We start from the raw sequence: 218,675 nt of genomic DNA, 5'->3' as shown, positions 1-218,675 counted from the left end.
GTGCTGGCCCTGGCCGAGGACGGCAGCGCGGTGGTGCCGCTGCTCGGCGGGCTGGCCGGGGTCAACCGGCTGGCGCGGGAAATCGGCGAGGTGCTGGCCGTGGCGCCGGCGATCACCACCAGCGGCGAGCTGCGCTTCGGCACCTGCGTGCTCAACCCGCCCGCCGGTTATGTCCTGGCCGACCTGGAGCAGGGCAAGCGCTTCGTTGCCGATTTGCTCGGTGGCCAGCCGGTGCGCGTCGAGGGTGCCGCCGGCTGGCTCGACGCGGCCCGTTTGCCGCGCGACCCGGCGGCGGCGCTGGCGATTCACGTGACGCCCTCGGCGCGTGCGCCGCGGGCCGAGGAACTGCTGATCCATCCGCGCTGCGTGCTGGCGGCGCTCGAACCTGCCGACGCGGCGGCGGACGCGGTGCGCCAGGCGCTGGTCGATGCCGGCCTGGCCGCGGCGGCGCTCGGCGGCTTGCTGGCCGACAGCGCGCGGATGGCCGATCCGCGCCTGCAGGCCGCCGCCGATGCGCTCGGCGTACCGCTGCGCTTCCTGCCGCAGGCCGATCCCGCTGCGCGCCTGCGCCAGGCCTTGCCCGCCGCCGAGCAGGTCGGCGACCGGCTGGCGGTGGCCGCCGCGCCCTTGGCGATGGACCGCATCGGCCAGCGTCGCGGCCGACTCACAGTGATCGGCCTGGGGCCCGGCTGCGCCGAGCTGATGGTGCCTGCGGCGCGGCGGGCACTGGACGAGGCCGAGGACATCCTCGGCTACCAGACCTACGTCGACATGGCCGGACCCTTCCGCGCCGGACAGGTGCTGCATGGCAGCGACAACCGCGAGGAATTGCAGCGCGCCCGGCATGCCTTCGAACTGGCGGCGACGGGCAGGGCGGTGGTGCTGGTATCGTCCGGCGACCCCGGCGTGTTCGCCATGGCCGCCGCGGTGCTGGAAGCCCTGCATGGCGCTGGCGAGCCGGCCTGGGACGCGGTCGAGCTGCGGATCTTCCCTGGCGTCTCGGCGGCCCTGGCCACCGCGGCCAGGGCGGGGGCGCCTCTGGGCCACGATTTCTGCCTGCTGTCGCTGTCCGACAACCTCAAGCCCTGGGAGGTGATCGAGCGGCGCCTGGACCTGGCCGGCGCCGCCGACCTGGCGATGGCTTTCTACAATCCGATCTCGCGGGCGCGGCCCTGGCAACTGGGACGGGCGCTGGAGATCGTCGCCCGCCATCGTTCGCCGCAGACCCTGGTGGTGCTCGGTCGCGACATCGGGCGGCCCGGCGAGCGCCTGCTGCGCACCACACTGGGCGAGCTGCGTGCGGAGCAGGTGGACATGCGCACCCTGGTGATCATCGGCTCGTCCACCACCTGCAGCTTCCCGCGTGCCGACGGCGAAGCCTGGGTCTACACGCCGCGCTGGTACCCACCGGAATAGCGGGGCGGGAGCGCGCGCGGAAATGTGGCAGACTGCTGCGCGCATCCCTGTACCGCGGAGCCTGAATCCATGTCCTTTCGCTGTTCCCCGTGCCGCCTGGCCGGCATCCTGCTGGCGGCGCTGTTCGTTCCGGGGCTGGCCGCGGCGGCCGGCTCCTGCGAGCGCCTGGTGGCCACCGGCAACCCGGAGTACCCACCCTACCTGTGGCGCGACCCGCAGGATCCGAAGCGCCTGATCGGAGCCAATGCCGACCTGTTGCAGCGCCTGGGCAAGGAGCTCGGCGTGCGCATCGACGTGCTCTACAGCGGCTCCTGGGAGAAGGCCCAGGAAGAGGTGACCAGCGGTCGCGCCGACCTGCTCGCCGGGGCCTACCTGACCCTGGCACGGCTCGGCAGCATGGACTACGTGCATCCGCCGTTCCTGATGACCAGCGGGGTGGTCTGGGTGAACAAGGACGCCGCGTTCCCGTTCATCGGCCGCGACGACCTGATCGGGCACAAGGGCAGCGTGCTGGCCGGCAGCAGCCTGGGCGAGGAGTTCGACCGCTTCGCCAAGGCCAGCCTCGACCTGAAGCCGGTGCCGAGCCTGACCCAGGGCTTGCAGGACCTGATGCTCAAGCGCAGCGAGTTCCTCCTCTACCAGGCGCTGCCCGGGCAGGCCCAGGTCGAGGCGCTGGGCATGGCCGACGACCTGGAGGCGCTGGAACCGGTGCTGAGCAGCGAGGGGCTGTACCTGACGCTGTCGCACAACTCCGCCTGCAACGATCCGTGGCTGCGCGGACAACTGGCGAAAAAGATGACAGAATTGTCGGCTGCCGGCGTTCCCGTAACGCTCTTGCAGGACAATCTCGAACGCTGGAAAGCCCAGCAATTGCCGGCTTCCGGCGCCAGTTCGACTACGCAGGAAAGTGACTTGTGAGCATTCGATGGATGATGGCCGCAGGCCTCGCCGCGCTGACCCTGAGCGGTTGTGCGAGCAACGACCCGGCTCCGCTGGAGCAGATGCGCCTGACCGAACAGGCGCTGGAGCAGGCCAAGGCGGTGGGTGCCACCGACGACGTGGCCGAGCTGAAACTGGCCCAGGACAAGTACGCCGCGGCGCAGATCGCGATGACCGCGGAGTCCTACAAGAAGGCGCGCCTGTTGGCCGAGCAGGCCGAGCTGGACGCACGCCTCGCCGAGTCCAAGGTGCTGACGCAGAAGAGCAAGGACCAGCTCGGCGAGCTGGACAAGAGCCTGAAACGTCTGCGCAAGCAACTGGGGGAGACCGACTGATGCCGGGCAAAGCGACTCTCTTCGCCACCCTGCTGGCCTGCGCCGCGCTGGCTGGCTGCGCCGACCACAAGCTCAGCGAACAGTCGCTGGCCAAGGCGCAGAGCGAGTTCGACCAGGTCAAGGAAGATTCCGACGTGCTCCGCGCGGCGCCCAAGGATGTGATCCGCGCCGGCGAATCGCTGGCCCGCGCCGAACGCCTGTCCAGCTACTGGGGCAGCAGCAGCGACGTGATCCAGTATGCCTACCTGAGCCAGCGCTACAGCGAGATCGCTCGCCAGCACGCCTTGCTCAACCTCAACCAGGAGCGCCTGACCCGCCTGCAACTGGAGCGCGAGCGCCTGCAACTGGCCCTGCGCGAAGCCAAGCTGCTCAGCGTGCAGGAGCAGGGCCAGCGCCTGAGCGAGGAGATCGCCAGTCTCAGCACCGAGGAAACCGAGCGTGGCCTGGTGCTCACCCTTGGCGACGTGCTGTTCGACTTCAACCGCGCCGAACTCAAGCCGGCGGCCAACCGCACCGCGCTGAAGCTGGTGCAGTTCCTCCAGCTCAATCCGCGGCGGGTGATCCGCATCGAAGGCTATACCGACAGCGTCGGCGACAGGCAGGCCAACCTCGACCTGTCGCGCGAGCGCGCCCAGGCGGTGGCCGACGTGCTCGCCGATCTCGGCGTGGATCCCGCGCGCATGCAGGTGGTCGGCTACGGCGAAGCCTTCCCGGTCACCGACAACGCCTCCAACCGGGGACGGGCGCAGAACCGCCGGGTGGAGATCGTCTTCTCCAACGACAAGGGCCAGCTCAGCGCGCCGCGCTGAGAACCGTGCCGCCGCAGGAAGCCCCGGTACCCCAAAGGGTCCGGGGCTTTTTTCGTCTGGCGAACCGGGTGGCGCTGGATTTCTCTGTCAGAACTTGCGCAAGAGCGGGCTATCATCGGGATCGAACTAGTTCGAGCGGCAATCCGTGCAGCATAAGCACCTTGTATTTCGTTATAACGAGTAGAGAGGCGCCATGAGTTCGAACGAAACCCTGCCGGGGTTGGTGATCGCCGATTCCTTCCCGGTCATGCAGTGGGCGCTGCAGCGCTACCTCAGCGAGGAGTGCGGACGCCAGGTGCTGGCGGTGGTCGGCGATAGCGACAGCCTGGTGGAGCGCCTGGCCGACCTGCCGCCGGAAAGCATCCTGATCACCGAGCTGGGCTTGCCTGGCCAGCGCAGCCGCGACGGTATCCACCTGGTGGAATGGCTGACCCGGCACTGCCCACAAATGAAGGTGATGGTCTACTCGGTGTTCAGCGCGCCGTTGCTGGCCAAGGCGGTCCTGCGCAGCGGCGCCTCGGCCTACATCAGCAAGCGCAGCCCGCTGGAGACGTTGAAGGCGGCGCTGGAGTGCATGGCGCTCGGACAGACCTTCCTCGACCCCGGCCTGCACCCGCAGCGGCATACCGGCAAGCCGCTGAGCCCAACCGAGGTGGACATCCTCCGGCGCCTGGCGCGTGGCGACACGGTCAGCGAGATCGCCCAGCGGACCATGCGCAGCGTGTCGACCATCAGCACCCACAAGAAGAACGCGATGGTCAAGATAGGCCTCAACAGTGACGCCGAACTGATCGCCCTGGGCGTGATGAACTGGCTCCACGAACTCGCCTGACCGGGGTTCGAAACATCTCGACCGCCAGTTGCGGAACAATCCTCGCCAGCCCCCGGGAGCCATCCCGCCGCAGCCGAGGAATCCGCATGATCCGCCAGCCCCGCTTTGCCCGTTTCGTCCTGCCGTTGTTGCTGAGCCTGTGCCAGCCGTCCTTCGCCGCCGAACTCCGCGCGGTTGCCGAAGCACGCCGCCAGGAACTCCTGCTGGAGGACTCGCCGGTGGCGTGCGGCGAGGCGGGCTGCACGGCGCGGGAAAGCCTCAGCCTGGTGGCATTGCAGGTGCAGGCCCGGGTTCTGGTCACCCGCCTCAGCCGCGATGACTTTTCCCCGACCTCCCGCCAGCCCGCCGCCGTCCCGGACTACCGCCTGTTCGGCGATCTCGGCCTGGCGCCAAGCCCCTTCGCCTGGCAAGCGTCGACCGGCGAGAGCGCGGCGGCGGACGCGTTGCGTTTCTGACTTTCCCTATGGCCGCTCCCCAGGCGGCTCTTGGCGGACTATTTCCCGCCCGCACCCGGCCGGTGGCGACCGACCGGGTTTTCTTTTTCTCGCGAACGCGCCGTCTCTGCGACCGACCCGTACAGTTTTGCGACTGTATGCCTGGTTGTCGGCCGAACTGTTCTGGAGCAGTTTCACGAATTGAGCTACTGTTTCGGTTCAATCGCCGAGGAAAACCCGCCATGACCAATCTGCTGCTTTACCAACGCATCGCCCAGCAGTTGGCCGAGGACATTCGCCGTGGCGTCTACCAGCCGGGCGAGCGGGTACCGTCGGTGCGCAAGCTCAGCACCCAGTTGAACGTCAGCCACGCCACCGTGCTGCAGGCCTACGCCACCCTCGAGGACCAGGGACTGATCCGTGCCCGTCCGCAATCCGGCTTCTACGTCCACCGCACCCCGGCGCTGACCGCGCCGACCCCGGATATCGCGCGGGTCGAGCGTCCCGGCCTGGTCACCCGCAGCAGCATCATCAACCAGGTGCTCGCCGAGTCCCGCCGCGAAGGGGTATTCCCGCTCGGCGCGGCGGTGCCGCATGTGGACTACCTGCCGGTGCGCGCCTTGCACCAGCAACTGGCCAAGGTCACCCGCTTCCAGAGCCCACGGGCGTTCAGCTACATGTTCAGCCCCGGTTTCGAGCCGCTCCGGCGGCAGGTGGCGATCCGCATGCGCGACGCCGGCGTGGTGGTCGACCCGTCGCAGGTGACCATCACCCACGGCTGCGTGGATGCGATCCACATGGCCCTGCGGGTGCTGACCCGTCCCGGCGACCTGATCGCCACCGAGTCGCCGAGCTACTACGGCCTGCTGCAACTGGCTGACGTGCTGGGCCTGAAGGTCATCGAGATCCCCAGCGACCCGCGCACCGGGATCAGCCTGGAAGCGCTGCAACTGGCGGCCAACCAGTGGTCGATCAAGGCCTTGGTGCTGACCGCGCGGCTGAGCAATCCCTTCGGCGGGACGATTCCCGAGGATCGCCAGAAGCAACTGCTGAAACTGACCGCCGAACACAACATCGGGGTGGTCGAGGACGACATCTACGGCGAACTGATGTTCGACCAGGGCCAGGCGCGCTCGCTCAAGTCCCACGACCGCGACGGCCGGGTGATCTACTGCTCGAGTTTCTCCAAGACCATCTCGCCCGGCGTACGCATCGGCTGGATCATCGCCGAGCGCTACCAGGAGGAGATCCGTCGCTTGCAGACCTTCACCACCCATTCGGCTTGCACCGTGACCCAGATGGGCGTCGCCGCCTACCTGGAGAACGGCGGCTACGACCGCCACCTGCGCTACATCCGCCAGGAGTACCGGAAGAACATGACCGCCTACCAGTTGGCGGTGCAGCAGTACTTCCCGGAAGGTACGCAGATGACCCGGCCCAAGGGCGGCTTCATTCTCTGGGTCAGCCTGCCGGCCAAGGTCAACACCAAGGAACTCCACGTGCGGGCCCTGGAGCAGGGCATCAGCATCGCCCCGGGGCTGATCTTCAGCAACACCGAGCAGTTCAACAACTGCCTGCGGCTGACCTGCGGGATTCCCTGGAACCGCGAGGCGGAGCGGGCGATCATGACCCTCGGCATGCTTGCCGGGCAGCTTTGCCAGGAAGGCCTGATCGCCGCCTGAGCGCGAGGCGCTCCCTTGGCTGAGGGGCGCCCGTGGCAGTCCGCGAAGAATTTTTCCGGGGATTAACCCGAATCCACCGACAGCTTCGTCTCAGCGGGTATCTCCGCTGCACGACGAGGTCGTCTCGATGTTTTTCCCGGCTTCCATCCGGACCGGCACTTTCGCCGAACTGTCCGACGCTGGAAAATGTCTACCGATAGCCGCTCCGGCCGCGCTTCTGGCGACGGCCCGGGCGTTTCGTGGCGACGCCGATGCGTGCCGCGAAGGATGTGGCCGATGAGCCTGCTCTCGGTCGCCTTTGACACAGGACAGGAGTCGACCAGCGGCATGCATGCCTCCACCAGCGCCACGACGGCCGCCGGCAGCGACGAAACGCTGCTGGCGCGTTACCGCAAGGGCGACAGCGCGGCCTTCGAGGTGCTCTACCAGCGCCATCGGCAAGGTCTCTACCGTTTTCTCTGCGGCCTGGCCGGACAGACCGAACTGGCCGACGAGATCTACCAGGAAACCTGGCTCAGCCTGATCCGCAGCGAGAGCCAGCCGCAGGGCCGGGCGAGCTTCCGCACCTGGCTCTACCAGATCGCCCGCAACCGCTTGATCGATCATTGGCGCAAGCATGGCCAGCGCCAGCCGTTGCAGGACAGCTACGACGAACAGTTGCACGCGCAACCCGACCAGGGCGCCGGCCCCGAGCAGCAGCTCAGCCTGAGCCGCGACGGCGAGCGCTTGCAGAGCGCGCTGGAGACCCTGCCCGAGGAACAGCGCGAGGTATTCCTGATGCGCGCCCACGGCGAACTGGAACTGGCCGAGATCGCCACGCTCACCCAGTCGCCGCTGGAGACGGTGAAGAGCCGTTTCCGCTACGCGGTGCAGAAGCTGCGCCGGCTGCTGGCCGAGGAGGTGGCGGTATGAACCCACAGAAGCATTCCGCGAGCGTCGCCGAAGAGCAGATGCTGGCGCATTTCCGCGCCCACGCGCCGCAGCAGCCGGCGCCGGCGCTGGACCAGGCGATCCTCGCCGCCGCGCGACGCCAGGCGGCGCATGTCGAACCCGCCCGGTCCTGGTGGCGGCGCTGGCTGGAAGCCTCCCGCAGGCCGCGTTGGCAGGCGGCCTTCGCCAGCCTGCTGGGCGTGGCGCTGGTGCTGGGGCTGGTCAGCCACAACGTGCTGGACGACGCCGAGCGCCAGGCCCGCCCCGAAGTGGCGTTCAGCGATGTGCCCCTGCGCGACGGAGTCGCCGGGGCCGCTGCGGCGAAGCGGGCCATGCGCGCGCCGGCGGCGCCGGCTCCGCTGTCCGGCGAGATGTCGGAGCCCCCGGCCTTGCTGGCCAGCTACGCATCGTCCGGGGAGGCGCCGCAACTGATGGCCGAGGCCGCGCCGCCGGCTCCGGCTGCCCTGGCCGACCGACCGCCGGCCCAGGCCGCGCAGCAGGCGAAGGTCCAGGCGGAGCTGGCTGGCGACTTCGTCGCCCAGGCCAGGGGCAAGGCGGTTGCGGTGAAGCCGGAGGTGCTCGACGAGGCGCTCGGGGCGGTCCTTGCCCTGCGTGAGCAGGGCAAGACGGAGCAGGCCGCGACCCAGTTGGCCGAGCTGCAGAAACGTTTCCCCGGAGAGAACCTGGTGGAACGACTGGAACGCCTCGCGACGATAGCCGCGAGCGCCAAGAAACGGCCGTGACGACCATGGCCCGCGACGCCATGATGGCGTCGCGGGCTGACATCAAGCGGTTATCCGTGCATGACAGGTTAGACATGGGGCGAACAATCGAGAGAGTGCCAGGATGACGATAGTGACCCCTTGCCTTGGTTGCAGTCTGCCGTCAGCATTGCCGCAATTGGCCATACCTGCGTGACTATGAAACGTCTTTGCCGAATTTGCGTCGTTGTTCTTTTCGGTTGCTTCCTGGCGGCCTGTGATGACGGCTCCAAGGCACCGGAAAAGAAAGCCCCGGAAGCACCGCCGCAGGAGCAGCGCGCCCCTGCCAAGCCAGTGAAGCCTGCACGAGCGGAGCCAGCGCCTGCTGTGCCTGCCGCGCCGAAAACAGCTTCGAAGAAGGTCGCGCCAGCCGCGGAGCAGGTTGCCGAACCCAAGCCGCCGGCCAAGCCGAAGCCTGCGGCTGCGCCGCCGAAGCCGGCCAGCAGGCCGGTCGCCAAGGACAAGCCGGCGCCGGCGAAGCGCGCTTCCACCGCTCGTCTCGACCCCGAGGTGCGCAAGCCGCTGCCGAGCGCCAAGCTGGACCTGCGCCTGCCGAAGGAACTGGTGCAGAAGATGGCGCCGCCCGGCACGGAAGAGACCCATAAGCCCAAGCCGCTGTTGCCGCCGATGTTCGAGGAAAAGGACGACAGCGACTTCCGCCTCAACGGCCAGTTGCTCTATCGCGACCGCGAACTGGGCGTGTCGCGGCCCCTGGAAGGGGCCGAGTTGCAGTTCGAGTTCCGCCAGTAGGCCGCCCCGGCGCTCAGAAGCGGTAGCGCTGCTCCTGCAACGCCTGGTACAGCTCCGCGTCCAACGGCTGGTAGCCGGCGCTGCCGGGCAACCTGACGAAGAGTTTGTCGCTCACCCGCGCGGGATCGTAGGCGTCGCGCTTGAGGTCGGTCTTCTTGTACTTGAAGGTGCCGGTGGTCTCGACTTCGCGCAGCAGGCGCAGGAACACCGGCGTGGCATAGGCCGGCAACTCGCGGTCGAGGTGCGCGGCGAGGGCGTCGCGGTCCAGTTCGACGCCATCGGCCAGGCGCAGCGCGGCCATCCCGCAGCGGCCGTTGGTGCCGGGAATCTCCACGCCGTAGACCACCGCATCTTCGACCCCGTCGAAGGCGCCGAGGGCGTTTTCCACCTCGGTGGTGGAAACGTTCTCGCCCTTCCAGCGGAAGGTGTCGCCGAGACGGTCGACGAACTGGGTGTGCTTGAAACCGATGTCGCGCATCAGGTCGCCGGTGTTGAACCAGGCGTCGCCCTTCTTGAACACGTCGCGGAGGATCACCGCTTCGCTCTTGGCCGGATCGGTGTAGCCGTCGAACGGCCACTTCGCGCTGATCTCGCTGATCAGCAGGCCGACCTCGCCCTTGCCGACCTTCTCCATGAAGCCCTTGGCGTCGCGCACCGGGCGGTCGTTCTCCAGGTCGTAGCGGACGATGGCGTAGGTGGCTGGGGAGAAGCCCACCGTATTGTCGAAATTGAATACGTTGGTGAAGCCGATGTTGCCTTCGCTGGAAGCGTAGAACTCGGTGATCCGCTGGATCTCGAAGCGTTGCTTGAACTCGGCCCAGATCGACGGGCGCAGGCCGTTGCCGATCATGCAGGTCAGGCTATTGCCGCGTTCCTCGGCGCACGGTGGCTGGTTCAGCAGGTAGCGGCAGAGCTCGCCGATGTAGCCGAAGCAGGTCGCCCGGTAGTGCTGCACGTCCTTCCAGAAACCGCTGGCGGAGAACTTGCGGCGCAGGGCCATGGCCGCGCCGCCGGCGAGCGCCGCGCTCCAGCAGACGGTCACGGCGTTGTTGTGGTAGCAGGGCAGGGTCAGGTAGAGCACGTCGTCGCGGCCCAGGCCCAGGCCGGAATGGCCGAAGCCGCCGTAGGCCTTGATCCACTTGCCGTGGCTCATGATCGAGGCTTTCGGCAGGCCGGTGGTGCCGGAGGTGTAGATGTAGAAGCAGGAGTCCTTGAGCCGCACCCTGCCGGTGTCCTCGAGGTTCTCCGAGGTCTGCCCCTGGGCCAGGCGCATCAGGTTGCGCCAGCCCATCGGCGGCGAGCCGGGATCGCCGAGGGTGTCGCCGTCGTCGACCCAGTAGCAATGGCCGGCGTTGCCGAGCACCTCATGGCGGACTTCCTCGAACACCTCGCGCAACTCTTCGCCGACCACGAAGTGGCCGGGCTTCACCAGGTTCAGGCTGTGCACCAGGACCTTGCCGCGCTGGGTGGTGTTGACCAGTGCGCCGATGGCGCCGAGCTTGGCCAGGGCGGCGAGGATCGCCAGCAGCTCGACGCGGTTCTCCAGCATCACCGCGACCACGCTGCCGTGGCCTACGCCCTCGGCCTTGAAGGCGCGCGCCAGGCGATTGGCCCAGCCGTTGAACAGGGCGTAGCTGATCCGCCGCTGGCCGTCGAGCACCGCCGGGTTGTCCGGGTACAGGCGTGCCGCGCGCTCCAGCGCCCAGCCCAGGGACAGGCTCTTCTCGCGGTTACGGATCGCGGTGTAGTACAGGCCGCGCAGCATGCGCGGCACGCGGCCGAAGGTGGCAGGCAGGCGGGCAACGAAACGGTTGAAAGTGATCAGGTCGGCGTGGGTCATGGCTCTCGCGCTTTGTCGTTGTTGTGCGGGGCGTAGGACGCTCCCGCGACTCTAGACCGCAGCCGCCGCCTCGGCTATGACCGTTGCGCGGTCGCCCCGGGGCACTTCGGCAAATAGCCCGGAAGCCCGCCGCAGAGCGCCGCGCGCCTTTCGTCGGAGACCTCAGTCGAGGAACAGGTCGGGCACCAGCGCGCCACCCTCCGGGTCGTAGCGGTACTGCTCGAAATCGCTCTGGCCGCGCTCGCGCAGCAATTCCTCGTCGACCAGCAGGCGCCCGCTGAGGCTGCGCCCCTCGCTGGTGAGAATGGCGTGCGCGGCGTCGGCCATGATCGCCGGGGTGCGCGCGCGGCGGAAGGCGTCATGGCTGCCCAGCTCGAACTCGATGGCGGCGGTGGCGATCATGGTCTTCGGCCACAGCGCGTTGACGCTGATGGCGTATTTCCCGAACTCCTCGTGCATCCCCAGGGTAAGCATGCTCATGCCGTACTTGGTGACCGTGTAGGGGCCGTGCTGGGCGAACCACCTGCCGGCCAGGTTGATCGGCGGCGACAGGCTGAGGATGTGGCCGTTGGCGCTCCTGCGCAGGTAGGGCAGGGCGGCCTGGCTGCAGACCAGCACCGCGCGGGTGTTGATCTGGTACATCAGGTCGAAGCGCTTGGGCTCCAGCTTTTCCACCCCGACCAGGCGGATCGCCCCGGCGTTGTTGACCAGCGCGTCGATCCCGCCGAAGCGTTCGGCGGCGCGGGCCATGGCCGCCGCCACGGCCTGCTCGTCGCGCACGTCGAGTTGCAGCGGCAGGGCCTGGCCGCCGGCGGCCTCGACCTCGGCGGCGACGCTGAAGATGGTGCCTTCCAGCTTCGGATGCGGCTCGGCGCTCTTCGCCGCGATCACCAGGTTGGCGCCATCGCGCGCGGCGCGCAGGGCTATCTCCCGGCCGATGCCGCGGCTGGCGCCGGTGATGAACAGGGTCTTGCCGTGCAGTGACATGGGCGTCTCCGTTTTCTTGTCGTTGTCGTTGCGGATGAGCGGCGGGTTGTCTCAGGCGTCGGCTTCCACCTCGACCAGCACCTGCCGGTTGCGCACCTGCTCGCCACGGCCGACCTGGACGCGGCGGACCACGCCGTCGACTCCGGCCTTCAGCGGGTGTTCCATCTTCATTGCCTCCAGCACCAGCAGCAGTTGGCCCTTGCCGACCCGTTCGCCCTCGCCGACCAGCACCTCGACGATGGCGCCGTCCATCGGCGCCTTGAGCGTGCCGGAACTGGCGCCGACCTGGGCGCTGGCGCCGGCGTGGGTGACGTCGAGCAGTTCGAGGTTGCCGCCGTGGCCGTATAGCCAGAGGCGCCCGCCGTCCAGGTGGTAGGCGTGGCGGCGGCGAATGCCGTCGAGTTCGGCGCTGGCCCAGCGTCCGTCGCAGTCGAGCAGGCGCACGGCGATCTCGCGTCGCTCCAGGCGCGCCAGCAGTCGCGGCCGGCGACCGCTTTCGAGGACCTCCAGGCCGATCTCCAGGCGCTGTTCGGCGTGCTTCAGGACGATCTTCCACGGTGCCCCGGCGGCGCTGCGCCAGCCGGCCAGGCCGGGCTGGTGCGCACTGGCCTCGGCGCCGGCCTGGTAGAGCAGGGCGGCGGCCAGGGCCAGTTCCTCGGCGCCCGGCTGGCGCGGTTGCAGGCTGGGGTCTTCGGCGAAGCGTTCGCCGATGAAGGCGGTGGTCGCCTCGCCGGCGGCGAAGTCCGGATGCGCCAGGAGGTTGGCGAGGAACCGCTGGTTGCCGTCGACCCCCAGCAGCACGCAGCGCTCCAGCGCGCGGATCAGCTTGCGCCGGGCTTCTTCGCGGGACGCCCCGTAGGCGATCAGCTTGGCCAGCATCGGGTCGTAGAAGGGCGTCACCGCCTGCCCCTCGACCAGGCCATGGTCGATGCGTACGCCGGGCAGCAGTTCCGGGTCCCAGCGCAGCACCGTGCCGGTCTGCGGCAGGAAGCCGCGACCGGCGTCCTCGGCGTAGAGGCGGACCTCGATGGCATGCCCGCGCAGTTCCACCTGCTCCTGCCGCAGCGGCAGCGGATGGCCCTCGGCGATGCGGATCTGCCAGGCCACCAGGTCCTGGCCGGTGACCAGTTCGGTGACCGGGTGTTCGACCTGCAGGCGGGTATTCATCTCCAGGAAGTAGAAGCGACCATCCTCGCCGAGAAGAAACTCGACGGTGCCGGCGCCCACGTAGTTGACCGAGGCCGCGGCCTTCACCGCCGCCTCGCCCATGGCGCGACGCAGGTCGGCATCGAGCACCGGGCAGGGGGCTTCCTCGATGACCTTCTGGTGGCGGCGCTGCACCGAGCAGTCGCGTTCGCCGAGGTAGAGCAGGTTGCCGTGGCGGTCGCCGAACACCTGGATCTCCACGTGGCGCGGGCGCGGCACGGCCCTCTCCAGGATCAGCTCGGCGCTGCCGAAGGCGCCCAGCGCTTCCGAGCGCGCGGTGCGCAACTGTTCCAGCAGTTGGCCGGGTTCCTGCACCAGGCGCATGCCGCGGCCGCCACCGCCGGCGCTGGCCTTGATCATCAGCGGGTAGCCGATGCGTTCGGCCTCGCGCCGCAGGGTCGCGTCGTCCTGTTCGGCGCCTTCGTAGCCGGGGATGCACGGCACCCCGGCGGCGAGCATGGCGATCTTCGACAGGCGCTTGCTGCCCATCAGGTGGATGGCTTCCGCATCCGGGCCGATGAAGACGATCCCGGCGGCTTCGCAGGCACGGGCGAACTCGGCGTTCTCGGAGAGGAAGCCGTAGCCGGGGTGGATCGCCTCGGTGCCGCTGCGACGGGCGGCGTCAAGGATCGCCTCGAGGTTCAGGTAGGACTGCGCCACCGCTGCCGGGCCGATGCACACGGCCTCGTCGGCCAGTTGCACATGGCGGGCGTCGGCGTCCGCCTCGCTGTACACGGCGACGCTGCGGTAGCCCAGTTCATGGGCGGTGCGCAGCACCCGGCAGGCGATTTCACCGCGGTTGGCGACGAGGATCTTGTTGAAGCTGGGCATGTCGTTCGGCTCCTGGAGGCTGTTGCCCTGTTTCGCGGTCGTGGCTCACTGGGCCCAGACCGGCTTGCGTTTCTGTACGAAGGCCAGGGTGCCTTCGCTGCCTTCGGCGCCGCCCACCGCTTCGGCGAACTGGCGCGCCGCATCGTCCAGCAGAGCGCCGAGTTCGCCGCTTTCGCTGGCCAGCAGCAGGGCCTTGGTGGCGGCGTTGGCGTTCGGCGCGCAGCGGCGCAGTTGCTCGAGGGTTTCCTCCAGGCGCTGTTCGAGGGCATCGGCGTCGGCCTCGCAGAAATGCACCAGGCCCAGGCGCAGCGCCTCGCGGCCGTCGAAGCGGGCGGCGGTGAGGGCCAGGCGGCGGGCCTGGGTCAGGCCGATGCGGCGGACCACGAAAGGCGCGATCTGCGCCGGGAGAATGCCGAGGCTGGTTTCCGGCAGGCCGAACTGCGCATCGGCGGCGGCGATCGCTACGTCCGACACGCAGGCCAGGCCGAAACCGCCGCCGAGCACCGCGCCTTCCACCAGCGCCACCAGCAGTTGCGGGGCGGCCTGGGCTTCCTCCAGCAGGCTGCCGAAGGCGCGGTTCAGCGTGCGGTAGGCTTCCGCCCCGGCGGCGCGGGCACCGGCCATGTCCTTGATGTCGCCGCCGGCGCAGAAGTGCCCGTCGGCGCCGCGCAGCACCAGCGCCCGCACGCTACGGTCGTCGCGCACGGCGGCGAGCACCGCGCGTAGTTCGCCGACCATCGCCAGGCTCATGGCGTTGCGGCTTTGCGGGCGGTTCAGGGTGATCCGCAGGACGCCCTCGACGGGTTCCAGCAGCAGGGTCTCGCAATGCGGCAGGCTCATGCCGGTTTCCTCCTGGAACGTCAGCCTTTCTTCTTGCCCGGCAGGATGCCCATCAGCTTGCAGATGATGCCGAGCATGATCTCGTCGGCACCGCCGCCGATGGATACCAGGCGGGTGTCGCGGTAGGCGCGGGAGACCGGGTTGTCCCACATGAAGCCCATGCCGCCCCAGTACTGCAGGCAGGCGTCGCTGACCTCGCGGCCGAGGCGGCCGGCCTTGAGCTTGGCCATGGAAGCTAGGCGCGTCACGTCCCTGCCTTTCACGTACAGCTCGGTGGCCTGGTAGACCAGGGCGCGCAGCGCCTCGACCTCGGTCATCATCTCGGCCATGCGGAAGTGGATGACCTGGTTGTCGATCAGCGGCTGGCCGAAGGTCCTGCGCTCCTTGCAATACTCGATGGTGACGTCGATGCAGTGCTCCAGGCCCTTGATCATGTTGGCCGCGCCGAACAGCCGTTCTTCCTGGAACTGCAGCATCTGCATCATGAAGCCGGCACCTTCCGCGCCGATGCGGTTGCGCTGCGGTACGCGGACGTTATCGAAGAACACCTGGGCGGTCTCCGAACTGCGCATGCCGAGCTTGTCCAGGTGCGGACTGAGGGTAATGCCCGGGGTCTTCATCGGGACCACGATCAACGACTTGTTGACGTGCGGCTTGTCGTCGGAGGTATTGGCGAGCAGGCACATGAAGTCGGCCGACGGCGAGTTGGTGATCCACATCTTGCTGCCGTTGATCACATAGTCGTCGCCGTCCTTGCGCGCGGTGGTCTTCAGGCCGGCGACGTCGGAGCCGGCGCCGACCTCGGAGACGCCGATGCAGCCGACCATCTCGCCGGCGATGGCCGGGCGGAGGAACTCCTCGCGCAACTCGTCGGAACCGAAGCGGGCCAGGGCCGGGGTGCACATGTCGGTCTGCACGCCGATGGCCATCGGGATGCCGCCGCAGGTGATGCTGCCGAATTCCTCGGCGGCGACGATCGAGTAGCTGTAGTCCAGGCCCATGCCGCCGAACTTCTCCGGCTTGGAGATGCCCAGCAGGCCGAGTTCGCCGGCCTTGCGGAAGATCTCGTGGATCGGGAAGCGGCCGTCCTTTTCCCACTGGTCGACGTTGGGGTTGATTTCCCGCTCGACGAAGCTGCGAACGGTGCGGCGGAGTTCCTCGTGTTCCTGGGTGAAGATCATGGGTTGTCTTTCCTCCTGGGCATCATTGTTTTCCGGCAGGATCCGCTTGCTCTCTCCCAACCCTCTTCCTTCAGGGAGAGCGGGGAGAGGGGCTGTCGCCGGCTCGCCTGTTTCAGTCAGAACCTCGCGACCCCGAAGCTGTTGCCCTTCAGCGGCCGCGCCTCGGCTTCCGCGCAGATATCCAGCAGGTAGCCGAGCAGCCTGCGGCTGTCGCGCGGGTCGACCAGGCCGTCGTCCCACAGGCTGGCGGTGCCGTAAAGCGCGGTGGACTGGCTGTCGAGCTTCTGCGCGGTGACGGTTTCCAGCATGTCGAGCATCTTCGGGTCGGCTTCCTTGCCTTCCTTGGCGTGTTTCTCCTCGGTGACGATGCGCAGCACCTTGCCGGCCTGGGCGCCGCCCATCACCGCGGTGCGACTGTTCGGCCAGGCGAAGATGAAGCGCGGGTCGAGGCCGCGTCCGCACATCGCGTAGTTGCCGGCGCCGTAGGAGCCGCCGACCACCAGGGTCAGCTTGGGCACGCGGGCGTTGGCCACCGCCTGGATCATCTTCGAGCCGTGCTTGATCACGCCCTGGCGCTCCGACTCGGTACCGACCATGAAGCCGGTGGTGTTGTGCAGGAACAGCAGCGGCGTGTTGCTCTGTTCGCAGAGCTGGATGAACTGCGCCGCCTTGGCCGCGCCCTGCGGGGTGATCGGTCCGTTGTTGCCGATCAGGCCGCAGGCGTGGCCCTCGATGCGCAGGTGGCCACAGACGGTCTGGCCGTCGAACTCGTTCTTGAAGTCGAGGAACTCGGAGCCGTCGGCGATGCGCGCGACGATCTCGCGGACGTCGTAGGGCTTCTTCGGGTCGGCCGGAACCACCCCGAGCAGCTCCTCCACCGGGTACAGCGGTTCGCGCCAGGAACGCGCCGGGCGCGCCGGCAGTTGTGCGTTCCACGGCAACATGCCGACGATCTCGCGGGCCAGGCGCACGCCGTCGGCGTCGTTTTCCGCCAGGTATTCCGCGGTGCCGGCGACCTGCGCGTGCAGTTCGGCTCCGCCGAGTTCCTCGTCGCTGGCGATCTCGCCGGTGGCGGCCTTGAGCAACGGCGGCCCGGCGAGGAACATCTTGGCCTTGCCGCGCACCACCACCACGTAGTCCGACAGCCCCGGCTGGTAGGCACCGCCGGCGGTGCTGGAGCCATGCACCACGGTGACCTGGGGAATGCCCATGGCGGAGATCCGCGCCTGGTTGGCGAAGCCGCGCGCACCTTCGACGAAGATCTCCGCCGCATAGTTGAGGTTGGCGCCGCCGCTTTCGGTGAGGGTCACCACCGGCAGCTTGTTCTCCATGGCGATCTGCTGCAGGCGCAGGGTCTTCTTCAGCCCGGTCGGGGAGATGGTGCCGCCCTTGATCGCGCTGTTGCTGGCGCTGACCAGGCAGCGCACCCCGGCGATGTAGCCGATCCCGGCGATGATCCCGCCGCCGGCCTGGGTGCCGTCCTTGTCGTCGTGCAGCTTGTAGCCGGCCAGCGAGGACAGTTCGAGGAACGGCGCGCCCGGGTCGAGCAGCAGCGCCAGGCGTTCGCGCGGCAGCAGTTGGCCGCGTTTCTCGAACTTCGGCCTGGCCTCGGCGGCCTTGTCCAGGACCTTCTGCTCCAACTCGCGGAAGCCGGCCACGGCGGCGAGCATGGCCTCGCGGTTGCGGGCGAAGTCCTCGCCGTTGACGTCGAGTTCCGACTGGATCGCGGGCATGTCAGTCCTCCTGGTCCTTCAGTACGTCGGGCAGGTAGGCGCGGTGGAAGCCGTTGTACGCGCGGCTCTGTCCCGGCTTGCCCTTGAATAGCGGGAAGGCGCGGCTGCCCTGGCTGGCGGCGCCGTCGATGCGGATCGTGTTGCCGCTGACGAAGGCGGCGCCGGGGGAGAGCAGGAAGACGATGGCGGCGGCGACTTCCGACTCGCTGCCGATGCGCTTGAGCGGCACGTGCTCGCGCAGGGTCGGGATCACCGCCTTGAACGCGCCTTCGTAGGTATCCATGCCGCTGGACGCGATCCAGCCCGGCGCCACCGCGTTGACCCGCACGCCGGCATGGCCCCACTCGACGGCGGCGGTCCTGGTGAAATTCTCCATGCCGGAGCGTGCGGCGCCGGAGTGACCCATGCCGGGCATGCCGCCCCACATGTCGGCGAGCATGTTGACGATGCTGCCGCCGGTCTTGCTCATCGACTGGTTGAACACTTCGCGGGCGACCAGGAAGCCGCCGACCAGGTTGGTGCGGAGCACGGTCTCGAAGCCCTTCTGGCTGATCGAGGCGAGGGGCGAGGGATACTGGCCGCCGGCGTTGTTGACCAGGTGATGGATGGTCCCGCGTTCGGCCAGGATATTCGCCACCAGCGTCTTCACCGCTTCCTCCTCGCGGATGTCGCAGGCGTGCCAGCTGACGCTGCCGCCGTCTTCGACGATCTCGCCGGCGGTCTTCTCCAGCTTTTCCGCCTTGCGTCCGACCAGCACCACGTGGGCGCCGAGGGCCGCCAGCTCATGGGCGGTGCAGCGGCCGATGCCGCTGCCGCCGCCGGTGACGATGATGGTCTGGCCGTCGAACAGGCCAGGTCGGAAGATCGAGTCGTAGCTCATTGTTCTGGTGACTCCGATGAATCCCGTGGGGTGGTTGCAGCGGAACGCCGCATTCGTCGTTCCTGGTCGTGGTTATCTGCCCTGCGTTTCCAGCGCGTCGGCGAGCGCCTGCGGCACCGCCACCGGGAACTCCAGCAACTGCTGGGCGAAGGCCTTGCCCTGCGGGTCGATGCGCAGGCTGGCGACGCCGCCGCCGCCGAGGGCGTTCTCCAGCAGGAAGTTCAGGCTGTGGCTGCCCGGCAGGTACCAGCGGCCGACCCGGCCGGTCTGCGGGTCGAGCACATGCTGCATCCAGTCCACCACCGCGCCTTCCTCCAGCGCCTCGGCGATCCACGGCAGGTACTCCGGACGCCGCGCCATGACCCCGATGTTGCTGTGGTTGCCCTTGTCGCCGGAGCGCGCCACCGCCAGCTTCACCAGCGGCACGCTGGCGCTGGCGGGCTGCTCCGGGCGTGGCGGCTGGCGCGCCTCGGCCAATCGTGCCGGGTCGAAGGCTTCGAGGACCGGCAGTTCCAGCGGATGGCGCTGGCCGTCGATCTCCACGCTCAACGCGCATTGCGCCTTGTCGATCAGGAAAGAGAACAGGCGGATCACCGGATACACCGTCGGCCGGCCGCCGACGATGCCGGTCAGGCCGGGCGCCATCCCGGTGGCGGCCTGGGCGATCTCGCGGGAGAACAGCACCAGGGCTTCCTTGCGCGGATGCCGGACGGCCAGCTTGACCACCACTTCGCGGCTGTCCTGCCGTCGCCCATGGGGACCATAGGTGGCTTCGCTGCCGAGCAGTTCGACATTGACCTCGCGGTAGGGCTCCCAGCCGCGCTCGGCGAAGATTTCCTCGGTCCTGGCGATGATCGCCTGGCTGACCCGCTCGGCCTTCTTCAGCGCATCGATGCCGGCGATCAGGCAACTGGCGGTGCAGCGGAAACCGTCCGGATAGGTGGCGCTGACCTTGTACCGGTCGGTGGGCGGCAGGCCGCGCGCGCCTTCCACCGCGACCCGGTCGGGACCGGCCTGGCGCAGGCGCACCTCGGTGAAGTCGCAGACCACGTCGGGCAGCAGGTAGGCGCGTGGGTCGCCGATCTCGTAGAGCATCTGTTCGCCGACGCTCAGTTCGCTGACCAGGCCACCGGTGCCGGGCGCCTTGGTCACTACGAAGCGCCCGTCGGCCTCGACCTCGACGATGGGGAAGCCGATGTGCTCGTAGTCCGGCACCTGCTCCCAGTCGGTGAAATTGCCGCCGGTGCATTGCGCGCCGCATTCGACGATGTGCCCGGCGAGGGCGGCCTGGGCCAGTCGGTCGTAGTCGTCCCAGGCCCAGCCGAACTCGTGCACCAGGGCGGCGCTGACCACCGCGCTGTCGACCACCCGGCCGGTGATCACGATGTCCGCGCCCAGGCGCAGGGCCTCGACGATGCCCGGCGCGCCGAGGTAGGCGTTGAGCGAGACGCACATCGGCGGGAAAGGCGCGTCGCTGAACATCTCGCGGATGCCGGACTTGGCCAGTTCGGCCTGGCGCGCTTGCAGGTTGTCGCCATGGAGCACGGCGATCTTCAACTGCACCCCGGCCTTCTCGCAGGCCGCGGCGAGGGTGGCGGCACAGGCCTGCGGATTGATCCCGCCAGCGTTGCTGATGACGCGGATCTTCTTCTCGGCGATCTCGCCCAGCAGTGGTGCGAGGACCTCGACGAAGTCGGTGGCGTAGCCGGCGTCCGGCTGTTTCAGGCGGGCGCCGGCCATGATCGACATGGTGATCTCGGCCAGGTAGTCGAACACCAGGTAGTCCAGCGGCGCGCCGCGCACCAGCTGCGCGGCCGCGGTGCAGGTGTCGCCCCAGAAGGCCGAGGCGCAGCCGATGCGTACGGTCTTTTGCATTGTTCTTGACCCGTGACGGCGGAAGTGTGGGGCGACATTACCAAGCAAGCGCTTGGTTGAGAAGAGGGCGGAAACAAATCCGTTCTCGGCTGTTACCCAAGCGCTTGCTCGGTCGTCTTCGCAGGCATACATTTCATGAATGCCGACAAGCACTTGCGGGGCAATCCCGAGGCCGGTCGGCAAATACGGAGCGGCCGGGCGCGCGGATGAGCGGCACCGAGCCGCCGACGATCCGGAAAAGGGGTACTCAGCGTTGGACGATCAGAAAGCCCGGGAAGTGATGCTGGAGCTGGTGGCTACCGGACAGCTCACCGATCCGGAAAGCGCCCGCGGCAAGCTGCTGCAGACCGCCGCCCACCTGTTCCGCAGCAAAGGCTACGAACGCACCACGGTGCGCGACCTGGCCAGCGCGGTGGGCATCCAGTCGGGCAGCATCTTCCATCACTTCAAGAGCAAGGACGAGATCCTGCGCTCGGTGATGGAAGAGACCATCCTCTACAACACCGCCCTGATGCGCGCCGCCCTGGCCGACGCCGAGGACCTGCGCGAGCGGGTGCTGGGACTGATCCGCTGCGAGCTGCAATCGATCATGGGCGGCACCGGCGAGGCGATGGCGGTGCTGGTCTACGAGTGGCGCTCGCTGTCCGCCGAAGGCCAGGCGTACATCCTCGGCCTGCGCGACATCTACGAGCAGATGTGGCTCGACGTGCTGGGGGAGGCGCGGCTGGCCGGCTATTGCCAGGGCGATCCGTTCATCCTGCGGCGCTTCCTCACCGGCGCGCTGTCCTGGACCACCACCTGGTTCCGTCCGGAAGGACCGATGAGTCTCGACCAGCTCGCCGAGGAGGCCCTGGCGCTGGTGATCAAGAACGCCTGATCACTCGGAGATCAGGCGGAACGGGTAGCTCAGCAGGAGGAAGTGCAGGGTGTTGATCGAAGCGTGCAGCAGCACCGCCAGGGACAGCCGCCCGCTGAAGTGCAGGACCATGCCGTAGCCCAGCCCGGCGATCCCGGCCAGCAGCGCGTACACCGGGTTCACCAGCAGGTGCAGCGCGGCGTAGGCGAGGGTCGCGACGATGATTCCCGGCCAGGCGCCGAACCAGCGGATCAACTGGCTTTGCAGCAGGCCGCGGAAGAACGCCTCCTCGGCCAGGGAGACCACCCCGACGTTCAGTACCAGCCACCACCAGAAGGCATCCGGCCACTTCGGCTGCCAGCTCGCGGCATTGGTCATGATCGACAGCAGCGGCACCACGAAGAAGGTCAGGCAGAAGGCCAGCGCGGTGATATCCAGCGACACCAGCGGCTGCTTCGGCCGGCGCAGCCACCAGGCGAGCAGGGTAAGGGCGACCAGGGCCTTGTCCCAGGGCAGCCAGATCATCTGGATCGGCGGGCTGGCGCTGGCCAGGTCCCAGGGGAACAGGCGCAGGGGAATGAAGCCGGGCAGGTAGTGGATGGCGATCAGGGCGCTGGCGGCGAGGCTCACCGGCCACCAGAGCAGGGTCGGCAGCCAGCGTTCGGCGTAGGTCACCCAGATGATGTAGAGCAGGACGATGACCGCCGTCAGCAGCGCGATGTGCCCGGTGAAGAAGCCCCCGAGCAGGAACAGAATGGGTAGAAGCGGTATCAGACGCCCGAGCATGCAGCCTCCCGTTTAAAGGAGGGATTCTAAAGGCATTTCGACCCGCGGATGGGAAAAGCGCAAGGAACGGACCTTCTGCCAGAGGGAAACACACGGGGAACGAACCCCAGGTTGCGCAGGAAAAACCATGCGCGGCCCGCATGACTCCGCCACGCGAGCCTTCGCCTCGCCGGTTTTTCGCCTGCCGGGGTTTTCCTACGAGACCTAGTGACCCGCCGGCAGGCCAATAGGTTCAGCGGTCCTTCGCCTCCTGCGCGTCCAGCTCGGCGTTGCGTTCATGGATGCGTTTGAGCTGTTCCTCGCTCAACGGCAGCTTCTTCGCCGAGTCGCGCAGCAGCAGGAGTCCGCCGACGATGGAGCCCAGGGCGAGGACGATGATCAACCAGGCGTACCAGGGCATGTTGTTCTCCCTCATCGATATGAATGTTCACCATACGCCGGGTTTGCCTTTCTGTCAGGCAACGTTCCGGCGCGAGGTCCTGTGGTTGAGACTCCCGGCGGCGCTTGGAAGTTGCGGGCGGAGAAAGCGCTGAGCCTGGTCGGCGTGATGCCTGTCACATGTTGGCAATCTGACATTGCTTAACTGGCGGGTATCCCTTCATTGCCCCGTCCGGGCCTGCCAGCGAGAGGTTGCCGATGTCTCCGAGCGCGTTGTCCCGTCTGTTGCGCCCGGTGGAACCCCTGACTCCGGCGATAAGCATCAGCGACGTCGCCGACCGCCTGCTGATGCCGGAGCACCGTGCCTTCCTCTCGCTGCCGGTGGTCGACGACGAGCGCCGGGTCCTCGGCCTGGTCAGCCGCTACACCCTCCAGGACATCTTCATGCAGCGTTTCGGCCGCGACCTCTGGGGCCGCCATCCGGTGCGCGACGTCATGAACCGGGCGCCCCTCAGCGTCTCCCTCGGCGCCAGCCTGGAAGAGGCGGCGCAGCAGGTCACCGGTCGCCTGCAGTATCCGATCACCGAGGACTTCGCCCTGGTCGACGAAGAGGGCCGCTACCGTGGCCTGGGCACCGTGCTCGACCTGCTGAAGGCCATGGAGGCGCGCATCGCCCAGCGCAACCGGGTGCTGCGCAAGGCGCTGGTGGACCTCAAGGAGTCCCAGGCGCAACTGGTGCAGTCGGAAAAGATGGCTTCGCTCGGGCAGATGGTGGCCGGGGTCGCACACGAGCTGAACACGCCGCTCGGCTACGTCGGCAACAACCTGGCGCTGCTGGAGGAGCTGAGCGATCCCTTGTTGCGCCTGGCCGATGCCCAGGCGGCGCTGGTCGACTGCCTGGGCGACCCGAATTGCGACGAAGCGCGCCTGGCGCAGGCGCTGCAGGCGGCCGACGCGGTGCGCCGCGAAGCCGCCGTCGAACAGTTGCGCGAGGACCTGCGGCAGTTGTTCGTCGATACCCGCTACGGCCTCGGCCAGATCGGCGAGCTGGTTTCCGGGCTCAAGGACTTCGCCCGCCTGGACCGCGCCTTCAGCGAGGAGGTCGACCTCAACGACTGCGTGCGCAACGCCGTGCTGATCGCTCGCACCGCCATCAAGGACAAGGCCGAGATCAGCAGCCAGCTCGGCGAGCTGCCGCTTATCGCCTGCGCGCCGTCGCAGATCAACCAGGTGCTGCTGAACCTGCTGACCAACGCCGCGCAGGCCATGGAGCGTTTCGGTCGCATCCTGCTGAAGAGCTGGGCCGACGAGCGCCAGGTGTTCCTCTCCGTGCAGGATAACGGCAAGGGCATGCCCGCCGAGGTCCTCGGGCGGATCTTCGACCCGTTCTTCACCACCAAGCCGGTGGGGCAGGGCACCGGGCTCGGCCTGTCGATCAGCTACAAGATCATCCAGCAACATGGCGGGACCATCCGCGTGGCCTCCGAACCGGGCCGCGGAACCCGCTTCCTCATCAGCCTGCCGCGAGAGCAGGCCCGCGAACTGAAACGGAGCGCCTGACATGAGCCCATCTCCCGTCCGCATCCTCTTCGTCGATGACGAGGAGCGCATCCTGCGCAGCCTGGCCATGCAGTTCCGCCGCCATTACGAGGTGCTCACCGAGAGCGACCCGCGGCGCGCCCTGGAGCGCCTGAAGACGGAACGGATACAGGTGCTGGTCAGCGACCAGCGCATGCCGCAGATGAGCGGCGCCGAACTGCTGGCGCAGGCTCGCGAGCGCTATCCGGAGACCCTGCGGATTCTCCTCACCGGCTATTCCGACCTCGACGCCGCCGTCGACGCGCTCAACGACGGCGGCATCTTCCGCTACCTGACCAAGCCCTGGAATCCCCAGGAAATGGCCTTCACCCTGCGCCAGGCGGCGGAGATCGCCAGCCGCCAGGGTCTGCCGGCACCGCCCGCGGCCACGCTGGCGGCGCCGCTGAGCGTGCTGCTGCTCGACGACGACCCGGAAACCCTGGACTGCGTCGGGGCCTTCTGCCATGCCGGCGGGCATCGCCTGCTGCGCGCGCGCAACCTGGCCGAGGCGCTGGTGTGGCTGAACACCGAACCGGTGGAGGTGCTGGTCAGCGACCTGAAGCTGGCCGGGGAGCATACCGCGCCGCTGCTGAAATCCCTGGCCCAGGCCCATCCGCGCCTGCTCAGCCTGGTGGTTACGCCGTTCCGCGACACCCAGGCCCTGCTCGAGCTGATCAACCAGGCGCAGATATTCCGCTACCTGCCCAAGCCGATCCGCAGGGGATTGTTCGAGAAAGGCCTGAAGGCGGCCGCCGAGCAGGCCTTGTTGTGGCGCGGGCGAAGCCTGCCGGAGGTCGACCGGCTGGCCGAGGTGCCGCGCGACGAGCGCGAGAAGGAACGGGTCGGCAGCCTGCTCGGTATGCTCGGCCGCCTGCGCGAGCGGCTGACGGCCTGAACGCCGGCCTAGCCGGCGTCGCAACCGGCGGCCTTGGTCTGGCGGCTTTCCACCAGGCGTGCGCGGAGTACGTCGTAGCTCCAGTTGAAGGCCATGGTGTAGGGCAGGAAGAACAGGATCAGGCCCATGTCGAGGAGGAACGCCTCGACCAGTCCGATCGACAGCCACCAGGCGGCCAGCGGTACCAGCACCACGATCAGGCCCAGCTCGAAGAGCATCGCATGCAGCACCCGGACCTGCAGGGTGCGCTGGAAGCCCATGCGCCGCTGGGCGCGGTCGAAGAGGCTGTTGAAAAGCATGTTCCAGAGCATCGCCACGGTGGAGAACATCAGCGTCAGCGCACCCATGTGCGCCAGGGGCTTGTTCATCACCAGCGACAGCACCGGCGCGGTGAGGAGGACGGCCAGGCCCTCGAAGGCCAGGGCGTGGAAGATCCGCTCCTTGAGAGTCTTGTCGAGGGCGGTGTGGGTGTGGGTCATGGCGAACGCTCCCGGTTCGTCGTTGAAGTCGGGCTGTATTGTCATCGGTCTTTGGGATAGGGTTAAGTTGGATACCATCGGAAAAACCGATATGCATTTGTCGCCCGAATCCCTCGAGGCCTTCGTCCAGGCCGTTTCCCTCGGCTCCTTCAGCGCCGCCGCGCGCAAGCTGGGCAAGAGCCAGTCGACCGTCAGCGAGGCCATTGCCCGGCTGGAGATCGACCTCGGCCTGGAACTCTTCGATCGCAGTGGCCGCCAGCCGCAACTGACCGAGGCCGGGCGCACCCTGCTGGGACGGGTCGAGGAGGTCCTCGGCGCATCCGACCGCCTGCGCCGGGTCGCCGCGCTGCTCGCCGGCGGCTCGGAGCCACGGGTGACCCTGGCGCTATCCGACACCTACCATTCGGCGCGCTACGAGGCGCGCCTGGCCGAACTGGACGAGCGTTACCCTGAGCTGGAGTTCGAATGCCTGATCGCCGAGGACCAGGACGTGATCGCCCAGGTCAGCCGCGGCCGCGCCACCCTCGGCCTGCTCGCCGCGCAGCCGCACTACCCGCCGGAGCTGGGCGTGGCGGCGGTCGCCGAGCGTGCCGAGTTCGGCCTGTTCGCCGCCGTCGACCATCCGCTGGCGGGCCTGGAGCGGGTCAGCGAGCGTGACCTTTCCGAATGGCGTCTGCTGCGCCTGAACACCTATAGCGAGACCGGCGCGGCGATCAACGACGGCCTGCCGTCCAGCGGCGGGCGCTGCTGGTCGGCGCCCAACTACCTGTTGCTGCTGGAAATGGCCACCCACGGCTTCGGTTGGGCCGAGCTGCCGCGCTGGCTGGTCAGCGGCTACGCCAACGGGCGGCTGAAGGAGTTGCCGGTGTCCGGCTGGCCGCGCAGCCAGGCGGTGGATGTGGTCTGGTCGCGGCAGCGGCCGTTGGGACCGGCGGCCAACTGGTTGCTGGACCGCTTGCTGGATCGCGACCTGCCTATCTAGGGAGGGGCCGGCTGAGCCCCGGTTCAGCCGGCGAAGCCGCCGGCGGCGAGGAAGGCGAGTTCCTCGGCGCTGGACAGGCGACCGAGGATCGGATTGCGATGGGGAAAGCGCCCGAAGCGGCGGATGATCTCGCGATGCTCACGAGCGTGGGCGAGGAAGGGCTGGCCGAGTCCGTGGTTCAGCGCTACCGAGCGATCCTGGTCGGCAAGGTTCTCGGCATGGGCGAACGGCAGGTAGAAGAACAGCCGCAGCGCGTCCCCGACCTGGCGGTCGAGGCCTTGTCCCAGAGCCCGCTCCGCCCAGCGCCGCGCTTGGGCGTCGCTGGCGTACATGCGCGGGGTTCCACGGAAGGCGTTGCGCGGGTACTGGTCGAGCAGCAACAGCAGGCCGAGATGGTCCTCGGCTTCACCGGCAGCCGGGCGCAGCGCGTTGGCGCAGGCAAGCTCGTAGAGGTGGGCGAAGCGCTCGCGGAAGCGCCGGTCGAAATCGGCGTTCCTGGCGAACCAGAGGGTAGGGCCGGCATCGCGCCAGAAACCGACCACTTCCGGCAGCGGGGACGCGCTGGGAGGAGGCAAAAGCGCTGCATGGGGCATCTGCGGATCCAGGAAGTAGAGTAGGGACTCCAGGCTATTGGTCCGGGTTCTTTGGATAAACGTGGGTGGCATGGATAGACTGTCCAGCCATCCCGAATAGAGAGAAGGGGCCTGCCCATGGATCGTCTGGACAGCATGCGCGTGTTCCTGCGCGTTGCCGAAACCGGCAGCTTCACCAAGGCCGCGGACCTGCTGGACATGCCGCGGGCGACGGTCTCGGCGGCGGTCCAGCAGCTCGAAGCGCAACTCGGCAGCCGGCTGTTGCATCGCACCACCCGGCAGGTCCAGCTGACCCACGACGGCAGCGTGGTGCTGGAGCGTTGCCGTCACCTGCTGGAAGACATGGAAGAGCTGGAGAGCCTGTTCCACGACGGCAGCCGCGCCAGCGGCCGGCTCAAGGTCGACGTGCCGAGCCGGGTGGCGCGACTGCTGATCGCCCCGGCGCTGCCGGAATTCTTCCGCCAGCATCCGGACATCGAACTGGAACTGGGCTCCAGCGACCGTTCGGTGGACCTGGTGCAGGAGGGCGTCGACTGCGTCCTGCGGGTCGGCCAGTTGGGCAACAGCAGCCTGGTGGCGCGACGCCTCGGCGAGATGCAACTGATCAATTGCGCCAGTCCCGCCTACCTGGAAGAGCATGGCGAGCCACGGACGCCGGCCGACCTCGACCGGCACTGGGCGGTCAACTATGCCTCGCCCAGCAGCGGCCGGGTGTTGCCCTGGGAGTACCGCGAGGATGGGCGCACCCTGACCCGCGCGCTGCGCAGCCGGGTCACGGTGAACAACGCGGAAAGCTACATCGCCTGCTGCCTGTCCGGACTGGGCCTGATCCAGATCCCTGCCTACGACGTGCGCGAGCACCTCCAACGCGGCGAGCTGCGCGAGGTGCTGCCGCAGTGGCGGGCCGAAGCGATGCCGGCGTACGCCCTGTATCCGCACCGGCGGCATCTGTCGCGGCGGGTCAGGGCATTCGTCGACTGGCTGGAGCAACTGCTCCGCGCCCGCCTCTAGTCCGCGACGTTCATCTCCCCGGCGCGTTCCGGGCTACGGCAAACGGCCGGATTCTGCGACAATGCGCGCCGTTTTCGATTCGCCGCGAGAGAGCCCATGTCCGCCTGCCAGTCCCCCATCATCGTCGCCCTGGATTTCCCCACCCGTGAGGCCGCCCTGGCGCTGGCCGATCAGCTGGACCCGAAACTGTGCCGGGTGAAGGTCGGCAAGGAACTCTTCACCAGTTGTGCCGCGGGTATAGTCGAGACCTTGCGCGGCAAGGGCTTCGAGGTGTTCCTCGACCTGAAATTCCATGACATCCCGAACACCACGGCGATGGCGGTGAAGGCCGCCGCCGAGATGGGCGTGTGGATGGTCAACGTGCACTGCTCCGGCGGCCTGCGCATGATGGCCGCCTGCCGCGAGACGCTGGAGGCCTTCAGCGGACCCAGGCCGTTGCTCATCGGCGTGACCGTGCTGACCAGCATGGAGCGCGAGGACCTGGCGGGCATCGGCCTCGACATCGAGCCTCAGGAGCAGGTACTGCGCCTCGCCGCCCTGGCGCAGAAGGCCGGCATGGACGGCCTGGTCTGCTCGGCCCAGGAAGCGCCGGCGCTGAAGGCTGCCCATCCGGGCCTGCAACTGGTCACGCCGGGCATCCGCCCGGCCGGCAGCGCCCAGGACGACCAGCGGCGTATCCTCACCCCGCGCCAGGCCCTGGACGCCGGCTCCGACTACCTGGTGATCGGCCGGCCGATCAGCCAGGCCGCCGACCCGGCCAAGGCGCTGGCGGCGATCGTCGCCGAACTGGGCTGAGGCGGCTTCCCCCACGCCTGCCGTCGGCGACCGTCGCGCGTCGTGTCGAGCCGGACATGGCGCAGGCATCATCCGCGCCGGCGCCCAGGGGGGCGCCTGCGGTCGCCTGTCCCTCCCCAGCGTCTAGGCTTGTAGCGGGCACTCCGGCAAGTACCGGTGGCAACGGTTTCACAGTTTCGTGAGGAAAAATTGCAAGTGCCTTGCCGGCTGGCCCCAGGCCAGTAGGATCGCTGTTTTCCCCGGAAACGCGAGGTCGGGATGCTGAACACCCTGGAAGCCTGCCTGAAGGCGGTCGATGAGATTCTCCTGGGCAAGGACCGCCAGGTGCGCCTGGCCCTGGCCTGCCTGCTGGCCCGTGGGCACCTGTTGATCGAAGACCTGCCGGGGATGGGCAAGACCACCCTCAGCCATGCCCTGGCGCGGGTGCTCGGGCTCAGTTTCCAGCGCATCCAGTTCACCTCGGACCTGCTGCCGGGCGATATCCTCGGTACCTCGGTGTTCGACAAGGACAGCGGGCAATTCGTCTTCCATCCCGGGCCGATCTTCGCCGAGCTGGTGCTCGCCGACGAGATCAACCGCGCCACGCCGAAAAGCCAGAGCGCCTTGCTCGAGGCGATGGAAGAAGGCCAGGTGACCATCGAGGGCGCCACCCGGCCCTTGCCGGAACCGTTCTTCGTCATCGCCACGCAGAACCCGGCCAGCCAGGGCGGCACCTTCTCCCTGCCGGAATCGCAGCTGGATCGCTTCCTGATGCGCCTGTCGCTGGGCTACCCTGGACGCGCGGCGGAACGCTCGCTGTTGCTCGGCGAAGCCCGGCGCGATCTGCTGCCGCGCCTGGAGCCCTTGCTCGACCACGCGGCGCTGGCCGCTTTCCAGGCCGAAGTGCCGAAGGTCCGCGCCAGCGATGCGCTGGTGGACTACGTGCTGCGCCTGGTCGAAGCGACCCGCACGCAGCCGGCCTTCGCCCTCGGCCTGTCGCCGCGCGGTAGCCTGGCGTTGCTCGCCGCGGCGCGTGCCTGGGCGCTGCTGGCGGGACGCGACTATGTGATTCCGGAAGACGTCCAGGCGGTGTTGCCGGCGGTCGCCGGGCATCGCCTGCGCGACCAGGCGGACCCCACCGGGCACGGTGGCGGCGCGCTGGTGCAATGGCTGCTGCGCGAAGTCCCGGCGCTCTGATGCGCCTGCGCAACTGGCCGCGCTGGCAGCGCTGGCTGAACCGGCGGATACCGCCGGCGAGCAGCGTCGAGCTGAACCAGCGCCGCGTATTCATCCTGCCGACCCGCCAGGGCGGCGCTTTCGGCCTGGCGCTGCTGGTGATGCTGCTGGCGGCGATCAACTACCAGAACAGCCTGGCCTACGGGTTGACCTTCCTGCTGCTGTCCCTGGGCGTGGTGACCATCCTCCATACCTATCGCAACCTTGCCGGCCTGCGCCTCACCGCGTTGGGAGCGGACCCGGTGTTCGCCGGCGAGCGCGCCGGTTTCCGGGTGCGCCTGGAAAGCCCGCGGCGGGCGCGCCAGGCCATCGCCGTCGGCTGGCCGGAGCGGCCGCTGGAATACGCCGACCTGGCAGGCGACGCGGCTGCCGAGGTGCTGCTGTTCCACCCGACCGAGCGACGCGGCTGGCTGCGGCCGGGGCGCCTGCGGGTGGAGAGTCGCTTTCCTCTCGGCCTGCTGGTGGCCTGGAGCTGGGTCGACCTGCGCCAGCAGGCGCTGGTCTACCCTCGGCCGCTGGCCGGCGAGTCGTTCCTCGCGCCGGGCGCGGAGGATGCCGAGAACCAGGGGCGCGCGCTGGCGAGCGCGGGCGTCGACGACTACCAGGGGCTGCGCGCCTACCAGCCGGGCGACTCGCGGCGGCGCCTGCACTGGAAGGCATTTTCCCGTGGCCAGGGGCTGCTGGTGAAGGACTTCGCCGCGCTCGGCGGGGAAGACCTGTGGCTGGAATTCGAGCGCCTCGGCGGGGACCTCGAAAGTCGCCTGGGCCGCTTGTGCCATGCAGTCCTGGAACTCTCCGAGCGGCAGCAGCCCTATGGCCTGGCGCTGCCCGGCACGCGCCTGCAACCGGCCAGCGGCGAGGCCCAGCGCGAGGCCTGTCTGCGCGCGCTGGCGCTGTTCGGAGCGGCACGATGAACGCGATTCCGCGGGTCGCGCTGGTCTGGCTGCTGGTGGCGCAGGTACTGGTGATCCTGCCGCACCTGGCCTACATGCCGCTGTGGATCGCGGCCATGTGGCTCGGTTGCGCGGCCTGGCGGGTGCAGGTCTTCCGCATGCGTGCCGGCTATCCGCGCGCCTGGGTCAAGCTGGCCCTGGCGTTGCTCGCCGGGGCCGGGGTCTGGTTGTCGCGCGGCAGCCTGGTGGGCCTGGACGCGGGGGCGGTGCTGCTGATCGCCGCGTTCATCCTCAAGCTGGTGGAAATGAAGACCCGCCGCGATGCGCTGGTACTGGTGTTCCTCGGTTTCTTCGCAGTGGTGGTGGGCTACCTGTTCGACGACGGTTTCCTCGCCGCGCTGTACAGCCTGCTGCCGGTGACCGCGTTGCTGGCGGCGCTGATCGGCTTGCAGCAGAGCGCTTTCGCCAGCCGGCCCTGGCCGACCCTGCGGCTGGCCGGCGGGCTGTTGCTGCAGGCGCTGCCGCTGATGCTCCTGCTGTTCCTGTTCTTCCCCCGCCTGGGGCCGCTGTGGTCGTTGCCGATGCCCGGCAACAAGGGGGTCACCGGACTCTCGGAGAGCATGGCTCCAGGGGATATCGCCGAGCTTGGGCGCTCCGCCGAACTGGCGTTCCGGGTCCGCTTCGAGGGCGCACCGCCGCCGCGCGAGCAGCTCTACTGGCGCGCCTTGACCATGGAGCGTTTCGACGGACGACGTTGGGCTCAGGCGCCGCAATGGTCGGGCGAGGATGCTCTGCACTGGCAGAAGCGTGGCCCTGAGCTGCGCTACGACGTGATCATGCAGCCCAGTTCGCAGCCCTGGCTGTTCGCCCTCGACGTGGCGCAGACCGACCAGACCGACACGCGCCTGATGAGCGATTTCCACCTGCAGCGGCGGCAGCCGGTCGAGCAACGTCTGTTCTACCGAGTCAGTTCCTGGCCACAGGCGCTGCGCGAGTCCAGCATCGATCCGCGCACGCGCTGGCGCAACCTGCAGTTGCCGATGCACGGCAATCCGCGCGCGCGAGCGCTGGCCGACGAGTTGCGCCAGGCCCATGCGCAACCGCAGGCGCTGGTCGCGGCCCTGTTGCAGCGCTTCAACCACGAGCCCTTCGCCTACACCCTGAAACCGCCAGCGACCGGCGCCGACGGGGTGGACGATTTCCTGTTCGACACGCGCAGCGGCTTCTGCGCGCATTACGCCGGGGCGATGGCTTTCGTCCTGCGCGCCGCGGGCATTCCTGCGCGAGTGGTGGCCGGTTACCAGGGCGGCGAGCTGAATCCGGCGGGCAACTACCTGCTGGTGCATCAGTTCGACGCCCACGCCTGGGTCGAGTATTGGCAGCCGGAGCAGGGCTGGCTGAGCGTCGACCCGACCTACCAGGTGGCGCCCGAACGGATCGAACAGGGGCTGGAGCAGGCCCTGGCCGGGGACAGCGAGTACCTCGCCGACGCACCGCTGTCGCCGTTGCGCTACCGTGGCCTGCCCTGGCTCAACGACATGCGTCTGGCCTGGGACAGCCTGAACTACGGCTGGCAACGCTGGGTCCTGGCCTACCAGGGTGAGCAGCAGGGCGCCTTCCTGCAGCGCTGGTTCGGCGGGCTCGATCCGACCCGACTGGGCCTGTTGCTCGGTGCCGCGGCGATATTGTCGGTCGGTCTGCTCGCGCTGTTCCTGCTCAAGCCCTGGCAAGGCCGTGGCGATCTGCGCAGCCGCCAACTGCGCCGCTTCGAACGCCTGCTGGAGATGCATGGCCTGCGCCGTTCCCCCGGCGAAGGGCTACGCTCCTACGGCGAGCGCGCCGCCCGCGTCCTGCCGGCGCAGGCGCCAGCCATCGCGGCCTTCGTCGGCGCGCTCGAAGCGCAACGCTATGGACACGGCGGTGCCGATGATCCAGGGTTGCGTCTGCGCGCATTGCGCCGGGCGCTGCCCTGGCGCCTGGTGCGCGCGCCCACGCGGGATGGCCGGGGAGAGGAGAAGGCATGACGGGGTTCATCGATGAACTGCTGGCCGAGGTGATCGGCCAGCAGGTGGCGTTGATGTCGGCGGTCGCCCGCCTGGAGGCGCGCACGGATGGCGAGGCACTGCACGACCTGCGCATCGCCCTGCGCCGTCTGCGCAGCCTGCTGCGGCCGATCCGCGGAGTCCCCGGCGTCGAGGAGCTGGAGCATGCCGCCGCCGAGGTCGGGCGGCTCAGCGGGCCGATCCGCGACCTGGAGGTGCTGCTGCCGGCGCTCGCCGCCGAAGGGCTGCGGGATGCACTGGCGGTGCGCCGGCCGGTGCTGGAGTCCGGCTACGTGGCGGTTCTCGCCAGCCAGCCGCTGCACCGCCTGCAGCTTTGCCTGGACGTCTGGCCGGCCCTGTTGCGTACGGCCCAGCGGCATGCCGTGCTGGATGGCTTGCACGGCCGGGTGCGCAAGCGCCTGCGCCGGCAATGGAAGACCCTGCGCGCCGAGCTGGCGGACACCACCTACGAGCACTGGCACCCGCTACGGCTGCGGATCAAGCGCGTGCGCTACGGGCTGGAGGCCTATCCGCACGATTGCAGCATTCCCGGCTCGCTGCTGGCGCCGCTCAAGGCGGCCCAGTCGGCGCTGGGCGATTGGCACGACCTCGAACAGTGGCTGTTGCGATGCCAGCGCGAGCCGGACCTGGCGCCCGTGCGCGAGGTCTGGACGGCCCGCTTCGAACTGGCCCGGGAGCGTGCCGGACGGGCCCTGTCGACATTGCAGCAGGCGCTTGCCGGGCACTGACGCCGCCGGTATTCCGATCGGCTTTTTCCCAAGGATCGCCTCGCCTAAGATGGGCCCTCGAATCCCCTCGCGAGGCACACATGAATTTTTCCGAATTGATCCAGGCGGTCCGCCGCGACCCTTCCTCGGTGGTAGTACCGGCCAGTTGGGGCCAGGGCCGCGCCACCTTCGGTGGCCTGGTGGTGGCGTTGGCCTACGAGGCCATGCTTGCGGTAGTCGAGGCGGGGCGTCCGTTGCGCTCCATCGGCGTCAGCTTCGTCGGACCGCTGGCCCCCGAGCAGCCGGCGAGCTTCAGCGCCCGGTTGTTGCGCGAGGGCAAGGCGGTGAGCCAGGTACAGGTCGAGGTCCGTCAGGGCGAGCAGGTGGTGACGCTGGTCCAGGCCAGTTTCGGCGTCGCCCGCGCGTCGGCGGTGGCGGTGGAAGCGTTGCCGGCGGCCGGGATGAAGGGCCCCGAAGAGAGCCAGGAGCTGCCCTATATCCGTAACGTGACCCCGGAGTTCACTCGCTACATCGCCATGCGCTGGGCAGTGGGCGGCCTGCCGTTCTCTTCGAACAAGTCGCGCCAGATGGGCGGCTGGATGCGTTTCCGCGACGAACCTGAGGGAGAGCCCATGGAGGTTTCCCACCTGCTGGCGCTGCTCGACTCCTGGCCGCCGGCGCTGTTGCCGCACCTGGGCACCCCGGCGATGGCCAGCTCGCTGACCTGGACCGCCGAGTTCCTCCAGCCGCTGCCGCAGCAAGGCAGCGGCGACTGGTGCCGTTACCTGGCGGAGATCGAGGAGGCGCGCGACGGCTACGGCCACGTGGCGGCGCGGATGTGGAGCGCCGACGGCCAGTTGCTGGCGATCAGCCGGCAGATGGTCACGGTGTTCGGCTGAGGCGCATGTCAGGCGGGCGCGTACTCGGTGCGGTTGCGCCCGCCGCTCTTGGCCTGGTAGAGCGCGCTGTCGGCGCGCACCAGCAGGCTTTCCAGGTCGTCCCCGGCGTCCCTGCGCAGGGCGACGCCGATGCTCACGGTCATTCGCAACGGTTCGCCGTCGGGATTGCTCACCCGTAGCGCCTCGACGCCGGCGCGCAGCCGTTCGGCGACGTCCAGCGCCTGGTCCAGGCTGACCTCCGGAAGCAGCGCGGCGAATTCCTCGCCGCCCAGGCGACCGAGCAGGTCCACCTCGCGCAGGCCCTGGCGCAGGGTCTCGGCGACACGTTGCAGGGCGCGGTCGCCGGTCAGGTGGCCGTGGCTGTCGTTGATGTTCTTGAAATGGTCGATGTCCAGCATCAGCGCCACGCAGGGGTGGCGGAAGCGTTCGGCGGCCTTGAGCATGAGTTCCGCCTGGTGCAGGAACGAGTGGCGGTTGTGCAGGCCGGTGAGGGTATCGGTGCTGGCCAGCAGGCGCAGTTCCTGTTCCATGGCCTTGCGCCGGCTGATGTCGTAGCACCAGATCAGGGTCGCCGGCTCGCCGTCGATTTCCAGGTGGCGCGCGCAGATCACCGCCCAGCAAGGCGTTTCCCCGCATAGCTGGGCTTCCCAGCCATCCACCTGGCCGCGCGCCTCCAGGGCGTTCTGCAGGCGGCTGTATTCGCTGGCGCTGGCGAACAGCCGGGGCAGGTTGAAGTCGTCCTGGGCCTGGCAACCCAGGCGCTTGAGCAGGCGCGGGCTGACGTAATGGATGCTGGCGCCGCAGGCGCTGAGCAGGACCACGTCGCTCGGGCTGGCCTCGAGGATGAAATGCAGCAGCGCCTTGCCTTCGCTGAGCTGGCGGGTGCGCTCGCCGACGCGTTTCTCAAGGGTGGCGTTAAGCTCGATCAGATGCCCGGCCAGTTGCTGCGCGCGCTTGAAGTCAGCGACCAGGCGCAGCACCAGCAGGGCACCGCCGGCACCGATCCCGAGCAGCGCCCAGAACAACGCGTAGAACGCCCGGTGCAGGCGCTTGCGGTCGACGTCCAACTGGTTGGTCAGGGCGATGTTGCTGGCGACGACGATCTGGTGGGTCGGTTCGAGCAAGGGCGGGACCTGCTGGACGATCTCCGCGGCCAGGCGGCGCGCGGCGACGGGATCGCCCCAGGGGGCCTGGTCCGACCAGCGATCGCTGAGCTCGATCAGGCGTTGCAGGGTGGCCTGTACCTCCGGACGCGGTTCGGCGAGATGCCTGAACAACGACTGGCGGCGCAGCGGCGCGATCAGGCTGGCGAGGACTTCGAGACGGATCGCCAGGTCGTCGGCTTGGCCTTCGCCGCTCTCGATGTGCCGCGCGGCGTCCAGCGTGCGATCCAGTTCGGCGCGCAGCGAGTAGGTCTGCCACAGCTCGTTGTGCAGGTTCGGCTGGGCCAGTTGCTGGGCCTGGCGCACCGCCAGCCACAGCGCAGCCCCGGCGATCAGCGCCATGAGCAGCACCAGGCCGAGCAACAGCCCCATGATCTGGCGTTGCCGGCGCAGCTTTGTCGGATCGAGCAGCGGCACAGTCATGTCCGTTACTTACTCAAGAGTGATGGAGCTGACCTGCCAGACGGTACGGTTGTAGTAGACCTGGTTTCTCAACTCAGGATAGCGGGCCATCGGGTAGATGATGAAAAGCGGTCCGCGTTCGCGGATCGCCATGTAGGCGCCGTTGCGGCGATAGGCGAGGATGGGCTGGTAGCTGTCGAGGTCGCTGTACGGGATGATCGCCGAGTAGTCGTTCAGCGCCAGCACGCGCAGGCGCTTGGGCGGCGCCAGGTCCAGGTGGCGCAGCAACAGGCTGAGGCGCACGCCTTGCCAGCGGGCGTTGGCCTCGCCGGGGAGCTGGGCTTCCAGGGTCTCGCTGGGCAGGGCTTCGAGGTCGGACAGGGTCAGCCGTACGGGAGCGCCGCCGGACCGCTGCAGGGTGACGATCGGACGTCCGCCCAGCGGCACGGGTTCCGCGGCCTGGGCAAGAGGCAGCCCCAGGCAACAGGAAAAGACGATTAATTGACGCATTGACGGCATGTTGTCGGTCCACGACAGGATTCCGTCGATTATATCGGCAGCGTCGCGCTAAAACTGAAGGGCTGTGCAAAATCCCGGACGAACTGTCACTTATGCCGTTCGCGCCAAGCCCGCCACCAGGCGCCGCTGAGGACGAAGCGGGGGAAGGTGACGAACTGCTCGACGAGCAGGCGACTGACAGCGTCGCGCCGATCGCTGAATGGCTCGGGTGCCTGTTTCTCCAGCGCGTGTCCCTTGGCCTGGATCGCCAGGCCGGCGCCGATGCCGATGACACCGAGCACCACCTGCAGCAGGTCCAGGCCGAACAGGCCGCCGAGCAGCAGGATCGCAGCGACGACGAACAGCGGCACGGCGATCAGGTGCAGGACCAGGTTGGTCGGGTTGCGGTGGTTGGCGGCATAGCCGCGCCATTGCCAGGCGAGCAGGTTGGGATGACGTTTGCCCATGTTCTCGGTACTCCGTGACGGCGACCCGCGGGGCGGGTCGTTGCATGTCGTCGAGTCTAGGCGGGGTGCGGCAGCGCGGCGAATGATTCCTGCCTATCCGGGCGATAGGCAGGTGCGCCTGCGGATCAGAGGCGTAGCTGGCCGATGGCGCGGGTCAGATCGCCCGCCAGGTCGACCAGTTGCTGGCTGGTGGCCGCCGACTCGACGGTCTGCTGCACGGTGAGTTCGGTGACGTCGCGGATGCCCACCACCGAACGGGTCATCTCTTCCGCGACCTGGCTCTGCTGTTCCGCGGCGACGGCGATCTGCGTGTTGCTTTCACGCATCTGCGCCACCGCGTTGGCGATCGCCGCCAGCGCCTCGCCGGCGTCGCCGGCCTGGCTGACGCAACCGTCGGCCTTGAGCGAGCTTTCCTGCATGAACTCCACGGCGTCGCGGGTACCCGACTGCAGGGCGAGGATCATCTGGGTGATCTCGTCGGTGGAGTCCTGCACGCGACGGGCGAGGTTGCGCACCTCATCGGCCACCACGGCGAAGCCGCGGCCCATTTCCCCGGCCCGTGCGGCCTCGATGGCGGCGTTGAGGGCAAGCAGGTTGGTCTGTTCGGCGATGCCGTGGATCACGTTGACCACGCCGCTGATCTTCTGGCTGTCCTCGGCCAGCTTCTGGATCATCTCGGCGGTGTCCTGGACGCCCTGGGACAACCCGGCGATCGACGCGCTGACCCGGCTCACCGCCTGCTGGCCGGCGCCGGCCAGGCGGTCGGCTTCCTGCGACTGGTCACGGGTATCGGCGGCGTGCTGGGCGATATGGAAGACCGTGGTGGACATCTCGTTGATCGCGGTGGCGGTCTGGTCGGTCTCGCTCTGCTGGCCGAGCATGCCCTGGCGTACCTGGCCCATGCTGCGGGCCAGCGCCTGGGCGCCTTCGTCGAGCTTGGTAGCGGCCGCGGCGACGGTGCCGACGATGCGCTGGTAGCCGGCCTGCATGGCGTTGAAGGCGCTGGCCATCTGGCCGACTTCGTCGCGTCCCTGCAGCGGTACGCGAGCGGACAGGTCGCCGCTCTTCTCGACGTGCAGCATCACGTCCTTGAGGGTATGCAGGTGGGTGAGGATGAAGCGGATCAGCAGTTGCGAGGCCGCCAGCAGCGCCAGCATCAGCACCAGCACGGCGACGGCGTAGGCGCCGGCACGGTCGGCGAAGACCTGCCACAGGTCGCTGGCCGGGGCAAGCACGGCGAAGCGCTGGCCGGAGCCGGTCTGGCCGACCCAGGCGCCGAGCAGCGGGGTATCGCCCTGGCGCGCGCCGGACAACTCGATCCAACCCTGCCCGTTGCCCAGCGCCTGGGCAGCGGTGCCGCCCAGGTTCGCGGCCTGTTCCAGCGGCAGCAGGTTGCTGCGGGCGGGCAGGGCGCTGCCGGCCGGCCAGCTCTGAACCAGCTCGCCCTCGGCGGCGGCGGCGCGCTGGGCGGAAGCGTTGCGCCCGGCGGCTTCCTGCTGCATGGCGAACAACACCAGCAGCAGGGTGGTGAAGAAGGCCACCGCGTTGACGGCCCAGAACTTGTATTTCAGTGGAATGTCGCTGATCCAGGTGCCCATAGGGGGATTTCTTCTTATCGGCAAGCTAATGGCAAGGCGCCATTATCTTGAAAGCTGAGTAAGGGGCAATCGTTGATGCGGGTCAACGAGACCGTTCGTCAGCTTAGCGGCCGATCCGCCGGGAGCTTGAGGGCGATCTCAGTCGATCGTCGGCAGGCCGAAGAACGCCCGCGCCGCGGCGCTGGTGTGAGCGGCCAGGCGCTCCGCGCTCTCGCCGCGATGGCGGGCCACGCAGTCGAGCACCTCGACCAGGTAGGCCGGCTCGTTGCGCCCGTTCTTCGGCTTCGGCCGCAGGCTGCGCGGCAGCAGGTAGGGCGCGTCGCTTTCCAGCATGAGACGGCCGACCGGGATCTCGCCTACCAGATCATGCAGGTGGGTGCCGCGGCGCTCGTCGTTGATCCAGCCGGTGATGCCGATGTGCAGGTCGAGGTCGAGGTAGCCATACAGCGCCCGGCGCTCGCCGGTGAAACAGTGTACGACGGCGGCCGGCAGGCGATCGCGGAAGTCGCGCAGGATCGCCAGCAGGCGCTCGCTGGCGTCGCGTTCGTGGAGGAACACCGGACGCTGTAGCTCGACGGCCAGTGCCAGTTGTTCCTCCAGGGCCTTTTCCTGGGCCGGACGGGGAGAGAAGTCGCGATTGAAGTCGAGACCGCATTCGCCCACCGCGCGTACCCGCTGGTCGTCGAACAGGGCGCGCAGGCCGCGAGCGGTGTCGGCGTTCCAGTGGCTGGCCTCGTGGGGGTGGACGCCGGCGGTGGTAAACAGCCGGCCGCCCTCGTCGAGTTCGCCGCAGAGCTGCAGCGCCTGTTCGCTGTCGGCCAGGCTGGTGCCGGTGATCACCATCTGCACCACCCCGGCGGCGCGCGCGCGGGCGAGCAGTGCTTCACGTTCCGGGGCGAAGCTGGCGTGGGTCAGATTGACGCCGATATCGATGAGTTGCATGGTGCCTTCCTGGAATTCGCAGCGAGGCGGCGCCCCCTCGATCGCGCCGGACCCGCCGGGGGATGGGTGGCAAACCGCTTGTAGAACAATCCGTTATAATCGCAGATCGGGTTCTTCGGCGCCCGGATTATCTACCCAATGCCTCCGTTTGCAGCCGCTGTCGGAGAGGAACTTGCCAAGACTGCCATGCTCTGATTGATCCGGTCCCCCGGAGAGGGACATCGAGCCTGGCCTCTGGAGACCTGGATGACGCGTCTGTTGCTGCTTTCGCTTTGCCTGCTGGTGCTCGCACCCTTGCCGGCGGCTGCGCGCATCACCGGCCAGCCGGACAACTGGCACAAGGAACAGCCGGAGACCCGCGACCTGGCGAGCATCCGCCGCGCTGGCGTGCTCAAGGTGCTGGTCAACCAGAGCCGCAACAGCTCGGGCGAGGTGAAGGGCGAGCCGATCGGCGTCGAGTACCGTCGCCTGCGCGCCTTCGAGCAATACCTCAACAGCCGCTCGCCGTCCGCGCGGAACCTCACCCTCAAGCTCATACCCAAGCCCAAGGACCAGTTGCTTGCCGCCCTGCAGCGTGGCGAAGGCGACCTGGTCGCCCCCGGCGAACTGCTGCCGGCGCACGACGGCCTGCAGGTCAGCCCGAGCGCACCGGTGCGCGCCGATGTGCCGCTGGTGCTGGTGGCGCGCAAGGGCAACCGGCGCTACACGCGCCTGGAGCAGTTGTCCGGGCGGACCATCCCGCTGCCGGCCGGCAGCGCCGCCGAGGGCGCCATCGAACTGGTCAACCAGCGCCTGGCGCAACGCCGCATGGCACCGATCCGGATCGAAAAGCTGGACGCTTCCCTGGCCGTCGAGGATGTGATGGAAATGGTCCAGGCAGGCATCCTCGGCTTCACCGTGGTCGAGCAGCCCATCGCCGAACGCTGGGCCAAGGTGCTGCCGAAACTGCGCGTCGACCGCCACCTGGTGCTGGACAATCGCGCCGACATGGCCTGGTACGTGCGCCGCGATGCCAGCACCCTGCGCGCGACCATCGACCGCTTCCTCGCCGACTACCGCGCGCCGGCCGACCAGGACGTGGCTTTCCAGCGCGTCTACCGGCGCGCCTACAAGGTCCGCAACCCCCTCGGCGCGGCGGACCGCAAGCGCCTGGAAGCGGTCCGTCCACTGCTGCAGCGCTACGCGCGGCAGAGCAGCATGGACTGGCTGGCGCTGGCGGCGGTGGCCTACAAGGAGTCGCACCTGAACCCGAAGGCGCGCGGTTCCGGCGGCGCCAGCGGGCTGATGCAGATCACCCCGGCGGCGGCGCGCAGCGTCGGGGTCGGCAATGTGCACGACAAGGACAGCAACGTGCTGGCCGCCAGTCGCTACCTGACCAAGATCCGCAAGCAGTTCTTCTCCAGCAAGCACCTCGACGAACGCGAGCGCCTGGCGTTCACCCTGGCGGCCTACAACATGGGCCCGGAGCGGGTGCAGAACCTGCGCACCCAGGCGCGTCGCCGGGGGCTCGATCCGAATCGCTGGTTCTTCCAGGTCGAGCGGGTGGCTGCGGAAGAGATAGGCATGGGTGTGGTGAGTTATGTCAGCAGCGTCAACAAGTACTACCTTGCATATGAACGCGAACGGGTTCGCCTGGAGCCCGGGGTGCGTGCGAAGACGGCGACGGCTCAAAAATAATCTATAAATTCGATATTGATAACGCGTTTTTTGCGGTTTTAATATCGAATTATCTTGCCTATAGTGTGCCCATCTTATCCCACACCTGAGGACGCACCATGAATCCACTGATCAAGACCATCCTGTCGACCAACGCCGGTGCCGGCCTGGCCATCCTGCGTATCGTCACCGGTCTTACCCTGATGTCCCACGGTTCGCAAAAGCTCTTCGGCATGTTCGGCGGCGCCGGCCTGAACGGCATGGCGCAGTGGTTCGAATCCATCGGCCTGACCCCTGGCTACCTGCTGGCGACCCTGGCCGGCAGCGCCGAGTTCTTCGGCGGCCTGGCGCTGGTGATCGGCCTGCTGGTGCGTCCGGCGTCGGTGGTGGTGGGCTTCACCATGATCGTGGCGATCTTCAGCGTGCACATCGGCAATGGCTTCTTCATCACCGACAACGGCTATGAATATGCCCTGACCCTGCTGATGATCAGCGTGGCGCTGCTGATCGATGGCGCCGGCAAGTTCTCGCTGGACGGCAAGCTGTCCCGCTGAACCGGGCTGGCGACGAAAAAGGGCGGACACCTTCGGGTGGCCGCCCTTTTTCGTTGCGGCGCGCAGCACAAGGTTTCCGCCTCGCCGGCCACGCCAGGGCTGCACCCCTGAGGGTAGCGTTATCCGCCGAAGCGCCCTTCGCCGCGTTCTTGGCGTTTCCGTGTCGGTCAGCGCTGCTCGGCCTGGCGCATCTGTTCCAGCGCGCCCAGGCGCAAGCGTTCCTGTTCGCTGAAGCGCTCCTCGGCCAGGCGTTCGACCGCCGCGCGGCGGTCGGCTTCGCTCAGCCCGGTATTGCCTTCGATCCGGCTCTTCTCGGCGAAATAGTCGTCCAGCCGGCCCTTCCAGGCCGAGCGTTGCCGATCGAGTTGCTCCAGGCGGGTGGTGGCTTCGGCGCCCACCAGTTGCTGACGCATCTGGCGGATGGCTTCCGGGCCGGCGCCAGCGGCCTGGAGGGCGGCGGTCTGCTGCTGCAGTTCGCTTTGCAGTTGCGGCAGCACGCTTTCCTGCTGGTCTTCCGGCAGGCTGGCGCGCAGGCGGTCGATGGCGGCGGCCTTTTCCTCGGCGCTGAGCTTGCCGTCCTGGCGGATCGCCAGGCGCTCCAGGGTGAACTGGTTGTAGGTTTCCTCGTCGGCGAAGAACGCCACGTGCGCTTCGTTGCTGAAGATCCGCGCGCGCAGGGCTTTCACCGCGGCTTCCCGCTGGCGCAGGGCGTCGAGGTCGGCCAGGCGCGGCAGGTCGCGTTCGAGCAGCACCAGTTCCTTCTTGTAGTCGATGTATTGCTGCATCAGCGCCAACGCCTGGCCGCGCGCCGGCTCCTGGAGTTCGGCGGCGATGTAGGCGCGCAGGCGGTCCAGGCTTTGCTGCAGGGGCTCTTCGCCGACGGCGCTGAGGAAGTAGTCGAACAGGTTGCGGATGTCGCGGGTGATCAGCAGGTTGCCGCTGGCGTCGACACTGAAACTGCCATCGACGCTGGTGCCCCTGAAGGAGGTTGGCAGCGGCGCGACCTTGGCCGGCATGACCTGGGGGGCCGGCACCGCTTCTCCCGCGGAGGCTGCTGGCGGGGCGCGGTCTGCGCCCGCCTGCGCGCTGGCCGGGGGCGCCGTCTCGGGTGCGGGGGAAGGTTCCAGCCAGACGAACCAGGCCAGGCTGGCGGCGAACGCCAGTGGAATCAGCAGGAGGATTTTCTTCACGCGAGGGGGCTTCCGGGAAAGGGCCGGGGCCGAGGCCCCGGCCGGGGTCCTACAGGCTGGCGTTCTTCAGGCGGTTGGCGTGCTGGCGGTAGACGCTGACCGGGCTGGTCTCGAACAGGCTGGTGAGGCCGAAGACCTGGTTCACCTCGTCCAGGTGGTTCATCCGGTAGTTGTCGCGGATCACCATGCCCAGGTGCGAACTGCAGGTGCCGACCAGGCCGTCGTTGGCGGTGCCGTTCTTGAAGGTCAGCGACGAGGCGCCGAGGAAGGCGTCGCTCGGATCGAGGAAGTTGGTCAGCGGCGAGGAACCGCTCCAGGAGTAATAGCTCACGCCGTTGACCTTGTAGGCGCCTTCGCCGCAGGCCGAGGTGGGGATGCCCTGCGGGTACTTGGCGTTGAAGCGCGCGGCACCCTCGCTGTTCAGCGACTCCAGCGAGCCCAGTGAATTCTGCGTACCGGTGCTGCCGCTGGAAAGGAAGCTGATCAGCGCGCCGAGGCTGTTGACCAGCCCGGAGAGGACTGCCTCGCCGGCCGAACCCGGTGGGATCTGGCGCAGGAAGTCGGCGGTGTCCGAACCCTTGTGCGGGGCGCCGACGCTGGTGGCGGAAGCGATCAGGTCGGGACGTACGGCGGCGACGTAGCGGATGGTCGGCCCGCCGTGGCTGTGGCCGATCAGGTTGACCTTGGGCTGGCCGCTGAGGGCGACGATTTCCTCCACCTGTTGCAGCAACTGCTCGCCGCGGACTTCCGAGGTGTCCAACTGGCTGACTTCGGTGACGTAGACCTGGGCACCGTCACGGCGCAAGGCGCTGGGAATGCCGAACCAGTAGTCGACCCCGAGGATGTTGTCGAAGCCGAGCATGCCGTGGGCCAGCACGATGGGGTATTTGGTCTGGGTGTAGGTGCTGGCCTGGATCAGAGGGCTGGCAGCGAGAGAGGCGAGGCCGATGGCCAGGCCGAGGGGGAGCAGAGACTTCTTCTTCATGTTGTTCTCATCTCAGGTTGATGGGGCCGAGGGGCGCGTCCTGCCAGCCATCGCCCGAATCCTTCCGGGAGAACCGCTTCGCTGTCCCTTGCGCAGGAACCGTGCCAGCTTCGGCTTTTTTCCTCCAGGCCAGGAAATCCGCGGCTTCCTGGCGGCCGGTCATAACCTGCGTGGCAGAGCGGAAGAGGCGGGTTGTTACGGCGCGAAACGCTCGTTTGAATCTTCCCCGCACAACGCCCAGCGACCGAGTGTGCGGTAGCGCACGCCCGCGGCGTCGTTTTGCGAGCAAAACAGGCTGAAATGGTCGACCTGCCATACGAAGGTTGGGGGTGGCGGGATGTCCTCCAGCGGCGCGGCATCGCGAGCCAGGGTCAGATGGGCGCTGAATGGGCGGGTTTCCACAGGCAGCTCCAGTTCGGCAAGGCCGGAGCGCAGGGCGCGGCGCAGGCGCAGGAGGGCGCCGGGCGGTTGGCTGGGGGCCAGCAGCAGGATGCCGTTCCTCCAGCGCAGCAGACGGTCGAGACACAGGTCGAAGGACGCGGCCTCGATGGCCGCGGCCATGTCCAGCAGGGCCTCGAGCCGAGCGGACGGGACCTGCCCGAGGAAGGCCAGGGTCAGGTGCAGGTTCGCCGTCGCCACCTGGCGTCCGGGCAGTGGCCGGTCATCGCGCCACCGGCCGATCCGCTCGGCGAGGGGAGGTGGACAGGGCAGGGCGAAGAACAGGCGAAGAGAGCGATCGGGCATGGGCGCCTCCGCGTGTTTCTTGACAGTCTCCATGCGGCTTTTCTAGGATGCGCGTGCGCCGATTTAAACAGCAACTTGCGGGGCGCCCGGCAGCAGCCGAAATACCGCTAAAGCGCTGGCTCGGTGTTGCCTCTCACCGCTGTCCAGCGGGACCGAAGAGGCGGAGACATGACGTCATGACCTGTCCCAGCACGCAATTGCGCCTGGCACCCATCACCACCGGCCTGGTCCGGCGGAACCCGAGGATTCTCCTCAGCGGGCCGCACCAGCCGACCCTCGTCCGTTACCTCGAAGGCTGGCCGAAGCGCTGGAACGGTTCGCGTACCTTCCTTATCCAGTTCGCCCAGGACGGCAAGGACCTGGCGCGCTTCCCCAGCGACGCGTTCGACTTCGCCGTGGTCCAGGCCCCCGGGGCGGAAGACCTGGACCTGGTGGTCCGGCAACTGATCCGGGTCGCCCGCCAGGGCCTGATCACCCGCCGTATCCTGCGCTGAGCGCGTGGCCCCTCAGGGCGCCGGCGGATACTCGATCTCGACGACGAACCAGAGCTTTTCCCCGGCCGGGGTGCGCACCAGCACCTCGGCGTCCAGCTCCTTGCCGACCAGTGCGCGGGCGAGCGGCGAGTCGATGCTGATCTGGTTGTTGCGCAGGTCCAGTTCGTCGGGGCCGACGATGCGATAGCGGGCCTGCTCGCCGTCTTCGTCTTCCAGGGTCACCCAGGCGCCGAAGTACACCCGGTTCGGATCCGCCGGCCGCTCGCCGACCACTTTCAGGTTCTCCAGGCGCTTGCGCAGGAAGCGCACGCGGCTGTCGATCTCGCGCAGCATCTTCTTGCCGTAGATGTATTCGGCGTTTTCCGAGCGATCGCCGAGGGCGGCGGCTTCGCTGACCGCCTGGGTCACCTGGGGACGGCGCACGTGCCAGAGTTCATGCAGCTCTGCGCGTAACCGCGCGGCGCCCTCCGGAGTGATCAGCGGGGTGCCGGCGGTGCGCGGTGGACGATAGCGACTCATGGTTCGGGTGGTTCCACAAATGAACGGATGAAAGCCTGCCAGTGTATCCGATCAGCCCTCGCGCAGGACCCGCAGCGGGCTGCTGTTGAGGGCGCGACGGGTACCCAGCAGGCCGGCGCCGCCTACCAGCACGGCGCCTACCAGAGGCAGCGCGAGCAACCAGGGGTGCGCTTGCCACGGCAGGTCGAAGACCAGTCGGTAGAGCAGCAGGCTGACCGCCTCGCAGCCGAGCGCCGCGAGCAGGCCGCTGACTGCGCCGAGCAGGGCGAACTCGACCCGCCGGGTACGTTGCAGCAACTCGCGCTCGGCACCCAGCGCGCGCAGCAGGGCACCCTGGCGCACGCGCTCGTCGAGGGTCGCCTGGAGACCGGCGAAGAGCACCACGAAGCCCGCCGCGAGAACGAACACCAGCACGTACTCCACGGCCAGGGTGACCTGGTCGAGGATGCTCCGCAGCTGGCTCAGCAGGGCGTCTACCGGCAGCAGGGTGACGGTGGGGAAGGCGCGGGCCAGTTCGATCAGGTCGCGTTCCTGGCTGGCCGGCAGGTAGAAGCTGGTCAGGTAGGTCACCGGCAGGTCGGTCAGGGTGCCGGGCTGGAAGACCATGAAGAAGTTCGGCTGGAAATTGTCCCACTTCACCTTGCGCAGGCTCTGGACCTGGACCTCGCGATTCTGCCCGGCGACGCTGAAGGTGAGCCGGTCGCCGACCTGGATACGCAGGTTGGCGGCCAGCTTCTCTTCCACCGACACGCCCGGCAGGGCCCCCGGCTGCGGCGCGCTCCACCAGCGTCCGGCGGTGAGCTGGTTGCCGGAGGGCAGTCGCTCCGACCAGGTCAGGCCGAGGTCGCGCTGCAGGGCACGCTCGCTGCGCACGTCTTCGTCGAGCGCCTGGACCGGCTTGCCGTTCACCGCTACCAGGCGCCCGGGAACCATGGGGAACAGCGGCTCGGCGCCGGGGGAGAGCTTTTGCACGCGACGTTCGAAGGCGTCCTTTTCCGTCGGCAGGATGTTCAGGGCGAAATGGTTGGGGGCGTCCGGCGGCAACTGGGCCTGCCAGGTATCCAGCAGTTCGCCGCGAAGCAGGGCGATCAGGGCCATGGCCAGCAGGATCAGGCCGAAGGCCAGGCTCTGTCCGGCGGCGGCCAGCGGGTGCCGCAACAACTGGCCGAGTCCCAGCCGCCATGGCAGGCTGGCACGCGCCAGTGCCCGGCGCAGGCCGTTCAGGCCGAGCAGCAGGAGGGCGCCGAGCACCAGCGTGGCGACCAGGCCGCCGCCGAGCAGGGCGAGGGTCAGCTTCAGGTCGAGACTCAACCGCCACATGATCAGGCCCAGGGCGAGCAGGGCGCAGGCGTAGGCCATCCAGGTGCGCATCGGCACCGGCAGCAGGTCGCTGCGCAGGACCCGCAACGGCGGTACCCGGCCCAGGGCTGCCAGCGGCGGCAGGGCGAAGCCGGCCAGCGCTACCAGGCCGGTGGCGATCCCGGCGAAGGCGGGGAACAGGCCGCCGGCTGGTACATCCGGCGGCAGCAGCGTGGCGAGCAGGCGGAACAGGCCGAGCTGCGCCAACCAGCCGAGCAGGGCGCCGATGGCGCTGGCGAGCAGGCCCAGCAGCAACAGTTGCAGCGCGTAGAGGAGCAGGGTTTCGCTGCGCGACAGACCGAGGCAGCGCAGCAGTGCGCTGGCGTCGTAGCGCCGTGCAGCGAAACGGGCGGCGGACAGCGCCACGGCGACGCCGGCGAGCAGCACCGCGGCCAGGCTGGCCAGGTTCAGGTAGCGCTCGGCGCGGCCGAGGGCATCGCCCACCTGGCGGTTGCCGTCGCGGGCATCCTGCAGGCGCTGGTTGGCGGCGAGGCTGCCCTTGACCTGCTGGCGATAGGCCTGGAGGGCTTCCGGCGGGCCTTCCCACAGATCGCGGTAGCGCACCCGGCTGCCCGGCTGGACCACCCCGGTGGCATCGAGGTCGGCCAGGCTCATCATGGCGCGGGGCGTCAGACTGTAGAAGTCGCCGGCGCGGTCCGGCTCGTAGGTAAGGATGCGCGCGATGCGCAGCGGCTTGCGGCCGATCTCGATGCTGTCGCCGACCTTCAGGTCGAGGCTGACCAGCAGGCGCGATTCGACCCATACCTCGCCCGCCTGCGGACGACCGCCGGCCTGCTCGGCGGCGAACGGCGCGGCAGCGCTCTTGAGCTGGCCGCGCAAGGGGTAGCGGTCGCCGACCGCCTTGATGCTGCTGAGCTGGATGCCCTGGTCGGTGGCGATCACGCTGGAAAACTCGACGCTGTCGGCGTGGCGCAGGCCCAGACGGGTGCCGCGTTCGATCTGTTCGGCGCTTGCCGGCTGGGTACCGTTGAGCACCAGGTCGGCGCCGAGGAACTCGGCGGCGCGGGCGAGCATGGCGCCGTTCAGGCGGGCGCTGAAATAGCCGATGGCGGTGCTCGAGGCGACCGCGATCAGCAGGGCGAAGAACAGCACGCGCAGCTCGCCGCTGCGCGACTCGCGGAACAATTGGCGACCGGCGAGGCTCAGCAGGCGGGAGAGGGGCACCGGCTTCATCAGGGTTCGACCCGGTCGATCAGGCGTCCGCTTTCCAGACGGATCAGGCGCCGGCAGCGATGCGCCAGACGCTCGTCGTGGGTAACCAGGACCAGGGTGGTACCGCGTTCGCGGTTGAGTTCGAAGAGCAGGTCGCTGATCCGCTCGCCGGTGGCGCTGTCGAGGTTGCCGGTGGGTTCGTCGGCGAACAGCACGTCCGGCTCCGCCGCGAAGGCACGGGCAATGGCGACCCGCTGCTGCTCGCCGCCGGAGAGCTGGCGCGGATAGTGGCCCAGGCGTTGGCCGAGGCCGACTCGCTCGAGCAGTTCTCTGGCGCGCTGGCGAGCGTCGGCGCGGCCTTCCAGCTCCAGGGGCAGCATCACGTTCTCCAGCGCATCGAGGCTGTCGAGCAACTGGAACGACTGGAACACGAAGCCTACATGGGCCGCGCGGACGCGCGCCCGCTGGTCCTCGTCGAGGTCGCCGAGGGCGTGCCCGGCGAGACGGACCTCGCCGCCGCTGGGCTGGTCGAGCCCGGCGAGCAGGCCGAGCAGGGTCGACTTGCCGGAGCCGGAACTGCCGACGATCGCCAGGCTGTCGCCGCGGGCGAGGTCGAGGGAGAGGTCGTGGAGGATGGTCAACTTGCCTTCCGCGCTACCGACAACCTTGCTAAGGTTCTGCGCGTTGAGAATGCTGGCGCTCATGGAGGTTCCGATGCGTGCATTGCTGTTGAGCGGCTGCCTGGCCCTGGTCCTGCTGACCCAGCAGGCCGCGGCGCAGACGCTGTTGGTCGTGGGCGATAGTATCAGCGCCGCTTTGGGACTGGATACCAGCCAGGGCTGGGTCGCCCTGTTGCAGAAGCGCCTCGCCGACGAAGGTTACGACTACCGGGTGGTGAACGCCTCGATCAGCGGCGACACCTCCGCGGGCGGCCTGGCGCGCCTGCCGGCGCTGCTTGCCGAGGAGAAGCCGGAGCTGGTGGTGATCGAGCTGGGAGGCAACGACGGGCTGCGCGGAATGGCGCCGGCGCAATTGCAACAGAATCTTGCCAGCATGGCGCAAAAGGCCCGGGCGGAAGGGGCGAAGGTGCTGCTGCTGGGTATCCAGTTGCCGCCGAACTACGGCCCGCGCTACATCGAGGCCTTTTCCAAGGTCTACGGCGCGGTCGCGGCGCAGGAAAAGACCGCCCTGGTGCCGTTTTTCCTCGAAGGGGTCGGCGGGGTCCAGGGGATGATGCAGGCGGATGGCATCCATCCGGCGCTCGCCGCCCAGCCGAGGCTCCTGGAAAATGTCTGGCCGACGCTGAAACCGCTGCTTTGAGACTTCCCCGGGAAACCGCTTTCGGCTAAGGTTGCGCACCCCTCAGGAGCCCCCCATGCCGCGTCCCGCCTGGACCCTCTACGCCTATCAACTGATCGAGCCCGACGATCAGCTGGACCTGTTCGCCTGTCGTGAGGTCCGGGTGCATGTGGTGGCGCGTCAGCTGGAGCTGGATACCCCGGCGGACCGCACGCTTTGCGGCAAGCTGCTGCCGGCCCAGCCGCGCTGGCAGCCGCTGGAGCGGGCGCGTCTGCGCGACCGGCTGCTGTGTCCTGATTGCCGGAAACAACTGGAGGCGGAAAAGCGCGGGGAGCGCCTGTCCTGGTTGGTCTGAGCCCTCCCGGTGAAACCTGGCGGGGTGTTACACTGTCTTTCCTACTCCTTCATCGCACTCGCCAAGGATTCTCCGGAATGTTGTCGCGCGTACCCGTTGTCTCACTGTCTTTCGCCGCGCTGCTTTCGGCCGGCTCCGCATCGGCCCTGGAACTGCAGCTCCCGCCTCCGGGCGAGGACGTCGTCGGCCAGGTCCAGGTGATCAAGGCCAAGTACGAGGACACGTTCGCCGACCTCGGCGAGCAGTACAACCTGGGCTACAGCGAAATGGTCGCCGCCAACCCCGGCGTCGATCCCTGGTTGCCGGGCGTCGGCACCGAGGTGATCATCCCGACCCGCTTCGTGCTGCCGCCTGGCCCGCGCGAAGGCGTGGTGATCAACCTGGCCGAGTACCGCCTGTACTACTACCCGAAAGGGCAGAACGTGGTGCACACCTATCCGCTGGGCATCGGCCGCGAGGGCTGGGGTTCGCCGATCGCGAACACCCGCATCACCGCCAAGACCAAGGACCCGGCCTGGTATCCGCCGGCCTCGATCCGCGCCGAGCACGCCGCCGATGGCGATCCGCTGCCGACCGTGGTGCCGCCGGGCCCGGACAATCCGCTGGGACCGTACAAGCTGACCCTGGGTGTGCCGGGCTACCTGATCCATGGTTCGAACAAGAAGTTCGGCATCGGCACCCGCACCAGCCATGGCTGCTTCCGCATGTACAACGCCGACGTGACCCACCTGTTCTCGATGATCAGCGTCGGCACCAGCGTGCGTATCATCAACGAGCCCTACAAGTTCGGCGTGAGTAACGGCAAGGTCTACCTGGAGGCGCATACGCCGCTGAACGACCATGGCGACCCGTCGGTGGTGGATAAGCACACCGCGGTGATCAATACCCTGCTCAAGCGCGACGACCTGGCCAAGCGTATCCAGTTGAACTGGGACGTGGTCCGCGAAGTGGTGGCCTCGGAGGATGGCGTGCCGGTGGAAATCGCCCAGGAATCGGCGCCGGCGATGACCGCGACGGTGGATAGCGATCCTACCCAGCTTACGCCCTGACGGAGAGCGTCGAGGCAGAGGCCCGCGTACCCGCAAGGGACGCGGGTTTTTTCATGCCCGGCGAAACGCAGGCATAAAAAAACCGGCCCCGAGGGACCGGTTTTCAACAGGTCGTGAGACCTATTACTTGCGGCTGGCTTTTTCCAGCATGCGCAGGGCACGCTCGTTAGCCTCGTCAGCGGTCTGCTGAGCTTTCTGAGCAGCGCCCAGAGCTTCGTCAGCCTTGCGATAGGCTTCGTCAGCGCGAGCCTGAGCACGAGCAGCTGCGTCTTCGGTAGCGGTCAGACGAGCTTCGGTTTCTTTGGAGTGGCTGCTGCAACCGGTGGCCAGAACAGCAGCCAGAGCCAGAGCAGAGAATTTCAGAACGTTGTTCATCGTGTTCCCCTTAAGGTGGACATTTCCATAACAGCAATCTCCCCAGCCGGGGAAATTAGCCGGCTACATACTACCCATTACTTGTAGTAAGTAAACTGACCAAGCGCAAGCCGAGCAACTTTTTTTTTAGTCCCCCCGACTTTAGCAGTAGTTGGAGTGTCGTTTGTTCAAAAAATATCCAGCGTGCGGCGCAAGTAAGCAATTTCCCGGACCTTGGGTAGAGTTGCTGCAAGAGGCGGGGGATGAGGGCTGCCGGGTTGTCGAGAATGTTCCGCCGGAGTGGCTGGCGCTTATCGACTTGGCGGGGAGTGGCAAGTAACAACTAAGTTGCCAGCATGTTGCCGGAAATGCCGTAAGTATTGGTGCGGAAATGAAAAAGGCCCGGCTAACTTGATTAGCCGGGCCTTCTTGCGATCTGGCGGTGAGGGAGGGATTCGAACCCTCGATACGGTTTCCCGTATACACACTTTCCAGGCGTGCTCCTTCAACCACTCGGACACCTCACCAGGTTCTCGACAGCGCCGTGTCTGTCGAGGCGCGCAATTTACTCGAACATTTCCCGCTTGGCAAATATTTTTTTAACTTTTTCATCGGCTTAGGTCGTCGGAGGAAAGTCCGCGGGGTGCCTTGGTAGACTGCCGGGCACGAAGAGGAGAGGCGGATGGCGAGCTGGGAGATTTTCTGTAGCGTGGTCGACAACTATGGCGACATCGGCGTCACCTGGCGCCTGGCTCGCCAACTGGCCGCCGAGCACGGTCAGGCCGTGCGCCTGTGGGTGGACGAGCCGCAGGCCTTCGCCCGGATCTGTCCGCGGGCGGACCCGGCGGCGCACGTGCAGAGCCTGGATGGGGTCGAGGTGCGTGCCTGGGGCCGGCCGTGGGCACCGGTGGCGGCCGCCGACGTGGTGATCGAGGCCTTCGCCTGCGAACTGCCGGAGGCGCACCGGCAGGCCATGCGCGAGCGCGAGCGGCCGTCCCTGTGGCTGAACCTGGAGTACCTGAGTGCCGAGGAGTGGATCGGCAGTTGCCACGCATTGCCGTCGCTGCAGGCGTGCGGGCTTTCCAAGTACTTCTTCTTTCCCGGGTTCCGCGAGCCCAGTGGCGGCCTGTTGCGCGAGGCCGGCCTGCTGGAACGTCGGCGCCGTTTCCAGGCCTCCGTCTCGGCGCAGGATGAGTTTCTCGCCTCCCTCGGCGTGCGGCGGAAGGTTGGCGAGCGACTGATTTCGCTGTTTGCCTACGAAAACCCGGCGCTGCCTGGCTGGCTGGAACAACTGCGCGACGCCCGCCAGCCGAGCCTTCTGCTGGTGCCGGAGGGGCGGGTGCTGACGGATGTCGCCGATTGGCTGCGGGTGGCTACCCTGGCCGTCGGGGACGTCCACGTGCGCGACGCGTTGCGGGTCCAGGTGCTGCCGTTCATGGCGCAGGACGACTACGATCGCCTGTTGTGGTGCTGCGACCTGAACGCGGTGCGCGGCGAGGACTCCTTCGTTCGCGCGCAGTGGGCGGGACGGCCGTTGCTCTGGCACATCTATAGACAGGAAGAGGAGGCGCACCTGGCGAAGCTCGAGGCATTCCTCGAACTCTATTGCGCCGGCCTGCCCGCCGACCTGGCGAAAAACCTGCGCACCTTCTGGCTGGCGTGGAACGCCGGCGGTGGACTTGTCGGGGCCTGGGAGGGGCTGGAGAGGCAACTGCCCGAGTGGCGTAGGGAAGCGCAGCGCTGGGCCGACGAACAGGGCATGCGTCCGGATCTTGCGGCAAGGCTGGTGCAATTTTACGCAGATTGGCTATGATACGCGGCCTGATTTTTTGTCTTTCATCCATCGGATATTCGTATGAAAACCGCTCAAGAGTTCCGCGCCGGCCAGGTTGCCAACATCAATGGCGCTCCCTGGGTCATCCAGAAGGCCGAGTTCAACAAGTCCGGCCGTAACGCTGCCGTCGTCAAGATGAAGCTGAAGAACCTGCTGACCGGCGCCGGTACCGAGACCGTGTTCAAGGCCGACGACAAGCTGGAGCCGATCATCCTCGATCGCAAGGAAGTGACCTACTCCTACTTCGCCGACCCGCTGTACGTCTTCATGGACAGCGAGTTCAACCAGTACGAGATCGAGAAAGACGATCTGGAAGGCGTGCTGACCTTCATCGAAGACGGCATGACCGACATCTGCGAAGCCGTGTTCTACAACGACAAGGTGATCTCGGTAGAGCTGCCGACCACCATCGTTCGCCAGATCGCCTACACCGAGCCGGCCGTCCGCGGCGACACCTCGGGCAAGGTGATGAAGACCGCGCGCCTGAACAACGGCGCCGAGCTGCAGGTTTCCGCGTTCTGCGAAATCGGCGACTCGATCGAGATCGATACCCGCACCGGCGAGTACAAGTCCCGCGTCAAGGCCTGATCCTTTCGCGCGACGAGAAAAGCCCGGCATTCGCCGGGCTTTTTCGTTTCCGCTGTCCGCCGCCGCGGCGCGGAGAGTCAGAAGCTTCAGACCGACACGTTCAGGCGTACGTCGATATTGCCGCGGGTAGCGTTGGAGTAGGGGCAGACCTGGTGGGCGGCGGCTACCAGCGCTTCGGCGGCTTCGCGCTCCAGGCCCGGTAGGCTGATGTGCAGTTCGACCTCCAGGCCGAAGCCGCCGGGAATCTGGCCGATGCCGACCTTGCCGGTTATCGAGGCGTCGGCGGGAAGGGTCTGCTTGCGCTGGCCGGCAACGAACTTCAGGGCCCCGATGAAGCAGGCGGAGTAGCCGGCGGCGAACAGTTGTTCCGGGTTGGTGGCCGCACCGCCCTGGCCGCCCAGTTCGCGCGGAGTGCTGAGTTTTACGTCGAGCACGCCGTCCGAGGATACCGCACGGCCGTCACGGCCTCCGGTGGCGGTTGCGCTTGCGGTGTAGAGAGCCTTGATGGTTTGCATGAGGGTCACCTGTCTAGGTTGTGCGTTAATTTATTGCGCGCTAAGTAAGTGCGTGAAATGAAATTTATCGTCATGTTATTTTGCGCGCAAGATAAATCGTTGGAAGATTTGGCGATAAAAATCAGACAGGTAGGTATAAGCCCCTCAGTCCGGTGCTTGCAGGTTGCCGCGCAGGGCCAGCAGCTCATCCTTGAGGGCGACCAGCTGTGGCAAGTCGAGGCCGGTGCTCTCCAGGATGCAGGCGGGAATGCTCTCGGCCTGTCGCTGCAGGGCGCGGCCCTTGTCGGTCAGGCGCAGCAGGACTACGCGTTCGTCTTCGCTGCTGCGAGTGCGGGTAATCAGACCTTCGCCCTCCAGGCGCTTGAGCAGAGGCGTGAGCGATCCCGGGTCGGTAAGCATGCGTGCGCTGATTTCGCCCACGGTCAGGCCGTCGCGTTCCCACAGCACCAGCATGGCGATGTACTGCGGATAGGTGAGGCCGAGCGCTTGCAGCAGGGGCTTGTAGACCTTGGTCATCTGCAGCGAGGTGGAATACAGGGCGAAGCACAGCTGGTTGTCCAGCTTGAGCTGCTCGCAAGGGGTGGTGGGCAGTCGGGACATGGCTGTCTTCCAAGTAAGTAGGGCGCTGTGCATGAATTTAGCGTAGTGGCTATTGGCTTTCCAGGTTTCCCGCCGGGTGGTGTCTTCAGCGCTCGCCGAGGCGCTGCTGCAGGGCTTGGTCCCAGGGTGGCGGAAAGCCGAAGCGCTCGCGGAGGAAAGCCAGCAGCAGGCGGGTTCGCGAACTGGCTTCGCGTTCCAGGCGCAGGGCATAGATGCAGGTGGGCTCGGCGGCGGGCAAGCCGTCGTCGCAGAACAGCGCCTGCAGTTCGCCGCGCAGCAGGTACTCGCTGCACAACCAGGTTGGCAGGTGGGCGATGCCGAGGCCGGCCAGCGCCGCGTCGACCATCGCTTCGGCGTTATTGGTGGCCAGCCGCGCCCGTTTCGGCCGCAGGTGCTGGAGCTTGCCGTCGTGCTGGAAGCGCCAGGCATAGGGTGGCGACAGGTTGTCCCAATCGATGCCGGCATGCTCCGGCAGTTCGCCGGGGGATGCGGGAACGCCATGTTCGCGCAGGTACTCCGGGCTGGCGCAGACCACCCGCACCATCGGCGCCAGCGAAGTGGCCACCAGGCGGCTGTCGGGCAGCGGGCCGGCGCGCAACACCAGGTCGACCTCGCCGAGATGTTCGCCCTGCAGGTCGATGAAGCTGCCGATCAGGCGCAATTGCACGTCGAGGCCGGGGTTGGCCTTGAGGAAGTCGGCGACCGCCGGGGCCAGGTGGCGGCGGCCGAAGGGCACCGGCGCATCGATACGGATCAGGCCCTGCGGCGCGGTGCTCAGGGACACCGCTTCGGCACGGGCCAGGCGCAGTTCGGTGACGATCCGCCGGGCGCGGTCGGCGAAGGCCAGGCCGGCCGGCGTGGCGCGCACCGTATGGGTGGTGCGCACCAGCAGGGTGCTGCCGACGGCGCGTTCCAGGGCGTCCATCCGGCGCGCCACGGCGGACGGGGTGAGCGGGTGCTTGCGCGCAGCGGCGGAGAAGCTGCCGCCATCGAGGACATCGAGGTAGAGAACGAACTGTTCGCTGAGGGTATCGGGCAACATGCTCATGCCTTTGCGTGATTGGCATAGCCATTGTGCTTTCTTGTGCGTTTCCCATCCAGCCACGCTTGCCTAGCATGGAGGCGTCGAAAGAGGGGCTGACATGCTGGATGTATTTCTCGATTTCCTGCTGGGGATGGTGCTCGGTTGCCTGGGCGGTCTGTTCGGGATAGGCGGCGGCCTGCTGGCGATCCCGGCGCTGGGGGTGATCTTCGGCCTCGACCAGCAATTGGCGCAGGGTACCGCGCTGGTGATGGTGGTACCGAACGTGGTGCTGGCGTTGTGGCGCTACCACCAGCGCAACCGCATCGATCCGCGCCAGGCCGGAGTCCTTGCCCTGACCGGCCTGCTTTGCGCGTTCCTGGCGTCCAGCGTGGCCGCGCGGATCGATGCGGCGCGGATGCGCGAAGCGTTCGTGATCTTCCTCCTGGCGCTGGCCGGCTACATGTTCTGGCGCCTGTTCCGGCGCCCGCCGCAGGGCGGCGCGACGCCGCGCTACGGTTTGCCCTGGATGGGCGTGCTGGGCCTTGGCGCAGGTTCGCTCGGCGGGCTTTTCGGGGTCGGTGGCGGGGTGCTGGCGACACCGGTGCTGACTTCGGTGTTCGGCCTCGCCCAGGTCGTCGCCCAGGGCCTCGCGCTGGCCCTGGCCGCGCCGAGCACGGCGGTGGCGCTGGGGACCTACGCCATGCACGGTCATGTCGACTGGCGGATGGGGATCCCCCTGGCGCTGGGCGGCCTGCTGAGCATTTCCTGGGGCGTGAGGCTGGCCCACGCCTTGCCCGAGCGCAGCCTGCGCATGGCCTTCTGTGCCTTCCTCGCGTTGTGCGCGGTGCTCCTGCTGGTGCGCGGTTGAGTCAGAGACGGAAGCCCTCGCCGATGTATTCGGCGAGCTTCTCGGTGACCGGCGACTGGCTGTGCGGGTTGCGCATCAGCATGATGCTGGCCGAGGGCAGGGCGGGCAGGCCCTCGCTCTCGTCGAGGATGCGCAGGTTGCCGGTGAGCAGGCTGCGCAGTTGCACGGTCACGGCGAGGCCGGCGCTGACCACCGCGAACAGCGCCGACAGGCTGGGGCTGCTGTAGGCGATGCGGTAGTCCAGCTCCGCCGCCTCCAGGGCGTTGCAGGCCCAGGCCCGGCAAAAGCAGGTGGTGTTGAACATGGCCAGCGGGATCGGCCGCTGGTCGTGGGGGCAGAAGCCCTCGGCGGCCATCCAGACGAAGGGCTCCTGGCGCAGCAACTGGCCGATCTCGGTGCCCGGCTCACGGGTGACGATGGACAGGTCGAGGTCGTTGCGCGCCAGCAGGTTGAGCGAGGTGTCGCAATGCACCTCGACCTGCACCAGCGGATAGGCTTCGGCGAAGCGCGACAGGATCGCCGGGAGGAAACGCATCACGTAGTCGTCCGGGGTGCCGATGCGCACCGAGCCGACCATGTGCGGGCGGCGCAGGGTGTTGAACACCTCGCCGTGCAGCTTGAGGATCCGCCGGGCATAGCCGAGCAGCACCTGGCCTTCGGCGGTGAGGCGGGTCTGCCTTCCGTCGCGCTCGAACAGCGAGCGCTGCAGGACGTCCTCCTCTAGCCGCTTCATCTGCATGCTGACCGCCGACTGGGTGCGATTCACCGCCTCCGCGGCACGGGTGAAACCACCGTGCTCGGCGATGGCGACGAAGGTGCGGAGCAATTCCGTATCGATGCCGGGCTGGTAGCTCATTCATCAATCTCCAAGATGCATTGCATAAGAATGATTCGTTGGATTGATCCTATGCCTGGCGGGAGACTGTGCCTATCCCGAACGGAGGGCAAGACGATGAAAGGTCAACAGGATTATTTCGGCAGTCACTGCCACGCTGCATCCCATCCCGCCTCGACCGCTGCGCCGTCGTTGTGGCGTCGCTGGCGGCGCTGGTTGCAGTTGGCCCGCGAGCGCCGGGAACTGCTGAGGATGAGCGACGAAGCGCTGAAGGACCTCGGCCTGAGTCGGGCGGATATCTTCCAAGAGGGCGAGCGGCATTTCTGGGACGACCCGCTGCGTCGGCATTGAGCGAACCGCAGCGGCGCGCCGGGCTGGCGCGGCGGCGGGGGCACGATAGACTCGCAGTCTCCTTCATCGACTGGGGCGCTCCATGAGTCTTTCGCTTTCCCTCGCCGAAGCCCGCCGCCTGGCCCTGGCCGCGCAGGGCTTCCACGGCCGGCGGACGCGCCGCAGCGTGCAGCGGCGGCATCTGCGCGAAATGCTCGCGCGCCTCGGCCTGCTACAGATCGATTCGGTGAATGCGCTGGTGCGCTCGCACTACCTGCCGCTGTTTTCCCGCCTCGGTCCCTACTCCATGACGCTGCTCGACGAGGCAGCCTGGAGTGTCGGCCGTCACCGCCAGTTGTTCGAATACTGGGGGCACGAGGCCTCGCTGCTGCCGCTGGAGCACTACCCGCTGATGCGCTGGCGGATGCGTCAGGCCGCCGACGGCCAGGGCATCTACCAGCAACTGGCACGTTTCGGCCGGGAACAGCAGCCACTGATCCGCCAGGTGTTGCAGGCGGTGCGCGAGCAAGGCGCGCTGGGTGCCGGCAGCCTGAGCACGCGGCAGGAGCGGGCCGGTCCCTGGTGGGACTGGAGCGCGGAAAAGCATGCGCTGGAATGGCTGTTCGCCGCCGGTGAGCTGACGGTGGCCGGACGGCGCGGCTTCGAGCGGCTCTATGACCTGCCGGAGCGAGTGTTTCCCGCGGAATTGCTGGCGCGTCCCGAGCTTTCGGAGGCACAGGCCCAGCGCGAGCTGTTGCGGATGGCGGCGAGCGCCCTGGGCGTGGCCACCGAAAAGGACCTGCGCGACTACTATCGGCTGAGCCCGGCGCAGAGCCGCGCGCGCCTCGCCGAACTGGTGGAGGCTGGCGAGCTGCTGCCGGTCCGGGTCGAGGGCTGGAGCCAGCCGGCCTACTGCCCCGGCGAACCGCAGGTGCCGAGGCGGCTGGGCGCCAGTGCCTTGCTCTCGCCCTTCGACTCGTTGGTCTGGGAGCGGGCGCGGGCCGAGCGCCTGTTCGATTTCCGCTATCGCCTGGAGATCTACACGCCGAAGGAAAAACGCGTGTACGGCTACTACGTGCTGCCATTCCTGTACAACGGCCGTCTGGTCGGCCGCGTCGACCTCCGCGCCGAGCGGGCGCGGGAGCGCCTGGCGGTGCATGCGCTGCATGCCGAGGCGAACGGCATGGACGATGCCGCCCTGCACGAGCTGGCCGAGCAGCTGCGCAGCATGGCCGCCTGGCTGGGCCTGGCGACGGTGGCGATCGAGGGGCGCGGGGAGTTGGCGGTGCGCTTGCGCGGGGTGCTGCTCTAGCGAACGCTCCCGCCGGGCGGCGGGAGCGGCCGCGGCGCGCTCAGCGGCGTACCTGCTTCAGGGTCTCGGCGATCAGGAAGGCCAGCTCCAGCGACTGGTCGGCGTTCAGCCGCGGGTCGCAGTGGGTGTGGTAGCGGTCGCTGAGGCCGTCTTCGGTGATCGGTCGCGAACCGCCGATGCATTCGGTGACGTTCTGCCCGGTCATCTCGATGTGGATGCCGCCGGCGTAGCTGCCTTCGGCCTGGTGCACCTCGAAGAACTGGCGGACTTCGGCGAGCACGCGGGCGAAGTCGCGGGTCTTGTAGCCGCTGGAGGCCTTGATGGTATTGCCGTGCATCGGATCGGAACTCCACAGCACCTGGCGGCCCTCGCGCTGGATGGCCTGGATCAGGCGCGGCAGGTGGTCGCCGACCTTGTCGGCACCCATCCGTACGATCAGGTTGAGGCGGCCCGGATCGTTGTCCGGGTTGAGAATATCGATCAGGCGGATCAGCTCCTCGCTGTCCATGCTCGGCCCGACCTTGACCCCGATCGGATTGCCTACGCCGCGCAGCATCTCGACATGGGCGCCGTCGAGCTGGCGGGTGCGGTCGCCGATCCAGAGCATGTGCGCCGAGCAGTCGTACCACTCGCCGGTCAGGCTGTCGCGGCGGGTCAGGGCTTCCTCGTAGTTCAGCAGGAGCGCGTCGTGGGCGGTGAAGAAGCTGGTTTCGCGGAGCTGCGGCGCGCTGTCCAGGCCGCAGGCGCGCATGAAGGCGAGGGTCTCGTCGATGCGGTCGGCGAGTTGCTGGTAGCGCTCGGCCAGCGCCGAGTTGGCGATGAAGTCGAGGTTCCAGCGGTGCACCTGGTGCAGGTCGGCGAAGCCGCCCTGGGCGAAGGCGCGCAACAGGTTGAGGCTGGCGGTGGACTGGTGGTAGGCCTGCAACAGGCGCTCCGGGTCCGGCACGCGGCTCTTCTCGTCGAAGCCGATGCCGTTGACGATGTCGCCGCGATAGGCAGGCAGGGTCACGCCGTTCTGCGTTTCGTCGCCGGAGGAGCGCGGCTTGGCGAACTGGCCGGCCATGCGCCCGACCTTCACTACCGGGCAGCCGGCGGCGAAGGTCATTACCACCGCCATCTGCAACAGTACCTTGAAGGTATCGCGGATCTTCGCCGCGGAAAATTCGGCGAAGCTTTCCGCGCAATCCCCGCCCTGGAGCAAGAAGGCGCGTCCGGCGGTGACTTCGGCGAACTGCCGGCGCAGCTCGCGAGCCTCGCCGGCGAAGACCAGCGGCGGGTATCCGGCGAGGGTCTGCTCGACCCTGGCCAGGTGCGCGGCATCGGGGTACTCGGGTTGTTGCTGGATCGACTTGGCCCTCCAGCTCTCGGGGCTCCAGGACTGGCTCATCTACGACTCTTGGCAATGCTCGGGAAAGCGGATTGCGGCATGGTAGAGCAGCTCGCCGCAGCGCCGCCAGCGATCGTTGCAATAGCGGAAATCCATCGTCGGGCCGGCTTTGCTATGCTGCGGTGCTTTTGCCGGAGCGCCTGGCGATAGCCGGCGAAGCGGCGGGGGGAGGTGAGTGGTGAGCGAAGAACGTCTGCTGGTCGAGGAGCGCGACGAATACGGGGTCATCCGGGTCATCGAGTCCGGCGACTATCGCTTCCTCGAGTTCGGCGACGGTGTCGAGCAGAGCTGCGTGTTCATGCCCGATCCAGCCTGGCTGGAATACGACTACACCCGCGCCATGCTGCTCGGCGGGCTCTGCCATTCGCAACCGCGTCGCGCGTTGTTCCTCGGTTTCGGTGCCGGCAGCCTGACCCAGGCCTGCCTGCGCCACCTGCCGCTGGAGGAGGCCGAGGCCATCGAGCTGCGCCCGGCGATTCCGCGCCTGGCCCGCGAGCATCTGGGGCTGCGCGACGACCCGCGCCTGCGATTGCGCATCGGCGATGCACTGGAGAGCCTGGACGAATGCGCGGAGGCCGACCTGATCTTCCTCGACCTCTATACCGATACCGGCCCGTCGGCCGCGCACCTGGCCTGGAATTTCCTCGGCGCCTGCCAGGAGCGCCTCGCCGAGGATGGCTGGCTGGTGATCAACCAGTGGAGCGGTACCGATGGCAAGCCGCTGGGCGCGCCGCTGCTGCGCGGGCGCTATCACCATCATTACTGGGAGTGTCCGGTGGCCGAGGGCAACGTGGTGATGCTGGTGCCGGCGAACCTGGCCCTCGAACTCGACCAGGAAGCCCTGCGGACGCGTGCCGCGGCGCTGGAGCCGCAACTCGGCTATTCGTTGCAGGGCTATATCGACAGCCTGCGCCCGGCCCAGTAGCCAGGGCGCGCGGACAAGGGTCCAGTCTAGCGTCCTTCGAAGCGTCCCGGGCGGCGTTCCTGGAGCGCGCGCAGGCCTTCCTTGGCGTCCTCGCTGTCGAGCAGGCGCCTGGCGGCTTCCGGCAACGCAGCGGCGGCGACCGCTTCGCCTTCCAGCAGGGCCTGGCGCGCCGAGCCGAGGGTGGCGCGCACGCCGAGCGGCGCCTGGGCCGCGACCCGTTCGGCGAGAGCGACGGCGTGGTCGAGGAGGTCTTCCGGGGCGGTGACTTCCTGCACCAGGCCGAGACGATAGGCTTCGTGGGCGTCGAATTCGTCGCCGGTGAGCAGCCAGCGCATGGCGTTGCCCCAGCCGGCGACCTGGTGCATGCGCAGTGTCGCGCCACCGAACGGGAGGATTCCGCGCTGCACTTCGAGCTGGGCGAAGCGCGCGTTGCTGGCGCAGAGGTTGATGTCGGCCGCCAGCATCAGTTCGATGCCGATGGTGTAGCAGTAGCCTTGCACGGCCACCACCAGCGGCTTGCTTGGACGCCGGCCGCCGAAGGTGCCCCAGGGATCGACGGCGCCTTCGGGGAGTTTCCAGCCCTGGCGGAAGGTCTCGCCGACATTGGCCAGGTCCAGCCCGGCGGTGAAATGCTCGCCGTGGGCGAAGAGCAGGGCACAGCGCAACTTGTCGTCGGCCTCGTATTCACCGAGCGCGGCGACCAGATCGTCGAGCATCGGCAGGTCGAAGGCGTTGCGCTTGGCCACGCGGTCGAGGCCGAGCAGCAGCAGGTGGCCGCGCCGTTCGCGGCTGATGCGTCCTGGGAGGGTGTCGTTCATGCGGCGGTTTCCTGGCGGGGGGCGGGCAACGTCGGTATAGACGTCTGGAATCGGGATGTCCATTGTCAGTCTCTCCGATGACGCATGTCGGAAAAAACGCACACAAACGTCAAAATTCCGGTATGATGCGCGCCGGTCAAAACTGACCCCGTTCAGGACCTGCATTTTTCGGAGCGCTGTGCTCTGGCTGTGTATCCGCTCTGCGGATTTCCTTTACGTAATCTTCTAATTCAAAAGCAATCTCGCAAATCCCCGCCCCAGCTGCCTGGGTGGCCGTTTCGGCCGTACAGGGCATGAGCAGCCATGGGTCATGGGTCTTTGCGGATGTATACGAGGCAAACCCATGACTCAGGAAACCGTCGGCTTCGCCGCGCTCGGTATTCACCCCAATGTGCTCGCGGCAATCGTCGCCGTAGGCTACGAAGAGCCTTCGCCTATCCAGGCTCAATCGATTCCGCTGATCCTCGAAGGCCACGACATGATCGGCCAGGCGCAGACCGGTACCGGCAAGACCGCCGCGTTCGCCCTGCCGCTGCTGTCGCGCATCGACCCGAGCCGTCGCGAGCCGCAGATGCTGGTGCTGGTGCCGACCCGCGAGCTGGCCCTGCAGGTCGCCACCGCCTGCGAAACCTATTCCAAGCAATTGCCGGGCGTCGGCGTGGTCGCCGTCTACGGCGGCGCGCCCATGGGGCCGCAGCTGAAGGCCCTGCGCCAGGGCGCACAGATCCTCGTCGCTACCCCCGGCCGCCTGTGCGACCACCTGCGCCGCGACGAGAAGCTGCTGGCCACCGTCCAGCGCCTGGTGCTCGACGAAGCCGACGAGATGCTCAAGCTCGGCTTCATGGACGACCTGGAAGTGATCTTCGAGGCGCTTCCCGAATCGCGCCAGACCGTGCTCTTCTCGGCGACCCTGCCGGCGTCCATCCGTGGCATCGCCGAGCGCCACCTGAAGCAGCCCAAGCACGTCAAGATCGCCGCCAAGACCCAGACCGTGGCGCGCATCGAGCAGGTCCACCTGATGGTCCATGCCGACCAGAAGGCCGGTTCGATCCAGCGTCTGCTGGAAGTCGAGCAGTTCGACGCGCTGATCGCCTTCGTCCGCACCAAGCAGGCCACCCTCGACTACGCCGAATTGCTCGAGCGCCAGGGCTACCGCGCCGCCGCGCTCAACGGCGACATGCCGCAGGCCCAGCGCGAGCGGGTCATCGAGTCGCTGAAGGACGGTTCGCTGGACATCGTCATCGCCACCGACGTTGCTGCCCGGGGCCTGGACGTACCGCGCATCACCCACGTGCTGAACATCGACATGCCCTACGACCCCGAGTCCTACGTGCACCGCATCGGCCGTACCGGCCGTGCCGGTCGGGAAGGGCGCGCGCTGTTGCTGGTGACTCCGCGCGAGCGGCGCATGCTGCAGGTGATCGAGCGGGTCACCGGGCAGAAGGTCGGCGAAGTCCGCCTGCCGGATGCCGAGACCGTACTGGAGGCCCGCCTGGCGCGCCTGGCCGCGAGCCTGACGCCCTTGCTCGACAGCGCCGTCGAGCAGCGCGGCGCGGTGCGCGACGAGCTGTGCCGTCGCCTCGGCTGCGATGCCGAGACCCTGGCCGCCGCACTGCTGGCGCGCCTGACCGCCGGCAAGGCGCTGGACCTGGAGTCGGTGCGCCGCGAACAGCCGCTGACCCCATCGGCACCGCGCGAGCGTGCCGACCGTGGCGAACGCGGCGAGCGTCCGGAGCGCAGCGGCGAGCGTCGTCCGATGGCGCCGCCGAGCGAAGGCCGTGCCCGCTGCCGCACCGCCCTCGGCGCGCGCGACGGGGTCGCAGCGAAGAACCTGCTGGGCGCGATCCTCAACGAGGGCGGCCTGTCCCGCGAGGACATCGGTCGCATCCAGATTCGCGATACCTTCAGCCTGATCGAACTGCCCGAGGCCAACCTCGAGCGCCTGCTGACCAAGCTCAAGGACACCCGCGTCGCCGGCAAGGCCCTGCGCCTGCGCCGCTATCGCGAGGACTGAGGTCCAGCGCGATGAACAAAAGCCCCGCTTCGGCGGGGCTTTTTCATGGGCTTGATGTTTGCTGGCCGGGCTGTTTTTCGCGCCTGCCCCGGCTTCTCGTTTCGTCACCCCGGGCGAGTCCCTCTGGCAAGCGTCTAAAGGAAACAAAAGACTTGCCCAGCCGCCAGGGCAGGCACCACGTCGTGCATGCCAGACCTGCACATACCGAAGCCCTGATCTGCCGCCTATCCATGACATCGCGGATAACGCCTATGGCGTTATCCGCGCTACAGGACTATATCGCTCGCGATTTCCTGGCTGCCAGCCGAGTCCACCCAGCTTGCGGCGGGAAGCCAATGCTCTCCGCCAGTCCCACGAGAAGTTCTGTCAATCGAAGCGATAGATATCCATCCCCAACGAGCCCAGGGTAAAGCCGCTGTGCTCGACGCGCATCCCGCCGCCGCCCGCGCCGCGGGCGAAGAACAGCGGCAGCAGGTGCTCGTCGCTGGGGTGGTTGCGCGCCGCCCAGGGCGCCTGCCGGCGGTAGTCGTGAAGCGCGGCCTCGTCGTCGGCCTGGAGCTTTTCCACCATCCAGTCACGGAACTCCCGCGCCCAGGGCGCGATGGCTTCCGGTCCGGTGTGCCAGTCCAGTTCGCCCAGGTTGTGGGTGATGCTGCCGGAACCGATCAGCAGCACGCCTTCCCCGCGCAGTTGGCGCAGGGCCTGGCCGACGCGGCTCTGCAGGGCCGGACCGAGGCGGCTCGGCAGGGACAGCTGGAGCACCGGGATGTCCGCCTGCGGGTACATCAGGCTCAGCGGCACCCAGGTGCCGTGGTCGAATGGTCGCTGTGGGTCGGCCTGGGCCGGCAGGCCGGCGGCCTGGAGCAGTTCGATCGTCCGCTGCGCCAGCGCCGGCGCGCCCTTGGCCGGGTAGCGCACGGCGTAGAGGGGCGGCGGAAAGCCGTAGAAGTCGTGCCAGATATCCGGCGCCGCGGCGCCGGTTACTCGCAGGTCGTCGCTTTCCCAGTGCGCGGAAACCACCAGGATCGCCTTCGGCCGCGGCAGCTCTGTAGCCAGGCGGCGCAGTTGTACGCCGCTGGCGCCCGGTTCGAGGGCGAGCATCGGTGAGCCGTGGGAAATATAGAGAGTCGGTAGCATGATTCACCTCATGACTCGGATGAGCCATGTTCCTCCCTCGATCAATCGAAAACCAGTATATGTTTTTGAGGATACCTATCGATCCAGACGTTAGGTCGCGGTCTCGCGCGCTACGCCGGTTGGGCTTTCCGCCCAGTAGCGCCGATCGTCGAGGATCGCCCGGTCACGCTCGAACGCCAGGGGCAGGCGTTCCCTGAGGAAGTCCACCCAGGTGCGGATCTTGGCGTCCAGGTAGCGCCGCGAGGAGTACAGCACGAACACCTCGCGGACGTGCAGTCGATGGCCCGGCAGTAGTCGCAACAGGCTGCCTTCCTGCAGCGCGCGGGCGGCGACGAAGCCGGGCAGCAGGCAGACGCCGAGCCCGGCCGCGGCGGCGGCGCAGGCGGCCTCGGGGAGGTTGACCTTGAGCGCCTCATCGAGATCGAGCAGCGTTTCGCCGCGTTCGCCGGCGAAGGCCCATCCCTGCGGGCAGGACGGCGCGGCCACGTTCAGGCAGCGATGCCGCAGCAGGTCCTCCGGCGTGCGCGGCACGCCATGCCGTGCCAGGTATTCCGGCGCGGCACAGACCACGCTGAACACCTGGCCGAGATCGCGGGCGACCAGGGTCGAGTCCGGCAAGGTTCGGCCGAGGGTGATCAGCACGTCCAGGCCTTCCTCGAGCAGGGCCGGGGTGCCCTGGGCCAGCGTGAGGTCGACGGAGACGTCCGGATGGCCGTCCAGGTAGTCCACCAGTAGCGGCATCAGGTGCTCGAGGCCCAGTTCGGTCACCGCGTGGAGGCGCAGGCGACCACTGGCGTGGGACTGGCTGTCTTCGACGTCCGCCGCGGCGGCGGCGACCGTACGCAGGATCTGCTTGCAATGCTCGTAGTAGCGCAGACCGCTTTCCGTCACCACGACGCTGCGCGTATTGCGTTGCAGCAGGCGCGCCGAGAGCGCCTGTTCGAGCCCGGCGACCTGGCGCGAAACGGTCGCCGGAGAGGTGCCCAGCGCCTGGGCGGCCTGGGTGAAGCTGCCGTGCTCCACCACGCGGACGAAGGTCCGGATACCGTGCAGCAGGTCCATTTCCAACTCCTTCGCCGGTCCGCGCCCGGCGTCGTCTCAGCCCGACGCCGGGTCGGACGTTGGGCTCCAGCCGCCGCCCAGCGCCTTGTAGAGGTTGACCAGGGTCAGAGACACCGCTTCGTCGCTGGCGACCTGCTGTTCCTGGTTGTCCAGCAGTTGCCGCTGGCTGTCGAGCACGCTGAGGAAGTCCACCGCGCCGGCGCGGTATTGCTCGCGGGCGCTCTGCAGGGCGCGGCGGTTCTGCGCCACGGCTTCGCCGAGGCGCTCCTGGCGGCGCTGGTTGGCGGCGTAGTCGTGCATCGCGTCGTCGACTTCCTGCCAGGCACGCAGCACAGTGCGCTGGTAGTCGATGGCGGCTTCCTGCTGCTGTGCCTCGCGTAGCTCCAGGCGTCCGCGCAGGCGTCCGCCTTCGAAGATCGGCAGGCTGAACGCCGGGCCGATGGCGAACTGGCGATGGTCCCAGTCGCCCAGGCTGGACAGTTGCAGGGATTCGAAACCGAAGTTGCCGTTGAGCGTGATGCGCGGATAGAAGTCCGCCTTGGCCACGCCGATGCTGGCGGTAGCGGCGTGCAGGCGCGCTTCGGCACGACGGATGTCGGGGCGGCGCTGGGCCAGTTCGGACGGCAGGCCGACCGGCACGCTGCCCGGCGGACGTGGAATCTCCCGCGCCGGGCCGAGTTCGGCGAGCAGGCTGCCGGGGCTGGCTCCGACCAGGTAGCCAAGGGCGTTGACCAGGTGCGCCTGGTTCTTTTCCACCTCGGGCAGGCGTGCCTCCATGCTGGCCACCTGGGCCAGCGCCTGGGCTACCTCGAGGTCGGTGGCGACGCCGTTGGCCAGGCGCGTGCGGGTGAGTTCCAGGCTGCGCCGTGCGGTCTCGAGGTTGTCACGGATGATCGCCGCACGGCTCTGTTCGCCGCGCAACTGGATATAGTCGCGCGCGGCTTCCGCCAGCACCGAGACCTGCACGTCGCGCAGTTCGTTCTCGCTGGCTTCCACCGTCGCGTCGGCGGCTTCCAGCTCGCGTCGCACGCGGCCCCAGAAGTCCAGCTCCCAAGAGGCGTCGAAGCCGGCCAGGGCGTGGTTGTAGTTGCCTTTGCCGGCCTTGCCGGAAGGATCGAACAGGCCGGCGCTGGTGGTCCGCTGGCGCTGGTAGTTGCCGCTGGCGTCCACCGAGGGCAGGGCGTCACCGCCGAGGCTGCGACGGATCGCGCGGCTCTGCTGCAGGCGCGCCGCGGCGCTGCGCAGGTCGAGGTTGGCACGCTGGACCCGTTGCAGCAGGGCGTTCAATTGCGCGTCGTCGAACAGCGTCCACCATTGTGCTGCGAGTGGCGCGGCGGCGAGGTGGCTGGGGTTGCCGGCAGCGGCCTGGAGCGACCAGTCGCCGGGCGCAGGGCGGTCCGGGCGGGTGAAGTCGGGACCGAGGCTGCAGGCGCCGAGCGCAAGGCTGGCAATAAGCAGGAGCGGAGTGCCTTTCATTGCTGGGCGACCTCGGCGGAGTGGGTGCCGGTCGCGGTGTCGATCCGTGCTTCCACCGACATGCCCACACGCAACTTGCCCGCCATGGTCTGGCGCGGCTCGAGAACGATCTTCACCGGGATCCGCTGGACCACCTTGGTGAAGTTGCCGGTGGCGTTGTCCGGGGCGATCGGCGCGAAGCTCAGGCCGGTGGCCGGTGCGATGCTGTCGACATGGCCGCGCAGAACCTCGCCGGGGAAGGTATCGACGCGGATCTCCACGGCCTGTCCGGGAGAGACGTGGGTCAGTTGGGTTTCCTGGAAATTGCCGACCACGTAGGCCTGCTGCAGGGGCACCACCGCCAGCAGCGCGCTGCCCGGCGTGACATAGGCGCCGACGCGCAGTTGGCGGCGGCCGACCTGGCCGTCGAAGGGTGCGCGGAGTTCGCAGTAGGAGAGGTCCAGGCGGGCCTGGTCGCGTCGCGCCTGCATGCGTTGCAGGTCGCCACGGGCCTGGCCGACGCGGGCTTCGAGGACGCTCACCTGCTTGCGCGTGGCATCCACCGCGGCCTGGCCCTCGGCCAGCCGGGCGCTGGCGGTATCGATCCGCGATTGCGCCTGCTGGGCGTTCTGCAGGCTGCCGGCGCCCTTGCTGGCGAGGGTCTGGTAGCGGCTTTGCTCGTGACGGGCGAAGACCAGCTCGGCCTGCTCGGCGCGGACCTTGGCCCGCGCCTGTTCGATCAGCGCCTGCTGGCGTTGCAGGTTGGCCTCGGCATTGGCGAGGTTGGCCTCGGCACCGAGCACGTCGGCTTCGGCGGCGGCCAGGGCGGTGCGGAAGTCGCGGTCGTCGAGGCGGGCGAGCAACTGGCCGGCCTTGACCGGCTGGTTGTCCTCGACCAGAACGTCCTGGACGAAGCCGGCGACTTTCGGCGCGACCAGGGTGAAATCGGCGTGCACATAGGCGTCGTCGGTGCTCTGCACGACCCGTGGGGCGAGCAGGTGGAACAGCAGGTAGACCAGTAGGATCAGGACCAGCAGGGCGGCGAGCAGCAGGCTGCCCTTGCGCGAAGTGATGAACGACATACAGCGACCTTTCAGTGTGTGGGAGCGACCGGGCGGGGCGGGTAGGCCCGTTGCGGCAGGATCGGAATCAGGATCAGCAGGGCGCAGGCCAGGCCGGTCATCGCCAGCAGCACGTCGGCGTTGCCCAGCACCTGGGCCTGTTGGCGGGCCTGTTCGGCCAGGTGCTGCCAGTGCGCGCCGGAGTCGGCGCCCGGTTGCAGGCCGGCGATCTGTTGCAGGCGCAGTTCGACGGCCTGGGACGCATTGCCCAGGTGATCCACCAGGCGGTTGGAGTGGTAGTGCTCGCGGGCGGTGCCGAGAGCGCCGATCACCGCGGTGGCGACTACCCCGGAGAAGCCGCGGACGGTGTTGAACCAGGCTGAGGCGAAGGGCCCCTCGATGGGCGCGATGACGCTGGTGGAGAGCATCAGCAGCGGAATCACCGCCATCGGCTGGCCGACCACCAGTAACAGCATCGGCAGGTAGAAGTCCTCGCGCACCCAGTCCGCCGTCAGTTGGCTGAAGCTCAGGCAGGCACCGGCGCACAGGCACAGGCCGCAGGCCAGCACCCAGCGGCAGTCGATCCGCGGGATGTTGCAGAGGGCCGCCACCAGCGGCAGCGCGACGAGCTGCGGAAGAGCCACCAGCAACACCATGGGTACGCTCTGCAGGGGGCGGTAGCCGCGGATTTCGGCGAGGAATTCGGTCGGCACGCCCATGCTCGCGCCGAGCACCACCAGCACGCCGGCCAGGGTGATCAGGGCGAAGGTCAGGTTGCGCCGCTTCAGCAACTGCAGGCGGAAGAACGGCAGCGGGTGGCTCCATTCGTTGACCAGGAACAGCCCCAGCAGGAGGCTGCCGCTGCCCAGCAGCAGGCAGATCAGCGGCGACTCGAACCAGTCCAGGCGTTCGCCTTGCAGCAGACCGATCACCAGGGCGCAGATCGCCGGGAAACCGGTGAGCAGGCCGATGCCGTCGAACTGGCGGAAGCGTTCCAGGCGCACCGGGTCCTGGGGCAGACCATGGGACACCGCGGCCATCGCCACCAGGCACAGCGGAATGACCTGCCAGAACACCCACTGCCAGCCGACGTATTCGAACCAGAACGCCGCCAGCGGCAGGCCCAGGTTGGGCCCGAAGGTCGCGGTGAGGGCATAGGCGCCCAGGCCGTAGAGCTTTATCCCCGGCGGCAGGAAGCGTAGCGCCACGGTCATCAGCATCGGCGGCAGGCAGCCGGCCATCAACCCTTGCAGGGTGCGCAGGACCAGCAGGCTCTCGAGGTTCGGCGCGAACGGACAGAGCAGGGCCAGCAGGGCGAAGCCGCCGATGGCGAAGAGCGTGAAGCGGCGCAGGGAAAAGGTCACCGAACACCAGGGCGCGAATGCCATGGCGGCGACCTGGGTGGCTTCGTAGAGCACGGTCAGCCAGGTGCCTTCGTCATGGCCGATGGCGAGTGCGCCGCGCACATCGGTCATGGCGATCTCGGTGACATGACCATTGAGACCGGCGGTGAGCGAGGCGAGCAGCACGCCGAGCAGGCCGACCACGATGCGCGTGCCGAAAGGCTGGGCGGCGGGGGCTGCGGTTGGCGTCGGCTGGCCGAGCGGGGTGGCGAGCGAAGTCATCGCGACCTCGCTACGGCGAGGGTGGGGAAACAAGGCATGGGCGGAAACTCTTCTGATTTCCGCCGCAGTCTAGGAGCGTCCCGGTAGTGTGAAAATTGAAATGATCGAAATGAATCAGTGCATTCCACGCATCTATATCAGTTGGAGCCCAGCAGCGGATGGGGATCGTTCTGCACTTCCTCGCAAAGCCGCTTGACCGTTTGCCGGAACCAGCGGTGCGCGGGATCGTTGTCGAAGCGTGGATGCCAGGCCTGGACCACCATCACGGTCTTCAATGGCACCGGGATGTCGAACTGGCGCAGGCCCAGGCCCAGTCGGTTGGCCCGCCACAGGGAGTGCTCGGCGATCGGCAACAGCAGGTCGGAACCGGGCAGGGCGAAGATCGCCGAGTGGAAGGTTGCGCAGACCAGCTTGACCTGGCGGGTCACCCCCAGCTCTCCCAGGGCTTGGTCCAGCGGGCCGTGGTGGAGTCCGCGGCGCGAGACGCTGATGTGGGGGAAGGCGGCGAAGCGCTGCGGGGTGATGTCGCCGTCGAAGATCGGATGCCCCTGGCGGGCCAGGCCGACGAAGCGGGTGGTGAGCAGTTGCTGGGTCTTGACCTCGGGCTCCATCCAGGACGAGGCGCCGATGTAGAGGTCGATGCGGTTCTGCCGCAGAGCTTCGTCGTCTATGTCCGATTCCGGGGCGAAGCGCAGGGTACAGCGTGGCGCTTCCTTGCTGAAGATTTCCAGTATGCGGGTGGCCAGACCGCCGACCAGGGTGTTGTTGGAACGCAGGGTGAAGCAGCGCTCCAGCTTGTCCAGTTGGATGGTCTCGCGGGTGTTGAACAGGTCGCGGGCCTGGTCCACCAGTTGCCGGACCTGCTCTTGCAGTTCCAGGGCGCGGGGCGTGGGCACCAGCTTGCGGCCGGCGCGGACCATGATCGGGTCGCCTACCGCCTCGCGGATCCGCGACAGGGTACGGCTCATCGCCGGTGGGCTGAGGTGCATGCGGCGCGCGGCTCCGACCACGCTGCCCTCTTCGAGAAGAACGTTGAGGGCGACCAGGAGATTCATATCGGGAAGATGCATGGAGTGGAAGTATAAGCACCCTTTAGTGCGCAAGGTGCAGTCTTTTGCCCTCCCAGGCGTGCGTTCGCTGCATTGCTGGATTGCGTCCGCGATGCCTTTACGCGCGCCGGTGGCTACCGAAGAATGCCGGTGTACGCCCTGTCCGAGGATTTGCCGATGTTCCATACACTCCTGGTCGCCATCGACGGCGGCCCGCAGACCCGTCGCATTGCCGAGCTGGCGCGGCAGGCCGCCGCGCCGGGCGCGAGGGTCCACCTGCTGTGCGCGGTGGACGCCGGCTATGCGTTGCCGGGCCGGCCGACGCTGCTCGACTATCCGCCCGCCGCGCACGAGTGCGAAGAGGCCCGGCAGGTGCTCGACGAGGCCTGTGCGCTGCTAGCCGGGTGCGAGCTGGAGGTACAGGCCGAGCTACGCGCCGGCGACCCGGTGCAGGTGATCCTGGGCGAGGCGCGGCGCCTGGGCTGCGAGCTGATCGTCATCGGCCATCGGCACTTGGGACGGCTGGAGCGCCTGCTCGATCCTTCAGTTGGCGACCGGGTGATCCGCGAGGCGCCGTGTCCGGTGCTGGTGGAAGTGCGCGAGGAAGATGCGCAGGGGAGTTGACCTGCCAGCCGATTATCGCCACCTTGCGGGTTTTTCCACGAATGCGGAGGGCAGGATGCAGGCGGATTTTTGGCACACCCGCTGGGCGAACAACCAGATCGGCTTCCACCTGGACGAGATCAATCCCTACCTGATGCGCCACCTGTCGCGGCTGCGACTGCAAGCGGGCGAACGGATCCTGGTGCCGTTGTGCGGCAAGACCCTGGACCTGGCCTGGCTGGCCGCCCAGGGACTGGAGGTGCTGGGGGTGGAGCTTTCGGAAAAGGCCGTGAGCGACTTCTTCGAGGAGCACGACCTGCGCCCCGAGATCGATCAACTGGGTGGTTTCCGCCGCTACCGGGTCGCCGGCATCACCCTGCTGCAGGGTGATTTCTTCGCCTTGCAGGCAGAGCACCTGGCGCAGTGCAGGGCGTTCTACGACCGCGCCGCGCTGATCGCCCTGCCGCCGGAGATGCGCGAGCGCTATGCCGGGCATCTCCAGGCGGTCCTGCCGACGCGCAGCCTCGGCTTGCTGGTCACCATCGACTACCCGCAGGCGGAGATGGCCGGTCCGCCGTTCGCCGTGCCCGACGAGGAGGTGCGTGGCTACTACGCTGGCGGTTGGCGGATCGAGGAACTGGAGCGCGGCGACGTGCTCGGCGTCAACTGGAAATTCCTCGAGCGCGGGGTGTCCTGGCTGAACGAGGCCGTCTACCTGCTGGAGAGAGGCTGAAACGGGGCGCCGCGCGGCGCCCCGTCCATTTTCAGCGGAGTTCGTCGACCAGCACCGCAAGGGTGCTCAGGACGTCCTGGCCGAGCCGCTTGGAGCGGGCGCCGGACCAGCCGGTCCCGGGCTCCGGGTTGTCGTCGTGGTCCTTGAACGGCATCTCGATGGTGAACGCCAGGCAGTCGTAGGTCTGCCCGACGAAGTTGCAGGCCAGCGCCAGGTTGGCCTGGCCCGGCGCACTACGTGGGTAGCCATGGCGGATCTGGAATTCGCCGCGCGCCATCAGTTCCTCGCGGAAGCGTTGCTCGAGTCGTTCCAGGCGGGGCGTATAGCCCGGGTTGCCCTCGCAGCCGGCGGCGAATACGTGGGGGATTTCCTCGTCGCCGTGGATGTCGAGGAACAGGTCGACGCCATGGCGCTTCATCTCCTGCTGGACGAACCAGACTTCCGGGCTGCGCTCGGCGCTCGGCTCCAGCCAGGCCCGGTTGAGATCCTGGCCGGCGGCGTTGGTGCGCAGGTTGCCGTGGAACGCGCCGTCCGGGTTCATGTTCGGCACCAGGTACAGGTCGGCCTTTTCCAGCAGGCGCTGCATTTCCGTGTCGTCCGGCCGCTGCAGGCGCTCGATCAGGCCTTCCATGAACCATTCGGCCATGTGCTCGCCGGGATGCTGCTGGGCGATGACCCACAGCTTCAGGTGGCTGTCGGGATGGCGCCTGACCCGCAGCAATTCGATGTCGCGGCCTTGCACGCTGGTGCCGACGGCGAGCCGTTCGACGCCCTCGATGCCGAGCGCACGTTCGACCAGGCGGGCATGCCGTTCGCGGCTGTAGGGCTCGAAGTAGGCGAAGCGGACTTCGCTTTCCTCCGGTTCAAGCTGGAAATGCAGGCCGTCGGCGTCGTATTGCGACGGTACGCGGAACCAGCGTTCGCCATCGTACGAGGCGACTGCCTGGTAGCCGCTCCAGGCATGGCTGTAGGCCGACTGGCCGGCGTTGACCAGGGTGAAGCGGTGCTCGGTGGCGGCAGCCATGCCCTCGACCTTGAAGTGGAACCACTGGAAATGCTGGCTGGCCAGGTCGGGACGGATCGCCAGGCGGATCCGGCGGGGATCGCTGGCATCGATGACCTGGATGTTGCCGCTGTCGAAATCGGCGCGGATCTGCATGGGAACCTCATCGGGCGAAATCACGCACCCGCATGTTCCGGGGCTGGCCCGCGGCTGTCAAAGCGACCATGGATAGGTGGCTTTCCCGGGCATAAAAAAAGGGCGACCGATGGTCGCCCTGTCCCAAGTGTGAAAGCGGATCAGCGTGCGCTGGCGCGCAGCGCTTCGATACGATCTTCCAGCGGCGGGTGGCTCATCAGCAGGCCGGCCAGGCCGTGCTTGAGGCCGCCATTGATGCCGAAGGCGTTCAGGGTGTCGGGCATCTGCACCGGCACGCCCTGTTCCGAACGCAGGCGTTGCAGCGCGGCGATCATCGCGCCGGTGCCGGCCAGGTGGGCGCCGGCGGCGTCGGCGCGGAACTCGCGGCGGCGCGAGAACCACATGACGATGATGCTGGCGAGGATGCCGAGCACCAGTTCGGCGAAGATGGTCGCGACGAAGTAGCCGATGCCCGGGCCGTCCTCGTTCTTCAGGATGGCCTTGTCGACGAAGTTGCCGAAGATTCGCGCGAAGAACATCACGAAGGTGTTCACCACGCCCTGGATCAACGCCAGGGTGACCATGTCGCCGTTGGCGACGTGGCCGATCTCGTGGGCGAGGACGGCTTTCACCTCATCGGGCGAGAAACGTTCGAGCAGGCCCTGGCTGACCGCGACCAGCGCGTCGTTCTTGTTCCAGCCGGTGGCGAAGGCGTTGGCCTCGTAGGCGGGGAAGATGCCGACCTCCGGCATCTTGATGCCGGCTTCGCGGGACAGCTCTTCGACGGTCTGCAGCAGCCACTGTTCGTGACGGGTGCGCGGCTGGCTGATGACTTCGGTACCGGTGCTCATCTTCGCCATCCACTTGGAGATGAACAGCGAGACCAGCGAACCGGCGAAACCGAACACGGCGCAGAAGACCAGCAGGCTGCCGTAATTCTGGCCGGTGAAGCGGTCCACCCCGAGCAGTTTCAGGGTGATGCTGGCAATCACCAGGACTGCCAGGTTGGTGGCCAGGAACAACAGGATGCGCATCATGGTGTAAAGCTTCTCCTCACGGCTGAAGGCACGGAGCGCGGTTCGCAGGCCGCCGGGGCGGGCGAACGGGCTCCTGATAATCATGCGGGGTTATATAAGGGGCGGTCCATGGCGATTCAATCGAGGGACTATTTCAAACTGTGTCGCCTTGCGCGCCCAGGTTGCCCTCGAACAGCAGGCGGGTCAGCCCGGCCAGGCGTTCGCCGTCGCCCTGCGCCAGCGCCTGGCGCAACTGGTTGGCCAGGCTGGCCTGTTCGCGGCGGACGCTGGCCGGCGCCTCGGCCAGCGCCGCCGCGGCCCGGGGGACGATACGGGTAAGTCTTAGGAAGGCCTTTTCGCTGAGCACCGCCTGGTCGAGAGCCTCGTAATGAATGGTGTTGGCGAAGCGCAGGTAGCCTTCCTCGGCGAGCCAGAGCAACGCGCCCAGACAACTTTGGTGACGTTTGCTCGGCAGGCCGAACTCGTCCGGCGGCTCGCGGCCGATCAGGTCTTCGACGTAGAGCGCGGTCTTGCGCGGAAACGCCTGGTAGAGAAGCAGGAGGCCGCCAGCGGCGTCCTTGTGGAAGTCGTCGATCTGCAGGTCCATGGATGGGTCGCCGGGCAGGGCGGCGCCAGCGGCGCCGCGGGAGCGGGGGGTTACTGCTGGTAGCCCTTGAGGAAGCTGCCGATGCGCAGGATCGCCTGCTCCAGGTCATCGACGCGAGGCAGGGTGACCACCCGGAAGTGGTCGGGCCACGGCCAGTTGAAGGCGGTGCCCTGGACGATCAGCAGTTTTTCCGAGAGCAGCAGGTCGAGGACGAACTTTTCGTCGTTGTGGATCGGGCAGACCTTCGGGTCGATCCGCGGGAAGGCGTACAGCGCGCCCATCGGCTTCACGCAGCTGACGCCGGGGATGTCGTTGAGCAGTTCCCAGGCGCGGTTGCGCTGCTCCAGCAGGCGCCCCGGCGGCAGGACCAGATCGTTGATGCTCTGGTAGCCGCCCAGGGCGGTCTGGATCGCGTGCTGCGCCGGGACGTTGGCGCACAGGCGCATGTTGGCGAGGATGTCGAGACCTTCGATATAGCTCTGTGCCCGCTGCTTGGGCCCGGAGATCGCCACCCAGCCGGAGCGGAAGCCGGCCACCCGGTAGGATTTGGACAGGCCGTTGAAGGTCAGGCAGAGCACGTCCGGCGCCAGCGAGGCGGTGGAGACGTGGACGGCGCCGTCGTAGAGGATCTTGTCGTAGATCTCGTCGGAGAACAGCACCAGGTTGTGCTGGCGGGCCAGTTCGACCATGCCTTCCAGCACTTCCCTGGAATACACCGCGCCGGTGGGGTTGTTCGGGTTGATGATCACCATCGCCCTGGTATTCGGCGTGATCTTCGCCTTGATGTCTTCGAGGTCCGGCCACCAGTTGGCCTGCTCGTCGCACAGGTAGTGCACCGGCTTGCCGCCGGCGAGGCTGACCGCGGCGGTCCACAGCGGGTAGTCGGGAGCGGGGATCAGCACCTCGTCGCCGTTGTTCAGCAGCGCCTGCATGGACATCACGATCAGTTCCGACACGCCGTTGCCGAGGTAGATGTCCTCGATGCCGACGCCCTCCACCTGCTTCTGCTGGTAATACTGCATCACTGCCTTGCGCGCGCTGAACAGGCCCTTGGAGTCGCTGTAGCCCTGGGCGGTCGGCAGGTTGCGGATGACGTCCTGGAGGATTTCCTCGGGAGCTTCGAAACCGAACGGCGCCGGGTTGCCGATATTCAGCTTGAGGATGCGGTGACCCTCTTCCTCTAGGCGTTTGGCGTGCTTGAGCACCGGCCCGCGAATGTCATAGCAGACGTTGGCGAGCTTGTTCGATTTGCTGACCTGCATGATGTGTCGAGTCCCGAAGTGAGCGAACACCGTGGAACAGGCTGCGAAAAGCCCGCTGGATCGCGGCTTGGCAGGCTGTAACGCGGATGACAGACTGGCGTCTATAAGGAGCACGCATGATACGTGCGGCCCGTCCCCCGGAAAAGGGAGCGCCGGGCATTTTTCAGATCGCGAGGTAGAGCCGATGAGCAAGATCGACAAACCCCTGGACTCCTGGCGCGAGGAGTTGACCGAAGAGCAGTTCCACATCTGTCGCCTGGGCGGTACCGAACGCGCCTTCAGTGGCGAATACCACGCCACCAAGACCCCCGGGATCTATCATTGCACCTGCTGCGGCACGGCGTTGTTCGACTCCGACGCCAAGTACGACTCCGGCAGCGGTTGGCCGAGCTATTTCCAGCCGGTGGACGCCGAGGCGGTCCGCGAACTGGACGACTTCAGCCACGGCATGCACCGCATCGAAGTCCGCTGCGGTCGCTGCGATGCCCACCTGGGGCACGTCTTCCCGGATGGCCCCCGGCCCACCGGGTTGCGTTACTGCATCAACTCGGCCTCGCTGAAGCTGGTGCCGCGGGAGAGCTAGAGAGCGACGACCCGTCTTTGGTTCGGGTCGTTTTTCATTCAATCAAGTTGTGTGCAATTGAATTGCTAGCTACTTTGTTTCGAGACCTACCCTCAACAAGGAAGACAAGCCATGAGCGATTCTCTGCTGAGCATTCCCTGCACCACCATCAAGGGCGAACAGAAGACCCTGGCCGATTTCGGCGGCAAGGCGCTGCTGGTGGTGAACACCGCCAGCAAGTGCGGCTTCACCCCGCAGTACCAGGGGCTGGAGGCCTTGTGGGAAAAATACCGTGAGCGCGGACTGGTGGTGCTCGGCTTCCCCTGCAACCAGTTCGGCAAGCAGGAACCGGGCGACGAGGGCGAGATTTCGCAGTTCTGCGAACTGAACTACGGGGTGAGCTTCCCGCTGTTCAGGAAGATCGAGGTCAACGGCGCCGGCGCCCACCCGTTGTTCGTCAGCCTGAAGAAGCGCGCGCCGGGCCTGCTCGGCAGCCAGGGCATCAAGTGGAACTTCACCAAGTTCCTGATCGGCCGCGATGGCCAGGTGGTGAAGCGCTACGCGCCGACCACCAAGCCGGAGGAGCTGAGCTCGGCGATCGAGGCGCTGCTTGAATGAGCACCCGGGGAAAAGTCGCCAGGCCGGATGGCGTCGAAGAATCGCTGCTGCTCGACAACCAGCTGTGTTTCAAGCTGTACGCCGCCTCGCGCGCAGTGATTCGCGGCTATCGGCCGCTGCTCGAACAGATCGGCCTGACCTATCCGCAGTACCTGGTCATGCTGGTGCTCTGGGAGTGGCATGCGAGCCCGCCGGAGCAGCCGACGGTGAAGGCCCTGGGCGACCGCCTGCTGCTCGACTCGGGAACCCTGACGCCCTTGCTCAAGCGCCTCGAACAGCTCGGCCTGGTGGATCGCCGTCGCGCCAGCCACGATGAGCGGGAGGTGCACCTGGCGCTGACGGTGCCAGGGATCACCTTGCGCGAACGGGTCATTCCGCTGCGCCAGCAACTGATCTGCAGCACCGGTTTCGACCTCAACGAGATGTTCGACCTGCACCAGCGCCTGGGCGGGTTGCTGTCGCGTTTTCGCCTGGTGGTGGGAGGCTAGCCGTCGTCGCGAGACCGGCTAGTCGCCCGCGGTGAGCGGGCACCAGCGGTCGAGGATGGCCTTCAGTTCGTCGCGGTGGAAGGGCTTGGCCAGGTAGTCGTCCATGCCGGCGGCACGACAACGTTCGCGCTCGTCCGGCAGGGCGTTGGCGGTCAGCGCGATGATCGGCAGGCCGCCCCAGCGTCCGCTGTCGCGGATCTGCCGGGTCGCTTCGTAGCCGTCCATCACCGGCATGTTGCAGTCCATCAGGACCAGGTCGATGGGATGCTCCTCCAGCATCTTCAGGGCATTCAGCCCGTGTTCGGCGATCCATACCTGGCAGCCGAGCTTGTGCAGCAGGCCCTTGGCGACCAACTGGTTGACCGGGTTGTCCTCCACCAGCAGGACCCGGGTGTTGCGCTGTTCTCCCGCGGTGTCCGAGGCGCTCGACGGGGCTATGGCGGTGTGTTCGAGCACATGTTTCAGGGCCTGGTACAACTGGTTGCGACTCAGCGGCCTGGCCAGTTGGCGCAACGGCAACAGGCGGCGGGCCAGCTCCGGTTCGAGGAAACTGCCGTAGGCGGTGACCAGCAGGATCGGCGTACCGATGCTCGGACGCAGTCCCATCAGGCAGTCCGGGCAATCCGATATCAGTACGTCGAGCGAGTGGCCGAGCAGGCTGTCGTCGGTCTCCAGACGCTTGTACTCCAGGCCCCAGCGCGGCAGCCAGGTTTGCAGCAGCTGCGCCAGCCCGCTGTTGGCCGAGCATTGCGCGATCACCCGGCCGCGCAGCGGCAGCGCCTGTAGCGGAGGGCTGACCGGTGCCAGCGGCAGGCCGACGCTGAACAGGCTGCCCAGGCCGACCGTCGACTCCACCGTCAGTTCGCCCTGCATGGCCTCGCACAGCTTGCGCGTGAGGGCCAGGCCGAGGCCGGTGCCGCCGTATTGGCGGGTGATACCCGCGTCGGCCTGGGTGAACGGTTGGAAGATGCGATCCAGCGCCTCCTGGGCGATGCCGATGCCGGTGTCGCGCACACTGATGCGCACACCCTCGGCGGTGGCTTCCACGCGAACGTCGACCCGCCCCAGGCGGGTGAACTTCAGCGCGTTGGACAGCAGGTTGCTGACGACCTGGCGAATCCGCGTCGGGTCGCCGGAAACCTGGGCGGGCAGGGCGGGGTCGACCAGGCAGGTCAACTCCACGCCGGCCGCGGCGTTCTGCGAGAGGAGGCTGGCGGTGTCTTCCACCAGGACGCCCAGGTCGAACGGGATCTGTTCCAGGACCAGTTGCCCGGCCTCGAACTTGGAGAGGTCGAGCACGTCGTTGAGCAATTCCACCAGCACCTTGCCGGAGTCGTGGGCGATCGACAGCTGTTGGCGCTGTTCCGGGGTGAGCGGGCCGTCGAGGCTCAGCGAGAGCATGCCGAGCAGGCCGTTCAGCGGCGTGCGGATCTCGTGGCTCATGTTGGCCAGGAAGCTGGCGCGGGCCTGGGCCATGTCGAGAGCGGTCTGGCGGGCTTCTTCGAGTTCCTGGTTGGATAGCGTCAGGCGCGCGTTGGCGGCCTTCAGCTCGGCGGTACGGGCGGCGACGATGCTTTCCAGCTCCTCCAGGTACTGGGTCAGGCGGTTCTCCGCCTCCCGGCGCTGTTCGATCTCTACCGAGATGCGCCCGAGCTGGCGGTTGATGACTTCCACCAGCACGCCGATCTCGTCGCGTTCGTGGCCCTTGGGGCAGGGCAGGCGCATGCGTGCCGGCGAGCGTGGATCGTGTCCGCTGAGGGCCTGGATCAGGCTGACCAGGGGCTTGGTCAGCAGGGTATAGAAGAGCACCAGCAGGATCAGCGACAGCAGCAGGCTGCGCACGAAGCCGGAGAGCAGGGTGATGCCGGCGCGACGGAGGAAGTCGTTGCCGAACACGAAGGTGTCGATTTCCAGCTGCAGTACGCCGAGGGCCTCGCCCGGCGCATGGTCGACATGCAACGGGTCCTCGTAGACCCGCTTGTGGCCGAAGAGGAAGTCGCTGAGCGGCCGCAGGCGGCTTTCGGCGGGTTCGCGCGAGGCGCTGGCCAGCGGCAGGCCGGAGGTGTCGATGATTTCCGCGCGGACTACGGCGGGCGAACGCAGCAGGCCGAGGACCAGCTCCTGGGCCAGCTCCGCATCGATGTTGTAGGCGATTCGCGCGGCGGGGTTGTGGCTGACGTCCAGCAGCGCGCGCACTTCGCGATTGATGGATGCGTCCTGGCTGGCATAATCGACGCCAACCTGAATCAGGCTGAGCAGGGTTCCCAGGATAAAGGCCACCAGCACGGTGAGGCTGGCCTGTTTGAACGACAGGCGATGGGTCAGCGCTATATCCATGGGGGCGGGGATCAGCCTTGGCGAGGTTCTGCCGCCTAGCATAGCCCATCCCGACCGTCTGTCGGGGTTCCTGGGCGCAACCGATGATCGATCCGTGACGTCAGTCCGATCCGAGGAGAACAGAGTGGATTCCCGATTGAGCGATTTTCTTGCCCGCGCCGAAAGCGTGCTCGCGCGCCTGGAGCCGCTGCTGCCGGCCGTACGCGAAGCCGTCGACTGGGAGCGCAGCCTGGCGGCGCGCTGGCACCGCGACGGCCGCAGTGGCTACCTGCAGCCGCTGGAGGTCAGCCTCGACCTGCGCCTGGCCGACCTGCTGGGCGTAGAGCGGCAGCGCGAGCAACTGGAACGCAACACCCGCCAGTTCGTCGCCGGCCAGCCGGCCAACCACGCGTTGCTCTGGGGGGCCCGCGGGACCGGCAAGTCCTCTCTGGTTCGTGCGCTGCTGGCCGAGCTGGCCGGCGCCGGGCTGCGCCTGATCGAGATCGAGCGCGACCACCTGGCCGACCTGCCGCGCGTGGTCGAGCAACTGCAAGGCCTGCCGCAGCGCTTCGTGCTGTTCTGCGACGACCTCTCGTTCGATGCCGGGGAAGGCGACTACCGGGTACTCAAGAGCGTGCTCGACGGCTCGCTGGAGCAGGCGCCGGACAATGTGCTGCTCTACGCCACCTCCAACCGCCGGCACCTGGTTTCGGAGAAGCAGAGCGACAACGAGAACTGGAAGATGGTGGACGGCGAGCTGCACCCCAACGAAGCGGTGGAGGACAAGATCGCCTTGTCCGACCGTTTCGGCCTGTGGCTGTCGTTCTATCCCTTCACCCAGGAGCATTTCCTCAGCGTGGTTCGCCACTGGGTGGACGTGCTCGCGGAGAAGGCCGGGCTGGCCTGGAGCTGGAGCGAGGAACTGGAGAAGGAAGCGATCCGCTGGGCGCTTGGCCGCGGCAACCGCAACGGCCGTTGCGCCTATCAGTTCTCCCGCTACTGGGTGGGCAAGCAACTGCTGGAGCGCCAGGCATGATCGATCTGCAGCAATCTGGCGCCGGGCTGGCCGGCTACGCCCTGCTGGCGGCGCAGGCCGAGGCGCTGTTCGCCGACGAGCGCGATTTCATCGCCAACGCCGCGCAGTTCTCCGCCTTTCTCTTCCATGAGCTGGGCGACCTGAACTGGGCCGGCTTCTATCTGAACCGCAACGAGGAACTGGTCCTGGGGCCGTTCCAGGGCAAGGTCGCCTGCGTCCGCATTCCCTTCTCCAAGGGCGTCTGCGGCGCCGCGGCGCGTACCCGGCTGACCCAGCGGGTCGACGACGTCCACGCGTTTCCCGGCCACATCGCCTGCGACAGCGCTTCCAGCAGCGAATTGGTGGTGCCCCTGCTCAAGGACGGCCGCCTGGTCGCTGTGCTCGATCTGGACAGCCCGAGCGTGGGACGCTTCAGCGCCGAGGACCAGGCCGGGATCGAAGGCCTGGTGGAGATATTCCTGCGCCTGACGGACTGCTGAGCGACGCGTTCAGGCTTTCGCTGCGAGCTTGTCGAGGGTCCGTCGTTCCCCCGGCAGCAGCGCTTGCATCGCCGGGCGTTCGAGCATCCGCGCGAAATGCACGGCGAGGGCCGGCCAGCGTTGCTCGTCCAGGTTTTCGCCGGCGTGACGCAGGTTGACCAACTGGCTGGCGATCGCCAGGTCGGCGAGGGTCAGTCGCTCGCCGACGAAGAAGGCCCGGCCGTCGAGATGGTTTTCCAGGTAATCGAAGTGCGCTGGCAGCTTTTCCTCCAGCGCGCGACGCACGTCGTTCTCCTCGCAGGCCTGGCCCATCGCCGGCTTGAGTATCCGGTTGCGGAAGATCGTCAGCGTGGCCAGGGGAGCGATCTCGTAGTCGGCGTATTTTTCCAGCCAGCGCACCGCTGCGCGGCCGGCGGGGGCGTCGCCCTGGAGATTCGGCGGTTCGGGATAGCGTTCTTCCAGGTACTGGCAGATCACGCTGGAGTCGGCGAGGGCCAGGTCGCCGTCGCGTAACGCCGGGATGCGGCCCAGCGGACTGATCTCGCGATACCAGGCCGGCTGGCCGAACGGGGCGATCGCTTCCAACTGGTAGTCGAGGCCCTTTTCGGCCAGGAGCAGGCGGACCTTGCGGACGAACGGAGACAGCGGGGCTCCGTAGAGTGTCAGGCTCATAACGATTTCCTCGGTCGATATGAGCCTGGGTTATAGCACGGCTGCCGTGGGCAGGCCGGAATCAGTCGTAGACGTTCTTCTTCTTCCACAGGTCGTCTGCATCGAGGGCCTTCAATCCCTCGTTGAGTTCGCTGGGCTCCTCGCTCGCCGGCTGGCTGTTGTTCAGCACCATCGCGTTGGCGCGGGCCAGCTGCGCTTCCATCTGCTGCAGCTCCGCCTGGTAGCGCGCCAGCTCGGGCTGCTTGCGCAGGTACTGGGCGCCGCGCTCGAAGGCCAGGCGCGCCTGGCGCGGTTCGTTCTGCTGCAGGGCCTGCTGGCCGAGATTGCCGAAGAACTCGATATGCAGGCGCACCAGGAGGTGGCGAATCTCCTTGACCCAGATCTGCGCCTCGCTGCGCGGCAGGTGGCCGTCCTGGGTGAAACGGGTGAGCTGGGCATGCAGGGCTTCGAAGAGGAAGCGGACTTCCTTGGCCTTGTCCTCGGTCAGGATCGCCTGGGGCGGATTGCGCACCGGGATCGACTCGCCCTTGGCGACCAGCGCGCGCAACTCTTCTATGCGAGCCTTGAGCCCGGCATCGGCTTTCTTCTCCAGCGCCAGTTGCTGCTCGCTGAGGCTGAGCTCGATCTGGCTCATCAACAGCTTCAGAGACGGGCTGACGAACTGGCCGGGAAGGCTCTCGGAAATCTGCGCGCAGCGCCGGACCCGGTCGTTGAGTTCGGCTTTCAGGCGCGCTTTCTCCAGCTTGCTGTTTTCCACCACGTGGTTGATATAGCCAATGGCGATTAGGAGGGCGATCCCGCCGATGATGAGGGCGGTAATGAGGAGTGGCGACACCTTGGGACTCCGCTGTAAGAATTTTCTCAGTCTAATGTCTTGGTGCTACCACTGATAGCAGCAGCTCATTATTTGCACAGAAGTCTTTGATTTAAAAAAATTTTCTCAGAAGGGTTGACGCCTCCCCGGACGCTCCATAAAATGCGCGCCACTTCCAGCGTGAAGCCAAACGCGAAACACTGGAAGCCGGAAAGATCTGTTGTAAGTTCCGGGCCGCGTCCCCTTCGTCTAGTGGCCTAGGACACCGCCCTTTCACGGCGGTAACAGGGGTTCGAGTCCCCTAGGGGACGCCATTGCGGGAATAGCTCAGTTGGTAGAGCACGACCTTGCCAAGGTCGGGGTCGCGAGTTCGAGTCTCGTTTCCCGCTCCAAATTCTACAGCCTGGCTTCGGCGAGGTTGGTGAAAGTTAGGCGTCAAAGGTTCGGTTTCGGCCGAACGGGCAACAAGTTGTAACGCGGGAATAGCTCAGTTGGTAGAGCACGACCTTGCCAAGGTCGGGGTCGCGAGTTCGAGTCTCGTTTCCCGCTCCAAACATGATCCAGGTTTCGGCCTGGGTCGAAGAGAAAAGGGCCTTCGGGCCCTTTTTTCGTTTCTGCGATCCGCACCGCCCTGGTGCTTTTCCCGATTCCCCCCATGTTCCCCTCGGCAGGCCGCTGTCCCGCCGCATCTGCTCGCTCGATCGTCGAGACGAAAAAGGCCACTCGTGGAGTGGCCTTCTCTGGTGTAGCGACGGCGGCGATCAGGGCAGCGCTTTGAGCACCGTCAGCAGGCTGGTGAGGTTGTCGGCCACGCCCAGCTGGCCGATCTTCTCGGTGGCGCCGCCGGCGGCGCTGGTATCCAGACTGTAGATCTGCATCACGCCCATGTTGGAAGCGGCCAGGGCCAGGGCGTTCTGCTGTTGCTGGGCAGCTACCGAATTCTCGAACAGGATGCCGGTGGAGTGGGCCATGGTCTGGAAGATCGAGCCCAGCGCCATGGCCGGGGCTTCACCGATCACCTTGACGTTGGACTGGGTGACGGCATCGGTGATCTGGTTGTTTACTGCGGTTGGGAAGCTCATGGTGATTCTCCTGAATCATTGCGAAGGATGTACGGCGATTGCTTGGACCCGGCGGGTCAGGCTCAGGTGAAGGATTTCAGTACGGTCAGCAGGCTGGTGAGGTTGTCGGCCACGCCCAACTGGCCGACTTTCTCGGTGGCTCCGGCATCGGCGGCGGTGTCGAGGCTGTAGATCTGCATCACGCCCATGTTGGAGGCGGCCAGGGCCAGGGCGTTCTGCTGTTGCTGGGCGCTCACCGCGTTCTCGAAGAGAATCCCGGTGGAGTGGGCCATGGTCTGGTAGATGGTGCCCAGCGCCATGGCTGGTGCCTCACCGACGACCTTGACGTTGGACTGGGTGACGGCATCGGTGATCTGGTCGTTGACTGCGGTCGGAAAACTCATGATGTGACTCCCTGTGAGTGAACGGCACGGCTCATGTCGTGCTGTCTTGATGAACGCTCCAGCCAGGGAGTTGTGAATCCGTCGGCGCCAGGCCTGGCGGGCGGCGAAAATGCAAGCGCCCCGCGAGGCGGGGCGCTTGTCGGTGCGGTCTCATGCGGCGGGCGGGTCGGGCTTGTCCGGCGGCGGTGCGGACGTGTTGTGGTTGCTCTGGTTGAAGATGGCGATAGCGTTCTCCAGTTGCTGCTTGAGCGAGCCGAAGTTCTGCTCGAAGCACAGGCGTACCTCGCTCTTCACTAGGTTGGCCAGGCGGTCGGCAATCTGCGACATCACCAACTGGTTGGCGCTTGCCTGGCCGCTCTGCAGGTGGCCGGGACGCAGTTCGGCCAGGCTGCCGGCGGCATTGACCGCCTCAAGAATCGCCTGCTCGCCGCTGTCCTGGGCGCGGAGGGCCTGGGTCGAGGCCTGCTGGACGTTCTGCAGGATCTGGCGGATGGAGCCTTCGGAACGCTGCCGGCCGTTCTCGATCACCTGTTCGGCCTGCTGTCGCGCGTGCACGGCCGGATCGCTGCTGGCGTCGTTGCCGAGGCCGAGCTGGAACTGTCTCAACTGCTCGTGTTCTTCGCTGGTGAGGGGGCGTTTCAGCCAGCGTTGCGCCAGCTGGACCAGATTCCTTCCCAATTCTTCCGAGATCGACATGCGCGGACTCCTCTGCGATGGACGCGCGGTGCGCGGGGTGTCGTGGCGAGGCTTCAGTACTGCTGCGTGCCGTCCGCCGAGGGGGCCTGCGCGCTGCTGCCGGTATCGCCGGGGTAGGCGGCGGCAGCGGCCTGCAGGGTGCTGTAGGCGGTGCTCAACTGCACCGCCAACTGTCCGAGGCTGGCCGGGTCGTCCACGCTGTCTCCCTGGGACAGGGCCTGGAGCCAGCCTTGCAGGCATTCGGTGAGGAGTGCCTTGACCTGGGTGACGAGGGTTTCGAGTTCTTCCTTCATGACGCTTCTCCTGGGGTGGGTGCTCATCCGAGCAGTTTCAGCACGGCCAAGAGCTTGGCCGCATCGCTGTCCGATATTTCCAGCAGGCGCTTTCCGCTCGCCGGCCTGCTGGGGGGCGGTTGGTCCCGTGCCTCCTCGCTGGCGTCCGGCGAACGCTGCGCCGGGCGGTCCGCGGCGGCGAGCGCGCGGCGTCTGATGTAGCGTGCGTAGGCGCTCATCGGTCGCTCCTCAACTGCTGCGGGTGGAGATGCGCACGACCGAGGCGGGGGCGGCGAACCCTTCGAAGCGCTGCAGCTCTCGGTCCCGATGGGGCGCGCCGGCCAAGTCGACGGCGCCGATGGTTTCCTCCCAGTAGGCGCTGCCCAGTTGCACCAGCAGGCGTTGGGCATTCTCCAGCGAAGCGGCCGGAACCCGGCCGTGGCGGTCCGCGGCGGCATAGTTGAGCAGGAGCGCCATGCGGATCGCTTCGTCCTGTACGTTGGAGTGCTCGACACCCTGGCCGTCGGCGCCCAGCAGATAGGAGCGCCAGTTGAGGACCTGGGCGAAGAGGCGCCGGTAGGCTTCGAACTGGAAGTAGCGATCCTCCTCGGAGCGGTAGAGCGCGCACTGACTTGCGAAGAACTGTTCCAGCGCGGGTTTCGCCCAGCCGGGTGTACCCGGGAGGTGTTCGCCCAGTTCGTCGAAGCCGCTCTGGCTTTCCGCCAGGGCATGGACGTACTGCATCTGTTGTGGGTCCAGGCGCTGTTCGCCCTGGTAGGCGATGGCCAGACTGAGTTCCTTGAGCTGGTCGGTGCCGACGTATCCATCGAGATGGCGCAGGCCACGGTTCAGGCGGTATTCCTGCAGCGAGTCGAAGAGGCCGGAGGCGCCGGTAATGAAATTGCTCCCCAGGTTGGTATCGAAGCACAGCTCGGGGAACTTGCTGGCCAGATAGTTGCGGTAGTAGTAGGCATGGCCGATGCGCAGGCTGAACAGATCGCTCTCCAGCAGGCGGCGGTAGTAGCTGTTGCCGTCGGCGTCGCGGCTGGCCAGCGCCTGGCAGAGGTTCACGACGTTGGTGCGGGCGTAATAGGCGACCAGGGCCTGGGTAGTCCCGCTGGTGATGTCGAAGCGGCGTAGCCGCAGGCCGGAGGCGGTCAGGCTGTTGCCGAAAAACAGTTCGTCGAAAAGGCCGGCGAGGGCGCTGGGCGCCTTGTCACGGTCCTGCAGGTTCTCCCGTTCGCGTAGCCGCGCCTTGCCCTGGCGGATGGTGTTGCCATAGCACTTCCAGGCATAGGCGGAGAGCGCTGCGTAGAAATCGTCCAGCGCGTTGGCGTTGCGCAGGAAGTAACCGCACAGCGACCGGTTGTCGTCGGACACCCCGGTCCCCTCTCCACAATGGATGTGCAGGACCACCTTGCGGGTTTCCGGCTTGCCGTCCAGGTAGTGGCGAAACACCGCAGCCTGTCCGAGGAGGAAGTCGAAGAACTGTCGGTACAGGCCGGTAGCGGTCTCCATGCCGAGCAGGTCGATGCCGACCAGCCGGGCCTGCGGTGGCTGCCCCTGCTGTATTTCGAAATGACGGAGGATCCTGTGCAGCTCGGCATCGAAGGCGGCTTCGCTGGCATAGCCATGCGCGGTGTGGGCGAGCAGGCGGTAGGCGGTCTTCTCGGAGGCGTTGAATTGCTCGAACAGGGAATCGAGGACGGCCACCTCGTCTTCCCCCGTCGCCGTCTGGGTATGGCTGATTCCTTCGTGGAGGAGGAACCCCAGCGTCAGGCAGGCGAATTCGCCCGGATGGCGATCGCGGATGGCGCCGCGGGCCCAGTAGGCGTCGTCGAACGGCGTGTACTTGTTGCCGCTCCAGATCTTGCGGTTGAAGTAGCGGACGAACTGGTCCGTCTCGCTGTCGCGAACCGCGCTCGCACCGAGCAGTTCCAGGGTGCCGAGGTAGATCGCCGGCTGGTCGATGGCCGCTGGCGGCGAGGTCCGGCCAAAACGTTGCGCCAGGATGAGGCAGGCGAGATAGATGTTCTCCGCCGCGCATTCGCCGCGCAGGTAGCCCTGACGGTCGGTCGCGGCGAACGGATTGCGCCTGACCATCCGCTGCAGAGCCAGTTCGAACAGTTCATAGTGCGCGGCCTGGCGAGCCTCCTCCAGCGCCTTGCCGTCGACCTCCGGAGCGACGCCGCGGGCACTCATCAGCAGCCCGATCAGGGAAAGCTCCTGGCCTTTCTCCAGGCTCACCTGCCGCTCGCCGACGCGGAAGACCCGGCGGTCGCGCGTCCAGCGGCTGTTGCTTTCCACCGGCAGGATGCCGGCGAAGTGACTATGGAAGTCGAAGGGATAGCGATGGAACCTGACCGGTTCTTCCAGCTTGAAATAGGCCATGACGGCTCTCCTGTGCCAGGGCCGGACGCCGCCGGCCCCGCCGGTGGTGGCTACGATTGGGTGTCCTTGCCGCTGCGACTGGCGAGGGTCTCGCTGTACTTGGCGATGCTCTGGTCGATCTTGTCGATGGCGAAGCTGGCCGATTCCGCCTCGATCGCCCCGGCCGCCGCGGCTACCGCGGCGGCAGCGCCCATCAGCAGGTCGGTGGCGAGGGCGCCGAGCGCGTCCTCGGCAGCCTGGGCCAGCTTGTTTTCGGCGATGTTCTGGGTCATCTGCCGGAGCAGGATCGCCTGGCTGGCCAGGGCGATCTTGCTGACTCCGTCGAAGTAGCTGGCGGCGGATTGCGCCACCAGCCCGGAGGCCTGGCTGATCATCATGTTCGGCGCGATGGCGATCTGCGACGGCGCATAGCCGGCGGTTTCGCTGTTGCTCATCTGCACCGCCTGCACGACTTGACTGTTCAGGGCGCTGGTGTCCGGCGGCGGCGCCTCGGTCTGCTTGAGCAGGCGCTCGCTCATGCCGGCCAGCGGCGAAGGGCGCGACGGCAGCTTCACGTCGCCGTTGGCGGACGCCCTGCCGCCGCTGGCTGGCGTCTGCCGGCCGGCCTCGCCGGGGGCGGCGGCTTGCTCGCTGTCGCCGGATGGCGCGGGCGCGGGCGCGGATTTCTTGCCGAAGCCGAACATGTCTGGGCACTCCTGGGATCAAGGGGCGGGTCAGATACCTTTCTTGTCTTCTATCGCCATGATCATCGACACCGCCTTGGAAACCACCGCGGTGGAGATCTGGTTCAGGGCCTGCTGGCTGTAGACTGCGTTCTGCAGGGACAGGCCGGCGGAATGGCTGGCGATCTGGTAGAGCGCGGCGATGGCCTGGGCCGGGGCTTCGGCGACCACCTTGACGTTGGTCTGGGTGACGGCATCGGTGATCTGGGCATTCACAGCCGTGGGGTCAGCCATGGGACTCTCCTTGAATGGGCAGGTGCTCGTCGGGCAGGGGGCCGGTCGCACGGGCCTCGACTCGCTTGTCAGGAATGAACGCGGCTGCGTCTGTCTTGTGAAACGTCGCCGGCGAAAAAGTCGGCGCTCAGCCGCGAGCGCAGCAACTGCACGCGCTTGCGCACCAGCGGCGGGGCTATGCCGAGCTGGCTGGCGATGTCGGCATAGGGCAGTTCCTCGATGAAGCGCAGTTCGAAGAGCTGCTGCTGTTGGCGCGACAGCGAGGCCAGGGCCTTGTCCACCTGGTCGAGACGTTCCAGCTGCTCCAGGCGTTCCAGCGGCGAGCCGACGGCGGCGAAGCGCTCCAACTGACCATCGTGCAGGTCGATGCCGCGGTCGATGAGGCGGTCCTCGCGGATCTGGTGGCGCGCGCTGTCCAGGTAGACGTGTTCCAGGACCAGGAACAGGAAGCCCTGGGGGTCGCGTACCCGCTCCGGTGACTGGCGCAGGAACAGCAGCGCCTTGACCGCGGTGCTCGACAGCCATTCTTCGGCCCGATGGCTGTTGCCGCGCGCAAGGCGTTGCGCGCGTTTGCGCAGGCCAGCCTGCGCGGCACGCCAGCTTTCCTCGAACAGGCGATCGGAACCGGTTTCGTTGCCGCCTGGCTGATTCGGACGATCCATAACCGCTACCTCCCTGGTTGCTCGTGTCGGCGAGCAGTCTGTGAGGCGGGCGGTGGGCGAGGCTGTTACCTGGGTGACAGGGGCGCGGCCGGCAGTTCGGCCTTGCGTCGTAGGCGACCGAGGTCGTTGATCAGGATCCGGTCGTTGTGGCAGCTGATCAGCCCTTCGCGTTTCCATATTTGCAGTTGCGCGTTGAGCTTCGGCCGGCTGGCGTTGAGCATCGCTGCTAGGATGCTCTGGTTGGTCGGTAGCGTCGCGCAGGCTCCCTCGGGCTGTTCGCTCGCCAGGCTGGCCAGGAGATGGCGCGCCAGGCGCGACTCCAGGCGATGCAGGCAGACCCTCTCGACGAAACCGGAGGCTTCGCGCAGGCGCGAACAGAGGAGGGCCAGCGCGCGGTTGAGGAATTCCGTGTCGGCGATCAACGGGGCGAAGTGACGTCGGTGGAGGATCAGCACCGACGCCGCGCCGGAGGCGTAGGCAGAGGTCTCGCGGCGGTTCGGCTGGATCAGCGCGGTTTCCCCGATCACTTCGCCAGGACGGATATCATTGACGATCAGCTCCCGCCCGTCCGGCCCGTAGAGCACGGTATAGAGGTGTCCGCCGAGGACCAGGCCGATGAAGTCTTCAGGATCGTGCTTGAGGAACAGGACGTCCTTGTCGCGCAACCGGCGCTCCGACGCATGGGTCGCCACGTGCCGCAGCAGATCGGGCAGCCCGTGCAGCAGCGGGCACCGTTGCAGCAGGGTGTAGTGGCGTGAACAGCGGTCTTCCGTTGACTCGTTCGAGTGCATGCCTGCGCCTTCGCCAGATTGATCGGCAGCTCCGGCGAGGTACGACATGCTCGCTGCAGAGCAATCAGTGGGGACGTGTGCGGCGAAGGGGTGTGAAGCTCCGGCTACCCGGCAGAACTGCTAGGTACGGACTCGGCGCGCTCCGGCAATCGGGCGGGCGGTCCGTTTTTTATTCGGAAAGGGTAGCGAGGTTTGGGCTGGCGGGAGGCGGCCCCGAGCGCACGGATGGCGGTCGGGGCGGGACGGCCGGTGGCCGTGGCGATTCAGTGCCGCGGGCTGTCCTCGGGCAGCGCGAGCAACTGCTTTTCGCGGTTCCAGTCGAACGTTTCGCCGCGCTCTTCGGCTTCGTAGCGGCGCTCGTCGAGGCGCTGGAACAGGTCGATCTCTTCGTCCGGCATGAAGTGCAGGCAATCGCCGCCGAAGAACCACAGCAGGTCGCGCGGTACCAGGTGGGCGATCTGCGGATAGCGGTGGAAGACCTGGGAGATCAGGTCCTGGCCGAGGTATTGGGCGCCTTCCGGGTCGCGCGGCAGTTCGTCCATCAGTTCGTCGAAACGCTCGAGGAACAGCCCGTGGTTTTCTTCCGGCACCTGCTCGGCCTCGCCCAGGGCGCCGAGGATGTTGCGCAGGTGCTGGAGCAGGGCGAGGTGGTGCTCGAGGTAGGAGTTGGCCATGACGGGTCCTCTGGAAAAAAGCTGGGCAGTATAAAGGGTTTCGCGGCGCCGGCCAGTTTCAGCGGATCGCCGGGGACTGGCTCTGGCGCCGGCGGTTTTCCAGTTGCCGGCGTTCGCTGTCGAGGCGCCGCTGGTCCTGCTCCAGGCGCCAGCGCTGCTGGTCCAGTTGCTGCTGGCGGATCAGGTTGTCCTGCATCTGTCGCTGCTGCCGTTGCCGCTGCAGGTTCTGCTGCTGGCGTTGCAGTTGATCCTGCTGCAGTTGCAGGCGTTGTTCGTCGAAGCGCTGGCGCTGTTCCTGGAGCTGGCGTTGGCGCTGTTCGCCAGCGCGCTGCACCGCCTGCTGGTGCGGCTGCACGCCATAGGGCGCAGGCGGTGCGGCCTGCGCCGGGGGCAGGAGGAGAAACGAGGCTGCCAGGCCGGTGGCAAATAGCTTGAGCATGATGGCCTCCCGTACGTCAGGGATGTGCCCGTCGATTCTAGCCAATCGCCCGGGTTTGGGTGGATGAAGACGACAAAGGCGCCGGAAGGCGCCTTTGTCGGTTGCGACCGTCGCTTTGCCGCGGAGTGTCAGCGGATCCTGCCGTCGGCCAGTTGCAGTTCCTCCTTGGCGAAGTCGTCGACGTCGATCACCTTGCGCCGTGCCGCTTCGGCCTGGTGCAGGGCTTGCGCCTGCTCGGCGCTCAGCACGCCGGCGGCGGCGCCGGCATCGATCGGGTTCTGCCCCGCTTGCGGCTGGACCCTGCCTTCCTTGATCGCCTTGTGCAGGGTTTTCTCCAGCGCGGCGCTTTCGCGTACCGCGTCGAAGGCGTGGGCGAGGGCACCGACCGGGTCCTGCGGGTCCTTCGGCAGGAACGCGCCAGCGAGGATCGCCTGCAACGCCGGGTCGTCGTCCGGACGGCCGAGGATTTCCGCGATCTCGGCGTCCAGTTCGTCGCCCGGCCCTTTGTGCCGGCGGCCGAACGGCAGTACCAGGACCTTCAGCGCGCAGCCGAAGAAGCGGCTGGGGAAGTTGTTCAGCAGGTCCTCCAGCGCCGCCTCGGCCTTGCCGAGGTTTTCCTCCATGGCCCAGCGCAGCAGCGGATGCAGGTAGTCCGGGTTGCCCAGGTCGTGGTAGCGCTTGAGCGCCGCCGAGCCCAGGTAGAGATAGCTGAGGACATCGCCGAGACGCGCGGAGAGGCGTTCCTTGCGCTTCAGTTCGCCGCCCAGCAGCATCATGCTGAAGTCGGCGAGCAGGGCGAAGGACGCCGCCAGGCGGTTCAGCGCGCGGAAGTAGGGACGGCTGATGCGGTCGCCGGGGGCGTTGCCGAGGTGGCCGCAGCTGAGACTGAGGAGGAAGCTGCTGGCGGCGTTGCCGACGGCGAAGCCGATGTGCTTCACCAGCAGCGCGTCGAACTCGCGGGCGGCCTGGTCCTTGTCCTCGCGCTGGGCCAGTTCCATTTCCTTGAGCACGTACGGATGGCAACGGATCGCGCCCTGGCCGAAGATCATCAGGTTGCGCGAGAGGATGTTCGCGCCTTCCACCGTGATGAAGATCGGCGCGCCCTGCCAGGAACGACCCAGGTAGTTGTTCGGGCCCATGATGATGCCCTTGCCGCCATGGATGTCCATGGCATGGGCGATGCACTCGCGGCCGCGCTCGGTGAGGTGGTACTTGAGGATCGCCGAAAGCACCGAGGGCTTCTCGCCGAGGTCCACCGCGTTGGCGGTGAGGATTCGCGCGCTGTCCATCAGCCAGGCGTTGCCGCCGATGCGGGCGAGCGCCTCCTGGATGCCTTCGAAGGCGGCGATCGGCACGTTGAACTGCTCGCGGACCTGGGCGTAGCGACCGCTGACGTAGCTGCTGGCCTTGCCTGCGCTGGTGCCCACCGCCGGCAGCGAGATGGAGCGTCCGACCGACAGGCAGTTCATCAGCATCATCCAGCCTTTGCCGATCATTTCCTGCCCGCCGATGATGTACTCCAGCGGCACGAACACGTCCTTGCCGGAGTTCGGACCGTTCATGAAGGCGGCGCCCAGCGGCACGTGGCGGCGGCCGATCTCGACCCCGGGGGTGTCGGTGGGAATCAGCGCCAGGGTGATGCCCAGGTCCTCCTCGTCGCCCAGCAGATGGTCCGGGTCGTGGCACTTGAAGGCCAGGCCGAGGAGGGTGGCCACCGGGCCGAGGGTGATGTAGCGCTTTTCCCAGGTCAGGCGCAGGCCGAGTACCTCGCGACCTTCCCATTCGCCCTTGCAGACGATGCCGACGTCGGTCATGCCGCCGGCATCGGAGCCCGCGTAGGGGCCGGTGAGGGCGAAGCAGGGGATGTCGTCGCCCTTGGCCAGGCTCGGCAGGTAGCGCTGGCGCTGCTCGTCGGTGCCGTAGTGGAGCAGCAGCTCGGCCGGGCCGAGGGAGTTCGGCACCATCACCGTCGAGGCCAGGTCGCCGCTACGGGTGGCGAGCTTCATCACTACCTGCGAGTGGGCGAAGGCGGAGAAGCCCTTGCCGCCGTACTCCTTGGGAATGATCAGGCCGAAGAAGCCGTGCTGCTTGATGAAGGCCCAGGCTTCTTCCGGCAGGTCCATGCGCTGGCCGATGTCCCAGTCGCTGACCATGGCGCAGAGTTCTTCGGTCGGGCCGTCGACGAAGGCCTGCTCTTCTTCGGTGAGTTGCGCCTTGGGGTAGTCGAGCAGTTTCTGCCAGTCCGGGCGGCCGCTGAACAATTCGCCATCCCACCACACGGTGCCCGCCTCGATGGCCTCGCGCTCGGTGTCGGACATCGGCGGCAGGACTTTCTGGAACCAGGCGAACAGCGGACCGCTGAGCACGCGCCAGCGCAGGTCGGGCAGGGCGAGGGGAAGCGCCACCGCCAGCCAGAGCAGCCAGAAGACCAGCAGCAGCCAGCCGGGCGCGTGGCTGAACACGCCCATCAGGATCAGGTAGGCGGCGCTGATGCCGAGCGCGGGAGCGGGTGGGGTACGCCGATGGGCGAGGTAAGCGACACCGAGTACCAGTACGACTAACCAGAGCAACAACATGCGGAATCCTCCATGAAGACGCCAGGCGGCGTCTCGAGCTTAGCCCGTTTGCCGCCGTTTGGCGGCAGGGCCGGTCAGCTTGGCCGGTTTGTCACGTTATAGGCGAAAACTTCCCGTTTAGACTGGGACAAATTGCCCGCCGGGAGCCCGCCATGCAGTCCTACCTACAATCCGGCCGCTTCGTGGATAGTGACCACCCCGTGGTGGTGGAGTTCGCGGAAAAATCCCGGGGGAATTCGGCGAAACCGCGTGACCAGGCGGTCGCGCTGTACTACGCGGTACGCGACGGGGTGCGCTACAACCCCTACGTGTTCAGCCGCGATCCGCAGACCCTGAAGGCCAGCCACGCGCTGCAGCAGGGCGAGTCCTATTGCGTGCCCAAGGCCATCCTGCTCGCTGCCTGTGCCCGGCATTGCCGGATTCCGGCGCGGATCGGCCTGGCCGACGTGCGCAACCACCTGGCCACGCCGCGCCTGCTGGAAGCGCTGCGCAGCGAGGTGTTCGCCATGCACGGCTATACCGAGCTGTACCTCGAGGGCCGCTGGGTGAAGGCCACCCCGGCGTTCAACCGTGCCTTGTGCCGCGCCTTCGACGTCGCTCCGCTGGAGTTCGACGGCGTCGCCGACAGCGTCTTCCATCCGTTCAACCGCCAGGGCGAGCGTTACATGGAGTACCTGGCCGATCACGGCCAGTTCGCCGACCTGCCGGAGGAACTGTTCTTCTCCCACTTGCAGCAGCACTATCCGCACCTGTTCTCCGGCCGCCCGCTGGCCCTGGACGGCGATTTCCAGGCCGAGGCCGGACAAGATGAAGGGCGTCGATAGTCACCATCAGCCGGCGCGTCTTCCTTCTTCGGTCCATCCTCGGTAGGGTGCGGCATGTCGTCCGGGCGCTCCGGCGACCCATCCGCCGCATCAACCGAAGAGGGAACGCAGAGTATGTTGACCATCTGGGGCCGGAAGAACTCGAGCAATGTGCGCAAGGCGCTGTGGTGCGCCGAGGAGGCTGGCCTGGAGTACCGGACGGTGGATGCCGGCGGGGCGTTCGGCCTGGTGGATGAGCCGGCGTTCCGCGCGATGAACCCGAACGGTCGGGTGCCGGTGATCGAGGACGACGGCTTCGTCCTCTGGGAGTCCAACGCCATCGTCCGCTACTTGGCCGCCCGCTATGCGCCGGGCGACCTCTATCCGCAGGACCCGGTGCGCCGCGCCGACGCCGACAAGTGGATGGACTGGACCACCTCGACTCTCGCCGGGCCGTTCCGCGACCTGTTCTGGGGAACGCTGCGTACGCCGCCGGAGCAACGCGACGAGGCCCTGATCGCAAAGGCGTTGCAGACCTGCGGCGAGTTGCTGCGGGTGCCGGACCAGACCCTGGCCGGCCAACCCTGGCTGTCCGGCGAACGCTTCGGCATGGGTGACATTCCCCTGGGCTGTTTCATCTACGCCTGGTTCGAGATGCCCATCGAGCGCCCGCCGCTGCCCCACCTCGATGCCTGGTACCTGCGCTTGCGCGAGCGCCCGGCGTTCCGCACCGCGGTAATGACCGAACTGACCTGAGCCGGCTACTGTTGCATTTTGTTACCCGTAGCCTTATCTAGCTCTTCCTCTTCACCTTCCGACACGGGAAGCCTAATGAGTTCCGCCCTGTCCATCCGTCAATTGACGAAAACCTACGGCAACGGTTTCCAGGCCCTCAAGGGCATCGACCTGGACGTCGCCGAAGGTGATTTCTTCGCCTTGCTCGGCCCCAACGGCGCGGGCAAGTCCACCACCATCGGGATTCTCTCGACCCTGGTGAACAAGACCAGCGGTTCGGTCTCGGTGTTCGGCCACGACCTCGACAAGGACCCGGCCGGCCTCAAGCGTTGCCTTGGCGTGGTGCCGCAGGAGTTCAACTTCAACCAGTTCGAGAAGGTCTTCGACATCGTCGTGACCCAGGCCGGCTACTACGGCATCCCGGCGAAGATCGCCAAGGAGCGCGCCGAGCGCTACCTGACCCAACTGGGCCTGTGGGACAAGCGCAACGAAGCCTCGCGGATGCTCTCCGGCGGCATGAAGCGGCGCCTGATGATCGCCCGCGCACTGGTCCACCAGCCGCGCCTGCTGATCCTCGACGAGCCCACCGCCGGGGTCGACATCGAGCTGCGTCGTTCGATGTGGAGCTTCCTCACAGAACTCAACCAGGAAGGCATCAGCATCATCCTCACCACCCACTACCTGGAAGAGGCGGAGCAGCTCTGCCGCAACATTGCCATCATCGACCACGGCGAGATCGTGCAGAACACCAGCATGCGCGACCTGCTGATGACCCTGCATTCGGAAACCTTCCTGCTCGACCTGAAGAACGTCCAGGCCCTGCCGCCGACTCTCGACGGCTACCCGACGCGGCTGGTGGACGATCACACCCTCGAAGTGCAGGTGGAGAAAAGCCAGGGCATCAACGATCTGTTCGCCCAGTTGGGCGCACAAGGCATCGAGGTACTGAGCCTGCGCAACAAGACCAATCGCCTGGAGGAGCTGTTCGTGTCGCTGGTGGAGAAGAACCTGACGAGGATCGCCCGATGAGCAGCGAGCTGAGCGCCAACCTGGTCGCCCTGAACACCATCGTCTACCGCGAGGTGCGCCGCTTCACCCGGATCTGGCCGCAGACCCTGCTGCCGCCGGCGATCACCATGGTCCTGTACTTCGTGATCTTCGGCAATTTGATCGGCCGCCAGATCGGCGATATGGGCGGCTTCACCTACATGGAATACATCGTGCCCGGCCTGATCATGATGTCGGTGATCACCAACGCCTACGGCAACGTGGTGTCGAGCTTCTTCGGCAGCAAGTTCCAGCGCTCGGTAGAGGAGCTGCTGGTGTCGCCGGTATCGCCGCACACCATCCTCCTCGGCTACACCATCGGCGGTGTGCTGCGCGGCCTGGCGGTGGGGGTGATCGTGACCATGCTGTCGCTGTTCTTCACCAAGCTGCAGGTGCACCACCTAGGCATCACGGTGCTGGTGGTGGTGCTTACCGCGACCATTTTCTCCCTGGGCGGTTTCATCAACGCGGTGTTCGCGCGCAACTTCGACGACATCTCGATCATCCCGACCTTCGTGCTGACGCCGCTGACCTACCTGGGCGGGGTGTTCTACTCGATCAACCTGCTGCCGCCGTTCTGGCAGACGGTGTCGCTGGCCAACCCGATCCTGCACATGGTCAACGCCTTCCGCTACGGCATCCTCGGCGTCTCCGACATTCGCATCGGCGTGGCCATCGGCTTCATGCTGCTGGCCACCGCGGTGCTCTATCTCGGCTGCGTAAGGCTGCTGGTGAGCGGGCGCGGCATGCGCCAATGAAACGCTCGAAGGCATGAAACAGAAGCCCCCGTCATGGGGGCTTCGCGTTTCATCGGCGCGGGCGAGCGAAATCGATGACGAAACGGGTCCAGCCGTCGGCAGACTCGCAGCGGATCTCGCCGCCGTGGGCCTGGACGATGGAGCGGCAGATCGCCAGGCCGAGCCCGGCGTGTTCGCCCTGGCCTTCGCGGCGCGCCGGATCGGCACGATAGAACCGGTCGAACAGGCGCGGCAAGCGCTCGGGAGGAATCGCCGGACCCTGGTTCTCCACGCTCAGGCGTCGGTCGCCGAGACGGATACGTATCTCGCCGCCATCGGCGGTGAAGCGCAGGGCGTTGTCCAGCAGGTTGGCCAGCACCCGCCGCAGCATGCCGCGGTCGCCGGGCAGGCTCAGGCTGCCTTCGCGCAGCAGGCGGATGTCGCGGTCTTCCGCCAGCGGCTGGTAGAACTCCAGCAGCGAGTCGACTTCCGCGCCCAGGTCCAGGGCCTGGCGGCTGGGCGCCAGCAGGCCGTGGTCGGCCTTGGCCAGCAACAGCATGTCGTTGACCATCGCGGTGAGCCGTTCCAGCTCCTCGAGGTTGCCGTGCAGGGCCTCGCGATAATCCTCCAGCGAGCGTGGGCGGGACAATACCACCTGGGTCTGGGTCAGCAGACTGGTGAGCGGGGTGCGCAACTCGTGGGCGATGTCGGCGGAGAACGCCGAGAGGCGCTGGAAGGCTTCTTCCAGGCGCGCCAGCATGGCGTTCAGCTCGCCGGCCAGTCCGCGCAGCTCCTCTGGCATCCGGCTGGCGTCGAGGCGGGTGGTGAGGGAGTTGGCGGAAACCCGCGCGGCGACTTCGCGCATCCGTCGCAGCGGCGCCAGGCTGGCGCCGGTGGCCCAGGCGCCGAGCAGCGCGGTGGCCAGCGCCGACAGGCTCATGGTCAGCCAGATCAACTGGCGCATGCGTTGCAGGAAGTGCTGGTGATGACTGATGTCGAGGATCACGGTAAGTCGCGGCGAAGCGTCGTTGCCGGGCTCCAGCGGGGCGCCGAGTTCGCGGTTGGCGGGCAGGCCGGGATGCGCAGGCTGCGGCAGGCGCTCGAACCAGAGGTTGCCATCCGGGCCGTTCAGACGCAGGCCGAGGTCGGGATGGCGTGCCAGTTCGCGCAGCAGTTCCGCTTCGCGGCGGCGCATCTGTTGTTCCGAGCCGAGGCCGCGCAGCTCATCGCGAAACACCGCGAGCTTGGCGGACATCGCCATATGGTCGAGCTCGACGAAATGCTCGTCGATGGCCCTGCTGAAGATCAATCCGGCGATCAGCGAGACCGCCGCCGTGCAGGCGGCGAACAGCAGGCTCAGGCGGACGCCGAGGGACATCCGCGAGCCGAACCCGGCGCTCATTCGTCGCGCTCTTCGAGAACGTAGCCCATGCCGCGCACGGTATGGATCAGGCGCTGCGGGTAGTCGTCGTCGACCTTGGCGCGCAGGCGGCGGATGGCCACCTCGATGACGTTGGTATCGCTGTCGAAGTTCATGTCCCAGACCTGCGAGGCGATCAGCGACTTGGGCAGCACCTCGCCGCTGCGCCGCAGCAGCAGTTCGAGCAGGGCGAACTCCTTGGCGGTGAGGTCGATCCGCTTGCCCTGGCGTTGCACCCGGCGGCGCAGCAAATCGAGTTCGAGGTCGGCCAGTTGCAGGGTGGTCTCCTGCAACTGCTGGCTGCCCCGGCGCAGCAGGGTGCGCACCCGGGCGAGCAGTTCGACGAAGGCGAACGGCTTCACCAGGTAATCGTCGGCGCCTTGTTCGAGGCCGCGCACGCGGTCCTCTACGGCATCGCGGGCGGTCAGGAACAGCACCGGTATGGTCATCCCGGCGTCGCGCACGCTGCGCAGGATCTGCCAGCCGTCACGGCCGGGCAGCATGACGTCGAGGATCAGCAGGTCGTAGTCGCCGCCCAGGGCCAGTTGCTCGCCCTCGTTGCCATCGTCGCTCAGGTCGACGGCGAAGCCTGCCTCGGCGAGCCCCTGGCGCAGGTACTGGCCGATGCGCGGTTCGTCTTCGACGATCAGCAGTTTCATGTTCATCCCTCGTTACATTTGCCGGCCATGCCGACCTGTTTCTGACAGCATCGTAATCAGTGGGTAACGGGGGCGACAGTGGCCCCCGCGCAGACTACAGGGGAACTCATTCGAGGAGACTTCCCATGCGTACCTTCACTGCCTCCACCCTCGCTTTCCTGCTGGTCCTCGCCCCGACCGTTCCGGCCATGGCCGACAGCGGCGGCGACATCGTCTTCGAGCGCATGCAGGCCCAGGCCGCCAAGGCTCGTGCCGCGCACCAGGAAAAACTGGCGAAGCAGGCCGAAGCGACGAAGAAGGACAAGGAAAACTGCTGATCGCCAGTTCTTCCACCCCCGGCTCCACACGGGATGACGGAGGGCTCCGATCCCGTCTTCACCCGCCACCGGTTCCCTGGTTTCCGGTCGGCGGGTTTTTTATGCCCGTCGGTGGCGCTGGGCGATCTTAGCCTTCGCGGTCCGCAACGGCGGCAAGCTGACAAAGATGTAATGCTCCCGACAGCCAGCCGGCAGGCGCAGCGACACAGGATAGGCGACATCAACCCGATGGAGATTCCCCGTATGTTTCCGCGCCGCCTGCTTCCCGCTTCCCTGATCGTCCTCGGCGTGCTTTTCGGTGCCAGCGCCCAGGCTTCACCGGCCCACGGCCAGGCCTTCGGCAAGCCGGCCCAGGCCGCGCAGGCCAGCCGCAGCATCGAGGTGGCGCTCGGCGACATGTACTTCAAGCCGCGGGTGATCGAGGTCAAGGCCGGCGAGACGGTCCGCTTCGTGCTGAAGAACGAAGGCAAGCTGTTGCACGAGTTCAACCTGGGCGACGCGGCGATGCATGCCGAGCACCAGAAAGAGATGCTGGAGATGCAGCAGTCCGGGATGCTCACCCCGACCGGCATGGCGTCGATGGACCATAGCCAGATGGGTCACGGCATGGACCATGGCCGGATGATGAAGCACGACGACCCCAACAGCGTACTGGTCGAGCTGGGCAAGAGCGCCGAGCTGACCTGGACCTTCGCCAAGGCCACCCGGCTGGAGTTCGCCTGTAACATCCCCGGCCACTACCAGGCCGGGATGGTCGGTCAACTGACCGTGCAGCCCTGAGCCGGCGGACGGCCGGCGTGAAGATGCCGGCCGATCCGTATACACTTGCCGCCGCCCGCCAGTGCGGCGCGGCGCGCGGGGAAGGGCCCTGCGCGATTCATCCAGCAGGTTTCCCGCATGCAGCATCCCGCCGAACATTCGCCGCTGGGCAAGACCAGCGAATACGTCTCCAGCTACACGCCGTCGCTGCTGTTTCCCATTTCACGCACGGCGAAATGGGCCGAGCTTGGCCTGAGCGCCGAGACCCTGCCTTATCGCGGCGTGGATATCTGGAACTGCTACGAGCTGTCTTGGTTGACCCCGGCCGGCAAGCCGGTGGTGGCGATCGGTGAGTTCTCGATCCCGGCGGACTCGCCGAACATCATCGAGTCGAAGTCGTTCAAGCTCTACCTCAATTCCCTCAACCAGTCCGCCTTCGATAGTCGCGAGGCGCTTCGTACGGTGTTGGAGAAAGATCTCTCGTCCGCTGCCGGGGCGCCCGTGGGCGTGCGCCTGCGCAGCCTCGACGAGGTGGCCGAGGAGGGCATCGGGCGTCTGCCGGGGCGCTGCATCGACGAGCTGGACATCGCCGTCGACGGCTACGAGCAGCCGCGCCCGGAACTGCTGCGCTGCGACGCCGGGCGGATCGTCGAGGAGCAGCTCTACAGCCACCTGCTCAAGTCCAACTGCCCGGTCACCGGCCAGCCCGACTGGGGCACCCTGGTGGTCGACTACCAGGGCCCGGCACTGGACCCGGCCAGCCTGCTGGCCTACCTGGTTTCCTTCCGCCAGCACCAGGACTTCCACGAACAGTGCGTCGAACGCATCTTCCTCGACCTGCAGCGCCTGCTGCAGCCGCAGGCGCTCAGCGTCTACGCGCGCTACGTACGCCGTGGCGGCCTGGATATCAATCCCTACCGCAGCCTGGCGGAGGTCGCACCGGACAACCGACGCCTGGTGCGCCAGTAACGCCTCGCAACACGCGGATACGAAAAAGCCCCGGCCATGCCGGGGCTTTTCATTTCGGCAAGTCGTTCAGATACCCATGTTGGCCAGGCTCTGCACGATGGAGCGGAGCGTGCCGGCGAGGGTCGGGTGGCTGACCTCGAAGCGCTCGACGGCGAGGTTGACCCCATCGACCAGGCTGCCTTCGTTGAGGGCGTCCTCGTTGGCCAGTTTCAGTTCGATGTCCCTGATCAGGAGTTCCAGTTCGGCGCGCTGCTCTTCGTTCAGCGGCGGTTGTTGCTCCAGTTGCTCGCGCAGGGCGGACAGTTCGCGCAGCAGACTCTCTTTCGGCATGGTATTTCCCTCGACGTACAAGTCTTCGGTGGACCTCCGGCGGGCGCCGAAAGGTCCGTCCATGCCGAACAGATTAACCTGTCGGGCGCAGATGTGCGCGATCCGGATCAATCCGCAGCAGGCGTTCCAGCAGCGGGAAGAAGTGCGTCAGTTCGGGGGTGCGCATGGCCGGGTCCTTGGCCAGGTCGTCGAGGCGGCGCAGGGTCAGGCCGTCCTGGGCATAGGGCGCCTTGATATAGGCCGCGGCGGCACGCTCGTCGAACGGCCCGCCTTGCAGCACCAGGCTGTGCCGGGAGGCCGGCGACAGGCTGGCGTGGTAGCTCGGGTCCACCGCGCAGAGGAAGCGCTTGGCCGATACGTGCAGGCGCACCGGCTGCCAGACCGACTCTGGGAACAGCTCGCGCAGCAGGCGTGCGCCGAATTCCTCGTGGCGCAGGTCCTCCTCGTCGATCTGCGCCGGGTCTTCGTAGAGGTGGCCGATATCGTGCAGCAGGGCGGCGACTACAAGGCTGTCCGAGCAGCCGGCGCGCTCGGCCAGGGTCGCACACTGCAGCGCGTGCTCGGCCTGGCTGACTGCCTCGCCATAGGGCTCGGCGCCATGGCTGGCGAAGCGTTCGGCCAGTTCGTCGAGAAAGCGGTGACGGGCGCGGCTCATGGTTTTTCTCCTTTCAGGCGGCGGACGGCGAGGTCGTGCAGGCAGGGTTGCAGCTCGCCCAGGTGATCGATCACGGAATGCACGCCCAGGCGGTACAGTTCCAGGGTGGTGTCGGCGCGCAAGCGGTCGCGCTCGGTGTGTCCGAGAGCGTCCCAGTCGGCCGGCGAGAGGCCGCACGACGGCCCGCTGGCGGCCAGGCCGATGGTCCATAGCCCGGCATTGAGTCCGGCCTGGAGTTGACGCGGTTGGGCGCTGACCAGCACGCAGCCGTCGAGGCGCTCGATGCCCAGCCGGGCGAGGGCCTGCCAGCAGCCATCGGGGGCCGGCCAGGGGCGCGCGCCGGCGAGGGGGATCAGGGCGTCCGCTCGGCCGAGCGGCGCGGCAAGGCGCTGGCAGACCGATTCCGGTAGCTCGTCCTGCCAGGCGTAGGGAATCCGTTGTTCGTCCAGGCTCTCCAACAGGGCCACGGCACCGGCGATAGCTTCGGCCTGTTCCCCGGCGGCTTCGTCGAGGGCTTGCTCCAGGCGCTGGCGCTCGCTCTTGTTCGGTTTGCGCCGCAACAGGAAGCTTTGTGCCTCGGCGAAGGGCAGCAGACTGGCGTCGCGGAGGTGTTCGGCAGGGCTATGCGGATGGCTGCGCAGCAGCGCCAGGGACAGGGTCCGGGCGCCGAAATCCACCAGGCCGCCGGAGAGTCCGAAGAGCAGGGCGGTGAAGCGCGGGAGTTGGTCGGAGCTGGGCATGCGAAAGGCGTCTGGCAAATGGTCTAGGCCAGCCTAGAGGGGTTTTGTGACGCTGTCGTGACGTTTTCGTGGCAGTGGCGATAGGCCGACGGGCTGCCGTTATAATCGGCCGGTCTGAATCAGCGAGGCCGTCATGCCGGTCGATCAATCTCGTCAGTACCTGCGCATCCGCGACCAGCTCGCCGCGGATATCGCCCAGGGCGTGCTGCAGGTGAAACTTCCCTCCGAGCGGGAGTTGGCCGAGCGCTTCCTGTGTACCCGCATCACCCTTCGCGAAGCCCTGCAGCAACTGGAAACCGAAGGCCTGGTCTATCGCGAGAACCGCCGCGGCTGGTTCGTCGCGCCGCCGCGGATCCGCTACAACCCGACCCGTACCACCGGCTTCATGGAATACGTCAGCGCCCAGGGACGCCAGCCGCGTACCGAGACGCTGCACGCCGAGCGGCGAGCAGCCGGCGCCTGGCTGGCCAAGCGGATGGGGCTGGAGGACAGCGCGCCGGTGTATTTCCTGCAACGGCGCCGCTGGGTGGACGAGCGTCCGGTGCTGATCGAACTGATCGCCTTGGATGCCGGGTGGTGCCCGGGCCTGCTGGACCACGACCTCGATACTTCGCTGATGAGCCTGCTGCGCGAGCGTTTCGGCCTGCAGCCGATGCGCTGCCAACTGGCGATGCACCCGACCGCGCTGAACGCGGCCCAGGCCGAGCCGCTGCAACTGGCGCCGGGTTCGCCGGCGCTGTACCTGGAGCGACTGAGTTACGCGGAGGGGCAGAGGGTGGTCGAGTTCGACCAGGAGTTCTGGCGCCCGGACGCCTTGGAGATCGTGCTCGACGCGGCCTATCCGGGCGCCTGAGTCAGGCGATCGCGGCGCGTATGCTGTCCGGCACGGGCGTCGAACGGTTTTCCGCGTGGCGCACCCAGACCAGCTTGCAGTGGCCTTCGCCATAGGTGCCTTGCGGATCTTCCAGGGTGCTCAGGCGATGTTCCAGTACCAGGCTGCTGGTGCCCAGCTTGCCGGCGTACAGTTCCACCACCACGGTGGCCGGATGCACCACCGGCTTCAGGTAGGTGTGCAGGCTTTGCAGCACCACCGGCCCCTCGGCAGCGCCTTCCAGGTCGACGCCGAGGGTTTCGAACCAGGCCACCCGGGCCTCTTCCAGGTACTGGAAATAAAGGGTGTTGTTGACGTGCCCGTAGCTGTCCATGTCGCCCCAGCGCACCGGGATATGGGCCGTGTGTAGCAATTGTCTGTCAGCCATCTCGTAACTCTTCTAGTCTCAAATTCAATGCGAGCCTATATACTGCGCGCACGCTGAAGCCGCGCTGGCGGCCAAGACTAGTCATGCAAAGGAGATACAGCAATGCGCGCCCGCGGCGTGAACTGGATCGAACGTAGTGCCCGAATCCTGGCTTGCGCCAGCCTCGCATTGGCACCCACGCTGTCCCTGGCGGCCAGTGAAGAAGACCCTTGGGAAAGCATCAACCGTCCCATCTTCACCTTCAACGACACCCTGGACACCTATGCGCTGAAACCGCTGGCCCAGGGTTACCAGAAGGTCACCCCGAACTTCGTTCAGGACGGCGTGCACAACTTCTTCAACAACCTCGGCGACGTGAAGAACCTGGCCAACAACCTGTTGCAGGCCAAGTTCCACAATGCCGGCGTGGACACCAGCCGCCTGCTGTTCAACAGCACCTTCGGCCTGGCCGGCTTGATCGACGTGGCGACCCCGATGGGCCTGCAGCGCAACGACGAGGACTTCGGCCAGACCCTGGGTTATTGGGGCGTCGGCAGCGGCCCGTACGTGATGCTGCCGTTCCTCGGCCCGAGCACGCTGCGCGATGCCCCGGCGAAGATCCCGGACATCTATGTCGGTCCCTACCACTACATGGACGATGTACGCGCGCGCAACGTGATGTTCGGCATCAACACCGTCGACACCCGTGCCAACCTGCTGAAGTCGGAAAAACTGATCAGCGGCGACAAGTACATCTTCATCCGCAACGCCTACCTGCAGAACCGCGAGTTCAAGGTCAAGGACGGCGAGGTGGAGGACGACTTCTAAGTCGACCCGCTTCGTGCGACACCTGGAAAGGCGGCCCTTGGGTCGCCTTTCGTCGTTTCAGTGGATCGCGACGATGCTCAGCCCCAGGTTATGCCGCCCCGGGCCGAGCCGTTCGCAGCGCACCACGCGGGCTTCCAGTTCCAGGCCGGTGAGGGTCTCGTGGGTGGACGGGATGCTCACCCGCAGGTGGTCGCCCGGAGCCAGCTCGCTTTGCGCTTCCAGCAGCAGCCCGCTGGCGGACAGGTCCCGGCACAGGGCCACCGACTCGTGGCCTTCGCAGCGGATGGTGACCGGGGTGTCGAGCTTCATGCGGATGAAGTCGCGCTTCTCGCTGTAGTTGTGCTCGATGGGCTGCATGGGCTGATCCTCATGGTCGGGGCGATGGGGGGCGACTGGCAATCCTGGCGATTATCGTCAAAGTTTATACCGTGCGGACGGGATCGGACGGACAAAGGCGGATTTTCCGGCAAAGGTCAACGGCTTGAACTGCTCAACGGATGGGAGTACCGTCTGCGCCTTGTCGAACCCCGTAGCCGCGCTGTTGTCACTTACAATAAGCGCCTAGGACCCACTGTTTCCGGCGCCGTTTGCCTGGATGACCCATGCATAAAGTCAGTGCCACGCTGCTGATCATCGATGACGACGAGGTGGTGCGCGAAAGCCTCGCCGCCTACTTGGAAGACAGCAACTTCAAGGTGTTGCAGGCCCTCAACGGTCTGCAGGGCCTGCAGATCTTCGAAAGCGAACAGCCGGACCTGGTCATTTGCGATTTGCGCATGCCGCAGATCGACGGCCTCGAACTGATCCGCCGCATCCGCCAGACCGCTTCGGAAACGCCGATCATCGTGCTTTCCGGAGCCGGCGTGATGAGCGATGCGGTGGAAGCCTTGCGCCTGGGCGCCGCCGACTACCTGATCAAGCCCCTGGAAGACCTCGCGGTGCTCGAGCATTCGGTGCGCCGGGCCCTGGATCGCGCCTACCTGCGGGTCGAGAACCAGCGCTACCGCGACAAGCTGGAAGCCGCCAACCGCGAATTGCAGGCCAGCCTGAACCTGCTCCAGGAAGACCAGAACGCCGGACGCCAGGTGCAGATGAACATGCTTCCGGTGACGCCGTGGAGCATCGAGGGGCTGGAGTTTTCCCACCGGATCATTCCGTCGCTGTATCTCTCTGGCGACTTCGTCGACTACTTCCGGGTCGACGAGCGACGCGTGGCGTTCTACCTGGCCGACGTTTCCGGCCATGGCGCTTCCTCGGCCTTCGTCACGGTGCTGCTGAAGTTCATGACCACGCGTCTGCTCTACGAGTCACGGCGCAACGGCACGCTCCCGGAGTTCAAGCCGTCCGAGGTGCTGGCGCACATCAACCGCGGCCTGATCAATACCAAGCTGGGCAAGCACGTGACCATGCTCGGCGGGGTCATCGACCTGGAGAAGAACTGCCTGACCTACAGCATCGGTGGCCACCTGCCGCTCCCGGTACTGTTCGTCGACGGGCAGGCGAGCTACCTGGAAGGCCGTGGCCTGCCGGTGGGCCTGTTCGACGATGCGAGCTATGACGACCGGGTCATGGAGTTGCCCCCTTCCTTCAGCCTGTCGCTGTTTTCCGATGGCATCCTCGATGTGCTGCCAGGAGCTACGCTGAAGGAGAAAGAGGCTTTGCTACCGGAGCAGGTGGCAGCCGCCGGAGGCACCCTCGACGGGCTGCGCCAGGTCTTCGGGCTGGCCAACCTGGCGGAGATGCCGGATGATATCGCCTTGCTGGTGTTGAGCAGGAACCTTGCATGAGTACCGGTAAAATCCAGTTTGCCGAACAGAACGGCTCCTTCGTTCTGAAATTCGTCGGTGAGGTCCGCCTCACCCTGTGCTCGGCCCTGGATTCCACCATCGAAAAGATCTTCGCTGCGCTGAATTTCTCGGCGATCATCATCGATCTTACGGAAACCCAGAGCATTGATAGCACCACGCTCGGCCTGCTGGCTAAGCTGTCCATCCTGTCGCGGCAGAAAATCGGCCTGTTGCCCACGCTGGTGACCACCAATCCGGACATTACCCGTCTGTTGCAGTCGATGGGTTTCGATCAGGTGTTCAATATCGTCGATCGTCCGATTCCGTGTCCGGAGTGCCTGTCCGACCTGCCGCCGCAGGACCAGTCGGAAGATATGGTGCGCGACAAGGTCCTGGAGGCGCACCGCATCCTGATGGGCCTCAACGAATCCAACCGCGAAGCCTTCCACGACCTGGTCAGCGCCCTGGAGCGCCATTAACCGGTCGATCCCTTCCCTAACTCCTGCTGAATTCCGCAGCGCCGGAACGGGACGCCCTGCATGCGCGTCCCGCCGGCAGCGGCGATCAGTGGCGGGTCGCCAACTGGTATTCGAGCTTTTCCTGGTCGCGTGCGAACAGGCGGATGCCTTCGGCCAGCTTTTCGGTGGCCATGGCGTCCTCGTTCATCTGCCAACGGAAAGCGCTCTCGTCGAGCACCTGGCGCGGCTCGCCTTCGCCCGGCAGCAGCAGGCGCGGCAGCTCGCCCTGGGCGTCAGCCAGTTGTTGCAGCAGGTCGGGACTGATGGTCAGGCGGTCGCAGCCGGCCAGTTGCTCGATCTGGCCGAGATTGCGGAAGCTGGCGCCCATCACCACCGTCTTGTAGCCGTTGGCCTTGTAGTAGCGATAGATGCGCGAGACCGACTGCACGCCGGGATCCTCGGCGCCGGCGTAGTCGCGGTTCTCGCTCTTCTTGTACCAGTCGTAGATGCGCCCGACGAACGGCGAGATGAGGAACACCCCGGCGTCGGCGCAGGCCACCGCCTGGGCGAAGGAGAACAGCAGGGTCAGGTTGGTCTGGATGCCTTCGCGTTCCAGAATCTCGGCGGCGCGGATTCCTTCCCAGGTGGAGGCGATCTTGATCAGCACCCGCTCGCGGTCGATGCCCTGTTCGTCGTACAGCTCGATCAGGCGGTGGGCGCGGGCGAGGGTGGCCTCGCTGTCGAACGACAGGCGCGCGTCGACTTCGGTGGAAATACGTCCGGGAATGACTCCGAGGATGTCCTTGCCGACTGCCACGGCGAAGCGGTCGCAAGCCAGTCCGGCGTCACCGCCGCTACCCGCGGTAGCCTGTCGAAGGTGCTCGGCGTAGCGCGGCAGGGCAGCAGCCTTGAGCAGCAGCGACGGGTTGGTGGTGGCGTCCACCGGCTTCAGGCGGGCAATGGCATCGAAGTCGCCGGTGTCGGCGACCACCGTGGTGTATTGCTTGAGTTGTTCCAGCTTCGAAGTCATGGCGAGGTCTTGTCAGGTGGGTTCTTGGGAAGAAGAATCCCCCGACCTTACCCGAGCCGCAGGCGCGGCTCAATGGGAGCTATCGCCCCGCCAGAAGTTCCAGCGCCTGGTCGAAAACCCGTAGCGGATCGGCGGCCTTGTGCACGTCCACCGAGAGCAACTGGCGGAATCGCCGGGAGCCGGGGAAGCCCTGGGCCAGGCCGAGGATATGGCGGGTCACGTGATGCATCGCGCCGCCTTCGGCCTGGTGTCGCTCGATGTACGGACGCAGACGGAGCAAGGCCTCGCTGCGACTGAGCGGCGGCGCTTCGCTGCCGAACAACTGGCTGTCCACCGCGGCCAGCAGGTAGGGGTTGTGGTAGGCCTCGCGACCGAGCATCACGCCGTCGAAGGTCTGCAGATGCTCGCGGCAGGCCTCAAGGGTCTTGATGCCGCCGTTGAGGACGATCTCCAGGTCCGGGAAGTCCTTCTTCAATTGCGCCGCGACCTCGTAGCGCAGCGGTGGCACCTCGCGGTTCTCCTTGGGCGAGAGCCCTTCGAGGATGGCGATCCGCGCATGCACGGTGAAGCTCCGGCAGCCGGCCTCGCGTACCTGGCCGACGAAATCGCAGAGTTCGGCATAGCTGTCGCGCCCATTGATACCGATGCGGTGCTTCACCGTCACCGCTATCTCCACCGCATCCAGCATCGCCTTCACGCAGTCCGCCACCAGCGCCGGATGCCCCATCAGACAGGCGCCGATCATGTTGTGCTGGACCCGGTCGCTGGGGCAGCCGACGTTGAGGTTGACCTCGTCGTAGCCGGCCTCTTCCGCCAGCCGCGCGCAGGCCGCCAGTTCCGCCGGCACACTGCCGCCCAGTTGCAGCGCCAGTGGGTGCTCGCATTCGTCGTAGCGGAGGAAGCGCTGGCGATCGCCGTGCAGCAACGCGCCGGTGGTGACCATCTCGGTGTAGAGCAAGGTGTGACGGGACAACTGGCGCAGGAAGAAGCGGCAGTGGCGATCGGTCCAGTCCATCATCGGCGCAACGGAGAAGCGGCGTGAGAGGGCGGCGGGGGCGTTGGTCGGTTCTGGGCGCATCGGGACTTCGGTAGGGGGAGCGGAGCAGGGCGGGGATTTTATCAGGGATGGGGCCTTTGCCATATCGTCGGTAATGAGCAGTTCCACCCGCCCAGCGTCGGTGTCCGATAACCCGAGGCTTTCCAGCACGGCTGGTAGGCTGTCACCAGTACTTCGATTCGGATGATGTCTCCATCAGCCTCTCGACCTGGGCCGCCACCGTTTTTCAGTCACTGACCAGAATCTCCGCCCCTGGTACATCTTTCGTGGGGATGGACTCGATCGCCATTTTCTGGGGCGCTGCCAGGCAAAATGGTTGCCAGACCCGAGGAGGTAGTCGTTACCCTCCACTGGGCCTCTCTACATGCGCTCGACGATAGTATCGAGCTCCCGGATCTTGAAAGCCTTTTGGCAGGGAGGCGGGTTCCAGCCCAAAGGAGCGTTCCCGGTGAGTGGCCTTGACGCTACTGATGGTCAGCTTCGATAGCCCCGAGGAGTCGCCGAGCACATCGCCGATGCTTTTATCGGAGGTGGGATCGAGCGAGGGAAGTTGCCAAGGGTCTGGGCGGCGGTACTCGGGAACGACCGTTGCTTCTGTATGGCTGGCGCACTCTACATGCGTAGAGTTTTCGCCACTTCATCGATTTCGGTGATCGTGGCGTGGTCGGAAATGACTCTGGCCATGAGGTAGTCATGCAACTCTGCATCGCCATCGACACAGCCGTCTCTGAGCACAACCAACTGGTAGTCCAGATCGAACGCCTGGCGAACCGTCGTCAGCACTACGCCTGAGGTAGTGGCTCCAGCGATGAGCAATGTTTCAATATCATGCGCCCAGAGAAGCTCGTCCAGTTCCGTACCCGTGAAGGCGCCGACGCGACTCTTCGTAATGACCGGTTCGCTTTCGATCGGCTGCAAGGCGGCGGTGATCGCCAACCCGGGGCTTCCCGGTTCGATCAAGCCACTTTCACGTAGCTCGCGGAATAGCCTGTTGCGCCTGTCCATTGGCGGACCATCGGGCGGGCAGCCCACCGTTACATGAACTACAAGCATATCGGTTTGCCGTACCCTGGAAAGAAATCTGGAGGTGCGGGCCACTACCTCGGCTGCGCGAGGTGCGGGCACGAAGTTGTTCAGCACGAATTCCTGGAAATCCATCAGCAGCAGGGCGGAATTAAAGGGAGATTCAAGCACGAGCTCAGTCATGACGACCTCTGGGTGGTGGAAAACCGTCTAGCGGGTGGAGTGCCCAAGGGCTCGCCAGTTGAATAGCGCCCCTGCCAGCATCAACAGGCTGGTTACCAGGAAAACGCTGCGCATCCCGAACTGGCCACCGACGAACCCTCCGATTACCGGCCCGATTACCTGGCCGGCGAATTGCGCGGATAGCGACCAGCCCATTGCCGAGCCGACGAATCGCTCCGGGACGCTATGGCGGATTACAGCGGCCATGCACGGAAGCAGGCCGCCAAGCGCCATGCCCATCAGGAAGCGCAGGGCGATGAGTTGCCACCCCGCATATACGAAAGCCTGGGGAATCAGCAGGACGGCCGCGACGCTCAGCGCGGCTATCATGATGACGCCGTAGCCAATCCGGTCGGCCACCTTACCCAGATAGGTCGCGGAGATGATGCTTCCGAGCGCTGCCGCCGACATGGCCAGACCCGCCACAGACGTCACCCGCCTCGAGTCCTCGAGCAGCGTTTCGATATAGACGGTGATAATCGGTTCGACCGACATGTTGGCAATCATCAGCAGCAGGCCTGTCGCCAGCATGGCGAGGATCACCGCCTTGTTGGGCATATTCGACCAACCGACCTTGGGAGGTTCTTCGACGGCGGGGACGGAGGGGCGTGCAGTCTCGCGCAACATGAAGGTCGTGAAGACAAACGCAATGAAGATCAATCCACTGGCGCCCCAGAATGTGGCTCGTATGCCGATCAGAGGAGGCAGGAAGCCGCCAACCAGCGGCCCTAACAGATTGCCGGCCATCACGCCCGAGGAAAGAAGACCCAATGCCCATGCCGAACGGGATTTCGGAGCTTGCACCGCGACCAGGATCGTTGCCCCCGACGAGTACCCGCCGGCGATTCCCGCCAACAAGCGCAAGCCGATGAATTGCCAGATATCGGAGGCCAGCCCCATCAGCAACATGGTGATCGCCATTCCCAGGCTAGCTCGGACCAGCATGGGCTTGCGACCGTAGCGGTCGCCAAGCATCCCCCAAAGCGGTGCTACCAACCCGGCGGTGACGAAAGTGGCGGCGTAGGCGATACCCGACCACTGCACGATTGCAGCGTGGCCCGATACCCCGAGTTGACCTATGTAGACCGGGAGGAACGGCAGGATAAGTGTCATGGCGAAGACGGTGGTGAAGGCTCCGAACAAGCACACGGCGAGGTTGCGTTGCCAGCAGTCGATAGCGGGTTCGTTCATGTTGCCTTGCATCAGCAGACTCCGATCAGAGACACTCGATACCACACAGTCAATTTGGTATACCAATTTGGTATACATTGACGTTGGCCAATGGATCTGTCAATCGGAGGCACCTAATGACGGTCATTCAGCAGGCTGAAGAGCGGCTGCGCCGCTTGATTCTGGATATGGAGATCGGCCCTGGAGAGCGCCTGACGGAGCGCTGGCTCGAAGGGCAGACAGGGGCCTCGCGAAGCTCTATCCGCACGGCACTGGTTCGTCTTGAGGCTGAAGGTCTCGTTGCGAGGGAGGGCCGGGGATGGCTGGTGCCGCCCATCGATCTTCAGGAAATAGAACAATTGTTCGTATACCGGGAGATGCTTGAGGTAACGGCAGTTCGCCTCGGTGGAAAAGAGGCGGAAGAAAGCTATCTCCGGGAGGGGGAGGCCATACTGGATGCGGTGCCGATAAATGCCTCGGCAGAAGAGACCGAGTCTGCCGGACGCCAATTCCACCTTTGGATTGCCGGTTTGGCCCGCAATGAATTCATCAGTCGGGGGCTCGGCGAGGCCCTGACGCGCCTCCAGCGTGTCAGATGGTTGGAGAGCCAACCGGAACATCACGGCTGGGCCGAGCATCGCGCCATCATCGCCGCCTTGAGGGCATGCGATATCGAACGCGCCGCGGGGATGGTCGAATCGCACGTCCGGGAGACAAGGGACCGGTTGCTGGAAACTCTCCGAAAAGACCGGCGCAGTCTCAGGGCACGCGGAATCACCATTCTTCCTGAGTGATGCCGGCCGGGCAGGGCGATTCGGTCTCGTTTCCCGAGGAAGGGCATGCCAGGCGGCGCCGATTCCGACGCCTGAAGGTCTGCAGCCGGTTGTGGGCAGTCTGATCGGGAGGAGCCGAACCAACGAGGGCCGGCGGGCCGTGGCAGCTCCTGGCCCTGCCGGTGTGCCCCTGCCGACCTAGTTCATTTGAAATATTGCGATCCAGGCTGGGGCCAGTAAGATGGGCCGTCCGACGACCCGCACCAGCCTCTATCAAGGATCGATACATGAGACTGCCCCGCCCGCGTTTTGCCCTTTCCGCCGCCTTGCTGCTTTGCCTTTCCGGTTGCGTGTCGGAACTCGATTCGGGCGCCTATGGCAGCATGGACGATCCGCGCAACGCGCAGATGCTGGACCTGGTGGACCAGGCGCTGAAGGGGAACATGGCCGTGGTACTGGTGGCCGACGTGATGCCGCACAAGTCCCTGAGCGATGCCCTGACCATGACCCAGTGGACGCCAACGGCGATCTGGGAGTACGAGAAGGACCCGAAGGTGACCTTCGGCCGCAAGTTCCAGACCAACGCGCTGCAGCGGAAGCCCGACGAGACCTATCTGTTCAAGGCCTTCGAGGTGCATATCCTGCCGCCCGGCAAGTACCTGCTGACCGGCGGCGACGACTACCAGATCCATGGCTTGCTCGACCAGGTCGGCGCCCGCAGCGGTCCGCCCGGTTCGGGCCATGGCGCCAACGGCACCGCGTACCTGTCCCCCGAGCTGTATCGCGAGTACTACCGGGAAGAAGTCTGGAAAGATGCCACCTATGGCAGCGAGATCAAGACCGAGAAGGTCTGCACCGCCGTGCATGTGGCCTCGGGCGCCTGCGTGAGCTGGGGCGAGCAGCAATACACGCAGACGACCCAGGGCTCCCAGGCCGGCTATTACCAGCAGACCGACTCCCGCGACGTGCCCTCGATCAAGGTCCAGGCGCGCCTGCCGGTCGACAAGGCGCTGGCCAGCTTCACCGTGCAGGGCGGGCAATTGCTGCTGGCCCCGCGCATGCACCTGAAGACCCCCGGCTACAAGTACCAGCAGTCGAAGTGCCGGGCGATCGATCCGAAGAAGATCGAATGCCCATTGGAAAACCTGACCGTCTACACCTGGCCGGCGCCGATGGACTTCAGCCAGTCCCTGATCGCCCAGCGGGCCCTGAGCGACAAGCACCGGCAACTGCTGTCCAGGCTCCAGCCCCTGCAGATCACGCCGCTGCGCAAGCAGGGCATGGAAGACCCGGTCTGGGGCGTGCCGCTGTCATTGAAATAGCGGGTGCTCGCTCAGGGGGGCGCCGGGTGCCGCCCCTATCCACGATCGGCAGGGAAGCATTTCCCCACAAGGAAGGTGACATGAACGTATATCGCAAGGTTTCCCGCAGTGCCGCGACTTGGCTGTGCGCCGCGCTGCTGGCCGCATCCGGCCATGCCTGGGCCGAAGACTGGTGGGTGGTACACAAGGGCGACGACCCTGCCGAGCTTGACGTGTTCCTGGCCGATGCCGATTCGCTGGCACCCGTGCCGGGTATGGAAAACGCCTGGCAGGTGCAGATCGCCATGCTGTTCGACTCCTTCCATCTGCTCAGCGCGCACCAGTACCGCTGCGATACGCGAGAGGTGAAGGTGGTCAACGCCAAGACCTTCTCCAACAACGGGCAACCCACGAACCTCCAGTTCACCTTCGCCAAGGGCTGGACCCCGCTGCCCAACGAAAGCCATGAGGCTGTCCTCCAGTTCATCTGCGCGCCGCAGGAGCGCGAACGCAATGGCATGCGCTCCACCGGCAGGGGCGTGCCATTGCAGGCGGTGATCACCGCCGTCGGCATGGTCGAGATGGAGCGCGCCCAGGCCAATCTCGCCGAGGCCCGGCGCAAGCTCGAAGAGGCCAAGAGCGATCGCGTCATGGGCGAACTCGATCGTCTGCTCGGCAACGAACCCCGGAAGCCCTGAGCCGCTCTGACTGAAGCAGGGTGAGGCGAGGCGGATCGGGCCGTTTTCCGGAGCGATCGGCGTAGGTCCGGAAGGCGCGTCGGGAGGGTCTCGATGAGGTGGTATAGCCGCATCAGCCTGGGGCTCAGCCTCGCGGTCGCGAGCGCTTTCCTGGTGGCGTACTGGCGATCGCTCGACAGCCATAGCTATCCCAATATGAATGCGCCTGGGCTGTTCGCCTACCTGCTGGTCTTTCCTGCCTGCGCCCTGTTGCTGCATTCCACTGCGTTGGCATTCGTGCTCCAGCAGCGAAAGCTGGGGAGCGCTCGCGAAAGAGCGCTGCAATGGACGATCAACCTGGTGCTGTGGATGGCGCCGCTTTGTTTCATATTTTCCAGTCTTTAATCAGGCACTCGCGGCTCCCGCGAGTGTGGAACTCGAGTAAGCGGACTGCTTTGACATCTCCCTTGCTAGCGGCGGAATACAGGTGCGTCCTTTGAATCGCTCAGCGCTTCGGCGCAAAGACCATCTTCACCGGCGCATCGTGCTTCAGGCGCGAGCCGTCCGCTTGGTTTCCGGGCTCGAAGCTAGGGTGCCAGGCCCTGAGTTCCGTATCGGACAGCCACTCCAGTTGCAATTCGTCCGCGGATGCGCGCAGGTCGAATTGCGCCAGCGACTGCACGACTGAATGGCACTTTTCCGATTTCCCGGTTTCGAGGAGGGAGACCTGTATTTCTTCGCCCCAGGTGATCGAACCTTTCTCCGGGCATTTCCGAACCTCGACGTGGTATTGCCCGTTCGGCGACGGCAGGTCGGAAATCAGCTTGTCGGGGCCGCAGGCGGCGAGGAGTACGCTCAGTATCAGCAGGGGGCTTTTTTTCATCCATGACCTCTGTGGAAATCTCGGAAAGGAATTCCTTTCTTTTCCTGGCGGAAAATGGGCAGGAAGCGTGCCTGCCCATCCTACGCGCGGACTGCTCGATCTGCCCATGGGCATCCACAGCTTCGTAGATGAGCGATATCAGATGGCACTGAGCGATTTCAGGATCAGATAGGTGCAGATGAGCACCCCTGCCATGGACAACAGGCCCAGGGCGACAATGCTGAGTTTCATCGGGTTTCCTCGTTGAACTGCGATGGGCTGCTGTATCAAGGAGGGGAGAGGCAGCAGATGAGAGGGAAAGCCCCGGGGGGATGAGCGGCCCCCGGGGCTTTGGTGACCACCATAGGAGAAAGTCACCTTGATAAGGCTAGCCCTGTTTCGCTGTGCGGCAAGCGAAGCGGCATCGCTTTTCCCGCAGGATCGGGAAAATGCCTAGCCATACCGCAGTGATGGCCACGGAGGGTCCATGCGCCTCGTCCATTTCCTGATTGCCCTTCCCGCCGCGCTGCTGGCTGAGCCTCAGATAACCGCGAGGCGCGGGTTCAGCGGTCGTCGCCGACCTCCAGTTCGATGAAGTCGATGACTCCTGCCGCGCGGTTGTCGAGGCGCTCGAGTTCCTGGCCGTCCAGCGTCTGCAACAGCGAGGTGCCGTGTTCCAGGCGCTCGCCGGAGGCATGCGAAGCGGCTTCGCGGGTAGGACTGAACAGCCAGGCGTGCGGATGTTGCGCGCGCCAGGCGGCGCGGGGCGAAAGGCTGACCTCGGTGCCCGCCGGGTAGTGCCAGGCGCCCAGTTGCAAGGCCTCGGCGAGGACCGTGCCGCCGAGGCCGTACAGGCGGCGGTCGCGGTCGAAGGCCAGGGCGCCGCCGCTCAGCGCGATGCCGCGCACCGACACCTGTTGCCCGGTTTCCGGCATTACCCGCCAGCGCTCGGCGTCGCGGTAGCCGTCGGTGTAGGCCATGCCGTCGCTGGCGAACAATCGCGCACCGGCGGGGAAGTCGATCTCGTCGGCGCGGTTGCCGGTCGCCAGGCTACAGCCTTCGAAGGCGGCGGGACGCCCGTCGCGCTCGCTGGCGAAGGCGATTTCCTGGCTGGCGTCGCAACGCCAACCTTCGATCTCGGCGACGCCCTCGCCACGCAGGCGCAGCGAAGTGGGATGGACGCCGGTGGTTTTCCATGGGTCCTGCGGGTCGTCCTGCTCGCTCTGCAGCCAGCGTTGCAGGTGGCGGGTGGCGACGCCGCGGATCGTCACCGGGATGGGGAATTCGGCTTCGCGGAAGCTTTCTGGCTGGTGCTTGAGTTCCAGCTTCAGCCGGGTGCCGGCAGGCATCTCGATGCCTCCGAGGCGCGAGGGGCGCTCGAGCACGGCGCTGTGCGCGGCTTCCTCGCGCGCGCGTTCGCGCTCGTACTGCCAGAGACCGATCTCCAGCCAGGCGCGCAGTCCCAACGGGATCAGCAGGAGCAGCATCAGCAGGCCGCGGCTCGGCCAGCGGCGGCGCAAGCGCTGGCGCGCGCGCGGGCTGAAGGCCAGGAGCGATAGCCAGACCAGCAGCCAGATACCGGCGACGAACGACGACAGGTAGATGAGCGGGACGATCAGGGGAAGAGGGGCGACGGGGATCACGCGGGCGTCCTTGCGGGCTGGGTTCCATGACGTCTCCGGCGCGGGGTGCCGGGTACCTGTCAGAGTTTACAGGGCGCGTCCCGATGCCGCAGCGGCAAACTGTCTTCAGGCCTTGCCCGCCGGGGGCCACGCCCTGGAGAGGGAGGCGCTCGGGGACGGAATCGGCGAAGTGACGATTCAAGCCCAGGCGCGACGGGCCGATGGCGTGGTTATCGGTTTCTGCAGTCCAGTGGGGAAAAGCCAATGAACGAAAGCGTCGCCAGGGTGTTCGATCGGATTCTGCGGGGGCTCGGGTTGAAGACCCTGAACGCCCAGTTCCTACTGTCCTATGCACTGATGTTCGGCCTGGCCGCCTGCGCCTCGGTGGCGTTGTACCTGAGCATGTCGATCTCGCCGGAAACCATCAACGTGGCCGGTGCGCAGCGCATGCTCAGCCAGAAGATGGCCCGCGAGGCGCTGCAATTGCGGCTCGGTGCCGGCGACCCAAAGGCCCTGGCCGCGACCATCGCCCAGTACGAGCGCTCGGCCGCCGACCTGGATGCGGGCAATGCCGAGCGCAACGTGAGCCGGATGGGCGCGCCGGAGATCGCCGCCCAGCGGCAGAAGGTGGCGCAGATCTGGGGCCGCTATCGGGCCATGCTCGACCAGGTGGCACAGCCTGCCAGCCAGGTCGACCTGCGCGGCTTCTCGCAGTATTCCACCGAGCTGTTGGGCGAGCTGAACAAACTGGTCTCGCTGATGAGCGCGCGCGCCGACAGTGTCCAGCACACCCAGATGTGGATCGCCTTCGGTTGCCTGTTGGCGATCCTGGTGCTGGTGGTGCTCGGCCGGCAGTTCGGCCTGGCGCCGCTGATGCGGCAGTTGCGCGGGTTGGAGGTGGCGCTGACCGAGGTCGGTGCGGCTAACTTCACCCATGCCCTGGCGGCGGGCCATGCGGACAACGAGATCGGCCGCATCGTCGCCGGCTACGAGCGGATGCGCCAGGACGTCAGCGGTCTGCTGGCGAACGTCAAGCGCAGCGCGGCAGAGACCGACAAGGACGTGGCCGAGGCCCTGGAGCAGGCGCTCGGTGCCGGCGACCAGGTGGCGCGCCAGCACCAGGACCTGGACCAGGTGGCCACCGCGATGAACGAGATGAGCGCCACCGTGGCCGAGGTCGCCCGCCACGCCAACCATGCGGCGCATTCCACCCGCGACGCCGCGGCCCTGGCCCACGAGGGACGCCGTCTGGTGGAGCACGCCAGCAGCCAGACCGGTGCCTTGGCGGAGGAACTGGAACAGACCGCCCTGGCGCTGAACACCCTGCACCAGCACGCCGGCAGCGTCGGCCAGGTGCTTACGGTGATCAGCAGCATCGCCGAGCAGACCAACCTGCTGGCGCTCAATGCCGCCATCGAGGCGGCGCGGGCCGGGGAGGCCGGGCGCGGCTTCGCCGTGGTGGCGGACGAGGTGCGTTCGCTGGCCAACCGTACCCAGCAGTCGACCCAGGAGATCCAGGGGCTGATCGAGCAGTTGCAGGACGGCGCCAACGATGCGGTAGCCGCCATGCGCGGTAGCGCCAGCCATGCCCAGAGCAACCTCGCCGAGGCCGACAGCGCGGCCCAGGCGCTGGGGCGCATCGTCGCCACGGTGGAAGAGCTGGACGGCCTCAACCAGCAGATCGCGACCGCCGCCGAGGAACAGAGCCAGGTGGCCCAGGACATCGACCGCAACATCACCAACGTCTCCGGACTCTCCGAGCAGGCCCACGAAGGGACCGCCGCAGTGCTTTCGGCCAACCAGAGGGTCAAGGAGCACATGGCTGGCTTGCGCGTGGTGCTCGGTCGCTTCCGCACCTGAGGCTGGCTGCGGGCGTCGGCGCTAGTCGGCGGACAGCTCGCGGATCAGCGCCACCGTCAGGTACAGGCGCGGGGCGATGCTCGACAGTTCGAGGTATTCCGCCTCGCTGTGCAGGCCGGCGCCGACCACGCCGAGGGTTTCCAGCACCGCCGGCTTGTCGCTGCCGGGCACGTAGGCGTAGCCGGCGTCCGTGCCGAAGCGCATGGCGATCGGCTCGATGCGCTTGCCGATTCGGCCGTAGAGCGTCTGCGCGGTTTCCGCCAGGCGCTGCGAGGCGGGGTTCTTCACCAGGGGCGGACGACCCTTGTCGAGACGCAGACTGACTTCGGTATCGGCGATCAGGCGTTCGCCGGTCAGCTTCCGGGCGTCGGCCAGTACCCGCTCGCTCTCGGCCGGGTCCGAGTAGCGCATGTCGGCTTCCGCCGAAGCCTCGGCGGGAATGATGTTGCGCTTCTCGCCGCCCCTGGCGAGGGTCCAGTTCAGCGTGGTGCCTTTCGCCGGATCGCCGAGGTCCTTGAGACGCAGCAACTGGTGCGACAGTTCGAGAATGGCGTTGCGGCCTTGCTCGGGTGCCGAGCCGGCATGGGACGAGCGACCCTTCACCTCGAGCAGCAGGCCGTCGATGCCATTGGTGGCTACCGTCACTGCGTCCCGGTCCGGCGGCTCGTAGGAGAAGACGTAGTCCTGCTGCCGGGCCAGCTCGGCGATCAGTTGCTTCGAGCCGGCGGAGCCGGTTTCTTCGTCGGGATTGAACAGCACGGTGATCCGTCCGTAGTCCCTGAAGCCTTGCTGCCTGAGCAGCGCCAGGGCATGCAGCACCATCGCCACGCCGCCCTTGGCGTCGGCCACGCCGGGTCCGTAGGCGCGCTCCGCGTCCTCGCGGAACGGACGCTTCGCCGCGCTGCCGGCGGCGAACACGGTGTCGTAGTGAATCATCAGCAGGAAGCGCTTGCTGCCGGTGCCATCGAGGGTGGCCACCAGGTTGTCGCCGGCCGAGGGCGTCGCCGGTGCGCTGCGGACTTGCGCGCCGAGCGCCTGCAGGCGTTCGGCGAGCAGCGCGGACAACTGGCCGAGGCCTTCGGCCTGGCCGGTACCGCTGTCCACCGCGACCAGTTGCCGGAGCGTGTCGAGGTAGGCCGGGCGTTCGGCTTCGGCCTGGCGCAGCAGCTCGGTGGCTGGCGTGTCGGCAGCGAAGGCGGCGGGCGAAAGCAGGAAGGCGAGGGCGAGCGGCAAGAGGTGGGGCAGGCGGCGGGCGTGCACGGAAGGTCCTCGTCTGGCGGGCGGAGGCGGCGCGGTTGTGCGCCGCGGTATCCGATTGACCTTAGGTCATGAGACGGTTTCCGCCAGCAGCGCCTCGACCTTGCGCCGCAATTCTTCCAGCAGGGCCCGTTCCTCGGCCGAATAGTCGCGCGGTCGGCTGTCGAGTACGCAGACGGTGCCGTACGGGGTGCCGTCGGGCGCATGAACCGGATAGCCAAGGTAGTTGCTCAGGCCGAACTCGACTTCATCCTCGTTGCCGGCCCATTCCGTCTCCTGGCGCGAGTCGCGCACGTGCAACGGGGCGTCGCGGTCGACCACGCGTTCGCAGTAGAGGGGTTGGGCGCCGTCTTCATGGACGCTCTTGCGGCCTTCGGCGCCGATCGGGTAGGTGTCCTCCAGGCGTCCGGCGGAGGCCTCGACGCGCATGTGCCGGGGCAGGGAACGCATGATCAGCACCGACGGCACGTCGAGCCGGCGGGCCAGTGCGTCGATATCCCGGCGCAGGGATTCGAATCGTTCGGAGGATTTCGCCATGCCCGACCTCGCCCATGTCTGGTGGATGAACCGCGACTGTAGCGGCGAAAGGGGGCTTGGCCTAAATACCCTTTGTTGCGCTCCCCCTCGCTCGAGCGCATAAGCGCCCGGCTGTCACCCCTCGGTCGGGCCGGGCAGGTACTCCAGCAGGTCTCCCGGCTGGCACGCCAGGTAGGCGCAGATGGCCTCCAGGGTAGCGAGGCGAATGCCCTTTACCTTGCCCTGCTTGAGCAGCGACAGGTTCTGTTCGGTGATGCCGATGGCCTGGGCCAGGTCCTTGGACCTGGCCTTGCGCAGGGCGAGCATGACGTCCAGCCTGATTTCGATGGGCATGGCGGACCTCAGACGAACTGGCGGTTTTCCTCGGCGAGCAGGGCGGCCTTGCGCTGGATGCGCGCGATCACCATCACCGAGGCGGCGGCGAACAGGCTGACCAGTTCCGCCGAACCGAAGCTGAGACTGACGATGCGTTGCCCCTGGGGTTGGAGGAAGGTGACCCAGACCGTCAGCAGCGGTTCCAGCAGGAAGTTCGCCAGCACCCAGCAAGCCAGGCACAGGCCGACCTTGCCGAGCAGCGCCGCGGCGTCTTCGCAGAAATACTCGCCGCGCCCGTAGTGCTGGAACAGCCTTCGCAGCGCCTGCAGTCCACTGGCCAGGACCAGCAGCGGCAGGCTCGACAGGAGGATGCCGCCGAGGGCCTGCCAGAGCGGCATGTCCCGCGCCACAACGCCGAGGTCGCCGGCGACACCGGTGGCGGTGAGGGCGAAGCCGAGGCCGTGCTCGCTGGCGAGGTCGGGGAAGATCCAGCACGCGGCGTTGAGCAGCAGCATGCCGGCGATCAACAGCAGGGTCAGGGTAGCCATCAGGCGGCTGTAGCCGGCCAGGCGGTCGCTTGTCATCGGGGGTACTCCTGGGAAGGTGGGCAGGCCCCTCGGAAACGAGGGAAACCGGAGTGATCATAGTTTAATAATAAATTATCGTAAAACGATAATTTCATGATCGCTGCATCCAGCCTGGAGCGCTCCGCAAAATCCCCCCGTGCCTGCCGGGGGCACGGAGGGGAAGCGTCCTACTTCTGCAGCAACTGGACGTTGTCGATGAACATCGACTCCTGCTGGTTACCGCTGAGGATCATCAGTTCAGCACGCTTGATCGGCCCCTTCGGCAATTGCACCTGGCCGCGCAGGCTGGCCCAGCGGCCATTCTCGACCACCTTGTAGCCCAGGGGCAGGTATTCGCCGGGCCGACCCTGGCTTTCCAGGTAGAGGTAGGCATAGGTCATGGCCTGCGAGCCGCGACCGTCGCCGACCCGTACGTCCGCGCTGAACGCGTAGGTCCGGCCTGCTTCCAGGTTGCCCAGCAGGCTGGTGCTCGCGCCGGTGCCGGCGTAGCGCCGCTGGTAGGCTTCCAGGGCCAGCCGCCCGGCGCTGGCGACGCGCGTGGCGCGGGCGCTGGCATGCACGCCGCTCCAGCCGCCGATGCCGCTCTCGAAGTCGTAGGCGATGCGTTTCGGCGCCGGCGGTACGCTCGGCGGCGCGGCCTGGGCTTCCTGCAGGTTCATCTCGTCGACCAGCAGGCTGGCGCCGCTGTCGCTCCAGACCGCCACGTAGAGGTTGCGCTGGTCGGCGGCGGGACGGTAGTCGAAGGTCTTCTCCAGGCGACTGAACTCGTTGCCGCTGACCGACAGTTCGACGCTCTGCGCCGGGTTGTAGGCCAGGGCGCCATCGGCGCGTTCGCTGAGCAGCGCCATGCGCACGGTTTCACGGGTATTGGCGGCCTTGAGCATGACCTTGCCGCTCAGCCGGTAGCCGCTGCCGGCGCGCAGGGGGGCAATGGGGCGGACCAGCAGATCGAAGCCACGCACGTCGACCAGCAAGGCATTGTCGCGGCAGCCCTTGGCGACGTTCACCAGGCTCAGCTGGGCGTTGCCGGACCATGCGCGCCAGCCTTCCATGCTGGCGAACTCGCCATCGCCGAGCAGGCCGCCGAGCTTGGCTTTCGTGCACCATGGCAGGTCCGGCGGGGTCGGCGTGTCGCCGCCGGAGCCCGGGTTGAGCGTGCCGGGTACCTTGGTCGGGCGAAAGTCGGCGATCTGCGTGGCCATGCTGTTCAGCGCGCGTACGGCGTCGGCGTGTTCTTCGCGGCCGCAGGGCTGGTTGGCGCATTCGGCGTTGACCAGGCGCGGGTTGGCGAAGAACGGTGCCTGCTTGTTGGTGCCGAAGGCATGCGGGTAGGCCATCACGGTGGCGAAGCGCCCCTGCACGCCGTAGCCGCGGCTCCATTCGTAGGTGCCGCTGTGGGCGTAGCGCGGATCGTAGTAGCTGGACTCCAGGTCCTGCTCGTAGGAGTGGCGCAGGCCCATGTTGTGGCCGGCTTCATGGGCGAAGGTGTTGAGCCCGCAGTCGACCCCGGTGAGGTTGTAGGCAATGTCCTTGGCGTTGCCGTGGAAGCGCCCGCTGTTCTTATCGCCCGAGCCCATGTAGCCGATGCCGCAGGTGATGTAGCCGTTGCCGCTGTTCTGCGAGCGGTTGACCAGGCTGACCAGGTCGGCGCCGTACTGCTCGCGCAGGCGCTGCACCTGCGGGTCGCGCATGAAGCGATCGAGGTTGGTGCCGGTCACCGTCGGGTAGTCGGCCCAGTCCAGGCGCTGCTTGTGCACCAGACGCAGGCGCAGGTTGACGCCGCTCTTCTCGTAGGCGGTGTTGGCGAACTCGATGTAGCTGGCGATCCGCGCATCGATGTCGCGGCCATTTGCGGTCTGGGTCGCCGCGGGGGTGTAGAGGACCATGATGTCGACGGTCTTCGGTGCGGCCTGGGCGGCAGAGGCTACCGCCAGGGCGAGGGTGGAGCAGAGCAGGGATTTCTTCATGGGTTGCCTGTGTTCGGACAATAGGAAGCCATGGCGCCCCGAGGGCACCGCTGGGGAAACATGCTGGGAAGGTGGGCTCAGCCCTGGGCGGGCGGCGGCATCGGTGGCAGCTCGGCGAGCGGCGCGTCGACATGATCGCCATGCGGGTCGCTACGCGCGGCGATGTCGTTCTCGTCGATCACCCGGGTCTTGCCGCTGCGGTTGTCGACGATGATCGAGTAGCTGCCGTCGAGGGTGGCGACATTGATGTGGGTCTCCAGGCTGCCGCGCACCACGGTCAGGCTTTCCGCCTCGTCGCCGTCCACCAGGCCGCCGCGCCAGACCGGCAGGCCGGCGCTGTTATGGGTGCTGGCGAGGCGTGCCTGCAAGGGCCGCTCGCGACCCGGCAGGCTCATTTCCAGCACCTGGCCGAGCGCCAGCGTGTCGAGCAGGGCGGGTTCGACCTGCGCCAGGTATTCGGGAATGCCCTGGGCGCCTTCGCGGCTGCGCAGTTCGCCTTGCCAGAGTGTCACCCGCTCACGTGGCGCGGGCGCTGCGACGGGGGCCGGGGCGAGCATGTGGGTAGCGTCCGCCGTCGGCGCCGCGAGCGCCGCTGCCGGGGCGGCGACTGCCTGGGCGGCGGGGGACTGGCGGGCCTGCGGCGGTGCCTCGGGCGGAGCCGGGTCGAGCAGCCAGCCGCCGATCAGCGCACCGCCGATGGCGGCGGCCGAGGCTGCGTAGATCCATGTCTTGGCCACGTTGTTTCTCCTCTGAGTGAACGTGGCGCGGAGTCTAGGAAGAAGCCTCTCCCGGCGTGGCGGCAACCGTTCACATTTGCGCCAGGCCGCGCGCCGGCGTGACGAAACTGCGAATCAGGCCGGAGCGCTGCGGGCGCCAGGTCACGTGCGCTCTGTGCGCTGCGGCAAGGCTGGCGTTCGGCCGCCACGCTGTTCGCGGCGGAAGGCTTCGGCGCACCTGGCCGTCCTCGCGCTTGAAGAACTGGACGAAGTTGCTCGGCTCGTCGAAGCCGATGCCATCGTCTTCGGCAGCCCCACCTATATGGGCGGACCGGCCTGGCAGTTCAAGAAGTTCGCCGATGCCACCTCAAAGCTCTGGTTCGTCCAGCTGGCTTCGCTGATGCCTCGCGCTGGCTATGGGGTGTCGACATTCCGGCCGACGCTGGCATGTTCGCTCATCTCCAGGCAACCCGGTACGGCCTCTAGCCGCGCCGGGGCCTCAGCCTCGCGCCAGTTGCAGGAGGCGGGCGCGCTCCTGCATCAGCGGCCGGCAACTGCGGATGCCTTCGACGATGCTGTAGAGGCTTTCGATCTGCTGCTGGCTGAGGCTGTTGTTCTGGGCCCAGCCGAGCAACTGCAGCCAGGTCCAGCGGGCGATGGTCTCGCTCTGGGTCTCGGCCTTCCTGCGGTCGTCCCCGTCGCTCTGTCCGACCAGGGTCTCCACCAGCCCCGAGGCGCACAACGGCAGCAGCTCCCGGTACTGCTCCGGGTGCGTGTCGCGCAGGCGACGCAGGGCCATTATGGCGGTGGTTATCGAGTCTGAATCCAAGCTTTTGTTCACAGTTCACTCCTTGTGCGTACAGGCTGGCGGCTGGTGGATCCCTGGGCCGCGAGCAACTGTTCGATGAAACGCGTCAGCTCTTTCTTGAACTCGGGTGTCAGGCTGGACACCTTGAGGATGAGCTCGGCCAGCTCGTCCTCGGGGCAATAGAGGTAGGCCATGGGGACCTGGAGGACCATGGCCAGCTGTTCGGAAGTCCGCATGTTGGGGGAGTGCCGTTCGCGTTCGTATTGGTTCATCCGTGCGCTGGCGGAAAACTCGTCCATTCCCACCAACATGCCCAACTGCTTCTGCGAGTATCCCGCTCTGATTCTTGCGGCTTTTAGCCGGGTACCTAGCATCCATACAACTCCCGTCCCGTTGGCCCGCTCGCTCAAGGTTGGGCAAATCTGGACGAGATGGAAGCTCAGGAATCCTTAGTTTTCGCCGTGCCGGAGGCTCTGTCGTCCGGGGCGGCGCGCGGTTTCGACGCCGTGTACGAGGCTGCGGCGGGGATATGCGTCGATGTCGCCGAGATCGCGCATGCTCCGGTTTTCTCGCGGCGAGCCGGAGTATATGCGAATTGCATAAAAACGAATGCCGCTTCGTCGCCTGGGCGCGGTGGGTCGTCGTGCCGCCTGGGCGGGCATCGGCGCCGAGGCGGCGGAAAACGGCGATCGGGACGATACTCAGGGGAGGTCGGCGACGCGGAACCAAGCTTCGCCTCCCAGGGCTGATAGTCGGGTTTCACGCAGAGGTCATTCCCATGAGAACAACAACAAGCATTCGCCGTGTCGCTGCCGTCCTGGCAGCGCTGCACCTGCTCACCTTCGCCGAGGTTCCGCTCGCCCAGGCGGCGATGATCGGCACCGCCGAGGTCATGCAGCAACAGCAGCACAACCTCGATCGCCAGCAACTGCTGAAGATGCTCGACGACCAGGGTGTACAGAAGAAACTGGAGGCCATGGGCGTGCCCCGCGACCAGGTGGCGAGCCGCATCAACAGCCTGACCAACGCCGAGCTGGCACAGTTCAACCAGCAACTGGACCAGGCACCGGCGGGCGGCATCATCGGCATCATCGTGCTGTTCCTGGTGATCTTCATCATCACCGACATGCTTTGCGCCACGGACATCTTCAGCTTCATCAAATGCATCAATCGGTGAGGCGGCTGGCAGGGGCGCTGCTGCTCGCCGCATTGCTCGGCGGCTGCGCGCAGCCGCCGAGGCTGCCGCCGGAAAGCGCGGCGCTGCCCGCACGGGTGGAGCTGCGCGACGTGCCGTTCTTCCCTCAGGAAGCCTACCAGTGCGGTCCCGCCGCGCTGGCCACGATGCTCGGCCAGCGCGGCCTGGCGTTGACGCCGGGACAATTGAAGGACGAGGTGTTCATTCCCGGTCGCGAGGGCAGCTTGCAGTTGGAGATGGTCGCCGCGGCGCGCCGCCACGGCATGCTGGTCTATCCGCTGCAAGGCGGACTGGAGAGCGTGCTCGAGGAGGTCGCGGCGGGCAACCCGGTGCTGGTGCTACAGAACCAGGCTTTCTCCTGGTGGCCGCGCTGGCACTTCGCGGTGGTGGTCGGCTTCGATCGGGAGCGCCGCGAACTGGTGCTGCGCTCGGGCATCACCCGGCGCTGGGTCACCGACTTCACCAGCTTCGAATCGACCTGGAAGCGTTCGGGACGCTGGGCGGTGCTGACCCTGCCGGGTGACCGCCTGCCGGCCACGGCAGCGGCGGTCCCGTGGCTCAAGGCCGCCAGTGACAGCGAGGAAACCGGCCACCCCAAGGTTGCCCGGCGCGCCTACGAAGAAGCCGTGCGACGCTGGCCTGAGGACGCCTTCGCCTGGTTCGCCCTGGGCAACAGTCGCTACGCCGCAGGCGATTCCGCCGCTGCCGAACAGGCCATGCTCACCAGCGTCGAGCGTCGCGCGGATTTCGCCGCGGGTTGGTTCAACCTGTCCCAGTTGCTGGCGGAACGCGGTTGTGCGGCGCCGGCGCGCCAGGCGCAGGCCTGCGCGCGGGCATTGCAGCCTGGGGAAGCCCGCTTCGCTGCGGCCTTGCCGCAGGCCGTCGCACCCGCGGCTCGGTGCGCCGAGCTGCCGGCCTGTCCCGTTGGCGCACCGCCCCGCTGAGGCGGCCCAGCCGAAGGTTGTCGGAACCCCGTTCCAGCGAGACGGCTCTATACCTGGGTGGACCCCACTCAGGTGCAGAGCATGGCCAACGACAAGCAGACTTCGACTCCCGGCCCCCGACAACCGGCCAAGGGCGGCGCGGCGGGCAAGCGCCAGGGGCGTGCAGCGGAGGGCGCGCGCAAGCCGCGTGCGCGCGGCGAGGAGCGGAAAGAGAAACCGGCCGACGGACGTTCGGCCACGGCGCTGACCGCCAACGAGCGGCGGGAGATCGACGACAAGCAGCCACCGCGCGCCGCTGTCCTGCACGAGGTGATTCGCGTCCAGGGCGAACACGAGCTGCAGCGCACGCTGGCGGCGCTCTGGTGGTCGGCGGTGGCGGCGGGACTGACCATCGGCCTCTCGTTGATGGGCATGGGCCTGTTCCGCGCGGCCCTGCCCGAGCAGGAATGGGCGATCATCGTCAGCAGCTTCGGCTATCCCATGGGCTTCCTGGCAGTGATCCTCGCCCGCCAGCAACTGTTCACCGAAAACACCCTGACCGCCGTGTTGCCGGTGATGACCGAGCCGACCCTGGAAAAGGCCTGGCAACTGTTGCGTCTCTGGAGCGTGGTGCTGTTCGGCAATATCGTCGGTACGCTGCTGTTCGCCTGGGCGGTGCTGCATCTGCCGATCTTCAATGAAGCGGCCGACGCGGCGTTCCTCGAGATCGGCCGCGAGGTGATGCACAACGACCTGGCGCAGATGTTCGCCAAGGGCATCGTTTCCGGCTGGATGATCGCCACCATGGTCTGGCTGATCCCGGCGGCGGAGGGCGCGAAGATCTGGATCATCGCGATGGTCACCTACCTGATGGCGCTGGGCAGCTTCACCCACATCGTAGTGGGCTCGGCGGAGGTAGGCTACCTGGCGTTCGCCGGGGAAATCGACTGGTCCGAGTTCCTGCTGAAGTTCGCCCTGCCTACCCTGGGCGGCAACATAGTCGGCGGTAGCCTGATCTTCGCCCTGATCAGTCATGCGCAGATCCGTAGCGAAGGTTGAGGCGCGGATAGAAAAAACGGCACCCCGGGGTGCCGTTCTGTCGACGCGGACTAGACCCCGAGCTTGTCGCGCAGGCTGTAGTACCAGGCGCCGATGGCGGTGAACGGTACGCGGAACAGCTTGCCGCCGGGGAAGGGGTAGTGCGGCAGGCCGGCGAATGCGTCGAAGCGCTCGGCCTGGCCGCGCAGGGCTTCGGCCAGGACCTTGCCGGCGACGTGGGTGTAGGTCACGCCGTGGCCGCTGCAACCCTGGGAATAGTAGATGTTGTCGCCGATGCGGCCGACCTGGGGCAGGCGCGAGAGGGTCAGCAGGAAGTTGCCGGTCCAGGCGAAGTCGATCTTCACGTCCTTCAGTTGCGGGAAGGTCTTGAGCATCTTCGGCCGGATGATCGCCTCGATGTCCGCCGGATCGCGAGCGCCATAGATCACGCCGCCACCGTAGATCAGGCGCTTGTCGCCGGAGAGGCGATAGTAGTCGAGCAGGTAATTGCAGTCTTCCACGCAGTAGTCCTGCGGCAGCAGGCTGTGGGCCAGTTCCTCGTTCAGCGGCTCGGTGGTGATCACCTGGGTGCCGCAGGGCATCGACTTGGCCGCCAGTTCCGGGACCAGACCGTTGAGGTAGGCGTTACCGGCGACCACGATGAACTTCGCCTTCACTTTGCCTTGCGGGGTATGCACCACCGGGCTGGCGCCGCGCTCGATGCGGGTCGCCGGGCTCTGCTCGTAGATTCTGCCGCCAAGTGACTCCACTGCCGCCGCTTCGCCGAGGGCGAGGTTCAGCGGATGGATGTGGCCGCCGCTCATGTCGAGCATGCCGCCTATATAGTTGTCGGTCGCCACCACCTCGCGGATGCGCTTGGCGTCCATGATCTCCAACTGGTTGTGGCCGTAGCGTTCCCACAACTGTTTCTGTGCGCGCAGGTGATCCATCTGCTTCTCGGTGAAGGCGGCGAACACCCCGCCGTCCTTCAGGTCGCACTGGATACCGTAGCGGGCCACACGCTCGCGGATGATGCGCCCGCCTTCGAAGGCCATCTCGCCGAGCAACTGCGCTTCGCGCTTGCCGACGGTGCGCTCGATCACGTCGATGTCGCGGCTGTAGCTGTTGACGATCTGGCCGCCGTTGCGCCCGGAAGCGCCGAAGCCGACCTTGGCGGCTTCCAGTACGGAGACCTTGAAACCATTCTCCAGCAGGAACAGGGCGGTGGAGAGGCCGGTATAGCCGGCACCGATCACGCAGACGTCGGTTTCGACCTCGCCCTGGAGTTCCGGGCGGGGCGGCGCGGGATTGGCCGACGCGGCGTAATAGGAGGAGGGGTAGGGGGTGTGCGGCATCTTGCACCTCTGTTTTTTATTTTTTACGGATGCCCGGATGCTACCCGAGTCGAAATCGGCCGGCTAGCCTCCGTGCAAAATTTTCAACGGACCCCATGAAAATAAAAATTCCACTTTTTCAGAGAGTTAGCGAAAAAAAAGCTTGACGGTGTTTTTGGGGTCTGTAGAATGCGCGCCATCAGCAGGCACGTAGCTCAGTTGGTTAGAGCACCACCTTGACATGGTGGGGGTCGTTGGTTCGAATCCAATCGTGCCTACCAAACAAATCCCGCACTGCTGGCGGGGCAAGAAAGGCGATCCGAAAGGGTCGCCTTTTTTCGTTTGCGCCCCGAAAAAGGCCGCTCGGCCCGTGCTCGCCTGGGCTCGCGCTTCATCGCATAGCCGCTATTGACAGCGGGGGCGGTCTTTTCCGACCCTAGCGCCTTCACGGATGATTCAGGCGACAAGGCTCATGACGACCTCTTCCGGTTCGCGTATCGGCGGACTTCTTCACGCTTCCCTTTTTTCCCTGCTCGGACTCGGCCTCCTGCTCGCCGGCGGTTTCAAGACCGTCGAGCAGTACCATTTCCTGCGTACTGCGCAGGAAGCCCAGGGGACGGTCAGCGCCTTGAATGCCGGTGGTTCGCATCCGCAGATCGATTTCACCAGCGTTTCCGGCGAGCGGATTTCCTATCCCCAGGGGGGCTTCATCTTCGGCTACCAGGTGGGCGAGCCGGTTCGCGTCCTCTACGAGGCTGGGCGGCCGGCGGCCAGCGCGATAGTCGACGATGCCGGCGCGCTCTGGGGAACCAGCGCTTTCCTCTGCGGCTTCGGCGCACTCTTCGGTATTGTCGGGTTCAGGGGATTGCTGGGCCTGCGTTCTTCCCAACCGACCTCAAAAGGACATTGAAGTCATGTCGCAACTTCCCATTCCCTTGCCCCTCAACGAGAGTCGCTGGCGCTATGTGACGGCCAGCGGCGGAGGTGTGACCGTGGCCTTCCTGGCGGGCAGCGGCGGCTCCATCACGTTGCTCTCGCCGGAGGGTGAGAACGTGTCCTTCCGCTATGGCGGGGTGGGCGGCGGGATCGGACTGGGCATGCGCCTGCCGCGCTTCGGCAAGGTCAACCTCAATGTCAAGGGCAAGAGCGTTGGCGGGGCCGGTGCGCTGGAGGCGTTGCCGAGCACCGGAACCGTCTTGGTCGCGGACGGCCTGGTGGGGCGCGACCTGTCCCGCGGCGACTTCACCGGGCCCTGCATGTACGTCGAACTCGGCGCGGGAGTCATCGCCGGCGGTTCGGGCACGGCGATCCTCTTCGGCCTCGATCCCAAGCTGCTGGCGGCGGTGGCGCTGGCGAGCGCCTCGCCATTGACCGCCGCGCTGGGCGCCAGCATGTCGCGGCAATTGCTGCAATCGTCCCGTGGCGCCCTGTTGATGGCCGGGGTCAACGTCGGTGCACAGTTCGGCGGCGGCGCGGCGGCTTACCTGGGGGCGTTGTTCTGATGCAGGAGGGCGATCCGGGAGGATCGCCCTTTTTACCTTGCGCAGGCGTGCGGCGGTCAGGGCTCCGTTGAGTTCCATGGCCAGCGGGGCGGTGGCGGAAATCGTTACCGGCGCGGGGAACGGTCGTCGGAGATTCCGAACCGGCGTGGATCGATTCTTTCCAAACAAGCCCATCCACTCGTTCGAGGGGTCGTGCTTGTGTCCAGGTTGATCATGCCCGGAGGGCCGTTGTCGCAAGAATCCGATGTCCGGATCTTCTGTTCAGCCAAGGAGCGGCTGGACTTCTACCGGCGGGAAATCCACTACGAGACGGGCCAGCTATCCAGTCGGACCAACGCCTACCTGACGGCGCAGTCGTTCCTGGTCATCGCCTACGCCTCGTCGATGGCCAACCTGAACCCGGCCTGGGGCGAGCTGTTCACCCTGGTGGTGCCGGCGCTCCTGGCACTGCTCGGGATCGTCAATTCCCTGCATGCCTGGCCGGGCATCCAGGCGTCCTCGGAGATCATCTGCCACTGGCAGTTCAAGCAGACCTGCCTGCTGCACAGCGATCCGGAAATCGGCCTGGCCTACGACGAGTCGCCATTGTTCAGCGAGCGCGAGGTCAACCGCGGCAGCTTCGAGAAAACCTTGCTGTTCTCGCGACGCGTGCCGTTTCTGTTCGCCGGCTTCTGGTGTGCGCTGGGCGTGTTTTCGCTTTGGCTGCAACTGGCCGGCTAGCGGCGCCGCGCTGCCGGTCTCAGTGGCTGGGCGGCAGGCACAGGTCGATGCCCAGCAGGCGGGCGCCCAGGCCGCGCAACAGATAGGTCTCGATGTGACTGCCGTCCGCACAGTCGAGCTGGTAGCCGAGGGCCAGACCGGCGGAAAGGAGGACGAAGAAGAACAGGCCGATGTGCTGGAGTTTGCTCATGATGCTTTGGGTCGGTGGCAGGAGGCAGGGGCGATTCTAGTGCAATTCGACGAGCGCCCGGAGTGGGTGCGTCCTTTTGCCGGCCCGCTGCGAACGGACGTTGACGTGACGGGCGGGCGCATTTATAAGTCCGCCACCTCCAGCGAGACGACGGTCGAACATGCGCGACGAAGACGACATCCACGAGCCCGAGCACGACCACCTGCTGGACAACGAATATCTGGAGGACGAGTTCGACGCGGCGTCCGCCGAAGACTACGCCGATGGCGGCGAGGAGAGCGAAGCCGGGCCGGCCTGGCAACCCTGCGCTTGCTGCGAGGACGTGCTGGTAGCGAGGGACGCGGACGGGCACTACGTTTGCGCGGAGTGCGCGGCGCTCGACTGACGACGGACCTTCCCTGGTGCGCCGTGTGGGGTTTCAGTCGCCGCCCTTCCAGGCGCCCTGGCTCGCCGCAGCGCGGAAGCGGACGCGGTTGGCCGGCGTGTCGGCGGGTTCCGATTCACCGAAGATGGCTTTCATCCAATGGCCGTCAGTGGGATTGGGGAAGATCACGTACTTCTCGCCGAATGCCTTGCGGTCCTCGTCGAGCAGCCGGTTGCGCTGCATCACGTCGTCGACGTAGTAGCGGCGCTGGAAGTCGTTCAGGTTGTCGCCGAGCATCAGCAACACGTCGTACTGCGCGGCGATGGCCTTCTGCGCCGGCTCTTTATTCGAGCTGTCGCGCAGGATGGTCACATGCTCTGCGTCGGCGAACGGCATGCGCAGGGCGCGCATGTTGCCCAGGGCATACTCCAGGGTCTTTTCGCCCTGGTCGCGGCTGGACACGTAGAAGATTTCCACGCCTCGGGACCTGGCGTATTCGAGGAACTCCAGGGCGCCGGGGGTCAGGCTCGGGCCGTTGGCTGCGACCCAACGGTCCCAGACGGCGTCGTCGAAGAACTCCTTGTCCTGGCTGAGCAGGAAGCTCCAGTAGCTGTTGCTGCCGAGCAGTGTATCGTCGAGGTCGCTGATGATCGCCGGTTTCCTCGCCCCGGGTTGGCGCGCGGCCAGCGCCCGGTCCAGTCGATCACGGGCAACGTTGAAGCCCTGGTAGTAGAGGGCGCGGTATTCGGCGGCGGTCTGCCGCCAGGCGACTGCGGCGGTGAGCAGGTTCGAGGCTGGCGTTGCGGCGGGCATCTGCTCCTGGGCGTGGAGCAGGGAGCTGGCCAGCAGCAGGGTGGCGGCGATTATTGTTGTTCTGGTTCGTGGCATGGGTGGGTCCTGGGCAGTATGTCCGCGCGGGAATGGCGGTGTGTTTTCATACTTCAAGGCGTGCGGTACCACAATCGCGATGGCGCAATGACGTAACCGATTGACGCGTTGTCCGGGAAACGGCTGCGGCGGGCAAAAAAAATCCCGGCCGCGTGGAGCAGGCCGGGAAAGGATCCAGGGATGTACAGCGCCCACAGCTTATGTCGGCGGCGGTTTCGATGAAGCTGCCGGATCTGGTAGGCGCGATTTTCGCGTCGATGTGTGACCCGCTTCGCCGACTATCCTGGCAAGTGGGGTCGCGAACCAATAGGATTTGCGGGTTTTATTCAATCTGGGTGAATGCGTGCAGGAAATCTACTCTGAAGAACAGATGCGCAAGGCGCTGGGCCTTGCCGAAACACGACCGAAAAAGGCCCGGACCGAGGCTAGCCAGCCGGTCCGCTACACCATCGTCGAACTGAGCGTGCGCAAGGACGGGGCGGGATTGCCGCTGCGTTTCGAACATCGCTCGCGCTCCATCAGCAAGGTCACCGCGCAACTGGAGGCGGAGAAGGAAGCCAAGCGCCAGGGTTACCAGGTCTGGGCGCTGCTGGATATCCGGCAGATCTGAGCGAGGCGCCTGCGCTGGCGCAACCGCGCGGGGGCGCGGCATTGTCCTGGTCGAGGTCCGGCTGCTAAGGTGCGCAGCCCATCGACACAGGAGTCCGGAACATGGAACTGACGATCTTCCAGGTCGACGCATTCGCCGACAGTCCCTTCCAGGGCAATCCGGCGGCGGTCTGCCCCCTCGATGCCTGGCTGGACGACGAGCGCCTGCAGGCCATCGCGGAAGAGAACAATCTTTCGGAAACCGCCTTTGTCGTCGGCCGCGACGGCGACTATCGATTGCGCTGGTTCACGCCGCAGGTCGAGGTGGACCTGTGCGGCCATGCGACCCTGGCGACGGCCTGGGTGCTGATCCACAAGCTCGACGACGCTTCCCCGGTACTGCGTTTCGCCACCCGCAGCGGCGAGCTGAGCGTACGGCGCGAGGGCGACTCGCTGGCGATGGACTTCCCGGCCAAGCGTCCGGAACCTTGCGCGACACCGGTCGGACTGCTGGAGGCGCTGGGCATTGTCGAGGCGGAAGTGCTGAAGACCGACGATTACCTCGTGGTGGTCGACGACGAAAAGACGATCGCTGCCCTGGCGCCTGACTTCGCCCGGCTGAAGGGCCTGCCGTGCCGCGGGGTGGCGGTGACCGCGCGCAGCCAGCGCTTCGATTTCGTCTCGCGCTGGTTCGGGCCCAACGTCGGCGTCAACGAAGACCCGGTGACCGGTTCCGCGCATACCTCCCTGGCGCCGTACTGGGCGCAGCGCCTGGGCAAGACCCGGCTGAGCGCCGAGCAGGGCGGGGCGCGCAAGGGGCGCCTGGAATGCGACGTGCGCGGCGAGCGGGTGGTCATCTCCGGCAAGGCGGCGTTGTACATGAGCGGTACGCTCCATCTCTGATCCCGAAGCAGGAGTGCGACGATGCCGGCACCGCAGGTAGGCGTGGGCGTCCTGATCTTGCGGGACGGCAAGGTATTGCTGGGGCGCCGCAAGGGCAGCCACGGCGCTGGCTGCTGGTCGGCGCCCGGCGGCCATCTCGAGTTCGGCGAGGCGGTGGAGGACTGCGCCCTGCGCGAAGCCCTGGAAGAGACCGGCCTGGCGCTGAGCGAACTGCGCCACGGCCCGTTCAGCAATGACGTCTTCGAGGGGCGCCACTACCTCACCGCGTTCATCCTGGCCGGTTGCGCGGAGGATGCCGAGGCGCGCCTCATGGAGCCGGACAAGTGCGACGGCTGGGCCTGGTTCGATTGGGCCGATCTGCCGGAGCCGCTGTTCGCGCCCCTGGCGAGCCTGCGCCGGCGGGGCTATTCGCCCTTCGATCCGGAGCGCTGAGCGACAGGCAAAAAAAATCCCGACCGCGGGGGAGCTGGTCGGGAAATACCCTTGGGGTTCGCACACACCGTGAGCATAGGCCAGTCCGCAACGGCATCAAGAGGAGCCTGTTCGAACTGCTAGGCCCCTTTGGGGGCCGTTCCGCCGTCGTCACCTCCGCTCGACGGCGAGCGAAGGGACTGCCCGCTTGCGTTGCGGTATCCAGAACAGCATCAGCGGCAGCAGCGAGGCCCAGCCCAGCAGGACATCGCCGGCCAGGTGGATGTGTTCGCCAGGCATCAACAGTCCCTGCAGGAACATCAGGCCGAAGTGCGCGGCATTGGCCGCCACGGTGAAGTCGATGAACAGCCGGTGGCGGAAGGGCTGGCTGGCGGCGCGCCAGAGGAATGCGCCCCAGACCAGGTAGATCGTCGAGATCATCAGCTCATAGTGCTGTCCGCCGCCTTGCTGGTCGCCCCAGCGAACCAGGCGGAGCAGCAGGCGCCCGGCGTCGGAGTCGAGCAGCGACTGGTCGAGCCGCAGGAGCAGCGTGGCCAGGGTCAGGCCGAAGAACAGCAGGAAGCCGCCGGCCATCAGGCGAATGCTCAGGGTCAGCCAGGGCGTGGCGGAAACCGGGGAAGAGGAGGCAGTCATGCAGATCACCTGTAGGCCATGTCGATGGCGTTGCCTTCGGTCAGGTCGTCGAAATCCGCACGGCGGAAAGGACGCTCTTCGCGGGTGATGGTGCGCACCCGTTCGATGTATTCGCGCATGGCGCGACGGGTATTGCCTTGGGAGGCGGCGGAGAGGAAGCCGGCCTTTTCGCTGGCCATACCCTCCGTCCAGTCGCGGGAAGCCGCCTGGTAGATCGAACGCTTGATCAGGTGCACCGCCTGCGGCGAGCGCCGGGACAGGCGTTGCGCCAGCGCGTCGGCGGCTTCCAGTAGCTCCTCCGCTGGCGCCAGCCCGTTGACCAGGCCCAGCGCAAGGGCCTGGCGCGGCTCCAGCAGTTGCCCTTCCAGGCACAGCTCCAGGGCCCTGGCTACGCCCAGGCTGCGCGCCAGCATCTGGGTGCCGCCGCCTCCCGGTATCAGGCCGATGAGTACTTCCGGCTGGCCGAGGAAGCGTTCCACCTGGTCGTCCTCGGCCATCAGGCGCAGGTCGCAGGCCAGCGCCAGCTCGCAGCCGCCGCCCAGGGCCAGGCCGTTGATCGCGGCGATGAACACCTTGTCCATGCGGCGCATGTGCGCGGTAACCTCATGGAACAGGTTCATGTCGACGACGCCTGCCAGCAGGGTGCGCCGCAGCAGCTTCCTCGCCCCAGGCAAGTGGCGCAGGAGGCTTTCGCTTTCCAGCAGCAGGCGTGTCAGCCAGGCCGGCATGGAGAAGGTGATGGGGGCGACGGCGCGCTCGATCTCGTCGACGTCGAAGTGGGTCAGGAAGACCCCATCCGCCGCTCCGGAAAGGATGACGGCACCGATGTCCTGGCGCTGCTCCAGATCGTCCAGCAGGTCGGCCAGTTCCTGCATCACCGCCGTGGTGAGGAAGTTCGCCGGGGGATTGTCGAGCAGGACTTGCAGGACGCGTCCTCGTTGTTCTATGCGCAGGTGTCGCGGTGCTAGAGTCATTGCGGCTTCCTCATTGGATAACGAGCGTTATATAACGATCATTATCCAATGTGACGACATCGTCTCCCCAACCAACGGATAGTCGGCATGCGCTACAAACCGGAACAGAAACAGGCCACCCGCGCCCTGCTGTTGAGCAAGGCCGCTCCGCTGGTGAAGCGCCAGGGCTTCGCCAGCACCGGCCTGGACACCTTGATGAAGGCGGCTGGTCTTACCACCGGGGCGTTCTACTCGCAGTTCTCCAGCAAGGCGGAGTTGCTCGAAGCGATCCTGCAGCGCGAGCTGAGCGCCCAGCACGATGCCTTTCCGCTGGACAGCCTGGAGCAACTGGCCGGCGCCACCCGTCTCTACCTCAGTCGCGGTCATGCGCAGCATGCCGACATGGGCTGCCCGATTCCGGCGCTGGCCGCCGAGGTGGGCCGGGCAGGGCCCGAGGTGCGGGAAACCTTCGAACGCGCCCTGGAACAACGGCAACGGCGGCTGGCCGAACTGATGGGCGACGAGAACCGGGCCTGGGTGCTCACCTGCCTGTCGGTCGGCGCGGTGCTTCTCGCGCGTGCCCAGGCGAGCGAGGTGGCGCGCGACAAGGTCCTGGATGCGGCGCTGGAGCATGCGCTGGGCCTGCTTTCGGCGAGCGGAGCGGTTTCGCCGCAAGCGGACCGGGACTGATTGCACAACTGCAATGTTCGGCGTCTAGCGTCAGGCTTTCCCTCCGACAGGTAAGCCCATGAACGCCCATCATCTCGAACTCGCCAAGGCCCTGCTGGTGTTTGCCCTTGCCGTCGCCGGCCTGGTGGTCGGTCTCATGCCGATGGAGTTCTGAGCGACGCAGGTCCGACTTCGCGCTTTTCCCTCGTCTTCGAGTGGTCTCTGGCGTTGCACCGGTTTAGGATGCGCGGGTATTTCGGAGCCGCTTCGCTTGGCGTCGCCCGCCGCTGCGCTCCGAGACCGAGCATTGCTCGAACCAGAACGAGATCGAAGGTGCATCGCCACGAGCGGCGCACGGCCTGATGATAGATGGAGGCAACATGAGCGCGGCTCAGCCAGGCATTCTCACCCCGATTCCGGTGGTGGGTCGCTACCTGTTTTTCAGTATTTCCCAACCCGAGCAGGTGGCCGCGACCTTGGCCAGCCTGGCCGCGGCCACCGATGGTTACCAACTGGTGGTGGGTATCGGCCATTCGCTGATGCTCAGCCTCGGCAAGACCGTCGAGGGCATGAAGGACTATCCGGTGCTCGCCGCGCCCGGCATCGACCTGCCGTCCACGCCCTCCGCGCTGTGGTGCTGGCTGCGCGGCGAGGATCGCGGCGAGGTGACGCTGCGCTCGCACGCGCTGGAACGGTCGCTGGCGCCGGCCTTCCAGCGGACCGGCGCGGTGGATGCGTTCCTCTACGGCGAGGACCGCGACCTGTCCGGCTACAAGGACGGCACCGAGAATCCCAAGGGCGATGCGGCGCTCGAAGCCGCGCTGGTCTCCGGGCGCGGTGCGGGCCTGGATGGCGGCAGTTTCGTTGCTGTCCAGCAGTGGCTGCATGACTTCGACCGGATGCAGGCGATCCCCGGCGAGGAGATGGACAACATCATCGGCCGCCGCAAGTCCGACGATGAAGAACTGGAAGACGCGCCGGCCTACGCCCACGTCAAGCGTACCGAGCAGGAAAGCTTCGAGCCCGCCGCGTTCCTCCTGCGGCGCGGCGCGCCCTGGTCCGACGAGCACCGCGCGGGGCTGTTGTTCGCCGCCTTCGGCCGCTCGTTCGAGGCCTTCGAGCTCCAGTGGCTACGGATGATCGGCGTGGAAGACGGGGTGCTCGATGGCCTGTTCCGTTTCACCCGGCCGATCAGCGGCAGCTACTTCTGGTGTCCGCCCATGGCCGACGGCCGCCTCGACCTGTCCGCCCTCGGCCTCTGAGCCCGCCGCGGCAGCAGGCCAGGCCTGCTGCCGCGTCCTGCGCGGCGCTAGTGGGCGGTGGCCACGGCGGCCTCGTCGATCAGCGCCGCTACTTCCTTCGCTCGCGAGGCCAGTGACGCGTGGCTGGCATCGAGGGTGACGATCTTCCTCGGTGCGATCCGCGCGGCCATCCGCTCCTGGTTCTCCGGCGCAATCATGCGATCGGCGCTGGAAATCTGGTACCAGGAGGGCTTGCTCTTCCAGGCCGGGCTGCCGATGGCATCGCCAAAAGTGCTGGCCAGCGGAGCCTTCTGGGTGATGCCCATGACCAGCCCTTCGTCCGCAGCGAGATCCTGGCAGAAGCTTTCGTGGAACCTGTCCGCCTTCACCCAGAGATAGCCATCGCTGTCCGGCGCCAGGTTCGCTGCGGCCAGGGGCAAGTGCTCCTGGGTGATGCCACCGGGACTTTCGCCGCTGTCGGGGGCGAAGGCGGCGATATAGACCAGCCCGACCACATTCGGCTGGTTGCCGGCCTCGGTGATCACCGCGCCGCCATAGGAGTGTCCGACCAGCAGGACCGGCCCCTGTTGCTGCGCGATCATCTTGCGCGTCCGCTCGGCATCGTCCGCCAGCGAGGTCAACGGTAGTTCGACGGCATGCAGGTTGTCGTGGCCGAGGCGTTTCAGTTCGAGAATGACCTTGCTCCAGTGGGCGGCGCCGCCCCAGAAGCCGTGGACCAGGATGATCGCAGGCAGGTTGCTCATCGTGTTGCTCCCTTGTGGGTGAGGGTTGCTGGCATGAGGCATCGCCCGGCGAGCATACGAGGTCGCGATGGGCGGGCGATAGCGGGAGGCGAGGACGTTCGTCGAAAAGAACAACTCCTTGTTCCGGTAGGCGACGTGATATCGGCACGGCGGTATGTTGCAAGTCCGGACCCGACCGATCGGGTTGTCGCGACGGGCATGGAGGGGTGATCGGTCGGTCGGGTTCGCGTCTTTTCGGGGCACCCGAATCTGAAAAAATCTTGCTTCTCGCCATACCGGGGGAGCGGGGCGGGTAGATTTTCTTCCGAATCCTTCACTTTCTACCCGGTCATGGAAAAAGCTCTGAAATTGGCGTCATGCCTCTACGGCCTGCTGATCCTGCTCAGCCTGGCGATGGTCGCCTTCCTCAGCCAGTTTCCGTTTCTCCTCAGCTCGGGAGCGGAAAACCTCTCGATGTCGATCCTGCCGCTGCTGATCCCGCTGATGGTCGGGCTGGTCGTCTGCGAGGCGGTGCGGGCGGTGGTGCCGAAGAAGCGCTAGGCGCGGCGCCGGGATCAGCGGCCGAGAATGCGCTGGCGGCGCAGCCGGTACTGCTCGTAGGGAAGGCCCTGGCGGTTCAGCTCTTCCAGCTGGCGTTCGCTGGCGCTGCGGGAAAACGATTCCTCGACTATCGAGTCCGGCGTGACAGGCTGTGCGCAGGCGCTGACCAGCAGCACACCCAGGACCAGGGCAATGCGTGGCATGCGATCTCCATGGACTACGGCAGAAGGGAAAAAAAAGGCCATTACCAAGCGGGGGGAGGGTTGGTAATGGCCTGTACAAGGGACATTTGCCAGGCCTTGGGGATCTGGCGAAAAAGACGATATCAAGGGGGAATTTGATTAGCCAGCTAACAAAGTGGAATGAAGTTTTGCGGCAGGCGTAACAATTCTGTCCGAATCGTCATTCTTGCGTCACCGCCGGGACAGAGCGGTTTCGGCAGACTGCGGGGGAGTCGCCGAAGGAGATTCGTCGTGGACGATACGCTCAGGTTCGCCTCGCGCTTGTGCAAGTTCATCGTCGCCGCCAGCTTCCTGCTCGTGGCGGTCGCCAGCCTTTGCCTGTGGTGGACGGGTCAGGCCTACGAATACGCGGCGCTGGCGTTCTTTCCGTTCGCCGTACCCATGCTGCTGCTGATCATGGTCTGCGACCTGCTGGCAGCGCTGAATGGCAGGCGTCGCTGAGCGCCCGGGCTGCCTAGCGCTTTCAGCTAGGCCGATGTCGAACCCAGACAACCGGCGCCCCGCGCGTGGCCCTATGGTGAGGCATTCATCCACTGCCTTCCTGGAGCGACCATGTCAGATTTCATCACCGTACTGCGCGATACCTGTCCCGTACCCGTGCTGGACGCCACCAAGTGGAAGCGGATCGACGGCGATCCGCATACCGTCAACCTCAACGCATACGCCTCGGCGGACGGCAGCAAGCTGATGGGCACCTGGATCTGCACGCCGGGCAAGTGGGAGGTGAACTACGAACGCTGGGAGTTCTGCCACTTCCTCGACGGCTACTGCATCATCACCCCGGAAGGCGAGCAACCGGTGCACCTGAGGGCGGGCGACGTGTTCGTCATCGAGCCGGGCCTGCGTGGTACCTGGGAGGTAGTGGAGACGGTGCGCAAGTACTTCGTCTTCGCCTGACGGTATTGCCGCACGTCCGGCATGCCTGCCGGGCGTCGCGCCTCAGTCCTGGTGGACGATGCGGCGGATGGTGCCGCCGCAGGACTGGTAGCAACTGCGGTACTCGTCCTGGCAGTCGTCGCCGAAATCGAAGTTGCGCTGCGGGTAGGGACAGGACTTGCGCTTCTTCTTGTCGCTGTTCTGCATGCAGTAGTTGTAGGCCGTGCTCTGCGCCTGGTAGAGCGCCTCGTCCTGGCGCTGCTGCAGCTTTGCGAGGGTCTTGCACTGGCGCTTCTCGGCATTGCACTGGGTCACGCAGTGCAGGCCGGCATCGCTGGTCGGCGGAATGTAGGAGTAACTGACACTGGGGCCGCAACCGCCGAGCAGCAGGGCAAGACCGAGGAGGGGGAGCAGAAGGTGTTTCCGGAACGGCATTGTCGATATCGATAAGCAATGGCAAGCGAGAGCGAATGCTATCACCGGCTTTCCGATGCTGTGCGGCGCCACCCGATAAGGTTGAACTGGAGCACGAAACGCAAAAAAGAAAACCCCGGGACTGGCCCGGGGTTCTCGTCGCGCTCGTGGGTTCGATCAGAACACGCTGAACGGGTACTCGACGAAGGCACGGATTTCGTTGCCGCCACTGAAGTAGCTATCGCGGGCATCAGCGGAAACGCGAGCAAACGAGCTACGCAGGCGCAGGGTGAGGTCCTTGGCCGGGCCGCTCTGCACCACGTACTGGACCTGGTTGAAGATCTCGCGCTCCTTGCCGTTGCTGGTCTCGGCGGTCTTGATGTTGTCGCCGCGCACGTAGGCTACGCGGTAGGTCAGGCCGGGCACGCCGTACTTGGCGAAGTCCAGGGCGTAGCTGACCTGCCAGGAACGCTCGTCCTCGGCGTTGAAGTCCGACCAGTAGGAGTTGGCCAGCCAGATGGTGGTGCCGCCGTCGCCGATGCCGCCGGCGTTCTGGTACCAGCCGTAGTTGTAGCCGGTGTCGCCGGTGTTGCGCTGGTGGGCGATCATGAAGGTGTGGGCGTCGATGGTGTAGGACGCCGCCAGGCTCCAGATCTTGTTGTCGCGGTTACCGTTGAAGTTCTGGTCGGCGAAGTCGCTGTCCAGCTTGGTGCGATAGCCGTTGAAGTCGAAGTTCAGCGACTGGTCGGCCTGCAGCGGGATGGTGTAGTTCAGGTTGATGTACTGCTTCTTCAGTACGTCCTCGACGTCGGAAGCGTACAGCGAGGCGTTGAAGTGATCGGTGAAGGCGTACTTGCCGCCGAACACGTTGATGCTCTTCAGGCCGCCGCTGTCGCGCCCTTCGGCGCTCTTGCGGGATTCCGCGGTGAAGCGACCGGCGTTCAGCTCCAGGCCCTCGATCTCCTTGGAGGTGATCAGGGTGCCGCTGTAGCTTTCCGGGAGCAGGCGCGAGTTGTCGTAGCTGAGCACCGGCAGGCTGGGCATCTGGTCGCCGTACTTGAGCACGGTGTTGGAGATGCGGAACTTCACCGCCGCGCCGCCCTTGGACAGATCGTCCGCCGCGGAGCCGCTGTCGCCCTGCTTGAAGAAGTCGATACCGGCGGCGCCGCTACGACCCTTGCCGCCGTCCAAGCGAACAGCGTACATACCGAACACGTCCACACCTATCCCGATGGTTCCTTGGGTGAAGCCGGAAGTGAAGGTCGCGGTTGCGGCCTGGCCCCACTCTGCTTGGTCCTCTGTACCGTACTTCTTGTCGCGTTTGATATATGCATTGCGGAAGAACAGATCGAGGTGGCTGTCCTCGACAAACCCCTTTGCTGCTTCTTGGTCATTGGCCATCGCCTGGCTTGCAGTCGCGATGCCCAGTGCCAGCAGGCAAATCCTTTTCTTCAACATCTTATTGTTCCTGGTTGTTGGCTTGATGTGCGCTGAAATTGAAGGAAGCGCAAGGTTCGAAGTGCACGGGAGTCATTTGTCCCATTTACCGTGCGTGGCGGTTCTGGTTTCTTGTTTCTCCCGTTGGCGGCGCAACAATACCAGAACATTGTTCGATCCAAGAAAGCTTCGAGTCATTTGCTAATAACCAAAGCGCAAGGAAAGCCCCTTCCATAGGCTCTGAATCGGGCGTTGCCGGATCGCTTCGTCATGCGCCTGCAATATCAACCTTATCGATAAGTACCATGCCGCGAAGTCGCTGCAGTTCTCGCTTTGGGCGGTGATACCGTCGAATCGTGAACGGATCGACAAAGAGGGACGTGACATGAAGATTCTTATCGCTGTATTCGCCGCCCTGGCCCTGTCCGCCTGTGCCTCGCCTCCCGCTTCGAACGCCCCGGCGCTGGCCGCCAGCACCAGCAAGGCTCCCTACGATTACGCGATGTGCGTCTTGCCCAAGTGGCAACGCCAGGCGCCCGGCGTGGCGCTGGTGGAGGAAGGCCGCGGCTATCGCCTGGCGGACGCTGGGCAGTGGCTGGAGGTGCAGCCGGCGAGGGGTGGCAGCCTGGTGCGAATCCATGACCAGCAGCCCTGGGTCACCCGCGGGGCCTTCATCGATGCGGCCAGGACCTGTTCCTGAGCCGCGAGGAAGAGGGAAGAGCTCCGGCCCCCCTAGCATGAAGTGTCCGGAGCTCTACGGCCGCAAACGGAGGATGGCCGCAGAACGATCATCTGCCTATGGCCGGCGCTGCGCTTGATCGAGATCAAGTACTGGAGGTCGGGGCGCCGGCGTGTGCGGCGATTCGCGTGACGGGTCTCGTTTTTTCTGTGAAGTGCACTGCATAACGCTTCAATCGGGACGGGTGGCCAGCATGCCAACCAGTTCCTGGGCGGCCTTGCGCAATGGCTGGTTTTTCAGCCAGATAGCGTGGACAGGCAGTTTCAGCTCGTTCTTGGTATTCCTGAAGTCCAGGCGTACCAGCCTTCCCGTTGCCAGCAGCGGCGCGACCCGGGACAACGGGAAATTGCCCCAGCCGATCCCCGCCTCGACCATTTCCAGCGCCGTGCCCAGGCTGTCGGTGCGCCAGCAGGCGCCGGCAATCAGCGGACGGGTGTCGGCCAACGGCAGGTCGCAACTGGCCACCAGGATCTGCCGCACGTTCACCAGTTCTTCCAGGTACAGCGCCTGCCCCGGCTTCTGCAGGGCGGGATGGTGCGGCGAGATGGTCGCGACCAGCGATTCCGCGCCGACATACTGGAAGCGCTCCTGCGGGTTCACGCTGATGCCGGCGAATCCGAAGCACAGGCTGATGCGGCCGCCATGGAGCAGGGCGAGGGCATCGTCCTGCGCCGCGCTGAGCACCTCGACATCGAGCAGCGGGTAGCGCTCGGAAAGGGTGCGGAGGGCGCCGAACAGCCGCCCGCTGTCGATGTCCGCAACCACGCCGAGCGACAGGCGGCTTTCCAATCCCTGGGAGAGTTCCAGCGCATGCACCTGCAACTGGGCGAGCTGCTCGGCGATCATCCGCGCTTGCGGTGCCAGGGCCCTGGCCAGCGCCGTAGGACGGGCTTCGCGGTGGGTTCGCTCGAAAAGGGCGAAACCCAGCTCCGCCTCCAGGTTGGCGATGCCCATGCTCACCGCCGAAGGCACTCGACCCAAGGCACGGGCGGCGCCGGAAAAGGAGCCGCGGTCGAGGACGGCGAGGAACAGCTCGATGGTATCGCTGGAAAAGTTCATGGCAATTCTCCTATCAGCAGATCTGAAAGCTGCTGACTTTTTCTGTCAAGAAAATTGATCCAACCTTGCCCGCCTTTCCGCTATCACGCCCGAGAGGTCCACGTGCAAGGCATCAAGCGCAAACTGGTCTACGTGACCGCCTACGAATTGATCGGGATGAGTATCTCGACCCTGGGGCTGGCCCTGCTCGCCGGTTCCACGCCCACTACCACCGGCCCCCTGGCGGTGGTGATTACCACCGTCGCGGTGACCTGGAACTTCATCTACAACTGCCTGTTCGAGTTCTGGGAGCGGCGCCAGGCCGTGCGCGGACGCAGCATTGCGCGGCGGGTGGCGCACGCCATCGGCTTCCAGCTGACCCTGGTGGTCTACCTGATCCCGCTGATCGCCTGGTGGATGGGGATTTCCCTGCTGGAGGCGTTCTGGCTGGACCTGGCGCTGATCGTCCTGATCCCGTGCTACACCTTCCTCTTCAACTGGGCCTTCGATCGCCTGTTCGGCCTCCCGACTTCCGCGTTGCCGGCCGGCGAGGCGGCCTCCGTCTGAGGATTTTTTTTCTTCAGCGCCATTCGCGCTCGCCTTGGCCGGGGCAAATCGCCTACCTTAGACGGACGTGCGCTGTGGTGCCGGTTCAGGGAGGAAGTACGACCGCAAGCCATGAAGGTCTGCCCCGGCGAGGATGGGGTGCGGCATTTCGATGAACGGATTGGGGTCACTATGCGGATTTTGGGGATGCTACTGGGGGCCGTCTTGCTGGCGGGTTGTTCGACATCGACGCCCTCGCTCGACGAGACGGACCAGGTACCGAAGGAGCGTTTGTACAACTACCAGTTCCGTGACGACGGCGACGCCTTCCTGGTGGTTTCCCGGGACCGCGAGTTCCTCGGCAGCGTCTGCAATACCCGCTTGATCATCGATAGCCGCCTGGCCGCTGAGATCCAGGCCGGCGAGAGCGCGCGTTTCCGTCTTCCGGCGGGGCTGCGGGTGGTATCCGTGCAGGGCGATGGGATCTGCCGCGGCGAGGCGCCCAAGCAGGTGGTGCATGTGCAGAACGGGCAGACCACGCATTACCGGATCACCGTGGACTCCGGCCTGAACATCGGCCTGGTGCCGGGCTGACGCCGGCGCAACGAAAAAGCCGCCCGTGGGCGGCTTTTTCATGCGCGGCGTTTATTCGCTGACCGCTTTCTCGACCTTTTCGGACGCTGACCAGATCCGATAGCGGACCTCCACGTCCTTCGGCGCATAGACCACGATCGGCAGCTTGCTGTTGTAGCGCAGCAGGAAGCCTTCGCCGACCACCGGGATGAAGCGCTGCTCCTTCTTCTGGCCGGGGCAGGCCATCATCGTGCTCATCGGCCCGCTGACCTTGTCCAGGCGGTAGTAGGAGTAGCCCCAGCCTTCCAGGGTGTGCTCTTCCAGCTCGCCGCCCAGGCGCTGCTGGTTGCAGTCGGCCTCGAGGGTCTTGCCGGCGATGATCTCGACCTTGAATGCGTCTTCCGCGTCCTGTTTCGGCAGGTGGATGACCTGGCGGGTGAAGCCGGCATCTGCCTTCGGGTAGGGAACCTTTTCATCCAGTTTGGCGGCCATGGCGGTGCTGGAAAGAGCGGCAACGCCGGCGGCGATCAGTAGTGCTTTCATGTCCTTGAGGTTCTCCTTACGTGGTAACGCGAGCAGGGTAAGACACCGAGGCACGGGTGAAAAGTTCAGTGGGGGACGTAACGGAATGTTCCATGTCCTGGGCCAGCCGGTCGGGGCACGGCCGAATCGCGGGCAAAAAAAAGACCATCTGCGGGGGGAGGGCGATGGTCTTCAAAGGAGCGTCGGGGACTTGGGGTTCTCCCGACGCCGCTACGATCTCACGCCGCTCCGCTGGGGAAAAATGCTTTGGGCTGATAGTGGCTATCGATGCCGGTGACTTGAAATTCCCCGCCAACTCATAGCAAGTTCCGCACGATAGAGCCGTCAGCGCATCAGTTTGCGTTTTTTTCAGCGGGTCAGTTGCAAGGCCAGTTCATCGACCTGTTCGGCCCAGTCGGAGTCCTCGGCCAGGGCCTCGCGCAGGAAGCTGGCCTGGGCAGGGTTCCAGAATGGCGCATCGGGCAGCGCGGTGCCCTCCTCGAGGTGGTGCCGGGCGAGAAAGGCGACGATGTCGTCCCGCCCAGCGGGGAGCCCCAACTGGCGGAACAGGTTGGAAAAGGTGTGCGGGCTGGTGTCCATGACGGTTCCTCCTGGACTCGCTGTTTTTCCACTATAGCCGGCGGGACGGCAGGGCTGCCGTGGGAGCCGGGGGTGGGTAATTTTGTCGCAGATGAAAAAGACTGTTGTGCGCGGCGCGCTTCATGGCGAAGGGGCGGGCGCTTATTATTAGCAAGCTAATGATAACCGGAGTCAGCCTATGTCCAGAATCGAAGTCGCCGTGCTGGTGGGGACGTCCGTTCCCGAATCGCTGCGCAGCAAGGGATTGCTGGCCTGTTGGATCCTGATGGTGGACGGTGCCATGTGGGCCGGACCCTTCACCAGTCGTGACGAGGCGGAAGCCTTGAAGGGAACCTGGGAACTGAGTTGGCCGCTGGAGGCGGCGATCTCCGCCTGAGCCAAGGCCCTTGCCTTGCCGAAAAGCCCGCCGAGCGCGGGCTTTCTGTTGCCTGCGGAAACGCCCTAGCGGCGGCCCACCAGCAAGCCGAGGAGGAAGCCGGCGCCGGCCGAGACGGCGATGGTCTGCCAGGGGTGGTCCTCGACGTATTCCTCGGTCGCTTCGGCGGCCGCCTGGCTGCGTTGCACCACGCCGCGGCGGGTGCGCTCGATGGCGTCGCGACCACGATGCAGCACGGAATTGATCTGTTCACGCAGGTTCGCGCCCTCCTTGCCGGCCAGGCTGCCGGTGCCGCTCATCAACTGGTCCACCTCGGCGATCAGGTCCTGCAGTTCGGCCATGGCCTGGTCCTGGATAGCCTGCTTGGCGCGAGCGGAGCGGGTTTTCAGAGTCATGTCGGTCTCCTTGACGAGGATGGTTACCTAGGTATGGAGTCGCCCGCTTCGCTGAAAGTTGCACGGCATGGCCTGCGTCGGGGGCTTCCGTAGCATGCGGGAGAGCCGTTTCAGGATGCCCCGGCCTCGCCGCGCAGGTAGCGGTCGAGGTCGATCGCTTCGCCGCTCTTGAGTTTCAGGCGTCGGCGCAGGTCGTCGAACATAGCGTCGTACTCGCGGCGCTGGCGCACGATCGGTCCCTGCCGCAAGCGCAGGCCGTGGCGCCGGGCCAGGCGACTGGCACGGCTGGCGAAATGCACGGCGGCGTCGCGCGGCAGTTCGAAGCTTTCGCTGAAAGGCTGGCCGTCGATCCGGCCCTCCATGTCGAAGTGTACGGCCACCGGGCGGGCCTCGGCCTCCAGGACCCGGTAGCGCAGGTGGATATCGAATGCCTGGCGGTCGACTTCGCTGGCCGAGGCGAGATGCAGATGGCCGGGAATGAACATGGCCTGCCTCCTTTTCGGATAACCGGGGAAATGCCCTTGCCTGCCAGGGTATGCTTCGCCGGCCTCGGGACGGCTGTCCCAGGTCAGTTTTTTCCGGATTGGAGTGGGGATGCGAATGGCGCTGGGAGCGTTCGGGTGTTGACTGACTGGGCCGCGTACGCCGGGCTGTTCCTCTCGGCGTTCGGTTCGGCGACCCTGCTGCCGTTGCAGTCGGAAACCGTGCTGGCCGCCTTGCTGCTGCGCGGCGGCCAGTCGGTCGCGTGGCTGCTGGCGTTGGCCATCGTCGGCAATGTACTGGGTTCCTGGGTCAACTGGTGGCTGGGTCGCTACCTCGAGCATTTCCGCGGTCGCCGCTGGTTTCCCGTGGGCGAGGCGCAGTTGCTCAGGGCGCAGCGACACTATCGCCGCTACGGCCGCTGGACCCTGCTGCTCAGTTGGGTGCCGGTCATCGGCGATCCGCTGACGCTGGTGGCCGGCATCATGCGTGAGTCCTGCTGGAGTTTCCTGCTGATCGTCGGCCTGGCCAAGACGCTCCGCTACCTGGTCCTGGCTGCGCTGGTGCTGGGCTGGGCCGGCTGAGCGCTTCGTCGGCGAGCGTAGAACTATTTTTCGCGGGGCAATGTCCATTGCTGCGAGGTGTAACTGCCGCCTCATCGCCCCCGGGGCCTTTAGTTGCCGCTGTGGTCCCGGGGGCTTCTCTTTTGCCTGTTTCCGGCGATGCGAGGTGCGCAATGACGAGGGTGGTTGCGGGATCGCTGGTCTGCCTGCTGCTCGGTTCGGCGCCGGCCTGGGCTTCCACGGCCGAGGCGTGGCAGGCGCACGACGCCATGGTGCGTGCCGCCTGCCTGAAAGCCAGCGGCTTGCGCCAGGTACGCGCGGTGGGGCAGGTACTGCCCTTCGACGATGAGGTGGGCTATTCGGCGCTGCTCCTGCAGGGCCGCTATCCGCAGCCGCACATGCAGGGCCGCCAGGGCCGCGAGCTGTGTCTGTACCGGCGCGCCACCGGCAAGGCCAGCGTCAGCGAGGCCGACGCCCTGCTCAAGCCTTGAGTTCGGGGTCGTCGTTGTCCGGAAGTTCGCGCTCGCCAGGATCCTTGCCGTCTTCCGAATGGTGCTCGATCACCGCGTTCAGCTCGGCGCCGAACAGCACCACTGCCGCCGACAGGTAGAAGTACAGCAGGAGGATGATGATCGCCCCGATGCTGCCGTACATGGCGTTGTAGTTGGCGAAGTTCTTCACGTAGAAGCCGTAGGCGAGGGACGCGGCGATCCAGGCGATCACCGAGAGCACCGAGCCGGGAGTGATGAAGCGGAAACGCTGCTCGACATCCGGCACCAGGTAGTAGAACAGCGCCACCGCGAGCATCAGCAGGAACACCGCAAGAGGCCAGCGCAGCCAGGTCCAGAGCGTCACCAGGTACTGTTCCAGACCGACCAGGCCGGCGATCCAGGCGATCACCTGCGGCCCGGTGACCATCAGGCCGGCCGCCACCAGCAACAACAGGGCGATGCCGAGGGTGTAGAGGATCGACAGGGAGAAGCGCTTCCATACCGGGCGGCTCTCCTTCACGTCGTAGGCGGCGTTGAGCGCGATCATCATCGAGCGGATGCCCGCCGAGGAGGTCCACAGCGCCACCGCGATACCGATCGACAGCAGGCCGCCTTTCTGCTGCTGCAACTGGTCGATCACCGGGTTGACCTGATCCATCGCCTCGGGCGGCAGCAGCAACGCCGCCTGCTCGCGCAGCCAGGCGAAGAACTCCGGTAGGTGCAGGTAGCCTACGAGGGTGATCAGCACCAGCAGGAACGGAAACAGCGAGAACAGCATCTGATAGGCGAGGGCCGAGGCGTAGGTCGGCATGTCGTCCTCGAGGAACTCGTTCACTGTGCGCTTGACCAGGCCGAACAGGCCTATTTCCCGATAAGCCGTACGGAACATTCCATCTCCTTGCTGTGTGCGTGCCGATGACGATCGACCACCGATGGCCGCTTGCCGCCAGGCATTTTCCGTTGGGTGAAATTCGTCGCGTCCTTTCTGGGACGCCACGGCGGGCGAATTGGTTCGTCGCCGGCGTCATCATTCGGTCGCATCCGTTAACCAGACTGCGCCTGCCCGCCGCGCGGCGGGCCTCCGTCCAACTTCTCAGAAATGGAGCGCAACATGTCTGTCGACCTGAAGAAAATCGCCGCTGCCTTTCCCGAGTTCCAGTTGTCCAGCAAGAGCCGCCACGACGGCGCGCTGTTGTTGCAGTTGCAGGCCGCCGACGGCCGCTACGTGGCTCGCACCATACCCTCGCCGCAGCTCAGCGCGCCGCCGGAGACCGAATGGCTGATCCGCAGCATCCGCCGGGAACTGGCCGTGCCGGGCATGGAAATGGCGATGGCGGCACGCTGAGTTTTTTCGCCGCGGGAACCGATGATGCGATAATTCCGCCTTTCCACACAGCTGACGGGAAGGCAATGAAGCGCGAGAAGGTTCGGGACAGGCAGGCGGCAGGGAAGATCTCGGCGACCCACATCATCGCCAATCCCACCCTGGCCAGGGAATGGATCGTGTTCTTCAAGAAGGACGGCGGGCGCAGTTATTTCCTGGTCGACGAGAGCGACGAGGTGATGTCGTTCCGCCGGCTCGACGACGCGGTCAAGGAGCTGCGCGGGCTGGGCATCAAGTTCGCGGAGATCCATCTGTAGGAGCGGCGTCGCGCGGACCCCACTGGCCAGCCTTGCGCGCCCGCGCTTCTTCCTCGGCGAACCGGTACTGGCCGCGCGCCTCGGCCGTCTGGCCGCTGTCCGGCGCGTCGCGCCAACTGGCCAGGCCAATGGTCAGCAGGGCCAGCCCGGCATCCAGGGTATGTCCGCAGGTGGGGCAGTCGGCCGGGGTCACCCAGGCCGCGCCGAGGATGCGGAAGCGCGCGTCGCGGCCTTGCTCGCGGATGGTCGCCGATTTGCCGAGCAGCATGTCTTTCAGGGCTTCCCGGGCGCGCCGACGCCAGGGCTCGGCGGCCGGTAGCTCGACGGCGTTGAGCTGGATGCGCAGTGCCTTGTTCGCGCCGGGCAGGCGGCAGCCCAGGCTGGCGTCGTCGTGTATCGCCACCACCGTGCAGTCGAAGCGGCGCTCCCCGGCGTCGGCGGCGAACGCCAGGGCGGCGCAGAGCGGCAACAGGGCGAGGGTGCGGAAGATCATGGGCTACTCCGGCGGAGGTCAGCGTCGACGCGAGGATAGGTTGCTGCAGGTTGCCAGGTCCACCGGGCCGACATAGGGATTGCCCCAGCCCATCACGCAGCCGACCATGTGGTTGCGCTGGCGCTCCCAGGTCTGTGGCGGGTACTGCTTGTGCCAGGCGTTGTAGAGCTGGCGATCCTGCTTCGACAGGCGCAGACCGTAGCGGTCGCTCATGTAGAAGTAGGTGCGGGCGATCATCCCGCGAATCTGCGGGCGTGGCATCGCCTTGCGCGCCTTGAAGTCCACCACCATCGGGCAGGCGCCGTATTGCTGGGGTTTCTGCGGCAGCCAGCCGAAGCCGAAGTTGCTGCGGTCGCCGTTGACCTCGCCGATGCTCGGCACCAGGTTGTGCAGGTCGGCCTCGGCGCGCTGGTAGGTGCTGTCGTGCCTCGCGCAGTTGCTCCGCCCGCCGTTCTGCCAGCAGCGTCGCTGGTGACCGATCACCCAGGCCGGAACGATGTGTTCCCACTCGATGCGCCGCGCGCGGTTGGCGTTCTTCCTCGGCTTGTAGCCGCAACTGGCGAGGTCGACACGATTTCCCGAGTAGCGACAGCCGCAGTAGAACTCCACGGATTGCCGGGCGTAGAGCTTCCAGCCGATTTTCTTCGCTTCGGAGAACGTGCGGGGGGCGTTGGCCTGGCCGGCGCTGGCGAGGAGGAGGGCGAAAAGGCCTACAAACAAACGGGAAAGCATGCGGCAACTTCCAAAAAAATCCGCATGTTACTGATTTTGCAGGAGATGCCAATCGTGGCCAGTCCATGGCCAGGCGAGGGCGGACCTTCCCGTTTGCGTCGCGTCCATGCGATGGTTAGTATGCGTTCCGTATATGTTTTGTAGTCGAGGTGTAGTGTGGGCCTGGTGAAGATTTCCGAGCAATTGCACGAAGAGGCGCGCATCGCCTGCAAGGCCATGTCGCGCTCGATCAATGCCCAGGCCGAGCACTGGATGCGCATCGGCATGCTGATCGAAGCCAATCCCGGCCTGACCTATGCGCAGGTGCTACGCCAATTGATGGACGAAGCGCGCGAAAGCGACCGCCGCGAGCAGGACGCGGCGAGGATCTCGGGATGATCAAGAGCGCGGAGGAAATCCAGCGCATGAGCGTGGCCGGCGCGCTCACCGCGAAAGTCCTCGAAGCCCTCGACGAGGTGGTGCGGCCAGGCATCAGCACGGCAGAGATCGACCGCTTCTGCGAGCGCTACATCGTCGACACCCTCGCGGCGATTCCCGGCAGCAAGGGGCAGTACGGCTATCCGTTCACGGTGAACACCTCGGTCAACGAGGTGGTCTGCCATGGCTGGCCGTCGGCGCAGCAGATCCTCCGCGACGGCGATATCGTCAACGTCGACGTCACGGTGATCAAGGACGGCTATTTCGGCGACAGCAGCAAGATGTACCGGGTCGGCGCCATCGACCGCCAGGCGCAGAAGCTGCTCGACGTCACCCGCGAATGCCTGTACCGGGCGATCCGCGTGGTGCGCCCGGACGCCACCCTCGGCGATATCGGGCATGCCATCCAGAGTCACGCCGAAGCCAACGGTTATTCGGTGGTCCGCGAATACTGCGGGCATGGCATCGGCCGCAAGATGCACGAGGCGCCGCAGGTCCTGCACTTCGGTCGCGCTGGCGCGGGTGCGCGGCTGAAGGCCGGGATGACCTTCACCATCGAACCGATGATCAACCAGGGCGGCCACGCGGTGAAGCTGCACAAGGACGGCTGGACCGTGACCACCCGCGACCGCCGCCTGTCGGCCCAGTACGAGCACACCGTGCTGGTCACCGAGCGGGGTTGCCGGGTCCTGACCCTGCGCGAAGAGGAGCGCGAGGCGCTGGCCGACCTGGCTGGCTGATCGACGCCCGGCCTGGTTACACTGCGACGACTTTTCCGAAGGGAGGCTGGCGGGTGTCCGGCAGGCGTTTTGGCGAGTTCGAACTGCGCGCCACCTGGTTGCGCGAGGACAGCGGCTATCTGGCCGAGATCGAGATAACCAGCATCGACGACGGACGCACCGAATGGCTGGTGCTGCCGGGCCAGCCGCCGTGCGAGAGTCCGGCGGCCGCGCTGTCGCTGGCGGAAGCGGCGCTGTACCGGGTGCGCGGCTTCGATGCGCGGGGCCGGCCGCTGTTTTCCGACTGAGCCTGCTGGCAAATCGCATGGTGCATTTCGCATGATCTTGCAGTTTGCACGGACCGCTTCGCTGAGTATTTTCACAAGCTATTGATTTTAAATGGTTTTAATTTTCCATGTGGCTGGCATGAAAGCTGCTACCTTTCCCCGTGTTGCGGCTGCGCTGAAGTTCGCGGTCGGTTTTCATGCAAGAGGGGATAAACGATCATGGAAAAGTCCATCAAGATGCTGTTCGATGCCTTCCAGGCCACCTTTGCCGTATCCACCCAGATGCGTCCGGACGGCGGCGCCCTGCTGACCCTGCGCAACGGCGAAGAGATCGTGACCCGTCGCGTGGTGTCCGCCGCCCAGTTGGCCGACGAGAAGCGCATGTACTGGTTCATCAACGCCGTGCGCCGCGACCTGGCCCTGGAGGCAGGGAGCCTGCCGGTGGATGTGGTCGGTACCCTGCGTCGTTTGCAGGAGCGCGGCCTGCCGAGCTACATGGCGGGCTGAACGGTTCGTCCGGAATCCTGGCGGAGGCCTCCGGCAGGGCGGGCGAGAGTGCTAGAGTGAAGCTTCGAGGGGCTGGGCGAGGATCGACCGGCCCCGCTCGTGTCGGAAGGGAAGGCCAGGGCTGGCCTGCCCGTTCGGCGCTTCGGCAGGCTGGCGCAGAACGATGCAAGGTCGTTCGGGTCAGCATCAGGGATGAAATGACTGACAGGAGTCGGGATGCTGCGTTACGTCGTGGGTTTTCTCGCGTTCACCGTGCTGGCGGCCTATCTGTTGCTGGGGGTTTCCCAGCACGCCTTCCTGCCGTGACCGGTCGGCGTGGCGGCTTCAGCTGCGTTGTGGAAGAGGCTGTGGCGGTCGCGCGGGATGCCGGTTTTCGGCTTGCCGTGCCTTGCGTTGCAGGCGCGCGCGCCGACGCGGCACGCGCAGGAAGGCCCACAGGGTGACGCCGGCGAGGCCCAGCCAGGCGACGATCAGCAATGTGACGAAGGATTCGAGAGTCATGGTTCGTCCTCCTCTTACCCAAGGATAGACCCTGCGGGAAGGGGAATTACTGCAATCGGTCTTCGACCATGGTCTGAAACGCGGTCACTCGGGGCCGGCGCCGACCAGAGCCAGGCAGCCGGTGAGGCTGGTCAGCAGGGGCAGGGCGAGCAGGAAAGCCAGCCAGATGGCCTCCATGCGCAACAGCGTGGCGCCGAGGAACAGCGCGACCAGGAGGATGGTCATGAGCAGGGCGGTCCAGCCGAAGTACATGGCGAAGTTGTCGATGCCCAGGCCGATGCCCCAGCCCAGCAGCAGGGCCCATACCCCGGCCAGTGCCAGGCCGAGGGCCAGCATGCTCGCCAGGGTCCGGGCGGACGGGGCATGCAGCGGGTGGTTGCGGAATAGCTCGTAGAAGATCGGCGTATTCATCGGCGTCACCTCCGCAGGGGAACTTCCAGCCTAGCCCAGCGGGCGAGACGGCCCTAGACCTATTTGTCATTACGGGGCGTGACCTCAGGCCGCTAACATCCATCTTTTCCAGGCGATGCCGTGCATCGGGCTGCGGGCCCGATCACCGTTCGTCGCGCTGAGTCGAAAAAGAAACCGAAAGGGTTGCGTGCATGAGTGGCGAACTCGCCTCGTTCGAGGTGGATGGGTATCAACTGGTCTATCAGGACCTGGGCGAGGGCACGCCGGTGCTACTGGTCCACGGTTCGCTGTGCGACTACCGCTACTGGCAATGGCAGTTGCGCAGCCTCGGCGAGCGCCACCGGCTGATCGTGCCGAGCCTGCGTCACTACTACCCCGAGCGCTGGGACGGGCAGGGTGCGGACTTCACCAGCGCCCGCCACGTCGCCGACCTGCTGGCGCTGGTCGAGCGGCTCGGCGAGCCGGTACACCTGCTCGGCCATTCCCGTGGCGGCAACCTGGCGTTGCGCCTGGCGCTGGCCGCTCCGGACGCCCTGCGTTCGCTGAGCCTGGCCGATCCCGGCGGTGACTATGCCGCCGAGGTCTACGCTCACGCCGGCCTGCCTGCGCCCGAGGAGCCATTGGAACGCAACCAGTTCCGGCGCCAGGCGCTCGAATTGATCCGTGGCGGCGAGGCGGAGCGGGGGCTGGAACTGTTCGTCGATACGGTGAGCGGCGCCGGGGTATGGAAACGCTCGTCGGCGACGTTCCGCCGAATGACCCTGGACAACGCCATGACCCTGGTCGGGCAGGTGGCCGACCAGCCGCCGGCGCTGGCGCTGTCGGAACTGCGCTCGATCGACCTGCCGAGCCTGATCCTCAACGGCGAACGCAGTCCGCAACCGTTCCCGGCCACCGCCGAGGCGCTGGCGGCGGCCCTGCCGCGCGCCAAGCTGCAACGCATCCAGGGTGCGTCCCATGGCCTCAATGCCACCCGTCCGGCGGCTTTCAACCGGTCGGTACTGGAGTTCCTGGCGCGCGTCGATGGCGTTGCGCCGGACGTGGAAACGTCCTGAAGCGAGGCCGGGCGAACTGACCGCTCGTCAGCTCGCCACGGATGCTTTACCATGGGCGCTTCGCGCCGGATCAGCTCCGGCGTTTTTCGTCAGTATCCATTCCCAGTGATCTCCGTCCGCGCGCTTCGGCGCAGGGGTGCCGCAAGGCGCCTGCCACTGTGAGGCAGGCCGGCCCGGCGGGCGACGCTTACTGGCACATCCCAACCCACGTGGCCTTTGGTAGGGGTCACCACTAGGAGAGGAGGCGCCATGCCCATCATTACTCTTCCCGACGGCAGTCAACGTTCCTTCGATCACCCGGTCTCCGTGGCCGAGGTGGCCCAATCCATCGGCGCGGGCCTGGCCAAGGCGACCCTCGCCGGCAAGGTCGACGGCCGCCTGGTCGACGCCTGCGACACCATCGATCGCGACGCGACCCTGCAGATCATCACGCCCAAGGACGAGGAAGGACTGGAGATCATCCGCCACTCCTGTGCCCACCTGGTCGGCCATGCGGTCAAGCAGCTCTATCCGACCGCGAAGATGGTCATCGGCCCGGTGATCGAGGAAGGCTTCTACTACGACATCTTCTTCGAGCGCCCCTTCACCCCCGAGGACATGGCGGCGATCCAGCAGCGCATGCGCGAGCTGATCGACAAGGACTACGACGTGATCAAGAAGATGACCCCGCGCGCCGAGGTCATCGAGCTGTTCAAGTCCCGTGGCGAAGACTACAAGCTGCGCTTGATCGACGACATGCCGGACGAGAAGGCCATGGGCCTGTACTTCCATGAGGAGTATGTGGACATGTGCCGCGGCCCGCACGTGCCGAACACCCGCTTCCTCAAGGCGTTCCAGCTGACCAAGATTTCCGGCGCCTACTGGCGCGGCGACTCGAAGAACGAGCAGTTGCAACGTATCTACGGCACCGCCTGGGCCGACAAGAAGCAACTGGCGGCCTACATCCAGCGCATCGAAGAGGCCGAGAAGCGCGACCATCGCCGCATCGGCAAGCAGCTCGACCTGTTCCACCTGCAGGAAGAGGCGCCGGGCATGGTGTTCTGGCACCCGAACGGCTGGAGCGTCTACCAGGTGCTCGAGCAGTACATGCGCAAGGTCCAGCGCGACCATGGCTATGTCGAAGTGCGTACCCCGCAGGTGGTCGACCGCATCCTCTGGGAGCGTTCGGGCCACTGGTCGAACTACGCCGAGAACATGTTCACCACCTCCTCGGAAAGCCGCGACTACGCGGTCAAGCCGATGAACTGCCCGTGCCACGTGCAGATCTTCAACCAGGGCCTGAAGTCCTACCGCGACCTGCCGCTGCGCCTCGCCGAGTTCGGCGCCTGCCACCGCAACGAGCCGTCCGGCGCGCTGCACGGGATCATGCGCGTACGCGGCTTTACCCAGGACGACGCGCATATCTTCTGCACCGAAGAGCAGGTGAAGAAGGAAGCGGCCGATTTCATCAAGCTGACCTTGCAGGTCTACCGCGACTTCGGTTTCACCGACATCGCCATGAAGCTGTCGACCCGTCCGGCCAAGCGCGTCGGTTCCGACGAGCTGTGGGATCGCGCCGAAGGCGCGCTGGCCGATGCGCTGAACGAATCCGGCCTGGCCTGGGAATACCAGCCGGGCGAGGGCGCGTTCTATGGGCCAAAGATCGAGTTCACCCTGAAGGACTGCCTCGGCCGTAACTGGCAGTGCGGCACCCTGCAGTACGACCCGAACCTGCCGGAGCGCCTGGACGCCAGCTACATCGCCGAGGACAACAACCGTAAGCGCCCGGTGATGCTGCACCGTGCGATCCTCGGGTCCTTCGAGCGCTTCATCGGCATGCTCATCGAGCACTACGCCGGAGCCTTCCCGGCCTGGCTGGCGCCGACCCAGGCGGTGGTGATGAATATCACCGACAAGCAGGCCGATTTCGCCGCCGAGGTGGTGCGGATCCTCGGGGAAAGCGGATTCCGTGCCAAGTCCGACTTGAGAAACGAGAAGATCGGCTTTAAAATCCGCGAGCATACTTTGCTCAAGGTTCCCTATCTCTTGGTTATTGGAGATCGGGAAGTTGAATCGAAGGCCGTCGCGGTGCGTACGCGCGAAGGGGAAGACCTGGGCTCCATGCCCGTCACCCAGTTCGCTGAGCTGTTGGCACAGGCGGTTTCCCGGCGTGGTCGCCAAGACTCGGAGTAATCATTATTAAGCGTGAAATGAGACAGGATAAGCGAGCTCAACCGAAACCCCCGATCAACGAGAACATCTCGGCTCGTGAGGTACGGTTGATTGGAGCTGATGGCCAGCAGGTTGGTGTTGTTTCGATCGATGAGGCGATCCGCCTAGCCGAAGAGGCGAAGCTGGACCTGGTTGAGATTTCGGCCGACGCGGTGCCTCCTGTCTGCCGCATCATGGACTACGGCAAGCACCTGTTCGAGAAGAAGAAGCAGGCTGCGGTCGCCAAGAAGAACCAGAAGCAGGCGCAGGTCAAAGAAATCAAGTTTCGTCCAGGGACGGAAGAAGGGGATTACCAGGTAAAACTACGCAACCTGGTACGTTTCCTTAGTGAAGGGGACAAGGCCAAGGTATCCCTGCGATTCCGCGGTCGTGAGATGGCTCACCAGGAGCTGGGGATGGAGCTGTTGAAGCGGGTCGAAGCCGACCTCGTGGAGTACGGCACCGTCGAGCAGCATCCTAAGCTGGAAGGACGCCAGCTGATGATGGTCATCGCTCCCAAGAAGAAAAAGTAACCACCAGGGCACTGGCAGGCCTTGCGGTTATGCGTAATCACTCAATGCGGAGTATCCGAACATGCCAAAGATGAAGACCAAAAGTGGCGCGGCCAAGCGCTTCAAGAAGACTGCTGGTGGCCTCAAGCACAAGCACGCCTTCAAGAGCCACATCCTGACCAAGATGACCACCAAGCGTAAGCGTCAACTGCGCGGCACCTCGATGCTGAACAAGTCTGACGTTGCGCGCGTAGAACGCTCCCTGCGTCTGCGCTGATTATTAAGGTAGAGGATTAATTCATGGCTCGTGTTAAGCGTGGCGTTATCGCCCGTCGTCGTCACAAGAAAATTCTGAAGCTCGCCAAGGGCTACTACGGTGCACGCTCGCGCGTGTTCCGCGTTGCCAAGCAGGCGGTGATCAAGGCTGGCCAATACGCCTACCGTGACCGTCGTCAGCGCAAGCGTCAGTTCCGCGCACTGTGGATCGCCCGTATCAACGCTGGTGCTCGTCAGAACGGTCTGTCCTACAGCCGCCTGATCGCCGGCCTGAAAAAGGCGGCCATCGAGATCGACCGTAAGGTCCTGGCCGATCTGGCAGTGAACGAAAAAGCGGCGTTTACCGCGATTGTCGAGAAAGCGAAGGCAAGCTTGGCTTAAGCCCTACGACAATCACCGGACCTCGGTCCGGACGTAACGTCACCGATAGGGGAAGAGCCTTACCGCTCTTCCCCTATTTTGTATCTGGAGTCCATACATGGAAAACCTGGATGCGCTGGTCTCTCAAGCATTGGAGGCTGTGCGACACACCGAAGACGTCAATGCCCTGGAGCAGATCCGGGTTCACTACCTCGGCAAGAAAGGCGAACTGACCCAGGTGATGAAGACCCTGGGCGACCTGCCGGCCGAAGAGCGGCCGAAGGTCGGCGCGCTGATCAACGTGGCCAAGGAAAAGGTCCAGGATGCGCTGAACGCGCGTAAGACCGAGCTGGAAGGGGCCGCGCTGGCCGCCCGGCTGGCCGCGGAGCGCATCGACGTCACCCTGCCTGGCCGTGGCCAGCTGAGCGGCGGCCTGCATCCGGTCACCCGCACGCTGGAGCGCATCGAGCAGTGCTTCAGCCGCATCGGCTACGAAGTCGCCGAAGGCCCGGAAGTCGAAGACGACTACCACAACTTCGAAGCGCTCAACATTCCGGGCCACCACCCGGCGCGTGCCATGCACGATACTTTCTATTTCAATGCGAACATGCTGCTGCGTACCCACACCTCACCGGTGCAGGTGCGGACCATGGAGTCCCAGCAGCCGCCGATCCGCATTGTCTGCCCGGGGCGCGTCTACCGCTGCGACTCCGACCTGACCCACTCGCCGATGTTCCACCAGGTGGAAGGCCTGCTGGTGGACGAGGGCGTCAGCTTCGCCGACCTCAAGGGCACCATCGAGGAATTCCTCCGCGCCTTCTTCGAGAAGCAGCTCGAAGTGCGCTTCCGTCCGTCCTTCTTCCCCTTCACCGAGCCCTCGGCCGAAGTGGACATCCAGTGCGTGATCTGCAGCGGCAACGGCTGCCGCGTGTGCAAGCAGACCGGCTGGCTGGAAGTCATGGGGTGCGGCATGGTGCACCCGAACGTGCTGCGCATGTCCAACATCGATCCCGAGAAATTCCAGGGCTTCGCCTTCGGCATGGGCGCCGAGCGCCTGGCCATGCTGCGCTACGGGGTGAACGACCTGCGTCTGTTCTTCGATAACGATCTGCGCTTCCTCGGACAATTCCGCTAGGCCAGAACGCAACCGGATTCCTTAGGAGAACAGGATGAAATTCAGTGAAAAGTGGCTGCGGAGCTGGGCAAATCCGCAGGTTTCCCATGACGAGCTGGTCGCTCGCCTGTCCATGGTCGGCCTCGAGGTCGACGCCGACCTGCCGGTCGCCGGCGCCTTCAGCGGCGTGGTGGTCGGCGAGGTGCTCTCGACCGAACAGCATCCGGACGCCGACAAGCTGCGCGTCTGCCAGGTCAGCAACGGCAGCGAGACCTTCCAGGTCGTCTGCGGTGCGCCCAACGTGCGCGCGGGCCTGAAGATTCCCTTCGCCATGATCGGCGCCGAACTGCCGGGCGACTTCAAGATCAAGAAAGCCAAGCTGCGCGGCGTCGAGTCCTTCGGCATGCTCTGCTCGGCCAAGGAATTGCAGATCAGCGAAGAGAACGCCGGTCTGCTCGAGCTGCCGGCCGACGCGCCGGTCGGCCAGGACGTCCGCGCCTACCTGGAGCTGGACGACTACACCATCGAGGTCGGCCTGACCCCGAACCGCGGTGACTGCCTGTCGCTCGCCGGCCTGGCCCGCGAAGTCAGCGCCATCTACGACGTCCCGCTGGCGCCGGTGGCGGTGGACGCGGTCGCCGCGCAGCACGACGAGACCCGTCCGGTCGAACTCGCCGCGCCGGCCGCCTGCCCGCGCTACCTCGGCCGGGTGATCCGCAACGTCGACCTGAGCCGGCCGACCCCGTTGTGGATGGTCGAGCGCCTGCGCCGTTCCGACATTCGCAGTATCGATCCGGTGGTCGACGTCACCAACTACGTGATGATCGAACTGGGCCAGCCGATGCATGCCTTCGACCTTGCCGAGATCAACGGCGGCGTGCGCGTGCGCATGGCCGAGGACGGCGAGAAGCTGGTCCTGCTCGACGGCCAGGAAATCACCCTGCGCGCCGACACCCTGGTGATCGCCGACCACCAGCGCGCCCTGGCCATCGCCGGGGTGATGGGCGGCGAGCACAGCGGCGTCAGCGACAGCACTCGCGACCTGTTCCTCGAAGCCGCGTTCTTCGACACCATCGCCCTGGCCGGCAAGGCCCGCTCCTATGGCCTGCACACCGACTCCTCGCATCGCTTCGAGCGCGGCGTCGACAGCCAGTTGGCGCGCAAGGCCATGGAGCGCGCGACGCGCCTGATCCTCGACATCGTCGGCGGTGAACCGGGGCCGATCGTCGAGCAGGTCAGCGAAGCGCACCTGCCGAAGGTCGCGCCGATCACCCTGCGCGCCGAGCGCGTGACCCAGATGCTCGGCATGCCGCTGGACGCCGCCGAGATCGTGCGCCTGCTGCAAGCCCTGGAACTAACGGTGGTAGCCGACGGGGAAGGGCAGTGGTCGGTCGGCGTACCGAGCCATCGCTTCGACATTTCCCTGGAAGTCGACCTGATCGAGGAACTGGCCCGTCTCTACGGCTACAACCGCCTGCCGGTGCGCTACCCGCAGGCGCGCCTGGCGCCGAACAACAAGCCGGAAGCGCGCGCCGCGCTGCCGCTGCTGCGGCGCCTGCTGGTCGCCCGCGGCTATCAGGAAGCGATCACCTTCAGCTTCATCGATCCGGCCCTGTTCGAACTGTTCGATCCGGGCACCCAGCCGCTGACCCTGGCCAACCCGATCTCCGCCGACATGGCGGCGATGCGTTCCAGCCTCTGGCCGGGCCTGGTCAAGGCGCTGCAGCACAACCTCAACCGCCAGCAGTCGCGGGTCCGCCTGTTCGAAAGCGGCCTGCGCTTCGTCGGTCAACTGGAAGGCCTGAAGCAGGAAGCCATGCTCGCCGGCGCCATCTGCGGCAGGCGCCTGCCGGAAGGCTGGGCCAACGGCCGTGACGGCGTGGACTTCTTCGACGCCAAGGCCGATGTCGAGGCAGTGCTGGCCAGTGCCGGTGCCCTCGGCGACTTCAGCTTCGTGCCCGGCGAGCACCCGGCGCTGCACCCGGGGCAGACCGCGCGCATCGAGCGGGAAGGGCGGCTGGTCGGCTACCTGGGTGCGCTGCATCCGGAACTGGCGAAGAAACTCGACCTCGAGCAGCCGGTGTTCCTCTTCGAGCTGCTGTTGGCCGAAGTGGTCGACGGTCACCTGCCGAAGTTCCGCGAGCTGTCGCGCTTCCCCGAAGTGCGCCGCGACCTGGCGCTACTGGTGGATCAGGACGTGCCGGCACAAGACATCCTGACACAAATCCGTGCGGCGGCCGGCGAATGGCTGACGGACCTCAGGCTGTTTGATGTGTATCACGGTAAAGGCATTGATCCGCATAGAAAAAGCCTTGCCGTCGGCTTGACCTGGCAGCATCCATCGCGCACTCTTAATGACGATGAAGTCAATAGCACGACGCAGAACATCGTCACGTCGTTGGAAGAAAGGTTCAATGCCACGTTAAGGAAATAGCGTATGGGGGCTCTGACGAAAGCTGAAATTGCGGAACGTCTGTACGAAGAGCTGGGCCTGAACAAACGGGAAGCCAAGGAGTTGGTGGAGCTGTTCTTCGAAGAGATCCGCCAGGCGCTGGAGCATAACGAGCAGGTCAAGTTGTCCGGTTTCGGCAACTTCGACCTGCGCGACAAGCGCCAGCGCCCCGGACGCAACCCGAAGACCGGCGAAGAAATTCCGATTACGGCCCGCCGCGTTGTCACCTTTCGTCCAGGGCAGAAACTGAAGGCCAGGGTTGAGGCATATGCTGGAACCAAGTCATAACGACGAGCTGCCACCGATTCCCGGCAAGCGCTACTTCACCATCGGCGAAGTCAGCGACTTGTGCGCGGTCAAGCCCCACGTGCTGCGCTACTGGGAGCAGGAGTTCCCGCAGCTCAACCCGGTGAAGCGCCGCGGAAACCGCCGCTATTATCAGCGCCAGGACGTGCTGATGATCCGCCAGATCCGCGCGCTCCTCTACGACCAGGGCTTCACCATCGGCGGGGCGCGCCAGCGCCTCTCCGGCGACGAGGCCAAGGACGACGTCACCCAGTACAAGCAGCTCATCCGCCAGATGATCGCCGAGCTGGAGGAAGTCCTGCTGGTCCTGAAGAAGTGACGGAAGCAAAAAAAACTTCCACTTATCAGAAGCTTAGTATATAGTGCGGCTCACTTCGGAAGCACAGCCACTGAGCTTGGAAGTACAGTCGGGGCGTAGCGCAGCCTGGTAGCGCACTTGCATGGGGTGCAAGGGGTCGAGTGTTCGAATCACTCCGTCCCGACCAAAAAACCCTAGAAAATCCAGCCACTTAGCGGTGGCTGGATTTTTTTATGCTTGTCGTTTTTCTGTCTTGGGCTGATTTCCGGTATTTTGGTCACCGTTGGGTCACCGTTAGTGGAAGTCTACATAGCAGCAAGCAGTTGTCGCTTTGGCCGAAAATGGCAAGGGAGGGCAGTAAAGTGGCTTACGATCCAAGACGCGCGTTGGAATTACTCCAAATTGGCTCCGGAAGTGCCGATGCCAATTTCCGTGACGGCCAAGAAGATGCCATTCGCCACATCGTTGAAGGCAAAGGCCGCTTGCTGGTGGTGCAGAAGACTGGGTGGGGAAAGAGCTTCGTCTATTTCATCGCGACCAAGTTGCTGCGTGAAGAGGGCTCCGGTCCTGCACTACTGATTTCTCCGCTGCTGGCGTTGATGCGAAACCAGATCGCCGCAGCAGATCGGATGGGCGTTCGTGCTGCCACGATCAACTCAGACAACATGGACGAATGGACGGCAGTCGAGGGTAAACTAGCTAAGGGGGAGGTCGACATTTTGTTGATCTCGCCCGAGCGTCTGGCAAACGAGCGCTTCCGCACCCAGGTTTTGGCTGGCATCGCCGCACAGATCTCCCTGCTGGTTATCGACGAAGCGCATTGCATTTCCGATTGGGGGCATGACTTCCGCCCGCACTATCGTCTGTTGGAGCGCATCGTCAAAACGCTGCCGCCCAACCTGCGACTCCTCGCTACCACGGCGACAGCGAACAACCGCGTGATGGAGGACCTTGCTGCCGTACTCGGTCCGAAGCTTGATGTCTCGCGTGGAGACTTGAATCGGACTTCGCTTTCCTTACAGACCATCCGCATGCCCAGCCAGGCTGAACGTCTTGCTTGGCTGGCAGAGCAACTCTCTACACTGCAAGGTCACGGCATCATTTATACGCTGACCGTGCGTGACGCCAATCAGGTCGCGGAATGGCTGAAGACCCAAGGCTTCAATGTGGAAGCCTACACCGGGGAAACTGGTGATCGCCGCGAGCAGCTGGAACAGGCGCTGCTCAATAACCAGGTCAAAGCGCTGGTTGCCACTACGGCATTGGGCATGGGCTATGACAAGCCCGACCTGGCGTTTGTCATTCACTATCAGATGCCAGGCTCGGTGGTCGCCTACTACCAACAGGTTGGCCGCGCGGGGCGTGCGTTGGACTCCGCCTACGGCGTACTGCTAAGCGGCGAGGAGGAGTTCGACATCACGGACTGGTTCATCCGCAGCGCCTTCCCAACCCGAAAGGAAGTGGCCGATGTCCTGGGAGCGCTCGAAGAAGAGCCCAACGGCTTGTCCGTCCCTGAGCTGCTGAGCCGAGTCAATCTGAGCAAAGGGCGCGTCGAGAAGACGATTGCGCTGCTCTCACTCGAAGCGCCGGCCCCTATCGCCAAGCAAGGCAGTAAGTGGCAGCTCACGGCGGCAATGCTGAGCGAAGCGTTTTGGAGTCGCGCGGAACGTCTCACTGCACTTCGGCGAGACGAACACCAGCAGATGCAGGACTACGTCAGTCTGCCGTTTGGTGAGCACATGGGCTTTCTGATTGGAGCACTCGACGGCGATCCAAGTGCTGTCACTGAACCAGCCTTACCGCCACTGCCAATAAGCGTGGATGCTGAGCTGGTCAAAGCGGCCGTCGCATTTCTTCGTCGCACCAGCTTGCCCATTGAGCCACGCAAGAAATGGCCCGATGGCGGGATGCCCCAGTACAGCATCAAGGGATTCATCGCGCCCGAGCATCAGGCCGAGTCCGGCAAAGCGCTATGTGTCTGGGGAGACGCTGGCTGGGGCGGCTTGGTTCGACAGGGCAAATACCACGACGGTCATTTTTCAGATGACCTTGTTGCTGCCTGCGTGAAGATGATCAAAGAGTGGGATCCGCAACCAGCGCCGACCTGGTTGACCAGCGTACCTTCGCTTCGGCATCCCGATTTGGTACCGAATTTCGCACAACGCTTGGCTGCCGCGCTGGGTCTGCCGTTTCATATGGTCATCTCGAAAACAGACGCAAGGCCCGAACAGAAAACGATGGCAAACAGTACACAACAGGCGCGCAACATTGATGGCTCGCTCGCACTTAACGGCCAGCCCATCCCGCCCGGGCCCGTCCTCCTGGTAGATGACATGGTTGATTCACGCTGGACGCTAACGGTGTCTGCGTGGCTGCTACGCAAGAGCGGCAGTGGCGCGGTTTGGCCGATGGCCCTCTCGCAGACGGGGCACGACGAATGACGCCAGTCCTTTCACCCAACACCCAGGCGATCCTGCTGTTGACGGCGCCGCTCATTGCCGGACGAGGCACTGCATCACCAGATCTGCTCTCGCCCGGTGAGTACAAACGACTCGCCCGTCACTTGCGTGAGATCCAGCATCAGCCGGCCGATCTTCTCTCGTCGGGCGCGGCTGAAATCCTGCGTGCGTGTCAGCCTGTGATCGATGAGAGCCGTCTGCAGCGATTGTTGGGGCGCGGATTTCTGTTGAGCCAAGTGATCGAGCGCTGGCAAGCTCGTGCCATTTGGGTGGTCAGCCGTGCCGATGCCGAGTATCCGCGTCGGCTGAAGGCTCGCCTGCGAGAAGATGCACCAGCTGTCCTCTATGGCTGTGGTGACATGGGCTTGCTGGAAACCGGTGGGCTTGCCGTCGTCGGGTCTCGCCATGTGGACGATGAGTTGATTGACTACACCATGTCGGTTGGACGACTGGCTGCCCGTGCTAATAGAGCGCTTGTGTCAGGCGGCGCCAAAGGTATCGATCAAGCCGCCATGCGTGGTGCACTTGAAGCGGGTGGCAAGGTCTGCGGCGTACTGGCAGACAGCCTCGAAAAGACCACCATGAACCGCGAGCACCGCAACCTGCTGCTTGATGGCCAACTGGTGCTGATCTCCCCCTACGATCCAAGCGCCGGGTTCAACGTCGGCAATGCCATGCAGCGCAACAAGCTGATTTATGCCTTGGCGGATGCCTCGCTGGTGGTGAGTTCCGACCTCAACAAGGGCGGCACTTGGGCGGGGGCCATCGAGCAGCTCGACAAACTCAAATTCGTCCCCGTCTTTGTCCGTTCGACGGGCGAATCGTCTGCCGGCTTGGACGCTCTGCGAAAGAAAGGCGCGCTGCCTTGGCCGAATCCGCAAGACGTTGATACGTTCGCTGAAGTGTTCAACGTGCAGATGCCGACGGTCACCGATTCTCCACAGGTTGGCTTATCGCTGCTTGACGGATCACCGGCTGCCGTCACCACGGCACCTATACCGCCAGATGCCGCTTCGTTACCTACGACCGAGAGCGAGCCAGCTGTTTCTAATGCGCAGCCTTCCGCAGCGACATCCGATGAACTGCCAATAGCCACTTCGGAAGCATTGGCGCCAGCGGGCGAGACCAAGGAGTCACCGCAGCCGGAATCGATCCCGGCCGACGTGCTCTTCGCAGCAGTGCGTGTAGCGATTCAGCAGCTCTTGAACGCACCGATGAAAGATGCCGAAGTGGCTACCGCTCTGGACGTCTCCAACACGCAGGCCAAGGTATGGTTGCAGAGGCTGGTCGATGAAGGGCTGATCGAGAAACAGAAGAAGCCCGCGGGCTACATCCTGAAGCAGAAACGACTGCTCTAGTGAGGTAGATGAACAGCCAACAAGAACACACGCCGCCGTGCGACGGCATCGATACAGAAGGGCACCGCGTTTGAGCGATCAACAAATCACCCTCAGCCAACTTGAGAGCCACCTCTGGGAGTCCGCCAACATTCTGCGCGGCCCGGTGGATGCAGCTGATTTCAAGACTTACATCTTCCCATTGCTGTTCTTCAAGCGAATCTGCGATGTCTGGGACGAGGAGTTTCAGGAGATTGTTGATGAGAGCGGCGACGAGCAATTGGCTTGGTTCCCGGAGTCGCATCGATTTCAGATTCCGGACTACTGCCACTGGGAGCAAGTGCGTGAGAAGTCGATCAACGTAGGGGCCGCTTTGCAATGGGCCATGCGAGAGATCGAGAGAGCCAACCCCGATACCCTTTACGGTGTGTTTGGCGATGCACAGTGGTCGAACAAGGATCGGTTGTCAGATCCATTGCTCAAGGATTTGATTGAACACTTTTCCAAGCTTCCGCTGGGCAATAAGAACGTCAGCTCTGATCTACTAGGCGATGCCTACGAGTATTTGATCAAGAAATTCGCCGACGCCACTAATAAGAAGGCCGGCGAGTTCTATACCCCGCGCAGTGTCGTGCGGCTGATGATCGATATGCTCGACCCCAAAGAAGGCGAGTCGATTTACGACCCGGCTTGCGGGACTGGCGGCATGCTGTTGGCTGCAGTGCAGCACGTTAAAGAGCTGCACGGAGACGTGAAACGGTTATGGGGCAAGCTCTACGGGCAGGAGAAGAACCTTACAACCTCATCCATCGCTCGGATGAACCTGTTCTTGCACGGCATCGAAGACTTCAAGATTGAGCGTGGTGACACGCTGCGTAACCCCGCCTTCTTCGATGGAGATCGGTTAGCCACTTTCGATTGCGTGATCGCCAATCCGCCATTTTCGTTGGAAAAGTGGGGCGAGGACCTGTGGCTAAACGATCCTTTTGGTCGCAACTTCGCTGGTCTGCCACCGTCATCCAGCGGTGATTTCGCCTGGGTGCAGCACATGGTCAAGTCGATGGCCGCTGTTACTGGCCGAATGGCTGTGGTGTTGCCGCAGGGAGCCCTGTTCCGCAAAGGTGTGGAAGGTAGCATTCGTCAGAAACTGCTGGAGATGGACCTGGTCGAGGCGGTGATCGGGCTTGCCCCCAATCTGTTCTATGGCACCGGGCTTGCTGCCTGCATCCTAGTCCTACGCAATTGTAAGCCGGCTCAGTTTGAAAAAAAGGTGCTGATTGCCGACGCATCGCGCCTTTTCCGCCGCGGGCGTGCACAGAACTTCCTGGAGCCCAAGCACGCCGCAGAGATTCTCGGCTGGTATCGGGGTTTTACTGATGTCCAGGACGCGGTTCGTGTGGTCAGCCTCGACGAGATCAAGGCCGAAGATTGGACGCTGAATATTTCCCGCTATGTGCTGCCCCCACTACAGGAAGACATTCCTCCGCTACCTGAGGCCATTGCGACTTTCAAAGATGCACTTAACCGCTGTCGCGAGGCTGAGGAGCGGCTGGCACAAGTCATGACGGCAGGGGGATGGCTGCAATGATTCATCCAAGCAAACGCATTACCCAACAAGAATTAGAAAGCTACCTCTGGGGCGCTGCTGTCTTGTTGCGGGGCCTCATCGACGCGGGTGACTACAAGCAGTTCATCTTCCCGTTGCTGTTCTACAAACGAGTCTCAGATGTCTGGGACGAGGAATACCAAGCCGCGTTGGTCGATTCCAACGGCGATCTTTCCTACGCACAGTTTGCCGAGAATCACCGCTTTCAGATCCCGGAAGCGGCCCACTGGAATGATGTGCGGCAAACGCCAAGGAACGTCGGTGCCGCCATCCAGAGGGCCATGCGCGCCATCGAGTCGGCAAACCCCGACATGCTCGACGGCATCTTCGGTGACGCACCCTGGACCAACCGCGATCGCCTGCCCGATGAAACGTTGAAAAACCTCATCGAGCACTTCTCGACCAAGACCTTATCGGTGGCCAACGTCCCCGAGGACGAGCTGGGTAATGCCTACGAATACCTGATCAAGAAGTTCGCGGACGATTCTGGCCATACGGCTGCCGAGTTCTATACCAACCGCACCGTCGTTCACTTGATGACGCAACTCCTGGCGCCACAGGTGGGCGAGTCGATCTACGACCCTACCTGCGGCACCGGTGGCATGCTGATCTCGGCGCTGGACGAAGTGAAGCGCTCCGGCGGTGAGTACCGCACGCTCAAGCTCTATGGGCAGGAGCGCAACCTAATCACCTCATCCATCGCTCGTATGAACCTGTTCTTGCACGGTGTTGAGGACTTCGAAATTGTTCGGGGCGACACCTTGGCCGACCCCAAACACATCGAGGACGACCGTCTGCGACAGTTCGATGTGATCCTCGCTAACCCGCCGTACTCCATCAAACAGTGGAATCGCGAGGCATGGAGCAGCGACAAGTGGGGGCGCAACTCGCTGGGGACGCCACCGCAGGGGCGTGCCGACTACGCCTTTCAGCAACACATTCTGACCAGCCTCTCGGCCAAGGGCCGATGTGCCGTGCTCTGGCCGCACGGCGTACTGTTCCGCAACGAGGAGCAGGCGATGCGTGCCCAAATGGTCGAGCAAGACTGGGTCGAGGCTGTCATCGGCTTGGGGCCGAACCTGTTTTACAACTCTCCGATGGAGTCGTGCATCGTCATCTGCAACCGCCAGAAGACGTCCGACCGCCACGGCAAGGTGATCTTTATTGACGCGGTGAACGAGGTCACCCGTGAGAGGGCGCAGAGTTTCCTGAAAACCGAGCATCAGCAGCGCATCCTGAGTGCATACCAGACGTTTGCAGATGTGCCCGGCTTCGCCAAGGTCGCCACCCTGGCCGAGATCGGTGCGAATGCCGGCAATCTGTCGATCCCCCTCTACGTGAAGCGTGTTGCCGCAGCCAGTGCCAGCGACAGCAACGGTGAGGCAATATCGCTGCGCACGTCCTGGGAGCAGTGGCAAAACGACGGCCGTGCCTTCTGGCAACAGATGGATGCACTTGTGGAAACGTTGGATAGCATTTCAAAGGCAGAGGACGCTGTATGAAGCTTCAAACGATTCGTCTATCGAATTTCCAGTCTTTTGGAGTACAGCCTACTGAGCTCGGGCTGGATGATATTACATACCTGATTGGCCCCAACGGCTCAGGTAAGACAGCTGCGCTCCAAGCGCTTTGCCGCCTGTTTGCTTTCGATCCATCCTTGCGCCGCATCCTGCGATCAGACTTTCACGTCCCCTTCGATGAGGAGATCGTGCCGGAAGAGCGCCAGCTCTGGATAGAGGCCGATTTCCTCTTCCCGGAGCTGGCGGAAGATGAAGACAACAGCACCGTTGCTCCTCACTTTGGCCACATGCGGCTTGATGAGGCGGATGGAATTCCGCGTGTTCGTTTTCGCCTCAGTGCCACCATGGGCCCGGATGGTGACATAGAAGAGACCTTGGTTTATGTCTTGGACATCAATGCGGATGGTTCGCCGCTCAACACAGCGCAAGTGCCCCGTTCTGAGCGCAACCATATCCATGTCCACTACCTGCCAGCCCGCCGTGACCCAGCTGATCACATTGCCTACGGCGCCAATGCGTTGCTCGGGCGCATGCTGCGTGCGGTGAACTGGGATGCAGAGCGTGATGTTATCAAGGGTCTCACTGACCAAATCAGCGACAGTCTGGCGGCCAACCCATCGGTAGATGCATTCAGCACAAGCTTGAAAGCGGCTTGGGATACTTTGCACAAAGGCAGTTTCTTTACCGACCCGAAAATCACCTTCGTGGCCTCTGAGGTCGAAGCCTTGTTGAGGCATATGTCGGTTTCCTTTTCGCCCGGGCACGATGAGCAGTTGGTTGACTTCTCACGTCTGAGTGATGGCCAGAAATCCATGCTCTACCTGTCCCTCGTGCTCTCGTCACAGGCCATTGGTCGCGCCGTACTGGCTGAAGAGGACAAATCATTCGATGTCGACAAGTTGCGGCCACCAGTTTTTACCTTGGTGGCAGTCGAAGAACCGGAGAACAGCCTTTCGCCCCATTACCTCGGGAGAATCGTTAATTCTCTGAACTTGATGACAGGTAATGGCGACGCGCAAGCGCTGATTGCTACTCACGCGCCGTCGATGCTGCGGCGCGTTGCTCCCGAACGGATCCGGTATCTGCGTCTGACCGAGGGGCGAACATCGCGCGTTACCCATATCCAGTTGCCCGATACCGCGGACGAAGCACACAAGTTTGTGCGTGAGGCTGTGCAAGCCTTTCCGGAAGTCTATTTCTCCCGCCTTGTGGTTCTGGGGGAGGGCGATAGCGAAGAAATCGTGCTTCCTCGACTCCTTCAGGCCAAAGGTGCTCCTGTTGACGAGTCGGCAGTCTCGATAGCGCCGCTGGGCGGGCGTCACGTTAATCACTTCTGGCGATTACTGTCTGCCCTGAAAATTCCTTACCTGACGCTGCTTGATCTGGATGTCGCGCGCCATCAGGCCGGCTGGGGTCGAATCAAATACGTGAATGATCAATTGGGTAAATATCGGCTAGATCAGCAGCTTCCCAAGGATTATGGCATCCCAAAGTGGGACTCGACCGAGAATATGGTTCGGGACTTCGACAACTATCTTGAGGCGCTTGAGGATAGAGATGTGTACTTCTCGTACCCCATGGACCTCGATTTCGCAATGCTACTCGCCTACCCGGACGCCTACGGCGTAGTGAGAGAAAAGCCCGATGAGTCAACGATCAAGGCTGTCCTTGGGAAAAGTCACCACGATGCAAGTCAATACAGCGAGGACGAACAGAAGTTGTTCGGCACATATCACCGCAGCTTCAAGCTTGGCAGCAAACCGGCAGCGCATATTGATGCGCTCGCCAAGCTCAGTGATGAGGGCCTGCTCGCGAACATGCCCGAATCTCTCGGACGCTTGGCCGATGCCGTGATCGCCAAACTCGCGGAGTTGCCCGAGTGATAACCGTCGATGCATGGAAGCCCGCTGATGGACTAACGCTTGAGCCTAACGCCCTTCGTGCAGCCAAGGAACAGATGCACAGCCTTGCTCTTACAGCAGGCCCAGGTGCAGGCAAAACTGAAATGCTTGCGCAGCGTGCAGATTTCCTTCTACGCACAGGAGCCTGCCGCTATCCCAAACGAATTCTGGCTATCTCGTTCAAGGTGGACGCCAGTAGCAACCTGAAAGAGCGGGTAAAGCGCCGCTGTGGCTCTGAGCTGGCCTCGCGGTTTGACAGCTACACCTTTCACGCTTTTGCCAAGCGCATTATCGACCGCTTCCGGCCCGTGCTAACGGGTGAGTACGCGTTGGATGCTGGGTACAAAATTGCTGATCGAAAACCAGGACCCTCGCGGAGTCTGATCGAGTTTGCCGACCTGGTTCCGCTGGCCATCCAGATTCTTCAGAAATCAGAAATGGCACGTAATGCCATCCGCCAGACCTACAGCGATGTCTTTCTGGATGAGTTCCAGGACTGCACCAATCTGCAGTACGAGCTTCTGAAACTCGCCTTTCAAGACACCAGCATTCGCCTTACCGCCGTGGGCGATACCAAACAAAAGATCATGGGCTGGGCGGGTGCTCTGGACGGTATCTTCCAAACCTTTTCAGCCGATTTTGCAGCGACACCGCTGAACATGTACCGCAACTTTCGTTCGAAGCCGCGCCTGCTGCGCCTGCAGAACGAAATCATCCGGGTGCTCGACCCTGCGTCAGTCATGCCCGATGAGCAGCTTGTCGGCGATGAGGGCGAGGTATTCGCTTGGCGCTTCGAAGACAGCCGTAAGGAAGCTGAGTATCTAGCGGACTTGATTGATGGCTGGATAAAGACCGAACAGCTACCGCCCGCGGAAATCGCGATTCTCATTTCCAAACAGCTCGATCTTTACGCTGACCATCTCATGGTGGCACTGGAGGCGCGCGGCATTCCTTTCCGCAATGAGCAGCAGATGCAGGACATCACGGTCGAGCCCGCCGCCCGCTTGATCGTGGACTATTTATCTTGCCTCTACGGCCAACGCGAGCCAAAAGCCTGGATTCGGCTAATGAATCAACTGGTTCCTTTCGCGGATGAGGACATTCAGTCGAATGCTCGCAAGGATCTTGATCGACTAATCAAGCAACAACGGAAAGAAGCGGCTATTGCTGACCTGGTCGCGGAGCCTTCTTCTGGCTGGTGGGAGTTTGTTCGAGTCTTCTTGAAGCAAATCAGTCTCGAAACCCTCGTGGCGCTGTCGCCGGACTATGAGTCCCATGAACGGCTCAAAGAGGTCGTCCGAAACACCAGGACGCGCATCGAAGAGTTGCTCAAGCTGGAGCCAGACTTGCCTAAAGCCCTGGAGCGTTTTTCAGACGACCAAGCGGTACGAATTCTGACCATCCACAAGAGCAAAGGTCTTGAGTTCGATTCGGTCATCATCATGGCCGTCGAAAACGAAATCTTCTTTGGCAATCAGGCTGAAAACCGCTGCGCATATTTTGTCGGGGTTTCACGCGCCAAGAGGCGACTAGTTCTTACCCATGCAGATCAGAGGGAGCGCCCTGCTGGCTATACGAAACGTTGGGATACGCATCGTTCTGCCCAAACTGAATATTTTGGCTACGCCATACCGTTTTTGAGCCAACAGCAATGAAAAACGACAACTTGAAACCTGGTTGGAAAGTCTGGCGTTTTGACCAACTCGCAACCAATGTCAACGTCCGCATCGACAATCCATCCGAGTCGGGTATGGAGCACTACGTGGGCTTGGAACATCTGGACGCGGACTCACTCAAGATCCGCCGCTGGGGCACACCGGATGACGTGGAAGCTACCAAGCTGATGTTCAAGAAGGGCGATATCATCTTCGGCCGCCGCCGGGCTTACCAGCGCAAGCTAGGCGTTGCCGAGTTCGACGGAATTTGCTCGGCCCATGCGATGGTGCTGCGTGCCAAGCCTGACGTTGTGCTTCCAGCGTTCCTGCCGTTCTTCATGCAGAGCGATCTCTTTATGAGCCGGGCGGTGGAAATCTCGGTGGGTTCACTGTCGCCCACGATCAATTGGAAAACGATGGCGGTTCAAGAGTTCGTGTTGCCACCCCTAGAAGAGCAGCAACGGGCAGTCCACTTCCTTTCGGCCGTAGAGGATCAGTCAGAGGCAGTTCTGCATGCGCTTACGGCTGCGACGAAATTAAGGAAGTCGATGGCGCTGGAGGCGTTTTCAAGAAGCGATTATCCAATAGTCAGAATGGGCTCCGTGGCAGAGATAAAAAACGGTTCAACACCGCGTCGAGCGACTGATGCTTACTGGAAAGGGACCATTCCTTGGCTTCCGACAGGGAAGGTTAACGAGCGGGTGATTCAAGCTGCCGATGAGTTCATTACTGAGAAAGCGTTATCGGAATGCTCTCTAGCAATGATCCCCGCGGGCGCAACACTAGTTGCCATGATTGGTGAAGGACAAACGCGCGGGCGTGCAGCAATGCTAGCGATTGACTCCTGCATTAACCAAAACTTCGGCGCAGTCATTCCTGGAGGCTCGCTGGACCCTTGGTATCTATTTTATCTGTTGGAGTCAAACTATGAGGCCCTTCGTCATTGGTCGCAGGGTACGAACCAGCGTGCGCTGAGTTGCGGCTTGCTGAAAAATTACCCGATCCCTGTTCCTCCACTCGAAGTGCAGCAGGAACTGGTGGGCCAGCTCAAGGAAATTGAGGCGACAGAAAGTCAGTTGGCATTGCGGCTTGATATGGTCCATGAGATGCGCCGTGCTGCCCATCTAACAGCGTTGTCAATGGAGTAGCACGATGGCTGTTTTCAACGAGTCCAACACTGTCGAAGCCTACGTCCGCGATCTGCTCGCTGGCCAGGTCAAGGTGGTACCGGCAAACGCCGTCCAGGAGCCGCACGCCAGCTACGGCCTCAGCCCAAAAGGCATCGGCTGGCGCTACGCCGCCCCGGCTGAGGTGCCGCGCCAGATTCAGGAAGTACTTGTCGAGCCCTGGTTGCGCGATGCGCTGATCCATCTGAACCCCGAGATCGCCGCCCAGCCCGACCGCGCCGACGAAGTGCTCTACAAACTGCGCGCTATCGTGCTGTCGGTACGCTCGGATGGTTTGATCCGCGCTAACGAGGAAATGACCGCCTGGATGCGCGGCGAGCGCTCCATGCCCTTCGGCCACAACAACGAGCATGTGCCGGTGCGGCTGATCGACCTGGATGATCTGTCACAGAACCAGTACATCGTCACCCAGCAATACATATACCGCGCCGGCCCTACTGAGCGCCGCGCCGATCTGGTGCTGCTGGTCAACGGACTGCCGCTAGTGCTGATCGAGGCCAAGACGCCGGTCAAGAAGTGCATCAGTTGGGTGGATGGCGCAATACAGGTTCACGACGACTACGAGAAATTCGTGCCGGAGTTGTTCGTCTGCAATGTGTTCTCGGTGGCTACCGAAGGAAAGGCGTTTCGCTACGGCTCCATCGGCTTGCCAGTAAAAGACTGGGGCCCGTGGCATCTAGATGGTGACGGTGAAGATGGCCAACACCATCCGCTGAAATCACTCAAGCTCTCTGCCGAGAGCATGCTACGTCCGCATGTGGTGCTGGACATCCTCGGTAGCTTTACCCTGTTTGCCACCGACAAGAAAAAGCGCCGCATCAAGATCATTTGCCGCTATCAGCAGTTCGAGGCGGCCAATAAGATCGTCGAGCGCGTGCTGGCAGGCTATCCCCGGAAGGGACTGATCTGGCACTTCCAAGGTTCAGGTAAGTCGCTGCTGATGGTGTTCGCTGCGCAGAAGCTGCGCATGCATTCCGACCTGAAGAATCCCACGGTGCTGATCGTGGTGGATCGGATCGATCTCGACAGCCAGATCACCGGCACCTTCAACGGCGCGGACATTCCCAATCTGGAAAAAGCTGATAGCCGCGAGAAGCTGCAGCAGCTACTGGCGCAGGATGTGCGCAAGATCATCATAACCACCATCTTCAAATTCGGTGAGGCCACAGGTGCGCTGAACGAGCGCAGCAACATCATCGCGCTGGTGGACGAAGCCCACCGAACCCAGGAAGGTGACTTGGGGCGCAAGATGCGCGAGGCGCTGCCCAATGCGTTTCTTTTCGGCCTGACCGGCACGCCCATCAACCGAGCCGACCGCAATACCTTCTATGCCTTCGGGGCGGAGGAGGATGAGAAGGGCTACATGAGTCGCTATGGTTTCGAGGAATCGATCCGCGACGGCGCCACGCTGAAGCTGCATTTCGAACCACGTTTGATCGATCTGCACATCGACAAGGTCGCGCTGGATACTGCCTACAAGGACCTTACCGGCGGGCTGTCGGACCTGGATAAGGATAACTTGGCCAAGACCGCTGCCAAGATGGCCGTGCTGGTTAAGACGCCCGAGCGTATCCGCAAGGTGTGCGAGGACATCGTTGCGCATTACCAGAGCAAGGTAGAGCCCAACGGTTTCAAGGGCCAGATCGTCACCTTCGACCGGGAGTCCTGCTTGCTGTTCAAGGCCGAGCTGGACAAGCTGCTGCCGCCCGAGGCCACGGATATCGTGATGTCGGTGCAGGCAGCCGATAAGAAAGAGCATCCGGAGTACGCGGCCTACGACCGTTCGCGCGACGAAGAGGAGCGCTTGCTTGACCGCTTCCGCGACCCAGCCGACCCGCTGAAGCTGATCATCGTGACGGCAAAGCTGCTGACGGGGTTCGATGCCCCCATTTTGCAGGCGATGTACCTGGACAAGCCGCTGCGCGACCACACACTGTTGCAGGCTATCTGCCGGGTGAATCGTACCTACTCGGAGCAGAAGACCCACGGCTTGATCGTGGATTATCTAGGGATCTTCGATGACGTGGCGGCAGCATTGGAGTTCGACGACCAGAGCGTCAAGCAGGTGGTCAGCAATATTCAGGAACTGAAGGACAAGCTGCCCGAAGCCATGCAGAAGTGCCTGGCCTTCTTTGCCGGCTGCGACCGTACCCTGGAGGGCTATGAGGGGCTGATTGCCGCGCAACAGTGCTTGCCTAACAACGAGGTACGCGACAACTTTGCTGCCGAGTACAGCGTACTGAACAAGATCTGGGAGGCGCTATCACCCGACACGGTGCTGGGTACCTTCGAGAAGGACTACAAATGGCTGTCGCAGGTATACCAGTCGGTGCAGCCTTCGAGCGGTCACGGCAAACTGATATGGCATTCGCTCGGAGCAAAAACCATCGAGCTGATACATCAGAACGTGCATGTCGATGCGGTGCGCGATGACCTCGACACGCTGGTGCTCGATGCCGACCTGCTGGAAGCAGTACTCTCGAACCCTGACCCAAAGAAGGCCAAGGAAATCGAGGTCAAGCTCAAGCGCCGTCTGCGCGGGCACGGTGGAAGTCCGAAATTCAAGCAGCTTTCCGAGCGACTGGATGCGCTGAAGGACCGCTTTGAGTCCGGGCAAATCAACAGTGTCGAATTCCTAAAGCAACTGCTGGAGATTGCCAAGGAAACCCTGCAGGCCGAAAAAGAAATTCCACCCGAAGAGGACGAGGATCGTGGCAAGGCTGCTCTGACCGAACTGTTCAACGAAGTAAAAACAGCCGAAACGCCGATCCTGGTCGAGCGAGTGGTTGCGGACATCGATGAGATTGTGCGCTTGGTGCGCTTTCCCGGTTGGCAGGGCACTCAAGCTGGCGAGCGTGAGGTGAAGAAGGCATTGCGCAAGGCCCTCTTCAAATACAAGCTGCATGCGGACGATGAACTGTTCGAGAAAGCCTATAGCTACATTCGGCAGTATTACTGAGGGGGCATGGATAGTGCCATCATCGACACCCGCACTATGCTGAGCAGTTGCAGGTGAAGTGGCTATCCACGGAAGGTTTTACACTGTGCGTAATGGTTGATTGAAGGTCTTGCTTAAAGGCTCAACGCAGGTTTATTTCGTTTTGCGTGTCGTTTTAAGCTCGGGCACGTCCTCACGTTTTCCATTCCAATCAGTTGGGCTACCCAATCAAATTGGTGCTCTCTAACTTGCATTCTTGCGCGTTGTAGTGTAGTGGTCTACTGATCCCGGACACCGATTTAGGCGAGAATCCTCGCCGTGAGAGAGGTGTCTGATGAGCAAGCAACGACGTACGTTTTCCGCCGAGTTCAAACGAGAGGCCGCGGCCCTGGTGTTGGACCAAGGCTACAGCCATATCGACGCCTGCCGTTCGCTGGGGGTGGTGGATTCGGCCTTGCGCCGTTGGGTGAAGCAGCTCGAGGCGGAGCGCCAGGGTGTGACCCCGAAGAGCAAGGCGTTGACGCCTGAGCAGCAAAAGATCCAGGAGCTGGAAGCCCGGATCAACCGATTGGAGCGGGAGAAAGCGATATTAAAAAAGGCTACCGCTCTCTTGATGTCGGACGAACTCGATCGTACGCGCTGATAGACCAGTTGAGTGAGCAGGAGTCGGTGGAAGTGGTCTGTTCAGCTTTCGATGTGGCGCGGTCTTGCTACTACGTCCACCGTCTTCGACGGCGGCGTGTCGATGCTCGCCGCGTGGCGCTACGCAGCCAAGTCAACCAGTTGTTCAGCCAGAGTCGGGGCTCGGCCGGCAGCCGCAGCATTCTGGGCATGCTGCGCGAAGAGGGCGTGACCATCGGCCGTTTCCGAGTGCGTCGGTTGATGCGTGAGCTGGGCCTGGTCAGCAAGCAACCGGGCTCGCACGCCTACAAACAGGCCACGGTTGAGCGGCCGGATATCCCGAATCGGCTGAACCGCGAATTCGCGACCGAGCATCCCAATCAGGTGTGGTGTGGCGACATCACCTACGTCTGGGCGCAAGGCCGTTGGCACTACCTGGCCGCGGTGCTGGATCTGCATACCCGGCGGGTGATCGGCTGGGCGTTCTCGGCCAAGCCGGATGCCGAACTGGTGATCAAGGCCCTGGACATGGCCTACGAACAGCGCGGCAAGCCACAGCAGGTGCTGTTCCATTCAGACCAGGGCAGCCAGTACGCCAGCCGCCTGTTTCGGCAACGGCTCTGGCGCTATCGGATGCAGCAGAGCATGAGTCGCCGAGGGAATTGCTGGGATAACTCGCCGATGGAGCGCCTGTTCCGCAGTCTGAAGTCGGAGTGGGTCCCGTCAACGGGTTACCTGACGGCGCAGGAGGCCCAACGGGACATCAGTCATTACTTGATGCACCGCTACAACTGGATCAGGCCGCATCAATTCAACGACGGGTTACCACCTGCGGTGGCCGAAGAAAAACTCAACCCACTGTCCGGGATGGGTTGACCACTACACAAGGACTTTAGGTAGGTCAGCACCAGAGGCGATAGCCTATTCTTTACCCTCACCGGTTTCGAGCAAAGCCCCGGCTTTTGCCGAGTCTTTGCTATCGGGCTCGTCATGTTTGCTGGAGCCTCATGGCAGAACTAGCGACAACAAAAGTATCCTTCATGAGTGGCTTAGGGTGCGTATCCGGGCGCAAGCACCAAGTTGGGGACTCCGTACAATGCTTCCCGATTACGCAGCCAGAGCTGGTACTCGCGCGCTGATCCAGAGTGATCGAGCGAGCAGTCAACTCCCCACTGTCTGAGAGCGTAGCCTGCGACGGCTGCTCGAACCTTTACGAGCATTACGCCGTCTTTGTTGAAGGGGTAGTCGCATAGCACCGGCTCTTTGCGTTCAAGCTCTGGGTGGGGGACCAGCTCAAGCACGACTCGGCGAGACCAATCGTCATCCTCATTGGCGCATTCGGTCACGCGGGCCTGTCCAGCATCTTTTATCGATCCCACCCGGGTTATCACAAAATCCCTGAACTCCGAGCTTTCCCTATCGTATGCCCTCGCGTGCCATCTCCGACCATCACTGTGCAGGCCGAACGGTGCGATAACCCTGGTGCTGCATCGGGTGAGTGACTCGTACGTAATCTCGATAGCACGCTGTTGCCTGATCGCGCGGCAGACAGCTGCCAGGATGCCAATTTTGGGTTGTGCCAAGGACTCGCTGACAGTGCATGGGATCCCCGTCGACCAACTCAAATGCTCCTCATCTCCAAATCCCTGACTCAGCCAAGTTGTGATGCGGGAAACCGAGTAGGTGAAGATAGGGTTAAAGCCTTCGCTCGGGCGGTACACCTTCTCTCGGTGGTCCAGAAACAGGTTTTCAGGTGCCAGTTCGCGGTATAGCGACAGATCTCTGGTTGCTGCGGCCGTCTGGATGTCGAAGCGACTGACAACATCCCTCCGAGAAACCGCGCCGCAGAACCATGCCTGTTGCTCAATGAACGCCAGTCTGTCCCGTTGCTTCTGTGGGATGCCTTCAATGGGGGATGGGTTGGACACTGTATATAACCTCAGCTTGCCACTGTCTGACACAAAATTATATCTTTCTGATCCAACGTCAGAATCAAAAAGATTCGATAGCCGATTTTCTTGTATCGACTATCGCGTCCGCGCTGACACTTGTCCACCTTTCTGCGCGCGGAGGCCCTGTGGCCAAACTTCTTCGAGTCATCCTGATTGATTCACTTTGCCGAGGCGAGATCGTCGAGGTGAAAGCAGACGAAAACACCTGCCTGACAGGCACCAACGGGATCGGTAAATCAACCTTTCTGAAGCTGATCCCCTTGTTTTATGGGGCCCCAGCTGGGCGAATGGTTCGTAAGGGGACCAATACCACCAGTTTCGCTGATCACTACCTGCCTAATGCGTCGAGCTACATCGTGTTCGAGTACGAGAACCACGAGGGCGCGCTTCGGCTGGCCATCCTGCATCGGTCATCCAATGGTTACGCCTACCAGTTGGCAGCCTCTGGCTGGAGGCCTGAGCTGCTTTATGTGGATCAGGACTCCGGCGAGCTGGTGCTGCCTGGGAAGGTCAGCAGTCGTATCCAGGGCATGGGAGTCGACTGTACGCCGGAACTGAGTTGGAGCCATTACAGCAAGATCATCCAGTACAACACTGGATCGGCAGACATGGACGGCATCACGGATGCGGCCGTGAAAAAGATGATCAACCTCTTCCGGCGCATGTATTCCCTGGCGCCGTTGAGGCGCAACTTTGCTGGCATCGACAGCCTGATGTTCTCCCTGCTCGAATCCAAGGGCACCTTTGACTCCATGGAGTCTGCTGTCGGAGAAATTATCCGGCAGGAGACCATGCGTAGCGAGATCGACCTTTCAGGTATCGATGTCCAGTCCTTCCTAAGTGCGATCAGCAACCGGGCGAGCTACCTGGTAATGGATAGGGAAGTAAAACCCAAGATTCTCAATCTGGCGGCCTTGCGCAGCCGGCTGATGGCTTGCGATCTGCAGCTTGGACGCCTGAAGACGGTCGCTGCGACGCGGCAGTTTTCCGTCAAGAAGGAGCAGGAGGCTGCTGCGGAAGCCATGGAAACGCAGCGCAAAGAGGAGCTTTCTGCGCAAGATGTTTCTCGTGATGAGCAGCGGCAGCTTGATTGTCGTCTGGGCAACGCCCGTGCAGCTTCCGCTGAGCAATTGCGGCTGCTGAGGACGCTGGAAGAGCAGAAGATCGGGTATGACAAGGCCGGTATGCCGGCATTGCTTGCTGAAATCGACAGCCTCCCTTCGATGCAGGAGGATCTGGCCGCTAAGCGAGAGCAGTTGGGGCTGATGACCAGTAAAAGTGCGGACATCGTGTCGCGGTTTTCCGCCATGGAACGTGCCGCCATCGATTCGCTGTCGTCTCGACGTGAAAACCGCCACGGCGAGGCGCAGGCCCGCTTCTCTGAACTTGATGCGCAGTTGCGCGCGCACAACGAGGCCTCGGAAGAGGCGCTTGGGCAGGCTCACAAGGCGTATACGGATGATCTCGCTCAGCATGAGTGCACCCGAAGTAGTCTGGCTGCGATCGACGCTTCTGCTGCGGCAGAAGTGGCCTTCCTATCGAGGCAGAAGCATCTGCCGGATATGGCAGAGCAGATTGATGCAGAACAGACCGCCTTGGCTCAGCTCTATGAGTCGCAGGAGCAAACCCGGAATGACCTGGCCAGGCTCGATGCTGATGTTGCTGCCGTTATGGAGGAGCAGCAGGAACTTGCCGCCGAAATGTCAGGGCTAGCCCGTGGCCGTGATGAGCTGCGGGCGCAAGTCAAGTCGCTCTCCGCTCGTTTGAGCGCAGCTGATGACACGCTGCTTTCGTTTCTTCGCAGCAGAATGCCTGACTGGGAAAATACCGTGGGGCGTGTCATCGATCCCCGGCTATTGCTGCGTGAGGATCTGTCGCCAGTGATTGCTGCACAATCTGTCGGGGTCTTTGGCCTGCAGATTGACCTTGAGCGTCTTAAGCCTGTTGAGGTGCTCAGCCTCGAAGAGCTGGAGTCGCAGATCGCGCTGCTGAATCTGCGAATCGAAGAATGCAATGAGGCCGAGGCGGCCCTCAATCGTCGTTCCACAGCCGCTCAGGTGCGACGCAATGAACTGCGTGAGGAGCGAATACCGCTTTACGCGCGTACGTCAAACCTTGAGGCTGATATCGCCGCCAGAAAGCAGCGCCTAGAGTCACTTCGTGATGAGGGTGCAGAGCTGCTAGCAATGGCTCGCGCCAAGGCGCAGGAGGCGGCCGACAAGGCTTCTGTTGCGCTGTCGGAAAAGATCGTCGAGATCGATGAGTTGAAGGCCGCTTTTGGTCGCCACAAGGTTGAGCTGAAGAGCATTGCAGATCAGGCCAGACAGGACATTGCGGCCCAGCGAAGCTCCGTTGAAGAGGCTCTTGCCGCTGCCCTGACTGAGCTTGAGCGGGATCATAGCGAAGAGATCAAGCGCATTGAGGCCGACCGGTTCTCTGCTCTGCAGGGCGCCGGCATTGATGCTGGCGCGGTTCGCCGACTGGAAACCACGGTGAGCGGTCTCGAGCAGGCGGTTAGACGCCTGGTTGAGCTGTTGCCTCGAATTCAGGAATACAAAGCATGGCTTGAATCCGCCTGGCCTACCGTGGCTGCCCGTGAGGCCGCCTACGCAGAGGCAGAACAAGTGGTCACTCGGATTGAGCGTGAGCTGCAGGCGATGCGTGCGGCAGATGAGGCTCGACAGAAGGCCTATAAGGCACGGCAAGCTGAACTTGCGGCCCGCAACAGCGTGCTCTTCGATCAGGCCAGCGCGCTGCGTTCGGTTCTGGATCGTCTTAGCTCGGTTGCTGCGGTCTCCTCCGGCACTGAGAGCCTGGAGAAGTTTTCTCCAGCGGATATTGAGTCGGAAGTCGGGCGGATAATCCGGGACGCTCACCAGATCAAGCAGGAGGGGCGCGGCCTTCTTCGTGATATTGAGGCTCCCTTTAATTTTGCGCATCGGGCCACCCCCGAGGCCGGTGTTGTGCACGAAATCATCATGCGCGCCAGGCATGCCGATAGCTCGGGTGAGCGGGTCTGGTTTTACGCCGCGCCAGAACTGCAGATGTATATCGATGATGGCCATGATGTGCAGCGGAGCAAGCTGGTCACCTATATCCGCACGCTGTGCAACCAACTTGTCGAAGGCGGCAAAATCCTTGCAGAAGTCGACCGCATAATTCAGGACGTTGGCCGGCGTGCGACGCTGAAGGTCTCTGAGGTACTCGGTCGTTTCCCGGAGTTCACCAATTTCCACCTCCATGTGGTCTCGAAGATCAAAGATCTGAAGATCAATGACCTGCCGATCTGGGAGCACATTCGAGCGATTGAGCTGCAATCGGCTCGATGGGGCGTCATGGGTAATGATGCCTTTCCGCCCGATGGGCTTGATCACGCCCTGCGTATGCTTCACTCGGCCATGGTTGATAAGCAGTGGCGGGGTGCGCAGATCGAAGAATGCTTCGAGGTCAGCCTGTCCTGGCAGGTGAACGGGCAGCCGCGTGTCGCGCGCAACACGACAGACTTGGGCGATGGATTGAGTACCGGTCAACTGAAGATTGTGGTCGGGATGATCTACTTGGCACTTTTCGAAATGATCCGTCGGGATGCTGACTTCGAGCTGATCGTGCCTGTGGATGAGGCGCTGGAGCTGGAGGTCAACAACGCAGCTACTCTGGTGGGCAATTTCAACTCGCGCAATGTCAAGCTAATGCTGGGGTTCCCAGGTGGAGCGCCAGAGCTGATGCGTCACTTCAAAAATCTATACGCCCTTGATCGGCGCCGTTCGGGCGGGGTGTATCTGAAAGAGTATCGGGGCGCTGATCCGGTGGCTCTGGATGAGCTGAACGCCGGCCTTCCCGAGGAAGAAGAGGTGTCCGCATGAGAAAAGTTCTCGAAGGACTCATCGACGGGCAGTTCTTCTGTCCTTACTCCAATCGCGATGTTTACGAGCAGCTTCGGCAGCCTGAGTATGCTGCTGCCATTGATGGCGCACTTCGCCCAATTGGACGGGCGCTGGCGCGTCTGGGCGAAGGCGAAGATGTCACAGCGTTCTTTGCCCGTTACGTCGACCTGGCCGACTCTGGCGATCGGCGTGAGGCGATGGAGGAACTGAAGCGCGTTCGCGATCAGATTATGCCTGTTCTGCATTTCATCCATCTCTACAGCCGAGCAGGGCAAGGGGATGTTTGCCTGTCACCAGGAGAGGAAGTCTCCTTTGGTGAGTTGCTGATGCACGTAGATCAGTTCCAGGTCGCCCGTGAGCAGCTTCGTGATCTCTGCGTTTACCCGCTGTTCTCTCGGGTAAAGACTGTCGATGCCAACAAGGAAAAACTGAATGTCGTATTCAAAGGACTGGTGGAGGCGGGCTATCTGGTTCCCAAGGGGGCTGAGTCCAGCCTTTATGTGGCCACTGGCAAGATGGGCTACTTCTACCAGGTAGTGTCCTGGATCGCCGATAGCCAGAAATTGCTGCCTGCAGAAGATGTTGAGCCTGATGAGAGCCAGGTCACGGGAGAGCTTCTGTGAAGGCGGATAACTGGCGAGAGTTCGGTGCTCATCTGGTCGCTAATGCGGACATCATCGAGGACATTTGCCAGGCTGACGAAGAGGGTGTGCCAAAGCCGGAAAAAATGACGGCCGGGCTGTCTTGGTTGGTCAGTCAGCGACTGGTCGATGACTGCGACGGGTGCCTCCATCCTTCCTCCATGCTGCTTGACCTGGGGGCCCGCATTGGCGCGCAGCGCTTTGAGCTGTCTGCGCCTGACCTGCAGGAACTGTTGATTCGTATAGAACATGGCTGTGAACGATTCCACTCGGCCAAGGAGGGGGCGCCTTCTGAGCTGGATCGAGAGCTGCAGCAGGTGCGGCTTTCTGTTCGTCAGGTCGTCACCCATTTGCGTGATGAACACCGGGCGGCGACTGACTTTATCGAGGCTCGATACGGGTACTCTTCACGGTTCAGAGACCGCCTGAGGGATATCGACAGCGCGGTGAAGCGCCTCGGGCGCCTGTCTGAAAAGCTGATGGCCTTCGATCGTGACAAGCTGAGTCAGTGGTGTCACGGTGATCGGTCTCTTCGTCGTTTGCTGCTGACCAGCCTGTATGAGTCGATGGATCGCTGCAAGACGGGCATACGTGACCTGATCGACCGACTGAACCAGCTGGGCACCACCATGCGACGGCGTAACCATTATCGCCGGGCGGCGCAGGGCGTATTCTCCTGGCTGCAGGATGGCAACAGTCCTGATCTGGATGGGATCCTGGAGCGTGCCGATGCAGCTAACTGGGTTCGTGCTACGCGCCTGACCAATAGCGGCTACCTGTTCCCGCCTGTAGAGGATGAAAAAGCCATACAGGAAATGTTGGCCCTGATTCAGGCAATGCCTTTGCCGAAAGTCAGAAAGATGCTGCTCGATCCGTTGGTAAGTCGCGAAGCCGTGAAGGTGGTTCCTGCGGCGCCTGAGGTCGAGGATGCCCCAGAGCCATTTGTCGAGCCGCATTTCCATCGCATGCTCGCAGCGCTAAAGCGTGATCTGTCGCCTCAGAGTGCGCTGGCTTACTGGACGGAAGTCGCCGCCGGAGGTTTCCGCAGTGCCATCTGGCTCTATGCATTGGATGCCTACTACCTGAAACTCATGGCGGATGCCGCCCGAGTCGGGACGATTCCGCGTTTCGTGTTGTCGCCGGTGCTGGCGCCGCCGCATGAAGGCTTCGGTAATCAGGTCGTGGTCGACTTGGTGTTGCGCCTAAGGAATAAAGGGGAGCGGTCATGACATCGTTGCTGCAAAGCAAGCGAGTCGTTGAGATGATCAGTCGCGTAGTTCGCATGGCTTCAACTGAGGTCGCCTTGGGCGACGTTTGGCTGCAAATCCATCAGGCCTATGGGGTCGGCAGGATCAGTGGGCGCAGACTTTTGCTTGACGCTGAGGACAGGAAGGCGCTACGCAGTCTTGCTGAGCGGCATACCGGCTGGGACCCGCATGTGGCGGGTAGCAAGATTCAGGGTGGTCGCGCTGAGCTGGCTGCATCCATGCGCAACGAAAAACTGTCCGGTGAGCGTGTCGCTAAGGACCTCGTCCTGGTCTCAGCCCCCTCCGGGAAGATACAGCTGGGGGACTCTGTCCAGCCGCTGATGCCTGGATGCATGTTGACGGTGCCTTCAAGGCTGGTTGCCGGGCAGCGCCGGATTATCATCGTTGAGAACCTGCAGGCCATGCTCGATGCGTCGCGCTTTGTCCTTCCGGAGGGTCTGGTTGACGCTCCTTTCGTGTTCCGAGGGTCGCCTCAGTTCTCGATAGGGGCTGTGGTGGATTTGGCTAAGCGCGTGCCCGAGGTTTACTACTTCCCTGATGCGGATCCACAGGGCTTGGTAAACGCAAACAAAGAGGTCCTATCAAAGGGCACCCTTGGGCCGAGTCCTGAGGCCTTCCAGACCATGCACGATGCAGGTGTTAGTAAGCTTCAGGATTACGAGACTCAAGCTAGTCTCATGCCTGGGCTCTTAGCAGCCGACAATCCGTTGGCGAAGATCATTCATCATTACCGCGCAGGGTTCTCCCAGGAATCGATGGCTGCGTTCTCGTGCCCGCTACTTTGCTACGTATGAACCGTTTCTTTGTTGGGTGTGATTGTAGTGGTCTGCTAATCCCTGATACCCATTTAGGCTGAGAGTGCTCGTCCTAGAGATGTTGTCTTATGCTCGCTGGGGTTAGTTGAATAGGCCCTGCGCCGATGGGGAAGGGGGCAAGTGGTTGCCTTTGGCGTATCGCCAGTTTTTTCGCGCGTTGCTGGTCTAGGCCCTTGAGGCTCGGCGCTGTGCAGTCCATGAATCTGGTGCAAGCTACGATACAAGCGGTGACCTGCCCCCAGTTTTAGTACCGCTGCCTAGTTAGTAGGCCCTGGGGTTGATATTAATTTTTCCTGCTTCAGTTGCTGCTGGCGAGTTCGCCAACTTGCAGCAAATTCTGCCGGGGTGAGATTGCCAATCGCGCTGTGCGGTCGGTGTTCGTTGTAATCCCGCCGCCAGGCCGCAATGCGGATTCTCGCTTCGGCCAGCGAACAGAACCAGTGCTCATTGAGGCATTCGTCCCGGAACTTACCGTTGAACGACTCGATGAAGGCATTCTGCGTGGGCTTACCAGGCTGAATCAGCTTCAGCTTGATGTCGCGCTGATAGGCCCATTGATCGAGTGCCTTGCCGGTGAACTCGGGCCCCTGGTCGGTGCGGATCGCTTTCGGGTAGCCGCGAAACCGCGCCATCTCGTCCAGCGCCCGTGTGACACGAAAGCCGCTGATACCGTGCTCCACCAGGATGCCGACCGACTCCTTGGTGAAGTCATCGACCACCGTCAGGCATTTGATCCGTCGCCCGGTGCTCAGTGCATCGAAGACGAAGTCCATCGACCAGACCTGGTTTGGTGCGCTCGGCAAACTCAGACGTTCGTGCTCCACCGCGACGCCATGGCGGCGGCGCCGCCGTTTCACCATCAAGCCGGCAGCGCGGTACAGGCGATAGATCCGCTTGTGGTTGACCTGCACGCCAGCACGCCGCAGCAGGATGTGCAGGCGGCGATAGCCAAAGCGCCGGCGCTCTTGGGCCAGTTCCACCAGTTGGGCTTGCAGCTCGGTGTTTTGCACACTGGCTCGCGGCTGGTAGCGCAACACCGAGCGGGACAGCCCGATCAACTGACAGGCACGACGCTCGGAGATGCCGGTTCGCGCCTGCATCTCCTGCACCGCCTCCCGCCGTGCTGTCGGGCTTACCCTTTTCCCCGGGCGACCACTTTCAGCGACTCGATGTCGAGGTGGGCCTCGGCGAGCAACTTCTTCAATCGGCTGTTTTCCAGTTCAAGATCCTTCAACCGTTTGGCGTCCGCCACGGTCATACCGCCAAACTTGGCCCGCCAGGTGTAGAACGAGGCATCACTGAAGCCGTGTCGGCGACACAGTTCCTTCACCGGCACACCGGCCTCCGCCTGCTTGAGGAAGTCGAGAATCTGCTCTTCGGTAAAACGCTTTTTCACTGCCGTCTCCTGCTCGGAAAACGGACTCTACTAAGTTTGACGTGGTACTGAAATCGGGGGGCAGGTCACATGGACTTCCTCCTATGCTCAAAGCATAGGCCGGGAATGTCTATCGTATCGGGGGTAGTCCAATTCAATATATTCGGAATATCTGGCCGCTCTACTGTGGCCTTTTTGTACGCATGTGAGCCTGGCTGCTTGCTGATCAACGCAGCTCACGCATCAGGTACATACCTTGAACCGCCCGATTTGCTCACGGTGTCTCCATTCTTTCGATGAACTTGACGGTTGTATCTGCTCCATCGAATGACTCATGTGTTACTGAAGAATGATTTCAAATTTGAAATGTTCTTCTTTGCATCTTTGATCCAGTATCTTCGTCCTAAGACATCTTCAATCTGAATGTCCTTTGCTTCTCTCTGGCTGTCCTCAAAGAAGCTATAAAGTATACGGTCATCGTCATGATGGATTATCAGTTCGAAAATATCACCTTCAGAAAGGCGAATAGATGTATTTTGCGCAACAAATTTCTCTATCAGTGGCCGTGCCTCGGTAACTACTTCTTGTAGTTCATGGGCTCCAAGTTCCCGAAGAGGTGTGAACCAGTTGCCTTGCTCGCTTATGATTACGAAGCGGGTCATTATTATAGGGCGGCGTCCTGCATTGACAATGATTACTCTCATGCTGGGGGCTGGCTCTAACCCACGAGTTGCGTCGTAGAAAATCTCTGATCTTGTGTGTATCCGTGCACGATCCTGACGAGTACTGTAAATGGAGACCGCCAGGCTAAGTCCTGAGATAATTGCTGCAGAAAACGAGACTATTAAGGATATTTCGTTGAGCATGAATAGAACCTTATTTCGATAGATGCCGTATGTGGTAATCAACCTATCCCGGATGCTCCTCCTGAAGCGATTTTTCCCAGCGGCTGTAACGCAAAGGCCACGATGTCGAGCGGCCAGTAGGCTTCGATATAGCTGTAGATTTAACTCCAAGGCAGCAGTTCCGAGTTTGAACTCGGCGGAAATGTACGTCGTTGTTTGCTCAATATGACGAAGTTTTTCGCTTGAATCAGTGATCCGGGATCAGTAGACCTCCTACAGAACATCATCTGTATGCAATGATAAGTTAGGCGTCTACACGCAAATTCCAATGATAGCTTAGGCGTCACCTTCAATCTCTTTTAGTGTGCGACCGGCTTGGTTCTTCCAGGATATCGGTCCAGGCGCCGTTCCACCTCGGATCACTCCTGCGGCTGCGCTTGGACTTGAGAACTCGACGTCTTTAGTGAAGATTAACAGTCCATTCTGCGGCTGAAGCGTTCCATTCTCGATCAGTTGTTGCCGCAACTTGAGTATCCAGGCGCCATGTGTTTTTCCGCTTTGTCGTTCCTGCAGAATGGCTGTTGAACCGGCTAAAACGACAAAGCCATTGGGTGATCGCATTCCGCGTGCCTCCGCACTCTTAATCTTGGATACAAGTACTTCTGTAGGCTGGAGTAGCTCGGCGACCGGCTTTACCGGAGTGAGTAGTTCCGAGCCAAGAACGGGCAATAGCTGTCCGATGCGCTCAAGGTAGACCTCCATATCGTGTTGATCTGACTCTGGCAGGCGCGATCCACTGTTGTTTGCGTTAATTAGGCTGTAGCGGCCAACTTGACTGGCAAGCTCAATGATTCGCCCTTCAAGGTAGCGAATGTGGGCTTTGGTGAGGTTTTCATCCTTGCTAACGAAAACGATGGCGGAGTTCCAGTACTCTTTGCTCCGATGCTGCTTAATGCGATCTAGAACGACCTCAGCTTCACCTATATATGCAACCTGCTTGCCGGAATCGGGGTCTTCTCCGAGCAAGAGATACACACCCGGCTACAGAAGTTCGCGGCGATTTAAAAGTCGGTCTAAATCAGAGCGTGGGGCTGCGATAGCTTTTCCCGACCAATTGGATATCTCTGCCGTACGGACGCGCTTAGGATCTCCCAGTGGTAGAAAAAGTTTTATGGTGGCAGATGGGTTCATTTATGGCGCCTAATGTTTAGCTAGATAATGGCAGGAAGCCTGGCGTATGGTAGAACAATGCGGTAGCTGCGTTACGAAGGTGTTTAAGCTACGGGGTGGACTTCAGTTTGTCATCAGTGAATGAGTTCTCTCGGGTGACGTGATCGTCACGGTTGGGCTGTTGGTATACACAAGCGCCTGCTAATCCCGCAGGCTCACGGGTTCTCTTTCGTTATAAATCGTTACGTCAGCGACGTGCAGTAGTGTCCGGGTTCAGTAGGACACTACGCTACCCCACCTACTATAAACAAAGAGACATTGGCTCCACTGCCTAGAAGGCATTGACCCTTTCACTACACGAGCTTCACAACCCCCTCTGCCGCACCACCCCCATCTCCCGCTGCTGCTCCTCGCCAATCTCCTTCAACGCCACTTCCCCCACCCCCAGCGCGCGTTCCACGCTGAGTTCGCCGCCCTGGGCGGCGAGCAGGGCCTGGAGGCGTTGGAACTCGCCGCACCAGAGGGTTTCGATGTCGCGGTCGCGCTGGCTGTCGCGGTTGGCGTTGAGGGCGACGGCGCGCAGTTGCAGGCGGCCGTTGTCGGCCTTGCCGCCGACTTCCAGGCCGTAGCCGGGGGTGGCGGGTTTGCGCAGGACGACCCTGCCGGTCTGCGCCCAGGCGGTGGCCATGCCTTCGCGGACTTCGTAGCCGAGGCTGGCGAGGCCCTGGAGCACGGCCTGGCGGCGGGCGAGGGCGGCCTGTTGCTGGAGGTGGGCGGTGAGGATGGCGTTGCATCGCTCGGTGAGTTCGGCGAGTTGCTGCGGATCGCTGTCGGGCTGGCAGGCGGCGGCGCGCTGGAGCAGTTCGGCGTGTTCGGCGGCGCCCAGGGCGGCGACTTCGCTGGCGAGGTCTTGCAGGTGTTCCAGTCGCTGGCGTTGCTGCTGGTGTTCGCGGGCGGCCTGGGCGAGGTCGAGGACCAGGCTGTCGAGCAGCAGGTTGCGGCGCTCCGGCCGCTGTTCGGCTTCGGCGCGGGCCAGTCGCTCGAGGAACGCTTGGGCGCTGGCGTCGCCTTGCAGCAGTTGCAGTTCGGCGATGTGCCGGTCGATGCGCGCCAGGCGCTGTTCGCGCGGGGCGTCCTGTTGCTGGCGGGCGCGCCACTGTTCCAGGGTGATGGGCGCTTCGTCGGTCTTCAGGCGCTGGGCGAGTTCGCGCTGGGCTTCGCTGAGGCGTTCCTCGGCGGGAGCGCTGGGGAGGGCGGCGAAGCCCTGGGCGAGCAGGGCTTCCGCGTCGTCGCGGAGGGCGCCGTCGGCCAGCGCTTGCAGGGTTTGCCGGAGTGCCGCGCCGACGGCATCGGGCCTGGCGTCGAGGGCCTGGAGCAGGACGCTGGCGTTTTCCTGGAGGCGGCGGTGTTGCTGGCGCGTTTCCGCGGCCTGGCGGATGGCGCGCTCTTCGCGTTCGGTGAGGTCGCGCTTGAGGAATTCGCTTTCGATCTTCACCTGTAGTTGCACGTCCAGCCAGCGTTCCTGTTCGAGCAGGGCGTGCAGGCTGGCGCGGCGGGCGTGGGCGGCGGCGCGCTCGGCGTCGCTGAGCTGGGCGAGCCGGCTGGCCTGGTTTTCCCAGCGCGCGAGGGCCTTGTCCAGGCGTTGCAGGTCGCGCTCGCAGGTGGCGATGGCTTCTTCCCGGGTGACGATTCGTACGACTTTCGGTCCGCTCATTGGGAGGCCTCCGCTGCTGCCGTGGGATGGGTTTCCGCGCTGGGCGCCAGGGCCTTCTCGATGGCGGCGCGCAGCCGTGCGCGTTCGTTGTCGCCGTCGTGGTACCAGCCCTGGGAGGAAACCCGGTGGAGGTGCGGGATCGCCCGTCGCAGCACCGAGGGTCGCCAGATTTCCCGGGCGCGGGCGCGTTCCAGCAGCGGGTGGCAGGGGGCGTCGCATTCGATGCCGATGGCGTAGAGGCCGGTGGCCGGGTTCTCGATGGCGAAGTCGAGGCCGAAGGCGTCGCCTTCGCTGGCGGGCGCGGCGGACCAGCCCAGCGAGCGAATGTACTCGCCGACGATCTCGCTGAAGCCGTCGTGCCGCTGGTAGTGCTGGCGGCGTTGGTCGCTGCGGTCGGTGTGCAGGCGCTCGAGCAGTTGGCCGGTACCGGCGAACTCGCCGGCGGACAGTGCGCGGGCGTATTCCAGGTAGCCTTGCAGGTAGTCGCGCGGGCTGCTCGGCGAGCGCTGGGTGCCGAGCATGTCGGAGATGTCGCCGATCGGCATCGAGGTGATCATCACCACCTTGCGCCGCGCGCGGGTCACCGCCACGTTGAGGCGGCGCTCGCCGCCGGTCTGCCCGAGCACGCCGAAGTTGCGCCGGAAGCTGCCCTGGCCGTTGCGGCCGAAGGTGGAGGAGAAGACGATCACGTCGCGCTCGTCGCCCTGCACGTTCTCCACGTTCTTCACGAACACGCCCATGTCCTCGCCGTCTTCGCTGCGCTCGCGCTCCTCGCTGTAGGCGGCGCGGAACGCCTCGTCCTGCTCGGCACGCAGTTCCAGGCGCTCCTCGATGAGGTCGGCTTGCTTGCGGTTGAAGGTGACCACGCCCACCGACGGCCGCGCCGCGTAGGGTTGGCGCCAGAGTTCGGCGAGGTAGTCGACGACTCGCTCGGCCTCGCGCTCGTTGCTCTGGTTCTGGTACAGGCCGTTCACCTGGATCAGCTCCAGCGGCTTGATGCGCAGTATGTTGGCCTGCGGATGGCGTACCGGCACGCTCAGGCGGTTGCCGTAGAACGAGGCGTTGGAAAAGCCGATCAGCTCGCGGTAGGCCGAGCGGTAGTGGATCTGCAAGGTGGTGCTGGGCAGGGCGTTGCGCGCCAGTTGCAGGAGGTCCGGGCAGTCCTTGATCTCGCGGCGGTTCCAGGTGTCCTCGTAGGCTTCGCGCTGCTCCTCGTCGGCGTCCTCGTCGGGCGCTTCGCCGTCGAACAGCTCGGCCTCGTCGCTTTCCACGCGGCTGGAGAAGAACGCGGTCGGCGGCATCTGCTTCTCGTCGCCGCTGACCACCGTGACCCGCCCGCGATAAAGGGTCGGCAGGGCGAACTCCACCGGCATCTGCGAGGCTTCGTCGTAGATCACCATGTCGAACAGCCCGGCCTTGAGCGGCAGCACGCGGCTGGCCAGGTCGGGGTTCATCAGCCAGACCGGGCGCAGGCTCATCAGGCCGAGTTCGGCGCCCAGCTCGATGAACTCGCGCAGGCGCCGCGAGCGCTTGCCGGTCAGGCGGGTGACGTCTTCCCACTGCTTGCGGCTGCCCAGGCGCGCGGCGTCGATGCCCTTGCCGAGCAGTTCGCGGTTCAGCGCGCGCATCTGCACGTCGGCTTCGGCGAGGCTGGCGACCCTGGCCCTGGCTTCGTCCTGGCTGAACAGCAGTTCCGGATTGTCTTGTTCCAGGCGCTGCTTCCAGCCCAGCCGTGCTTCGCGATTGAGCATGCGGCGCACCGTGGCTTCGAGTGCTTCGGCGGGAATCGCGTCGAGTTGTTCCTGGCGCTGGCGCAGCAGGGCCAGGAATTCCAAGTCGGTGGCTTCGAGCTGGCCGGCGCGGCCACGGAAGCGCTGGTAGGCGACCAGTTGCGGCAGCGCCTCGCGCAGGCGGCCGAGGGCCGGCAGGTTGCTCTGGTTGCCGGCGATGGCGCGGTGCAGCTGTTCCAGCAGTTCGTCGCCGAGCCAGTCGGCGAGCACCTTCAGTTTGTCCAGGCTGAGCTGGCGTGCGGCCTGGCGGATCAGCGCGGCGTCGAGGTCGCCGAGCAGCGCTTCGAAGCGCTGTTTCTCGCCGGTGAGGATCACCGCGTCGAGCTGCTCGGCGCGCGGCGCTTGGGCCAGGCTGCGAGCCAGGGTCTGGATCTCGCGCAGTTGCTGGCTGGCGCTGCCGGCCAGGCCGGTCAGTTCCGGACCGGCATCGGTGGCGACTGTCGCCAGCCCCAGGCTCTGTTGCAGCGCCGCCAGTTGCCGGCGCAGCGGCCGCCACTGGCGCTCCAGGTCGCAGGCGCCGAGGAGGGCGGCCAGGCGGCTGTCGTCGTCGGCCTCGCCGTGCTCGCGCAGGAAGCGCCGCAGGCGGCCGCGCCGCAGCAGGCACAGCGGGTTGAGCCGGGCCAGCCAGGTGCGTGCCTCGAGCACCTGGCGGGCGTGGGCCTGGAAGCGTTCGAGGTTGTTCTCTTCGAGCATGGCGAGGGCAGGAGACAGCAGCGGCGCGTGCCGTTCGAGGTCGAGCTGGCGCAGTTGCCGTTCGATCTGCTCGGCCTCCGCCAACAGGCCGTCGCCACGGCTCGGCTGTCCTGGCGCGGCGTCGCGGAACAGCGGCAGCCAGTGGGCCAGGCGCTGGCGTTGCTCCTCGCGCAAATTCAGCAGGGTACCGACCTGGCTTGCCAGCCAGGCGCGGTAGGGCGTCGGGTCGTCGACCTCGAAGCTCGCCGGGTGTTCGTCGAGGGCTTTCTGCCGGGCGTTCTCCGCTTCGCCGAAGGCGCGCAGGCTGTCGGCGAAGGCTTGCAGGGTGGCCTGGTCGGTGGCGAAGGCGCGCAGTTGCGCCAGCGGGCTGCCTTCATAGTGGGCCGGTAGCCAGAGGCGGACCAGCGGCGCGCAGTTTTCCTCCAGGCGCGCCAGGCTGCCGATGTCGAGCGCCGCCAGGCGCTGGCGCAGGGCCGGGAAGTCCAGCGGCGGCGAGCCTTTCTCCAGCTCGATCAGTTCGCCGAGCAGGCGCCGGTAGCTCAGCCCGGTGGCCTCGTCCACGCGGTGCAGGCTCTGGTGGTAGCGGTCCAGTTCGCCTTCCAGCGCCTCGATACGCGCCGCCAGGCGCTCGCGCTGGCGCTCCCAGCCCTGGGCGCCGCCGGCGTCGGCGAACAGCGCTTCGAGCTGCTCGCGGATGTTGCGGATCACCGGTTCGCGGTCGCGGTTGACGTCGTTGAGCATGACGATGCGCTGGCCCAGGCCCTCGGCCACCAGGCGCTTGTGCACCACTTCCAGGGCGGCGTGCTTCTGGCAGACGATCAGCAGGCTGCGCTGGCGGCCGATGGCGTCGGCGACCATGTTGACGATGGTCTGGCTCTTGCCGGTACCGGGCGGGCCTTCCACCAGCAGCCCCGGGCTCTGCCGGGCCTGCAACACGGCGGCCTCCTGGGACGGGTCGCTGGCCACGGTGAAGTAGCGCTGCAACTCCGGCGGGCTCTCGCGGGCTTCCGGCTCGCCGTTCTCGCGCAGGCGCAGCGCGGTCTCCAGGCCAGTGCCGGAGGGCGGCAGGCTCTTCAGCTGGCGCAGGTCCTCGCCGATCGCCTGGCCCATGAAGGTGACGTGGAACAGCACCGCGGCGCAGGCCAGTTGGTCCTGGTAGGGCGTGACCTCGGTGGAACTCGGTGGCAATCCTTCCAGCACCCTAGCACGCGGCGTGGCGAGCAGGCCGAGGGCATCCATCACATCGGCGGCGCGCAGCGCGGAGCGGCCGAGCAGTTCGTCGGCGACCTTGCGCCAGCGCTTGCACGGCTCGGGGCCGAGCAGGCTTTCCAGGGCCGGGTTGAGGCGCACTTCCTCGCGCTCGCCGTCGAAGGCCAGCGCCACCTGGCCACGGCTGCCGACTTCCAGCTGCAGCTTCAGCGGCCACAGCAGCAGCGGCACGATGCGCGTGCGGGTGGTGCCGCGCGGGTCGCGGTTGAGCAGGAAGGGGAAGCCCAGGTAGAGGCCGTCGATGCCGGTGTCACGCTTGTACAGCGAGCTTTGCCGGGACAGCGCGTTGAGCCGCACTTCAAGTTGCGGGTTGGCGAGGAAGCTGTCCGGGTCGAGGCTCACCGCGCGGGCGTTGCGTTGCAGCAGGTGGTCGAGCAGAGCGGCGGCGGGGCGTCGCGCGCTATCCAGTTCGTTGAGGTCGATGCGTGGAGTGCTCTTGCCGATGCTCATGCGCACCAGCGGCCCGCGCATCACTGCGGCGACCACTTTCTTCTCGAAGAAATCGAGGATCTGCGACACGTACTGCTGCTTCTGCGGTTCCAGCCACTGTTCCGGCGGGATCGCCAGCAGCACCAGGACCCTCGCCAACGGCATGCGCCGCTCCAGGCGGAACTGCTCGGCCCATTCGTCGACCCTGGGCACGCCGCTGCGGGCGAAGCCGCTGATGCGTTCGTCGACGCGGCGGTACAGCTCCTGCCGCGAGTGCTGCAACAGGCCGCGCGCGGTCTCCGCGTCGAACAGGTGCACATCGGCGTCGCGGGCCAGGCCGGCGGCTTCCTCGACGATCGCCTCGGCGGCACGGAACTGGCCGATGTTGGCACTGAGCAGGACGATCAGGTCTTCCTCGGCGATCACCCGGCGCTCGGCCAGGGCCAGCAGGCCGGGGTGCTCGGTGTCCGGCAGGAGGCGCTGGCGCTCCTGCCACTGCGCGGCGAGGCGCGCCCGCGAGGTCGACAGCAGGTAGATGCGCAACTGTTCTTCGGCGAGTTCGATGTGCTGGTGCAGGGCGCGCTGGCGGACGTTCTCGGCGCGGGTCTTGAGCCGCGACAGCCAGCTTTCGGTGTGCAACTGTTCGAGCAGGTCGGGCACCGAGCCGCTGATCAGCCGGTAGCCCTCCAGCGGATGCTCCAGCAGCCAGCCGGGGGTGACGATCTCGCCGCGCTGGATCAGCGGGATTTCCGGGTTCAGCAGCTTGAGCGCCAGCATCAGCCGGAAGTCGTCCTCCAGCCCCTCGTGCTGGGCCACCTGGCGCAGGCCGGCGAGCACCCTGGGCGACAGGCCGATGTGCTCGGCCCAGGTGACGATCGCCCCGCGCAGCAGGTGGTCGAGGGCCTCCGCCCAGTGCTCGGCCTGGGCCGCGGCCAGGGCGAAGACCGTCGGCTTGCGGAAGCGCCGGGCGCCGAGGGCGATGCTGGCGCCTTCGGCGTCGTCCTTTTCGCTGTCCGCCGAGGCCGGCGCGTCCACCGCCTCGCCGTTCAGCCAGGCCTGTACCTGCGGCCACTGCCAGCGCTGGTGGCGGTCGCGTGCAAGCAGGCCGCGCAGCAGCAGGTGCAACTGCGGGTCGAGGTCGTCGGGCAGCGCCACGCCGTTGGCCAGCACGTGGATCAGGAAGGCGTTGGCGTTGACCCCTTCGAAGCAGGCGCCGCGGGTCAACTGCTCCAGCAGGATCATGCCCAGGCTCCACCAGTCGGAAGCCGCCGCCACGCCGCCGGCGATCGCCTCGGGGGCCATGTAGCGGCTGGTCTCCAGCGGCGAGACGATATCCAGGTCGAATTCCGACAGGCGCGCCGAGCCGAAGCCGCTGATCACCAGGTCCAGCGGCTCGTGGCTGCGCACCAGCAGGCTGGCCGGGCGCAGGTCGCGGTGGCGCAGGCCGGCCTCGTTGAACACGTGCAGGGCGTGGCCCAGCTCGCGGACCACGTGGCGCACCGCCTCGCGGTCCTCCAGCACGGTGCCGAGGTCGGCGAGGCTGCCGCCGGTGAGTTCCTCGACCACTTCGTAGGCGCGCTCGTCCCAGCGGCCGGTGGCGAGGATTTCCGGCACGTGTTCGCGCGGCAGGCGGCGGATCACGTCGTAGATCGCCGGGTCCGGCTCGGCGCCCGGGCGATACAGGGTGAGCACCGCCTGGCGGGCGCTTTCCGCATGTTCGGCCAGGTAGCGCTCGCGCACGCCGTCGCTGCTGGCGATCTGCCGCAGCAGGCGCCAGCCGTCGATCAGGGTTTCCGTGACGGCGGGCTGCGGCGTGGCCTCGGCCTGCATCGGCAGCGGGCCTTCGGCCGGCGCAGCGCCGCACTCCAGGCACATCAGGTCGCCGGGTTGCAGCGGGTGGCCGTTGGCGCAGAGCGGGGCGGACGCCGCTGGCGGCTCGCTGGCGGGCGGCGCGATGGCCTCCTGGGTCAGCACCGGCTGTGGTCGCCAGCCGACGGGATGGATGGCTTCGGCGGAAAGGTCCCAGCCGCAGGGCTGGCCCTGGATCGAGCCTTCGCAGAAGATTTCCGAAAGCGAGCGTTCGCTCTGGCAGTTGGGGCAGAAACGTATCATCGGTATCGATCCATTCAGCGCGGCCGGTGGGCGCTGACGCTAAGTTGGTGGCCCTGTTCGCGCAGCAGGTCCTGCAGCCGCAGCAGGTCGTCGCGGCGCGGGATGCCGGCCATCCACACGCTGCCGTCGTGGTCGAACATCAGGTCGAGGGCCTTGTCGTCTTCGCGCAGTGGCCGCTGGTAGCCGCCGAGGCGCGCGCGGCCGAGTTCGGTGAGCAGGCTCAGGCGCTGGTTGTCGCTGCCGCGCAGGGCCAGGCTCTGTTCGGCGTGCTGTTGGTAGGGGTCGCTGATCAGCGCGTCGATCAGCCCGGCGGCCTGTTCCAGTTGCGCGTGCAGATGCTCCAGCGGGTAGCCGCTGTAGACCAGGATGTCGGCGCGGCTGCGCTGGCGCAGTTCGCCGAGCAGGGCGAGGAGGGCAGCGAACTGCTCGAAGGGTTCGCCGCCGGAGACGGTGATGCCCTCGGCCTGCTCTAGCCATGGCTGGATGTCGGCGAGCAGGCGTGCCAGGGCGATGCGCCGCCTGCCCGGCCCCCAGGTATCGGCGGAGATGCAGCCGGGGCAGCGGATGCTACAGCCCTGGAACCAGATGCCCAGGCGCCGTCCCGGGCCCAGGGTGGTCACCGGGAAATGCACCCGCGACAGGCTCAGTTCCATCTCAGCGGCGTTCCAGGGTCAGGCCGTCGGCGTCCAGGGCGCTGATCAGGAAGCGCTCGCCCGGCTGCGCGTCCTGGTCGAACAGCGCCCGCGACAACGGGTTGAGCAGGCGCGCTTCGAGCTGGTTGCGGATGCCGCGGCCGCCGTTGGACAGGTCGCCCAGGCAGAGGTCGTGCAGCGCCTGGCGCGGCGCCTCGGCCAGTTCGATGACGAGGCGCTGCTCGCGGAGGTCGGCGAAGGTGCCGTCGACCATCTGGGTGAAGATCTGCTCGGCGACGTCGGCGCGGATGAAGTCGAAGACGATGATGTTCTCGCCGATCCGGTTGAGGATTTCCGGGCGGTTGAGAACCAGCTTGAAGTAGCGCTCGATCTCGCCGTGGACCTTGCCCTGCACCGCCTCGAAGGGCTCGCCGGGGAGCACGTTGGCGACCCGTTCGCCGTTCTCCCCCTGGCGGTAGATGCCCAGGTTCGAGGTGAACACGATCAGCGCCTCGGAGAAGTACACGCGATCGCCGCGCCCGGAGGTGAGCACGCCGTCGTCGAGGATCTGCAGGAACTTGTCGAGGATCCGGGGGTGGGCTTTCTCGATCTCGTCGAAGAGCACCACGCTGAAGGGTTTTTCGCGGATCGCGTTGGTCAGTTCGCCGCCGACGTCGTAGCCGACGTAGCCGGGCGGCGCGCCGATCAGGCGCTGGTCGGCATGCTCGGCGCTGAACTCGGACATGTCGAAGCGGATGTAGGCGCTCTCGTCGCCGAACAGCAGGCTGGTGACGGTCTTCGCCAGCTCGGTCTTGCCGACCCCGGTGGGCCCGGCGAGGAAGGCCACGCCGCGCGGGCGGTTGCCCTTGCGGCTGGCGCCGACCCCGGTCATCGCGCGCTTGACGATGTCCAGCATGTGGGTCACCGCGTGCTGCTGGCCCTTGACCCGGCGGCGGACGATCTCGTCGGCCTGGCGGATGCGCTGGCGGTCGATCTTCAGCCAGGGGTCTTCGGTGACGCCGACCTTGTAGCGGCGCACGGCGTCGGCGATGCGTTCCATGGCCAGGCCTTCCACGCGCGCCAGCTGGACGATGGCGTTGAGATCGAGGAGCAGCAGGCCTTCGGTGTTCTCGACGAAGGTAGCGGCGGCCTGTTGCAGGGCCTCCTCGGCGACGCCCGCGCCGCCGAGCCCGCGGAGCAGCGCCGGGGCCAGGGCCCGGCGCGCCGCCTGGTCGGGCTTCGACACCGGGATATGGCGCAGGCGCGGGTTGTCCACCAGCAGCCAGTCGGGCAGGTCGCCTTCCTTTTCCACCACCCACAGCACGCTGTTGAAGAACGGTTTGCGCTGTTCCCCGGCGGGACGGCTGCGGGCCTGGTGGGAGAGCACCAGGGCCTGGGTGAACAACTGATGCTCGGCGGCGCTCAGGGCGTCGTTGCGCACCGCCAGGCGCGAGGCGAAGTCGACGATCAGGGCGATCGGCTCGCCGCTACGGTTGACCAGGCGTTGCAGGGTCGCGCCGAGCAGGTCGATGCCGGCCGGCGCGGCGCCGTCCACCGGGGTCAGGCCGAGGTCGAGAAGCACCTGCGGAGTGGCCCCCGCCTCGCTGCCCGGCCGGCCGAGCACGCGGAACCCGGCCAGCGGATCCCAGGCCAGCACCTGGGCGTAGCCGGCGTCCAGCAGGGCGTCGCAGAGGGTCTGGTTGAAGCTCTGCGCGGTGACCGTACCCGGCACCACTTCGCAGGCTTGCAGGTCGCGGATGTTCCCGGAGAGGACGAATTGGCTCTTGAGGGGCAGGAAGCGCAGGAGGTCGCGCAACCAGCGTGGCTTTTCGAACAGTGCAGTCCCTGGCATCGATAGTCGCTCACAGCGTGTGTCGTGGCCACAGCATATTGCCCCGAGGGCCATGTCTCCAACCCTGACCTCGCCGGAGGCGACGAAAACCGCTACGAGTTCCGGGTGCCAGGCTTGGCGGAGCGCCTGCTCAACCGTCGTAGCTCCGGCAGCCCCAGCGGAACGCCTGCGCCGCCGCCTCGATCCCGCGCCCGATCACCAGGCGCGGCGGGCTTTCGTCGAGGCCGGGACGCGGCGACAGCGGCCGGCTGTAGAGCACCTCCAGCTCGCCGAAACCATCCAGCGCGGCGCGTTCCGCCGGGTGCGGCGTCGCGCCCTGGCGCCGGGCGAAGTCTTCGAGGTCGCCCTCGGCGTAGGCCATCACCAGCACGCCGCTGTCGCCGCGTACCCGCACCGCGTTCACCAGGCTGCCGTCGATGCGCAGCGGGGTGGCGAAGCGGTAGAGCAGGTCGAGGGTCTCGCCGGGCGCGCGATCCAGCACTTCGACGCCCTCGGCGCGCAGGCGCTCGGCGGTTGCGCGGTCGCGGGCGTCGGGGAAGTCGCCGCGGCAGTGCAGGGCGTCGGCGAACAGCGCGGTCAGGTTCGGTGCTGGCGGGGCAGGGGACGTGCAGGCGGCCGGCAGGAGCAGCGCCAGGCCGGCGGCGAGACGGAGCAGGTAGGGGTGGGCGTTCATGTAGCCTTCCGTTGGCGGACAGTGCGGTGGGAGGAATTGCCAGCAGATGCTTCCGCGATACTGGCGGCCGGCGCTCAGAGCAGTACGGGCAGCGCGTCTTCGCCCAGCCCCGCTTCTCTCAGTCGCGCCCTGGCCCTGGCGGTCGCGCGCACGGCGTCGAGGTCGCAGCCGCGAGGAATATAGACCGGATCGAAGCCTTCGAGCACCAGGTAGGTGGAGGCCTGGCCGCGGGCATTCAGGTAGGCGTTGAAAGCCCGGTCGGCCGGGCGCAGAAAGACATCGCACCAGTACGGCAAGCGCTGGGCGAACAGCGCCTTGGCGATCTCCAGGTGCTCTTCGAACAGTTCGTCCATGCTGCCTCCCTTCTCCTGGCGGAATAACGTCACTCTTCGCTACGGCCGTCGCCTTCGCGATCCCTTTCATAGTGCCGTGCCAGCGGAAACGCCGGCAACCAGCCCTCGCGGCGGATGGTCCAGAGTTCGTAGGTGGGCTGGAACTGGTCGGGAGCGTCGAGGGCGCCGAGGCTGACCTCGATCTCGTCGGCGCTGCGCGAGAACACCGACGAGCCGCACTGCGGACAGAAGAAACGCCCGGCGTAGTCGCGGGTCTCGCCCTCGATGCTCACCGCCTCCTCGGGGAAGATCGCCGAAGCGTGGAACAACGCGCCGTGGTGCTTGCGGCAGTCGAGGCAGTGGCAGAGGCCGACCCGATAGGGCTGGCCGCTCGCCACCAGGCGGACCTTGCCGCAGAGGCAGCCGCCGGTGAATCGATCCATTTCGGTACTCCTCTGCAAGGCGTTGGGGCGCTCAGCCCTTGAAGGCCTTCTCTATGGTGGCGATATCGATCCTGCCCATCGTCATCATCGCCTCGAAGGCGCGCCTGGCCGCCGCGCGGTCGGGGCTGGCGATGGCTTCGCTGAGAACGCGCGGGGTGATCTGCCAGGAGATGCCCCATTTGTCGCGGCACCAGCCGCAGGCGCTTTCCTCGCCGCCATTGTCGACGATGGCGTTCCACAGGCGGTCGGTCTCGGCCTGGTCGTCGGTGGCGACCTGGAAGGAGAACGCTTCGCTGTGGCGGAAGGCCGGCCCGCCGTTGAGGCCGAGGCAGGGAATGCCCATCACCCGGAACTCCACCGTCAGCACGTCACCCTCCTTGCCGGAAGGGTAGTCGCCGGGCGCACGATGGACAGCCAGCACGGCGCTGTCAGGAAATGTCTCGGCGTAGAAGGTCGCGGCCTCCAGGGCGGCACTGTCGTACCAGAGGCAGATGGTGTTCTTGCTGATCATGGCTGGGTCTCCATGGGCGGGGGCGACCGTGGAAGTCTAGACCTGCGGGCGTTTCGAGCCGTGCTGGGCGCCGAACGGTGGCGCTGCCGGGCGATCGCATGCGCAGTTGCAGTTCCGCTTCGGGCGTAAATAGAATGAGACTCATTATCATAAGTGTCGTGAACTGCCATGCTCCCTCCCGCCAGCCCCCATCCACCGCAAGAAGAACGGCCAGCGTGCCCGACGGCCTCGATAGGCAAACCCCGCGTCGAGCATGGAAGCCGGCTCCGGCAATGGCTTCGCCTGTGCCTGGGCAATGCCCAGGATGCCGCCGATTTCGCCCACGGCACCTTCGTGCGCGTGTTCGCCTCGCGTAGCGCCGAGGCCCTCCGCGAACCGCGCTGCTATCTGAGCGCGAGCGTCCGGGCGCTGATGAGCGACAGCTTCCGCCGCTGCGCCACCGAGCAGGCCTATCTGGACAGCCTGGCCGCGCGGCCGGAGCCGCTGGACATTCCAGCGCAAACGCGACTGTCGATCCTGGAGACCCTGACTGCCATCGACCTCGCCCTCGACGGCATGGGCGAGCGTACCCGCCAGGTGTTCCTCGCGGTACAGCTCGAAGGGCTTACCTACAGGTCGGCCGGCGAGCGCCTGGGCGTCTCGATGACCACCGTGGAGAACCACATGGTTCGCGCCATGACCCGCTGCCTGTTGCTCTGCAAGGACTGACCATGGAACTGGAGATCGAGGTGCTGGAGGCCGCCGCCACCTGGTACGTGCGCTTCGGCGCGGAACCGCCGAACGATGGCGAGCGCCAGGCCTGGCGCGAATGGCTGGAGGCCGACCCGCGACACCGTCGGGCCTGGGAGCGTATCGAGCGCTTGCAGGGCCAATGGGCGGTGCTGCCGGTGGAGACCTCCCTGCACACGCTGGCAGGCGTGCGTGCGCGGCGCCGAGCGCTGCTCAAGACGCTCGCCCTGCTGGCCTGCGCCGCGGGTAGCGGCTGGCTGGCGAGCGGCGGCCTGTCTTACCGTGCGCTCCTCGCCGGGGAGCGCACGGGCGTCGGCGAACGCCGCCAACTGCGCCTGGCGGACGGTACCCGGGTCGACCTGAGCAGCGCCACCGCGCTGGACCTGGCCTACGACGAAAGCCTGCGCCAGGCGTACCTGTGGCGGGGCGAGATCCTCGTGGAAAGCGCGCAGAGCGCTCGCCCGTTCCTCGTGCACACCGCACAAGGCAGCGTGCGCGCGCTGGGAACCCGTTTCAGCGTGCGTTGCGAGGGGCCGCGCACGCGCGTTTGTGTCCTCAGCCATGCAGTGGAGCTACGCCCGTTGCAAACGCCGACCCGGCCGATGCGCCTGCCAGCCGGCCAGCAGGCTCTCTTCGACGAGCGACGCGGCTACTCGTCGACGCCCTTGCGCGAAGGCGAAGGCAGTTGGACGCAGGGCGTGCTGACGGTGGTGGACTGGCCGCTGGGCGAGTTCATCGCCGAGCTGTCCCGCTATCGCGCCGGGGTGTTGCGCTGCGCCGCCGAGGTGGCGGAGCTGCGCCTTTCCGGCGCCTACCGCCTGGACCGGATCGACGCGGTCCTGCAGAACCTGGGCAAGTCGCTGCCCGTGCGCGTGCGCTACCTGACGCGTTACTGGGTCACCGTCGAGTCGGTCTGAAGGACAGACGCAGAACAACGTCGCGGGCTTGCCGATGGTCATTCTTGTTCGGCCAACACATGAAGCAGCCGCGGACGTTGCCAAACAGGAAAATCTGATGTCGCATTTCCTTCCGGGTTCCTGCGCACTACGTCCGGCTCATCGTTACCGATGCGTTTCCCTGCCTATGCACCCGAGTTCTCGGCCAGGGCCTGGGAGGGGGCTTCGGCCCGTCCTGTCCCACGCCTGCGCCAGACCAGCCAGGTGGACGAGGCCCCGCTCGCAGCAGCGACGGCAGGAGGGCTCTTGGCTGTCGCTGCGCCAGCGTGGCGAAGCTGGCGGCGCCGAGGATTCCGATCTGCGCTACCCTATGCCGCGTTTCGCCCGGCCTCGCCGGGCTTTCCGGGCAGCGCCTCGGCGGCGCGCCCTCGACCATGCAAGGACAACCCATGGAAGCGGTCTCCGTCTCGCAGCATCTGGCTGCTCTGTTCGAATCCCACCGGATCGAGTGCGTCGTGCACGGCGAATGGGTGGCGCCAGCCGGGCGGCTACCGGCGATCCGCGCCACCTGGTATGCGGGGGAGAAGACCGGGCGGCTGGATGTCGACGTGCTGCTGGAGGACGAGCGCCAGTTGCAGGAAGCCTTCGCCGGCATCGGCAGCGGCGAGGACGGCTTGCAGGACGCGTTGCGTAACTTCGCCTCCAACTCTTTCCACGTGCTGCTTTCCGCGCTCTGGGGCCAGGCCGAGGAGGACCAGGTGATGGTGGAGACCTGGGAGATCGGCGAGCGGCGTTTCGAGGTGCATATCGGCAACCTCGGCCTGCGCGGCGCCGAGGGCAAGGCGCCGCCGCTGCCGGCCGGGCTGTTCCCGAGCATCGAGCGGGCGATTCGCGCCGAGCCGCTGGACGCGCGCCTGCACTGGTTCCGGCATTTCTTCTGTGCCTTCGGCAACCAGCGCACGGTGGAGGCGCTGTTCGACAACCAGCCGTGGGAGGCCGGCATGCAGAACCTGGCCGCTCTCGACTGGCAGGATTCGCAGGGTTACTACAGCGTGCGCAACTTCCTCATGCTCAAGCCGCTGGCGTAGGCCGCCGCGTCGCGCAGCCCGCAAGGCGTCGATGGCGGCTCCATTCCTGTCAGGTCGCCCTTCGACGAGTTCGACCCCTACCACACGACCAGCACTGCGACGATCCTGCGGCCCCTGGCCGACGGCACGATGCAGATGTCGTTCTTCATCGGCAAGCGGCGCCACGACTTCCAGATGAGGCGCGCGCAGGACTGACGCGCCGCGTTCAGCCGAGCAGGGCGGCCACCTGCTCGGCCGTGGCCTTGGCCGACTGCGGGTTCTGCCCGGTGACCAGGCGGCCGTCGACCACCACCTTGCTGGTGAACGGCAGCAGGCTTCTTTCGTAGAGCGCGCCGCGTCGTTTCATTTCTTCCTCGACGTTGTACGGCACCTTGCGGGCGACCCCGGCGAGCACTTCCTCGATCCAGGAGTAGCCGGTCAGGCGGCGCCCGGCGACCAGCAGGCGGCCATCGTCCAGGCGTGTGTTGAGCAGGCCGCAATAGCCGTGGCAGACCGACGAGACGATGCCGCCGCGCTGGTAGATCTCGCGGGTCAGGCGCTGCAGCCCGGCGTCGTCGGGGAAGTCCCACATCACGCCGTGGCCGCCGGTGAAATAGATGGCGTCGAACGCCTCCGCGTCGACCTGTTCGGGGGCGGCGGTGTCGGCCAGCAGCGCCAGGCGCGCCTCGTCGGCCAGCCAGGCCTTGGCGCTGGCGTCGGCGTGGGGCCAGCCGAGGGCGCGCGGCTCCAGCGGCGACTCGCCGCCGCGGGGGCTGACCAGGCGTTGCTGGTAGCCCCGGGCGGCGAAGATCTCGTAGGCATGGGTCAACTCCGACAGCCACAGCCCGGTGGGCTGGGTCGGATCGGCATAGTGGGCGACGTTGGTGACGACGTGCAGGATGCGCTTGGTCATTGCGTTGACCTTCCTCGGTGAGTGATCCCGTCGGCAGCCGGTTTCGGCAGGCTGTCCGGGAGGGTTGGCGTCACTCTAAGATTCAAGTCGACTTCAAGGTCAAGCGTCGGAAAGCCGCTGCTCCGCCGGCGTGGGAGAGGACCCCCGCGAGCGGGTTTGCCGTGGACGCCCGACCGTCTGGGGAGGGCCTTCCTCGCGCAGGCGCTCCAGCACGCGCTGGGTGTTTTCCGTGCACTGCAGGCCGTCCGGCTTGTTCTCGATGCTTTCGATGGCCACCAGCAATTGTGCCTTGTTCTGTTCCAGGCGTCGTTGCAGGGCCTCGATCTCGGCCACCTTGCGGCGCAAGCCTTCGAGCAGCTCGCCGTGCTGCCAGGCGCCGTCGCCGCTCGGCAGCAGGCGAGCGATCTCCTCCAGGGAGAAGCCGGCGCCCTGGGCGCCGGTGACCAGCTCCAGGATCCACACGGTGTCTGCCGCATAGTCGCGGTAGCCGTTGGCCTTGCGCTGCGAGCGGATCAGGCCGCTGGCCTCGTAGAAGCGGATGCGCGATGTCGCCAGGCCGGTGAGCTTGGCCAGTTCGCCGATTTTCATGTCGCACCTCGAAACGCGTTGACCTTCAAGCCTACTTCAAGCCTAGGGTGGTTTCACGGCCGGGCGACGAACTCGCCTCCATCGACGGGTTCGCCAGGCCGCATGGGCGCTACCGCCGGTCGCGTTTTCCTCGTCCAGGCGGCGCAACGCAGGCGGCTTTCTACTCTACACAGGGGACGGCGGCCGCAGGGTGGCGCCGTTGCCTGCATCCACACCGATCGGGAGAAGCGACATGGGTTACGTGACAACGAAGGATGGCGTCGAACTCTTCTACAAGGACTGGGGGCCGCGCGACGCCCAGGTGATCTACTTCCATCATGGCTGGCCACTGAGTTCCGACGACTGGGATGCGCAGATGCTGTTCTTCCTCGCCGAGGGCTTTCGCGTAGTGGCCCACGACCGCCGTGGCCATGGTCGCTCCAGCCAGGTCTGGGACGGCCATGACATGGACCACTACGCCGCCGACGTGGCGGCGGTGGTCGAGCGCCTCGGGGTGCGCGGGGCGATCCATGTCGGCCATTCCACCGGCGGCGGCGAGGTCGTCCACTACATCGCCCGCTATCCCGACGACCCGGTGCCGAAGGCGGCGATCATCAGCGCGGTACCGCCGCTGATGGTGAAGACCGAGGGCAATCCGGGCGGCCTGCCGAAGAGCGTCTTCGACGATCTCCAGGCGCAGCTCGCGGCCAATCGCGCGCAGTTCTACCAGGACATTCCCGCCGGCCCGTTCTATGGCTACAACCGTCCCGGGGCGCAGCCCTCGGAAGGGATCGTCCGCAACTGGTGGCGGCAGGGCATGATGGGCGGCGCCAAGGCCCACTACGACGGGATCGTGGCCTTTTCCCAGACCGACTTCAGCGATGACCTGAAGCGCATCGACATCCCGGTGCTGGTGATGCATGGCGACGACGACCAGATCGTGCCCTACGAGAATTCCGGTGTACTCTCGGCGAAGCTGCTGCGCAACGGCACGCTGAAGACCTATCCGGGGTTCCCGCACGGCATGCCGACCACCCAGGCCGAGGTGATCAACGCCGACCTGCTGGCCTTCATCCGCGGCTGAGCGCGCCGGGTGCCGGGGCGCGCTCCCGGCACCTGGTCGGGGCCCGGGCGGCGCGGCAAAAAAGCGTTGACCTTGAAGTCGACTTCAATCTTATCGTCGGGCCACTGTCCTCATGAGGTAGGCCCATGAACCTGTTCGATACGCTGACGCTTCCCAACGGCTCGACCATTCCCAATCGCCTCGCCAAGGCCGCCATGGAGGAGAACATGGCCGATGCCGCGCAGGCCCCCTCCGAACGCCTGATGCGCCTCTACCAGGCCTGGGCTGACGGCGGCGCCGGGCTGCTGATCAGCGGTAACGTGATGGTCGACAGCCGTGCCATGACCGGCCCCGGCGGGGTGGTCCTGGAAGACGACGCGCAACTGGAGAAGTTCCGCCGCTGGGCGCGCATCGGGCGTTCCGCCGGCGCGCAGTTCTGGTTGCAGATCAACCATCCCGGCCGGCAGATGCAGGCCAATCTCGGCCAGCAGGCCTGGGCGCCCTCGGCGGTGCCGCTGGAACTGGGCGGGATGTCCAGGCACTTCGCTACGCCGAAGGCGATGGACGAGGCGATGATCGCCGAGGTGATCCAGCGGTTCGCCCGCAGCGCCGTCCTGGCCGAGCGGGCCGGCTTCAGCGGGGTGGAGATCCATGCCGCCCACGGTTACCTGCTCAGCCAGTTCCTCTCGCCGCTGAGCAACCGCCGCAGCGACGCCTGGGGCGGCTCCCTGGAGAATCGCGCGCGCCTGCTGCTGGAGATCGTCCGGGCGGTGCGCGCCGAGGTTGCCCCTGGCTTCGCGGTGGCGGTGAAGCTGAATTCCGCCGATTTCCAGCGCGGCGGCTTCAGCGCCGACGATGCCCGCGAGGTGGTACGGATGCTCGATGGCCTGGGCATCGACCTGGTCGAGCTGTCGGGCGGCAGCTACGAGGCGCCGGCCATGCAGGGCGAAGCGCGCGACGGGCGGACCCTGGCCCGCGAGGCCTACTTCGTCGAGTTCGCCCGCGACATCCGCGCGGCGGCGCGGATGCCGGTAATGGTCACGGGCGGCATCCGCCGGCGGCCGGTGGCCGAGCAGGTGCTGGCTAGCGGGGTGGACATGGTCGGCATCGGCACGGCGCTGGCCATCGAGCCGAACCTGCCGCGCGACTGGCGCGCCGGCAAGGACTCGGCGCCGCAGTTGCGGCCGATAACCTGGAAGAACAAACCCCTGGCCTCGCTGGCGAACATGGCCGCGGTGAAGTTCCAGTTGCGCAAGCTGAGCCGGGGCAGGGCGACCAACCCACGGGTGTCGCCGCTGTGCGCGTTGCTCGCGCAGCAGGCCGGCGCGCTCCTGCAGACCCGCCGTTACCGGCGGCTCATGCGTTCGCGCGCCGAAGCCTGAGCACCGTCAGCGCCTCAGGCGCCGTTGCGGTCGAGTTCGGCCAGCTTGCCCGGCAGGCCGAACCAGGCGTCGTGGTCGTCGGGCGCCGGCTTCTTGCGGGTGATCTGCGTCCAGTTGGGATGCGCGGCGAGTTCGCCATTGAGGGCGATGAACTGCCGTTGCCCGAGCGGCACCTCGTCCTCGGCGCGAATCGCGGCGACCGGGCATTCCGGCTCGCAGAGCGCGCAGTCGATGCATTCATCGGGGTGGATGACGAGGAAGTTGGGGCCTTCGTAGAAGCAGTCCACGGGACAGACTTCCACGCAGTCGGTGTGTTTGCAGCGGATGCATTCTTCCAGCACGACGAAGGTCATGATCGTCCTCCCTGGCTCAGGCGTTCGTAGCGGCGGGCGTCGCCAGCCGTTCCAGGCGCGCCGGCACGTACTTGTGCCAGGGCGTGCCGGCGAGGAAGTCGCGCTGGGTGCAGTCGGTCACCTCGTTGGGCGCCACGCCCCGGCGCACCACCTCGCCCTCGGCGTTGCGGTAGTCCAGGCCCTGGCCGTTGGGCAGGGAAATATTGCCCGGCTGCATCATGTCGCTGATCTCCACTTCCGCCTCGACGTCGCCGCGGCGGGTCACCACGCGCAGCACCTCGCCGTCGGCGCAGCCCAGCGCCTCGGCGTCCTGCGGGCTGATGCGCAGGGTGCCGTAGCGCCCGCGGCGGTGCCAGCCGGTGTCGCGCACGGCGGTATTGCTGGTGTCGCTGCGTCGCTCGCCGGCGGCCAGGATGAACGGGTAGGCCGGATCGTGGGGTGGCGCGCTGTGGGCGAGCTTGGCCAGTTCCGGCAACAGTTCGGGAATGTGCAGGTTGATCCGCTGTTCGGGACGGGCGACGGCCTGCCAGCTTTCGGCGTAGGTGGTTTCGGCGAAGACCACCCCGGACGGGTTGTCGAGCATGGCCTGGAACAGGCGGTCGGCGGCCAGCGGCGGCAACCCGTCGAAGCCGGCGCGGGCAGCGGTCTTGCGGTTGTTCAGCACGTGCAGTTGGCAGATGCCCCAGATCGCCGCGGCCGCTTCCATGCCGGCGGGCAGGGTCGGGCCGAGGGTACGGTAGAGCAGGACCGGCGCGTATTTCATGACCTTGGGGCGGGTCGCCGCGGCGGCGAGGAAAGCCGCCGAGAACGCCTTGCGCCCGAGCTTCAGGGCCAGGCGCAACGGCCGGTAGTCTTTCTCGCCGAGCACCCCCATGGCTTCCAGCAGGCGGGCGTGGATCTCCGCTTCCGGCAGGGTGCCGGGGCGCGCCGGGAACAGCGGCGCGCGCAGATGGAAGGCGTTGCGCGGGAATTCCAGGTTGAAGAAGGTCGCCTCGGCTTTTTCGAACTGGCTCGCCGCCGGCAACACATAGTCGGCGTGGCGCGCGGTCTCGGTCATGGCCACGTCGATCACCACCGACAGCTCCAGGGCGCGCATGGCTTCGCGCATGCGCTGGCTATCGGCCAGCGAATGCAGCGGGTTGCCGGTCTCCACCAGCATGGCGCGGTAGCGCTTGGGATGGTCGGTGAGGATTTCCTCTGGAATCACGTTGCAGGGAATCAGGCCGATGATGATCTTGGCATTGGCCACCGGGCTGCGCTTCTCGACGCGTGGCGCGCCCTTCTTGCCCATCGAGGTATCGCCTTTGCTGGCCTTGGACAGCGAGAGGAAGGGCACGAAGGCGTTGCTGGTGCCGGGGCGCCCGTAATGGCCGGTGAGCAACCAGACCAGGCGTTGCAGGTAGCTGCCGAGGGTCGAGTGCAGGTTCATCTGCATGCCCAGGTCTTCCAGCGCCGATACGCTGCTGGCGCTGGCGATCCGCCGGGCGGCGGCGCGCAGCTTGTCTTCCGCCACCCCGCAGGTCTCGGCGCAGTAGGCCACCGGGATGGCGTTCAGTTCGTCGACGATGTGCTCGTAGCCGCTGGTGTGCTCGGCCAGCCAGTCGCGCGCCAGCAGCCCGTCCTGGACGATGATCCCGACCAGCGCCGCCAGGCACCAGGCGTCGGTGCCCGGACGGATCTGCAGGTGGAAGTCGGCCAGGGCGGCGGTTTCGCTCAGGCGCGGGTCGATCACGATGATCGAGCGCGCGGGGTCCTTGGCCATGGCGTTGAGCAGCACGCGGGCGCGGGCGAAACCATGGGATTGCCAGGGATTCTTGCCGATCAGGATGGCCACCTCGCAATGCTCGAAGTCGCCGTGCACGCCGGTACCGAACATCTTGCCCTGGACCCAGAACTCGCCGGTCTTTTCCTGGGCCAGGGCGTTGGAGCGGTACTTCACCCCGAGGGCCTTCAGCGTGCTGTCGCCGTAGGCGCCGCCGAGGTGGTTGCCCTGCGCGCCGCCGCCGTAGTAGAGGATGCTTTCGCCGCCATGCCTACGCTTGATGGCGAGGAATTTCTCCGCCACCTCGCGGATCGCCGTGTCCCAGTCGATGGCTTCGTAGCTGCCGTCGGGGCGCCGGCGCATCGGCGTGTCCAGGCGGTCGGCGCCGTTCTGGTAGTAGTCCATGCGCTGCGATTTCTCGCAGACGTAGCCCTGCGAGGCGGGGTGGTCGTCATCGCCGCGGATCTTGCTGATGCGGCCATTCTCGGTCTGCACTTCCAGCCCGCAGTTGAGGCTGCAGAGGATACAGGCGGTCTTCTTCCATTGCGGGGACGGCGTAGTCACGGTGTGTTCCTCGTTGTTGTCGTTGCCGGCGCAACCTGGGGCGCACCCCAGCCGTGCGGGCTTCGTTCTTTCGGGACTGCCTGACGCTGTGCTGCAAGGACGACGCGCGGGCGGCACACGGAACCCCGTCGTATCGGCCTTTCCCTCTCATGCTCGACGTTTCTACAGTTCCGAATCGGAACTTACTACGCGGGCGCTGATATGGGACCCGTCCGTAGTGCTGGTTTGTCCGATCCTGGCAGGAGCGCGCCGGGTCCATGACCTTTTCGGCCGGATAATAAGTTCCAATTTGGAACTGTTCAAGCTCCGAAGCGGCCCCCTAGAATGGACGGAGGTTTTTCCGGGAGAACCCCATGAAATGGCAAGAAGTCGGCGAAACGCCCTGTTCGATGGCGCGCAGCTTGGCGATCCTCGGCGATCGCTGGACGCTGCTGATCCTGCGCAACTGCTTTCTCGGCATGCGCCGCTTCGATGAGTTCCAGGCCAGCCTCGGGGTCACCCGCCAGGTACTGGCCGACCGCCTGAGCCGGCTGGTGGAGGCGGGCGCGCTGAAGAAGGTGCCTTACCAGGAGCGACCGCCGCGCTACGAATACCGCCTCACCGAGATGGGCCACGACCTGCATCCGGTGCTGCTGGCCCTGGCCAACTGGGGCGACCGCTGGCTCGACGAGGGCCGCGGCGCTCCGGTGGAGTACGTGCACAAGGCCTGTGGCCACAAGTTCCGGCCGACCATGGTCTGCCCGGAGTGCGGCGAGCCGGTGGGGTCGCGCGATGTGACGGCGGTGCCGGGGCCGGGGTTCGCGGCGATGGCTGGCAAGCTCGCGCAGAACTGAATCCGCGCGCGCTCTGCCAAGGGCGGGCCGCGACCCGCTCGGTTCGCTCAGCCGGCCTTGCGGAAGACGAACATCAGCCCCACCACGATCAGCCCCATGCCCAGCAGGCTGAGCCAGCCGAGGCGGTTGCCGAAGACCATGAAGTCCATGATCGCGGTCACCGCCGGCACCAGGTAGAACAGGCTGGTGACGTTGACCAGGTTGCCCTGGGCGATCAGCCGGTAGAGCAGCAGGGTCGCGCCCACCGAGACCACGACGCCCATCCACAGCGCGGGGACCAGGAAGCCGGCGTTCCATTCGAACTCGAACGGCTGGAAGGGCACGAACGCCAGGCACAGGCCGAGGCCGGCGAGGTACTGCAGGGGCAGGGTGCCCAGCGGGTTCTCGCGGATGCCCTTCTGCATGATCGAGCCGCCGGTGACGCCGGCCAGCGCCAGCAGTGCGCAGAGGATGCCGGCCGTGGACATCCCGGCCAGGCCGATGCCCTGGTAGACCACCAGCACCAGGCCGGCCAGGCCCAGCAGCAGCCCGAACAGGCGCGCCGGCGACTGCCGGCGTTCGAGGATGACGGCGGTGAGGATCGGTTGCACGCCGAGGATGGTCGCCATCATGCCGGGAGTGACCTGCAGCTTCAGCGAGAAGATATAGAAGATCGGATAGATCCCCAGCATCACCAGGCCGGTGAGCAGGGCCTTGCCGCGCTCACGCGCGCTGCGCGGCGTGCGCAGCCTGAGCAGCGGGGCGAGCGGCAGCAGGCAGGCGAGGGCGATGCCGAAGCGGAACACCAGAAAGGCGAACGGCGAGGAATGCGCCAGGCCCCATTTCGAGGCGATGGCCCCGCTGCTCCAGAGCAGGACGAAGAGGCTGGTGCTGGCCAGGCCGGCCAGTGCGGATTTGTTCAGTGCAAACATGGATCTGCCACCTTGTAGTCGGGCATGCCGCGGGCTCGGGCCGGCGGCGGACGGCACGCCTCGGCAGCGGATGGCGCTGCTTGCGGCGGGCTGTGGAAGGGCGTTGGGGCGCTACCGCGCTCGTCAGGGACTGACGCCCGGCGGCGGGCAGGCGGCCGAACCGGGAGGGGGAGGCGGAGGCGAGGCGACTACAGGAGGGGAAACGCAGCCCAGGCTGGCGCACGGCTGGAGCGCGCCGACCTCGCCGGTGGCTACCGGAAGGGCGGGGAGCGAGCTGTGCGAGCGCTGGTTCATGGAGGCTATCCGGTCGATGGAGACAACGAGAGGGACTATAGCGGGCCGTCCGGGATTTGACGAGCCTGTGGGCGAGCCTTGCGCTAAAACGCCAGCCCGGCGACAAACCGGGCCGGCGCCGGGCTTCACTTGCCGGTCTTCACCGTGTTCCAGGTGCGCGTGCGCACGCGGTCGATCTTCTGCGGCATGGATTCCAGGGCGAACAGCTTGGCCATCTTCTCCTGCGGCGGGTAGATCGCCGGGTCGGCCTTGATCTCGGCGTCCACCAGCGGGTCGGCGGCCAGGTTGCCGTTGGCGTAGTGCACATGGTTGCTGATCGCGGCCATCACCTCGGGACGCAGCAGGTAGTTCATGAAGGCGTAGCCGGCCTTCTCGTCGGGCGCATCGACCGGCATCGAGACCATGTCGAACCACAGCGGCGAGCCTTCCTTCGGCGTCGAGTAGCGCACTTCCACGCCGTTGTTGGCCTCCTTGGCGCGGGTCGCGGCCTGCAGGATGTCGCCGGAGAAACCGACCACCATGCAGATCTCGCCGTTGGCCAGGTCGCTGACGTACTTCGAGGAGTGGAAGTAGCGGATGTACGGGCGCACCTTCAGCAGCGCCGCCTGGGCCTGCTTGTAGTCGTCGGCCTTCTGGCTGTGGTGTGGCAGGCCGAGGTAGTTGAGGGTGATGGGCAGCAGCTCGGGGCCGTTGTCCAGCACCGCCACCCCGCACTTGCTCAGTTTCTGCATGTATTCGGGCTTGAAGAAGATATCCCAGGAGTCCAGCGGCGCGTCGTCGCCGAGCACCGCCTTGATCTTCGCCGGGTTGTAGCCGATGCCGGTGGTGCCCCAGAGGTAGGGGAAGCCGTACTGGTTGCCCGGATCGTTGACCTCCAGGGCCTTGAGCAGCACCGGGTTGAGGTTCTTCCAGTTGGGCAACTGGGACTTGTCCAGCTTCTTCAGGGCGCCGGCCTGGATCTGCTTGGCCATGAAGTGGTTCGACGGGAATACCACGTCGTAGCCGGATTGGCCGGTCATCAGCTTGCCGTCGAGGGTCTCGTTGCTGTCGTAGACGTCGTAGGTGGCCTGGATGCCGGTTTCCTTGGCGAAGTTCGCCACGGTTTCGGGAGCGATGTATTCGGACCAGTTGTAGATCTTCAGGTTGTCCGCGGCGAGGGTTGCGCCGCTGCCGCAAGCGAGGGCGAGGAGGGTGAGGGAAGCGATGCGGGTCTTCATTGTTGTAGGTGTCCTGTCGGCTGACGACAGCGTCGGCGACGGACTAGTTCGCCGCCGGCGCTCAGGGGGCGCCGGCAACGCTGGCCGGCACCCGGGTTTTATCCCGCGTTGCCGGAAGCGAGGAAAGGGGCGGCTTTTACCTGCGGGCCCGCAGACAGGAGGCGGCACCGCAGCGGGGCGTCGCTCCGCCCGCCTGCCTCAACTCAGGGCGACCTTGACCCCGAGGGCGATCAGCAGGCCGCCGAGCAGCTTGTCCACCACCCCCTGGGCCCTGGCCAGGCCACGGCGCACCACCGCGCTCTGGATCAGCACCACCAGCAGCGGCCACCAGAGTGCGGCGAGGCCGACGATGATGCCGGCGTACCAGAGCTTCTCGGCGAAGCTGGAGTCCAGGCTCAGCACCTGGGTGAACACGGCGAGGAAGAACAGCGTGGCCTTGGGGTTGAGCAGGTTGCACAGGTAGCCCTGGAGGAACGCGCTCCAGTGGCCGACGCGCTGCACGCCGCCGACCGCCAAGTCGAGCGTGCCGCCGCCGCGCGAGCGCAGGGCCTGGATGCCGATCCAGATCAGGTAGACCGCGCCGGTGTACTTCAGCGCGTTGAACAGCCACGGCGTGGTGGTGATCAGCACCGCCAGGCCGGCGACGCAGTAGGCCATGTGGGTGGCCACGCCGAGGATCACCCCCAGCGAGGTCATCATCGCCGCCGAGCGCTGGTAGCGCGCCGCGTTGCGGATGATCAGGAAGAAGTCCGGGCCGGGCGAGAGCATGCCCAGGGTGGCGAGGGTGGCTACGAAGAGCGAGGTTTCCAGCATGATTCGATACGCCTGGCGCAAGGCGGCGCCGGTTCGCTGCGGCGCCGCGGGTCGGTGGTTACTGGGTCAGTTCCTGTTCGCTGAACAGGCCGTCGAAGAGCATGCTCGAAAGATAGCGCTCGCCGGAATCGGGGAGGATCACCACGATGGTCTTGCCCTGCATGTTCGGCTCCTCGGCCAGGCGCACCGCGGCGGCCATCGCCGCGCCGGAGGAGATGCCGCAGAGGATGCCTTCTTCCTGCATCAGGCGCAGCGCCATGTTCTTCGCTTCGTCGTCGCCGATCTTCTCGACCCGGTCGACCAACGACAGGTCGAGGTTCTTCGGCACGAAGCCGGCGCCGATGCCCTGGATCTTGTGCGGGGCGGGCTTGACCTCCTCGCCGGCGAGGGTCTGGCTGATCACCGGCGAGGTCACCGGCTCCACCGCCACGGCGAGGATCGGCTTGCCCCGGGTGTTCTTGATGTAGCGCGAGACGCCGGTGAGGGTGCCGCCGGTGCCGACCCCGGAGACCAGCACGTCCACCGCGCCCTCGGTATCGTTCCAGATCTCCGGGCCGGTGGTCTTCTCATGGATCGCCGGGTTGGCCGGGTTGTCGAACTGCTGCGGCATGAAGTACTTCCCGGGATCCCCCGCGACCAGTTCCTCGGCCTTCTGGATCGCACCCTTCATGCCTTTCGCCGGTTCGGTCAGGACCAGCTCCGCGCCCAGCGCCTTGAGCACCTTGCGTCGTTCCAGGCTCATCGACGCCGGCATGGTCAGGATCAGTTTGTAGCCGCGCGCGGCGGCGACGAAGGCGAGGCCGATGCCGGTGTTGCCGGAGGTCGGCTCGACCAGGGTCATGCCGGACTTCAGTCTGCCGCTGGCTTCGGCATCCCAGATCATGTTCGCGCCGATCCGGCACTTCACCGAATAGCCGGGGTTGCGCCCTTCGATCTTGGCCAGGATGGTGACGCCGCGCGGGGCGATGCGGTTGATCTGGACCAGCGGCGTGTTGCCGATGGACTGCGCGTTGTCTGCGAAGATGCGGCTCATGATGGTGTCCTTGTCGCATGGAGAAAGATCAATCAGCCTATTCCGCCCCCG

228 protein-coding genes, 6 tRNA genes and 1 pseudogene (1 of these 235 running past the window's edge) are annotated in these 218,675 nt (G+C 65.5%); 117 read left to right on the top strand and 118 right to left on the bottom strand.

The genetic code is table 11. The features are described from left to right. The 10 genes from cobJ to VQ065_RS20480 all read left to right on the top strand — a co-directional run. A protein-coding gene (cobJ, locus tag VQ065_RS20525; protein ID WP_023098509.1) for a precorrin-3B C(17)-methyltransferase crosses the window boundary here: on the top strand, positions 1-1,416 show its 3' portion. The gene continues 264 nt to the left of window position 1, outside the view; the window shows 1,416 of its 1,680 coding nt (coding positions 265-1,680); the start codon falls outside the window, past its left edge; its stop codon occupies positions 1,414-1,416. A gap of 69 nt (positions 1,417-1,485) precedes the next feature. Further along, positions 1,486-2,334 carry a substrate-binding periplasmic protein gene (locus VQ065_RS20520; protein WP_003091009.1) on the top strand — a complete coding sequence of 283 codons (849 nt, stop codon included), beginning with the start codon at positions 1,486-1,488 and terminating at the stop codon, positions 2,332-2,334. Further along, positions 2,331-2,690: a DUF4398 domain-containing protein gene (locus VQ065_RS20515; RefSeq protein WP_003091008.1), complete on the top strand. Its 360-nt coding sequence runs from the start codon at positions 2,331-2,333 to the stop codon at positions 2,688-2,690. Before VQ065_RS20520 ends, VQ065_RS20515 begins: the two co-directional genes overlap by 4 nt. Continuing rightward, complete coding sequence (locus tag VQ065_RS20510; protein WP_003091007.1) at positions 2,690-3,499, top strand: OmpA family protein; 810 nt, start codon at positions 2,690-2,692, stop codon at positions 3,497-3,499. Before VQ065_RS20515 ends, VQ065_RS20510 begins: the two co-directional genes overlap by 1 nt. 193 nt (positions 3,500-3,692) lie before the next feature. Further along, positions 3,693-4,331: a response regulator transcription factor gene (locus VQ065_RS20505; RefSeq protein WP_003091005.1), complete on the top strand. Its 639-nt coding sequence runs from the start codon at positions 3,693-3,695 to the stop codon at positions 4,329-4,331. Between the two features lie 86 nt (positions 4,332-4,417). Next, positions 4,418-4,786: a hypothetical protein gene (locus VQ065_RS20500; RefSeq protein ID WP_003091004.1), complete on the top strand. Its 369-nt coding sequence runs from the start codon at positions 4,418-4,420 to the stop codon at positions 4,784-4,786. Between the two features lie 221 nt (positions 4,787-5,007). Continuing rightward, positions 5,008-6,447 carry an aminotransferase-like domain-containing protein gene (locus tag VQ065_RS20495; RefSeq protein ID WP_003091003.1) on the top strand — a complete coding sequence of 480 codons (1,440 nt, stop codon included), beginning with the start codon at positions 5,008-5,010 and terminating at the stop codon, positions 6,445-6,447. Between the two features lie 327 nt (positions 6,448-6,774). Further along, on the top strand, positions 6,775-7,359 hold the full coding sequence (gene sbrI / locus VQ065_RS20490; RefSeq protein WP_003119848.1) for an ECF family RNA polymerase sigma factor SbrI: 585 nt from the start codon (positions 6,775-6,777) through the stop codon (positions 7,357-7,359). After that, entirely contained in the window at positions 7,356-8,120 is a 765-nt protein-coding gene (gene sbrR, locus VQ065_RS20485) for an anti-sigma factor SbrR (protein WP_009877630.1), read from the top strand. The genes sbrI and sbrR overlap by 4 nt, the downstream gene beginning before the upstream one ends. Before the next feature lie 345 nt (positions 8,121-8,465). Further along, positions 8,466-8,888, top strand: a complete 423-nt coding sequence (locus tag VQ065_RS20480; protein ID WP_003091000.1) for a hypothetical protein — start codon at positions 8,466-8,468, stop codon at positions 8,886-8,888. A gap of 13 nt (positions 8,889-8,901) precedes the next feature. Here VQ065_RS20480 and VQ065_RS20475 read toward each other — a convergent pair whose 3' ends face one another. The 8 genes from VQ065_RS20475 to VQ065_RS20440 all read right to left on the bottom strand — a co-directional run bounded on the left by VQ065_RS20475 (position 8,902) and on the right by VQ065_RS20440 (position 20,261). Then, positions 8,902-10,728, bottom strand: coding sequence for a long-chain-acyl-CoA synthetase (locus tag VQ065_RS20475; RefSeq protein WP_003090998.1), 1,827 nt, complete (start codon positions 10,726-10,728; stop codon positions 8,902-8,904). A 162-nt stretch (positions 10,729-10,890) separates the two neighbouring features. After that, complete coding sequence (locus tag VQ065_RS20470) at positions 10,891-11,715, bottom strand: SDR family oxidoreductase (RefSeq protein WP_003090997.1); 825 nt, start codon at positions 11,713-11,715, stop codon at positions 10,891-10,893. Positions 11,716-11,766: 51 nt separating this feature from the next. Continuing rightward, complete coding sequence (gene atuF / locus VQ065_RS20465) at positions 11,767-13,752, bottom strand: geranyl-CoA carboxylase subunit apha (RefSeq protein WP_003090996.1); 1,986 nt, start codon at positions 13,750-13,752, stop codon at positions 11,767-11,769. A 45-nt stretch (positions 13,753-13,797) separates the two neighbouring features. Further along, positions 13,798-14,592 carry an isohexenylglutaconyl-CoA hydratase gene (gene atuE / locus VQ065_RS20460; RefSeq protein WP_003090995.1) on the bottom strand — a complete coding sequence of 265 codons (795 nt, stop codon included), beginning with the start codon at positions 14,590-14,592 and terminating at the stop codon, positions 13,798-13,800. Between the two features lie 20 nt (positions 14,593-14,612). After that, complete coding sequence (atuD, locus tag VQ065_RS20455; RefSeq protein WP_003101733.1) at positions 14,613-15,773, bottom strand: citronellyl-CoA dehydrogenase; 1,161 nt, start codon at positions 15,771-15,773, stop codon at positions 14,613-14,615. A 116-nt stretch (positions 15,774-15,889) separates the two neighbouring features. Beyond that, on the bottom strand, positions 15,890-17,506 hold the full coding sequence (atuC, locus tag VQ065_RS20450; protein ID WP_003090993.1) for a geranyl-CoA carboxylase subunit beta: 1,617 nt from the start codon (positions 17,504-17,506) through the stop codon (positions 15,890-15,892). Between the two features lies 1 nt (position 17,507). Further along, entirely contained in the window at positions 17,508-18,386 is an 879-nt protein-coding gene (locus tag VQ065_RS20445; RefSeq protein WP_003090991.1) for an SDR family oxidoreductase, read from the bottom strand. Between the two features lie 72 nt (positions 18,387-18,458). Next, on the bottom strand, positions 18,459-20,261 hold the full coding sequence (locus VQ065_RS20440; RefSeq protein WP_003090990.1) for an acyclic terpene utilization AtuA family protein: 1,803 nt from the start codon (positions 20,259-20,261) through the stop codon (positions 18,459-18,461). 253 nt (positions 20,262-20,514) lie between these two features. Between VQ065_RS20440 and atuR the strand changes: the two genes are divergently transcribed. Next, positions 20,515-21,138: an atu genes transcriptional repressor AtuR gene (atuR, locus tag VQ065_RS20435; protein WP_003114740.1), complete on the top strand. Its 624-nt coding sequence runs from the start codon at positions 20,515-20,517 to the stop codon at positions 21,136-21,138. Here atuR and VQ065_RS20430 read toward each other — a convergent pair whose 3' ends face one another. Beyond that, positions 21,139-21,903, bottom strand: a complete 765-nt coding sequence (locus VQ065_RS20430; RefSeq protein ID WP_003090986.1) for a CPBP family intramembrane glutamic endopeptidase — start codon at positions 21,901-21,903, stop codon at positions 21,139-21,141. Positions 21,904-22,135: 232 nt separating this feature from the next. Continuing rightward, a complete protein-coding gene (locus VQ065_RS20425; RefSeq protein ID WP_003090984.1) occupies positions 22,136-22,303 on the bottom strand; it encodes a DUF2897 family protein in 168 nt (55 codons plus the stop codon). Positions 22,304-22,539: 236 nt separating this feature from the next. Between VQ065_RS20425 and VQ065_RS20420 the strand changes: the two genes are divergently transcribed. Next, complete coding sequence (locus VQ065_RS20420; RefSeq protein ID WP_003090982.1) at positions 22,540-23,841, top strand: sensor histidine kinase; 1,302 nt, start codon at positions 22,540-22,542, stop codon at positions 23,839-23,841. 1 nt (position 23,842) lies between these two features. Continuing rightward, complete coding sequence (locus VQ065_RS20415; RefSeq protein ID WP_003090981.1) at positions 23,843-24,754, top strand: response regulator; 912 nt, start codon at positions 23,843-23,845, stop codon at positions 24,752-24,754. Between the two features lie 8 nt (positions 24,755-24,762). Here VQ065_RS20415 and VQ065_RS20410 read toward each other — a convergent pair whose 3' ends face one another. Then, positions 24,763-25,233 (bottom strand): multidrug/biocide efflux PACE transporter, encoded by a 471-nt coding sequence (locus VQ065_RS20410; protein ID WP_003110276.1) that lies wholly within the window; start codon positions 25,231-25,233, stop codon positions 24,763-24,765. Between the two features lie 91 nt (positions 25,234-25,324). Here VQ065_RS20410 and VQ065_RS20405 point away from each other — a divergent pair, with 91 nt between their 5' ends. Continuing rightward, positions 25,325-26,215, top strand: coding sequence for a LysR family transcriptional regulator (locus VQ065_RS20405; RefSeq protein ID WP_003090978.1), 891 nt, complete (start codon positions 25,325-25,327; stop codon positions 26,213-26,215). 23 nt (positions 26,216-26,238) lie between these two features. On the opposite strand, the gene VQ065_RS20400 is transcribed toward VQ065_RS20405, so the two are convergent. Continuing rightward, positions 26,239-26,880 carry a DUF924 family protein gene (locus VQ065_RS20400; protein WP_019371654.1) on the bottom strand — a complete coding sequence of 214 codons (642 nt, stop codon included), beginning with the start codon at positions 26,878-26,880 and terminating at the stop codon, positions 26,239-26,241. A 45-nt stretch (positions 26,881-26,925) separates the two neighbouring features. On the opposite strand from VQ065_RS20400, the gene VQ065_RS20395 reads away from it, so the two are divergent. The 7 genes from VQ065_RS20395 to VQ065_RS20365 all read left to right on the top strand — a co-directional run bounded on the left by VQ065_RS20395 (position 26,926) and on the right by VQ065_RS20365 (position 34,391). Next, on the top strand, positions 26,926-27,819 hold the full coding sequence (locus tag VQ065_RS20395; RefSeq protein ID WP_003101696.1) for a LysR family transcriptional regulator: 894 nt from the start codon (positions 26,926-26,928) through the stop codon (positions 27,817-27,819). 96 nt (positions 27,820-27,915) lie between these two features. Further along, positions 27,916-28,614 carry an orotidine-5'-phosphate decarboxylase gene (pyrF, locus tag VQ065_RS20390; RefSeq protein ID WP_003090975.1) on the top strand — a complete coding sequence of 233 codons (699 nt, stop codon included), beginning with the start codon at positions 27,916-27,918 and terminating at the stop codon, positions 28,612-28,614. A gap of 258 nt (positions 28,615-28,872) precedes the next feature. Further along, positions 28,873-29,790, top strand: a complete 918-nt coding sequence (locus VQ065_RS20385; protein WP_003090974.1) for an AAA family ATPase — start codon at positions 28,873-28,875, stop codon at positions 29,788-29,790. Then, on the top strand, positions 29,790-30,743 hold the full coding sequence (locus VQ065_RS20380; protein ID WP_003090973.1) for a DUF58 domain-containing protein: 954 nt from the start codon (positions 29,790-29,792) through the stop codon (positions 30,741-30,743). Before VQ065_RS20385 ends, VQ065_RS20380 begins: the two co-directional genes overlap by 1 nt. After that, on the top strand, positions 30,740-32,746 hold the full coding sequence (gene tgpA / locus VQ065_RS20375) for a protein-glutamine gamma-glutamyltransferase TgpA (protein WP_003090972.1): 2,007 nt from the start codon (positions 30,740-30,742) through the stop codon (positions 32,744-32,746). The genes VQ065_RS20380 and tgpA overlap by 4 nt, the downstream gene beginning before the upstream one ends. Next, positions 32,743-33,513, top strand: a complete 771-nt coding sequence (locus VQ065_RS20370) for a CHAD domain-containing protein (protein WP_003114744.1) — start codon at positions 32,743-32,745, stop codon at positions 33,511-33,513. Before tgpA ends, VQ065_RS20370 begins: the two co-directional genes overlap by 4 nt. 80 nt (positions 33,514-33,593) lie before the next feature. Further along, positions 33,594-34,391 carry an acyl-CoA thioesterase gene (locus VQ065_RS20365; protein WP_003090970.1) on the top strand — a complete coding sequence of 266 codons (798 nt, stop codon included), beginning with the start codon at positions 33,594-33,596 and terminating at the stop codon, positions 34,389-34,391. Between the two features lie 8 nt (positions 34,392-34,399). Here VQ065_RS20365 and VQ065_RS20360 read toward each other — a convergent pair whose 3' ends face one another. The 5 genes from VQ065_RS20360 to VQ065_RS20340 form a co-directional block, all read right to left on the bottom strand. Then, the gene (locus VQ065_RS20360; RefSeq protein ID WP_023098510.1) at positions 34,400-35,977 is read right to left on the bottom strand and encodes a GGDEF domain-containing protein; all 1,578 of its coding nucleotides are present in this window, start codon (positions 35,975-35,977) and stop codon (positions 34,400-34,402) included. 9 nt (positions 35,978-35,986) lie between these two features. Continuing rightward, entirely contained in the window at positions 35,987-36,475 is a 489-nt protein-coding gene (locus VQ065_RS20355) for a molybdopterin-dependent oxidoreductase (protein ID WP_003130791.1), read from the bottom strand. Between the two features lie 86 nt (positions 36,476-36,561). Further along, positions 36,562-36,921, bottom strand: coding sequence for an Mpo1-like protein (locus tag VQ065_RS20350; RefSeq protein WP_003090963.1), 360 nt, complete (start codon positions 36,919-36,921; stop codon positions 36,562-36,564). Positions 36,922-37,046: 125 nt separating this feature from the next. Further along, positions 37,047-38,519 carry a methyl-accepting chemotaxis protein gene (locus VQ065_RS20345; protein WP_003090962.1) on the bottom strand — a complete coding sequence of 491 codons (1,473 nt, stop codon included), beginning with the start codon at positions 38,517-38,519 and terminating at the stop codon, positions 37,047-37,049. 138 nt (positions 38,520-38,657) lie between these two features. Further along, a complete protein-coding gene (locus VQ065_RS20340) occupies positions 38,658-39,461 on the bottom strand; it encodes a TatD family hydrolase (protein ID WP_003090961.1) in 804 nt (267 codons plus the stop codon). Between the two features lie 246 nt (positions 39,462-39,707). On the opposite strand from VQ065_RS20340, the gene VQ065_RS20335 reads away from it, so the two are divergent. Further along, entirely contained in the window at positions 39,708-41,138 is a 1,431-nt protein-coding gene (locus tag VQ065_RS20335) for a transglycosylase SLT domain-containing protein (RefSeq protein WP_003090959.1), read from the top strand. Between the two features lie 98 nt (positions 41,139-41,236). Then, positions 41,237-41,671, top strand: coding sequence for a DoxX family protein (locus VQ065_RS20330; RefSeq protein WP_003090958.1), 435 nt, complete (start codon positions 41,237-41,239; stop codon positions 41,669-41,671). 167 nt (positions 41,672-41,838) lie between these two features. On the opposite strand, the gene VQ065_RS20325 is transcribed toward VQ065_RS20330, so the two are convergent. The 3 genes from VQ065_RS20325 to thpR form a co-directional block, all read right to left on the bottom strand. Continuing rightward, positions 41,839-42,861, bottom strand: coding sequence for a lipase secretion chaperone (locus VQ065_RS20325; RefSeq protein WP_003090957.1), 1,023 nt, complete (start codon positions 42,859-42,861; stop codon positions 41,839-41,841). A 49-nt stretch (positions 42,862-42,910) separates the two neighbouring features. After that, the gene (gene lipA / locus VQ065_RS20320) at positions 42,911-43,846 is read right to left on the bottom strand and encodes a triacylglycerol lipase (RefSeq protein ID WP_003090955.1); all 936 of its coding nucleotides are present in this window, start codon (positions 43,844-43,846) and stop codon (positions 42,911-42,913) included. Between the two features lie 195 nt (positions 43,847-44,041). Further along, positions 44,042-44,590, bottom strand: coding sequence for an RNA 2',3'-cyclic phosphodiesterase (thpR, locus tag VQ065_RS20315; RefSeq protein WP_003090953.1), 549 nt, complete (start codon positions 44,588-44,590; stop codon positions 44,042-44,044). A 176-nt stretch (positions 44,591-44,766) separates the two neighbouring features. On the opposite strand from thpR, the gene VQ065_RS20310 reads away from it, so the two are divergent. Then, positions 44,767-45,084, top strand: coding sequence for a hypothetical protein (locus VQ065_RS20310; RefSeq protein WP_003090952.1), 318 nt, complete (start codon positions 44,767-44,769; stop codon positions 45,082-45,084). Between the two features lie 12 nt (positions 45,085-45,096). On the opposite strand, the gene greB is transcribed toward VQ065_RS20310, so the two are convergent. The 3 genes from greB to VQ065_RS20295 are packed head-to-tail and all read right to left on the bottom strand — an operon-like array spanning position 45,097 to position 48,839. Continuing rightward, positions 45,097-45,603 carry a transcription elongation factor GreB gene (greB, locus tag VQ065_RS20305; RefSeq protein WP_003090951.1) on the bottom strand — a complete coding sequence of 169 codons (507 nt, stop codon included), beginning with the start codon at positions 45,601-45,603 and terminating at the stop codon, positions 45,097-45,099. Positions 45,604-45,654: 51 nt separating this feature from the next. Continuing rightward, a complete protein-coding gene (locus VQ065_RS20300; RefSeq protein ID WP_003122524.1) occupies positions 45,655-48,147 on the bottom strand; it encodes an ABC transporter permease in 2,493 nt (830 codons plus the stop codon). Positions 48,148-48,155: 8 nt separating this feature from the next. Further along, the gene (locus tag VQ065_RS20295) at positions 48,156-48,839 is read right to left on the bottom strand and encodes an ABC transporter ATP-binding protein (RefSeq protein ID WP_003090949.1); all 684 of its coding nucleotides are present in this window, start codon (positions 48,837-48,839) and stop codon (positions 48,156-48,158) included. Positions 48,840-48,849: 10 nt separating this feature from the next. Here VQ065_RS20295 and tesA point away from each other — a divergent pair, with 10 nt between their 5' ends. The 3 genes from tesA to VQ065_RS20280 all read left to right on the top strand — a co-directional run bounded on the left by tesA (position 48,850) and on the right by VQ065_RS20280 (position 50,838). Further along, the gene (tesA, locus tag VQ065_RS20290) at positions 48,850-49,455 is read left to right on the top strand and encodes an esterase TesA (RefSeq protein ID WP_003090948.1); all 606 of its coding nucleotides are present in this window, start codon (positions 48,850-48,852) and stop codon (positions 49,453-49,455) included. Between the two features lie 55 nt (positions 49,456-49,510). Then, positions 49,511-49,789, top strand: a complete 279-nt coding sequence (locus VQ065_RS20285) for a hypothetical protein (protein ID WP_003090947.1) — start codon at positions 49,511-49,513, stop codon at positions 49,787-49,789. 77 nt (positions 49,790-49,866) lie between these two features. Further along, positions 49,867-50,838, top strand: a complete 972-nt coding sequence (locus tag VQ065_RS20280; protein ID WP_003090946.1) for a L,D-transpeptidase family protein — start codon at positions 49,867-49,869, stop codon at positions 50,836-50,838. Between the two features lie 123 nt (positions 50,839-50,961). On the opposite strand, the gene oprI is transcribed toward VQ065_RS20280, so the two are convergent. Both oprI and VQ065_RS20270 read right to left on the bottom strand, forming a co-directional pair. Further along, positions 50,962-51,213: an outer membrane lipoprotei OprI gene (gene oprI, locus VQ065_RS20275; protein ID WP_003090944.1), complete on the bottom strand. Its 252-nt coding sequence runs from the start codon at positions 51,211-51,213 to the stop codon at positions 50,962-50,964. 416 nt (positions 51,214-51,629) lie between these two features. After that, positions 51,630-51,719: transfer RNA gene (locus VQ065_RS20270), tRNA-Ser, on the bottom strand. Between the two features lie 155 nt (positions 51,720-51,874). On the opposite strand from VQ065_RS20270, the gene earP reads away from it, so the two are divergent. Then, on the top strand, positions 51,875-53,005 hold the full coding sequence (gene earP, locus VQ065_RS20265) for an elongation factor P maturation arginine rhamnosyltransferase EarP (RefSeq protein ID WP_003090943.1): 1,131 nt from the start codon (positions 51,875-51,877) through the stop codon (positions 53,003-53,005). Between the two features lie 42 nt (positions 53,006-53,047). After that, positions 53,048-53,614: an elongation factor P gene (efp, locus tag VQ065_RS20260; protein ID WP_003090942.1), complete on the top strand. Its 567-nt coding sequence runs from the start codon at positions 53,048-53,050 to the stop codon at positions 53,612-53,614. Between the two features lie 86 nt (positions 53,615-53,700). On the opposite strand, the gene ohrR (VQ065_RS20255) is transcribed toward efp, so the two are convergent. The 3 genes from ohrR (VQ065_RS20255) to VQ065_RS20245 all read right to left on the bottom strand — a co-directional run bounded on the left by ohrR (VQ065_RS20255) (position 53,701) and on the right by VQ065_RS20245 (position 55,771). Then, positions 53,701-54,129 carry an organic hydroperoxide resistance protein OhrR gene (ohrR, locus tag VQ065_RS20255; protein WP_003090941.1) on the bottom strand — a complete coding sequence of 143 codons (429 nt, stop codon included), beginning with the start codon at positions 54,127-54,129 and terminating at the stop codon, positions 53,701-53,703. A 144-nt stretch (positions 54,130-54,273) separates the two neighbouring features. Then, the gene (ohrR, locus tag VQ065_RS20250; protein ID WP_003090940.1) at positions 54,274-54,729 is read right to left on the bottom strand and encodes a hydroperoxide stress response transcriptional regulator OhrR; all 456 of its coding nucleotides are present in this window, start codon (positions 54,727-54,729) and stop codon (positions 54,274-54,276) included. An 85-nt stretch (positions 54,730-54,814) separates the two neighbouring features. Continuing rightward, complete coding sequence (locus VQ065_RS20245) at positions 54,815-55,771, bottom strand: LysR family transcriptional regulator (protein ID WP_003090939.1); 957 nt, start codon at positions 55,769-55,771, stop codon at positions 54,815-54,817. Between the two features lie 100 nt (positions 55,772-55,871). On the opposite strand from VQ065_RS20245, the gene VQ065_RS20240 reads away from it, so the two are divergent. After that, positions 55,872-56,621, top strand: a complete 750-nt coding sequence (locus tag VQ065_RS20240; protein ID WP_003114755.1) for a sulfite exporter TauE/SafE family protein — start codon at positions 55,872-55,874, stop codon at positions 56,619-56,621. 1 nt (position 56,622) lies between these two features. On the opposite strand, the gene VQ065_RS20235 is transcribed toward VQ065_RS20240, so the two are convergent. Next, positions 56,623-57,477 carry a LysR substrate-binding domain-containing protein gene (locus VQ065_RS20235; RefSeq protein WP_003090936.1) on the bottom strand — a complete coding sequence of 285 codons (855 nt, stop codon included), beginning with the start codon at positions 57,475-57,477 and terminating at the stop codon, positions 56,623-56,625. Positions 57,478-57,573: 96 nt separating this feature from the next. Here VQ065_RS20235 and VQ065_RS20230 point away from each other — a divergent pair, with 96 nt between their 5' ends. Beyond that, positions 57,574-57,807, top strand: coding sequence for a DUF1127 domain-containing protein (locus VQ065_RS20230; protein WP_003090935.1), 234 nt, complete (start codon positions 57,574-57,576; stop codon positions 57,805-57,807). Positions 57,808-57,889: 82 nt separating this feature from the next. Continuing rightward, positions 57,890-59,098, top strand: coding sequence for a winged helix-turn-helix domain-containing protein (locus VQ065_RS20225; protein WP_003090934.1), 1,209 nt, complete (start codon positions 57,890-57,892; stop codon positions 59,096-59,098). A gap of 40 nt (positions 59,099-59,138) precedes the next feature. Here VQ065_RS20225 and VQ065_RS20220 read toward each other — a convergent pair whose 3' ends face one another. Further along, positions 59,139-60,485, bottom strand: coding sequence for a class II 3-deoxy-7-phosphoheptulonate synthase (locus tag VQ065_RS20220; protein WP_340080464.1), 1,347 nt, complete (start codon positions 60,483-60,485; stop codon positions 59,139-59,141). A gap of 175 nt (positions 60,486-60,660) precedes the next feature. On the opposite strand from VQ065_RS20220, the gene VQ065_RS20215 reads away from it, so the two are divergent. Then, positions 60,661-61,410 (top strand): spermidine synthase, encoded by a 750-nt coding sequence (locus VQ065_RS20215; protein ID WP_023657190.1) that lies wholly within the window; start codon positions 60,661-60,663, stop codon positions 61,408-61,410. 26 nt (positions 61,411-61,436) lie between these two features. On the opposite strand, the gene VQ065_RS20210 is transcribed toward VQ065_RS20215, so the two are convergent. Then, positions 61,437-62,228: a crotonase/enoyl-CoA hydratase family protein gene (locus tag VQ065_RS20210; RefSeq protein ID WP_003090929.1), complete on the bottom strand. Its 792-nt coding sequence runs from the start codon at positions 62,226-62,228 to the stop codon at positions 61,437-61,439. 310 nt (positions 62,229-62,538) lie between these two features. On the opposite strand from VQ065_RS20210, the gene VQ065_RS20205 reads away from it, so the two are divergent. After that, positions 62,539-64,242 (top strand): DEAD/DEAH box helicase, encoded by a 1,704-nt coding sequence (locus VQ065_RS20205; RefSeq protein ID WP_003119873.1) that lies wholly within the window; start codon positions 62,539-62,541, stop codon positions 64,240-64,242. Positions 64,243-64,608: 366 nt separating this feature from the next. Here the strand turns inward: VQ065_RS20205 and VQ065_RS20200 are convergent, their stop codons facing one another. The 6 genes from VQ065_RS20200 to VQ065_RS20175 form a co-directional block, all read right to left on the bottom strand. Then, positions 64,609-65,379: a DODA-type extradiol aromatic ring-opening family dioxygenase gene (locus tag VQ065_RS20200; protein ID WP_003090925.1), complete on the bottom strand. Its 771-nt coding sequence runs from the start codon at positions 65,377-65,379 to the stop codon at positions 64,609-64,611. 90 nt (positions 65,380-65,469) lie between these two features. After that, a complete protein-coding gene (locus VQ065_RS20195; protein ID WP_003090924.1) occupies positions 65,470-66,441 on the bottom strand; it encodes a LysR family transcriptional regulator in 972 nt (323 codons plus the stop codon). A gap of 36 nt (positions 66,442-66,477) precedes the next feature. Beyond that, entirely contained in the window at positions 66,478-67,917 is a 1,440-nt protein-coding gene (locus VQ065_RS20190) for an efflux transporter outer membrane subunit (RefSeq protein WP_003090923.1), read from the bottom strand. Next, positions 67,914-68,978: an HlyD family secretion protein gene (locus VQ065_RS20185; RefSeq protein ID WP_003090922.1), complete on the bottom strand. Its 1,065-nt coding sequence runs from the start codon at positions 68,976-68,978 to the stop codon at positions 67,914-67,916. The genes VQ065_RS20190 and VQ065_RS20185 overlap by 4 nt, the downstream gene beginning before the upstream one ends. An 11-nt stretch (positions 68,979-68,989) precedes the next feature. Then, complete coding sequence (locus VQ065_RS20180; protein WP_003090921.1) at positions 68,990-70,582, bottom strand: MFS transporter; 1,593 nt, start codon at positions 70,580-70,582, stop codon at positions 68,990-68,992. Between the two features lie 137 nt (positions 70,583-70,719). Continuing rightward, positions 70,720-71,652, bottom strand: coding sequence for a LysR family transcriptional regulator (locus VQ065_RS20175; RefSeq protein WP_003090919.1), 933 nt, complete (start codon positions 71,650-71,652; stop codon positions 70,720-70,722). A 156-nt stretch (positions 71,653-71,808) separates the two neighbouring features. Between VQ065_RS20175 and VQ065_RS20170 the strand changes: the two genes are divergently transcribed. Continuing rightward, positions 71,809-72,255 (top strand): universal stress protein, encoded by a 447-nt coding sequence (locus tag VQ065_RS20170; protein ID WP_003090918.1) that lies wholly within the window; start codon positions 71,809-71,811, stop codon positions 72,253-72,255. Positions 72,256-72,310: 55 nt separating this feature from the next. Further along, positions 72,311-72,967 (top strand): thiopurine S-methyltransferase, encoded by a 657-nt coding sequence (locus VQ065_RS20165; RefSeq protein ID WP_003090917.1) that lies wholly within the window; start codon positions 72,311-72,313, stop codon positions 72,965-72,967. Positions 72,968-72,998: 31 nt separating this feature from the next. On the opposite strand, the gene VQ065_RS20160 is transcribed toward VQ065_RS20165, so the two are convergent. From VQ065_RS20160 to VQ065_RS20145, 4 genes are all read right to left on the bottom strand, one after another. Then, positions 72,999-74,126 (bottom strand): M14 family metallopeptidase, encoded by a 1,128-nt coding sequence (locus VQ065_RS20160; RefSeq protein ID WP_003090916.1) that lies wholly within the window; start codon positions 74,124-74,126, stop codon positions 72,999-73,001. 140 nt (positions 74,127-74,266) lie between these two features. After that, positions 74,267-75,142, bottom strand: coding sequence for a protease HtpX (htpX, locus tag VQ065_RS20155; protein WP_003090915.1), 876 nt, complete (start codon positions 75,140-75,142; stop codon positions 74,267-74,269). 133 nt (positions 75,143-75,275) lie between these two features. Then, positions 75,276-75,728: a hypothetical protein gene (locus tag VQ065_RS20150; RefSeq protein ID WP_003090914.1), complete on the bottom strand. Its 453-nt coding sequence runs from the start codon at positions 75,726-75,728 to the stop codon at positions 75,276-75,278. Positions 75,729-75,778: 50 nt separating this feature from the next. Further along, a complete protein-coding gene (locus VQ065_RS20145; protein ID WP_003090913.1) occupies positions 75,779-76,990 on the bottom strand; it encodes a pyridoxal phosphate-dependent aminotransferase in 1,212 nt (403 codons plus the stop codon). A gap of 184 nt (positions 76,991-77,174) precedes the next feature. On the opposite strand from VQ065_RS20145, the gene msrB reads away from it, so the two are divergent. The 3 genes from msrB (at position 77,175) to ospR (ending at position 78,658) form a co-directional block, all read left to right on the top strand. Then, complete coding sequence (gene msrB, locus VQ065_RS20140) at positions 77,175-77,573, top strand: peptide-methionine (R)-S-oxide reductase MsrB (protein WP_003090911.1); 399 nt, start codon at positions 77,175-77,177, stop codon at positions 77,571-77,573. 111 nt (positions 77,574-77,684) lie between these two features. Next, positions 77,685-78,170 (top strand): glutathione peroxidase, encoded by a 486-nt coding sequence (locus VQ065_RS20135; protein WP_003090910.1) that lies wholly within the window; start codon positions 77,685-77,687, stop codon positions 78,168-78,170. After that, on the top strand, positions 78,167-78,658 hold the full coding sequence (gene ospR / locus VQ065_RS20130) for a hydroperoxide stress response transcriptional regulator OspR (protein WP_003090908.1): 492 nt from the start codon (positions 78,167-78,169) through the stop codon (positions 78,656-78,658). The genes VQ065_RS20135 and ospR overlap by 4 nt, the downstream gene beginning before the upstream one ends. A gap of 18 nt (positions 78,659-78,676) precedes the next feature. Here ospR and sagS read toward each other — a convergent pair whose 3' ends face one another. Continuing rightward, positions 78,677-81,037, bottom strand: a complete 2,361-nt coding sequence (gene sagS, locus VQ065_RS20125; protein WP_023098511.1) for a two-component system sensor histidine kinase/response regulator SagS — start codon at positions 81,035-81,037, stop codon at positions 78,677-78,679. 82 nt (positions 81,038-81,119) lie between these two features. Here sagS and VQ065_RS20120 point away from each other — a divergent pair, with 82 nt between their 5' ends. Together VQ065_RS20120 and VQ065_RS20115 are read left to right on the top strand one after the other, a co-directional pair. Beyond that, positions 81,120-82,010: an ATP-binding protein gene (locus VQ065_RS20120; protein WP_003090906.1), complete on the top strand. Its 891-nt coding sequence runs from the start codon at positions 81,120-81,122 to the stop codon at positions 82,008-82,010. After that, a complete protein-coding gene (locus tag VQ065_RS20115) occupies positions 82,007-82,489 on the top strand; it encodes a GAF domain-containing protein (RefSeq protein ID WP_003090905.1) in 483 nt (160 codons plus the stop codon). The genes VQ065_RS20120 and VQ065_RS20115 overlap by 4 nt, the downstream gene beginning before the upstream one ends. Before the next feature lie 9 nt (positions 82,490-82,498). Here the strand turns inward: VQ065_RS20115 and VQ065_RS20110 are convergent, their stop codons facing one another. Both VQ065_RS20110 and VQ065_RS20105 read right to left on the bottom strand, forming a co-directional pair. Next, a complete protein-coding gene (locus VQ065_RS20110) occupies positions 82,499-83,161 on the bottom strand; it encodes a glutathione S-transferase family protein (protein WP_003090904.1) in 663 nt (220 codons plus the stop codon). A 61-nt stretch (positions 83,162-83,222) separates the two neighbouring features. Further along, positions 83,223-83,996, bottom strand: a complete 774-nt coding sequence (locus VQ065_RS20105) for a hypothetical protein (RefSeq protein ID WP_003090903.1) — start codon at positions 83,994-83,996, stop codon at positions 83,223-83,225. 217 nt (positions 83,997-84,213) lie between these two features. Here VQ065_RS20105 and VQ065_RS20100 point away from each other — a divergent pair. The 3 genes from VQ065_RS20100 (at position 84,214) to VQ065_RS20090 (ending at position 84,527) form a co-directional block, all read left to right on the top strand. Then, positions 84,214-84,289 (top strand) — tRNA-Glu (locus tag VQ065_RS20100). A 2-nt stretch (positions 84,290-84,291) separates the two neighbouring features. Further along, a tRNA-Gly gene (locus VQ065_RS20095) sits at positions 84,292-84,367 on the top strand. Between the two features lie 84 nt (positions 84,368-84,451). Next, positions 84,452-84,527: transfer RNA gene (locus VQ065_RS20090), tRNA-Gly, on the top strand. Between the two features lie 209 nt (positions 84,528-84,736). Here VQ065_RS20090 and VQ065_RS20085 read toward each other — a convergent pair. The 13 genes from VQ065_RS20085 to VQ065_RS20025 all read right to left on the bottom strand — a co-directional run bounded on the left by VQ065_RS20085 (position 84,737) and on the right by VQ065_RS20025 (position 94,897). Continuing rightward, positions 84,737-85,057: a RebB family R body protein gene (locus tag VQ065_RS20085; RefSeq protein ID WP_003108983.1), complete on the bottom strand. Its 321-nt coding sequence runs from the start codon at positions 85,055-85,057 to the stop codon at positions 84,737-84,739. A gap of 62 nt (positions 85,058-85,119) precedes the next feature. After that, on the bottom strand, positions 85,120-85,440 hold the full coding sequence (locus VQ065_RS20080) for a RebB family R body protein (protein WP_003108980.1): 321 nt from the start codon (positions 85,438-85,440) through the stop codon (positions 85,120-85,122). A 150-nt stretch (positions 85,441-85,590) separates the two neighbouring features. After that, positions 85,591-86,136, bottom strand: a complete 546-nt coding sequence (locus tag VQ065_RS20075; protein WP_003090901.1) for a hypothetical protein — start codon at positions 86,134-86,136, stop codon at positions 85,591-85,593. Between the two features lie 53 nt (positions 86,137-86,189). After that, positions 86,190-86,429 (bottom strand): hypothetical protein, encoded by a 240-nt coding sequence (locus VQ065_RS20070; protein ID WP_003090900.1) that lies wholly within the window; start codon positions 86,427-86,429, stop codon positions 86,190-86,192. 23 nt (positions 86,430-86,452) lie between these two features. After that, positions 86,453-86,647, bottom strand: a complete 195-nt coding sequence (locus VQ065_RS20065) for a hypothetical protein (protein WP_003090898.1) — start codon at positions 86,645-86,647, stop codon at positions 86,453-86,455. 10 nt (positions 86,648-86,657) lie between these two features. After that, a complete protein-coding gene (locus tag VQ065_RS20060) occupies positions 86,658-88,799 on the bottom strand; it encodes a hypothetical protein (RefSeq protein WP_003090896.1) in 2,142 nt (713 codons plus the stop codon). A 50-nt stretch (positions 88,800-88,849) separates the two neighbouring features. Then, entirely contained in the window at positions 88,850-89,482 is a 633-nt protein-coding gene (locus VQ065_RS20055; RefSeq protein ID WP_003090894.1) for a hypothetical protein, read from the bottom strand. 30 nt (positions 89,483-89,512) lie between these two features. Then, positions 89,513-89,755, bottom strand: a complete 243-nt coding sequence (locus tag VQ065_RS20050; protein ID WP_003090893.1) for a RebB family R body protein — start codon at positions 89,753-89,755, stop codon at positions 89,513-89,515. A 68-nt stretch (positions 89,756-89,823) separates the two neighbouring features. Continuing rightward, on the bottom strand, positions 89,824-90,417 hold the full coding sequence (locus VQ065_RS20045) for an RNA polymerase sigma factor (protein ID WP_003090892.1): 594 nt from the start codon (positions 90,415-90,417) through the stop codon (positions 89,824-89,826). Positions 90,418-90,482: 65 nt separating this feature from the next. Beyond that, positions 90,483-91,208 (bottom strand): Crp/Fnr family transcriptional regulator, encoded by a 726-nt coding sequence (locus tag VQ065_RS20040; protein ID WP_003090891.1) that lies wholly within the window; start codon positions 91,206-91,208, stop codon positions 90,483-90,485. 263 nt (positions 91,209-91,471) lie between these two features. Then, a complete protein-coding gene (locus tag VQ065_RS20035) occupies positions 91,472-91,882 on the bottom strand; it encodes a PA2817 family protein (protein ID WP_003090890.1) in 411 nt (136 codons plus the stop codon). A 58-nt stretch (positions 91,883-91,940) separates the two neighbouring features. Next, positions 91,941-92,321: a PA2816 family glutamine-rich protein gene (locus VQ065_RS20030; protein WP_003090889.1), complete on the bottom strand. Its 381-nt coding sequence runs from the start codon at positions 92,319-92,321 to the stop codon at positions 91,941-91,943. 128 nt (positions 92,322-92,449) lie between these two features. Beyond that, positions 92,450-94,897, bottom strand: coding sequence for an acyl-CoA dehydrogenase (locus VQ065_RS20025; RefSeq protein ID WP_003090888.1), 2,448 nt, complete (start codon positions 94,895-94,897; stop codon positions 92,450-92,452). Between the two features lie 152 nt (positions 94,898-95,049). Here VQ065_RS20025 and VQ065_RS20020 point away from each other — a divergent pair, with 152 nt between their 5' ends. The 4 genes from VQ065_RS20020 (at position 95,050) to VQ065_RS20005 (ending at position 98,240) form a co-directional block, all read left to right on the top strand. After that, positions 95,050-95,721, top strand: a complete 672-nt coding sequence (locus tag VQ065_RS20020; RefSeq protein ID WP_003098789.1) for a transglutaminase-like domain-containing protein — start codon at positions 95,050-95,052, stop codon at positions 95,719-95,721. 114 nt (positions 95,722-95,835) lie between these two features. After that, positions 95,836-96,456 (top strand): glutathione S-transferase family protein, encoded by a 621-nt coding sequence (locus VQ065_RS20015; RefSeq protein ID WP_003090886.1) that lies wholly within the window; start codon positions 95,836-95,838, stop codon positions 96,454-96,456. A 75-nt stretch (positions 96,457-96,531) separates the two neighbouring features. Beyond that, on the top strand, positions 96,532-97,464 hold the full coding sequence (locus VQ065_RS20010; RefSeq protein WP_003090885.1) for an ABC transporter ATP-binding protein: 933 nt from the start codon (positions 96,532-96,534) through the stop codon (positions 97,462-97,464). Then, a complete protein-coding gene (locus tag VQ065_RS20005; RefSeq protein ID WP_003090884.1) occupies positions 97,461-98,240 on the top strand; it encodes an ABC transporter permease in 780 nt (259 codons plus the stop codon). Before VQ065_RS20010 ends, VQ065_RS20005 begins: the two co-directional genes overlap by 4 nt. A 49-nt stretch (positions 98,241-98,289) precedes the next feature. Here the strand turns inward: VQ065_RS20005 and VQ065_RS20000 are convergent, their stop codons facing one another. Further along, complete coding sequence (locus VQ065_RS20000; RefSeq protein ID WP_003090883.1) at positions 98,290-99,621, bottom strand: sensor histidine kinase; 1,332 nt, start codon at positions 99,619-99,621, stop codon at positions 98,290-98,292. Beyond that, on the bottom strand, positions 99,618-100,298 hold the full coding sequence (locus tag VQ065_RS19995) for a heavy metal response regulator transcription factor (protein ID WP_003108949.1): 681 nt from the start codon (positions 100,296-100,298) through the stop codon (positions 99,618-99,620). The genes VQ065_RS20000 and VQ065_RS19995 overlap by 4 nt, the downstream gene beginning before the upstream one ends. Positions 100,299-100,423: 125 nt before the next feature. On the opposite strand from VQ065_RS19995, the gene ptrA reads away from it, so the two are divergent. The 3 genes from ptrA (at position 100,424) to queF (ending at position 102,343) form a co-directional block, all read left to right on the top strand. Next, complete coding sequence (ptrA, locus tag VQ065_RS19990; protein WP_003090881.1) at positions 100,424-100,615, top strand: T3SS anti-activator PtrA; 192 nt, start codon at positions 100,424-100,426, stop codon at positions 100,613-100,615. A gap of 171 nt (positions 100,616-100,786) precedes the next feature. Next, positions 100,787-101,395: a copper-resistant cuproprotein CopI gene (gene copI, locus VQ065_RS19985; protein ID WP_073660177.1), complete on the top strand. Its 609-nt coding sequence runs from the start codon at positions 100,787-100,789 to the stop codon at positions 101,393-101,395. Between the two features lie 117 nt (positions 101,396-101,512). Next, on the top strand, positions 101,513-102,343 hold the full coding sequence (gene queF, locus VQ065_RS19980) for an NADPH-dependent 7-cyano-7-deazaguanine reductase QueF (RefSeq protein WP_003090879.1): 831 nt from the start codon (positions 101,513-101,515) through the stop codon (positions 102,341-102,343). A 66-nt stretch (positions 102,344-102,409) separates the two neighbouring features. Here queF and VQ065_RS19975 read toward each other — a convergent pair whose 3' ends face one another. From VQ065_RS19975 to VQ065_RS19965, 3 genes are all read right to left on the bottom strand, one after another. Continuing rightward, the gene (locus VQ065_RS19975) at positions 102,410-102,673 is read right to left on the bottom strand and encodes a DUF4404 family protein (protein ID WP_003090878.1); all 264 of its coding nucleotides are present in this window, start codon (positions 102,671-102,673) and stop codon (positions 102,410-102,412) included. A gap of 73 nt (positions 102,674-102,746) precedes the next feature. Further along, positions 102,747-103,328: a phosphonate degradation HD-domain oxygenase gene (locus tag VQ065_RS19970; protein WP_003090877.1), complete on the bottom strand. Its 582-nt coding sequence runs from the start codon at positions 103,326-103,328 to the stop codon at positions 102,747-102,749. Then, entirely contained in the window at positions 103,325-104,068 is a 744-nt protein-coding gene (locus VQ065_RS19965; protein ID WP_003090876.1) for an HAD family hydrolase, read from the bottom strand. Before VQ065_RS19965 ends, VQ065_RS19970 begins: the two co-directional genes overlap by 4 nt. A gap of 133 nt (positions 104,069-104,201) precedes the next feature. Between VQ065_RS19965 and VQ065_RS19960 the strand changes: the two genes are divergently transcribed. After that, the gene (locus VQ065_RS19960) at positions 104,202-104,921 is read left to right on the top strand and encodes a UTRA domain-containing protein (protein ID WP_003090874.1); all 720 of its coding nucleotides are present in this window, start codon (positions 104,202-104,204) and stop codon (positions 104,919-104,921) included. 1 nt (position 104,922) lies between these two features. On the opposite strand, the gene VQ065_RS19955 is transcribed toward VQ065_RS19960, so the two are convergent. Further along, positions 104,923-105,327 carry an acyl-CoA thioesterase gene (locus VQ065_RS19955; protein WP_003138775.1) on the bottom strand — a complete coding sequence of 135 codons (405 nt, stop codon included), beginning with the start codon at positions 105,325-105,327 and terminating at the stop codon, positions 104,923-104,925. A gap of 102 nt (positions 105,328-105,429) precedes the next feature. Between VQ065_RS19955 and VQ065_RS19950 the strand changes: the two genes are divergently transcribed. Next, the gene (locus VQ065_RS19950) at positions 105,430-106,134 is read left to right on the top strand and encodes an MlaA family lipoprotein (RefSeq protein WP_003090872.1); all 705 of its coding nucleotides are present in this window, start codon (positions 105,430-105,432) and stop codon (positions 106,132-106,134) included. 57 nt (positions 106,135-106,191) lie between these two features. Here VQ065_RS19950 and pilZ read toward each other — a convergent pair whose 3' ends face one another. Beyond that, on the bottom strand, positions 106,192-106,491 hold the full coding sequence (gene pilZ, locus VQ065_RS19945) for a cyclic di-GMP-binding protein PilZ (RefSeq protein ID WP_003090871.1): 300 nt from the start codon (positions 106,489-106,491) through the stop codon (positions 106,192-106,194). A gap of 245 nt (positions 106,492-106,736) precedes the next feature. Here pilZ and rssB point away from each other — a divergent pair, with 245 nt between their 5' ends. Together rssB and rssC are read left to right on the top strand one after the other, a co-directional pair. Then, positions 106,737-107,921 (top strand): two-component system response regulator RssB, encoded by a 1,185-nt coding sequence (rssB, locus tag VQ065_RS19940; RefSeq protein ID WP_003090870.1) that lies wholly within the window; start codon positions 106,737-106,739, stop codon positions 107,919-107,921. Beyond that, positions 107,918-108,400: an anti-sigma factor antagonist RssC gene (rssC, locus tag VQ065_RS19935; RefSeq protein ID WP_003090869.1), complete on the top strand. Its 483-nt coding sequence runs from the start codon at positions 107,918-107,920 to the stop codon at positions 108,398-108,400. Before rssB ends, rssC begins: the two co-directional genes overlap by 4 nt. An 85-nt stretch (positions 108,401-108,485) precedes the next feature. Here the strand turns inward: rssC and tal are convergent, their stop codons facing one another. The 4 genes from tal to VQ065_RS19915 form a co-directional block, all read right to left on the bottom strand. Then, positions 108,486-109,409: a transaldolase gene (tal, locus tag VQ065_RS19930; RefSeq protein WP_003090868.1), complete on the bottom strand. Its 924-nt coding sequence runs from the start codon at positions 109,407-109,409 to the stop codon at positions 108,486-108,488. Positions 109,410-109,488: 79 nt separating this feature from the next. Continuing rightward, positions 109,489-110,487: a tRNA dihydrouridine(20/20a) synthase DusA gene (dusA, locus tag VQ065_RS19925; protein WP_003104050.1), complete on the bottom strand. Its 999-nt coding sequence runs from the start codon at positions 110,485-110,487 to the stop codon at positions 109,489-109,491. 591 nt (positions 110,488-111,078) lie between these two features. Further along, entirely contained in the window at positions 111,079-111,672 is a 594-nt protein-coding gene (locus tag VQ065_RS19920) for a cysteine hydrolase family protein (protein ID WP_003104048.1), read from the bottom strand. Between the two features lie 27 nt (positions 111,673-111,699). Then, positions 111,700-112,914 (bottom strand): MFS transporter, encoded by a 1,215-nt coding sequence (locus tag VQ065_RS19915; RefSeq protein ID WP_003090864.1) that lies wholly within the window; start codon positions 112,912-112,914, stop codon positions 111,700-111,702. Between the two features lie 104 nt (positions 112,915-113,018). Between VQ065_RS19915 and VQ065_RS19910 the strand changes: the two genes are divergently transcribed. The 4 genes from VQ065_RS19910 (at position 113,019) to VQ065_RS19895 (ending at position 116,037) form a co-directional block, all read left to right on the top strand. Then, positions 113,019-113,675, top strand: coding sequence for a GntR family transcriptional regulator (locus VQ065_RS19910; protein WP_003116580.1), 657 nt, complete (start codon positions 113,019-113,021; stop codon positions 113,673-113,675). Positions 113,676-113,941: 266 nt separating this feature from the next. Next, positions 113,942-114,976 (top strand): hypothetical protein, encoded by a 1,035-nt coding sequence (locus VQ065_RS19905; protein WP_003090863.1) that lies wholly within the window; start codon positions 113,942-113,944, stop codon positions 114,974-114,976. A gap of 80 nt (positions 114,977-115,056) precedes the next feature. Next, positions 115,057-115,653 carry a hypothetical protein gene (locus VQ065_RS19900; RefSeq protein ID WP_003090859.1) on the top strand — a complete coding sequence of 199 codons (597 nt, stop codon included), beginning with the start codon at positions 115,057-115,059 and terminating at the stop codon, positions 115,651-115,653. Between the two features lie 93 nt (positions 115,654-115,746). Next, complete coding sequence (locus tag VQ065_RS19895; protein WP_003090858.1) at positions 115,747-116,037, top strand: hypothetical protein; 291 nt, start codon at positions 115,747-115,749, stop codon at positions 116,035-116,037. Positions 116,038-116,137: 100 nt separating this feature from the next. Here the strand turns inward: VQ065_RS19895 and VQ065_RS19890 are convergent, their stop codons facing one another. After that, on the bottom strand, positions 116,138-116,623 hold the full coding sequence (locus tag VQ065_RS19890; protein WP_003138785.1) for a hypothetical protein: 486 nt from the start codon (positions 116,621-116,623) through the stop codon (positions 116,138-116,140). A gap of 434 nt (positions 116,624-117,057) precedes the next feature. Continuing rightward, positions 117,058-118,137 (bottom strand): hypothetical protein, encoded by a 1,080-nt coding sequence (locus tag VQ065_RS19885; protein ID WP_003090854.1) that lies wholly within the window; start codon positions 118,135-118,137, stop codon positions 117,058-117,060. A gap of 243 nt (positions 118,138-118,380) precedes the next feature. Here VQ065_RS19885 and mcpN point away from each other — a divergent pair, with 243 nt between their 5' ends. Continuing rightward, positions 118,381-119,976, top strand: a complete 1,596-nt coding sequence (gene mcpN, locus VQ065_RS19880) for a nitrate chemoreceptor McpN (protein ID WP_003090853.1) — start codon at positions 118,381-118,383, stop codon at positions 119,974-119,976. A gap of 21 nt (positions 119,977-119,997) precedes the next feature. On the opposite strand, the gene VQ065_RS19875 is transcribed toward mcpN, so the two are convergent. The 8 genes from VQ065_RS19875 to VQ065_RS19840 form a co-directional block, all read right to left on the bottom strand. Beyond that, positions 119,998-121,236 (bottom strand): M20/M25/M40 family metallo-hydrolase, encoded by a 1,239-nt coding sequence (locus VQ065_RS19875; RefSeq protein ID WP_003090852.1) that lies wholly within the window; start codon positions 121,234-121,236, stop codon positions 119,998-120,000. A 66-nt stretch (positions 121,237-121,302) separates the two neighbouring features. Continuing rightward, the gene (locus VQ065_RS19870; protein WP_003090851.1) at positions 121,303-121,770 is read right to left on the bottom strand and encodes a GAF domain-containing protein; all 468 of its coding nucleotides are present in this window, start codon (positions 121,768-121,770) and stop codon (positions 121,303-121,305) included. Between the two features lie 114 nt (positions 121,771-121,884). Next, positions 121,885-122,103, bottom strand: coding sequence for a helix-turn-helix domain-containing protein (locus VQ065_RS19865; protein WP_003090850.1), 219 nt, complete (start codon positions 122,101-122,103; stop codon positions 121,885-121,887). A gap of 8 nt (positions 122,104-122,111) precedes the next feature. Then, entirely contained in the window at positions 122,112-122,669 is a 558-nt protein-coding gene (locus tag VQ065_RS19860; RefSeq protein WP_003090849.1) for a DUF2975 domain-containing protein, read from the bottom strand. Between the two features lie 170 nt (positions 122,670-122,839). Next, positions 122,840-124,639, bottom strand: a complete 1,800-nt coding sequence (gene mep72, locus VQ065_RS19855; protein ID WP_019486200.1) for a metalloendopeptidase Mep72 — start codon at positions 124,637-124,639, stop codon at positions 122,840-122,842. Between the two features lie 77 nt (positions 124,640-124,716). Further along, positions 124,717-125,376, bottom strand: a complete 660-nt coding sequence (bamI, locus tag VQ065_RS19850; RefSeq protein WP_011666614.1) for a biofilm-associated metzincin protease inhibitor BamI — start codon at positions 125,374-125,376, stop codon at positions 124,717-124,719. 478 nt (positions 125,377-125,854) lie between these two features. Further along, positions 125,855-126,196 carry a PA2781 family protein gene (locus tag VQ065_RS32020; RefSeq protein WP_003119898.1) on the bottom strand — a complete coding sequence of 114 codons (342 nt, stop codon included), beginning with the start codon at positions 126,194-126,196 and terminating at the stop codon, positions 125,855-125,857. Next, a complete protein-coding gene (locus VQ065_RS19840; protein ID WP_003115217.1) occupies positions 126,193-126,537 on the bottom strand; it encodes a helix-turn-helix domain-containing protein in 345 nt (114 codons plus the stop codon). Before VQ065_RS19840 ends, VQ065_RS32020 begins: the two co-directional genes overlap by 4 nt. 404 nt (positions 126,538-126,941) lie before the next feature. Here VQ065_RS19840 and VQ065_RS19835 point away from each other — a divergent pair, with 404 nt between their 5' ends. From VQ065_RS19835 to VQ065_RS19825, 3 genes are all read left to right on the top strand, one after another. Then, entirely contained in the window at positions 126,942-127,340 is a 399-nt protein-coding gene (locus VQ065_RS19835; protein WP_003090843.1) for a PA2779 family protein, read from the top strand. Then, positions 127,325-128,302 carry a PA2778 family cysteine peptidase gene (locus VQ065_RS19830; RefSeq protein WP_009313934.1) on the top strand — a complete coding sequence of 326 codons (978 nt, stop codon included), beginning with the start codon at positions 127,325-127,327 and terminating at the stop codon, positions 128,300-128,302. The genes VQ065_RS19835 and VQ065_RS19830 overlap by 16 nt, the downstream gene beginning before the upstream one ends. Positions 128,303-128,383: 81 nt before the next feature. Next, entirely contained in the window at positions 128,384-129,340 is a 957-nt protein-coding gene (locus VQ065_RS19825; protein WP_003090842.1) for a formate/nitrite transporter family protein, read from the top strand. Between the two features lie 50 nt (positions 129,341-129,390). Here the strand turns inward: VQ065_RS19825 and VQ065_RS19820 are convergent, their stop codons facing one another. Beyond that, the gene (locus tag VQ065_RS19820; RefSeq protein ID WP_003090841.1) at positions 129,391-130,674 is read right to left on the bottom strand and encodes an NAD(P)/FAD-dependent oxidoreductase; all 1,284 of its coding nucleotides are present in this window, start codon (positions 130,672-130,674) and stop codon (positions 129,391-129,393) included. Positions 130,675-130,857: 183 nt separating this feature from the next. On the opposite strand from VQ065_RS19820, the gene VQ065_RS19815 reads away from it, so the two are divergent. From VQ065_RS19815 to VQ065_RS19800, 4 genes are all read left to right on the top strand, one after another. Further along, positions 130,858-130,934: transfer RNA gene (locus VQ065_RS19815), tRNA-Val, on the top strand. A gap of 191 nt (positions 130,935-131,125) precedes the next feature. Next, a complete protein-coding gene (gene tsi4 / locus VQ065_RS19810; RefSeq protein WP_003090838.1) occupies positions 131,126-131,563 on the top strand; it encodes a type VI secretion system immunity protein Tsi4 in 438 nt (145 codons plus the stop codon). A 4-nt stretch (positions 131,564-131,567) separates the two neighbouring features. After that, on the top strand, positions 131,568-132,155 hold the full coding sequence (gene tse4 / locus VQ065_RS19805; protein WP_003138819.1) for a type IV secretion system toxin Tse4: 588 nt from the start codon (positions 131,568-131,570) through the stop codon (positions 132,153-132,155). Between the two features lie 198 nt (positions 132,156-132,353). Then, positions 132,354-132,875: a hypothetical protein gene (locus VQ065_RS19800; RefSeq protein ID WP_073660287.1), complete on the top strand. Its 522-nt coding sequence runs from the start codon at positions 132,354-132,356 to the stop codon at positions 132,873-132,875. A gap of 19 nt (positions 132,876-132,894) precedes the next feature. On the opposite strand, the gene VQ065_RS19795 is transcribed toward VQ065_RS19800, so the two are convergent. Then, positions 132,895-133,065 (bottom strand): hypothetical protein, encoded by a 171-nt coding sequence (locus tag VQ065_RS19795; protein ID WP_003090834.1) that lies wholly within the window; start codon positions 133,063-133,065, stop codon positions 132,895-132,897. A gap of 160 nt (positions 133,066-133,225) precedes the next feature. Between VQ065_RS19795 and VQ065_RS19790 the strand changes: the two genes are divergently transcribed. After that, on the top strand, positions 133,226-133,450 hold the full coding sequence (locus tag VQ065_RS19790) for a hypothetical protein (RefSeq protein ID WP_003090833.1): 225 nt from the start codon (positions 133,226-133,228) through the stop codon (positions 133,448-133,450). A 33-nt stretch (positions 133,451-133,483) separates the two neighbouring features. Here VQ065_RS19790 and VQ065_RS19785 read toward each other — a convergent pair whose 3' ends face one another. Beyond that, positions 133,484-134,317, bottom strand: a complete 834-nt coding sequence (locus tag VQ065_RS19785) for a 5'-nucleotidase, lipoprotein e(P4) family (RefSeq protein WP_003090832.1) — start codon at positions 134,315-134,317, stop codon at positions 133,484-133,486. A 370-nt stretch (positions 134,318-134,687) separates the two neighbouring features. Here VQ065_RS19785 and VQ065_RS19780 point away from each other — a divergent pair, with 370 nt between their 5' ends. From VQ065_RS19780 to VQ065_RS19770, 3 genes are all read left to right on the top strand, one after another. Beyond that, positions 134,688-134,927 carry a hypothetical protein gene (locus VQ065_RS19780; RefSeq protein WP_003099145.1) on the top strand — a complete coding sequence of 80 codons (240 nt, stop codon included), beginning with the start codon at positions 134,688-134,690 and terminating at the stop codon, positions 134,925-134,927. A 101-nt stretch (positions 134,928-135,028) separates the two neighbouring features. After that, entirely contained in the window at positions 135,029-135,808 is a 780-nt protein-coding gene (locus tag VQ065_RS19775; RefSeq protein WP_003090830.1) for a PhzF family phenazine biosynthesis protein, read from the top strand. Positions 135,809-135,829: 21 nt separating this feature from the next. Continuing rightward, positions 135,830-136,240, top strand: a complete 411-nt coding sequence (locus VQ065_RS19770; protein ID WP_003090829.1) for a nucleotide triphosphate diphosphatase NUDT15 — start codon at positions 135,830-135,832, stop codon at positions 136,238-136,240. Positions 136,241-136,390: 150 nt separating this feature from the next. On the opposite strand, the gene VQ065_RS19765 is transcribed toward VQ065_RS19770, so the two are convergent. Beyond that, on the bottom strand, positions 136,391-136,873 hold the full coding sequence (locus VQ065_RS19765; protein WP_003090827.1) for a DUF6632 domain-containing protein: 483 nt from the start codon (positions 136,871-136,873) through the stop codon (positions 136,391-136,393). A gap of 5 nt (positions 136,874-136,878) precedes the next feature. After that, the gene (locus tag VQ065_RS19760; RefSeq protein WP_003090826.1) at positions 136,879-137,847 is read right to left on the bottom strand and encodes an enoyl-CoA hydratase/isomerase family protein; all 969 of its coding nucleotides are present in this window, start codon (positions 137,845-137,847) and stop codon (positions 136,879-136,881) included. 87 nt (positions 137,848-137,934) lie between these two features. Between VQ065_RS19760 and VQ065_RS19755 the strand changes: the two genes are divergently transcribed. Beyond that, positions 137,935-138,516, top strand: a complete 582-nt coding sequence (locus tag VQ065_RS19755; RefSeq protein WP_003090825.1) for a TetR/AcrR family transcriptional regulator — start codon at positions 137,935-137,937, stop codon at positions 138,514-138,516. A 341-nt stretch (positions 138,517-138,857) separates the two neighbouring features. Next, on the top strand, positions 138,858-139,757 hold the full coding sequence (locus VQ065_RS19750; protein ID WP_073660286.1) for a Dyp-type peroxidase: 900 nt from the start codon (positions 138,858-138,860) through the stop codon (positions 139,755-139,757). A gap of 47 nt (positions 139,758-139,804) precedes the next feature. Here the strand turns inward: VQ065_RS19750 and VQ065_RS19745 are convergent, their stop codons facing one another. After that, positions 139,805-140,500 carry an alpha/beta hydrolase gene (locus tag VQ065_RS19745; protein ID WP_003090823.1) on the bottom strand — a complete coding sequence of 232 codons (696 nt, stop codon included), beginning with the start codon at positions 140,498-140,500 and terminating at the stop codon, positions 139,805-139,807. Positions 140,501-140,848: 348 nt separating this feature from the next. Between VQ065_RS19745 and VQ065_RS19740 the strand changes: the two genes are divergently transcribed. Beyond that, a complete protein-coding gene (locus VQ065_RS19740) occupies positions 140,849-141,040 on the top strand; it encodes a hypothetical protein (protein WP_003099127.1) in 192 nt (63 codons plus the stop codon). A 14-nt stretch (positions 141,041-141,054) separates the two neighbouring features. On the opposite strand, the gene VQ065_RS19735 is transcribed toward VQ065_RS19740, so the two are convergent. After that, positions 141,055-141,243, bottom strand: a complete 189-nt coding sequence (locus VQ065_RS19735; RefSeq protein WP_003090821.1) for a hypothetical protein — start codon at positions 141,241-141,243, stop codon at positions 141,055-141,057. A 270-nt stretch (positions 141,244-141,513) separates the two neighbouring features. Between VQ065_RS19735 and VQ065_RS19730 the strand changes: the two genes are divergently transcribed. Next, positions 141,514-141,723, top strand: coding sequence for a hypothetical protein (locus VQ065_RS19730; RefSeq protein ID WP_003090820.1), 210 nt, complete (start codon positions 141,514-141,516; stop codon positions 141,721-141,723). A gap of 111 nt (positions 141,724-141,834) precedes the next feature. Continuing rightward, positions 141,835-142,179: a cupin domain-containing protein gene (locus VQ065_RS19725; protein WP_003090818.1), complete on the top strand. Its 345-nt coding sequence runs from the start codon at positions 141,835-141,837 to the stop codon at positions 142,177-142,179. Between the two features lie 42 nt (positions 142,180-142,221). Here VQ065_RS19725 and VQ065_RS19720 read toward each other — a convergent pair whose 3' ends face one another. Beyond that, positions 142,222-142,593 (bottom strand): hypothetical protein, encoded by a 372-nt coding sequence (locus VQ065_RS19720; RefSeq protein ID WP_003090816.1) that lies wholly within the window; start codon positions 142,591-142,593, stop codon positions 142,222-142,224. 156 nt (positions 142,594-142,749) lie between these two features. Continuing rightward, on the bottom strand, positions 142,750-144,030 hold the full coding sequence (locus VQ065_RS19715; RefSeq protein WP_003090815.1) for an OprD family porin: 1,281 nt from the start codon (positions 144,028-144,030) through the stop codon (positions 142,750-142,752). A 364-nt stretch (positions 144,031-144,394) separates the two neighbouring features. On the opposite strand from VQ065_RS19715, the gene VQ065_RS19710 reads away from it, so the two are divergent. Beyond that, complete coding sequence (locus tag VQ065_RS19710; protein WP_003090814.1) at positions 144,395-144,709, top strand: hypothetical protein; 315 nt, start codon at positions 144,395-144,397, stop codon at positions 144,707-144,709. Positions 144,710-144,919: 210 nt separating this feature from the next. Here the strand turns inward: VQ065_RS19710 and VQ065_RS19705 are convergent, their stop codons facing one another. Then, complete coding sequence (locus VQ065_RS19705) at positions 144,920-145,807, bottom strand: LysR family transcriptional regulator (RefSeq protein WP_003090813.1); 888 nt, start codon at positions 145,805-145,807, stop codon at positions 144,920-144,922. Positions 145,808-145,909: 102 nt separating this feature from the next. Here VQ065_RS19705 and VQ065_RS19700 point away from each other — a divergent pair, with 102 nt between their 5' ends. Both VQ065_RS19700 and VQ065_RS19695 read left to right on the top strand, forming a co-directional pair. After that, positions 145,910-146,353 carry a PACE efflux transporter gene (locus tag VQ065_RS19700; protein WP_003090812.1) on the top strand — a complete coding sequence of 148 codons (444 nt, stop codon included), beginning with the start codon at positions 145,910-145,912 and terminating at the stop codon, positions 146,351-146,353. A gap of 186 nt (positions 146,354-146,539) precedes the next feature. Next, on the top strand, positions 146,540-146,926 hold the full coding sequence (locus VQ065_RS19695; protein WP_003160516.1) for a hypothetical protein: 387 nt from the start codon (positions 146,540-146,542) through the stop codon (positions 146,924-146,926). Positions 146,927-146,977: 51 nt separating this feature from the next. Here the strand turns inward: VQ065_RS19695 and eco are convergent, their stop codons facing one another. Further along, entirely contained in the window at positions 146,978-147,448 is a 471-nt protein-coding gene (eco, locus tag VQ065_RS19690; RefSeq protein WP_003090808.1) for a serine protease inhibitor ecotin, read from the bottom strand. Between the two features lie 348 nt (positions 147,449-147,796). Continuing rightward, positions 147,797-148,027, bottom strand: coding sequence for a DUF2789 domain-containing protein (locus tag VQ065_RS19685; protein ID WP_003090806.1), 231 nt, complete (start codon positions 148,025-148,027; stop codon positions 147,797-147,799). A gap of 178 nt (positions 148,028-148,205) precedes the next feature. Here VQ065_RS19685 and VQ065_RS19680 point away from each other — a divergent pair, with 178 nt between their 5' ends. Continuing rightward, positions 148,206-148,403, top strand: coding sequence for a hypothetical protein (locus VQ065_RS19680; protein ID WP_003090804.1), 198 nt, complete (start codon positions 148,206-148,208; stop codon positions 148,401-148,403). Between the two features lie 65 nt (positions 148,404-148,468). On the opposite strand, the gene VQ065_RS19675 is transcribed toward VQ065_RS19680, so the two are convergent. After that, the gene (locus VQ065_RS19675; protein ID WP_003090802.1) at positions 148,469-148,798 is read right to left on the bottom strand and encodes a DUF883 family protein; all 330 of its coding nucleotides are present in this window, start codon (positions 148,796-148,798) and stop codon (positions 148,469-148,471) included. 110 nt (positions 148,799-148,908) lie between these two features. Beyond that, on the bottom strand, positions 148,909-149,283 hold the full coding sequence (locus VQ065_RS19670; protein WP_003090800.1) for a DUF5064 family protein: 375 nt from the start codon (positions 149,281-149,283) through the stop codon (positions 148,909-148,911). A 135-nt stretch (positions 149,284-149,418) separates the two neighbouring features. On the opposite strand from VQ065_RS19670, the gene VQ065_RS19665 reads away from it, so the two are divergent. Both VQ065_RS19665 and VQ065_RS19660 read left to right on the top strand, forming a co-directional pair. After that, positions 149,419-149,862, top strand: a complete 444-nt coding sequence (locus VQ065_RS19665; protein ID WP_003090799.1) for a YqaA family protein — start codon at positions 149,419-149,421, stop codon at positions 149,860-149,862. A gap of 152 nt (positions 149,863-150,014) precedes the next feature. Then, positions 150,015-150,332 (top strand): hypothetical protein, encoded by a 318-nt coding sequence (locus VQ065_RS19660; protein ID WP_003090798.1) that lies wholly within the window; start codon positions 150,015-150,017, stop codon positions 150,330-150,332. On the opposite strand, the gene VQ065_RS19655 is transcribed toward VQ065_RS19660, so the two are convergent. Then, on the bottom strand, positions 150,322-151,221 hold the full coding sequence (locus VQ065_RS19655; protein WP_003090797.1) for a YihY/virulence factor BrkB family protein: 900 nt from the start codon (positions 151,219-151,221) through the stop codon (positions 150,322-150,324). The genes VQ065_RS19660 and VQ065_RS19655 overlap by 11 nt on opposite strands. 222 nt (positions 151,222-151,443) lie before the next feature. Here VQ065_RS19655 and VQ065_RS19650 point away from each other — a divergent pair, with 222 nt between their 5' ends. Continuing rightward, entirely contained in the window at positions 151,444-151,677 is a 234-nt protein-coding gene (locus VQ065_RS19650) for a DUF3509 domain-containing protein (protein ID WP_003090796.1), read from the top strand. Positions 151,678-151,742: 65 nt separating this feature from the next. After that, complete coding sequence (locus VQ065_RS19645) at positions 151,743-151,973, top strand: hypothetical protein (RefSeq protein WP_003090795.1); 231 nt, start codon at positions 151,743-151,745, stop codon at positions 151,971-151,973. Here VQ065_RS19645 and VQ065_RS19640 read toward each other — a convergent pair. Continuing rightward, the gene (locus VQ065_RS19640; RefSeq protein WP_003090794.1) at positions 151,948-152,466 is read right to left on the bottom strand and encodes a thermonuclease family protein; all 519 of its coding nucleotides are present in this window, start codon (positions 152,464-152,466) and stop codon (positions 151,948-151,950) included. The genes VQ065_RS19645 and VQ065_RS19640 overlap by 26 nt on opposite strands. An 18-nt stretch (positions 152,467-152,484) precedes the next feature. Then, the gene (locus tag VQ065_RS19635; protein ID WP_003099106.1) at positions 152,485-153,198 is read right to left on the bottom strand and encodes an endonuclease; all 714 of its coding nucleotides are present in this window, start codon (positions 153,196-153,198) and stop codon (positions 152,485-152,487) included. Positions 153,199-153,354: 156 nt separating this feature from the next. Here VQ065_RS19635 and VQ065_RS19630 point away from each other — a divergent pair, with 156 nt between their 5' ends. From VQ065_RS19630 to VQ065_RS19615, 4 genes are all read left to right on the top strand, one after another. Then, entirely contained in the window at positions 153,355-153,576 is a 222-nt protein-coding gene (locus VQ065_RS19630) for a ParD-like family protein (RefSeq protein WP_003090688.1), read from the top strand. Beyond that, a complete protein-coding gene (gene map / locus VQ065_RS19625) occupies positions 153,573-154,355 on the top strand; it encodes a type I methionyl aminopeptidase (protein ID WP_003090687.1) in 783 nt (260 codons plus the stop codon). Before VQ065_RS19630 ends, map begins: the two co-directional genes overlap by 4 nt. A 53-nt stretch (positions 154,356-154,408) precedes the next feature. Further along, complete coding sequence (locus VQ065_RS19620; protein ID WP_003090686.1) at positions 154,409-154,642, top strand: hypothetical protein; 234 nt, start codon at positions 154,409-154,411, stop codon at positions 154,640-154,642. Positions 154,643-154,840: 198 nt separating this feature from the next. After that, positions 154,841-155,128 carry a DUF3509 domain-containing protein gene (locus tag VQ065_RS19615; protein WP_003090684.1) on the top strand — a complete coding sequence of 96 codons (288 nt, stop codon included), beginning with the start codon at positions 154,841-154,843 and terminating at the stop codon, positions 155,126-155,128. 324 nt (positions 155,129-155,452) lie between these two features. Here VQ065_RS19615 and VQ065_RS19610 read toward each other — a convergent pair whose 3' ends face one another. Together VQ065_RS19610 and VQ065_RS19605 are read right to left on the bottom strand one after the other, a co-directional pair. Then, the gene (locus tag VQ065_RS19610) at positions 155,453-155,629 is read right to left on the bottom strand and encodes a hypothetical protein (RefSeq protein WP_003090682.1); all 177 of its coding nucleotides are present in this window, start codon (positions 155,627-155,629) and stop codon (positions 155,453-155,455) included. Positions 155,630-155,713: 84 nt separating this feature from the next. Next, positions 155,714-156,040 (bottom strand): hypothetical protein, encoded by a 327-nt coding sequence (locus VQ065_RS19605; protein WP_003090681.1) that lies wholly within the window; start codon positions 156,038-156,040, stop codon positions 155,714-155,716. Positions 156,041-156,231: 191 nt separating this feature from the next. Here VQ065_RS19605 and VQ065_RS19600 point away from each other — a divergent pair, with 191 nt between their 5' ends. The 19 genes from VQ065_RS19600 (at position 156,232) to VQ065_RS19510 (ending at position 180,703) form a co-directional block, all read left to right on the top strand. After that, positions 156,232-157,095, top strand: coding sequence for an alpha/beta fold hydrolase (locus VQ065_RS19600; RefSeq protein ID WP_003090679.1), 864 nt, complete (start codon positions 156,232-156,234; stop codon positions 157,093-157,095). 249 nt (positions 157,096-157,344) lie between these two features. Continuing rightward, on the top strand, positions 157,345-159,267 hold the full coding sequence (gene thrS / locus VQ065_RS19595) for a threonine--tRNA ligase (protein ID WP_003090677.1): 1,923 nt from the start codon (positions 157,345-157,347) through the stop codon (positions 159,265-159,267). After that, a complete protein-coding gene (gene infC / locus VQ065_RS19590; protein ID WP_003119938.1) occupies positions 159,267-159,818 on the top strand; it encodes a translation initiation factor IF-3 in 552 nt (183 codons plus the stop codon). The genes thrS and infC overlap by 1 nt, the downstream gene beginning before the upstream one ends. 61 nt (positions 159,819-159,879) lie before the next feature. Continuing rightward, a complete protein-coding gene (rpmI, locus tag VQ065_RS19585) occupies positions 159,880-160,074 on the top strand; it encodes a 50S ribosomal protein L35 (RefSeq protein ID WP_003090673.1) in 195 nt (64 codons plus the stop codon). Positions 160,075-160,097: 23 nt separating this feature from the next. After that, a complete protein-coding gene (gene rplT / locus VQ065_RS19580) occupies positions 160,098-160,454 on the top strand; it encodes a 50S ribosomal protein L20 (protein WP_003099086.1) in 357 nt (118 codons plus the stop codon). A 97-nt stretch (positions 160,455-160,551) separates the two neighbouring features. Then, positions 160,552-161,568, top strand: a complete 1,017-nt coding sequence (gene pheS / locus VQ065_RS19575) for a phenylalanine--tRNA ligase subunit alpha (RefSeq protein ID WP_003090666.1) — start codon at positions 160,552-160,554, stop codon at positions 161,566-161,568. Between the two features lie 34 nt (positions 161,569-161,602). Next, complete coding sequence (pheT, locus tag VQ065_RS19570; RefSeq protein ID WP_003090664.1) at positions 161,603-163,981, top strand: phenylalanine--tRNA ligase subunit beta; 2,379 nt, start codon at positions 161,603-161,605, stop codon at positions 163,979-163,981. Positions 163,982-163,984: 3 nt separating this feature from the next. Beyond that, on the top strand, positions 163,985-164,287 hold the full coding sequence (gene ihfA / locus VQ065_RS19565; protein WP_003090661.1) for an integration host factor subunit alpha: 303 nt from the start codon (positions 163,985-163,987) through the stop codon (positions 164,285-164,287). Next, a complete protein-coding gene (locus tag VQ065_RS19560) occupies positions 164,268-164,624 on the top strand; it encodes a MerR family transcriptional regulator (RefSeq protein WP_003090655.1) in 357 nt (118 codons plus the stop codon). Before ihfA ends, VQ065_RS19560 begins: the two co-directional genes overlap by 20 nt. Positions 164,625-164,713: 89 nt before the next feature. Further along, a tRNA-Pro gene (locus tag VQ065_RS19555) sits at positions 164,714-164,790 on the top strand. Positions 164,791-164,965: 175 nt separating this feature from the next. Next, entirely contained in the window at positions 164,966-167,044 is a 2,079-nt protein-coding gene (locus VQ065_RS19550) for a RecQ family ATP-dependent DNA helicase (protein ID WP_023098559.1), read from the top strand. Continuing rightward, on the top strand, positions 167,041-168,420 hold the full coding sequence (locus tag VQ065_RS19545) for a DNA-processing protein DprA (RefSeq protein WP_014603868.1): 1,380 nt from the start codon (positions 167,041-167,043) through the stop codon (positions 168,418-168,420). Before VQ065_RS19550 ends, VQ065_RS19545 begins: the two co-directional genes overlap by 4 nt. Before the next feature lie 70 nt (positions 168,421-168,490). Next, positions 168,491-169,987 (top strand): type I restriction-modification system subunit M, encoded by a 1,497-nt coding sequence (locus tag VQ065_RS19540; protein ID WP_014603867.1) that lies wholly within the window; start codon positions 168,491-168,493, stop codon positions 169,985-169,987. Beyond that, positions 169,984-171,507, top strand: coding sequence for a type I restriction-modification system subunit M (locus tag VQ065_RS19535; RefSeq protein ID WP_014603866.1), 1,524 nt, complete (start codon positions 169,984-169,986; stop codon positions 171,505-171,507). Before VQ065_RS19540 ends, VQ065_RS19535 begins: the two co-directional genes overlap by 4 nt. Continuing rightward, positions 171,504-173,408, top strand: coding sequence for an ATP-dependent nuclease (locus VQ065_RS19530; protein ID WP_014603865.1), 1,905 nt, complete (start codon positions 171,504-171,506; stop codon positions 173,406-173,408). Before VQ065_RS19535 ends, VQ065_RS19530 begins: the two co-directional genes overlap by 4 nt. After that, complete coding sequence (locus VQ065_RS19525) at positions 173,405-175,081, top strand: UvrD-helicase domain-containing protein (protein ID WP_003090631.1); 1,677 nt, start codon at positions 173,405-173,407, stop codon at positions 175,079-175,081. The genes VQ065_RS19530 and VQ065_RS19525 overlap by 4 nt, the downstream gene beginning before the upstream one ends. Continuing rightward, positions 175,078-176,229, top strand: a complete 1,152-nt coding sequence (locus VQ065_RS19520; RefSeq protein ID WP_014603864.1) for a restriction endonuclease subunit S — start codon at positions 175,078-175,080, stop codon at positions 176,227-176,229. Before VQ065_RS19525 ends, VQ065_RS19520 begins: the two co-directional genes overlap by 4 nt. Positions 176,230-176,233: 4 nt before the next feature. After that, positions 176,234-179,227 carry a type I restriction endonuclease subunit R gene (locus tag VQ065_RS19515; RefSeq protein WP_003090627.1) on the top strand — a complete coding sequence of 998 codons (2,994 nt, stop codon included), beginning with the start codon at positions 176,234-176,236 and terminating at the stop codon, positions 179,225-179,227. Positions 179,228-179,540: 313 nt separating this feature from the next. Then, positions 179,541-180,703 (top strand): IS3-like element IS222 family transposase gene (locus VQ065_RS19510; RefSeq protein WP_086937300.1). Its coding sequence is split into 2 segments (ribosomal slippage): positions 179,541-179,796 and positions 179,796-180,703, totalling 1,164 coding nucleotides; the frame shifts between segments, so codons are not numbered across the junction. A 173-nt stretch (positions 180,704-180,876) separates the two neighbouring features. On the opposite strand, the gene VQ065_RS19505 is transcribed toward VQ065_RS19510, so the two are convergent. Further along, positions 180,877-181,755 (bottom strand): WYL domain-containing protein, encoded by an 879-nt coding sequence (locus VQ065_RS19505; protein WP_023098562.1) that lies wholly within the window; start codon positions 181,753-181,755, stop codon positions 180,877-180,879. Here VQ065_RS19505 and VQ065_RS19500 point away from each other — a divergent pair. The 4 genes from VQ065_RS19500 to VQ065_RS19485 are packed head-to-tail and all read left to right on the top strand — an operon-like array spanning position 181,743 to position 188,366. After that, the gene (locus VQ065_RS19500) at positions 181,743-185,642 is read left to right on the top strand and encodes an ATP-binding protein (protein ID WP_003090625.1); all 3,900 of its coding nucleotides are present in this window, start codon (positions 181,743-181,745) and stop codon (positions 185,640-185,642) included. The two genes, VQ065_RS19505 and VQ065_RS19500, sit on opposite strands and share 13 nt — an antisense overlap. Then, positions 185,639-186,286 carry a hypothetical protein gene (locus tag VQ065_RS19495; protein ID WP_003090623.1) on the top strand — a complete coding sequence of 216 codons (648 nt, stop codon included), beginning with the start codon at positions 185,639-185,641 and terminating at the stop codon, positions 186,284-186,286. Before VQ065_RS19500 ends, VQ065_RS19495 begins: the two co-directional genes overlap by 4 nt. Continuing rightward, entirely contained in the window at positions 186,283-187,533 is a 1,251-nt protein-coding gene (locus VQ065_RS19490) for a hypothetical protein (RefSeq protein WP_003090621.1), read from the top strand. The genes VQ065_RS19495 and VQ065_RS19490 overlap by 4 nt, the downstream gene beginning before the upstream one ends. Next, positions 187,530-188,366, top strand: coding sequence for a DUF7281 domain-containing protein (locus VQ065_RS19485; RefSeq protein WP_019486382.1), 837 nt, complete (start codon positions 187,530-187,532; stop codon positions 188,364-188,366). The genes VQ065_RS19490 and VQ065_RS19485 overlap by 4 nt, the downstream gene beginning before the upstream one ends. Positions 188,367-188,644: 278 nt before the next feature. Here VQ065_RS19485 and VQ065_RS19480 read toward each other — a convergent pair. The 12 genes and pseudogenes from VQ065_RS19480 to VQ065_RS19430 all read right to left on the bottom strand — a co-directional run bounded on the left by VQ065_RS19480 (position 188,645) and on the right by VQ065_RS19430 (position 204,227). Beyond that, a protein-coding gene (locus tag VQ065_RS19480) for an IS3-like element ISPa32 family transposase (RefSeq protein ID WP_087819173.1) occupies positions 188,645-189,783 on the bottom strand; the annotation gives its coding sequence in 2 pieces (ribosomal slippage) (positions 188,645-189,534 and positions 189,534-189,783; 1,140 coding nt in all). Positions 189,784-189,914: 131 nt separating this feature from the next. Next, positions 189,915-190,038, bottom strand: a pseudogene (locus VQ065_RS32015) (IS3 family transposase); the annotation flags it as partial. Between the two features lie 56 nt (positions 190,039-190,094). Beyond that, a complete protein-coding gene (locus VQ065_RS19475; protein ID WP_123788669.1) occupies positions 190,095-190,628 on the bottom strand; it encodes a hypothetical protein in 534 nt (177 codons plus the stop codon). A gap of 315 nt (positions 190,629-190,943) precedes the next feature. Next, complete coding sequence (locus VQ065_RS19470; protein ID WP_196678509.1) at positions 190,944-191,633, bottom strand: GIY-YIG nuclease family protein; 690 nt, start codon at positions 191,631-191,633, stop codon at positions 190,944-190,946. Between the two features lie 508 nt (positions 191,634-192,141). Next, positions 192,142-193,491 carry a hypothetical protein gene (locus VQ065_RS19465; protein WP_003090617.1) on the bottom strand — a complete coding sequence of 450 codons (1,350 nt, stop codon included), beginning with the start codon at positions 193,489-193,491 and terminating at the stop codon, positions 192,142-192,144. Further along, entirely contained in the window at positions 193,488-199,784 is a 6,297-nt protein-coding gene (locus VQ065_RS19460) for an AAA domain-containing protein (RefSeq protein ID WP_023098564.1), read from the bottom strand. The genes VQ065_RS19465 and VQ065_RS19460 overlap by 4 nt, the downstream gene beginning before the upstream one ends. Positions 199,785-199,798: 14 nt before the next feature. Further along, on the bottom strand, positions 199,799-200,437 hold the full coding sequence (locus tag VQ065_RS19455; RefSeq protein WP_003090610.1) for a 4Fe-4S single cluster domain-containing protein: 639 nt from the start codon (positions 200,435-200,437) through the stop codon (positions 199,799-199,801). A 1-nt stretch (position 200,438) separates the two neighbouring features. Next, positions 200,439-202,322, bottom strand: a complete 1,884-nt coding sequence (locus VQ065_RS19450; protein ID WP_004350147.1) for an AAA family ATPase — start codon at positions 202,320-202,322, stop codon at positions 200,439-200,441. 76 nt (positions 202,323-202,398) lie between these two features. Continuing rightward, on the bottom strand, positions 202,399-202,941 hold the full coding sequence (locus VQ065_RS19445; RefSeq protein ID WP_003090607.1) for a hypothetical protein: 543 nt from the start codon (positions 202,939-202,941) through the stop codon (positions 202,399-202,401). Positions 202,942-203,015: 74 nt separating this feature from the next. Further along, a complete protein-coding gene (locus tag VQ065_RS19440) occupies positions 203,016-203,294 on the bottom strand; it encodes a hypothetical protein (RefSeq protein WP_003090604.1) in 279 nt (92 codons plus the stop codon). A gap of 29 nt (positions 203,295-203,323) precedes the next feature. Continuing rightward, entirely contained in the window at positions 203,324-203,716 is a 393-nt protein-coding gene (locus VQ065_RS19435) for a GFA family protein (RefSeq protein ID WP_003090602.1), read from the bottom strand. A gap of 31 nt (positions 203,717-203,747) precedes the next feature. Then, the gene (locus VQ065_RS19430; protein ID WP_003090600.1) at positions 203,748-204,227 is read right to left on the bottom strand and encodes a VOC family protein; all 480 of its coding nucleotides are present in this window, start codon (positions 204,225-204,227) and stop codon (positions 203,748-203,750) included. 168 nt (positions 204,228-204,395) lie between these two features. On the opposite strand from VQ065_RS19430, the gene VQ065_RS19425 reads away from it, so the two are divergent. The 3 genes from VQ065_RS19425 (at position 204,396) to VQ065_RS19415 (ending at position 206,940) form a co-directional block, all read left to right on the top strand. Continuing rightward, entirely contained in the window at positions 204,396-204,935 is a 540-nt protein-coding gene (locus tag VQ065_RS19425) for a sigma-70 family RNA polymerase sigma factor (protein ID WP_003131039.1), read from the top strand. A 2-nt stretch (positions 204,936-204,937) separates the two neighbouring features. Further along, positions 204,938-205,873: a FecR domain-containing protein gene (locus VQ065_RS19420; protein WP_003090595.1), complete on the top strand. Its 936-nt coding sequence runs from the start codon at positions 204,938-204,940 to the stop codon at positions 205,871-205,873. 428 nt (positions 205,874-206,301) lie between these two features. Continuing rightward, positions 206,302-206,940: a DUF6348 family protein gene (locus tag VQ065_RS19415; protein ID WP_003090593.1), complete on the top strand. Its 639-nt coding sequence runs from the start codon at positions 206,302-206,304 to the stop codon at positions 206,938-206,940. A gap of 205 nt (positions 206,941-207,145) precedes the next feature. Here the strand turns inward: VQ065_RS19415 and VQ065_RS19410 are convergent, their stop codons facing one another. After that, the gene (locus VQ065_RS19410; protein ID WP_003131041.1) at positions 207,146-207,832 is read right to left on the bottom strand and encodes a type 1 glutamine amidotransferase domain-containing protein; all 687 of its coding nucleotides are present in this window, start codon (positions 207,830-207,832) and stop codon (positions 207,146-207,148) included. Between the two features lie 99 nt (positions 207,833-207,931). Continuing rightward, on the bottom strand, positions 207,932-208,420 hold the full coding sequence (locus tag VQ065_RS19405) for a MerR family transcriptional regulator (RefSeq protein WP_003090587.1): 489 nt from the start codon (positions 208,418-208,420) through the stop codon (positions 207,932-207,934). A 232-nt stretch (positions 208,421-208,652) separates the two neighbouring features. On the opposite strand from VQ065_RS19405, the gene VQ065_RS19400 reads away from it, so the two are divergent. After that, complete coding sequence (locus VQ065_RS19400) at positions 208,653-209,483, top strand: alpha/beta fold hydrolase (protein WP_003090584.1); 831 nt, start codon at positions 208,653-208,655, stop codon at positions 209,481-209,483. Positions 209,484-209,608: 125 nt separating this feature from the next. Then, complete coding sequence (locus tag VQ065_RS19395) at positions 209,609-210,844, top strand: NADH:flavin oxidoreductase/NADH oxidase family protein (RefSeq protein WP_003090582.1); 1,236 nt, start codon at positions 209,609-209,611, stop codon at positions 210,842-210,844. A 14-nt stretch (positions 210,845-210,858) separates the two neighbouring features. On the opposite strand, the gene fdxA is transcribed toward VQ065_RS19395, so the two are convergent. Together fdxA and VQ065_RS19385 are read right to left on the bottom strand one after the other, a co-directional pair. Then, the gene (gene fdxA / locus VQ065_RS19390; protein WP_003090580.1) at positions 210,859-211,197 is read right to left on the bottom strand and encodes a ferredoxin FdxA; all 339 of its coding nucleotides are present in this window, start codon (positions 211,195-211,197) and stop codon (positions 210,859-210,861) included. A 16-nt stretch (positions 211,198-211,213) separates the two neighbouring features. Beyond that, on the bottom strand, positions 211,214-213,523 hold the full coding sequence (locus VQ065_RS19385; protein ID WP_003090579.1) for a molybdopterin oxidoreductase family protein: 2,310 nt from the start codon (positions 213,521-213,523) through the stop codon (positions 211,214-211,216). Positions 213,524-213,876: 353 nt separating this feature from the next. Here VQ065_RS19385 and VQ065_RS19380 point away from each other — a divergent pair, with 353 nt between their 5' ends. Beyond that, positions 213,877-214,356, top strand: a complete 480-nt coding sequence (locus tag VQ065_RS19380; protein ID WP_003090577.1) for a winged helix-turn-helix transcriptional regulator — start codon at positions 213,877-213,879, stop codon at positions 214,354-214,356. A 47-nt stretch (positions 214,357-214,403) separates the two neighbouring features. Here the strand turns inward: VQ065_RS19380 and VQ065_RS19375 are convergent, their stop codons facing one another. The 4 genes from VQ065_RS19375 to cysK form a co-directional block, all read right to left on the bottom strand. Next, on the bottom strand, positions 214,404-215,267 hold the full coding sequence (locus VQ065_RS19375; protein WP_003090576.1) for a DMT family transporter: 864 nt from the start codon (positions 215,265-215,267) through the stop codon (positions 214,404-214,406). 419 nt (positions 215,268-215,686) lie between these two features. Continuing rightward, positions 215,687-216,778, bottom strand: a complete 1,092-nt coding sequence (locus VQ065_RS19370) for a polyamine ABC transporter substrate-binding protein (RefSeq protein ID WP_003090575.1) — start codon at positions 216,776-216,778, stop codon at positions 215,687-215,689. 198 nt (positions 216,779-216,976) lie between these two features. Next, positions 216,977-217,591: a LysE family translocator gene (locus VQ065_RS19365; protein ID WP_003090574.1), complete on the bottom strand. Its 615-nt coding sequence runs from the start codon at positions 217,589-217,591 to the stop codon at positions 216,977-216,979. Between the two features lie 58 nt (positions 217,592-217,649). Continuing rightward, positions 217,650-218,624 carry a cysteine synthase A gene (gene cysK, locus VQ065_RS19360; RefSeq protein ID WP_003090573.1) on the bottom strand — a complete coding sequence of 325 codons (975 nt, stop codon included), beginning with the start codon at positions 218,622-218,624 and terminating at the stop codon, positions 217,650-217,652. Positions 218,625-218,675 lie beyond the last annotated feature (51 nt).

Origin of the sequence: Pseudomonas sp. KBN10P06128 (assembly GCF_037574945.1) — a bacterium.
Taxonomy (GTDB): Bacteria; Pseudomonadota; Gammaproteobacteria; order Pseudomonadales; family Pseudomonadaceae; genus Pseudomonas; species Pseudomonas aeruginosa.
Note: the sequence above shows the minus strand (reverse complement) of the source record. Positions and strands in the feature narration are given on the sequence as shown.

Bases quoted from the DNA above. Each gene is read 5' to 3' on its own strand.
- VQ065_RS20085 (WP_003108983.1), bottom strand. From the start codon at position 85,057: ATGAGCTTCCCAACCGCAGTAAACAACCAGATCACCGATGCCGTCACC.
- VQ065_RS20060 (WP_003090896.1), bottom strand. From the start codon at position 88,799: ATGGCCTATTTCAAGCTGGAAGAACCGGTCAGGTTCCATCGCTATCCC.
- VQ065_RS20370 (WP_003114744.1), top strand. From the start codon at position 32,743: ATGACGGGGTTCATCGATGAACTGCTGGCCGAGGTGATCGGCCAGCAG.
- atuF (WP_003090996.1), bottom strand. From the start codon at position 13,752: ATGCCCAGCTTCAACAAGATCCTCGTCGCCAACCGCGGTGAAATCGCC.
- VQ065_RS19435 (WP_003090602.1), bottom strand. From the start codon at position 203,716: ATGGATCGATTCACCGGCGGCTGCCTCTGCGGCAAGGTCCGCCTGGTG.
- VQ065_RS19890 (WP_003138785.1), bottom strand. From the start codon at position 116,623: ATGGGCAGATCGAGCAGTCCGCGCGTAGGATGGGCAGGCACGCTTCCT.
- VQ065_RS20405 (WP_003090978.1), top strand. From the start codon at position 25,325: ATGCATTTGTCGCCCGAATCCCTCGAGGCCTTCGTCCAGGCCGTTTCC.
- VQ065_RS20190 (WP_003090923.1), bottom strand. From the start codon at position 67,917: ATGAAAGGCACTCCGCTCCTGCTTATTGCCAGCCTTGCGCTCGGCGCC.
- VQ065_RS19520 (WP_014603864.1), top strand. From the start codon at position 175,078: ATGAAAAACGACAACTTGAAACCTGGTTGGAAAGTCTGGCGTTTTGAC.
- VQ065_RS20115 (WP_003090905.1), top strand. From the start codon at position 82,007: ATGATCGATCTGCAGCAATCTGGCGCCGGGCTGGCCGGCTACGCCCTG.
- VQ065_RS19955 (WP_003138775.1), bottom strand. From the start codon at position 105,327: ATGGCTGACAGACAATTGCTACACACGGCCCATATCCCGGTGCGCTGG.
- VQ065_RS19405 (WP_003090587.1), bottom strand. From the start codon at position 208,420: ATGAAAATCGGCGAACTGGCCAAGCTCACCGGCCTGGCGACATCGCGC.
- VQ065_RS19920 (WP_003104048.1), bottom strand. From the start codon at position 111,672: ATGACTGAGCTCGTGCTTGAATCTCCCTTTAATTCCGCCCTGCTGCTG.
- VQ065_RS19560 (WP_003090655.1), top strand. From the start codon at position 164,268: ATGCTGGAACCAAGTCATAACGACGAGCTGCCACCGATTCCCGGCAAG.
- VQ065_RS20045 (WP_003090892.1), bottom strand. From the start codon at position 90,417: ATGGATCGTCCGAATCAGCCAGGCGGCAACGAAACCGGTTCCGATCGC.
- VQ065_RS19370 (WP_003090575.1), bottom strand. From the start codon at position 216,778: ATGAAGACCCGCATCGCTTCCCTCACCCTCCTCGCCCTCGCTTGCGGC.
- VQ065_RS19425 (WP_003131039.1), top strand. From the start codon at position 204,396: ATGCTCCCTCCCGCCAGCCCCCATCCACCGCAAGAAGAACGGCCAGCG.
- VQ065_RS19760 (WP_003090826.1), bottom strand. From the start codon at position 137,847: ATGACTCTAGCACCGCGACACCTGCGCATAGAACAACGAGGACGCGTC.
- ohrR (WP_003090940.1), bottom strand. From the start codon at position 54,729: ATGTCCCGACTGCCCACCACCCCTTGCGAGCAGCTCAAGCTGGACAAC.
- VQ065_RS20070 (WP_003090900.1), bottom strand. From the start codon at position 86,429: ATGAAGGAAGAACTCGAAACCCTCGTCACCCAGGTCAAGGCACTCCTC.
- VQ065_RS20335 (WP_003090959.1), top strand. From the start codon at position 39,708: ATGACGCGTCTGTTGCTGCTTTCGCTTTGCCTGCTGGTGCTCGCACCC.
- VQ065_RS19530 (WP_014603865.1), top strand. From the start codon at position 171,504: ATGAAGCTTCAAACGATTCGTCTATCGAATTTCCAGTCTTTTGGAGTA.
- VQ065_RS19960 (WP_003090874.1), top strand. From the start codon at position 104,202: ATGCCGGTCGATCAATCTCGTCAGTACCTGCGCATCCGCGACCAGCTC.
- tal (WP_003090868.1), bottom strand. From the start codon at position 109,409: ATGACTTCGAAGCTGGAACAACTCAAGCAATACACCACGGTGGTCGCC.
- VQ065_RS19650 (WP_003090796.1), top strand. From the start codon at position 151,444: ATGTCTGTCGACCTGAAGAAAATCGCCGCTGCCTTTCCCGAGTTCCAG.
- VQ065_RS19465 (WP_003090617.1), bottom strand. From the start codon at position 193,491: ATGAGCGGACCGAAAGTCGTACGAATCGTCACCCGGGAAGAAGCCATC.
- VQ065_RS20195 (WP_003090924.1), bottom strand. From the start codon at position 66,441: ATGGACCTGCTGCACGGTATCCGGACCTTCGTCCGCGTGGTGGAGCAC.
- VQ065_RS19545 (WP_014603868.1), top strand. From the start codon at position 167,041: ATGACGCCAGTCCTTTCACCCAACACCCAGGCGATCCTGCTGTTGACG.
- VQ065_RS20020 (WP_003098789.1), top strand. From the start codon at position 95,050: ATGCAGTCCTACCTACAATCCGGCCGCTTCGTGGATAGTGACCACCCC.
- copI (WP_073660177.1), top strand. From the start codon at position 100,787: ATGCTCCCGACAGCCAGCCGGCAGGCGCAGCGACACAGGATAGGCGAC.
- VQ065_RS19365 (WP_003090574.1), bottom strand. From the start codon at position 217,591: ATGCTGGAAACCTCGCTCTTCGTAGCCACCCTCGCCACCCTGGGCATG.
- VQ065_RS19900 (WP_003090859.1), top strand. From the start codon at position 115,057: ATGAACGTATATCGCAAGGTTTCCCGCAGTGCCGCGACTTGGCTGTGC.
- VQ065_RS19895 (WP_003090858.1), top strand. From the start codon at position 115,747: ATGAGGTGGTATAGCCGCATCAGCCTGGGGCTCAGCCTCGCGGTCGCG.
- VQ065_RS20420 (WP_003090982.1), top strand. From the start codon at position 22,540: ATGTCTCCGAGCGCGTTGTCCCGTCTGTTGCGCCCGGTGGAACCCCTG.
- VQ065_RS19715 (WP_003090815.1), bottom strand. From the start codon at position 144,030: ATGTTGAAGAAAAGGATTTGCCTGCTGGCACTGGGCATCGCGACTGCA.
- rpmI (WP_003090673.1), top strand. From the start codon at position 159,880: ATGCCAAAGATGAAGACCAAAAGTGGCGCGGCCAAGCGCTTCAAGAAG.
- VQ065_RS19380 (WP_003090577.1), top strand. From the start codon at position 213,877: ATGAAATGGCAAGAAGTCGGCGAAACGCCCTGTTCGATGGCGCGCAGC.
- VQ065_RS19680 (WP_003090804.1), top strand. From the start codon at position 148,206: ATGTCCAGAATCGAAGTCGCCGTGCTGGTGGGGACGTCCGTTCCCGAA.
- VQ065_RS19860 (WP_003090849.1), bottom strand. From the start codon at position 122,669: ATGACAAGCGACCGCCTGGCCGGCTACAGCCGCCTGATGGCTACCCTG.
- VQ065_RS19670 (WP_003090800.1), bottom strand. From the start codon at position 149,283: ATGTTCATTCCCGGCCATCTGCATCTCGCCTCGGCCAGCGAAGTCGAC.
- atuD (WP_003101733.1), bottom strand. From the start codon at position 15,773: ATGATCTTCACCCAGGAACACGAGGAACTCCGCCGCACCGTTCGCAGC.
- VQ065_RS19660 (WP_003090798.1), top strand. From the start codon at position 150,015: ATGACGAGGGTGGTTGCGGGATCGCTGGTCTGCCTGCTGCTCGGTTCG.
- pheS (WP_003090666.1), top strand. From the start codon at position 160,552: ATGGAAAACCTGGATGCGCTGGTCTCTCAAGCATTGGAGGCTGTGCGA.
- fdxA (WP_003090580.1), bottom strand. From the start codon at position 211,197: ATGACCTTCGTCGTGCTGGAAGAATGCATCCGCTGCAAACACACCGAC.
- ospR (WP_003090908.1), top strand. From the start codon at position 78,167: ATGAGCACCCGGGGAAAAGTCGCCAGGCCGGATGGCGTCGAAGAATCG.
- VQ065_RS19785 (WP_003090832.1), bottom strand. From the start codon at position 134,317: ATGCCACGAACCAGAACAACAATAATCGCCGCCACCCTGCTGCTGGCC.
- VQ065_RS19915 (WP_003090864.1), bottom strand. From the start codon at position 112,914: ATGCAAGGCAACATGAACGAACCCGCTATCGACTGCTGGCAACGCAAC.
- VQ065_RS20075 (WP_003090901.1), bottom strand. From the start codon at position 86,136: ATGTCGATCTCGGAAGAATTGGGAAGGAATCTGGTCCAGCTGGCGCAA.
- VQ065_RS19835 (WP_003090843.1), top strand. From the start codon at position 126,942: ATGAGAACAACAACAAGCATTCGCCGTGTCGCTGCCGTCCTGGCAGCG.
- VQ065_RS19645 (WP_003090795.1), top strand. From the start codon at position 151,743: ATGAAGCGCGAGAAGGTTCGGGACAGGCAGGCGGCAGGGAAGATCTCG.
- VQ065_RS20505 (WP_003091005.1), top strand. From the start codon at position 3,693: ATGAGTTCGAACGAAACCCTGCCGGGGTTGGTGATCGCCGATTCCTTC.
- VQ065_RS20440 (WP_003090990.1), bottom strand. From the start codon at position 20,261: ATGCAAAAGACCGTACGCATCGGCTGCGCCTCGGCCTTCTGGGGCGAC.
- VQ065_RS19430 (WP_003090600.1), bottom strand. From the start codon at position 204,227: ATGATCAGCAAGAACACCATCTGCCTCTGGTACGACAGTGCCGCCCTG.
- VQ065_RS20330 (WP_003090958.1), top strand. From the start codon at position 41,237: ATGAATCCACTGATCAAGACCATCCTGTCGACCAACGCCGGTGCCGGC.
- VQ065_RS19485 (WP_019486382.1), top strand. From the start codon at position 187,530: ATGACATCGTTGCTGCAAAGCAAGCGAGTCGTTGAGATGATCAGTCGC.
- thrS (WP_003090677.1), top strand. From the start codon at position 157,345: ATGCCCATCATTACTCTTCCCGACGGCAGTCAACGTTCCTTCGATCAC.
- VQ065_RS19770 (WP_003090829.1), top strand. From the start codon at position 135,830: ATGCCGGCACCGCAGGTAGGCGTGGGCGTCCTGATCTTGCGGGACGGC.
- VQ065_RS19820 (WP_003090841.1), bottom strand. From the start codon at position 130,674: ATGCCGCACACCCCCTACCCCTCCTCCTATTACGCCGCGTCGGCCAAT.
- VQ065_RS20205 (WP_003119873.1), top strand. From the start codon at position 62,539: ATGGGTCTTTGCGGATGTATACGAGGCAAACCCATGACTCAGGAAACC.
- VQ065_RS20065 (WP_003090898.1), bottom strand. From the start codon at position 86,647: ATGAGCGCCTACGCACGCTACATCAGACGCCGCGCGCTCGCCGCCGCG.
- VQ065_RS19600 (WP_003090679.1), top strand. From the start codon at position 156,232: ATGAGTGGCGAACTCGCCTCGTTCGAGGTGGATGGGTATCAACTGGTC.
- VQ065_RS19375 (WP_003090576.1), bottom strand. From the start codon at position 215,267: ATGTTTGCACTGAACAAATCCGCACTGGCCGGCCTGGCCAGCACCAGC.
- dusA (WP_003104050.1), bottom strand. From the start codon at position 110,487: ATGCGCCCAGAACCGACCAACGCCCCCGCCGCCCTCTCACGCCGCTTC.
- VQ065_RS20170 (WP_003090918.1), top strand. From the start codon at position 71,809: ATGTTCCATACACTCCTGGTCGCCATCGACGGCGGCCCGCAGACCCGT.
- VQ065_RS19635 (WP_003099106.1), bottom strand. From the start codon at position 153,198: ATGCTTTCCCGTTTGTTTGTAGGCCTTTTCGCCCTCCTCCTCGCCAGC.
- VQ065_RS20340 (WP_003090961.1), bottom strand. From the start codon at position 39,461: ATGCAACTCATCGATATCGGCGTCAATCTGACCCACGCCAGCTTCGCC.
- VQ065_RS20150 (WP_003090914.1), bottom strand. From the start codon at position 75,728: ATGGACCTGCAGATCGACGACTTCCACAAGGACGCCGCTGGCGGCCTC.
- VQ065_RS19420 (WP_003090595.1), top strand. From the start codon at position 204,938: ATGGAACTGGAGATCGAGGTGCTGGAGGCCGCCGCCACCTGGTACGTG.
- VQ065_RS20235 (WP_003090936.1), bottom strand. From the start codon at position 57,477: ATGAGCTACCAGCCCGGCATCGATACGGAATTGCTCCGCACCTTCGTC.
- VQ065_RS19440 (WP_003090604.1), bottom strand. From the start codon at position 203,294: ATGGACGAACTGTTCGAAGAGCACCTGGAGATCGCCAAGGCGCTGTTC.
- VQ065_RS20135 (WP_003090910.1), top strand. From the start codon at position 77,685: ATGAGCGATTCTCTGCTGAGCATTCCCTGCACCACCATCAAGGGCGAA.
- VQ065_RS20500 (WP_003091004.1), top strand. From the start codon at position 4,418: ATGATCCGCCAGCCCCGCTTTGCCCGTTTCGTCCTGCCGTTGTTGCTG.
- VQ065_RS20510 (WP_003091007.1), top strand. From the start codon at position 2,690: ATGCCGGGCAAAGCGACTCTCTTCGCCACCCTGCTGGCCTGCGCCGCG.
- VQ065_RS20000 (WP_003090883.1), bottom strand. From the start codon at position 99,621: ATGAGCGCCGGGTTCGGCTCGCGGATGTCCCTCGGCGTCCGCCTGAGC.
- VQ065_RS19610 (WP_003090682.1), bottom strand. From the start codon at position 155,629: ATGACTCTCGAATCCTTCGTCACATTGCTGATCGTCGCCTGGCTGGGC.
- VQ065_RS19870 (WP_003090851.1), bottom strand. From the start codon at position 121,770: ATGGCGAAATCCTCCGAACGATTCGAATCCCTGCGCCGGGATATCGAC.
- VQ065_RS20365 (WP_003090970.1), top strand. From the start codon at position 33,594: ATGAATTTTTCCGAATTGATCCAGGCGGTCCGCCGCGACCCTTCCTCG.
- VQ065_RS19475 (WP_123788669.1), bottom strand. From the start codon at position 190,628: ATGCTCAACGAAATATCCTTAATAGTCTCGTTTTCTGCAGCAATTATC.
- eco (WP_003090808.1), bottom strand. From the start codon at position 147,448: ATGAAAGCACTACTGATCGCCGCCGGCGTTGCCGCTCTTTCCAGCACC.
- VQ065_RS19755 (WP_003090825.1), top strand. From the start codon at position 137,935: ATGCGCTACAAACCGGAACAGAAACAGGCCACCCGCGCCCTGCTGTTG.
- VQ065_RS20180 (WP_003090921.1), bottom strand. From the start codon at position 70,582: ATGACTTCGCTCGCCACCCCGCTCGGCCAGCCGACGCCAACCGCAGCC.
- VQ065_RS19795 (WP_003090834.1), bottom strand. From the start codon at position 133,065: ATGAGCAAACTCCAGCACATCGGCCTGTTCTTCTTCGTCCTCCTTTCC.
- rssC (WP_003090869.1), top strand. From the start codon at position 107,918: ATGAGTACCGGTAAAATCCAGTTTGCCGAACAGAACGGCTCCTTCGTT.
- VQ065_RS20310 (WP_003090952.1), top strand. From the start codon at position 44,767: ATGACCTGTCCCAGCACGCAATTGCGCCTGGCACCCATCACCACCGGC.
- VQ065_RS19515 (WP_003090627.1), top strand. From the start codon at position 176,234: ATGGCTGTTTTCAACGAGTCCAACACTGTCGAAGCCTACGTCCGCGAT.
- VQ065_RS20050 (WP_003090893.1), bottom strand. From the start codon at position 89,755: ATGGCTGACCCCACGGCTGTGAATGCCCAGATCACCGATGCCGTCACC.
- VQ065_RS20350 (WP_003090963.1), bottom strand. From the start codon at position 36,921: ATGGGCAAACGTCATCCCAACCTGCTCGCCTGGCAATGGCGCGGCTAT.
- VQ065_RS20035 (WP_003090890.1), bottom strand. From the start codon at position 91,882: ATGGCCAACTCCTACCTCGAGCACCACCTCGCCCTGCTCCAGCACCTG.
- VQ065_RS20160 (WP_003090916.1), bottom strand. From the start codon at position 74,126: ATGCAGATCCGCGCCGATTTCGACAGCGGCAACATCCAGGTCATCGAT.
- VQ065_RS20220 (WP_340080464.1), bottom strand. From the start codon at position 60,485: ATGAGCCAGTCCTGGAGCCCCGAGAGCTGGAGGGCCAAGTCGATCCAG.
- VQ065_RS19950 (WP_003090872.1), top strand. From the start codon at position 105,430: ATGCGCGCCCGCGGCGTGAACTGGATCGAACGTAGTGCCCGAATCCTG.
- VQ065_RS19410 (WP_003131041.1), bottom strand. From the start codon at position 207,832: ATGACCAAGCGCATCCTGCACGTCGTCACCAACGTCGCCCACTATGCC.
- VQ065_RS20010 (WP_003090885.1), top strand. From the start codon at position 96,532: ATGAGTTCCGCCCTGTCCATCCGTCAATTGACGAAAACCTACGGCAAC.
- rplT (WP_003099086.1), top strand. From the start codon at position 160,098: ATGGCTCGTGTTAAGCGTGGCGTTATCGCCCGTCGTCGTCACAAGAAA.
- ptrA (WP_003090881.1), top strand. From the start codon at position 100,424: ATGCGTACCTTCACTGCCTCCACCCTCGCTTTCCTGCTGGTCCTCGCC.
- pheT (WP_003090664.1), top strand. From the start codon at position 161,603: ATGAAATTCAGTGAAAAGTGGCTGCGGAGCTGGGCAAATCCGCAGGTT.
- VQ065_RS20495 (WP_003091003.1), top strand. From the start codon at position 5,008: ATGACCAATCTGCTGCTTTACCAACGCATCGCCCAGCAGTTGGCCGAG.
- VQ065_RS19735 (WP_003090821.1), bottom strand. From the start codon at position 141,243: ATGCCACGCATTGCCCTGGTCCTGGGTGTGCTGCTGGTCAGCGCCTGC.
- VQ065_RS19455 (WP_003090610.1), bottom strand. From the start codon at position 200,437: ATGGAACTGAGCCTGTCGCGGGTGCATTTCCCGGTGACCACCCTGGGC.
- atuC (WP_003090993.1), bottom strand. From the start codon at position 17,506: ATGCCCGCGATCCAGTCGGAACTCGACGTCAACGGCGAGGACTTCGCC.
- VQ065_RS20360 (WP_023098510.1), bottom strand. From the start codon at position 35,977: ATGACTGTGCCGCTGCTCGATCCGACAAAGCTGCGCCGGCAACGCCAG.
- VQ065_RS20185 (WP_003090922.1), bottom strand. From the start codon at position 68,978: ATGTCGTTCATCACTTCGCGCAAGGGCAGCCTGCTGCTCGCCGCCCTG.
- VQ065_RS19500 (WP_003090625.1), top strand. From the start codon at position 181,743: ATGGGTTGGACACTGTATATAACCTCAGCTTGCCACTGTCTGACACAA.
- VQ065_RS20345 (WP_003090962.1), bottom strand. From the start codon at position 38,519: ATGGGCACCTGGATCAGCGACATTCCACTGAAATACAAGTTCTGGGCC.
- VQ065_RS20430 (WP_003090986.1), bottom strand. From the start codon at position 21,903: ATGCTCGGGCGTCTGATACCGCTTCTACCCATTCTGTTCCTGCTCGGG.
- atuE (WP_003090995.1), bottom strand. From the start codon at position 14,592: ATGAGCCTGCCGCATTGCGAGACCCTGCTGCTGGAACCCGTCGAGGGC.
- VQ065_RS20175 (WP_003090919.1), bottom strand. From the start codon at position 71,652: ATGCATCTTCCCGATATGAATCTCCTGGTCGCCCTCAACGTTCTTCTC.
- VQ065_RS20145 (WP_003090913.1), bottom strand. From the start codon at position 76,990: ATGCAGGTCAGCAAATCGAACAAGCTCGCCAACGTCTGCTATGACATT.
- thpR (WP_003090953.1), bottom strand. From the start codon at position 44,590: ATGCCCGATCGCTCTCTTCGCCTGTTCTTCGCCCTGCCCTGTCCACCT.
- queF (WP_003090879.1), top strand. From the start codon at position 101,513: ATGCAGCATCCCGCCGAACATTCGCCGCTGGGCAAGACCAGCGAATAC.
- VQ065_RS20380 (WP_003090973.1), top strand. From the start codon at position 29,790: ATGCGCCTGCGCAACTGGCCGCGCTGGCAGCGCTGGCTGAACCGGCGG.
- VQ065_RS20245 (WP_003090939.1), bottom strand. From the start codon at position 55,771: ATGTTGCCCGATACCCTCAGCGAACAGTTCGTTCTCTACCTCGATGTC.
- VQ065_RS19905 (WP_003090863.1), top strand. From the start codon at position 113,942: ATGAGACTGCCCCGCCCGCGTTTTGCCCTTTCCGCCGCCTTGCTGCTT.
- VQ065_RS19710 (WP_003090814.1), top strand. From the start codon at position 144,395: ATGAAGATTCTTATCGCTGTATTCGCCGCCCTGGCCCTGTCCGCCTGT.
- VQ065_RS19765 (WP_003090827.1), bottom strand. From the start codon at position 136,873: ATGACTGCCTCCTCTTCCCCGGTTTCCGCCACGCCCTGGCTGACCCTG.
- VQ065_RS20230 (WP_003090935.1), top strand. From the start codon at position 57,574: ATGAAAGGTCAACAGGATTATTTCGGCAGTCACTGCCACGCTGCATCC.
- VQ065_RS19825 (WP_003090842.1), top strand. From the start codon at position 128,384: ATGGCCAACGACAAGCAGACTTCGACTCCCGGCCCCCGACAACCGGCC.
- VQ065_RS19655 (WP_003090797.1), bottom strand. From the start codon at position 151,221: ATGTTCCGTACGGCTTATCGGGAAATAGGCCTGTTCGGCCTGGTCAAG.
- VQ065_RS19445 (WP_003090607.1), bottom strand. From the start codon at position 202,941: ATGAACGCCCACCCCTACCTGCTCCGTCTCGCCGCCGGCCTGGCGCTG.
- VQ065_RS19400 (WP_003090584.1), top strand. From the start codon at position 208,653: ATGGGTTACGTGACAACGAAGGATGGCGTCGAACTCTTCTACAAGGAC.
- VQ065_RS19970 (WP_003090877.1), bottom strand. From the start codon at position 103,328: ATGAGCCGCGCCCGTCACCGCTTTCTCGACGAACTGGCCGAACGCTTC.
- VQ065_RS19750 (WP_073660286.1), top strand. From the start codon at position 138,858: ATGATAGATGGAGGCAACATGAGCGCGGCTCAGCCAGGCATTCTCACC.
- VQ065_RS20285 (WP_003090947.1), top strand. From the start codon at position 49,511: ATGCCGCGTCCCGCCTGGACCCTCTACGCCTATCAACTGATCGAGCCC.
- VQ065_RS19615 (WP_003090684.1), top strand. From the start codon at position 154,841: ATGGAAAAGTCCATCAAGATGCTGTTCGATGCCTTCCAGGCCACCTTT.
- VQ065_RS19695 (WP_003160516.1), top strand. From the start codon at position 146,540: ATGCTACTGGGGGCCGTCTTGCTGGCGGGTTGTTCGACATCGACGCCC.
- VQ065_RS20240 (WP_003114755.1), top strand. From the start codon at position 55,872: ATGCTGGATGTATTTCTCGATTTCCTGCTGGGGATGGTGCTCGGTTGC.
- efp (WP_003090942.1), top strand. From the start codon at position 53,048: ATGAAAACCGCTCAAGAGTTCCGCGCCGGCCAGGTTGCCAACATCAAT.
- VQ065_RS20015 (WP_003090886.1), top strand. From the start codon at position 95,836: ATGTTGACCATCTGGGGCCGGAAGAACTCGAGCAATGTGCGCAAGGCG.
- sbrR (WP_009877630.1), top strand. From the start codon at position 7,356: ATGAACCCACAGAAGCATTCCGCGAGCGTCGCCGAAGAGCAGATGCTG.
- sbrI (WP_003119848.1), top strand. From the start codon at position 6,775: ATGCATGCCTCCACCAGCGCCACGACGGCCGCCGGCAGCGACGAAACG.
- lipA (WP_003090955.1), bottom strand. From the start codon at position 43,846: ATGAAGAAGAAGTCTCTGCTCCCCCTCGGCCTGGCCATCGGCCTCGCC.
- cysK (WP_003090573.1), bottom strand. From the start codon at position 218,624: ATGAGCCGCATCTTCGCAGACAACGCGCAGTCCATCGGCAACACGCCG.
- greB (WP_003090951.1), bottom strand. From the start codon at position 45,603: ATGAGTCGCTATCGTCCACCGCGCACCGCCGGCACCCCGCTGATCACT.
- VQ065_RS19780 (WP_003099145.1), top strand. From the start codon at position 134,688: ATGCGCAAGGCGCTGGGCCTTGCCGAAACACGACCGAAAAAGGCCCGG.
- VQ065_RS20080 (WP_003108980.1), bottom strand. From the start codon at position 85,440: ATGAGTTTTCCGACCGCAGTCAACGACCAGATCACCGATGCCGTCACC.
- tesA (WP_003090948.1), top strand. From the start codon at position 48,850: ATGCGTGCATTGCTGTTGAGCGGCTGCCTGGCCCTGGTCCTGCTGACC.
- sagS (WP_023098511.1), bottom strand. From the start codon at position 81,037: ATGCTAGGCGGCAGAACCTCGCCAAGGCTGATCCCCGCCCCCATGGAT.
- VQ065_RS20410 (WP_003110276.1), bottom strand. From the start codon at position 25,233: ATGACCCACACCCACACCGCCCTCGACAAGACTCTCAAGGAGCGGATC.
- VQ065_RS19965 (WP_003090876.1), bottom strand. From the start codon at position 104,068: ATGCCCAGCTCCGACCAACTCCCGCGCTTCACCGCCCTGCTCTTCGGA.
- VQ065_RS19605 (WP_003090681.1), bottom strand. From the start codon at position 156,040: ATGAATACGCCGATCTTCTACGAGCTATTCCGCAACCACCCGCTGCAT.
- VQ065_RS20470 (WP_003090997.1), bottom strand. From the start codon at position 11,715: ATGTCACTGCACGGCAAGACCCTGTTCATCACCGGCGCCAGCCGCGGC.
- VQ065_RS20040 (WP_003090891.1), bottom strand. From the start codon at position 91,208: ATGCACTCGAACGAGTCAACGGAAGACCGCTGTTCACGCCACTACACC.
- VQ065_RS20425 (WP_003090984.1), bottom strand. From the start codon at position 22,303: ATGCCCTGGTACGCCTGGTTGATCATCGTCCTCGCCCTGGGCTCCATC.
- ohrR (WP_003090941.1), bottom strand. From the start codon at position 54,129: ATGCAAACCATCAAGGCTCTCTACACCGCAAGCGCAACCGCCACCGGA.
- earP (WP_003090943.1), top strand. From the start codon at position 51,875: ATGGCGAGCTGGGAGATTTTCTGTAGCGTGGTCGACAACTATGGCGAC.
- VQ065_RS19395 (WP_003090582.1), top strand. From the start codon at position 209,609: ATGAACCTGTTCGATACGCTGACGCTTCCCAACGGCTCGACCATTCCC.
- VQ065_RS20280 (WP_003090946.1), top strand. From the start codon at position 49,867: ATGTTGTCGCGCGTACCCGTTGTCTCACTGTCTTTCGCCGCGCTGCTT.
- VQ065_RS20295 (WP_003090949.1), bottom strand. From the start codon at position 48,839: ATGAGCGCCAGCATTCTCAACGCGCAGAACCTTAGCAAGGTTGTCGGT.
- ihfA (WP_003090661.1), top strand. From the start codon at position 163,985: ATGGGGGCTCTGACGAAAGCTGAAATTGCGGAACGTCTGTACGAAGAG.
- htpX (WP_003090915.1), bottom strand. From the start codon at position 75,142: ATGATGCGCATCCTGTTGTTCCTGGCCACCAACCTGGCAGTCCTGGTG.
- VQ065_RS19910 (WP_003116580.1), top strand. From the start codon at position 113,019: ATGACGGTCATTCAGCAGGCTGAAGAGCGGCTGCGCCGCTTGATTCTG.
- VQ065_RS19685 (WP_003090806.1), bottom strand. From the start codon at position 148,027: ATGGACACCAGCCCGCACACCTTTTCCAACCTGTTCCGCCAGTTGGGG.
- map (WP_003090687.1), top strand. From the start codon at position 153,573: ATGATCAAGAGCGCGGAGGAAATCCAGCGCATGAGCGTGGCCGGCGCG.
- mcpN (WP_003090853.1), top strand. From the start codon at position 118,381: ATGAACGAAAGCGTCGCCAGGGTGTTCGATCGGATTCTGCGGGGGCTC.
- VQ065_RS19725 (WP_003090818.1), top strand. From the start codon at position 141,835: ATGTCAGATTTCATCACCGTACTGCGCGATACCTGTCCCGTACCCGTG.
- VQ065_RS20030 (WP_003090889.1), bottom strand. From the start codon at position 92,321: ATGCTCAAGCTATTTGCCACCGGCCTGGCAGCCTCGTTTCTCCTCCTG.
- VQ065_RS19720 (WP_003090816.1), bottom strand. From the start codon at position 142,593: ATGCCGTTCCGGAAACACCTTCTGCTCCCCCTCCTCGGTCTTGCCCTG.
- VQ065_RS20445 (WP_003090991.1), bottom strand. From the start codon at position 18,386: ATGAGCTACGACTCGATCTTCCGACCTGGCCTGTTCGACGGCCAGACC.
- tsi4 (WP_003090838.1), top strand. From the start codon at position 131,126: ATGACGACCTCTTCCGGTTCGCGTATCGGCGGACTTCTTCACGCTTCC.
- VQ065_RS20415 (WP_003090981.1), top strand. From the start codon at position 23,843: ATGAGCCCATCTCCCGTCCGCATCCTCTTCGTCGATGACGAGGAGCGC.
- tse4 (WP_003138819.1), top strand. From the start codon at position 131,568: ATGTCGCAACTTCCCATTCCCTTGCCCCTCAACGAGAGTCGCTGGCGC.
- VQ065_RS19995 (WP_003108949.1), bottom strand. From the start codon at position 100,298: ATGAAACTGCTGATCGTCGAAGACGAACCGCGCATCGGCCAGTACCTG.
- VQ065_RS20200 (WP_003090925.1), bottom strand. From the start codon at position 65,379: ATGCTACCGACTCTCTATATTTCCCACGGCTCACCGATGCTCGCCCTC.
- VQ065_RS19790 (WP_003090833.1), top strand. From the start codon at position 133,226: ATGCGCGACGAAGACGACATCCACGAGCCCGAGCACGACCACCTGCTG.
- VQ065_RS20520 (WP_003091009.1), top strand. From the start codon at position 1,486: ATGTCCTTTCGCTGTTCCCCGTGCCGCCTGGCCGGCATCCTGCTGGCG.
- VQ065_RS19775 (WP_003090830.1), top strand. From the start codon at position 135,029: ATGGAACTGACGATCTTCCAGGTCGACGCATTCGCCGACAGTCCCTTC.
- VQ065_RS19830 (WP_009313934.1), top strand. From the start codon at position 127,325: ATGCATCAATCGGTGAGGCGGCTGGCAGGGGCGCTGCTGCTCGCCGCA.
- VQ065_RS20055 (WP_003090894.1), bottom strand. From the start codon at position 89,482: ATGTTCGGCTTCGGCAAGAAATCCGCGCCCGCGCCCGCGCCATCCGGC.
- VQ065_RS20475 (WP_003090998.1), bottom strand. From the start codon at position 10,728: ATGACCCACGCCGACCTGATCACTTTCAACCGTTTCGTTGCCCGCCTG.
- VQ065_RS19450 (WP_004350147.1), bottom strand. From the start codon at position 202,322: ATGGCCCTCGGGGCAATATGCTGTGGCCACGACACACGCTGTGAGCGA.
- VQ065_RS19840 (WP_003115217.1), bottom strand. From the start codon at position 126,537: ATGCTAGGTACCCGGCTAAAAGCCGCAAGAATCAGAGCGGGATACTCG.
- VQ065_RS20025 (WP_003090888.1), bottom strand. From the start codon at position 94,897: ATGTTGTTGCTCTGGTTAGTCGTACTGGTACTCGGTGTCGCTTACCTC.
- pilZ (WP_003090871.1), bottom strand. From the start codon at position 106,491: ATGCAGCCCATCGAGCACAACTACAGCGAGAAGCGCGACTTCATCCGC.
- VQ065_RS19415 (WP_003090593.1), top strand. From the start codon at position 206,302: ATGGAAGCGGTCTCCGTCTCGCAGCATCTGGCTGCTCTGTTCGAATCC.
- VQ065_RS20005 (WP_003090884.1), top strand. From the start codon at position 97,461: ATGAGCAGCGAGCTGAGCGCCAACCTGGTCGCCCTGAACACCATCGTC.
- VQ065_RS20225 (WP_003090934.1), top strand. From the start codon at position 57,890: ATGAGTCTTTCGCTTTCCCTCGCCGAAGCCCGCCGCCTGGCCCTGGCC.
- mep72 (WP_019486200.1), bottom strand. From the start codon at position 124,639: ATGAAGAAATCCCTGCTCTGCTCCACCCTCGCCCTGGCGGTAGCCTCT.
- VQ065_RS20400 (WP_019371654.1), bottom strand. From the start codon at position 26,880: ATGCCACCCACGTTTATCCAAAGAACCCGGACCAATAGCCTGGAGTCC.
- VQ065_RS20385 (WP_003090974.1), top strand. From the start codon at position 28,873: ATGCTGAACACCCTGGAAGCCTGCCTGAAGGCGGTCGATGAGATTCTC.
- VQ065_RS19675 (WP_003090802.1), bottom strand. From the start codon at position 148,798: ATGACTCTGAAAACCCGCTCCGCTCGCGCCAAGCAGGCTATCCAGGAC.
- VQ065_RS19460 (WP_023098564.1), bottom strand. From the start codon at position 199,784: ATGATACGTTTCTGCCCCAACTGCCAGAGCGAACGCTCGCTTTCGGAA.
- VQ065_RS20110 (WP_003090904.1), bottom strand. From the start codon at position 83,161: ATGAGCCTGACACTCTACGGAGCCCCGCTGTCTCCGTTCGTCCGCAAG.
- pyrF (WP_003090975.1), top strand. From the start codon at position 27,916: ATGTCCGCCTGCCAGTCCCCCATCATCGTCGCCCTGGATTTCCCCACC.
- VQ065_RS20355 (WP_003130791.1), bottom strand. From the start codon at position 36,475: ATGCCGTCAATGCGTCAATTAATCGTCTTTTCCTGTTGCCTGGGGCTG.
- VQ065_RS19640 (WP_003090794.1), bottom strand. From the start codon at position 152,466: ATGATCTTCCGCACCCTCGCCCTGTTGCCGCTCTGCGCCGCCCTGGCG.
- tgpA (WP_003090972.1), top strand. From the start codon at position 30,740: ATGAACGCGATTCCGCGGGTCGCGCTGGTCTGGCTGCTGGTGGCGCAG.
- oprI (WP_003090944.1), bottom strand. From the start codon at position 51,213: ATGAACAACGTTCTGAAATTCTCTGCTCTGGCTCTGGCTGCTGTTCTG.
- VQ065_RS19495 (WP_003090623.1), top strand. From the start codon at position 185,639: ATGAGAAAAGTTCTCGAAGGACTCATCGACGGGCAGTTCTTCTGTCCT.
- VQ065_RS20395 (WP_003101696.1), top strand. From the start codon at position 26,926: ATGGATCGTCTGGACAGCATGCGCGTGTTCCTGCGCGTTGCCGAAACC.
- msrB (WP_003090911.1), top strand. From the start codon at position 77,175: ATGAGCAAGATCGACAAACCCCTGGACTCCTGGCGCGAGGAGTTGACC.
- VQ065_RS20210 (WP_003090929.1), bottom strand. From the start codon at position 62,228: ATGAACGACACCCTCCCAGGACGCATCAGCCGCGAACGGCGCGGCCAC.
- VQ065_RS19865 (WP_003090850.1), bottom strand. From the start codon at position 122,103: ATGCCCATCGAAATCAGGCTGGACGTCATGCTCGCCCTGCGCAAGGCC.
- VQ065_RS19975 (WP_003090878.1), bottom strand. From the start codon at position 102,673: ATGCCGAAAGAGAGTCTGCTGCGCGAACTGTCCGCCCTGCGCGAGCAA.
- rssB (WP_003090870.1), top strand. From the start codon at position 106,737: ATGCATAAAGTCAGTGCCACGCTGCTGATCATCGATGACGACGAGGTG.
- VQ065_RS19705 (WP_003090813.1), bottom strand. From the start codon at position 145,807: ATGAACTTTTCCAGCGATACCATCGAGCTGTTCCTCGCCGTCCTCGAC.
- VQ065_RS19535 (WP_014603866.1), top strand. From the start codon at position 169,984: ATGATTCATCCAAGCAAACGCATTACCCAACAAGAATTAGAAAGCTAC.
- VQ065_RS20165 (WP_003090917.1), top strand. From the start codon at position 72,311: ATGCAGGCGGATTTTTGGCACACCCGCTGGGCGAACAACCAGATCGGC.
- VQ065_RS19745 (WP_003090823.1), bottom strand. From the start codon at position 140,500: ATGAGCAACCTGCCTGCGATCATCCTGGTCCACGGCTTCTGGGGCGGC.